General features: G+C 63.4%; 207 protein-coding genes, 4 tRNA genes and 1 riboswitch (1 of these 212 running past the window's edge). Of the genes, 109 read left to right on the top strand and 102 right to left on the bottom strand.

From position 1 onward, the window contains the following. Positions 1-897 carry the 3' portion of a LysR family transcriptional regulator gene (locus tag PI87_RS11135; protein ID WP_039597763.1) on the top strand. It extends 6 nt beyond the left edge of the window, so only the last 897 of its 903 coding nucleotides appear in the window; its start codon lies beyond the left edge, outside the window; the stop codon is at positions 895-897. A 67-nt stretch (positions 898-964) separates the two neighbouring features. Then, entirely contained in the window at positions 965-1909 is a 945-nt protein-coding gene (gene gluQRS / locus PI87_RS11130; protein ID WP_039597762.1) for a tRNA glutamyl-Q(34) synthetase GluQRS, read from the top strand. 51 nt (positions 1910-1960) lie between these two features. Here the strand turns inward: gluQRS and PI87_RS11125 are convergent, their stop codons facing one another. Beyond that, positions 1961-3448 (bottom strand): DEAD/DEAH box helicase, encoded by a 1488-nt coding sequence (locus PI87_RS11125; protein ID WP_039597761.1) that lies wholly within the window; start codon positions 3446-3448, stop codon positions 1961-1963. 247 nt (positions 3449-3695) lie between these two features. On the opposite strand from PI87_RS11125, the gene PI87_RS11120 reads away from it, so the two are divergent. Continuing rightward, positions 3696-4511, top strand: a complete 816-nt coding sequence (locus PI87_RS11120; RefSeq protein WP_039597760.1) for an MBL fold metallo-hydrolase — start codon at positions 3696-3698, stop codon at positions 4509-4511. On the opposite strand, the gene PI87_RS11115 is transcribed toward PI87_RS11120, so the two are convergent. Beyond that, positions 4495-5196, bottom strand: a complete 702-nt coding sequence (locus tag PI87_RS11115) for a TetR/AcrR family transcriptional regulator (RefSeq protein WP_039597910.1) — start codon at positions 5194-5196, stop codon at positions 4495-4497. The two genes, PI87_RS11120 and PI87_RS11115, sit on opposite strands and share 17 nt — an antisense overlap. A 201-nt stretch (positions 5197-5397) precedes the next feature. On the opposite strand from PI87_RS11115, the gene PI87_RS11110 reads away from it, so the two are divergent. Genes PI87_RS11110 through PI87_RS11100 form a run of 3 tightly spaced genes read left to right on the top strand, consistent with a single transcriptional unit; the run spans position 5398 to position 11752 of the window. After that, positions 5398-7101 carry an AMP-binding protein gene (locus PI87_RS11110; RefSeq protein WP_039597759.1) on the top strand — a complete coding sequence of 568 codons (1704 nt, stop codon included), beginning with the start codon at positions 5398-5400 and terminating at the stop codon, positions 7099-7101. Between the two features lie 14 nt (positions 7102-7115). Then, positions 7116-10433 (top strand): acetyl-CoA carboxylase family protein, encoded by a 3318-nt coding sequence (locus PI87_RS11105; RefSeq protein ID WP_039597758.1) that lies wholly within the window; start codon positions 7116-7118, stop codon positions 10431-10433. Positions 10434-10474: 41 nt separating this feature from the next. Then, positions 10475-11752 (top strand): branched-chain amino acid ABC transporter substrate-binding protein, encoded by a 1278-nt coding sequence (locus PI87_RS11100; RefSeq protein ID WP_039597757.1) that lies wholly within the window; start codon positions 10475-10477, stop codon positions 11750-11752. Positions 11753-11756: 4 nt separating this feature from the next. On the opposite strand, the gene PI87_RS11095 is transcribed toward PI87_RS11100, so the two are convergent. The 8 genes from PI87_RS11095 to rpoD all read right to left on the bottom strand — a co-directional run bounded on the left by PI87_RS11095 (position 11757) and on the right by rpoD (position 21133). Next, positions 11757-12785 (bottom strand): MBL fold metallo-hydrolase, encoded by a 1029-nt coding sequence (locus PI87_RS11095; protein ID WP_039597756.1) that lies wholly within the window; start codon positions 12783-12785, stop codon positions 11757-11759. Positions 12786-12912: 127 nt separating this feature from the next. Next, positions 12913-13419 (bottom strand): hypothetical protein, encoded by a 507-nt coding sequence (locus tag PI87_RS11090; protein ID WP_039597755.1) that lies wholly within the window; start codon positions 13417-13419, stop codon positions 12913-12915. Positions 13420-13528: 109 nt separating this feature from the next. After that, complete coding sequence (locus PI87_RS11085) at positions 13529-14023, bottom strand: hypothetical protein (RefSeq protein WP_039597754.1); 495 nt, start codon at positions 14021-14023, stop codon at positions 13529-13531. Between the two features lie 112 nt (positions 14024-14135). Beyond that, on the bottom strand, positions 14136-14960 hold the full coding sequence (locus PI87_RS11080) for an OmpW/AlkL family protein (protein WP_039597753.1): 825 nt from the start codon (positions 14958-14960) through the stop codon (positions 14136-14138). Between the two features lie 86 nt (positions 14961-15046). Further along, the gene (locus PI87_RS11075) at positions 15047-16306 is read right to left on the bottom strand and encodes a DUF2957 domain-containing protein (protein ID WP_039597752.1); all 1260 of its coding nucleotides are present in this window, start codon (positions 16304-16306) and stop codon (positions 15047-15049) included. Between the two features lie 85 nt (positions 16307-16391). Then, the gene (locus PI87_RS11070; RefSeq protein WP_039597751.1) at positions 16392-17990 is read right to left on the bottom strand and encodes a DUF2957 domain-containing protein; all 1599 of its coding nucleotides are present in this window, start codon (positions 17988-17990) and stop codon (positions 16392-16394) included. Positions 17991-18684: 694 nt separating this feature from the next. Further along, positions 18685-18763 (bottom strand) — tRNA-Ile (locus tag PI87_RS11065). Between the two features lie 111 nt (positions 18764-18874). Then, positions 18875-21133 (bottom strand): RNA polymerase sigma factor RpoD, encoded by a 2259-nt coding sequence (rpoD, locus tag PI87_RS11060; RefSeq protein WP_232313975.1) that lies wholly within the window; start codon positions 21131-21133, stop codon positions 18875-18877. On the opposite strand from rpoD, the gene PI87_RS29565 reads away from it, so the two are divergent. Continuing rightward, complete coding sequence (locus PI87_RS29565) at positions 21099-21572, top strand: hypothetical protein (protein ID WP_232313974.1); 474 nt, start codon at positions 21099-21101, stop codon at positions 21570-21572. The genes rpoD and PI87_RS29565 overlap by 35 nt on opposite strands. A 115-nt stretch (positions 21573-21687) precedes the next feature. On the opposite strand, the gene dnaG is transcribed toward PI87_RS29565, so the two are convergent. From dnaG to PI87_RS11045, 3 genes are all read right to left on the bottom strand, one after another. After that, the gene (gene dnaG, locus PI87_RS11055; RefSeq protein ID WP_039597750.1) at positions 21688-23487 is read right to left on the bottom strand and encodes a DNA primase; all 1800 of its coding nucleotides are present in this window, start codon (positions 23485-23487) and stop codon (positions 21688-21690) included. 40 nt (positions 23488-23527) lie between these two features. Beyond that, positions 23528-23977: a GatB/YqeY domain-containing protein gene (locus PI87_RS11050; RefSeq protein WP_039597749.1), complete on the bottom strand. Its 450-nt coding sequence runs from the start codon at positions 23975-23977 to the stop codon at positions 23528-23530. Between the two features lie 122 nt (positions 23978-24099). Next, positions 24100-25323 (bottom strand): NAD(P)/FAD-dependent oxidoreductase, encoded by a 1224-nt coding sequence (locus PI87_RS11045; RefSeq protein WP_039597748.1) that lies wholly within the window; start codon positions 25321-25323, stop codon positions 24100-24102. Positions 25324-25413: 90 nt separating this feature from the next. Between PI87_RS11045 and tsaD the strand changes: the two genes are divergently transcribed. After that, the gene (tsaD, locus tag PI87_RS11040) at positions 25414-26457 is read left to right on the top strand and encodes a tRNA (adenosine(37)-N6)-threonylcarbamoyltransferase complex transferase subunit TsaD (RefSeq protein WP_039597747.1); all 1044 of its coding nucleotides are present in this window, start codon (positions 25414-25416) and stop codon (positions 26455-26457) included. A 149-nt stretch (positions 26458-26606) separates the two neighbouring features. On the opposite strand, the gene folE2 is transcribed toward tsaD, so the two are convergent. The 4 genes from folE2 to PI87_RS11020 all read right to left on the bottom strand — a co-directional run bounded on the left by folE2 (position 26607) and on the right by PI87_RS11020 (position 30804). Further along, complete coding sequence (folE2, locus tag PI87_RS11035) at positions 26607-27410, bottom strand: GTP cyclohydrolase FolE2 (protein ID WP_039597746.1); 804 nt, start codon at positions 27408-27410, stop codon at positions 26607-26609. 243 nt (positions 27411-27653) lie between these two features. After that, a complete protein-coding gene (dxs, locus tag PI87_RS11030) occupies positions 27654-29564 on the bottom strand; it encodes a 1-deoxy-D-xylulose-5-phosphate synthase (protein ID WP_039597745.1) in 1911 nt (636 codons plus the stop codon). Between the two features lie 56 nt (positions 29565-29620). Further along, complete coding sequence (locus PI87_RS11025) at positions 29621-30520, bottom strand: polyprenyl synthetase family protein (protein WP_039597744.1); 900 nt, start codon at positions 30518-30520, stop codon at positions 29621-29623. Next, positions 30517-30804, bottom strand: coding sequence for an exodeoxyribonuclease VII small subunit (locus tag PI87_RS11020; RefSeq protein ID WP_039597743.1), 288 nt, complete (start codon positions 30802-30804; stop codon positions 30517-30519). The genes PI87_RS11025 and PI87_RS11020 overlap by 4 nt, the downstream gene beginning before the upstream one ends. Positions 30805-31229: 425 nt before the next feature. On the opposite strand from PI87_RS11020, the gene PI87_RS11015 reads away from it, so the two are divergent. From PI87_RS11015 to PI87_RS11005, 3 genes are all read left to right on the top strand, one after another. Next, positions 31230-32327: an aromatic ring-hydroxylating oxygenase subunit alpha gene (locus PI87_RS11015; protein ID WP_039597742.1), complete on the top strand. Its 1098-nt coding sequence runs from the start codon at positions 31230-31232 to the stop codon at positions 32325-32327. Between the two features lie 171 nt (positions 32328-32498). Next, on the top strand, positions 32499-33413 hold the full coding sequence (locus PI87_RS11010) for a DMT family transporter (RefSeq protein ID WP_442965487.1): 915 nt from the start codon (positions 32499-32501) through the stop codon (positions 33411-33413). 29 nt (positions 33414-33442) lie between these two features. Next, on the top strand, positions 33443-34330 hold the full coding sequence (locus PI87_RS11005) for a sulfurtransferase (RefSeq protein ID WP_039597740.1): 888 nt from the start codon (positions 33443-33445) through the stop codon (positions 34328-34330). Between the two features lie 68 nt (positions 34331-34398). Here the strand turns inward: PI87_RS11005 and PI87_RS11000 are convergent, their stop codons facing one another. The 4 genes from PI87_RS11000 to polA form a co-directional block, all read right to left on the bottom strand. Beyond that, positions 34399-35205: a ZIP family metal transporter gene (locus PI87_RS11000; protein ID WP_039597739.1), complete on the bottom strand. Its 807-nt coding sequence runs from the start codon at positions 35203-35205 to the stop codon at positions 34399-34401. 155 nt (positions 35206-35360) lie between these two features. After that, complete coding sequence (locus tag PI87_RS10995; RefSeq protein ID WP_039597738.1) at positions 35361-36239, bottom strand: dienelactone hydrolase family protein; 879 nt, start codon at positions 36237-36239, stop codon at positions 35361-35363. A 105-nt stretch (positions 36240-36344) separates the two neighbouring features. Beyond that, positions 36345-37670, bottom strand: coding sequence for an NAD(P)/FAD-dependent oxidoreductase (locus PI87_RS10990; protein WP_039597737.1), 1326 nt, complete (start codon positions 37668-37670; stop codon positions 36345-36347). Between the two features lie 195 nt (positions 37671-37865). Continuing rightward, the gene (gene polA / locus PI87_RS10985) at positions 37866-40682 is read right to left on the bottom strand and encodes a DNA polymerase I (RefSeq protein WP_039597908.1); all 2817 of its coding nucleotides are present in this window, start codon (positions 40680-40682) and stop codon (positions 37866-37868) included. Between the two features lie 4 nt (positions 40683-40686). Here polA and PI87_RS10980 point away from each other — a divergent pair, with 4 nt between their 5' ends. The 4 genes from PI87_RS10980 to PI87_RS10965 all read left to right on the top strand — a co-directional run bounded on the left by PI87_RS10980 (position 40687) and on the right by PI87_RS10965 (position 44004). Continuing rightward, a complete protein-coding gene (locus tag PI87_RS10980; protein ID WP_039597736.1) occupies positions 40687-41610 on the top strand; it encodes a TIGR00730 family Rossman fold protein in 924 nt (307 codons plus the stop codon). A gap of 83 nt (positions 41611-41693) precedes the next feature. After that, a complete protein-coding gene (locus PI87_RS10975) occupies positions 41694-42128 on the top strand; it encodes a hypothetical protein (RefSeq protein WP_039597735.1) in 435 nt (144 codons plus the stop codon). A gap of 83 nt (positions 42129-42211) precedes the next feature. Beyond that, complete coding sequence (locus tag PI87_RS10970; protein WP_039597734.1) at positions 42212-43216, top strand: homoserine kinase; 1005 nt, start codon at positions 42212-42214, stop codon at positions 43214-43216. Continuing rightward, positions 43207-44004, top strand: a complete 798-nt coding sequence (locus PI87_RS10965; RefSeq protein ID WP_039597733.1) for a BPSS1780 family membrane protein — start codon at positions 43207-43209, stop codon at positions 44002-44004. Before PI87_RS10970 ends, PI87_RS10965 begins: the two co-directional genes overlap by 10 nt. A 24-nt stretch (positions 44005-44028) precedes the next feature. On the opposite strand, the gene PI87_RS10960 is transcribed toward PI87_RS10965, so the two are convergent. Beyond that, positions 44029-46392 (bottom strand): UvrD-helicase domain-containing protein, encoded by a 2364-nt coding sequence (locus PI87_RS10960; protein WP_039597732.1) that lies wholly within the window; start codon positions 46390-46392, stop codon positions 44029-44031. A 154-nt stretch (positions 46393-46546) separates the two neighbouring features. Here PI87_RS10960 and PI87_RS10955 point away from each other — a divergent pair, with 154 nt between their 5' ends. Together PI87_RS10955 and galU are read left to right on the top strand one after the other, a co-directional pair. Continuing rightward, entirely contained in the window at positions 46547-49423 is a 2877-nt protein-coding gene (locus PI87_RS10955; RefSeq protein WP_039597731.1) for a valine--tRNA ligase, read from the top strand. Positions 49424-49461: 38 nt separating this feature from the next. Continuing rightward, on the top strand, positions 49462-50334 hold the full coding sequence (galU, locus tag PI87_RS10950; RefSeq protein WP_039597730.1) for a UTP--glucose-1-phosphate uridylyltransferase GalU: 873 nt from the start codon (positions 49462-49464) through the stop codon (positions 50332-50334). Between the two features lie 126 nt (positions 50335-50460). On the opposite strand, the gene PI87_RS10945 is transcribed toward galU, so the two are convergent. The 3 genes from PI87_RS10945 to PI87_RS10935 all read right to left on the bottom strand — a co-directional run bounded on the left by PI87_RS10945 (position 50461) and on the right by PI87_RS10935 (position 52799). Continuing rightward, positions 50461-51456: a hypothetical protein gene (locus tag PI87_RS10945; RefSeq protein WP_039597729.1), complete on the bottom strand. Its 996-nt coding sequence runs from the start codon at positions 51454-51456 to the stop codon at positions 50461-50463. Positions 51457-51927: 471 nt separating this feature from the next. Beyond that, the gene (infA, locus tag PI87_RS10940; protein WP_004631109.1) at positions 51928-52146 is read right to left on the bottom strand and encodes a translation initiation factor IF-1; all 219 of its coding nucleotides are present in this window, start codon (positions 52144-52146) and stop codon (positions 51928-51930) included. Between the two features lie 359 nt (positions 52147-52505). After that, positions 52506-52799, bottom strand: coding sequence for a hypothetical protein (locus PI87_RS10935; protein ID WP_039597728.1), 294 nt, complete (start codon positions 52797-52799; stop codon positions 52506-52508). Between the two features lie 317 nt (positions 52800-53116). On the opposite strand from PI87_RS10935, the gene PI87_RS10930 reads away from it, so the two are divergent. Then, entirely contained in the window at positions 53117-54223 is a 1107-nt protein-coding gene (locus PI87_RS10930; protein WP_039597727.1) for an endo alpha-1,4 polygalactosaminidase, read from the top strand. On the opposite strand, the gene pobA is transcribed toward PI87_RS10930, so the two are convergent. Further along, the gene (gene pobA / locus PI87_RS10925) at positions 54201-55433 is read right to left on the bottom strand and encodes a 4-hydroxybenzoate 3-monooxygenase (protein WP_039597726.1); all 1233 of its coding nucleotides are present in this window, start codon (positions 55431-55433) and stop codon (positions 54201-54203) included. The two genes, PI87_RS10930 and pobA, sit on opposite strands and share 23 nt — an antisense overlap. Positions 55434-55552: 119 nt before the next feature. On the opposite strand from pobA, the gene PI87_RS10920 reads away from it, so the two are divergent. Beyond that, on the top strand, positions 55553-56530 hold the full coding sequence (locus PI87_RS10920) for a LysR family transcriptional regulator (RefSeq protein ID WP_039597725.1): 978 nt from the start codon (positions 55553-55555) through the stop codon (positions 56528-56530). Between the two features lie 24 nt (positions 56531-56554). Here the strand turns inward: PI87_RS10920 and pcaC are convergent, their stop codons facing one another. Genes pcaC through PI87_RS10890 form a run of 6 tightly spaced genes read right to left on the bottom strand, consistent with a single transcriptional unit; the run spans position 56555 to position 61751 of the window. After that, positions 56555-56956, bottom strand: a complete 402-nt coding sequence (pcaC, locus tag PI87_RS10915; protein WP_039597724.1) for a 4-carboxymuconolactone decarboxylase — start codon at positions 56954-56956, stop codon at positions 56555-56557. Beyond that, entirely contained in the window at positions 56949-57761 is an 813-nt protein-coding gene (gene pcaD, locus PI87_RS10910; protein WP_039597723.1) for a 3-oxoadipate enol-lactonase, read from the bottom strand. Before pcaD ends, pcaC begins: the two co-directional genes overlap by 8 nt. A gap of 32 nt (positions 57762-57793) precedes the next feature. Further along, the gene (locus tag PI87_RS10905) at positions 57794-59155 is read right to left on the bottom strand and encodes a 3-carboxy-cis,cis-muconate cycloisomerase (RefSeq protein ID WP_039597722.1); all 1362 of its coding nucleotides are present in this window, start codon (positions 59153-59155) and stop codon (positions 57794-57796) included. A 7-nt stretch (positions 59156-59162) separates the two neighbouring features. Then, positions 59163-60365 carry a 3-oxoadipyl-CoA thiolase gene (gene pcaF, locus PI87_RS10900; RefSeq protein WP_039597721.1) on the bottom strand — a complete coding sequence of 401 codons (1203 nt, stop codon included), beginning with the start codon at positions 60363-60365 and terminating at the stop codon, positions 59163-59165. A 25-nt stretch (positions 60366-60390) separates the two neighbouring features. Further along, entirely contained in the window at positions 60391-61065 is a 675-nt protein-coding gene (locus tag PI87_RS10895) for a CoA transferase subunit B (RefSeq protein WP_039597720.1), read from the bottom strand. After that, positions 61062-61751: a 3-oxoacid CoA-transferase subunit A gene (locus PI87_RS10890; protein WP_039597719.1), complete on the bottom strand. Its 690-nt coding sequence runs from the start codon at positions 61749-61751 to the stop codon at positions 61062-61064. Before PI87_RS10890 ends, PI87_RS10895 begins: the two co-directional genes overlap by 4 nt. 318 nt (positions 61752-62069) lie before the next feature. On the opposite strand from PI87_RS10890, the gene PI87_RS10885 reads away from it, so the two are divergent. From PI87_RS10885 to PI87_RS10860, 6 genes are all read left to right on the top strand, one after another. Then, a complete protein-coding gene (locus PI87_RS10885; RefSeq protein ID WP_442965471.1) occupies positions 62070-62873 on the top strand; it encodes an IclR family transcriptional regulator in 804 nt (267 codons plus the stop codon). Positions 62874-62963: 90 nt separating this feature from the next. Then, the gene (locus PI87_RS10880) at positions 62964-63554 is read left to right on the top strand and encodes a hypothetical protein (protein WP_039597718.1); all 591 of its coding nucleotides are present in this window, start codon (positions 62964-62966) and stop codon (positions 63552-63554) included. Positions 63555-63948: 394 nt separating this feature from the next. Further along, positions 63949-64794 carry an ABC transporter substrate-binding protein gene (locus tag PI87_RS10875; RefSeq protein WP_039597717.1) on the top strand — a complete coding sequence of 282 codons (846 nt, stop codon included), beginning with the start codon at positions 63949-63951 and terminating at the stop codon, positions 64792-64794. 64 nt (positions 64795-64858) lie between these two features. Further along, entirely contained in the window at positions 64859-65554 is a 696-nt protein-coding gene (locus PI87_RS10870) for an amino acid ABC transporter permease (RefSeq protein ID WP_039597716.1), read from the top strand. Positions 65555-65556: 2 nt separating this feature from the next. Then, positions 65557-66249 (top strand): amino acid ABC transporter permease, encoded by a 693-nt coding sequence (locus tag PI87_RS10865; protein ID WP_039597715.1) that lies wholly within the window; start codon positions 65557-65559, stop codon positions 66247-66249. Continuing rightward, a complete protein-coding gene (locus tag PI87_RS10860; RefSeq protein ID WP_084209932.1) occupies positions 66246-66995 on the top strand; it encodes an amino acid ABC transporter ATP-binding protein in 750 nt (249 codons plus the stop codon). Before PI87_RS10865 ends, PI87_RS10860 begins: the two co-directional genes overlap by 4 nt. 183 nt (positions 66996-67178) lie before the next feature. On the opposite strand, the gene PI87_RS10855 is transcribed toward PI87_RS10860, so the two are convergent. The 6 genes from PI87_RS10855 to PI87_RS10830 form a co-directional block, all read right to left on the bottom strand. Beyond that, positions 67179-68105, bottom strand: coding sequence for a glutamate/aspartate ABC transporter substrate-binding protein (locus PI87_RS10855; protein WP_039597714.1), 927 nt, complete (start codon positions 68103-68105; stop codon positions 67179-67181). 103 nt (positions 68106-68208) lie between these two features. Then, on the bottom strand, positions 68209-69477 hold the full coding sequence (locus PI87_RS10850) for a D-amino acid dehydrogenase (RefSeq protein ID WP_039597713.1): 1269 nt from the start codon (positions 69475-69477) through the stop codon (positions 68209-68211). A 397-nt stretch (positions 69478-69874) separates the two neighbouring features. Further along, entirely contained in the window at positions 69875-70594 is a 720-nt protein-coding gene (locus PI87_RS10845; RefSeq protein ID WP_039597712.1) for a hypothetical protein, read from the bottom strand. A 23-nt stretch (positions 70595-70617) separates the two neighbouring features. Further along, positions 70618-72735 (bottom strand): TonB-dependent siderophore receptor, encoded by a 2118-nt coding sequence (locus PI87_RS10840; protein ID WP_039597711.1) that lies wholly within the window; start codon positions 72733-72735, stop codon positions 70618-70620. Between the two features lie 248 nt (positions 72736-72983). After that, a complete protein-coding gene (locus tag PI87_RS10835) occupies positions 72984-74021 on the bottom strand; it encodes a purine-nucleoside phosphorylase (RefSeq protein ID WP_039597710.1) in 1038 nt (345 codons plus the stop codon). Continuing rightward, positions 74018-75124, bottom strand: a complete 1107-nt coding sequence (locus PI87_RS10830; protein WP_039597709.1) for a purine-nucleoside phosphorylase — start codon at positions 75122-75124, stop codon at positions 74018-74020. Before PI87_RS10830 ends, PI87_RS10835 begins: the two co-directional genes overlap by 4 nt. 406 nt (positions 75125-75530) lie before the next feature. Between PI87_RS10830 and PI87_RS10825 the strand changes: the two genes are divergently transcribed. After that, on the top strand, positions 75531-77393 hold the full coding sequence (locus PI87_RS10825; RefSeq protein ID WP_052321483.1) for an ArnT family glycosyltransferase: 1863 nt from the start codon (positions 75531-75533) through the stop codon (positions 77391-77393). 78 nt (positions 77394-77471) lie between these two features. Here the strand turns inward: PI87_RS10825 and alaS are convergent, their stop codons facing one another. Next, positions 77472-80114, bottom strand: a complete 2643-nt coding sequence (gene alaS / locus PI87_RS10820; RefSeq protein WP_039597904.1) for an alanine--tRNA ligase — start codon at positions 80112-80114, stop codon at positions 77472-77474. Positions 80115-80298: 184 nt separating this feature from the next. On the opposite strand from alaS, the gene PI87_RS10815 reads away from it, so the two are divergent. From PI87_RS10815 to PI87_RS10770, 10 genes are all read left to right on the top strand, one after another. After that, entirely contained in the window at positions 80299-81519 is a 1221-nt protein-coding gene (locus tag PI87_RS10815) for a CaiB/BaiF CoA transferase family protein (RefSeq protein WP_039597708.1), read from the top strand. A 57-nt stretch (positions 81520-81576) separates the two neighbouring features. Next, positions 81577-82029, top strand: coding sequence for a DUF2214 family protein (locus PI87_RS10810; RefSeq protein ID WP_039597707.1), 453 nt, complete (start codon positions 81577-81579; stop codon positions 82027-82029). A 296-nt stretch (positions 82030-82325) separates the two neighbouring features. Beyond that, a complete protein-coding gene (locus PI87_RS10805) occupies positions 82326-82745 on the top strand; it encodes a tripartite tricarboxylate transporter TctB family protein (RefSeq protein ID WP_084209936.1) in 420 nt (139 codons plus the stop codon). A 12-nt stretch (positions 82746-82757) separates the two neighbouring features. Next, positions 82758-84260 carry a tripartite tricarboxylate transporter permease gene (locus PI87_RS10800; RefSeq protein WP_039597705.1) on the top strand — a complete coding sequence of 501 codons (1503 nt, stop codon included), beginning with the start codon at positions 82758-82760 and terminating at the stop codon, positions 84258-84260. Positions 84261-84445: 185 nt separating this feature from the next. Then, positions 84446-85450: a lipase family alpha/beta hydrolase gene (locus tag PI87_RS10795; protein WP_039597704.1), complete on the top strand. Its 1005-nt coding sequence runs from the start codon at positions 84446-84448 to the stop codon at positions 85448-85450. Positions 85451-85517: 67 nt separating this feature from the next. Continuing rightward, positions 85518-86552 (top strand): lipase secretion chaperone, encoded by a 1035-nt coding sequence (locus tag PI87_RS10790; RefSeq protein ID WP_232313973.1) that lies wholly within the window; start codon positions 85518-85520, stop codon positions 86550-86552. A gap of 64 nt (positions 86553-86616) precedes the next feature. Then, a complete protein-coding gene (locus tag PI87_RS10785) occupies positions 86617-88359 on the top strand; it encodes a glutamine--tRNA ligase/YqeY domain fusion protein (RefSeq protein ID WP_039597702.1) in 1743 nt (580 codons plus the stop codon). Positions 88360-88403: 44 nt separating this feature from the next. Beyond that, on the top strand, positions 88404-88967 hold the full coding sequence (locus PI87_RS10780; RefSeq protein ID WP_039597701.1) for a YceI family protein: 564 nt from the start codon (positions 88404-88406) through the stop codon (positions 88965-88967). A gap of 8 nt (positions 88968-88975) precedes the next feature. Continuing rightward, a complete protein-coding gene (locus PI87_RS10775; RefSeq protein WP_039597700.1) occupies positions 88976-89200 on the top strand; it encodes an RNA-binding S4 domain-containing protein in 225 nt (74 codons plus the stop codon). Between the two features lie 70 nt (positions 89201-89270). Next, a complete protein-coding gene (locus PI87_RS10770; RefSeq protein WP_039597699.1) occupies positions 89271-89654 on the top strand; it encodes an MAPEG family protein in 384 nt (127 codons plus the stop codon). A 55-nt stretch (positions 89655-89709) separates the two neighbouring features. On the opposite strand, the gene PI87_RS10765 is transcribed toward PI87_RS10770, so the two are convergent. Together PI87_RS10765 and PI87_RS10760 are read right to left on the bottom strand one after the other, a co-directional pair. Further along, complete coding sequence (locus PI87_RS10765) at positions 89710-91041, bottom strand: DUF3999 domain-containing protein (RefSeq protein ID WP_039597698.1); 1332 nt, start codon at positions 91039-91041, stop codon at positions 89710-89712. Next, on the bottom strand, positions 91038-93875 hold the full coding sequence (locus PI87_RS10760) for a DUF2339 domain-containing protein (RefSeq protein WP_039597697.1): 2838 nt from the start codon (positions 93873-93875) through the stop codon (positions 91038-91040). The genes PI87_RS10765 and PI87_RS10760 overlap by 4 nt, the downstream gene beginning before the upstream one ends. A gap of 224 nt (positions 93876-94099) precedes the next feature. Between PI87_RS10760 and PI87_RS10755 the strand changes: the two genes are divergently transcribed. The 5 genes from PI87_RS10755 (at position 94100) to PI87_RS10735 (ending at position 96851) form a co-directional block, all read left to right on the top strand. Next, the gene (locus PI87_RS10755) at positions 94100-94651 is read left to right on the top strand and encodes a YaeQ family protein (protein WP_039597696.1); all 552 of its coding nucleotides are present in this window, start codon (positions 94100-94102) and stop codon (positions 94649-94651) included. Positions 94652-94689: 38 nt separating this feature from the next. Continuing rightward, positions 94690-95040 (top strand): FKBP-type peptidyl-prolyl cis-trans isomerase, encoded by a 351-nt coding sequence (locus PI87_RS10750; protein ID WP_039597695.1) that lies wholly within the window; start codon positions 94690-94692, stop codon positions 95038-95040. Between the two features lie 64 nt (positions 95041-95104). After that, positions 95105-95180 (top strand) — tRNA-Cys (locus PI87_RS10745). Between the two features lie 136 nt (positions 95181-95316). Then, positions 95317-96045, top strand: coding sequence for a gamma-glutamylcyclotransferase (locus PI87_RS10740; protein WP_039597694.1), 729 nt, complete (start codon positions 95317-95319; stop codon positions 96043-96045). A gap of 11 nt (positions 96046-96056) precedes the next feature. Further along, positions 96057-96851 carry an ankyrin repeat domain-containing protein gene (locus PI87_RS10735; protein WP_052321482.1) on the top strand — a complete coding sequence of 265 codons (795 nt, stop codon included), beginning with the start codon at positions 96057-96059 and terminating at the stop codon, positions 96849-96851. Between the two features lie 29 nt (positions 96852-96880). Here PI87_RS10735 and PI87_RS10730 read toward each other — a convergent pair whose 3' ends face one another. After that, on the bottom strand, positions 96881-98587 hold the full coding sequence (locus PI87_RS10730; protein WP_039597693.1) for a long-chain fatty acid--CoA ligase: 1707 nt from the start codon (positions 98585-98587) through the stop codon (positions 96881-96883). 198 nt (positions 98588-98785) lie between these two features. Between PI87_RS10730 and trxA the strand changes: the two genes are divergently transcribed. From trxA to PI87_RS10710, 4 genes are all read left to right on the top strand, one after another. Further along, a complete protein-coding gene (trxA, locus tag PI87_RS10725; RefSeq protein ID WP_039597692.1) occupies positions 98786-99631 on the top strand; it encodes a thioredoxin in 846 nt (281 codons plus the stop codon). Between the two features lie 8 nt (positions 99632-99639). Then, positions 99640-100305, top strand: coding sequence for a DsbA family protein (locus PI87_RS10720; protein ID WP_039597691.1), 666 nt, complete (start codon positions 99640-99642; stop codon positions 100303-100305). 109 nt (positions 100306-100414) lie between these two features. After that, complete coding sequence (locus tag PI87_RS10715; protein ID WP_039597902.1) at positions 100415-100831, top strand: bacteriohemerythrin; 417 nt, start codon at positions 100415-100417, stop codon at positions 100829-100831. Positions 100832-100931: 100 nt separating this feature from the next. Then, the gene (locus PI87_RS10710; protein ID WP_039597690.1) at positions 100932-101255 is read left to right on the top strand and encodes a thioredoxin family protein; all 324 of its coding nucleotides are present in this window, start codon (positions 100932-100934) and stop codon (positions 101253-101255) included. Between the two features lie 21 nt (positions 101256-101276). On the opposite strand, the gene tcdA is transcribed toward PI87_RS10710, so the two are convergent. Continuing rightward, a complete protein-coding gene (tcdA, locus tag PI87_RS10705; RefSeq protein ID WP_039597689.1) occupies positions 101277-102179 on the bottom strand; it encodes a tRNA cyclic N6-threonylcarbamoyladenosine(37) synthase TcdA in 903 nt (300 codons plus the stop codon). Positions 102180-102262: 83 nt separating this feature from the next. On the opposite strand from tcdA, the gene PI87_RS10700 reads away from it, so the two are divergent. Continuing rightward, positions 102263-104521, top strand: coding sequence for an AsmA family protein (locus tag PI87_RS10700; protein WP_039597688.1), 2259 nt, complete (start codon positions 102263-102265; stop codon positions 104519-104521). Position 104522: 1 nt separating this feature from the next. On the opposite strand, the gene PI87_RS10695 is transcribed toward PI87_RS10700, so the two are convergent. Genes PI87_RS10695 through PI87_RS10685 form a run of 3 tightly spaced genes read right to left on the bottom strand, consistent with a single transcriptional unit; the run spans position 104523 to position 107909 of the window. Next, the gene (locus PI87_RS10695) at positions 104523-105791 is read right to left on the bottom strand and encodes a cytochrome c (RefSeq protein ID WP_039597687.1); all 1269 of its coding nucleotides are present in this window, start codon (positions 105789-105791) and stop codon (positions 104523-104525) included. A gap of 1 nt (position 105792) precedes the next feature. Then, positions 105793-107403, bottom strand: a complete 1611-nt coding sequence (locus PI87_RS10690; RefSeq protein WP_039597686.1) for a GMC family oxidoreductase — start codon at positions 107401-107403, stop codon at positions 105793-105795. Further along, positions 107403-107909, bottom strand: coding sequence for a sugar dehydrogenase complex small subunit (locus PI87_RS10685; RefSeq protein ID WP_039597685.1), 507 nt, complete (start codon positions 107907-107909; stop codon positions 107403-107405). The genes PI87_RS10690 and PI87_RS10685 overlap by 1 nt, the downstream gene beginning before the upstream one ends. Positions 107910-108126: 217 nt before the next feature. On the opposite strand from PI87_RS10685, the gene pdxH reads away from it, so the two are divergent. The 3 genes from pdxH (at position 108127) to PI87_RS10670 (ending at position 111278) form a co-directional block, all read left to right on the top strand. Continuing rightward, complete coding sequence (gene pdxH / locus PI87_RS10680) at positions 108127-108765, top strand: pyridoxamine 5'-phosphate oxidase (protein WP_039597684.1); 639 nt, start codon at positions 108127-108129, stop codon at positions 108763-108765. Positions 108766-108967: 202 nt separating this feature from the next. Next, positions 108968-110188, top strand: a complete 1221-nt coding sequence (locus PI87_RS10675; protein ID WP_039597683.1) for an SAM-dependent methyltransferase — start codon at positions 108968-108970, stop codon at positions 110186-110188. A gap of 4 nt (positions 110189-110192) precedes the next feature. Next, positions 110193-111278 (top strand): DUF72 domain-containing protein, encoded by a 1086-nt coding sequence (locus PI87_RS10670; protein ID WP_039597682.1) that lies wholly within the window; start codon positions 110193-110195, stop codon positions 111276-111278. 17 nt (positions 111279-111295) lie between these two features. Here the strand turns inward: PI87_RS10670 and msrA are convergent, their stop codons facing one another. Further along, positions 111296-111859 carry a peptide-methionine (S)-S-oxide reductase MsrA gene (msrA, locus tag PI87_RS10665; RefSeq protein WP_039597681.1) on the bottom strand — a complete coding sequence of 188 codons (564 nt, stop codon included), beginning with the start codon at positions 111857-111859 and terminating at the stop codon, positions 111296-111298. Between the two features lie 184 nt (positions 111860-112043). Between msrA and PI87_RS10660 the strand changes: the two genes are divergently transcribed. Beyond that, positions 112044-112610, top strand: a complete 567-nt coding sequence (locus PI87_RS10660) for a flavin reductase family protein (protein WP_039597680.1) — start codon at positions 112044-112046, stop codon at positions 112608-112610. A 9-nt stretch (positions 112611-112619) separates the two neighbouring features. On the opposite strand, the gene PI87_RS10655 is transcribed toward PI87_RS10660, so the two are convergent. Both PI87_RS10655 and PI87_RS10650 read right to left on the bottom strand, forming a co-directional pair. Then, positions 112620-112826, bottom strand: coding sequence for a DUF3079 domain-containing protein (locus PI87_RS10655; RefSeq protein WP_039597679.1), 207 nt, complete (start codon positions 112824-112826; stop codon positions 112620-112622). A 73-nt stretch (positions 112827-112899) separates the two neighbouring features. Next, positions 112900-113424 carry an Lrp/AsnC family transcriptional regulator gene (locus PI87_RS10650; RefSeq protein WP_039597678.1) on the bottom strand — a complete coding sequence of 175 codons (525 nt, stop codon included), beginning with the start codon at positions 113422-113424 and terminating at the stop codon, positions 112900-112902. Between the two features lie 159 nt (positions 113425-113583). On the opposite strand from PI87_RS10650, the gene kynB reads away from it, so the two are divergent. The 3 genes from kynB to kynA are packed head-to-tail and all read left to right on the top strand — an operon-like array spanning position 113584 to position 116403. Then, entirely contained in the window at positions 113584-114213 is a 630-nt protein-coding gene (gene kynB, locus PI87_RS10645; RefSeq protein WP_039597677.1) for an arylformamidase, read from the top strand. A 41-nt stretch (positions 114214-114254) separates the two neighbouring features. Beyond that, entirely contained in the window at positions 114255-115508 is a 1254-nt protein-coding gene (kynU, locus tag PI87_RS10640; RefSeq protein WP_039597676.1) for a kynureninase, read from the top strand. Between the two features lie 49 nt (positions 115509-115557). Continuing rightward, the gene (gene kynA, locus PI87_RS10635; RefSeq protein WP_052321491.1) at positions 115558-116403 is read left to right on the top strand and encodes a tryptophan 2,3-dioxygenase; all 846 of its coding nucleotides are present in this window, start codon (positions 115558-115560) and stop codon (positions 116401-116403) included. 285 nt (positions 116404-116688) lie between these two features. Here kynA and PI87_RS10630 read toward each other — a convergent pair whose 3' ends face one another. Next, positions 116689-117519 carry an IclR family transcriptional regulator gene (locus PI87_RS10630; RefSeq protein WP_039597674.1) on the bottom strand — a complete coding sequence of 277 codons (831 nt, stop codon included), beginning with the start codon at positions 117517-117519 and terminating at the stop codon, positions 116689-116691. Between the two features lie 103 nt (positions 117520-117622). On the opposite strand from PI87_RS10630, the gene PI87_RS10625 reads away from it, so the two are divergent. Both PI87_RS10625 and PI87_RS10620 read left to right on the top strand, forming a co-directional pair. After that, positions 117623-118816 (top strand): acyl-CoA dehydrogenase, encoded by a 1194-nt coding sequence (locus PI87_RS10625; protein ID WP_039597673.1) that lies wholly within the window; start codon positions 117623-117625, stop codon positions 118814-118816. 413 nt (positions 118817-119229) lie between these two features. Beyond that, on the top strand, positions 119230-120621 hold the full coding sequence (locus PI87_RS10620) for an NCS2 family permease (protein ID WP_039597672.1): 1392 nt from the start codon (positions 119230-119232) through the stop codon (positions 120619-120621). 150 nt (positions 120622-120771) lie between these two features. Here the strand turns inward: PI87_RS10620 and PI87_RS10615 are convergent, their stop codons facing one another. Beyond that, positions 120772-121410, bottom strand: a complete 639-nt coding sequence (locus PI87_RS10615; protein ID WP_039597901.1) for a peroxiredoxin — start codon at positions 121408-121410, stop codon at positions 120772-120774. Between the two features lie 280 nt (positions 121411-121690). On the opposite strand from PI87_RS10615, the gene PI87_RS10610 reads away from it, so the two are divergent. The 3 genes from PI87_RS10610 (at position 121691) to PI87_RS10600 (ending at position 123071) form a co-directional block, all read left to right on the top strand. Then, positions 121691-122017 carry a DUF883 family protein gene (locus tag PI87_RS10610; RefSeq protein ID WP_021195215.1) on the top strand — a complete coding sequence of 109 codons (327 nt, stop codon included), beginning with the start codon at positions 121691-121693 and terminating at the stop codon, positions 122015-122017. Between the two features lie 146 nt (positions 122018-122163). After that, complete coding sequence (locus PI87_RS10605) at positions 122164-122541, top strand: phage holin family protein (RefSeq protein ID WP_039597671.1); 378 nt, start codon at positions 122164-122166, stop codon at positions 122539-122541. Then, complete coding sequence (locus tag PI87_RS10600; RefSeq protein WP_039597670.1) at positions 122538-123071, top strand: DUF3318 domain-containing protein; 534 nt, start codon at positions 122538-122540, stop codon at positions 123069-123071. Before PI87_RS10605 ends, PI87_RS10600 begins: the two co-directional genes overlap by 4 nt. Before the next feature lie 58 nt (positions 123072-123129). Here the strand turns inward: PI87_RS10600 and PI87_RS10595 are convergent, their stop codons facing one another. Beyond that, positions 123130-123504, bottom strand: a complete 375-nt coding sequence (locus PI87_RS10595) for a hypothetical protein (RefSeq protein WP_039597669.1) — start codon at positions 123502-123504, stop codon at positions 123130-123132. Between the two features lie 309 nt (positions 123505-123813). Between PI87_RS10595 and PI87_RS10590 the strand changes: the two genes are divergently transcribed. Genes PI87_RS10590 through PI87_RS10580 form a run of 3 tightly spaced genes read left to right on the top strand, consistent with a single transcriptional unit; the run spans position 123814 to position 125757 of the window. Next, a complete protein-coding gene (locus PI87_RS10590) occupies positions 123814-124488 on the top strand; it encodes an ABC transporter ATP-binding protein (protein WP_039597668.1) in 675 nt (224 codons plus the stop codon). Beyond that, complete coding sequence (locus tag PI87_RS10585) at positions 124485-125294, top strand: ABC transporter permease (RefSeq protein ID WP_039597667.1); 810 nt, start codon at positions 124485-124487, stop codon at positions 125292-125294. Before PI87_RS10590 ends, PI87_RS10585 begins: the two co-directional genes overlap by 4 nt. Position 125295: 1 nt before the next feature. After that, positions 125296-125757 (top strand): NUDIX domain-containing protein, encoded by a 462-nt coding sequence (locus PI87_RS10580; protein ID WP_039597666.1) that lies wholly within the window; start codon positions 125296-125298, stop codon positions 125755-125757. Here the strand turns inward: PI87_RS10580 and PI87_RS10575 are convergent. The 14 genes from PI87_RS10575 to ydfG all read right to left on the bottom strand — a co-directional run bounded on the left by PI87_RS10575 (position 125754) and on the right by ydfG (position 136930). Further along, positions 125754-126668: a TauD/TfdA dioxygenase family protein gene (locus PI87_RS10575; RefSeq protein WP_039597665.1), complete on the bottom strand. Its 915-nt coding sequence runs from the start codon at positions 126666-126668 to the stop codon at positions 125754-125756. The two genes, PI87_RS10580 and PI87_RS10575, sit on opposite strands and share 4 nt — an antisense overlap. A 97-nt stretch (positions 126669-126765) precedes the next feature. Further along, positions 126766-127938 (bottom strand): acyl-CoA dehydrogenase family protein, encoded by a 1173-nt coding sequence (locus PI87_RS10570; RefSeq protein ID WP_039597664.1) that lies wholly within the window; start codon positions 127936-127938, stop codon positions 126766-126768. Between the two features lie 115 nt (positions 127939-128053). Further along, positions 128054-128545: a nucleoside 2-deoxyribosyltransferase gene (locus PI87_RS10565; protein ID WP_039597663.1), complete on the bottom strand. Its 492-nt coding sequence runs from the start codon at positions 128543-128545 to the stop codon at positions 128054-128056. Positions 128546-128630: 85 nt separating this feature from the next. Then, positions 128631-128706, bottom strand: a tRNA-Lys gene (locus PI87_RS10560). 47 nt (positions 128707-128753) lie between these two features. Then, the gene (locus PI87_RS10555) at positions 128754-129869 is read right to left on the bottom strand and encodes a YeeE/YedE family protein (protein WP_039597662.1); all 1116 of its coding nucleotides are present in this window, start codon (positions 129867-129869) and stop codon (positions 128754-128756) included. Positions 129870-129873: 4 nt separating this feature from the next. Beyond that, positions 129874-130548: a 7-cyano-7-deazaguanine synthase QueC gene (gene queC / locus PI87_RS10550; RefSeq protein ID WP_039597661.1), complete on the bottom strand. Its 675-nt coding sequence runs from the start codon at positions 130546-130548 to the stop codon at positions 129874-129876. A 166-nt stretch (positions 130549-130714) separates the two neighbouring features. After that, positions 130715-131500 carry a tol-pal system protein YbgF gene (gene ybgF, locus PI87_RS10545; RefSeq protein ID WP_039597660.1) on the bottom strand — a complete coding sequence of 262 codons (786 nt, stop codon included), beginning with the start codon at positions 131498-131500 and terminating at the stop codon, positions 130715-130717. A 68-nt stretch (positions 131501-131568) separates the two neighbouring features. After that, a complete protein-coding gene (gene pal / locus PI87_RS10540; RefSeq protein WP_021195228.1) occupies positions 131569-132087 on the bottom strand; it encodes a peptidoglycan-associated lipoprotein Pal in 519 nt (172 codons plus the stop codon). Positions 132088-132116: 29 nt separating this feature from the next. Next, positions 132117-133421, bottom strand: a complete 1305-nt coding sequence (gene tolB, locus PI87_RS10535) for a Tol-Pal system beta propeller repeat protein TolB (protein ID WP_039597900.1) — start codon at positions 133419-133421, stop codon at positions 132117-132119. Positions 133422-133477: 56 nt separating this feature from the next. Continuing rightward, positions 133478-134509 (bottom strand): cell envelope integrity protein TolA, encoded by a 1032-nt coding sequence (tolA, locus tag PI87_RS10530; protein WP_039597659.1) that lies wholly within the window; start codon positions 134507-134509, stop codon positions 133478-133480. Positions 134510-134546: 37 nt separating this feature from the next. Continuing rightward, on the bottom strand, positions 134547-134981 hold the full coding sequence (tolR, locus tag PI87_RS10525) for a protein TolR (protein WP_039597658.1): 435 nt from the start codon (positions 134979-134981) through the stop codon (positions 134547-134549). A 12-nt stretch (positions 134982-134993) separates the two neighbouring features. Next, positions 134994-135686 carry a protein TolQ gene (gene tolQ / locus PI87_RS10520; protein ID WP_039597657.1) on the bottom strand — a complete coding sequence of 231 codons (693 nt, stop codon included), beginning with the start codon at positions 135684-135686 and terminating at the stop codon, positions 134994-134996. Continuing rightward, on the bottom strand, positions 135683-136087 hold the full coding sequence (gene ybgC, locus PI87_RS10515) for a tol-pal system-associated acyl-CoA thioesterase (RefSeq protein WP_021195233.1): 405 nt from the start codon (positions 136085-136087) through the stop codon (positions 135683-135685). The genes tolQ and ybgC overlap by 4 nt, the downstream gene beginning before the upstream one ends. A 90-nt stretch (positions 136088-136177) precedes the next feature. Then, positions 136178-136930, bottom strand: coding sequence for a bifunctional NADP-dependent 3-hydroxy acid dehydrogenase/3-hydroxypropionate dehydrogenase YdfG (gene ydfG, locus PI87_RS10510; protein ID WP_039597656.1), 753 nt, complete (start codon positions 136928-136930; stop codon positions 136178-136180). A 140-nt stretch (positions 136931-137070) separates the two neighbouring features. Next, positions 137071-137206: riboswitch (ZMP/ZTP riboswitch) on the top strand. 124 nt (positions 137207-137330) lie between these two features. Between ydfG and glyA the strand changes: the two genes are divergently transcribed. Beyond that, positions 137331-138578 (top strand): serine hydroxymethyltransferase, encoded by a 1248-nt coding sequence (gene glyA, locus PI87_RS10505; RefSeq protein ID WP_039597655.1) that lies wholly within the window; start codon positions 137331-137333, stop codon positions 138576-138578. 136 nt (positions 138579-138714) lie between these two features. After that, a complete protein-coding gene (nrdR, locus tag PI87_RS10500) occupies positions 138715-139179 on the top strand; it encodes a transcriptional regulator NrdR (RefSeq protein WP_039597654.1) in 465 nt (154 codons plus the stop codon). Between the two features lie 27 nt (positions 139180-139206). Here nrdR and PI87_RS10495 read toward each other — a convergent pair whose 3' ends face one another. From PI87_RS10495 to PI87_RS10470, 6 genes are read right to left on the bottom strand one after another with little or no spacing between them, the layout of a single operon-like run. Then, complete coding sequence (locus tag PI87_RS10495; protein WP_157003110.1) at positions 139207-139686, bottom strand: type IV pilin protein; 480 nt, start codon at positions 139684-139686, stop codon at positions 139207-139209. Positions 139687-139700: 14 nt separating this feature from the next. Next, positions 139701-143093: a pilus assembly protein gene (locus tag PI87_RS10490; RefSeq protein ID WP_039597652.1), complete on the bottom strand. Its 3393-nt coding sequence runs from the start codon at positions 143091-143093 to the stop codon at positions 139701-139703. Next, positions 143090-143680 (bottom strand): pilus assembly PilX family protein, encoded by a 591-nt coding sequence (locus PI87_RS10485; RefSeq protein WP_039597651.1) that lies wholly within the window; start codon positions 143678-143680, stop codon positions 143090-143092. The genes PI87_RS10490 and PI87_RS10485 overlap by 4 nt, the downstream gene beginning before the upstream one ends. Further along, positions 143677-144411 (bottom strand): PilW family protein, encoded by a 735-nt coding sequence (locus tag PI87_RS10480; RefSeq protein WP_039597650.1) that lies wholly within the window; start codon positions 144409-144411, stop codon positions 143677-143679. The genes PI87_RS10485 and PI87_RS10480 overlap by 4 nt, the downstream gene beginning before the upstream one ends. Next, positions 144408-144953: a prepilin-type N-terminal cleavage/methylation domain-containing protein gene (locus PI87_RS10475; RefSeq protein WP_232313972.1), complete on the bottom strand. Its 546-nt coding sequence runs from the start codon at positions 144951-144953 to the stop codon at positions 144408-144410. The genes PI87_RS10480 and PI87_RS10475 overlap by 4 nt, the downstream gene beginning before the upstream one ends. A gap of 2 nt (positions 144954-144955) precedes the next feature. Beyond that, positions 144956-145561, bottom strand: a complete 606-nt coding sequence (locus PI87_RS10470) for a GspH/FimT family pseudopilin (RefSeq protein ID WP_052321481.1) — start codon at positions 145559-145561, stop codon at positions 144956-144958. Between the two features lie 596 nt (positions 145562-146157). Here PI87_RS10470 and PI87_RS29560 point away from each other — a divergent pair. The 11 genes from PI87_RS29560 (at position 146158) to PI87_RS10415 (ending at position 154450) form a co-directional block, all read left to right on the top strand. Next, positions 146158-146352 (top strand): hypothetical protein, encoded by a 195-nt coding sequence (locus tag PI87_RS29560; protein WP_039597648.1) that lies wholly within the window; start codon positions 146158-146160, stop codon positions 146350-146352. A 1-nt stretch (position 146353) separates the two neighbouring features. Next, a complete protein-coding gene (locus PI87_RS10460) occupies positions 146354-147295 on the top strand; it encodes a PilW family protein (RefSeq protein ID WP_039597647.1) in 942 nt (313 codons plus the stop codon). Continuing rightward, positions 147289-148098, top strand: coding sequence for a pilus assembly PilX family protein (locus tag PI87_RS10455; RefSeq protein ID WP_039597646.1), 810 nt, complete (start codon positions 147289-147291; stop codon positions 148096-148098). Before PI87_RS10460 ends, PI87_RS10455 begins: the two co-directional genes overlap by 7 nt. Continuing rightward, entirely contained in the window at positions 148098-148499 is a 402-nt protein-coding gene (locus tag PI87_RS10450) for a type IV pilin protein (RefSeq protein ID WP_039597645.1), read from the top strand. Before PI87_RS10455 ends, PI87_RS10450 begins: the two co-directional genes overlap by 1 nt. Continuing rightward, positions 148496-149065, top strand: coding sequence for a GspH/FimT family pseudopilin (locus PI87_RS10445; RefSeq protein WP_039597644.1), 570 nt, complete (start codon positions 148496-148498; stop codon positions 149063-149065). The genes PI87_RS10450 and PI87_RS10445 overlap by 4 nt, the downstream gene beginning before the upstream one ends. A 24-nt stretch (positions 149066-149089) precedes the next feature. Then, positions 149090-150202: a bifunctional diaminohydroxyphosphoribosylaminopyrimidine deaminase/5-amino-6-(5-phosphoribosylamino)uracil reductase RibD gene (ribD, locus tag PI87_RS10440; RefSeq protein WP_039597643.1), complete on the top strand. Its 1113-nt coding sequence runs from the start codon at positions 149090-149092 to the stop codon at positions 150200-150202. Positions 150203-150207: 5 nt separating this feature from the next. Then, positions 150208-150843, top strand: coding sequence for a riboflavin synthase (locus tag PI87_RS10435; RefSeq protein ID WP_039597642.1), 636 nt, complete (start codon positions 150208-150210; stop codon positions 150841-150843). Between the two features lie 128 nt (positions 150844-150971). Continuing rightward, entirely contained in the window at positions 150972-152102 is a 1131-nt protein-coding gene (gene ribBA / locus PI87_RS10430; protein ID WP_039597641.1) for a bifunctional 3,4-dihydroxy-2-butanone-4-phosphate synthase/GTP cyclohydrolase II, read from the top strand. 115 nt (positions 152103-152217) lie between these two features. Beyond that, entirely contained in the window at positions 152218-152712 is a 495-nt protein-coding gene (gene ribH / locus PI87_RS10425; RefSeq protein WP_021195252.1) for a 6,7-dimethyl-8-ribityllumazine synthase, read from the top strand. Between the two features lie 29 nt (positions 152713-152741). Next, on the top strand, positions 152742-153209 hold the full coding sequence (gene nusB / locus PI87_RS10420; RefSeq protein ID WP_039597640.1) for a transcription antitermination factor NusB: 468 nt from the start codon (positions 152742-152744) through the stop codon (positions 153207-153209). A gap of 56 nt (positions 153210-153265) precedes the next feature. After that, a complete protein-coding gene (locus PI87_RS10415; protein WP_039597639.1) occupies positions 153266-154450 on the top strand; it encodes a pyridoxal phosphate-dependent aminotransferase in 1185 nt (394 codons plus the stop codon). 84 nt (positions 154451-154534) lie between these two features. On the opposite strand, the gene PI87_RS10410 is transcribed toward PI87_RS10415, so the two are convergent. After that, positions 154535-155686: a lytic transglycosylase domain-containing protein gene (locus PI87_RS10410; protein WP_039597638.1), complete on the bottom strand. Its 1152-nt coding sequence runs from the start codon at positions 155684-155686 to the stop codon at positions 154535-154537. A 538-nt stretch (positions 155687-156224) separates the two neighbouring features. Between PI87_RS10410 and ubiD the strand changes: the two genes are divergently transcribed. The 5 genes from ubiD (at position 156225) to PI87_RS10385 (ending at position 163179) form a co-directional block, all read left to right on the top strand. Beyond that, positions 156225-157736 carry a 4-hydroxy-3-polyprenylbenzoate decarboxylase gene (ubiD, locus tag PI87_RS10405; RefSeq protein WP_039597637.1) on the top strand — a complete coding sequence of 504 codons (1512 nt, stop codon included), beginning with the start codon at positions 156225-156227 and terminating at the stop codon, positions 157734-157736. A 123-nt stretch (positions 157737-157859) separates the two neighbouring features. Further along, positions 157860-159365, top strand: a complete 1506-nt coding sequence (locus PI87_RS10400) for an NAD-dependent succinate-semialdehyde dehydrogenase (RefSeq protein WP_039597636.1) — start codon at positions 157860-157862, stop codon at positions 159363-159365. Positions 159366-159564: 199 nt separating this feature from the next. After that, positions 159565-161619 carry an acetoacetate--CoA ligase gene (locus PI87_RS10395; protein WP_039597635.1) on the top strand — a complete coding sequence of 685 codons (2055 nt, stop codon included), beginning with the start codon at positions 159565-159567 and terminating at the stop codon, positions 161617-161619. 129 nt (positions 161620-161748) lie between these two features. Further along, positions 161749-162495: a hypothetical protein gene (locus tag PI87_RS10390; RefSeq protein WP_039597634.1), complete on the top strand. Its 747-nt coding sequence runs from the start codon at positions 161749-161751 to the stop codon at positions 162493-162495. A gap of 87 nt (positions 162496-162582) precedes the next feature. Beyond that, a complete protein-coding gene (locus PI87_RS10385; RefSeq protein ID WP_039597633.1) occupies positions 162583-163179 on the top strand; it encodes a ParB-like protein in 597 nt (198 codons plus the stop codon). Positions 163180-163234: 55 nt separating this feature from the next. Here PI87_RS10385 and PI87_RS10380 read toward each other — a convergent pair whose 3' ends face one another. Beyond that, a complete protein-coding gene (locus tag PI87_RS10380) occupies positions 163235-164440 on the bottom strand; it encodes an aromatic amino acid transaminase (RefSeq protein ID WP_039597632.1) in 1206 nt (401 codons plus the stop codon). Between the two features lie 31 nt (positions 164441-164471). Then, entirely contained in the window at positions 164472-165398 is a 927-nt protein-coding gene (locus PI87_RS10375) for a DMT family transporter (RefSeq protein ID WP_198139544.1), read from the bottom strand. A 119-nt stretch (positions 165399-165517) separates the two neighbouring features. Here PI87_RS10375 and PI87_RS10370 point away from each other — a divergent pair, with 119 nt between their 5' ends. The 3 genes from PI87_RS10370 (at position 165518) to trmB (ending at position 167068) form a co-directional block, all read left to right on the top strand. Continuing rightward, entirely contained in the window at positions 165518-166024 is a 507-nt protein-coding gene (locus PI87_RS10370; protein ID WP_052321479.1) for an Lrp/AsnC family transcriptional regulator, read from the top strand. Positions 166025-166143: 119 nt separating this feature from the next. Beyond that, positions 166144-166217: transfer RNA gene (locus PI87_RS10365), tRNA-Gly, on the top strand. A 77-nt stretch (positions 166218-166294) separates the two neighbouring features. Next, positions 166295-167068, top strand: a complete 774-nt coding sequence (trmB, locus tag PI87_RS10360) for a tRNA (guanosine(46)-N7)-methyltransferase TrmB (RefSeq protein WP_039597631.1) — start codon at positions 166295-166297, stop codon at positions 167066-167068. 18 nt (positions 167069-167086) lie between these two features. On the opposite strand, the gene PI87_RS10355 is transcribed toward trmB, so the two are convergent. The 4 genes from PI87_RS10355 to PI87_RS10340 all read right to left on the bottom strand — a co-directional run bounded on the left by PI87_RS10355 (position 167087) and on the right by PI87_RS10340 (position 170125). Next, a complete protein-coding gene (locus tag PI87_RS10355) occupies positions 167087-168199 on the bottom strand; it encodes an NADH:flavin oxidoreductase/NADH oxidase (protein WP_039597630.1) in 1113 nt (370 codons plus the stop codon). A gap of 114 nt (positions 168200-168313) precedes the next feature. Next, the gene (locus tag PI87_RS10350) at positions 168314-169195 is read right to left on the bottom strand and encodes an undecaprenyl-diphosphate phosphatase (protein ID WP_039597629.1); all 882 of its coding nucleotides are present in this window, start codon (positions 169193-169195) and stop codon (positions 168314-168316) included. A 72-nt stretch (positions 169196-169267) separates the two neighbouring features. Then, positions 169268-169861 (bottom strand): DUF1439 domain-containing protein, encoded by a 594-nt coding sequence (locus PI87_RS10345; RefSeq protein ID WP_039597628.1) that lies wholly within the window; start codon positions 169859-169861, stop codon positions 169268-169270. Between the two features lie 6 nt (positions 169862-169867). After that, on the bottom strand, positions 169868-170125 hold the full coding sequence (locus tag PI87_RS10340; protein WP_084209929.1) for a YkgJ family cysteine cluster protein: 258 nt from the start codon (positions 170123-170125) through the stop codon (positions 169868-169870). 194 nt (positions 170126-170319) lie between these two features. Between PI87_RS10340 and PI87_RS10335 the strand changes: the two genes are divergently transcribed. The 4 genes from PI87_RS10335 (at position 170320) to PI87_RS10320 (ending at position 173768) form a co-directional block, all read left to right on the top strand. Further along, entirely contained in the window at positions 170320-171063 is a 744-nt protein-coding gene (locus PI87_RS10335) for a TetR/AcrR family transcriptional regulator (protein WP_052321478.1), read from the top strand. A 95-nt stretch (positions 171064-171158) separates the two neighbouring features. Next, complete coding sequence (locus PI87_RS10330; protein WP_039597627.1) at positions 171159-171809, top strand: protein-L-isoaspartate O-methyltransferase family protein; 651 nt, start codon at positions 171159-171161, stop codon at positions 171807-171809. Between the two features lie 27 nt (positions 171810-171836). Next, the gene (locus PI87_RS10325) at positions 171837-172169 is read left to right on the top strand and encodes a rhodanese-like domain-containing protein (RefSeq protein WP_039597626.1); all 333 of its coding nucleotides are present in this window, start codon (positions 171837-171839) and stop codon (positions 172167-172169) included. A gap of 117 nt (positions 172170-172286) precedes the next feature. Then, positions 172287-173768 carry a TolC family outer membrane protein gene (locus PI87_RS10320; protein ID WP_039597625.1) on the top strand — a complete coding sequence of 494 codons (1482 nt, stop codon included), beginning with the start codon at positions 172287-172289 and terminating at the stop codon, positions 173766-173768. Here PI87_RS10320 and PI87_RS10315 read toward each other — a convergent pair whose 3' ends face one another. The 4 genes from PI87_RS10315 to PI87_RS10300 form a co-directional block, all read right to left on the bottom strand. Then, positions 173769-174503: an META domain-containing protein gene (locus PI87_RS10315; protein WP_052321477.1), complete on the bottom strand. Its 735-nt coding sequence runs from the start codon at positions 174501-174503 to the stop codon at positions 173769-173771. It abuts the gene before it with no gap. Between the two features lie 112 nt (positions 174504-174615). Beyond that, a complete protein-coding gene (gene waaA / locus PI87_RS10310; protein WP_039597624.1) occupies positions 174616-175941 on the bottom strand; it encodes a lipid IV(A) 3-deoxy-D-manno-octulosonic acid transferase in 1326 nt (441 codons plus the stop codon). After that, positions 175941-176939, bottom strand: coding sequence for a lipopolysaccharide heptosyltransferase I (gene waaC / locus PI87_RS10305; protein ID WP_039597623.1), 999 nt, complete (start codon positions 176937-176939; stop codon positions 175941-175943). The genes waaA and waaC overlap by 1 nt, the downstream gene beginning before the upstream one ends. Before the next feature lie 43 nt (positions 176940-176982). Beyond that, entirely contained in the window at positions 176983-178371 is a 1389-nt protein-coding gene (locus tag PI87_RS10300) for a phosphomannomutase/phosphoglucomutase (protein WP_039597622.1), read from the bottom strand. 183 nt (positions 178372-178554) lie between these two features. Here PI87_RS10300 and wecB point away from each other — a divergent pair, with 183 nt between their 5' ends. The 7 genes from wecB (at position 178555) to PI87_RS10265 (ending at position 185936) form a co-directional block, all read left to right on the top strand. Further along, a complete protein-coding gene (gene wecB / locus PI87_RS10295) occupies positions 178555-179679 on the top strand; it encodes a non-hydrolyzing UDP-N-acetylglucosamine 2-epimerase (RefSeq protein WP_039597621.1) in 1125 nt (374 codons plus the stop codon). A 4-nt stretch (positions 179680-179683) separates the two neighbouring features. Then, complete coding sequence (locus tag PI87_RS10290) at positions 179684-180985, top strand: oligosaccharide flippase family protein (protein ID WP_039597620.1); 1302 nt, start codon at positions 179684-179686, stop codon at positions 180983-180985. Then, the gene (locus PI87_RS10285; protein ID WP_039597619.1) at positions 180982-181665 is read left to right on the top strand and encodes a glycosyltransferase family 32 protein; all 684 of its coding nucleotides are present in this window, start codon (positions 180982-180984) and stop codon (positions 181663-181665) included. The genes PI87_RS10290 and PI87_RS10285 overlap by 4 nt, the downstream gene beginning before the upstream one ends. Next, positions 181662-182795: a glycosyltransferase family 4 protein gene (locus PI87_RS10280; protein ID WP_039597618.1), complete on the top strand. Its 1134-nt coding sequence runs from the start codon at positions 181662-181664 to the stop codon at positions 182793-182795. Before PI87_RS10285 ends, PI87_RS10280 begins: the two co-directional genes overlap by 4 nt. Positions 182796-182875: 80 nt before the next feature. Continuing rightward, the gene (locus PI87_RS10275) at positions 182876-184114 is read left to right on the top strand and encodes an exopolysaccharide biosynthesis polyprenyl glycosylphosphotransferase (protein WP_084209926.1); all 1239 of its coding nucleotides are present in this window, start codon (positions 182876-182878) and stop codon (positions 184112-184114) included. Between the two features lie 40 nt (positions 184115-184154). Beyond that, positions 184155-184919: a glycosyltransferase family 2 protein gene (locus PI87_RS10270; protein WP_052321475.1), complete on the top strand. Its 765-nt coding sequence runs from the start codon at positions 184155-184157 to the stop codon at positions 184917-184919. 156 nt (positions 184920-185075) lie between these two features. Beyond that, positions 185076-185936, top strand: a complete 861-nt coding sequence (locus tag PI87_RS10265) for a hypothetical protein (RefSeq protein ID WP_157003108.1) — start codon at positions 185076-185078, stop codon at positions 185934-185936. Positions 185937-186105: 169 nt separating this feature from the next. Here the strand turns inward: PI87_RS10265 and rfaD are convergent, their stop codons facing one another. Continuing rightward, the gene (rfaD, locus tag PI87_RS10260) at positions 186106-187113 is read right to left on the bottom strand and encodes an ADP-glyceromanno-heptose 6-epimerase (RefSeq protein WP_039597615.1); all 1008 of its coding nucleotides are present in this window, start codon (positions 187111-187113) and stop codon (positions 186106-186108) included. Position 187114: 1 nt separating this feature from the next. After that, on the bottom strand, positions 187115-188047 hold the full coding sequence (rfaE1, locus tag PI87_RS10255) for a D-glycero-beta-D-manno-heptose-7-phosphate kinase (protein ID WP_232313980.1): 933 nt from the start codon (positions 188045-188047) through the stop codon (positions 187115-187117). Positions 188048-188604: 557 nt separating this feature from the next. Here rfaE1 and PI87_RS10250 point away from each other — a divergent pair. The 12 genes from PI87_RS10250 to PI87_RS10195 are packed head-to-tail and all read left to right on the top strand — an operon-like array spanning position 188605 to position 201035. Further along, positions 188605-190056 (top strand): mannose-1-phosphate guanylyltransferase/mannose-6-phosphate isomerase, encoded by a 1452-nt coding sequence (locus PI87_RS10250; RefSeq protein WP_198139543.1) that lies wholly within the window; start codon positions 188605-188607, stop codon positions 190054-190056. Beyond that, the gene (fcl, locus tag PI87_RS10245) at positions 190057-191037 is read left to right on the top strand and encodes a GDP-L-fucose synthase (protein WP_039597614.1); all 981 of its coding nucleotides are present in this window, start codon (positions 190057-190059) and stop codon (positions 191035-191037) included. Between the two features lie 50 nt (positions 191038-191087). After that, the gene (gene gmd / locus PI87_RS10240; RefSeq protein WP_039597613.1) at positions 191088-192221 is read left to right on the top strand and encodes a GDP-mannose 4,6-dehydratase; all 1134 of its coding nucleotides are present in this window, start codon (positions 191088-191090) and stop codon (positions 192219-192221) included. A gap of 2 nt (positions 192222-192223) precedes the next feature. Then, entirely contained in the window at positions 192224-193024 is an 801-nt protein-coding gene (locus tag PI87_RS10235) for a hypothetical protein (protein ID WP_052321473.1), read from the top strand. A gap of 3 nt (positions 193025-193027) precedes the next feature. Next, a complete protein-coding gene (locus tag PI87_RS10230; protein ID WP_039597612.1) occupies positions 193028-194335 on the top strand; it encodes a lipid II flippase MurJ in 1308 nt (435 codons plus the stop codon). Further along, positions 194310-195599 (top strand): hypothetical protein, encoded by a 1290-nt coding sequence (locus PI87_RS10225; protein ID WP_039597611.1) that lies wholly within the window; start codon positions 194310-194312, stop codon positions 195597-195599. Before PI87_RS10230 ends, PI87_RS10225 begins: the two co-directional genes overlap by 26 nt. A gap of 38 nt (positions 195600-195637) precedes the next feature. Then, positions 195638-196771 (top strand): glycosyltransferase family 9 protein, encoded by a 1134-nt coding sequence (locus PI87_RS10220; RefSeq protein ID WP_039597610.1) that lies wholly within the window; start codon positions 195638-195640, stop codon positions 196769-196771. After that, positions 196681-197340 carry a D-sedoheptulose-7-phosphate isomerase gene (locus PI87_RS10215; RefSeq protein ID WP_332308695.1) on the top strand — a complete coding sequence of 220 codons (660 nt, stop codon included), beginning with the start codon at positions 196681-196683 and terminating at the stop codon, positions 197338-197340. Before PI87_RS10220 ends, PI87_RS10215 begins: the two co-directional genes overlap by 91 nt. Further along, complete coding sequence (locus PI87_RS10210; RefSeq protein WP_232313971.1) at positions 197337-198638, top strand: glycosyltransferase family 4 protein; 1302 nt, start codon at positions 197337-197339, stop codon at positions 198636-198638. The genes PI87_RS10215 and PI87_RS10210 overlap by 4 nt, the downstream gene beginning before the upstream one ends. Then, complete coding sequence (locus PI87_RS10205) at positions 198632-199276, top strand: acyltransferase (RefSeq protein ID WP_052321472.1); 645 nt, start codon at positions 198632-198634, stop codon at positions 199274-199276. Before PI87_RS10210 ends, PI87_RS10205 begins: the two co-directional genes overlap by 7 nt. A gap of 8 nt (positions 199277-199284) precedes the next feature. Further along, complete coding sequence (locus PI87_RS10200) at positions 199285-200442, top strand: DegT/DnrJ/EryC1/StrS family aminotransferase (RefSeq protein WP_039597608.1); 1158 nt, start codon at positions 199285-199287, stop codon at positions 200440-200442. Continuing rightward, positions 200439-201035: a sugar transferase gene (locus tag PI87_RS10195; RefSeq protein WP_039597607.1), complete on the top strand. Its 597-nt coding sequence runs from the start codon at positions 200439-200441 to the stop codon at positions 201033-201035. Before PI87_RS10200 ends, PI87_RS10195 begins: the two co-directional genes overlap by 4 nt. 121 nt (positions 201036-201156) lie before the next feature. Here the strand turns inward: PI87_RS10195 and PI87_RS10190 are convergent, their stop codons facing one another. The 4 genes from PI87_RS10190 to rfbB all read right to left on the bottom strand — a co-directional run bounded on the left by PI87_RS10190 (position 201157) and on the right by rfbB (position 206130). Next, a complete protein-coding gene (locus PI87_RS10190; protein WP_232313970.1) occupies positions 201157-203133 on the bottom strand; it encodes a polysaccharide biosynthesis protein in 1977 nt (658 codons plus the stop codon). A 255-nt stretch (positions 203134-203388) separates the two neighbouring features. Beyond that, positions 203389-203970, bottom strand: coding sequence for a dTDP-4-dehydrorhamnose 3,5-epimerase (rfbC, locus tag PI87_RS10185; protein WP_039597605.1), 582 nt, complete (start codon positions 203968-203970; stop codon positions 203389-203391). A 194-nt stretch (positions 203971-204164) separates the two neighbouring features. Further along, positions 204165-205079, bottom strand: a complete 915-nt coding sequence (rfbD, locus tag PI87_RS10180) for a dTDP-4-dehydrorhamnose reductase (RefSeq protein WP_039597604.1) — start codon at positions 205077-205079, stop codon at positions 204165-204167. Position 205080: 1 nt separating this feature from the next. Further along, positions 205081-206130, bottom strand: coding sequence for a dTDP-glucose 4,6-dehydratase (gene rfbB, locus PI87_RS10175; protein WP_039597603.1), 1050 nt, complete (start codon positions 206128-206130; stop codon positions 205081-205083). A 229-nt stretch (positions 206131-206359) separates the two neighbouring features. Here rfbB and PI87_RS10170 point away from each other — a divergent pair, with 229 nt between their 5' ends. After that, positions 206360-207238 carry a symmetrical bis(5'-nucleosyl)-tetraphosphatase gene (locus PI87_RS10170; protein ID WP_052321471.1) on the top strand — a complete coding sequence of 293 codons (879 nt, stop codon included), beginning with the start codon at positions 206360-206362 and terminating at the stop codon, positions 207236-207238. Here the strand turns inward: PI87_RS10170 and PI87_RS10165 are convergent. The 7 genes from PI87_RS10165 to PI87_RS10135 form a co-directional block, all read right to left on the bottom strand. Then, positions 207235-208032 carry a lysophospholipid acyltransferase family protein gene (locus tag PI87_RS10165; RefSeq protein WP_039597601.1) on the bottom strand — a complete coding sequence of 266 codons (798 nt, stop codon included), beginning with the start codon at positions 208030-208032 and terminating at the stop codon, positions 207235-207237. The two genes, PI87_RS10170 and PI87_RS10165, sit on opposite strands and share 4 nt — an antisense overlap. After that, positions 208019-209296, bottom strand: a complete 1278-nt coding sequence (locus PI87_RS10160) for a dihydroorotase (RefSeq protein WP_039597600.1) — start codon at positions 209294-209296, stop codon at positions 208019-208021. Before PI87_RS10160 ends, PI87_RS10165 begins: the two co-directional genes overlap by 14 nt. Before the next feature lie 8 nt (positions 209297-209304). Further along, complete coding sequence (locus tag PI87_RS10155; protein ID WP_039597599.1) at positions 209305-210276, bottom strand: aspartate carbamoyltransferase catalytic subunit; 972 nt, start codon at positions 210274-210276, stop codon at positions 209305-209307. A 59-nt stretch (positions 210277-210335) separates the two neighbouring features. Then, entirely contained in the window at positions 210336-210854 is a 519-nt protein-coding gene (gene pyrR / locus PI87_RS10150; RefSeq protein WP_039597598.1) for a bifunctional pyr operon transcriptional regulator/uracil phosphoribosyltransferase PyrR, read from the bottom strand. After that, entirely contained in the window at positions 210851-211285 is a 435-nt protein-coding gene (gene ruvX / locus PI87_RS10145) for a Holliday junction resolvase RuvX (protein WP_039597597.1), read from the bottom strand. Before ruvX ends, pyrR begins: the two co-directional genes overlap by 4 nt. Beyond that, positions 211278-211850 (bottom strand): YqgE/AlgH family protein, encoded by a 573-nt coding sequence (locus PI87_RS10140; RefSeq protein WP_039597596.1) that lies wholly within the window; start codon positions 211848-211850, stop codon positions 211278-211280. Before PI87_RS10140 ends, ruvX begins: the two co-directional genes overlap by 8 nt. 83 nt (positions 211851-211933) lie before the next feature. Then, entirely contained in the window at positions 211934-212686 is a 753-nt protein-coding gene (locus PI87_RS10135) for a 16S rRNA pseudouridine(516) synthase (protein ID WP_039597595.1), read from the bottom strand. Positions 212687-212776: 90 nt separating this feature from the next. Here PI87_RS10135 and PI87_RS10130 point away from each other — a divergent pair, with 90 nt between their 5' ends. After that, positions 212777-214324, top strand: a complete 1548-nt coding sequence (locus PI87_RS10130; RefSeq protein ID WP_039597594.1) for a cryptochrome/photolyase family protein — start codon at positions 212777-212779, stop codon at positions 214322-214324. A 61-nt stretch (positions 214325-214385) separates the two neighbouring features. Next, the gene (locus tag PI87_RS10125) at positions 214386-215057 is read left to right on the top strand and encodes a hypothetical protein (protein WP_232313969.1); all 672 of its coding nucleotides are present in this window, start codon (positions 214386-214388) and stop codon (positions 215055-215057) included. 80 nt (positions 215058-215137) lie between these two features. Here the strand turns inward: PI87_RS10125 and PI87_RS10120 are convergent, their stop codons facing one another. From PI87_RS10120 to PI87_RS10095, 6 genes are all read right to left on the bottom strand, one after another. After that, entirely contained in the window at positions 215138-221236 is a 6099-nt protein-coding gene (locus PI87_RS10120; protein WP_039597593.1) for a hybrid sensor histidine kinase/response regulator, read from the bottom strand. Between the two features lie 86 nt (positions 221237-221322). After that, positions 221323-223551, bottom strand: a complete 2229-nt coding sequence (locus PI87_RS10115) for a methyl-accepting chemotaxis protein (protein WP_039597592.1) — start codon at positions 223549-223551, stop codon at positions 221323-221325. Between the two features lie 261 nt (positions 223552-223812). After that, positions 223813-224358: a chemotaxis protein CheW gene (locus PI87_RS10110; RefSeq protein ID WP_039597591.1), complete on the bottom strand. Its 546-nt coding sequence runs from the start codon at positions 224356-224358 to the stop codon at positions 223813-223815. A gap of 45 nt (positions 224359-224403) precedes the next feature. Next, entirely contained in the window at positions 224404-224772 is a 369-nt protein-coding gene (locus tag PI87_RS10105) for a response regulator (protein ID WP_039597590.1), read from the bottom strand. A 29-nt stretch (positions 224773-224801) separates the two neighbouring features. Then, positions 224802-225317 (bottom strand): response regulator, encoded by a 516-nt coding sequence (locus PI87_RS10100; RefSeq protein WP_039597589.1) that lies wholly within the window; start codon positions 225315-225317, stop codon positions 224802-224804. A 283-nt stretch (positions 225318-225600) separates the two neighbouring features. After that, positions 225601-225783, bottom strand: a complete 183-nt coding sequence (locus tag PI87_RS10095) for a rubredoxin (protein WP_039597588.1) — start codon at positions 225781-225783, stop codon at positions 225601-225603. Between the two features lie 214 nt (positions 225784-225997). On the opposite strand from PI87_RS10095, the gene hemL reads away from it, so the two are divergent. Beyond that, positions 225998-227311: a glutamate-1-semialdehyde 2,1-aminomutase gene (gene hemL / locus PI87_RS10090; protein ID WP_039597587.1), complete on the top strand. Its 1314-nt coding sequence runs from the start codon at positions 225998-226000 to the stop codon at positions 227309-227311. Positions 227312-227384 lie beyond the last annotated feature (73 nt).

The following is a 227384-nucleotide window of genomic DNA, read 5'->3' as shown; positions in this document are numbered from 1 at the left end:
TTGTCACTGGAATCCCTGGAAGTGTTGGACGCGATTGAACGCAAGGGCAGCTTTGCCGCCGCCGCCCACGAGTTGGGCAAGGTGCCGTCTGCGCTGACCTATGTGGTGCGCAAGCTGGAAGACGACTTGGATGTGCTGTTGTTCGACCGCCGCCGCCACCGCGCAGAACTGACGCCCGCCGGCCGCGCGCTGCTCGACGAAGGCCGCCACCTGCTGCAGGCCGCCGACGACCTGGCCCGCCGCGTCAAACGCCTGGCCACCGGCTGGGAAGCCACGCTGACCATCGTGCTGGACAACCTGGTCTACTTCCGCGCACTACTGCCCGTGATCCAGGACTTCTACGCCGAGAACACCGCCACCCGCCTGCGCTTCAGCCGCGAGGTTCTGGGCGGCACGTGGGATGCGCTGCTCTCCGGCCGCGCTGATCTGATACTCGGCCCCGCGCACACCGCGCCGGTGCAGGGTGTGCAAACACGCACGCTCGGCACCATTCCATTTGCCTTTGCGGTGGCGACGCACCACCCGCTCGCGCAAATGCAGGAGCCGATACCGGCTACCGCCATCGCGCGCCATCGCATCGTTGCCGTGGGCGATACGTCACGCAATCTGCCTGCACGCACCATTGGCGTCATGGCTGGCCAGGACACGCTGGTGGTGCCGACCATGGACGACAAGATCCAGGCGCAGATCCGCGGACTGGGCTGCGGTTGGCTGCCAGTGCCGCTGGCGCAACCGTATCTGGATTCCGGCGTGCTGATCGCCAAGGAAACCACCGAAGACCGCCGCCTCGGCACATTCCAGGTGGCGTGGCGCAACAACATGCGCGGCAAGGCGCTGCAGTGGTGGGTCGAGAAGCTGGAAGACCCACGCCTGGCCCAGGCGCTGCTGATGCAGTAGCGGCAACAAGCCGAGGTAACGAGGCAAAATCGCGCAAAATAGCGACATCCGCGCCCGGAGCTTTGCGTTGTCCCAAGCCAATCTCGATTTTCCCGACACTTCCGCTGCGCCGGCGCGCGGCACGTACCGTGGCCGCTTCGCGCCCTCGCCTACGGGGCCGCTGCACATCGGCTCGCTGGTCACGGCGCTGGCAAGCTGGCTTGACGCGCGCGTGCACGGCGGCACATGGCTGGTGCGCATTGAAGACATCGACTTCCAGCGCAACGTGCCTGGCGCCGATCGCGACATCCTCGCTGCACTCGAAACGCTTGGCCTGGCGCCTGATGAGGCGCCGCAATGGCAGAGCGCACACCTGCACCGCTTTGAAACCGCGCTGGCACAACTGCAGGCCGTCGACCGGCTCTACCCGTGCGGCTGCACGCGCCGCGAAATTGCCGATTCCGTCACCACCATCGATGCGAACGGGCGCCTACGGCATCAGACGCTGATCTACCCGGGCACCTGCCGCAATGGCTTGAATGGGCGCCAGCCGCGTGCCTGGCGTGTGCGTGTGCCAGAGGCCGATGCTGCCACGATCTGCTTCAACGACCGCTGGCAAGGCACGCAGTGCCAGAACCTGGCCGAAGCCGTGGGCGACTTCGTACTCAAGCGTGCTGACGGCATGTGGGCGTATCAGATTGCGGTCGTCGCGGACGATGCGGCACAAGGTATTACCGATGTGGTGCGTGGGGCCGACCTGCTCGACTCGACGCCCCGCCAGGCCTATCTGCAACAACTGCTTGGATTACCGCCCGTGCGCTATATGCACGTGCCGGTGGTGGTCAACGCTGATGGCGAAAAGCTCAGCAAGCAGACCGGCGCGCGCGCGATCAACCGCAACCAGCCGCTGGCCGCGCTGACGGAAGCGGCGCGGCATCTGGGGCTGGAGATTCGGGCGGGAGATATCGAGGGGTTTTACCGAGACGCCGTCCCGGCCTGGGCCAATCGCCTTGCACGATTGGCAACTGCGTGACCCCGGCGGCACGAGTGTTGTGAACACGGCAGCCGTTTTCAACAGACTGGCTTAGCGCTTGCGCGGCACGCCACCGAGGAGTGCTGCGATTGGGCGCTTGGCGCTGCGCGGGTGACCGGCCGGTTGCGCCGGTTTGGCAGCTTCTGCCGACTCCGCAGGCACCGCCGATTCGTACGGACGATTGAAGAACGGGTCGTCCGACGGGCGGAACGCCGGGCGCACGATCGTGTGATCCAGCACGCGGGCACCGTTGCGCTCATCGCGCTCGCGGGCGCGGCGCACTTCGCTGCGGGCACGCTTTTCATCGCGCTCACGACGCTCACGGTCGCGGGCCTGCTCGCCGGTCGGGTCGAAGTCGGTCAGTTGCTCGCGCGGCAGGCTGCGCTTGATCAGCTTTTCGATATCAGCCAGGAAACGCTCGTCGCCCGGGGCGAACAGCGACAGCGCATCACCGGAAGCTCCAGCGCGGCCCGTGCGGCCAATGCGGTGCACGTAGTCTTCTGCGTTGAACGGCAGGTCGAAGTTGATCACGCACGGCATCTGCGAGATGTCGAGGCCGCGTGCGGCCACGTCCGTGGCGACCAGCACATCGACGGTGCCTTGCTTGAAGGCTTCGAGCGTCTGCATGCGTTCGGTCTGCGTCTTGTCGCCGTGAATGGCGTTGGCGTTGATGCCTTCGCGTTCCAGCGCGCGCGACAGCCGCGAGCAGCCGATCTTGCTGTTCGAGAACACGATGCACTGGCGCGGCAGACCTTGGTCAGCACGCTGGCGCAGCAGGTGCACGAGCGCGGCTTGCTTGTGGTTGTCCGGCACCGTGTAGATGACCTGGCGGACGTTCTCAGCCGTGGCGTTGCTGCGTGCCACTTCAATCGTCTGCGGATGGCGCAAGTAGCTGGAGGCCAGCTTCTTGATCTCAGGCGAGAACGTGGCCGAGAACAACAGCGTCTGGCGATGCGCCGGCAGCAGGTTGATGATGCGCTGCAGATCGGGCAGGAAGCCCATGTCGAGCATGCGGTCAGCTTCGTCCAGCACCAGCATGCGCACCTGCGAGAGGTTCACGCTGCGCTGCTGCACATGGTCGAGCAGACGACCCGGCGTAGCCACGAGGATTTCCACGCCACGACGCAGTTGCTCGGTCTGCGGGTTCATATCAACGCCGCCGAACACGACCGCGCTGCGCAGCGCCGTGTATTTCGCGTACTTGGCGACGTTGTCGTACACCTGGTCAGCCAGCTCCCGCGTGGGCGTGAGGATCAGCGCTCGCACCGGGTGGCGTGCCGGCGACGCACTGGTGTTCGCGTCAGGCAGCAGGTTCTGGATGATCGGCAGCGAGAAGCCGGCGGTCTTGCCGGTGCCCGTTTGCGCGGCGCCCATGACGTCGCGGCCAGCGGTCACCACCGGAATGGCGGCGGCCTGGATGGGCGTGGGCTTGGTATAGCCGCTTTCGGTCAGTGCACGCAGGATGTCGGGGTGCAGGCCGAAGCTGTCGAATGTCACCGAATCGTTGGCCGGTGCTTCAGACGTTGTCGCAGTGTTCATAGGGGAGATGCGGCATGCCGGTTGGCATGGCGGCGCGACAGACTCAGGCGGGAAACCCAAAAAAGGACCGCAAGCGGCTCGCGCAAAGCGTTAAAAATCAAAAGTTTATCACGTGAGGGACGTCACAGGACGGATGAACGGCATGCCAGAGCCAGCGCCGGCACCACACCTGCCTTGACACGGATCAATAGGCCCCGGCCTACGCTGCGCGACCATCGGGCATCCCAACCTGCGCCCCTCCCCCTCCATGGTGACCACGCTTTATGAAACGCCCGAGCATGTCTGCCTGATGTTCTCCGATCTGGTGGACGATCACGACGACCTGCCGGTGCAAACCAACCAGTTCCTCATCGTCGATCACGGCCACGGCGCGCTGATCGATCCGGGCGGCCAGATGACGTACAACGCGCTCTACCTGGCGATGAACAAGTACTTTCCGCCCAAACAACTCGACTACGTGCTGGCCTCGCATGCGGACCCGGACATCGTCGCCTCGGCCGGGCGATGGCTCACGAGTTCGAGCTGCGACATCCTGATCTCGCGCGTGTGGGAGCGCTTCTTGCCGCACTTCTGCAATGTGGGCAAGACCGAGGGCCGCATCGTGCCGATTCCGGATACGGGCATGGCGATTCCGCTAGGGCAATCGCACCTGCTGGCGGTGCCGGCGCACTTTTTGCACTCGGAGGGCAACTTCCAGTTCTACGATCCGGAATCGCGCATTCTGTTTTCGGGGGACCTGGGGGCATCGATGGTGCACGCCAACGTAGCCGCCAAACCGGTGGAGGACTTCGATGCGCACCTGCCGCTGATGGCGCCCTTCCACCGCCGCTACATGAGCGGCAACCGGGTGTGCCGCCTGTGGGCGCAGATGGTTCGCGGGTTGGATATCGAGTGGATCGTGCCGCAGCACGGCCAGGCTTTCCGCGGGAAGGCCATGGTCAACCGCTTCATTGATTGGGTGGAAACGCTCGACTGCGGCATCGACCTGATGACACCGGAGATCTTCCGCCTGCCCGCCATGCCCAAGACACCGGCGGCCGCGACGCTCAAGACGCGGGTGTAGCCGCCGGGCTGGGGGCTGCCGGCAGGATGATCTTCATCATGGCGCTCGACAGTTCGTGCGCCAGCACACCGGCATCGATACGCGACGGATCGTGCCACGTGTACATGAAGCCCATCACGCCGCCCATCGCGTGCGCCGCGACGCGTGCATCGCCGAAGTCGAAGACGCCGGCGCGCTTGCCTTCGTCCAGCAGCGCGTAGAGATCGCGGTAGTAGCCACGCGACATGCCGTGCAGCCATTCCACCGTTTCGGGGCGCAGGTATTGGCGGTCACGGTACGTTAGGGCGGCGGCGTAGTGGCAATCGATGCAGCGGCGCGCCATTTCCAGCAGGCAGGCCTGCAGGCGCTCCCGCACAGGCAACGCTGGATCGGCAGTCTCGCGGATGGCCGACAGGCAGATCTGCGCGGCCTCGCGGCACAGAATGTCGAAAATCTCGTACTTGTCGGTGAAGTAGTAGTACACCGCCGGCTTGGTCACGCCCAATGCGCTGCACAAATCACTCATCGTCATGCCTGCATAGCCTTTGGTGAAGAAGAGCTGTGCGGCAGTATCGAGAATCTGCCGGCGGCGAGCCTCTTGCCGCTCGGCGATATGCGGACGCGTGACGGGCGCAGGGGCTTCGGGAGCCTCGGTTTCAGCAGGCAGTTGCACGTCAGAAACGGCAGATTTGCGGACGATGGACATGGTGCGCATTCTCGCATGCCGCCTTTGGATTCGCCGTGGCGTCTACACATCTGGGCGGCATCACGCCGTTGGAATGCTTGACGCATCAAGTGGCGCTTTCTATATTCTTACCCGTTGGTATAAAAAATTACCCCTAAGTATAGATAGCGCGGCGCCACTTTGCGCACGCACTGCACAACCCAACGGAGACAAGCTTTGGCGATGGACGAGTCCGAGTATCTCGGCCGCGTTCGCGCGCTTTGGGCGCGCGCATGGCCGGTCGATACCCCCCGCGAGCCTCACTACCCGATCGGGCGCGCGCCCCTCACCGAATACCTGCGCCACTGGGCGCGCACCACGCCAGACAAGCCAGCCGTCCATTTCTACGGGCACGACACGACGTTTGCGCAGTTGGATGACCTGTCCGACCGCTTTGCCGCCCTGCTCGCGCAGCAGGGGATCGGCGCAGGCGACCGGATTGCGGTGTTTCTGTCGAACTGTCCGCAATTCAATGCGGTGTTCTTCGGCATTCTCAAGCTGGGTGCCGTGTATGTGCCGATCAGCCCGCTGTCGCAGCGCGCCGAGTTGATGCATGCGCTCACCGATGCGACGCCGCGCGCCATCGTCACGCTGGACCGACTGATGCCGCTGGTGCGCGAGGTGCAGGCCGAAACGTCACTGAAATCCGTCTTCGTCACGCGTTACGCAGACGTGCTCCCCGCACAGCCGACGTTGCCGCTCCCGGCGATGCTCACAGAGCCGCCGCTGGCTTGCGACGATGCGATCGATCTGCTGCCGGCATTGGCAAAGACCTCGCCGATCAGCCTGCCGCCCGCTTCGCTCGACGCCATTGCCGCACTCAACTACACCGGTGGCACGACTGGCCTGCCCAAAGGCTGCATTCACACCCAGGGCGACATGGTGGACATGGCTGCCGCGTTCTCGGCCGTATCGCTGCGGGCGGATGCAGACACCGTCATGCTCAGCTTCTACCCGCAGTTCTGGATTGCGGGCGAGAACACCGGGTTGATCTTCCCCGCCTTCCTGGGCGTGCCGCTGGTGCTGCTCGCGCGCTGGGATGCCGAGGCATTCATGGCTGGCGTGCAGCACTACCGCGTGACCAACGGCTCGATGCTGGTCGACAGCGCGGCCGAGGTGATGGCGCACCCGCGTGTGCACGAATACAACCTGCGCTCGCTGCGGCACACGGGCGTATCGTCGTTCGTGAAGAAGCTGAACCCCGAATACCGCCGCGCATGGCGCGAACTGACGGGCTCGATGATGGCCGAGAGCGCCTGGGGCATGACGGAAACGCAAACCTGCAACAGCTTCACGGTCGGCATGCAGACGGACGATTTCGACCTGCGTTCGCAGCCGATCTTCGTGGGCCTGCCGGTGCCGGGCACTGATTTCAAGATCTGCGATTTCGACACGCACGCGCTGCTGCCCATCGGCGCCGAAGGCGAGCTGTGCGTGCGCACGCCCACCCTGCTCAAGGGCTACTGGAACAAGCCCGAGACCACCGCGCAAACGCTGCGCAACGGCTGGTTCCACACTGGCGACATCGGCTGCATCGACGAGCACGGTTATATCCACTACCTCGGCCGCCGCAAGGAGATGCTCAAGGTCAACGGCATGAGCGTATTCCCGGCCGAAATCGAAGCCATGCTCGGCAAACACCCCGCTATCCTTGGTTCTGCCGTGGTGGGGCGTGCCGATGAACAACGCGGCCAACTTCCCGTGGCCTTCGTGATGCTGCGCCCCGAGGCCGTCGGCACACTGGACGACGCCATGCTCACCAGCTGGTGCCGCGAAAACATGGCCGTCTACAAGGTGCCCATCGTGCGCATCGTTGATGCGCTGCCGCTCACCGCCACCGGCAAGGTGCGCAAGCAGGATCTCGCACCGCTCGCAGAACAGCTCTAACCCACACTTGCTCCATGACGTTTCGCAAACTGCTGATCGCCAATCGCGGCGAGATCGCCATTCGCATTGCCCGCGCGGCCGCCTCGGTGGGCTTGCCTTCCGTCGCCATCTATTCCGAAGATGACCGCGATGCGCTGCACCCGCTGCGCGCCGATGAAGCCGTGCCGTTGCCTGGCACCGGCCCACGCGCCTATCTCGACGGTGACGCCATCCTTGCCGCCGCGCGCGCCGTGGGCGCCGATGCCATCCACCCTGGCTACGGCTTCCTGAGCGAGAACGCCGCGTTCGCGCGCGCGTGCGCACAGGCTGGCGTGCAGTTCATCGGGCCGGCACCGCACGTGCTCGACCTCTTCGGCGACAAGGCCCGTGCTCGTGCGCTTGCCCATGAAGCCGGCATCCAGATCGTCAACGGCACGCGCGGTGCGACGTCTCTGGAAGATGCGCAGGCCTTCTTCGCTGCGCTGCCGCCCTCGCACGGCATGATGATCAAGGCGGTGGCCGGCGGCGGCGGACGCGGCATGCGCGCGGTGCACGACGCACTGGCGATTCCTGAGGCTTACGCGCGTTGCGTGTCGGAAGCGACCGCGGCATTCGGCAGCGGCGATGTCTACGTCGAAGCGCTGGTGCCCGCGCCGCGCCATATCGAAATCCAGATCATCGCCGACGCGCAGGGCAACGTCGCGCACCTCGGCGAGCGCGAATGCAGCCTGCAACGCCGTCACCAGAAGCTGATCGAGATCGCCCCCAGCCCCGCGCTGGACGGCACCCTGCGCGCACGCATTGCCGACGCCGCCGTCGCACTTGCCAAAGCATCAGGCTACTGCGGCATCGGCACATTCGAATTTCTGGTGGAGAGCGCCGGCACACCGCACGCCACGTTCTACTTCATGGAAGCCAACCCGCGCGTGCAGGTCGAGCACACCGTCACCGAGATGGTGACCGGCGTCGATCTGGTGGTGACGCAGTTGGCGCTGGCGCGGAGGGCATCACTGGCAGAGCTGGGGCTTGCCGAGCCGATCACGCCGCGCGGTCATGCAATCCAAGTGCGCATCAATGCGGAAACGCTCGATGCATCCGGACAACCGCATCCCTCCACCGGCACGCTCACCGCGTTCGAGCCGCCCAACGGCCCCGGCGTACGTGTCGACACCTGCGGCTACGCGGGCTACCGCCCCAACCCACGCTTCGATTCGCTGCTGGCCAAGCTGATCGTGCACGCGCCGCGCGGCACCTATGCGCAAGCGCTGGCGCAGACGTACCGCGCGCTGTGCGAGTTCCGTATCGAAGGACTGGCGACCAACAAGCGCCTGCTGCAGGACTTGCTAACCGATGCCGAGGTGCAAGCCAACGCCGTGCACACGCAGTTTCTCGACCAGCGCTTGGCCGAGCTGGTGAGCGCCAGCGACGGCGCGCACCGCACGCTCCACGCGTCGACAGATTCGGCCGCGAGTGGCGAAGCTTCACCGATCGGGGCGCTCATCGACGCGTTGCCCGACGATGCCGAACTGCTGACCGCCCCCATGGACGGCGCGCTCATCCAGATCAACGCCCAACCCGGCGAAACAGTCGCGCGCGGGCAGGTGCTGGCCGTGATCGAGGCGATGAAGATGGAGCACGTGGTGCTCGCGCCGACATCCGGGCAAGTGCTGCAGGCGTGCGCACAGCCCGGCGCCACCGTACGCGAAGGCCAGCCGCTGGTGGCCCTGCGCCTGCGCAATGCAGAACATCAAGCCGATGCCGCCGACGCCGAAATCGACCTCGACCACATCCGCCCCGACCTGCAGGCCGTGATCGACCGCCACGCCTTCGGCCTCGACACCAACCGTCCCGATGCCGTCGCACGACGCCGCAAGACCGGCCAGCGCACTGCGCGTGAAAACATCGACCACCTGTGCGACGCTGATTCGTTCATCGAGTACGGCGCGCTAGCCATTGCCGCGCAACGCCAGCGGCGCGCGCTCGACGACCTGATCCGTTCGACGCCGGCAGACGGCATCATCACCGGCATCGGCACCGTCAACGGCGCGCACTTCCCAGATCAGGACGCGCGCTGCATGGTGCTCGCCTACGACTACACCGTGCTGGCCGGCACACAAGGCACTTTCAACCACAAGAAGACCGACCGTGCGCTGGAGCTGGCGCAGCAATGGAAACTGCCTGTCGTACTGTTTGCCGAGGGCGGTGGCGGCCGACCGGGCGACACCGAAAAACGGGGCGTCAGCGGCCTTGACTGCCCGACCTTCATCCACTTCGCACGCCTGTCGGGGCTGGTGCCAACCGTCGGCATCGTGTCGGGCCGCTGTTTTGCAGGCAACGCCGCGCTGCTCGGTTGTGCGGACGTGATCATCGCCACGCGTGACGCGACCATCGGCATGGGCGGCCCGGCCATGATCGAAGGCGGCGGCCTGGGCGTGTACGCGCCCGAAGAGGTGGGCCCCGTCAGCATGCAGGCGCCCAACGGCGTGATCGACGTGTTGGTCGAGGACGAAGCGGAAGCCGTGGACGCCGCGCGCCGCTACCTGAGCTATTTCCAGGGGCCGCTCACCCAATGGGAAGCCGGCGACGTACGCCACCTGCGCCACGTCATTCCCGAAAACCGCATGCGCAGCTATGACATGCGCGCCGTGATCGAAGCGCTGGCCGACACCGGCTCGGTACTGGAGCTGCGTCAGGCGTTCGGCGTCGGCATCATCACTGCGCTGATCCGCATTGAGGGCCGCGCTTTCGGCTGCATCGCCAACAACCCGCGCCATCTGGGGGGCGCCATCGATTCGGCCGCAGCCGACAAGGCGTCGCGCTTCATGCAGTTGTGCAACGCGTTTGACCTGCCCATCGTCTCGCTGTGCGACACACCGGGCTTCATGGTCGGCCCCGAAGCGGAGAAGACGGCCACCGTGCGCCACGTCAGCCGCATGTTCGTGACGGCGGGCAACCTGCGCGTACCGTTCTTTACCGTCGTGCTACGCAAGGGCTATGGTCTGGGTGCGATGGCGATGGCAGCGGGCGGTTTTCATGCACCGTTCTTCACGGCATCGTGGCCGAGCGGCGAATTCGGCGGCATGGGCATCGAAGGCGCCATCCGCCTCGGTTACCGCAAGGAACTGGAAGCCGTGGCAGACCCCGCAGAACGCGAGGCCATGTTCCGCAAGATGGTTGATGCCGCCTACGAGGAGGGCCGCGCACTCAACATCGCCAGCTATCTGGAGATCGACGCCGTGATCGACCCGGCAGACACGCGCCGCTGGCTGCTGCGCGGGCTGCAATCGGCGCCGCCGGCCACGCCGCGACACGCGCGCGATCCGGCCACGCGCCGCTTCATCGATACCTGGTAGGCGAGAGAACGAGAACACGAAAACCCACACAAGGAGGAGACATGCCCGCATCGACCCGCTTTGCCAGCTCGCTGTCTGCATTGGCCTGCGCGACCATGTGGCTTTGTGCACCACCGGCCCACGCTGCAGACCCGGCACCGATCAAGGTCGCATTCATTGATCAGTTGAGCGGACCGCTATCAAATGTGGGCGAGCAGTTCCTGGCCAACCTGAAGCTCGGCATTGACGACGCCAACGCACAGCCGCAAGGCGTGCTGAACGGCGCGCGTTACGAACTGACGACGTACGACAACAAGCTGTCTGCGCAGGACAGTCTGTCGGCACTGCAAAGCGCCATCGATGCCGGTGCGAAGATCGTCTTCACCGGCGGGTCGGGCTCATCCGTGGTGGCAGCCATGGTGGACGCGGCGACCAAGCACAACGAGCGCAACCCGGACAAGCGCGTACTCATCATCAACTACGCGTCGATCGACCCCGACCTGACCGGCGCGCACTGCAGCTTCTGGCATTTCGCCACCGAAGCCAACACGGCCATGAAGATGCGCGCGCTGGCCAACTTCGTGAAGACACAGCCCGATATCCGCAAGGTCTACTCGCTCAACCAGGACTACGCGCACGGCCGGCTGTGGGCATCACTGGGCAAACAGATGATCTCTGCCGCACGACCCGACGTGCAGTTCACGGGAGAGACCCTGCACCCGATCGGCAAGGTGAAGGACTTCGCGCCCTACGCATCGAAAGCCAAGGCGACTGGCGCAGACACGCTGCTCACCGGCAACTGGGGGCAAGACCTGAATCTGCTCATCAAAGCCGATGGCGACATGGGCTACGACGTGCGGTACTTGAACCACAGCGGCGCGGGCGCGCCAGGCACGGTGCTGGCAGTATCGCAGGCCAAGATCGGCAAGGTAACGTGGGTATCGGAATGGACGCCCGGCAACGGCAACGCACAACTGATGCAGATGGATGCACGCGTGCGCCAGACGCCGGCCGGCGAGCACTTCGCGCCGCGCACCGTGCTCTCCGTCGAGCTCGTGACCGACGCCATCCGCAAGGCCAACTCCACCGACCCGCTCAAGATTGCGCTGGCGCTGGAGGGTATGCAGAAGCAGAGCTTTCTGGGCGAGGTGACGATGCGCAAGAGCGACCACCAGTTATTGCTGCCGCAGGTGGTGTCGACGATTGCGCCGGTGGACGGCAAGACCGTCAAGGTCGGCTACGACGGCACCCAGTGGGGCCACAAGACCGAGAGCACCACGGCCGCCAAAGACCTGGATCTGCCGACCACCTGCAAGATGAGGCGGCCGGCAGGCATTTGACGGATCAGTCCGCGCGGTCGGTGCGCAACGGGCCGTACTCAATGGGCACCCACGCAAAGGACTTCCCATCTTTGCGCACATGGCCCAGGCCCGGGAACGGCAAATGCGCGCCGGCCACCCAGAGCTTGTCCTGCGCTGCTTCAGCAAACAGCTTGCGGCGCGAGGCAACGGCCTGCTTCTGGTCGACGTCGTATTCGAAGGCGACTTCCGGGTGCTGGAACTGCACGGCGTGGCTGTGCACGATGTCGCCCCACACGAGCAGGCTTTTCCCCTTGGAGGCAAACAGGTAACCACTGTGTCCCGGCGTATGGCCGTGGGCGGCCACCGAGCGCACGCCCGGCACCACCTCATCACCCGGTTTGAACTGTTTGAGCTTGCCAGCCGTCACATACGGCGCCACAGAATCCCGCGCCATCTTGAAGAACGGCTGCATGTCTTTCGGCTTGGCGGCGGCGATCGCCTCACTCAGCCAGAAGTCGGCTTCCGGCGCGGCCACATACACCTGCGCATTCGGGAAGGCCGGTTGCCCTTGCGGTGTCAGCAGGCCGCATGCGTGATCCGGGTGGAGGTGGGTCAGCAGCACGGCGTCGATCTGCTCGGGCTGGTAGCCCGATGCGCGCACGTTGCCGACCAGTCCGCCCATGGTCGGGCCGAAGCACGTGCCTGAACCCGTATCGACCAGGATGCGCTGGCTGCCCGTATCGATCAGGTAGCCATTCACCGCCGTCTGCATACCCGGCGTGTTCGACACGAACATCCGCGCCAGCAGGCTCTGCACCGATTGCGCGCTCATGCCCACCAACGTCTTGGCCGGCAGATCGACGTAGCCGTCATAGAGTGCGGTGACAACGTCATCGCCCAGGGCCATGCGGTAGTAGCCGGGCACTTGAGCGCGTTGTTGCGTGACAGTGGTTGCAGGTACTGCTGACGTTGCAGCAGGCGCCGAGGTCTGGGCGTGGGCGAATCCGATGGACACGGCCAGCGTGATGGCACACGTAATCCGTTGAACAGCAGGCGCGGCGAGCAAACGCATGTCTTGGCTCCTTGGGGGAAAACCGCTGCCCCGTTGCAGCGGCGGAAGCCGGATCATGCCACCTCTAGCGCACATGCGTTGTCGCTATTGGCGACAGGGGTATTGCTCCATCTCGAAACGCGGCATGCTACTGAACGACAAACCTCGGCGACAGCTGCAGCGTCCCCCAGGTGGTGCAGTCCGGGAATAGCACCGCACTCATGGAGGTCATCGATGACGAAGAGTTGTTCCATGACCAGATCACCTTGTTTGGACCACACGAGCCCAACAGCATGACCGAGACAGCCATGTTGTTGATGCTCACCTGAACCGGACTATCGAACTGCCCCGTCCAAGGTTGCATGTTGCTCGCCGTGCCATTCAGTAGGGAGCACGGACCCGCCCCGTCATACCTCGCCGCGGTAATCTCAACGAATCCGGTTGACCTCACCGTACCAACGATCGTGGCAAAGCACTGCATCGAAACCGAGCCTTTGTAGAAGGAAACAGATCCCAATGCACTGAAGGGCTCACCCGTCGGAAGCATGGGCATACCATCCGCACGGGTCACCGTCACCGCTGCAGCCGGCGCCGCACCCACCATCGACAGACTCAACGCGAGCGCTGTCGCTACAACCATTCGCATGTTGTTCATGGTCTTGAGAAATCGAGAAGAATGAAAAGGAAAAGGCCCGACATGCCGGGCCTTTGTCTCATGCTGATCAACCGCGGCTGCGCATCCGCAGGTCAACCAGGTACCGTGCTTACGGCGCCACCTTGAACTTAGGCGACGAGTAGACGGTACCGCCCACCGTACAGTCCGGTGCCATCGATGCGTTGGAGAACGTCAACGAAGACGCGTCGTTGTCCCAGAGCGTCCTCACCGCGCTCGGGCCGCAGCTTCCCAGCAGGAACACGTTGACGGCGGCATTGTTGATCGTCAGCTGTGTCGTGCTATCGGCCTGCCCCGTCCACGGAGTCACGCCGCTGATGAAACCGCATAGCGTACCGCCCGAGAAGGTCGTCGACGTGATGTTGACGATGCCAGCGGACGTGATGGTGCCGTTGAACGTGGCTTGGCACTGCGCGTTGGTCGATCCTTTTGAGAGGTTGGTCACGCCGGTGACCGAGAACGGCTCGCCGCTCGGGTTCATCGGCTGGTTGTCAGCGCGCGTTACGGTCACGGCAAATGCGGGTGTGGCTGCTACGGTGGCAAGTGCGAGTGCAACTGCAAGAGATACGACTTTACGTGTGCTCATTTATTGCCTCACTAGAACTGACGGTTGAAACCGTCTTAAGAATGCGGCGCAAACCGGTTCCCGCTCGGTTCACGCCGCGCCAATTAGCCAGGCGCAGACAGCCGACGCCCGGCTAAAACTTGTACGACACCCCAACGAACGTGATGATCGGATTGGCCTTGAGCGTGGTTTTTGTGGTGGCCAGCGTGGAGCCATCCGCCGCCTTGATGACGGTGGCCGCCTCTGTCTTGAGCGGCAGGTACGACACCGTGGCCGTCAATGACCAGCGATCGTTGATGGCGTAGCTCGCACCCAGGTTGAAGATCGCCGACCACGACGCCGACGACTTGCCTTCCACATACGTCGGCCCCGGCTTGCCGGCCCCTGCCGCCAGCACGCTGCCCAGCTCCCGATTCACCGCCGCCGCGAAGTTCGGGTTCAGCTCGATGTTGGTGAAGAAGCTGTAGACCACACCCGCGCCCACGAACGGGCGGAACTTCGATTGCGCGTGCCCGAAGTAGTACTGCAGGATGACCCCCGGGCTCCATTGACGTGCCTTGCGCACAGCGGGCTGGTTGGACGGGTCGTCCAGATCGACGTGACCGAGCGCGCCTGCCGGCCCGGGCGCACGAATCACGCCATGCCCCGTCAGCTTGAATTCGGGCGGCACGCCAGCGATGGTGGTCAGCGCAATGTTGTCGGTAAAGAAGTGCGTCAGCGTGATACCCAGCGTGTTGGCGTTGCTCACGCGCAGCCCGCTGTTGGGCGACGTAAAGCTACCGGGCAAGCGCAGCGGATCATTGATCGGCGCGTTGATCACGCTGGTGGTCAGGTTGTTGCTCGAGTCCTGCGGCATGATGTGGAACCAGCCCACCGTTGCCACGTTGTCACCGGCCTGCTGCGCCATGGCACCCGCGGATGCGCAGGCCACCACCAATGCGACAGTCAGTTGTTTCATGATGCTTCCTCCTGTTGTTCTGAGCAGGGAGCGGCGCGCATCTGCGTGATACGAGCCGCGCCCCGTGGCGTGTTATTCCGGAAACGTCACTGCACGAAGGCGCCCACGGTGAAGTACGGGTTCTTCGTATCGCTCATGTCCAGGAAGCCGAAGGTCTTGCCGGTGAAGATCAGCTTGCCGGTCGGAGCCGAGCCGGCCGGAGCGCTCGTCTGCGTGGTGCGGATCACGCCGGGCACCGTTTGCGTGAAGTCCAGATTCAGCGGACGTGTCAGCGCCACCTGCGACGCGTTGAACGGGTCGAGCATCGTGGCCTGAGCACCCATCAGCGCGGTGGCGCGGTAGTTGAACGTGCTGTCCACGCCGGTGTATTCGCCGTTCTGCGAATCCAGTGCGACGTTGACCACCGGCGCCAGGAACGAGATACCAGACTCGTCATCAGCCACCGGCGGGCCGGCAGTCAGATTCGAGTTGGCCGCACCCACGCGAATGAAGATCGGCACGAGCTGGTTGTACAGCTTGCCCACGATCAGCACGCCCTTGCCCGCCTTGCTCGGGTCGAGCGACGACAACGTGGCCGGCACCTGCGGCTGGTAATTCAGCGTGGTGAAGGCAGACGAGTCGGCGCGTAGCGTGAGCTTCTGGTTGACCGTCGCGCTGGAGGTCAGACAGGCCCCGCCGTTCTTCACGCCCAGGTTGTCGCACTCGGTATAGGTGCCGTCCGCGTTGATGGTGAAACGCGCATCGACTGCCTGTTGCGAGAAGCTCTGCGACGGCACCTGGTGGTAGCCCAGCTGGTTGTAGTTGCCCGCGATCTTGGTCAGGTCCGTCTCGGTGCTCGAGAAGCTGATGAACGGGTAGTACGGGAACGTGGTCTGCGGAATCTTGCCCACGCCGACGATGCCGTCGAACTGGATCGTCGCCCCAGGAATCGTGCCACCCAACACACCTTGCCCCAGGAAGAAACGCGCCGGCCGGCTTGCATCGAGGCTCGCGTTGTTCAGGCGGAACGCGCACTGGTTGAGCTTCTCAGTCGGCAGCGCCGTTTCCTGCGAGAGGGTGCCGCTCTGCACGTTGTTCGGTGCGGTATCACGCGTGGGGCCCACCGTACCCGTCGTCACCGGAATCGGCGAGGCCAGATACGTGATCTGATACGTCATCTTGGTGGTGTCGAGCTGTACCTTCACCAGTTCGCCCGAACCTGAGCCGCCCGTGAAGACGGTGTTGTAGTCGATCGCCTGCGGACACAGGCGCTGGATCACCGGGGCCGGCGGATCATCTCCACCACCACCACACGCGGTCACCATCGGTGCGCACGCCAACACGACCAGCCATTTACGCCATTGCATTTGCGTCTCCTCCATGTTGTTGTTCAGCTGCGGCGGCGCGCACGCCTCGTGCGCACCGCCGCATGTGGTTTCGTTGCTGCGTGCCTCACTGGACGAACGCGCCGACCGTGAAGAACGGGTTGTACTTGTTGTTGTTCATGAGCATTGCGTACACATTGCCCACCTTGACCGCGACACCCTTGTCGCCCGCCTTGAACAGCGCGACGTTGCCGCTGGCACCCTGCGCGTTGAAGTCGTTCTGCGCGGTAACGAGCAACTTGCCCGGCGAGGCTTGCGTGTAGTCGAGCGAGAACTGCGCCGTCACACGCGAGTTGAACGGGTTGATGAAGGCTGCGGTGCCGTTCTGGAACAACGTTGACGTGTAGTTGGCGGCCAGCGTGGAGACAGCGGTGCCGTCACTGCAATTGCCCGCCCACGCGTGGTAGATGCCGCCGGTATAGCTGCCGGAAAGCTCCGGGTGGGGAATGTTGCTGTTGATGCCGTTGTAGCCACCGATGTTGGTAGTCGCACCGTTGGAGGTCACCAGCCCGCACGCCGACGCGCTGGTCGCACCGATATAGCCGCCAGCCAGCGCATTGGTGGGAATCGTCGTCACGGGTGTCAGGATCGAGATGCCGATCTGGTCATCGCCCACGGACGCCAGCAAGTTGGCCGGATCGCTGTGCGAATAGCCGACGCGGATCACCACCGGCACCACTTGCCCGTTGAGCTTGCCGGCAATCAGGATCCCCTTGGCCTGGCTCGGCGCCAGGATGATCAGCGGCGTGACCTGGCCGACGTACGCATACGGCGCATTGGCAGCCACTGGATTGCTGACAAACACGTTGTCCTGCGAACCATCGGTGTTCTGACGCAGCGTCCACGGCGTGCCGGTCGTACGGCACGAGTAGTCGATGCCCTCAGCCGTGCACGTGCCGTTTGCATTCAACGTCTGCGTCCAGTTGACGGCATCGGGTTCCCAGCCTTGCGGTCCCGTGGTCTGGTTGGCCGAGCCCGTGGGCGTCACGTGTACGCCGACTTCGTTGTAGTGTCCAGCCACCTGCGTGAAGTCCGTCACCGTTTGCGAGAAGCCCAGGAACGGATAGAAATCGAACGTGCGCGAAGGCACCGCGCCAATGGGAGGGAAACCCGGAGCCACAGTGATGCCATTGAACTGGATCGTCGCGCCCGGAATGCCGCCGCCCACAATGCCCTGTCCAACGAACAGCGTCGGCGGGTCTTGCGGGTTGACGGTGATCGCGTAGCTGTTGTCCGCCGTCTTGCCCGACTGCAGCACGAAGGCGCAGCGGTTCTGCTCGGGCGTCGGCAGGTTGGTCGGGTGCACGAAGTTGCCGTTGATGGTCAGCCCCTTGCGCGTGTTGTTCACCTGCCCTGCCGAGGTCGGCACCGACGATTCGACGAACTGCATCTGATACGTGTTCTTGCTCGTATCAAACTTGACCTTGATGTATTCGCCGCTACCCGAGCCACCGGTGTAGGTAGTCGTGTAGTCCAGCGCGGCCGGGCACAGGCTCGTCGGCGTGGTTGGCGTCGTGTTTAGCCCGCTCGGCGGACAAGAGCTACCCGAGCACTGCGCAACGTTTGACGAGCCCGGATCGTCTGCACCGCCGCATCCGCCGATGAACGGCATCGCGACTATGCAACTGGTTGCCATGACAACAAAAAGATGACGTCGACTACCCATGGTTGTCTCCTCACGTTCTGAAACTTGTTGTGTTTTTGCCGGAAAATGCCGGCCAATACCCCCGCCTGTCGGCGTACGACGGCCGACAGCGCACGACCTGCCATGGCGGCAAGTCAATCCTGCAAATCAATAGAAACGACGGACGTGTTTTGTCGCGTGCGTTAACTCGCGTAACGCGCTAATCGGTTGGGTGCCGATGTCAAAACCAGTCGGGGTGTTGCAGCTAACGCGGGAAACCCGGCTCGCTGCGATGATGGCGATGGCGGTGACGCGCGTGGGCACGCGCAGAAGCGGAATGCTGGAAAGGCCCGTTTTGAATGCGTAACATCCTGTGTCTCCGAAGGGTACGCTACTGGCTATTTACTTGTCGTTATGCGTGCCACTATGGTCTGCACAGAGTATGAAGTAAATAGAGATTTCATTCAAAACATTGCCTGCAATGCCTCGCGCAAGCAGGCGCGGCGCCATTTGGCCGCATTTCAAACGAGGGAATGAATTCGTTTCGTTTGAAGTGTTTTAAACTCCCCCCCTCGTTCGTGGGGCAATGTCGTGCAGTGCGAGATATATCGAATTATGTCGAAACGGATATATTTCTCGGGATATATGCGCCAGCAAAAATCAGTCCCGATACAGCTTTGCGCAAAGTAATTGAAAGCTGTTCGACAGAAAGATTTGCGCAAATCGGGAGAAAGAATGGTGGGCCCCCCGGGAGTCGAACCCGGCACCAACGGATTATGAGTCCGCTGCTCTAACCAAGCATGAGCTAGAGGCCCAAAGAGCGGCGCCTGAACAGGCAACCGACAAAAAATTGACCCGGCGGGTTAGGCCGGGCCATGTGTGCGATTTTACTCGAAAGTGGGTTGAAACCCACCTTCGGGCATCAATCAGCTACCTTCCAGGAAGCTCTTCAGCTTGTCCGAGCGGCTCGGGTGACGCAGCTTGCGCAGCGCCTTGGCTTCGATCTGGCGGATACGCTCACGCGTCACGTCAAACTGCTTGCCCACTTCTTCCAGCGTGTGGTCGGTGCTCATCTCGATACCGAAGCGCATGCGCAGCACCTTGGCTTCGCGCGGCGTCAGCGAGTCGAGCACGTCCTTCACAACACCGCGCATGGAGCCATGCAGTGCAGCTTCGGCCGGGGCCAGCGTGTTCGTATCCTCGATGAAGTCGCCCAGATGGGAGTCGTCGTCGTCACCGATCGGCGTTTCCATGGAGATCGGTTCCTTGGCGATCTTCATGATCTTGCGGATCTTGTCTTCCGGCATCTCCATCTTCTCGGCCAGCGTTGCCGGATCCGGCTCGTTGCCGGTTTCCTGCAGGATCTGACGCGAGATGCGGTTCATCTTGTTGATCGTTTCGATCATGTGCACCGGAATCCGGATGGTGCGCGCCTGATCGGCGATCGAACGCGTGATGGCCTGACGAATCCACCACGTGGCGTACGTCGAGAACTTGTAGCCGCGACGGTATTCGAACTTGTCCACCGCCTTCATCAGGCCGATGTTGCCTTCCTGGATCAGGTCGAGGAACTGCAGACCGCGGTTCGTGTACTTCTTGGCGATCGAGATCACCAGACGCAGGTTGGCCTCGGTCATCTCGCGCTTGGCTTCGCGCGCACGACGCTCGCCTTCCGACATCTTGCGGTTGACGTCCTTCAGCTCGGTCAGCGGCAGCACCACGCGTGCCTGCAGGTCGATCAGCTTCTGCTGCAGTTCGTGCACGGCCGGCACGTTACGCTCAACGATGATGCTGTACGGCTTGCCATCGGCGACCACGGTCTCGATCCACTTGAGATTGGTCTCGTTGCCCGGGAAGCGCGAAACGAAGTCGCCACGCGGCATGCCGCACTTGTCGACCACGATGTTCAGGATGGCACGCTCGAGCTTGCGCACTTCGTCCACCTGACCGCGCAGCGTGTCGCACAGGCGCTCGACGTTGCGTGCCGTGAAGCGGATGCACATCAGTTCAGCCTGGATGGCTTCCTGCGCCTTCACGTAAGACTTGGACTTGTAGCCTTCCTTCTCGAACGCACGACGCATCTTGTCGAACTGGTCGGCGATCACGCCAAACTTGACCAGCGCAGCCTGCTTGAGCTCTTCGAGTTGACGGGCCGAAGCTGCAGCAGCGCCAGCGCCTTCATCGTCCTCGTCTTCCTCTTCGTCGCCTTCTTCTTCGGCCTCTTCTTCCTCGAACTCCTCTTCTTCCTCGGCAGCGGCAGCTGCATCGGCTTCAGCGTTCGGGTCGATCAGACCGTCGATGTACTCGTCGATCTTGGCTTCGTCGTTGGCGACGCGCTCGCCCATGGCGAGAATTTCAGAGATGGTGACCGGGCAGGCCGAGATGGCCATGACCATGTCCTTCAGGCCGGCTTCGATGCGCTTGGCGATCACGATTTCGCCTTCGCGCGTCAGCAGCTCGACCGTACCCATCTCGCGCATGTACATACGCACCGGGTCGGTCGTGCGGCCGAATTCGGAGTCAACCGTCGACAGCGCGGCTTCGGCTTCTTCTTCCGCCTCTTCTTCCGTGGTCACGGAAGGCGCGTTGTCGTTCAGGAGCAGCGTTTCAGCGTCCGGAGCCTGCTCGTACACGGCAACGCCGATGTCGTTGAGCGTGGCGACCAACGTTTCCAGCGACTCCACGTCGACCATGTCGTCGGGAAGGTGGTCGTTGATTTCGGCGTAGGTCAGGTAGCCGCGCGATTTGCCCAGCTTGATCAGCGCCTTGAGCTTCTGGCGGCGGGCTTCCAGCTCTTCTTCCGAACCGCCTTGCTGCGAGGCAGCGAACTCCTTGAGCAGGGCTTTTTCCTTGGCCTTGCGGTCACGGGCCTTCAGCTTGTCGGTTTTCGGTGCCGGAGCGGCGGGGGTGTCAAATTCTTCAGTCACGTCCGTGCTGCTGTCATCGTCTGCCTGCGTTTCTGCCTTGGGCTTGCGGCCGCGCTTTTTGGGCTCGGCTGCTGCCACGGCTTGGGGCGCAGGAGGAGTTGTGGGGGTGGCCTCTGCCTGGGCGGTGCGCTTGGTGTCTTCCGCGGTTGCCTTGGCTGGCTTGGCTGCGGTGCTGGTACGAGCGGTACCCGTCTTGGTTGCGCCTGCGCTGGCAGGGGTCTGCTTGCTCTCGACTTCGGTTGCTTTCGATTTCGCCACGGTGGTTGTCTTGCCCTTGAGTGCGACGGAAGCGGCTGTGCCGCCAGGTCTGGCGCTCGTGCTCATCGACGTCGAGACCTTGCCTGAGGTTGAAGATTGGATCGCGCCCTTCGTGCGCGCTGTCGGTTTGACAGTCTTGGCGGCGACGGTGATATCGGCGGTCTGGCGCGGCTGGGTTTTCCCCGTCTTTGCCGGCGCAGTGGCCTTAACTCCTGTCGATCCCGCCTGCCCTATATGGGTCCGACCATTCGCGACTTTCGCCGTTCCCGCTGTGGTTTTTCCTCCTCCAGCGCCGCGCGCCGATGAGGATCGCGTGGCAGAAACAGAAGCAGGACTGGCCTTGGAACCGGCCTTCGCGGAGGTCTTCACCTTCACCATGGGCACGCTCACTCCCCCAAAAATGGGAAAAAGGTATTGCAATCCAAACCGGCTATTCTAGCACGCCAGACCCAGCCGGTCTAAACGAAAATCGGGTTTTCGCCTGAAAAATCAAGGGGCTACCCGCAATTGCCCGCCCCAGTTGGGTTTGTACTGGGACGTGTGCTCTACACGAGCTACCGGCGGCTAGTCTCGCTCAACAGCCAACGCATGCGCTCTCTATCGTCATCGTCGGCGTGGCCGCTTTCCACCTTGCGTAGCAACATTTCAAGCTCGCGCTTGTGCGACGCAAGAAGCATCTTTTGCACAGCGCTATCGAATTCCATGGTGGCCGGCTCTAGCTCGATGTCGTCTTCGAGCACGGTCACGCGTAGTCCGGCGAAGGCGTCGGCATATGCCGTCTGGCCGAGGCGCTCGACGAAGGCGCCAAAGTGCATTTCAGGGCTCGCCGCATCGCACTCGGCCAGCAGCCCTGCCAGTACCTCACCTTGGGGCAATTCCGGCGCTGTCAACTGGGCGCGCGCATCCGCATCAAGGCGAGCGGCCAGGGCGGGATAGCGCATCAATAGGCGCAGCAGTTTTTGCTCCAGCGCGGTTGGTGCGGTACGCGCCACACGCGGGCGCTTCTGCGTCATGCGGCCAGCCTGGGCAGGGTCACTGCGCAGGCCGCATAGGGCTTCGATGTCGGCGGGTGTGGTGCCGGTCATGTCGGCCAGGCCGCGCACGATCTGCAGACGCAGGCCGCCGGACGGCATGGCCGTCAACAGCGGCTTGGCCTCGTACTGGGCACGGGCGCGGCCTTCGGGCTGGCGCAGGTCGAGGTCTTCGGTCACGGCCTGCAGCAGGAAGCGCGACAGCGGCATCGCGTTGTGCACTTCGCGGGCGAAGGCTTCGGTTCCCTCTTCGCGCACGAAGCTATCCGGATCGTGCTCGGTCGGCAGGAACAGGAATTTGATCGTCTTGTTATCGGTAGCGTGCGGCAGGCAGGCTTCGAGCGCGCGGCGCGCGGCGCGGCGCCCGGCGGAATCCCCGTCAAACGAGAAGATGACGGTATCGACCTGCCGCAACAGCTTCTGCACGTGGATCGGCGTGCAGGCCGTGCCGAGCGTCGCCACCGCATTGGCAAACCCGAGCTGCGCCAGCGCAACGACGTCCATGTAGCCTTCCACGACCAGCACGTAGTCGAACTCGCGGATGGCGTTGCGCGCCTCGAACAGACCGTACAGCTCGGTGCCCTTGCTGAACAGCGGCGTCTCGGGCGAGTTGAGGTACTTCGGCTCGCCCTGCCCCAGCACCCGGCCACCAAAGCCGATCACGACGCCCTTGGTATTGCGGATGGGGAACATGATGCGATCGCGGAAGCGGTCGTAACGGCGGTGCGTGCCGTCGGCGGCGGTCTTCTCGCTTTCGATGACGAGGCCGGCCTCGATGAGCGGCGCGGCGGTAGCGTCTTCGCGGTACGGGCCGAACACGCCTTCGAGCGATTGCCAGTCGTCCGGCGCATAGCCGAGGCCGAAGTGCGCGGCGATCTCGCCGGTCAGGCCGCGGCCCTTGAGGTACTGAATGGCGTTGGTGGCGCTGCGCAGTTGCTTGCGGTAGTGGTCGCAGGCGCGGGCCATCACGTCGCCTAGCGCGACCGTCTTGGCTTGCTGTTCAGCGCGGGCGGCAGGTGGCAGTCCACCGCGTTCCTCGGGCACCACCATGCCGACGGACTGCGCGAGGTCCTTGATGGCCTCGACGTACGACAGCCCGGAAAACTCCATCAGGAAGCCGATGGCCGAGCCGTGCGCGCCACAGCCGAAGCAGTGATAGAACTGCTTGGTGGGCGACACCGAGAACGATGGCGACTTCTCGTTATGGAACGGGCACAGCCCCATGAAGTTGGCGCCGCCCTTCTTCAATTGCACGTAACGGCCCACCACGTCGACGATATCGACGCGGTTGAGCAGGTCGTCAATGAACGGCTGCGGGATCACGCGGGGTGCGCCCTCTGGTAAAGCAGGAGGTTGAGGAGGCTCAGGCGCCGGACAGGGCAGCCTTCACGCGGGCCGAAACTTGCGTCATGTCGGCGCGGCCAGCCAGGGCCGGCTTGAGGATGCCCATCACCTTGCCCATGTCCTGCGGGCCGGCGGCACCGGCCTTGGCCACGGCGTCACGCACAGCGGCGTCGACCTCGGCGTCCGACAGTTGCGCCGGCATGTAGACCTGCAGCACGGTGATTTCAGCAGCTTCCTTGGCGGCCAGATCCTCACGGTTGGCCTGCTGGAACGCGGTGATGGAATCCTTGCGCTGCTTGATCATCTTGTCGACCACGGCCAGCACGGCAGCGTCATCCAGCTCGATGCGCTCATCGACCTCACGCTGTTTGATGGCGGCCTGCAGCAGGCGGATCGTGCCGAGACGATCCATTTCCTTGGCGCGCATGGCTGCCTTCATGTCTTCCGTGATCTGTGCCTTCAATGACATTCCGAACTCCGATAAACAGCAAAACCCGCTCGGGCGGCTGGCCCAGCGGGTTGCAAACTTGGAAAAGTGGATCATTGATCGTAGCACAGAACCGAGACGGTCTTGGCCCGATCGGTAGGGGGTCAGCGGGCTGTTGCGGCCTCCCCTGCCGCAACAGCCGAAGCCCATGCCCATTGGAAGTTGTAGCCGCCGAGCCAGCCCGTCACGTCGACCACCTCGCCGATGAAGTACAGGCCGGGTGCAGATTGCGCCTCCATGGTGGCCGACGACAGTGCGCGCGTGTCGACCCCGCCGCGTGTGACTTCGGCCTTGCGATAGCCTTCGCTGCCGGAGGGCGTCAGTTCCCAGCGATTGAGCGCGCCGCCCAGCGTGCGCAGCAGCTTGTCCTGCATCTCGGCAATCGGCGCGTGCGGGTTGGCGCCGTGTGTAGCGCACCAGGCCTGCGCGACGCGTTCCGGCAGGCGCTGCGCCAGCACCGTCCCGAGCTGCTTGCGTGAGCCGGACTTCTCGTCGCACAGCCACTGCGCGGCGTCGGTGTCCGGCAGCAGGTCGATGGTGAGCGGCTGGCCCGAATTCCAGAAACTGGAAATCTGCAGCACACCCGGACCAGACAGCCCGCGGTGCGTGAGCAGCAAATCCTCGCGGAAGGTCGTGGCGCCACCTTTCCGCCCGCCTTTGCCCGCTGGCTGCGCAACCGCCACATCCACTTCCATCGACACACCCGATAGCGCCGAGAACGGCGCCCAATGCTCGGCGTTGAACGTGAGCGGCACCAGTGCCGGATGCGTCTCGACAATCTTCAGCCCGAACTGCCGCGCAATGCGATACCCGAAATCCGTCGCGCCGATCTTGGGGATGGACAGACCGCCCGTGGCAATCACCAGCTTGCTCGCAACGATCTCGCCCGCGCTGGTCGACAGCCGGTAGGCCTCGTCGTCCTTGCTGACCTCGGCGATCGAGCAGCCGGCGCGCCAGATCACGTTGCCCTTCTCGCACTCGGCTTCGAGCATGCGGATGATGTCTTCCGCACTGTCGTCGCAGAAGAGCTGGCCCTTGTGCTTCTCGTGATACGGAATGCGGTAGCTGGAGACGAGGCTGATGAAATCCTGCGCCGTGTACCGCGCCAACGCCGAGCGGCAGAAATGCGGGTTGTTCGACAGGTAGTTGCCCGGCGCCGCATTGACGTTGGTGAAGTTACAGCGCCCGCCGCCGGAGATACGGATCTTCTCGGCCAGCTTCGTCGCGTGGTCGATCAGTACCACGCGCGCGCCGCGCTGCCCCGCCACCGCCGCGCACATCATCCCGGCCGCGCCCGCGCCGATCACCGCTACATCGCACCGCATCATGATCGTTGCGCCGCCTCTATGCTTGAAAACCGCGCATTTTAGCTTGTGCTATCTTCGGCGCCTTCCTACGGATTTCTTCCCTCACACGCCATGCTGGTCCTCGGCATCGAATCTTCCTGTGACGAAACCGGTGTCGCCCTGTACGACACGGCGGCTGGCCTGCGCGCGCACGCGCTCTATTCGCAGATCGCCATGCACCGCGAGTACGGCGGCGTGGTGCCCGAGCTAGCCTCGCGCGATCACATCCGCCGCGTGATTCCGCTGCTGGAAGAGGTTCTCGGCAAGGCTGGCGCCACGCGTGCGGACATCGACGCCATCGCTTATACGAAAGGCCCGGGGCTGGCCGGCGCGCTGCTGGTCGGTGCCTCGGTAGCCAATGCGCTGGCGTTTGCGCTGGGCAAGCCGCTGGTAGGCGTGCATCACCTGGAGGGGCATTTGCTCTCTCCGCTGCTGGAAGCGGAGCGTCCGGCGTTTCCGTTCCTGGCGTTGCTGGTATCGGGCGGGCATACGCAGTTGATGCGCGTCGATGCGGTTGGTCAGTACACGCTGCTCGGCGAGACGCTGGACGACGCCGCCGGCGAAGCCTTTGACAAGACCGCCAAGCTGCTCGGCCTCGGCTACCCCGGTGGCCCGGCTGTCTCGCGTCTGGCTGAATTCGGCAACCCGGGCGTGTTCGACCTGCCTCGTCCGATGCTGCATTCGGGCAATTTCGATTTCTCGTTCGCGGGCCTCAAAACTGCCGTGCTCACGCAGGTGCGTAAGCTCAACCTGACTGACAGCGAGGCCTGCTACCAGCCGCGCGCCGACCTGGCCCGCGCCTTCGTCGATGCCATCGTCGAGGTGCTCGTCAAGAAGACGCTGCGCGCCGCACGCGAGCATGGTTTGAAGCGCATCGTCGTGGCCGGCGGCGTAGGCGCCAACCGCCAGTTGCGCGAAGGCCTGAACGCCGAGGGCAAGAAGCGCGGCCTGCGCGTCTACTACCCCGATCTGCAGTTCTGCACCGACAACGGCGCGATGATCGCCTTTGCCGGCGCCATGCGACTGCAAGCCGACCCGATGCAGGTGCAGGACGGCTACGGTTACGGCGTCACACCACGCTGGGATCTCGAAGACATTCGTATCCGACAGGCATAAAAAAACCGCTCAATTGAGCGGTTTTTTTGAGGGAACGACGCAAACCGTAGCGAGCGCGTCGAGGTTGGTCCGAGAAGCGCAACCGTACATGGGTACGGTGAGCATCGCAGCAGCAAGATCGGCGCGCGCAGTAGGTTTGCGGCGTTTCCTCAGTCGAGGCGCTTGTCGCGCTCGATCAGCGCATACGCGCTGTGGTTGTGGATCGACTCGAAGTTCTCGGCTTCCAGCGTGTAGGCGACGATGCGGTCGTCCTGGTTCAGGCGCATGGCGATGTCGCGCACCAGGTCTTCCACGAACTTCGGGTTTTCGTATGCACGCTCGGTCACGAACTTCTCGTCCGGACGCTTGAGCAGGCCCCACAGTTCGCACGAAGCTTCTTCTTCGGCCATGCGAATCAGCGACTCGACCGGCGTGTCAGCAGCCAGCTCAGCGTCGATCGTGATGTGCGAGCGCTGGTTGTGCGCGCCGTACTGCGAGATCTTCTTCGAGCACGGGCACAGGCTCGTCACGGGCACCAGCGCCTTGACGCGGACCTTGGTGTGGCCGTCGCGCACTTCGCCGATCATCGTCACTTCGTAGTCCATCAGCGACTGCACACCCGACACCGGGGCTGTCTTGCTGACGAAATACGGGAAGTGGACTTCGATGCGGCCGGCGTCGGCTTCGAGCTTCTCCAGCATCTTTTCCAGCAGCAGCTGGAATTGCGCCAGATTCAGCGGCTCACGCTCTTCTTCAAGCAGCGCGACGAAGCGCGACATGTGCGTGCCCTTTTGGTCGGCAGGCAGGTGCACATCGAGGTTGTAGGTGCCGACGGTGTTCTGCACGCCCGACGGGGTCTGCAGCGACATCGGGTAACGCACACCACGCACGCCCACGCGTTGGATCGGGATCTGACGGGTGTCGTGGCTGGCCTGCACATCCGGCATCGCAAAAGCCGGGTTCATATCGTTCATGATCGGTTTCCTTTACGGTCGCCCGGCCATCGCAGTCGGCCGGTACGCAACGAGTGTGAAACCGCGGAACCTGACTGACCGAGACCACCCCTCAAGTGATCGAATCAACCCATCCCGCGACTGCGCACACAATTTACAAATTGGACTGGCGGAGTGTAAGGGAAATTTCCTACCTCTGCAGTCAACTACTCAAACCCGCAGATGCAATGCGGGTGATTGATTCTGCCTATTACTAAAAGTGCTTTAGGCCACACGCGGCGCGGCGGCGCGCGGCTGTACGTCGAAGCGCTCGCGAATGGACGCGAGGATGCCGTTGGCATCGAGCCCGCATTGCGTCAGCAGCGCAGCGTGGTCTCCGTGATCGACAAAGCGGTCGGGCAAGCCCAGTTGCAGCACAGGCGTTGCGACACCGGCCGCGACCAACGCTTCCACGCAGGCACTACCAGCACCGCCCATCACGCAGCCCTCTTCCACCGTGACCACGTAGTCGTGCGTACGCGCCATCTCCAGCACACACGCCACATCCAGCGGCTTAACGAAGCGCATGTTGACGACCGTAGCGTCCAGACGCTCCGCAGCGGCCGCAGCCGGAGCAACCATCGAGCCGAATGCCAGGATCGCTACACGCTGGCCCACCGGGGCCGTTGACGTGCGACGCACTTCGGCCTTGCCCAAGGGCAACGGCTCCAGCGTCGGCTGCACCACCACACCCGTGCCGGCACCACGCGGATAGCGCACCGCCGTCGGGCAATCCTGCGCGAAGGCTGTGCTCAGAAGCTGGCGGCATTCGTTCTCGTCCGCGGGCGTCATCACCATCATGTTCGGGATGCAGCGCAGGTACGCAATATCGTATGCACCGGCGTGCGTCGCACCGTCCGCTCCGACTAAGCCAGCACGATCTAGCGCAAACACCACCGGCAGATTCTGCAGCGCCACATCGTGGATCAACTGGTCATAGCCGCGCTGCAGGAACGTCGAGTAGATGGCGACGACGGGCTTCAGACCCTCACACGCCAGGCCGGCGGCAAACGTGACAGCGTGCTGCTCGGCAATGCCCACGTCGTAGTAACGATCCGGGAAACGCTGCTCGAACTCCACCATGCCCGAGCCTTCACGCATGGCGGGCGTGATACCGACCAGACGCTTGTCGGCCGCAGCCATGTCGCACAGCCAGTTGCCAAACACCTGCGTGTACGTCACCTTCGCCGGGCGCGCAGCGGGCTTGATGCCCTCTTGCGGATTGAACTTGCCGGGGCCGTGATAGAGGATCGGGTCGGCCTCGGCCAGCTTGTAGCCCTGGCCCTTCTTGGTGACCACGTGCAGGAACTGCGGGCCACCGCCTTCCAGCGCACGCCGGCGGATGTTCTGCAGCGTCGGCACCAGCGATTCGAGATCGTGTCCGTCAATCGGGCCGATGTAGTTGAAGCCGAACTCCTCAAACATCGTGGCCGGCACCAGCATGCCCTTGGCGTGCTCTTCGAAACGCTTGGCGAACTCGAGCACCGGCGGCGCCACCGACAGCAGCTTCTCCACGCCCTTCTTGGTAGCGGCGTAGAACTGCCCGCTCATCAAGCGCGCAAAGTAACGATTCAGCGCCCCCACCGGCGGCGAGATCGACATGTCGTTGTCGTTGAGCACCACCAACAACGGCAGATTCTTGTAGATGCCCGCGTTGTTCATGGCTTCGAAAGCCATGCCTGCGGTCATGGCACCATCGCCGATCACGGCAATGGCGACGCGGTCTTCACCGTTGGTCTTGGCGCCCAGGGCCATGCCCAGCGCCGCGGAAATCGACGTGGACGAGTGCGCCGTGCCAAACGTGTCATATGGGCTCTCGCTGCGACGCGGGAAGCCGGAAATGCCATCCAACTGGCGCAGCGACCCCATCTGCTCGCGGCGGCCGGTGAGGATCTTGTGCGGATAGCTCTGGTGGCCGACATCCCACACGATGCGGTCTTCGGGCGTGTTGAAGACATAGTGCAGCGCGATGGTCAGCTCGACCGTGCCCAGGTTCGACGACAGGTGGCCGCCCGTCTGCGAGACGGAATCGAGCACGAAGGCGCGCAGCTCGCTGGCCAGGGGGCCGAGCTGGCGGCGGTCCAGTCGGCGCAGGTCGGCCGGATCGTCGATGGTGTTGAGAAGTTCGTACGTCATGTGGGACCGCCGCTCAGGCGTTTTGGCGTTGGGCTCTATTCCCAACGCAATGTTGTTCAGTGGCCACGCCGCACGATCAGGTCGGCCATCTCGACCAACCGGACAGTGCGTGCTTCGCCCAATGCTAGGGCAAGCTGTGCAACCGCCGCACCCGCTGCGGCGTGCAGCTCGTCGGCGAGCGCCCGGGCCTTGTCCAACCCGAGGATGGACACGTAGGTCGGCTTGTCGTTGGCCTCGTCCTTGCCGGCGGTCTTGCCCAGCGTGGCGGTATCGGCCGTCACGTCGAGGATGTCGTCAACCACCTGGAACGCCAGGCCAACGGCACTCGCATAGGCATCCACCTGCTCCAGAGCCTCGGCATTCACCTCAGCACACAGCGCGCCCATACGCAGGCTCGCGCGCAGCAGCGCACCAGTCTTCATGCGGTGCATCGCTTCCAGTTCGTCTTGCGACAGCGCAATGCCGACACTCTGCAGATCGATCGCCTGGCCACCCGCCATACCCAGCGAACCGGATGCACGCGCCAACTCACCTACCAGCACCGCGCGGGTCGCCGGGCTCACCGAGCCCAATTCAGCCAGGACGATAAAAGCCTGTGTCTGCAGCGCATCACCCACCAGCAGCGCCGTCGCTTCATCATAGGCGCGATGCACGGTGGGGCGGCCACGGCGCAAGTCGTCGTCGTCCATGCAAGGCATGTCGTCGTGCACCAGCGAATAGGCGTGGATCATCTCCACCGCGCAGCTCACGCCATCGAGTGCTTCGGGCGATGCCTCGCCCAGTGCACCGGCGGCATGGGCCAGCAGCGGGCGCACGCGCTTGCCGGCGCCCAGCGTGGCGTAGCGCATGGCGGCGTGCAGGCGTTGCGGCACCACGGTTTCGACCGGCAGGGCGCGCTCCAGCGCGGTTTCCGTCCGTGCGACCACGGACGTCATCCATTGGGCGAAATCGCTCATGCGTCGCCCTGCTCGTTCGTGTTGCTGTCGTCGGACAACGGTTTCAGGGCCTCGCCGTCAAGCACGCGAACCTGCTGCTCGACGCGTTCCAGCACCTGCTGGCAATACTTGACCAGCTCGGCCCCGCGGCGATACGCCGCAAGTGAGGCCTCCAGCGGCAGTTCCCCCGATTCCATGCTGGCAACGAGGGTTTCGAGTTCGGCCATGGCCGCTTCATAAGAAGCCGGCGTGGCGGATGGGGAGGCGGACGCGTCGCTTGAAGCAACGCCAGGGGCACGGGGCATGCCGGTTGCGAATCAGAAAAGGACAATCTGACATTTTACGGCAATTCCGCGTGCGTTCTGCGCACATCACGCAAGGCGCCGGGCAGCGGTTTGCGGTCATGTGCAGCGGGTTCATCCGGCTGACAACCCTCTGACTGGCGGCCGAAAGATGCCGAAAATCAGGGACTTATCAAATCCCCTGGGGTACAATCGCCCCCTTTCCTCCAAAGGCCGGGCCGGCGCATGCCGTTCCGTACGATGGTTTGGGTCTGTTGGCCCAAAAACGTATGGTCGCAGGCCCAAGCGGGGGCCAGCAGGCGCTCGTTTCCTATCTCAACAGACCCTAGGCCACCTGCCGATGGCGTCCTGTCCCAAATCGAATTTTTCGTCGAATTTTTCGATGGTTGGGTTGTTCACTACTTTCACCGTTATTGGGAGTGGGGATAATGTCCAATCTCAGCGCTGCACTCAAGCTAGTGCCGTCTGAAACCCAGCTGCCCGTCTCTGCTTACTTTGACGAGGCGCTGTATCAAACAGAAATCGAACGTCTGTTCAAGCATGGCCCCGGTTACGTCGGCCATGAACTGATGGTCCCCGAGGTTGGCGACTATCACACGCTTGCCGCCGAGGCCGAAGGCCGCGTGCTGGTGCGCAATCCGAACGGCGTCGAACTGCTCTCCAACGTGTGCCGGCATCGGCAGGCAATCATGCTCAATGGGCGCGGCAATGCCCAGAACATCGTCTGCCCGCTGCATCGCTGGACGTACGACCTCAAGGGTGACCTGCTGGGCGCGCCGCACTTCGAGAAGCAGCCGTGCGCGCACTTGTCGCGCTCGCCGCTGCAGAACTGGAACGGCCTGCTGTTCGAGGGCAAGCGCGACGTGCGCGAAGACCTCGCCCGCCTGGGCGTGGCGCGCGATCTCGACTTCTCCGGCTACATGCTCGACCACGTCGAGGTGCACGACTGCAACTACAACTGGAAGACCTTCATCGAGGTATACCTCGAGGACTACCACGTCGTGCCCTTCCACCCAGGCCTCGGCCAGTTCGTCTCGTGTGACGACCTGGAATGGGAATTCGGCGAGTGGCACAGCGTGCAGACGGTCGGCATCCACGCCAATTTGCGCAAACCGGGCACGCCGGCGTACCAGAAGTGGCACGATGCCGTCCTGCGCTTCAACAACGGCGAGATGCCCAAGTACGGCGCGGTGTGGCTCACGTACTACCCGAACGTGATGGTCGAGTGGTACCCGAACGTGCTGGTGGTCTCGACGCTGCATCCGCTGGGCCCGACCAAGACGCGCAACGTTGTGGAGTTTTACTACCCGGAAGAGATCGTCCTGTTCGAGCGCGAGTTCGTCGAGGCCGAGCGCGCCGCCTACATGGAAACCTGCATCGAGGACGACGAGATTGCAGAGCGCATGGACGCCGGACGCCTGGCGCTGATGAAGCGCGGCGTCAGCGAAGTCGGCCCCTACCAGTCGCCCATGGAAGACGGCATGCAGCACTTCCACGAGTGGTATCGGCGCGTGATGAGCTACTAACGGACTGTCGACCGTAGGCATCCGCCGCCTTCCGCGTCACAATACGAACGGTGCAGCCCCCGTGGCCTGCACCGTTTTTTTTGCCCCGCCCTCGCCATGTCCGCCGATACCACCATCGCTGTTCAAACGACCGCCCAGACGGCCGACAACTCGTCCCGCCAATCGTTGTGGATGATTCTTGCCGCATTCGCCTTCTCGGCGATGGGCGTGTGCGTGAAGCTCGCCTCGGCGCACTACAGCACGGGCGAGATCGTCTTCTACCGCAGCGTGATCGGCATGATCGTGATGGGTGCCATCCTGGCCAAGACGGGCGCGGGCATTCGCACGCCGTATCTCACGTCGCATATCAAGCGCAGCGTGTTTGGGGTGACCTCGCTGCTGCTGTGGTTCACCTCCATCAGCCTGCTGCCCCTGGCAACGGCCATGACGCTGAACTACATGTCGCCGGTGTGGATTGCGCTGATCATCGGTGCAGGCGCAGCGATGGCCGGCAAGACTGGCGGCGCGGACCGCAAGATGGTGGTGGCGATCCTGATGTCGTTCGTCGGCGTGATCTGCCTGCTGCAGCCGAGCGTGGGCGTGGGGTCGTCACAGCTTGCTGGCGGCATGGTGGGGCTGGTGTCGGGCGTGTTCACCGCCCTCGCTTATGTGGAGGTCCGCCAGCTTGGCGACCTGGGCGAGAACGAGGCGCGCATCGTGTTCTATTTCTCGCTGATCAGTGCAATCGCCGGTGGCGTGTGGATGCTGATCGGCGGCATGCAGGCGCATACGTGGCATACCGCTGGGCTGCTGTTGGCGGTGGGCCTGTTGGCCACGCTGGGCCAGACCGCCATGACGCGCGCCTACAAGCGCGGCAACACGCTGCTGACTGCTAACCTGCAATACACCGGCATCGTCTTTGCGAGCGGTTGGGGCATGTTGCTGTGGAGTGATCACCTGAACGCGCTGTCGTGGCTGGGCATGGCCCTGATCATCGGCAGCGGTATCGTCACCACCGTCATGCGTGCCCGCCAGTCGGGCGCCGAGCATCCGACCCCGCAGACTGCCGTGTCCGGACCGGAAGCCGAGATTCACCCGGAAGTTTGATTGCTAGCCGATCCCTGGAGATTGCTGATATGAGCGAACGCGCTCGCTACGCCACCCTGATGACCGCCCCGCAACTGGCCGCGCTGCAGCAAAGCGCGCCGGACCACCTGGTCATCGTCGATTGCAGCTTTGACCTCGCCAATCCGGCGGCCGGGCGCGACGCGTACCGCGCCAGCCATATTCCGGGTGCGTTCTACCTGCACCTGGACAACGAGCTGTCCGGCCCCAAGACCGGCACCAACGGCCGCCACCCGCTGCCCGACGCCGATGCGCTGGTCGCACGCCTGCGCGCGCTGGGCGTGAACGACGATACGCAAGTCGTCGCCTACGACCGCCAGGGCAGCATGTACGCTGCGCGGCTGTGGTGGCTGCTGCGCTGGGTGGGCCATGCAGATGTGGCGGTGCTGGACGGCGGCCTGCAAGCGTGGGAGGCCGCACACTACCCGGTCAACAAGATCGTGCCCGACGAGCCGCAGCTCAGCGCCACGCCCGGCAACCTGACGCGCAAGCCATCGCTCGCGTCGCTGGTAAATGCCGACATCGTGCAGAAGTACCTCGGGCATGCCGACAAACCCATCATCGACGCCCGCGCCCCCGACCGCTACCGCGGCGAGAACGAAACGCTGGACCCAGTCGGCGGCCACATCCCTGGTGCACGCAACCGCTTCTTCCGCGACAACCTGCGGGCCGACGGCACCTTCAAGCCGGCCGAGCAATTGCGCGCTGACTTTGCCGCTGTGCTGGCTGACGCCAAACCCGCCGATGCGATGCTGCAATGCGGCTCGGGCGTGACCGCCTGCCACAACGCACTCGCCATGGAGGTTGCTGGCCTGACCGGCGCCGCCCTCTACGCCGGCTCGTGGAGCGAATGGTGCAGCGACCCGGCACGCCCGGTGGCGACGGGGCCGAATCCGTAACCACGCATCTCCCGCGCAGCAAAAAGCCCGGCATAAACCGGGCTCTTTTGTTGGGCGAGAACACTGCCTCAGTGTGCGTGACCATGCAGGCCATTGGTCAGCAGGAAGATCATCGCGACACCCGCCGCAATCAGCGCAACCTGGATCGCGGATTCCTGCTTGCGTGGCCGACGCTTCATCTGCGGCATCAGATCACACACGGCGATATAGATGAAGCTGCTGGAGGCCACCACCAGCACATATGGAATCCATGACGTCAGGCGATCCAGCAGGTAGTAGCCGAGCACCGCCCCCACCAGCGCACAGACGCTGCAGATCAGGTTGTAGACGAACGCGCGCGTCTTCGAGAAACCGGCGTTGAGCAGCACCATGAAGTCGCCGATCTCCTGCGGGATCTCGTGCGCGGCGATCGCCAGTGCGGTGACGATACCGACTTTCGTATCCGCCAGAAACGCGGCGGCAATGACGATGCCATCGGAGAAATTGTGCAGGCCGTCGCCCACCAGGATCATCATGCCGCTACGGCCGGCTTCCTGACGATCGTGTCCGTGATGATGGCCGTGCCCGTCGCCCTCGTGGTGGTGCGAGTGGCGCAACAGCGAGACCTTCTCGAGCAGGAAGAAACCCAGTAGACCGGCCAGCAGCGTGGCGAACAGCGCATGCGTGTTCGGCTCGATGCCGTGATGCGCCTCAAAGGCCTCGGGCAGCGAGTGCAACAACGACGTCGCCAGCAGCACCCCGACCGAGAAACTGACCATGCGATCGACCACGCGCGACAGCACAGTGAGCGACAGCACGGCAGCGCCCGCCATGCTGCCGATGCCGGACAGCGCGGTCGCCAGAAGAATGCCTAACAGGGTGGTATCGAGGGTCATGCCGAGCGTGGCGCCACAGGTGATGCTGCTAACGCCGATAAACGCAACAGAGTTGCAAGAAGAAGCGCATTGTATGCCCCTTTGTGAACCTTTGCCAGCGCAGCCCAAAAACAAAAGGCCCGCGTGGGGCCTTTGTAGTGCGATGCGCGAAGCGCTTACTCGACGCCGTGGTCTTTGAACCAAGCGAGGCACTTCTTCCAGCCGTCTTCGGCATCGGCCTTCACATAGCTGGGCCGGTAGTCGGCATGGAACGCGTGGCCGGAATTCGGGTAGACGATGATGCGCGACGCGCGTGCCTTCGGATTCCTGGACTTCGCCAACGCCTCCTTCAAAGCGTCCCGGGCATCCTCCGTGATGACGGTGTCCTTCGCGCCGTATAGGCCCAGTACTGGTGCTTTCAGGTCATTCACCTGGTCGATCGGGGCGCTCGGCTGCAGCGGTGTCGGGCTGCCTTTCAGTGGTCCGTACCAGACGACAGCCGCCTTGATGTCCGGGTTGCGCTCGGCGGCCAGCCAGACCTGGCGCCCGCCCCAGCAGAAACCGGTGATACCGATACGCGCCGGATCGCCACCGTTCTCCTTGGCCCAAGCGATCGTGGCATCCAAATCTCCTGCCACCTGGGCATCCGGCACCTTGGAAACCACGTTGGCAACGGTTTCCTGAACCGTGCCGTAGGCACGCGGGTCGCCCTGGCGTACGAACAACTCGGGTGCGATGGCCAGGTAGCCGAGCTTGGCAAAGCGCCGGCAGACATCGGCGATGTACTCATGCACGCCGAAGATCTCGCTGACGACAATCACCACCGGCAGCTTGGTCTTGCCTTCGGGTTGAGCACGGTAGGCGGGCATCTTGAAATCGCCGACGGACACGATCACCTCGCCCGCCGTCAGACCATTGAAGTCCGTCTTGATGGTCTGTGCCGACACGGGCAGCACTGCTGCCGCAAATGCCGAACCCAGCGCCGTCTTCATGAAGCCGCGGCGGTCAAAGCTGCGGCCCGGCACCAGACACTCCACTTCCGCATCCAGCTGCATCGCACTCTCCTAGCGCCCGAAGGCGGTGATGGTGAACGAAGCAGCTAGTCTACCGAAGCAGGGGCATCGGTGCCGAGCACAGCGCCGTGCAACACGGTGTGGAGATCAGTGCAGCTTGACGCGCGGATTCGTCTTGCTGCGCAGCCAGTGCGTGACCGTGTCGAGCGCCATGCGTACCCAGCCATGCAGCGCCAGCACGTGCATGCGATACAGCGACGTGTACATGAGCCGCGCCATGAGGCCTTCGATGAACATCGAGCCACCGATCAGCCCGCCCATCAGGCTGCCGACCGCGCTGAAGTGACCGAGCGACACCAGCGAACCCAGATCCTTGAACGCGAACGGCCCGACCGGCCTGCCGTCCAGACGGCTGCGCAGCGCGTTGAACAAGTAGGTGGCCTGCTGGTGGGCAGCCTGCGCGCGCGGCGGAACACTGGTCGACGCCTCGGGCCACGGGCAGCTTGCGCAGTCGCCAAAGGCATAGATCGAATCGTCGCCTTCCACCTGCAGCGTGCGCGACACGACCACCTGCCCCAGCTTGTTGACAGGCAACCCAAGGTCCCCCAGCACCGACGGCGCGCGGATGCCTGCCGCCCATACGGTCAGATCGGCCGGGATGGACTTGCCGCTCGCAGTGTTGACCGCATTGGCCGTCACCTCGGTCACGCGCTCGCTTGTGATGACGTCGACGTCGAGCTTGTGCAGCAACTCAGTGGTCGCGGCCGAAATGCGCTCCTTGAGCACCGGCAGAATGCGCGGGCCACCCTCGATCAGGTGGATACGGATGTCGTGGCGCGGATCCATCTTGTGCAGGCCATACGCGGCCAGCACGTGCGCCGTGTTGCGCAGTTCGGCCGACAGTTCCACACCCGTGGCACCCGCACCGACGATGGCGATGTCCACCTGCGGGCGGGCATCGCCCACGCGGTTCTGCGCACGCATGCATGCGGAAATGAGCTTGCGGCGGAAGCGCTCAGCCTGCCATGCGGTGTCCAGCGCGATAGCGTGTTCGGCCGTGCCTGGCACCCCGAAGAAATGCGTCACGCTACCGATGGACAGCACCAAGGTGTCGTACGGAATGTCGCGCTCAGGCAGCACCTCGGTGCCGTCGGCATCGACAAAACCGGAAACGGTGATGGTCTTAGCAGCGCGATCGAGCCCCTTCAGTTCGCCCTGCTGGAACTCGAAGCCGTGCCAGCGCGCCTGTGCCGCGTATTCGAGCTGGTGGGTATTCGGGTCCATGCTGCCGGCGGCGACTTCGTGCAGCAGCGGCTTCCAGATATGGGTCGGGTTGCGATCCACCAGCACGACCTGCGCAGCGCCCCGCTTGCCGAGCTTGTCGCCCAGGCGCGTTGCCAGTTCCAATCCGCCAGCACCGCCGCCGACCACTACGATGCGCGGTCCGCCCGCGCCATCCGCCTGCCCTGCCATATCGTTCTCCTGAAGCCTTTGAATCTTTGCGATCACATCATCGTTCAGATGCAGTCTGCTGCATTGCAAAACCCGCCGCAACCCCAGGCGGGCAGATATGACAGATCATTGAATGCGCATGCTACGGCCATCCGCAGCCTGCCTTGGCAAGGAAAGCCGCCCCACACCTTGTGGCGCGGTTAGGCAGTCAGTGCATCAGTGGGCTTCTTCCCAGTTGGCGCCGACACCCACTTCGGCCACCAGCGGCACACGCAGCGACGCTACGCCGCACATGAGTTCAGGCAGGCGCTCGCGCACCACGGCCAACTCGTCCTGCGGCACCTCCAACACCAGCTCATCGTGCACCTGCATGACCAGGCGCGAGCGCATGGCTTCGGCTTCCAGCCAGCCTTGCACGGCCAGCATCGACAGCTTGATGAGGTCTGCTGCAGTGCCTTGCATGGGTGCGTTGATGGCAGCGCGCTCGGCCGCCTGACGGCGCGGGCCGTTGCCGCCGTTGATATCGGGCAGCCACAGGCGGCGGCCGAAGACGGTTTCCACGTAGCCGCGCTCGCGTGCGGTCTGGCGCGTTTCATCCATGTAGCGCGCGGCGCCTGGATAGCGCGCGAAGTAGCGGTCGATATAGAGCTTGGCGGCGTCGCGGCCAATGCCCAGGTTGCTCGCCAGCCCGAACGCGCTCATGCCGTAGATCAGACCAAAGTTGATGACCTTGGCAACACGGCGCTGGTCGGCGGTAACCTCCAGCGGCGTCACGTTGAACACCTCGGCTGCTGTGGCACGGTGCACGTCCTGGCCTTCCTGGAACGCACGCATCAGGCCGTCGTCCTGCGACAGATGCGCCATGATGCGCAGCTCGATTTGTGAGTAGTCAGCCGAGACGATCACGCTGCCTTCCGGCGCGATGAAGGCTTCGCGGATGCGCCGCCCTTCTTCCGTACGCACCGGAATGTTCTGCAGGTTCGGATCGGTCGAAGCCAGGCGCCCCGTCACCGCCGTCGCCTGACCATAGGTGGTGTGCACCCGGCCAGTGTTCGGGTTCACCATCTTCGGCAGCTTGTCGGTGTACGTGGACTTGAGCTTGGCCAGGCCCCGGTAGTCGAGCAGCAGCTTCGGCAGCGGGTAGTCCTCCGCCAGCTTCTGCAGCACCTCTTCGTCGGTCGACGGCGCGCCACTGGCGGTCTTCTTGATGATCGGCAGCTTCAACTGGTTGAAGAAGATTTCGCCGATCTGCTTGGGTGAATTCAGGTTGAACGGCTGACCTGCCAGCTTGTGGGCCTCGGCTTCGAGGTCGACCAGGCGCAGGCCAATTTCGTTGCTCTGCCTGGCCAGCCGCTCGCCGTCGACCAGCACGCCGTTGCGCTCCATCTTCTGCAGCACGATGGAGGTGGGCATTTCGATCTGCTCGTAGACATAGTCCAGCTTGTCGTCCTCGGCCACTTTCGGATACAGCGCACGGTGCAGGCGCAACGTGATGTCAGCATCTTCAGCTGCGTATTCGGTAGCGCGATCGAGCGGCACTTCATCAAAGCCGATCTGCGAGGCGCCCTTGCCGCACACCTCTTCGTAGGTGATGGTCTTCAGGCGCAGCACACGTTCGGCCAGCGCATCCATGCCGTGGTTGCGGTGCGATTCGAGCACGTAGGATTGCAGCATCGTGTCGTGTTGAATACCGCGCAGCGCAATGCCGTGGTTGGCAAACACGTGCGCGTCGTATTTCAAGTGCTGACCGACCTTCTTCGACGCATCGTCTTCCAGCCAGATCTTCATTCGGGCGAGCACAGCGTCGCGCGAGAGTTGCGCGGCGGCATCCAGCCCAGCCACATCCGGCCCACGGTGCGCGACCGGGATGTAGCACGCCTGCCCCGGCGTAACCGACAGCGAAATGCCGACCAGTTGCGCGAGCATCGGATCAATCGACGTCGTCTCGGTATCGATGCAGACAAGGTCGGCTTCATCCAGCCGTTGCATCCACGATTCGAGTTGCGCCTCCGTGGTGACGGTCTCGTACTTGACCGCCTCGGGCGGTGCTTCCACGTCGAACAGGCTGGCCTGGGCCTGTTGTTGTGCAACGGCTTCGCCAGCGTAGTTCTTGACCGGCGTGGCCGCCTTGCGCGCGGCACCCACGCTGCGCGTGTCGGGCAGTGCTTCGCCGGTTGCCTCGCGCAGCCAGGTCTTGAAGCCGTAGCGGCCAAAGAAATCGGCCAACTCGCTCTTATCCTCGCCGCCGTCAATCAGCGCGTCGAAGTTCGGCACGTCCTTGGACAGATCGCAGTCGAGCTTCACGGTCAGCAACTCGCGGCCCTTGGGCAGCCATTCGAGCGTGTTGCGCAGGTTGTCGCCCACCACGCCCTTGATCTCCCCCGCGCGCGCCATGACGTTATCGAGCGTGCCAAATTCAGTCAGCCATTTCACGGCGGTCTTCGGGCCCACCTTGGGCACGCCCGGCACGTTGTCCACCGTGTCGCCGATCAGCGAGAGATAGTCAACGATGCGCTCGGGCGGCACGCCAAACTTGGCCTGCACACCGGCCGGGTCGAGCGTCTCGTTGGTCATCGTGTTGACCAGCGTGACGTGGTCGTTCACGAGTTGCGCAAGATCCTTGTCGCCGGTCGAGACGATGGTTCGAACACCTTCCCGTGTCGCCCGTTCGGCCAGGGTGCCGATCACATCATCGGCCTCTACGCCGTCGACCACCAGGATGGGCCAGCCCAGTGCGCGCACGGCTTCGTGGATCGGTTCGATCTGCGCTCGCAAGTCGTCCGGCATGGGCGCGCGATGCTCTTTATAGGCGGGATACAGGTCGTCGCGGAACGTCTTGCCTTTAGCGTCGAAAATGCAAGCGCTATACTTGGCCGGGTAGTCGCTGCGCAGTTTGCGCAGCATGTTGACGATGCCGTAGATGGCCCCCGTAGGAAACCCTTCTCCATTACGCAAGTCGGGCAGTGCGTGATAAGCACGGTACAGATAACTCGAGCCATCGACGAGCAACAGCGTTTCTTGACTTTCCGACATTCCCATGGACTCTAATGTGACTGGAACGCCCGAAGGCGTTTCCAACAATGGCGCTTCCGCTGAAGGCGGCGTGGCGAAGCAGGCTGCTGGCGTATCGGCAAACAGCGCCGCGGCTGATATGGACGTCAACGTGACGGTGGGCGAGGACCGCACGGTGGAGATTGCCTCCACCAAGTCCGACACTGCGCACGGCCGCACCGACCGCAAGATGATCCCCAGCCTGCGGGCACTCGCCGACGAGGAACGCGCTACCGCAAAGAAAGCGCGCGCCTCCTGGCAGATGTTCACGATTATGGCAGAGTTCATCGAGGCGACGGAGTACCTCTCGGAGATCCGTCCGGCCGTCTCGATCTACGGCAGCGCGCGCCTGCGCGAGGATTCGCCGTACTACGATCGCACCATCGAAATCGCCCGGCTGTTCTCAGATGCGGGCTTCGCCGTCATCTCCGGCGGCGGCCCCGGCATCATGGAAGCGGCCAACAAGGGTGCGCACGCGGGCAAGTCGGCCAGCGTGGGTCTGAACATCGAACTGCCGCACGAGCAACAGGGCAATCCGTATCAGGACATCTCGATGCGCTTCCGCCATTTCTTCACGCGCAAGGTCACCTTCGTGAAGAACTCGGACGCCTTTATCGTCATGCCTGGCGGTTTCGGCACGCTCGATGAACTGGCTGAGGTGCTGACGCTCGTGCAGACCGGCAAATCGCGCAGCGTGCCGGTGGTCATGTTCGGCAGCCACTTCTGGAAGGGCCTGCTGGATTGGTTCCGCTTCACGCTGCTGCCGATGGGCCTGATTGCCGAGCACGATCTCGACATCATGCGCATCGTCGATGAGCCCAAAGACGCGCTCGACGCCGTCTACGAGTTCTACGAAAAGCGCGAAGGCACCTCGCCGATTCCGCCCAAGGAAGAGATGTTCTACCTGTGACATTCAGCGCCATCCGGATGGACGATGGCGGGATGGCCGGACTGCTAGAATGTAGGGTCCCGGATCACTCGCTGGAGTCCATCATGGATTCGCTGTTTCACCCGCCTGCCGCCCGCCGTTTTGCCGCCGCCGCGCGCCTGATGCGCCACGTGGGGCTGGCCGCAGGTGCTGCCCTCTGCTTGGGCCTAACCGTCACCCCCAGCGTGCACGCCGAAGTGACGCAGGACAGCGCCGGCCTGGACTTGCCGGACGTCAAGGCCATCAACAACCAGCCGCTGTCCAAGCCGACCCACGGCTCGATCCACCACGAAACGGTCAAGCCGAGCTTCGAATACCGCGACAATGACGGCACGCAGGTCGAGGAATACCGCTTCCAGAAAGGCCAGGCGCCGGACATCCATGTCAAATCGGGCATGGGCACGTCCTACAACCTGAGCAAACCTGAAGACAGCTCGCCGCGTATCCGCGAGCGCGGCGACATTGACCGCGTGCCCTCGGTCAACGTCCTGAAGTTCTGAATTCCCGCGCCCACGAAGCGCACCGGCGCGGCGATACCTGTTTGCCGCGCCACCTCCTTCCACCCGTTTCCCATTTCTGAAGCATGGCTGTTTTCACCCCGGTCTCCGACGCCGAGATCGCTCTCTGGCTGGATCAATACGATGTGGGCGCCGTCCGCGCGTTTCGCGGCATCCCCTCCGGGATCGAAAACTCCAACTTCTTTCTGACCACCGAGAAAGACGGGCAGACGCACGAATTCGTGGTCACGCTGTTCGAGCGCCTGACGTTCGAACAACTGCCGTTCTATCTGTACCTGATGCAGCATCTGGCGCAGCACAGCATCAGCGTGCCCGCGCCGATTCCCGGTCGTGACGGCGAGATCCTGCGCACGCTCAACGGCAAGCCGGCCACCATCGTCACGCGCCTGGCGGGTCGCTCCAACCTGGCACCGACGGTATCCGAGTGCGCCATCGTGGGCGATATGCTGGCCCGCATGCACCTGGCCGGGCGTGACTACCCGCGCCACCAGCCGAACCTGCGCAGCCTGCCGTGGTGGAACGAAGTGGTGCCCGACGTGGTGCCCTTCGTGCACGGCGACACGCGCGCGCTCCTGGAGAACGAACTCGCGCATCAGCAACGCTTCTTCGCCAGCGCAGACTATGCGGCGCTGCCGGAGGGCCCGTGCCATTGCGACCTGTTCCGCGACAACGTGCTGTTCGAGCCGGCCACCGCTGGCCAGCCGGAGCGCCTGGGCGGCTTCTTCGACTTCTACTTTGCCGGCGTCGACAAATGGCTGTTCGACGTGGCGGTGACCGTCAACGACTGGTGTATCGATCTCGCCACCGGCGTACTGGACACTGAGCGCGTGCGCGCCATGCTGCATGCCTATCACGCAGTACGCCCTTTCACCGATGCCGAAACGCGGCACTGGCAAGACATGCTGCGTGCCGCGGCCTATCGTTTCTGGGTGTCGCGCCTGTGGGATTTCTACCTGCCGCGCGATGCCGAACTGCTCAAGCCGCACGACCCGACCCACTTCGAGCGCGTGCTGCGCGAGCGCGTGCAGGCAACTGGGCTGACTCTGGACATTCCTGAACAATGCAACTGATCGAAGTCTCCGGTAAGCAAGGCTACGTCTGGCTGCGCCAGGGTGCGTGGCTGTTCCGCAAGAACCCGATCGGGTTTTTGCTGCTGCTGTTCATCTACCTGTTTGCCGTCAACCTGCTGATGCTGCTGGTGCCGCCCGTCGGCGTGTTTGCCATCCTGCTGGTCAACCCGGCCATCTACGTGGGCTTCATGTCGGCGTGCCGCGATACGGTGGCGGGCAAGCGCGTCGGGCCGGCCTCGCTTGTCGCGGGCTTTCGCTCCTACGGCAAAGATGCGCTGCGCGGCCTGCTCAAACTCGGCGGCATCTATGGTGTGCTAGTGCTTGTTGTCAGCGGCATTCTGATGACGATGGTGGATACCGACACGCTCATGGCCGTGTTCAGCGACAAGCCACCCACCACCGAAGCCATCCGCGAGCTGTACCTGACGATGGTGATGGGCGCGGTGCTGTATATCCCGGTGGCGGTGCTGTTCTGGTTTGCACCGCTGCTGGTGGCCTGGCACGGCATTCCGGTGGGCAAGGCGTTGTTCTTCAGCTGGATGGCTGTCTGGCGCAACCGCGCGGCGTTCATCCTGTACGGGGCACTGGTCGGGATCCTGTTGATCGCGATACCACTGTTCATCGACGCAGCATTCGCTTCGAGCGGCGCCAATAACATCGCCCCGATCATCGCCACGCCGTATCGGATCCTGGTGATGGCGGTACTGTATTGCTCGTTTTACGCCACCTACCGCGGCTGCTTCAACGTGACGCAAGCCGCCGGCCAGACCACCGACACGACGGCCTGACCTGCACACCGACCCGATCGATGCTCAGTTGATCGGGTCCAGCTTGGCGACGCCGAGCGCCAGCACCTTCACGCCGTGGCGGTTGAACTTGATGCTGGCGCGCGCATCGGCGCCCTCGCCTTCCAGCGTCGTGATGACGCCTTCCCCGAACTTGTTGTGGAACACCGATTGGCCGACGCGGAAGCCCGTTGCCTCCGCGCGCTTGGCATCAGCGTAGTTCTTGCCGGTGTCCATGCCGCCAGTCGGGCGCGTGCCGGTGTAGGACTCTTCGTCGCCGCGCTGCGGGCGCTTGAACCAATCATTGCCCCACGCGCTTTCGCCTTGCGTACGCCGCGTGGCGGTGTAGCCGGATTGCTGCGGCGTGAGCCACTTCAGCGTGTCTTCGGGCAGCTCATCAAAGAAGCGTGAGCGGATGTGATAGCGAATCTGGCCATGCAGCACACGGCTTTGCGCGAACGAGAGGTACAACCGCTCGCGCGCCCGCGTGATGGCCACATACATCAGGCGACGTTCTTCCTCCAGGCCATCCTTCTCCATCTGGCTGTTTTCGTGCGGGAACAAACCCTCTTCCAGCCCGGTGATGAAGACGACGTGGAACTCCAGCCCCTTGGCGGCGTGCACGGTCATCATTTGCACCGCGTCCTGGCCAGCCTGGGCCTGGTTGTCACCGGCCTCCAGCGAGGCGTGCGTGAGGAACGCGACCAGCGGCGTCATTTCCGCCGGCGTTTCGTCGGTGACGAGCTCGGAGACGGTATCAATCTCACCACCTTCGATGCGGATCATCGCGTCGTGGCGCACCGGCAATGCGGTGGCGATCGCGTCCACGCCGTAGCCCTCTTCGGCAACGAAGGCCTGGGCGGCGGTTACCAATTCCTGCAAGTTCTCGATGCGGTCCTGGCCTTCCTTCTCGCCTTGGTAATGCGTGATGAGGCCGCTGGCATGGATCACGTGCTGAACAATCTCCGGCAGCGTCATCTGGCGCGTGTCGGCGCGCATCTGCTCAATCAGGCGCACGAACGCCGAGAGCTTGGTGCCCGCCGCGCCCGTCAGGTACGGCACCGAAGCCGCCAGCGAAATGCCATACAGCTTGGCGGCATCCTGCAATAGCTCCAGCGAACGCGCCCCGACGCCACGCGCCGGGAAGTTCACGACGCGGCCGAATGCGGCATCGTTGTCCAGGTTCTCCAGCAATTGGATGTACGCCAACGCGTGCTTGATTTCCGCGCGCTCGAAGAAGCGCAGGCCACCGTACACCTTGTAGGCAATGCCGGCCGAGAACAGCGCATGCTCGATCACCCGTGACTGCGCGTTGCTGCGGTACAGGATGGCAATTTCCGAACGCGACATACCGGTGGCGATACGGTCGCGGATCTCATCGACGATCCAGCCTGCCTCCTGGCCATCCGTGGCGGCCTGGTAGACGCGCACCAGTTCGCCGTGGCCGGCGTCCGTGCGCAGGTTCTTGCCCAGGCGGCGCGAGTTGTGCGAGATCAGATGGTTGGCGGTGTCGAGAATGTTACCGTGCGAGCGGTAGTTCTGCTCCAGCTTGATCCGATGCTCGACGCGGAATTCGCGCTCGAAGTCGACCATATTGCCGACGTTGGCGCCACGAAACGCGTAGATGCTCTGGTCGTCATCCCCCACTGCGAAGATGGCGTTGGGCGTAACGCCGGGCTCGCCCAGAGCGGCGAGGATCTTCAGCCAGGCGTACTGCAGCTTGTTCGTATCCTGAAACTCGTCGACCAGGATGTGCTTGAAGCGGCGCTGATAGTGCGCGCGAATGGCGTCGTTGTAGCGCAGCAGCTCGTAGCAGCGCAGCAGCAGTTCAGCAAAGTCGACCACGCCTTCGCGCTGGCACTGCGCATCGTAAGCGGCGTAGAGGTCCGCCATGCGGCGGTCGAATTCGTTGGCGATTTCCAGATCGCCCGCGCGCAGGCCCTGCTCCTTGGCCCCGTTGATGAAGTACTGGACGTTCTTGGGCGGGAATTTCTCGTCGTCGATGTTGAGCGACTTGAGCAGGCGCTTGACGGCGGAAAGCTGGTCCTGCGTATCCAGGATCTGGAAGGTCTGCGGCAGGCCGGCATCACGGTAGTGTGCCCGCAGCAACCGGTTGCACAGGCCGTGGAACGTGCCGATCCACATGGCGCGCGTGTTGATCGGCAGCATGGCCTGCAGGCGCGCCGTCATCTCCTTGGCCGCCTTGTTGGTAAACGTGACGGCGAGCACACCCGACGGCGACACGCGCGCGCTCTGGATCAGCCAGGCGATGCGGGTGGTCAGCACGCGCGTCTTGCCGCTGCCCGCCCCCGCCAGGATCAGCGCCGATTCATCCGGAAGCGTGATGGCAGCGCGTTGTTCGGGGTTCAGATTGGCGAGCAGGTCGGACATGCGGGGGAAGCCTTAGCAGAATCCCGAAATTATACCGGCGCCCTCCCTCGCCTCGCCCGTGGGTGACACTGACAAGTCGTATAATTCCAAGCTTTCGCCCAGCATTTTTCCCGGGCCAAACGTCTTTTTGCGCGGATTTGCGCCCCCAGTCAGCATGACCGATCAAAACCAGTCCCTCGCCAAGAGTTTCGAACCCGCCACCATCGAGCAGAAGTGGAGCGCAGCGTGGGAAGCAATGGGCGTATCCCGTGCGACGCTCGAAGCCGGCAAGCCGGATTTCTGTATCCAGCTCCCGCCGCCGAACGTGACGGGCACGCTGCACATGGGCCACGCGTTCAACCAGACCATCATGGACGGCCTGACGCGCCACGCGCGCATGTCGGGCGCCAACACGCTGTGGGTGCCGGGCACGGACCACGCCGGCATCGCCACGCAGATCGTCGTCGAGCGCCAGCTGGATGCGCAAGGCGTCTCGCGCCACGACATGGGCCGCGAGAAGTTCGTCGAGAAGGTGTGGGAATGGAAGGAGCAATCGGGCTCGACCATCACGCGCCAGGTGCGCCGCATGGGCGCCTCGATCGACTGGGAACGCGAATACTTCACGATGGACCCGAAGATGTCGCGCGCCGTCAGCGACGTGTTCGTGCGCCTGTATGAGCAGGGCTTGATCTACCGCGGCAAGCGTCTGGTCAACTGGGATCCGGTGCTCGGCACCGCCGTGTCCGACCTGGAAGTGGTGAGCGAAGAGGAAGAAGGCTCGCTGTGGCACATCCGCTATCCGCTAGCTGAGGCGGACACGGTGCGCGGTCTGACCCACCTGACGGTCGCCACCACCCGCCCCGAGACGATGCTAGGCGACACGGCCGTGATGGTGCATCCGGAAGATGAGCGCTATGCCCACCTGATCGGCAAGTTCGTTCAACTGCCGCTGACCGATCGCCAGATCCCGGTGATCGCCGACGAGTATGTCGACCGCGAGTTCGGCACCGGCGTGGTCAAGGTGACCCCGGGCCACGACTTCAACGACTACGCGGTGGGCCAGCGCCACAAGCTGCCGCAGTTGTCGATCCTGACGCTCGACGCGAAGATCGTCGCCGATGCTCCGGCCGCGTACGCAGGCATGGACCGCTTCGACGCGCGCAAGAAGATGGTCGCCGACCTCGAAGCGCAAGGCCTGCTGGCCGAGGTGAAGAAGCACACGCTGATGGTGCCGCGCGGTGACCGTACTGGCGTCGTGATCGAGCCGATGCTGACCGACCAGTGGTTCGTTGCCATGAGTAAGCCGGCGCCGGAAGGCACGCGCTTCCCTGGCCGTTCCATTGCCGAAGTGGCGCTGGACGCCGTGCAGAGCGGCAAGATCAAGCTGGTGCCCGAGCAGTGGGTCAACACATACAACCAGTGGCTGAACAACATCCAGGACTGGTGCATCTCGCGCCAACTGTGGTGGGGCCACCAAATTCCGGCGTGGTACGACGACGCCGGCAACGTCTACGTGGGCCGCACGGAAGAGGAAGCCCGCGCGCAAGCTACGGCCAAGGGTTATACCGGCGCGCTCACCCGTGACGACGACGTGCTCGACACGTGGTTCTCGTCGGCGCTGGTGCCGTTCTCGTCGCTGGGCTGGCCGGCCGACACGCCAGAGCTTACCCACTTCCTGCCCTCCACCGTACTGGTGACGGGCTACGACATCATCTTCTTCTGGGTGGCGCGCATGGTCATGATGACCCTGCACTTCACCGGCGAAGTGCCCTTCCACACCGTCTACGTGCACGGCCTGGTGCGCGATTCGGAAGGCAAGAAGATGAGCAAGTCCGAAGGCAACACGCTGGACCCGGTCGACCTGATCGACGGCATCGCTCTCGACCCGCTGCTCGCCAAGCGCACCACCGGCCTGCGCCGCCCGAAGGATGCGCCCAAGGTCGAGAACCGCACACGCAAGGAATTCCCGGAAGGCATTCCGGCCTTCGGCGCCGACGCACTGCGCTTCACCTTCGCTTCGCTCGCCACGCTGGGTCGCAGCATCAACTTCGACCCGAGCCGCTGTGAGGGCTACCGCAACTTCTGCAACAAGCTCTGGAACGCCACACGCTTCGTGCTGATGAACACCGAAGGCCAGGACTGCGGCATGCAGGAATGCGTCGGTGATTGCGGCCCCGAAGGCTATCTGCACTTCTCGCAGGCCGACCGCTGGATCGTCTCGCTGCTGCAGCGCGTGGAAGCCGAAGTCGAGAAAGGCTTTGCTGACTACCGCTTCGACAACATCGCCAGCGCCATCTACAAGTTCGTCTGGGACGAGTACTGCGACTGGTACCTGGAACTCGCCAAGGTGCAGATCCAGACCGGCACGCTCGCCCAGCAGCGCGCCACGCGCCGCACGCTCTTGCGCGTGCTGGAAACCGTGCTGCGCCTGGCGCACCCGATCATCCCGTTCATTACCGAAGAACTCTGGCAGAAGGTTGCGCCGATGGCCGGCCGCGCCAAGGGCGACGGCACTGAAAGCCTCGCGCTGCAGGAATACCCGCGCGCCGTGCTCACCAAGATCGACGAGCAGGCCGAGCAATGGGTGCAGCAGTTGAAGGCCCTGGTTGACGCGTGCCGTAACCTGCGCGGCGAGATGAACATCTCCCCCGCACAACGCGTGCCGCTATATGCCAACGGCGACGCCGAGTTCCTGCAGGTGGCCGCCCCGTACGTGCAGGCGCTGGGCAAACTGTCGGAGGTGAAGGTCTACACAGATGCCGCCGCCATGGAGCAAGACGGTGCCGGCGCCCCGGTCGCCATCGTCGGCGAGAACAAGCTGCTGCTGAAGATCGAGATCGACGTGGCTGCGGAACACGCACGCCTGTCGAAGGAAATCGACCGCCTGCGTGGCGAGATCACCAAGTGCGAAGGCAAGCTCGGCAACGAATCGTTTGTCGCTCGCGCGCCGGCAGCGGTGGTGGAACAAGAACAGAAGCGTCTGGCGGATTTCAAGGCCACGCTCGCCAAACTGGAAGCCCAGATTGCACGCCTGCCGATGCAGGCAGCCTGAGCACACGGGTGCAGAATTAAATCGTCAAGGAAACCACGATGCAACGCGTTACCAAAGCCGTCTTCCCCGTCGCGGGACTGGGAACCCGCTTCCTGCCGGCCACCAAGGCCAGCCCGAAGGAAATGCTGCCGGTGGTGGACAAGCCGCTGATCCAGTACGCCGTGGAAGAAGCCATGGCCGCCGGCATTACCGAGATGATCTTTGTGACGGGCCGTAGCAAGCGCGCCATCGAAGACCACTTCGACAAGGCTTACGAGCTGGAGGCCGAGCTCGAGGCCAAGCAAAAGACCGCGCTTCTGGAAGTGGTGCGCTCGATCAAGCCGTCGAACGTGGATTGCTTCTACGTGCGCCAGCCCGAAGCGCTGGGCCTGGGCCACGCCGTGCTGTGCGCCGAAAAGCTGGTCGGCGATGCGCCGTTTGCGGTCATCCTGGCGGACGACTTGCTCGACGGCACGCCACCCGTCATGAAGCAAATGGTCGATCACTACGATCACTACAACTGCTCGGTGCTGGGCGTGGAAGAGATTGCGCGTGAGCAGAGCCGTTCGTACGGTGTGGTCGACGGCCGCCCGTGGGAAGAAGACGGCAGCATCATCAAGATGTCGGGCATCGTCGAGAAACCGGCACCGGAAAACGCACCGTCCAACCTGGGCGTGGTGGGCCGCTATGTGCTCACGCCGCGCATCTTTGACCACATCCGCAACATCAAGCCGGGTGCGGGCGGCGAGCTGCAACTGACGGACGCGATCCAGTCGCTGCTGTCGGCCGAGCAAGTGCTGGCGTATCGCTACAAGGGCGTGCGCTACGACTGCGGCAGCAAGCTGGGCTACCTGAAGGCCACGGTGGAATTCGCGCTCAAGCACAAGGAAGTCGCCGAAGAGTTCGGTGCCTACCTCGCCTCGCGCGGCTAGGTTTCATCCGCCCATAAAAAAACCCGCGCCAGCTCACGCTGCGCGGGTTTTTTGTTGGCCGGGAGGCCGAAACCTCAGCCGGCCAAGCACGCCCCCTTCTGACGTAGGCGCAACAGCTTCTGCTTCTTATTGCGGTGCCGCCAGCGGCTTGATGGTGTTGTTCAGCAGGCTCCAGTACGAGCTGGTGCTGTACGGCAGCATCTGCTCGACGTAGTTCCACCAGAAGTAACCGCCGATGAAGCGCGGGTCCGCGGCCATCGAGGTGGTGCCCATCGGGTAGTACGACTTGATCAGGTTCTGCTGCACCGACAGCGGAGCGCGCGTGCTGGACGTGCCGATCTCGCCGAAGCCCACCTTCGCCACCGGGAAGATGGACTCCAGCAGCTTGAAGTCGTTGGTCCACGTCGGGTTCAGGCCCGGGCAGTCCTGGTACGGGTAGTAGCTGAACAGCGCGTAGTCCGCACCTTGGCGCACACGTGCGGGCAGGTAGGTCTGCGCCCAGGTGCGCCACGAGTCCATCGGCAGCTCGTAGCAGTTGGTGCCCTTGCCGTCGTCGTTGTAGTACATCGTCACGGCGGTCAGACCACCAGCAGCTTTGACGATGTCGTGCGCGGCAGCCACCATGTTGCCGATGGCCTGCTCTTCAGGCGCGGCGACCGAGTTCGGGCCGCTCAGGTCCGGACGCAGCCATTCGCCGTTGATCTCGTTGGCGATTTCCCACACGTCCACGACGTTCTTCAGGCCGCCCACCAGTTCATTGGTGCGTGCCGTGTACGTCTGCAGATCGGTCGGGAAGTAGTACGAGTCCATGATCTCACCCATCACGTAGGCGACGGCATGGAGCTTGACGAGTGCAGGGTAGTACTCAGCGGCGGTTGTGCCCGGATCGAACACCACGCGCACGGTCGGCTTGTACGGCAGGTGCGTGAGCGACGCCACGATCGCATTGATGTTGCTGACGTCGTCCAGCGTGACGCCGTAAATGGGTGCCTTCGGGCGCGTGGCCTGCGCCGAGGCGGTTTGCATACCCAGACCCGTCAGCGCTGCTGCTGCCATCAGGCCTACCATGACGCGCCGGCTCGCGCGCGCCACGCTCTGTGCTGCTTTTGTGGTTTCCAACATTGTGATTTCTATTCCCTCGGACGCAAAAAACGTTACGCCCAGATTTCGATGGACAAGCGCCGTCCTACCTGTGCGGTATCTCGATGTGGTGTGACTCGATTGACACACTGAGCACCGAACGGGTGCGAGCGTCAGATGACGCCCCGGTCGGCGGATTGAATGCGCGATTGGAGGTCTCTGCCGAAATGATCGGCGAGCCGTGCGCTTATTTGAGGACTGGTACAGCTGGCGCGCGCTCACCCCAAACTTCAAGGGCGAGGCGTGGCTTGACGAGATGAAAAGCCCTGCACTTCAGTTGATCACTGACTGCGTTTCCCCCCGTCAGTGACCGGGGGTGATACTACCCCATCCAGGTGACACGGCCATGAAAATTAACGATCGCTAACGATTGGCGAAAGAAAAAACCGCGGGCCATGCGTGCTCGCGGTCTCTTATGTGTCGTGCTGGGCGCTTTACTGCTTTATATGTGCGTTACTTGTGCCGATAGTTGATGCGACCCTTCGTGAGGTCGTACGGCGACATTTCCAGCTTCACGCGGTCACCCGCCAAGATGCGGATGCGGTGCTTCTGCATCTTGCCCGAGGCATATGCCCAGATTTCCACGCCGTTTTCCAGTTGCACGCGAAAACGATTGTCGGGCAGTGCTTCGGAGACCACCCCTTCAAATTCAATCAGTTCTTCCTTAGCCAAACTCGTTCCTTTGTATGCAGCACACGGCTGCGTCAATGGTTGCAATAGTGTGATGACCCACCCGAACCACGCCGCACGCCTAGTGTAGTGGGCATGCAGCGGCATCGCCGCGATCATCGGCCCGCACAGCGGGCTTGGGGGGTACCGAGTTGCACCCAACGCAGGTTGCGCCCGCCAGTGGCGCGCGCCTCGTTTCGTACGTTTAGTGCAAGCGAGGAATGGGTGGCGGTCGCTGATGCGCGCCGCCCGGCTCGACGCGGGGGGAACCCCGGTGCTGGACTCGGCTGCACGGGCCATGACAGGCCCGGCGGCAAGCCGGATTCGCCCGCTATTCTATCACGGGCGCGCGCGGGAACGCTTCAGACCTTGTCAACCGCCAGTGACAGGTCGGGCACGTCGCCGTCGATGATGCTCTCAGCAAAGCGCAAGGCTGCCACGCGCGCATCACCCACGTTGCTGAACTGTTGCTCCCCCGACAGGCGGAATACCTGGGTCTGCCCTGGCTCGGGCGACTCCCCTGCTCTGCAGATCATCACGGCGGCGTTGTAGCTGCGGTCCTCTCGGGCCTCGGGCCAGCGTGCCGTGCGTTCGTGCTGGAAAGCCAACGGATAAATGTCGAAGCCTTTGTATTGGCCCGCCGGCGAAGTGTCCATCGCAAATGCCCCCTTCTTGAACGTCGAGTGCTGTCCGACTATACACCCGCGCACTTTGCGTGGCGATGAAAGCGCCGCCAACCTTTGATCTACCTCTGTTGGGGGCTTGCAAGCGGGGCCCGATCCGCTCTGGCACGCGGATCGAAACCTGTTCTTAAGAACTTTCAGGGCGCCCCCCCTCTTTCGTGGGGATATTGGGCACAGGCCTGTGCTAGCGTGCTCGCCGTGCTCTTCGCAAACGTTTCACGTTTGCCGCAGATTGGGCACGCAGGACCGCAGCATTCCATTCAGGTCGTCCCACTCTCTCAAGACCAATCATGCGACTGTCCAACACCTCTCTCGCACTCGCTTGCTCTGCCATCATGCTCTCCGCCTGTGGAGGCGGCGATGGCGGCAGTACTCTATCCATCCAATCCGCCATGGCTGCCCCCACAACCACTGCCCCTAACGCCAAGGCGCCGGCACCGACCAAAGCCGACACCCTGTGCGGCGCGAATAGCACGTCACCGCTTGCGGGCGTGCAAACGTGGATGTACCAACTGCAGGACCTTCAGACAGACGCACAGATCGATGCACTCGATGCCCAACCGTACGACATGGTCGTCGTTGAAGCCGGTAACACGGTCAAGGGCCAGGAGACATTCAATACAGCCGGCATGGTCACGCGCCTGCGCACCAAGCCCGATGGCTCACCGCGCAAGGTGATTGCCTACATCGATATTGGCCAGGCAGAGAGCTTCCGTACGTACTGGAACGGCTGGAGACCGCCAACCACCACCAAGCCCGGCACCCCCGATTTCATCCTGATGGCAGACCCCGACGGCTGGAAGGATGACTACCCGGTGGCGTATTGGGACCAGCGTTGGCAAGACCTGTGGCTGGGTCCCAACGGCGCGGTGGCGCAACTCGCGCGCGAGGGGTTTGACGGCGTGTACCTGGATTGGGTGGAGGGCTACGCCAACGCAAAGGTGGCAGCCGCAGCCAAGAAGGCCGGTGTGAATCCGGCCAAGGCAATGGTGGATTTCATCGCCAGGATCCGAGCGGCAGGTCGCGCGATCAACCCGCAGTTCGCGGTGATCCAGCAGAATGCGCCGGAGCTGATCGACGCGGTTGGTGCGGCCAACCTGCTGCCCAATCTCGATGCGATTTCGCAGGAAGACACGTGGTTTGGCGGCGACGCCGGTGCAAACTGGAGCGACCCGAACGGCACCGATCAGAGCGTATCGCTCGAAGACACGCAGTGGACCATTGCGCAACTGCAGAAGCACTGCAAGGGCGGCCTGCCTGTCTTCACGATCGACTACGCCCTGACGGCCCCGAACCCGCAAACGGTGTACGCCGCCTCGCGTGGCCAGGGTTTCCGTCCACTGGTATCACGTGTCGCGCTGTCCAAGCCGACGACTACGCCGCCCTGGAACTACTGACGTTACCCACTGCGCTCAGCGCACTCGCCGGCGCATCGGCAAACGGCAGGCCGACGTAGTTTTCGGCCAGCACACGCGCCGCGGCCGGCGAGGTCGTCACGTATTCCAACTCGGCGCGCTGCAGCCGCTGCATGAACGGCGTGTGGTCGTCAAAGCGATGCAACATCGACGTCATCCACCACGAGAAATGCTCCGCACGCCAGACGCGCTGCAGGCAACGCTCTGAATAACCGGCCAGTTGCGCCACGTCGTTCTGCCGATAGCGTGCAGTGAGCGCTTGCGCCAGCACGCGCACATCGGCCACGGCCAGGTTCATGCCTTTGGCGCCAGTGGGCGGCACGATGTGCGCCGCATCCCCTGCCAGGAACAGGCGGCCGTACTGCATCGTCTCGCAGACGAAGCTGCGCATCGGTGTCACGCTTTTCTGCAGGATCGGGCCTTCTTTGAGATGCCAGCCGTCGTTGTTTTCCAGGCGCGTGTGGAGTTCGTCCCAGATGCGTGCGTCGGACCATTCCGCCAGATTTTCGTCGGGCTTGCACTGCAGATAGAGCCGCGTGATCTTGGGCGAGCGCATGCTGAACAGCGCGAAGCCGCGGTCGTGGCTGGCGTAGATCAACTCGTCGGCTGCCGGTTCGGCCTCGGCCAGAATGCCCAGCCATGCGAACGGATAGACGCGCTCGAACACGGCCTGGCGCTGTGCCGGAATCGCTGGCCGGCAGATGCCGTGAAATCCATCGCAACCGGCGATGTAGTCGCAGTGCAATGTCTGCGGCACGCCGTCATGCACGAACTGTACCGATGGCGTGGCGGACTCAATGTCGTGCACTGACACGTCACTCACGTCGAACAACAGCGGCGCGCCCTGCTCCACGCGCGCGGCAATCAGATCCTTCACCACTTCGTGCTGCCCATAGACGGTGATGGCACGTCCGCCCGACATCGTCGTCAGGTCAATGCGATGGCGCTTGCCGCCGAACAGCAGATCGATACCGTGGTGCAGCAGCCCTTCGCGGCGCATACGCTCCCCCACACCCGCTTCGTTAAGCACGTCGACCGTGCCCTGCTCCAGTACGCCGGCACGGATGCGCTCTTCCACGTATGCGCGGCTCTTGGTTTCGAGGATGACGGCATCGATGCCGTTGCGATGCAGAAGCTGTCCGAGCAGAAGGCCTGCTGGGCCCGCGCCGATGATGGCGACCTGGGTGCGCATGGTGGTTGTCTCCAGATGGATTGGAATCGTTCTGACAACCATTGTTGGCGTGCACCCTGATATCGCACAATGCAATATTGGCGATAAACTTTATCGCCAATTCAAATAGTAGTTTTGCGATGTCCACCCTGCCCGACTTTGACCTGAACCTGTTGCCGATCCTGCTGGCGCTGCATGACGCGCGCAGTGTGAGCATGGCCGCACAGCAGCTCGGCATGAGCCAGCCAGGCGTGAGTACCGCGCTGGCCAAACTGCGTGCAGCATTCGACGATCCGCTGTTCGTGCGCACCTCGCGCGGCATGGAGCCCACGCCGCGTGCACTGGCGCTGATTCCTGCGGCGCGCGATGTGCTGGCGCGTGTTCAGCAGGGCATTCTGGAGACGGGTGTGTTCGATCCGGCCACCACTACGCATCTGTTTTCGATTGCGCTGTCGGACGTGGGTGAGATGGTGTTTCTGCCACGCATCATCGAGGCGATGGCAAAGCAGGCGCCGCGTGCATCGGTGCAATCCGTATCGCTGCCGCCAGCGCAGATCGAGCGTGCGCTGGAAACCGGCTCGCTGGACCTAGCGGTGGGCTACTTTCCCGACCTGAAGAAGAACAACTTCTTCCTGCAGCGGCTGTTTACGCACTACTTCACGTGCATCGTGCGGGCCGATCATCCTGTCACACGGGGCGGCAACACCAAGCTATCGATGACGCAATTCCTGGAATACGGCCATGCCGTGGTGCGCGCGGAAGGTCGCAGCCAAGAGTTGTATGAACGCTTTCTGGAGCGCAAGCGCATCCGCCGTACGCCCGCGCTGCTCACGCCGCACTTCATGAGCATCCCGTTCATCCTGGCGCGCACGGACCTGATTGCCACGGTGCCGCATGCGGTGGGGCTGTCGTTCATGCAATCGCACGCCAACATCCGCGTCATGGAGCCGCCGCTGGAATTGCCGAGCTTCGACCTCAAGCAGCACTGGCATCGCAAGTTCCATAACGATGCCCGCAGCCAGTGGTTCCGCACGCTGGTGTCATCGCTGTTCAATGACGAAGCCGATGAATGGCGCGAGCCTGGTCACCCGCCGGCCAAGCGCAAGCACACGAAGTAGCGCCTTGCGCGCGGCTGAACAGCGTTATGCCTTGTTTGCCGCGGCTTCTGCATCCATCTCGGAAAACACCGTCTGCGCAAGGTGGAAGGCGTGGTTGGCTGCTGGCACGCCGCAGTAGATGGCGGTCTGCAGCAACGTCTCCTGAATCTCATCGCGCGTGACGCCGTTGTTAGCGGCGGCGCGCAGGTGCAGGCGCAGTTCACCGTCGCGGCCCAGCGCGACCATCATCGCGATCGTCAGCAGGCTGCGCGTATGGCGCGGCAAGCCGGGGCGTGTCCAGATTTCGCCCCAGGCATAGCGCGTGATGAGGTCCTGGAACGGCGCGGTCAGTTCGGTTTGGTTGGCGTTGGCGCGGTCGACATGGGCATCGCCCAGTACGGCACGGCGCACCTGCATGCCAGCGGCGTAGCGTTCGCGATCATCCATGGGCGGCCTCGCGAGCGACGCCAGTGGTCAGGAAGCTGACCAGCGCTTCGGTATAGCCGTCGGCCTGCTCCCAGTTGGCGAGGTGGCCGGCGGAGAGCTCAACATACTGTGCACCCGGCACACCATCGGCGATGAGCTTCGTCTGCGCGGCGGGCGTGGAGATATCGTGCGCGCCGCCAATCACCAGCATCGGCACGCGAATGTTCGGCAACTGCGCACGCAAGTCCGCATCGCGAATGGCGCCGCAGTTGCCGTTGTAGCCGGCGTCGGGCGTCGACAGCAACATCGCTTTGACGATGTCGACGCGGCTGGCGTTGGTATCGCGGTAGCCCTGGGTGAACCAGCGCTCCAGCACTGTCTCAGTCACGCTGGCCATACCGCCCTGCTCCACCTGGGCGATGCGCGTGTTCCAGCTTTGCTGCGTGCCGATCAGCGCGGCGGTGTTGGTCACCACCATGCGCGGGAAGCGCTCGCCGTGATACGCGGCCAGCCACAGGCCGGTCAGGCCGCCCATCGACAGGCCGCAGAACAGCGCAACCTCGATGTCGTAGTGATCCAGCAGCGCGAGCACATCGCCGCCGAGCTGTGCCACACCGAACGGCGCATCGGGCACGCTCGACTGACCGTGGCCGCGCTGGTCATAACGCAGCAGGCGGAAGTGCTGGCGTAGCGCATCGAGCTGCGGCTCCCACATGCCGAGATTGGTACCCAGCGAGTTGGACAGCACCAACACCGGCTTGCCCGCGGCAGGCCCATCGTCGAATTCGTGATACAGGCGGACGTTGTCGTGTTTGAGCCAGGGCATGGTGTCTCCGTGGATGTCGTGCGAATGTGGACTTAAGGGTGACGGCGGGCGTGTTCCGCAAGCACGCGGTCGACGGCGGCGCCCGCATCGCCAAGATAGTGAGTGGGGTCGAGCAGTGCGTTCAACCGTTGTGGCGTGGCGCTGCCCCAGATGCGCAGAACGTCGGCGTCTTGAGCCAGCACGTCGCGCAGTGTTGTGTTGTCCTGCACAGCCTTCCGGCTCGCGGCCTCCACCACGTGATGGGCTTGCAGGCGGCCAAGATCGGCGCCAAGGGCCAGCATCACGGCCTCACCGAGAATGAGGCCTTGCGTCAGGTCAAGATTGGCACGCATGCGGGTCGCATCAACATGCAAGCCTTCGACGATTTCACACATGCGATCGAGTGCGCCGGCTGCAAGGCACGTCATTTCGCGCAACGTTGCCCACTGGGCCTGCCAGCCGCCGAGCGCGCGCTCATGCTCCTGCGGCAATGCAGACAGCAGCGTGCTCGCCAACCCGGGCATGCGCGTGGCCGCAGCCAGCACGGTGGCGCACCCAACCGGGTTGCGCTTGTGCGGCATGGTGGAAGAACCACCCTTGCCTGCACCCGATGGCTCGGCAACTTCGCCTACCTCGGTCTGCATCATCAGCGAGAGATCGCGCGCGAAGTGGCCAAGCGTGCCAACCAACAGCGCGAGCGTCGTGCCAATGTCGGCCACGCGATCCTGCTCGCCATGCCAAGAGAGTGTCGGCAGCGGCAGATCGAGTTCATGCGCCAGCGTTTGAGCGACAGCGCGTGCGTGTTCACCCAAGCTAGCGAGCGTGCCCGCCGCCCCGCCAAACTGCAGCGCCGGCACATGCACACGCAACGCAGCAAAACGATCCTGTGCACGATGTAACGCCTCCAGCCACCCGGCGACCTTACGCCCGAACGTCGTCGGCAATGCTTGCTGCAACCACGTGCGCGCCACCATCGGCGTGTTGCGATGGCGTTGTGCCAAAGCGGCCAGCGCATCTGCAAGCTTTTGCAGATCTGCCTCAATCAACCCGACCGATTGCTTCCACTGCAGCATCAAACCGGTGTCGATGATGTCCTGGCTGGTCGCGCCCCAATGCACGTAGCGCGCGGCGTTTTCATCGTGCTGCGCGACGGCGGCAGTTAGTTGCTTGACCAGCGGAATGGCGAGGTTGCCTGCACTGGCTGCGGCGTTGCCGAGCGCTTCCAAGTCCAACGTCACCTTGGCGCACACCGCGCGAATCGGCGCAACGGCTTCCGCCGGAATCACGCCGACCGCACCTTCGGCCTGCGCCAGCGCCGCCTCCACATCGAGCATCGCGCGCACGGTGGCCGCATCGGACCACACCGCCAGCATGGCCGGCGTGGAGAAAGCGCGATCGAGCAGTCCGCTGGTCATGGCAGCATCAAACGCGTTCGATCACCAGCGCAATGCCCTGGCCGACGCCGATACACATCGTGCACAGCGCATAGCGGCCACCGGTGCGATGCAGTTGGTACATCGCCGTCGTCACCAGGCGCGCGCCGCTCATGCCGAGCGGGTGACCCAATGCGATGGCGCCGCCGTTCGGGTTGACGCGCGGGTCGTCGTCCTGCAGGCCAAGCTGACGTGTGACCGCCAGACCTTGCGCGGCAAACGCTTCGTTCAGCTCGATCACATCCATCTGATCAATCGTCAGGCCGAGTTGCTTGAGCAGCTTCTGCGAGGCCGGCGCCGGGCCGATGCCCATCACGCGCGGCGGCACGCCGGCAGTCGCCATACCAACGATGCGCGCGCGCGGCGTCAGGCCAAAGCGCTTGGCGGACTCCTCATTCGCGAGCAGCAGCGCGCAAGCGCCATCATTCACGCCCGACGCATTGCCGGCGGTGACGGTGCCGTCCGGGCGCACCACGCCCTTGAGCTTGGCGAGCGCTTCCATGGTGGTCGCACGCGGATGCTCGTCGCGGCTCACGACCATGGCGTCGCCCTTCTTCTGCGGGATCGTCACCGAGGTGATTTCCTGCGCGAGCGTGCCGTCTTCCTGCGCGCGCGCAGCGTTGGCCTGGCTGCGCAGTGCGAAGCGGTCCTGGTCTTCGCGGTTGACCTTGTAGTCGGTGGCGACGTTCTCGGCGGTTTCGGGCATCGAATCGACGCCGTATTGGGCCTTCATCAGCGGGTTGATGAAGCGCCAGCCAATCGTCGTGTCGTAGATGGCGGCATCGCGCGAGAAAGCGCTGGCGGCCTTGCCCATCACGAACGGTGCGCGGCTCATGCTCTCCACGCCGCCGGCGATCATCAGCGAGGTTTCACCGGCACGGATGGCGCGCGCGGCGGTGCCAGTCGCATCCATACCCGAGCCGCACAGGCGGTTGATGGTGGAGCCCGGCACACCCTCGGGCAGCCCGGCCAGCAGCGACGACATGCGCGCCACGTTGCGGTTGTCTTCGCCGGCCTGGTTGGCGCAGCCGAAAATCACGTCGTCGATGGCCGACCAGTCGACCTGCGGGTTGCGCGCCATGAGCGCCTTGAGCGGCACCGCGCCCAGGTCATCCGCGCGTACCGAAGACAAGCTGCCGCCGTAGCGGCCGATGGGGGTACGGATGGCGTCGCAGATAAAGGCTTGCGTCATGATTGTTCTGTCTCCAATAACTGTTTTAAGCACGACCGTCCGCACGACAAAGCGGTGCGGCCGTCAGCGTCTGCAGCGTGTCGAAATCGAGGCCGTCGGCCATCTCGCGCACCGTCAGCCCCTCGGGCGTGATGTCGATCACGGCGAGGTCGGTGTAGATGGTATCGACACAGCCGATGCCCGTCAGCGGGTAGGTGCACGACTGCACGATCTTGCTGTCGCCCTGCTTGGTCTGGTGCTCCATCATGACGAAGACCCGCTTGGCGCCGATGGCCAGATCCATCGCTCCGCCCACGGCGGGAATCGCGTCGGGTGCGCCGGTGTGCCAGTTCGCCAGGTCGCCCTTAGCGGACACCTGGAAGCCGCCGAGCACGCAGTAGTCGAGATGGCCGCCTCGCATCATGGCAAACGAATCGGCGTGATGGAAGAACGACGCGCCGGGCTTGATGGTGACCGGCTGTTTGCCGGCGTTGATGAGGTCTTCGTCCTCATCGCCCGCCGCGGGTGCGGGACCCATACCGAGCAGGCCATTCTCGGTGTGCAGGATGATCTCGCGATCGGCCGGTAACTGGTTGGCCACCAGGGTCGGCAGGCCGATGCCCAGGTTGACGATCGAGCCATCGGGAATGTCGCGCGCCACACGGGTGGCAATCTGATCGCGCGTCCAGCGCTTGAACTGGGTGGTCGCTTCGGCGCTCATGCGGCCTCCTTCGCGGCTTGTTGGGCGCCAAGCTGCACGACGCGCTTGACGAAAATCCCCGGAGTGACGATGTGCTCGGGGTCCAGCTCACCCAGCTCCACCGTCTCGCTCACTTGCGCGATGGTGCACTTGGCTGCCATGGCCATCACCGGGCCGAAGTTGCGCGCGGTCTTGCGATAAACGAGGTTGCCCCAGCGGTCTGCGCGCAGGGCCTTGATGAGCGCGTAGTCAGCAGTGAGCGGCAGTTCGAACACGTATGGCTTGCCGTCGATGATGCGCGTTTCCTTGCCCTCGGCCAATTGCGTGCCATACGCAGTCGGGCAGAAGAAGCCGCCGATGCCGGCACCGGCGGCGCGGATGCGCTCGGCCAGGTTGCCTTGCGGCACCAGCTCCAGCTCGATGTCGCCAGCACGGTAGAGCGCGTCGAACACGTAGGAATCGGCCTGGCGCGGGAACGAGCAGACGATCTTGCGCACGCGGCGCGCCTTGAGCAGCGCCGCGAGGCCGGTCTCGCCGTTGCCGGCGTTGTTGTTGATGATGGTGAGATCGCGCGCGCCGTGGGCGATGAGCCCGTCGATGAGCTCAGAAGGCATGCCAGCGGTACCGAACCCGCCGATCATGATGGTGGCACCGTCCGGGATATCGGCCAGCGCGGCCTCCACGGACGGACAGATCTTGTTGATCACGTGACATTCTCCGGCTGGGGCGCCGCGCTTCTTCGATAGCGTGGCGCCGCTCGGAGCATCGCCAGGCCATAGCAAAAGGCCCGGCCGCAAAGTGCGGCCTGCGAGTCTCCGGATTGACGACTGGATCGACACGGGCCCTTGCTGTCCGGCCCACGCTCCCTTTTGTTCGCTATACGAACTCACGTTCGATCCAAGAACTAATCTACGCCTCCGCTCCCAGCCGTGTCAAGGCGTACGCGTAGCGATCAGCCGTTCGAGTAGCGAAACCCGAGGATTGTCAGTAGTCTTGAGCCCAGTACTCCGCTTTCGCTTCCCTGCATGTCCGCCGCCCTGCCGTCCACCGACCCGCCCACCGAAAAACCCAGCGATTCCTACGTGCAATCCTTTGCACGCGGGTTGTCCGTTATCCGCGCATTCAATGCGGAGCGGCCCGAGCAGACGCTGTCCGAAGTTGCCGAAGCAACCGGACTCACGCGCGCAGGCGCCCGCCGCATCCTGCTCACGCTGGTCAGCCTGGGCTACGTCAGTTTTGAAGGGCGCCTCTTCCGGCTCACACCCAAGATTCTCGACCTCGGTTTCGCCTATCTCACCTCGATGCCGTTCTGGAACCTCGCCGAACCGGTAATGGAAGAACTGGTGCAGACGGTGCACGAGAGCTGCTCGGCCTCGGTGCTCGACGGCGCGGAAATCGTCTACGTGCTGCGCGTGCCGACGCAGAAGATCATCGCGCTGAACCTGGCCGTTGGTAGCCGCCTGCCGGCGTTCTGTACGTCGATGGGGCGCGTGCTGCTGTCGGGCCTACCGGAGGAGAAGCTCGACATCGTGCTGCGCGAATCCGATCGACGCGCGCGTACGCAACGCACCGTCACCGAAGTCGATGCATTGAAGGACGTCATTGCCGGTGTGCGCCAGCAAGGCTGGGCACTGGTTGACCAGGAACTGGAGGAAGGGCTGATCTCGCTGTCGGCACCGATCCGCAACCGGGCGGGCGATATCATCGCCGCCATGAACATCAGCGGACAGGCCAACCGCACCTCAGCCAAGCAGATGACCAAGCAGTTTCTGGAGCCATTGCAGGCGGCGGCCGAGCGCATCTCGGCCATGGTGCGTGTGCGGACCTGATCGCAAACAAGTTGCGTGCAAGTGAGTGCATTAGGCGCCTCGCATCCTGGCGGTTTTTTCAATAAAATTGTGGCTCCGTGGGCAAAGAGGATGTCTGTGACTCAACACGCCACCATTCGGACCGGTCTGGATGTGAAAGGCCGCCAGCGTCGCCGTTGGGCGAGCGTTGCGCGCACCTTGGGCGTTGCCCTGCCGTTGCTGGCCTGCCCCCTGTGGGCACAATCGCAGTCCTTGCCGGGCACCGCCGCCCTGCAGGAGCTGACCCCGCTGGCACGCATGCTGGTTGGCGCCGCCACTGGCCGCAGCACCGCCGCGGCCGGCGTGCCTGCCCTCACGGGCCCGGCCCGCAATACCGACCGCGCGCTCACCCAGGCCTGCACTGAAATCAACCGTTTCACCCCTGTCCCGCTCGATCGCGAGACCGCGCTGGTGCAATGCACGCTGGCGCAGAAGAAGAACCTTGTCTTCCTCATCACGCTGACCAACTACGCGGCGCACTCGGCAGCCTCGCAAGGTTTCCGGCTGAACTTCGTGCCGATCCTGCAGAAGAACATCTGCAACAACGGCGACGTACGCATCCTGACGCGCCTGGGCCTGAGCCTGGTCTACCGCTATCGCGGCAACGACCACGAAATGGTCGGCGACGTGCCCATCAACGAAACCATCTGCGGCGCCCTGTAAGACAAGCACCCGGCACCGGGAATCCCCCGATGGAGCCGGGTCGGTTGCCATGTCATTAATGGCGACCAATGTCTTCTTTGCATAACAAGCACGCTGTACCTCAGCCCCGCCGCGCCGTCATCGCGGGCCCGATGGTTTACCGATGGCACCGTGCCTGCATTTGCGCCGCCGCAAGCAGCCCCGGCCACCCAGAAACCCCACCCGTGCAATCCGCCCAAGCCCGCTTTCCAGCCTACGTTTGTGCCGTTCGGCATGGTCTATAGTTGGGCGGTTTATGCCGCCGTCATATGGTTATCCGGATAGCGAGCAGCCAAGCCCGTCGCACGCCTGTATGCTCGCGGTCGATCTTGATTCGCGCACTGCCACCCACCCAAGTCGTCAAGGAGGAGATCCGATGAAAACAAGCCGACGTCTTACCCAATTTGCCGGCGCAGCTGTCCTGGCCGCTGCCACTCTGGTCGCCACGACCGCCCATGCTGACCAGCTTGCCGACATCAAGAAGAAAGGCGAACTCGTCTGCGGCGTGCTCGGCACCGACGAGCCGTTCAGCTTCCTGAAAGACCCAATGAGCCGCGAGATCGTCGGCTACGACGTCGACATGTGCAACGCCGTGGCCAAGAGCATCGGCGTGAAGCCGGTGCTCAAGCAACTGGCCGTGGCTGCGCGCCTGCCCGAGCTGCAGCAAGGCCGCGTGGATCTGCTGGCCGCCTCGCTCACGCACAACAAGGAGCGTGAGGCGCAGATCGACTTCTCGGTGTCGACCTTCATCACCGGCCAGAAGGCGATGGTCAAGAAGGACAGCGGCATCACGTCGCTGGCCCAGCTCGACGGCAAGAAGCTGCTGACGGTCAAGGGCTCCACCATGGAAGCCAACATCGCCAAGACCATCAAGAACGCCGATGTTGTGTCGTTCGACAACAGCCCGCAGGCGCTGCTGGCCCTGCAGCAGGGCAAGGGCGTCGCCTACGTGAACGATGAAACCACGCTGATCGGCAACATGGCCAAGATGGGCCCGGCTGCGAAGGACTACGCGCTCCTGCCGCAAAACCTGTCGACCGAGCACCTCGCACTGGGTATCCGCAAGGGTGAACCGGCCTTCAAGAAGCAGGTCGATGACGTGCTGCTGGGCATGGAAAAGAGCGGCGAGGCGCAGAAACTGTTCGACAAGTGGTTCGGCCCGACCACGAAGATGGCCTTCCCGTCGCGCACCTTCAAGATTTCCACCGACAAGATCGATTAATAGCAACGTCAAGGTCGGCCCGCCCGGACCGGTTGTCCAACCCGCGTCCGGGCGGTGAATCTCCATGCCCCAATTCAATTTGTCGATGCTGCTCTCGGGGCAGTATCACCAGTGGCTTGTCAGCGGTTTCTTCCTGTCGATCAAGCTGTCGCTGCTGGCCTTCGTGCTAGCGTTGCCGCTTGCCATCGTGGTGGCGCTGCTGCGCCTGGCGCCAGCCGCACCGTTGCGCGCCATCGGCCAGGCCTACGTTGAAGCCATCCGCAATGTGCCGCTGCTCGCGCACATGCTGTTCTGGTATTTCGGCGCGCCGCAGATCCTGCCGCAGTTCATCAAGGACTGGCTCTACAGCCTGAACTACGAAGCCGCCAGCGCCGTCATTGCGCTCGTGCTCTACACGGCCGCCTATATGGCCGAAGACATCCGCAGCGGCATCCGCTCGATCCCGAAGGAGCAGCTTGAAGCCAGCCGCGCGCTCGGCCTCTCGTTCCTGCAGGCGATGCGGCTGGTGGTGTTGCCGCAATCGCTGCGCGTGACCGTACCGCCGCTGGTCAGCCAAACGTTAAGCCTGTGGAAGAACTCCAGCATCGCCATGGTGATCGGCGTGGCTGAGCTGATGTACCAGGCACAGCAGGTGGAGAGCGCCACCTTCCGCGGCTTCGAGGCGTTTGCGTTTGCCACTGCGGCCTATCTGACCATCTCGATTGCGATCACGGTGTTCTCGGCCTGGTATCAGCATCGCTACCCTGTCCGGACGCTGTAGCCATGCTTGACCTCATTCAAACCTACGGCATTTACTACCTGATCGGCCAGTATCCGAACGGCCCGCTGGGCGGTCTGGCGCTGACGTTCCTGCTGGCATCGGCCGGCCTGATTCTGGCGTTGCCGGTGGGCATCGTGCTGGGCCTGTGCCGCGTGAGTCCGATCGCGGCGCTGCGCTGGCCGGCCACCGCGCTCGTCTACGTGGTGCGCGGCACGCCGCTGCTGATGGTGATCTTCTGGGCGTACTTCCTGCTGCCTTCCATCACCGGCCAGCGTACCGACCAGTTCAGCACCATGCTGACCGCGCTGGTGATTTTTGACGGCGCATATCTGGCCGAGATCGTGCGTGCCGGCATCCAGGCCCTGCCGCGTGGGCAGATGGAATCCGCCCGCTCGCTCGGCCTGTCGTACATGCAGGCGATGCGCCGCGTGATCCTGCCGCAGGCGCTGCGCAACATGCTGCCGTCGCTGGTCAATCAGCTGGTCTCCACCATCAAGGAGACGTCGCTTGGCTACATCATCAGCCTGCCCGAAGTGTCGTTCGTGGCCGGCCAGATCAGCACGGCCGTCATGGTCAAGTCCGCCGAGGTCTACGGCCTGCTGGCGATCAGCTATTTCGTGATGTGCTTCAGCCTGACCCGCGTGGCGTTCTTCCTTGAACGCCGGCTGGCCGCGCATGCCCCATCCAAACCATGAACATGATTACGATCGAACACGTCGACAAGTGGTATGGCGAGTATCACGCCCTCGTCGACATCAATGAAACCGTCGCCCAAGGCGAGGTCGTGGTGGTGTGCGGGCCGTCGGGCTCGGGCAAGTCGACGCTCATCCGCACGCTGAACCGGCTGGAGGCCATCCAGAAGGGCCGCATCACCGTCAACGGACAGGATGTGCACGCGCACGGCGTGAACGTAAACGTCCTGCGCAGCGGCATCGGCTTCGTGTTCCAGCAGTTCAACCTGTTCCCGCATCTGACGGTCATGCAGAACTGCACGCTGGCGCCGGTGCAACTGGGGCGCATGCTTCCGCAGGAAGCGAAGGACTTTGCGATGCGCCTGCTCGAACGCGTGGGCCTGCCGCACAAGGCTGACACCTACCCTGGCGAGTTGTCAGGCGGCCAGCAGCAACGCGTGGCGATTGCCCGCGCGCTGGCGATGAAGCCGCCGGTCATGCTGTTCGACGAGCCCACTTCTGCGCTGGACCCAGAGATGGTGAACGAAGTGCTGCTGGTGATGAAAGACCTCGCCCGCGACGGCATGACCATGGTCTGCGTCACGCACGAAATGGGCTTTGCACGCGAAGTGGCCGACCGCGTGATCTTCATGGACCAGGGCCAGGTGCTGGAGCGCGCCAAGCCGGAAGACTTCTTCCTGCGCCCGCAGCATCCGCGTGCGCAGCGCTTCCTGGCAGACATTCGATCGCCGTGGAGCCAACCGGCATGAGCCACAGCATCGCGCAATAGAAAACGGGGGACGATGTCCCCCGTTTTTCATTTGCCGTGTGTGTAAACCTGTTCACGATCCGTAGCGAGCGGCTTGAGGTTGGTCCGAGAAGCGCAGCTGTACATGGGTACAGCGAGCATCACAGGACCAAGATCGGGCCGCGCAGTAGGATCGTGGGCAGGTTTACTGAATTGCCTTGTCGTTCGGGTGTGCGTACAGGTCCTTCATGCCCGTCGTCAGCGGGTAGTTCAGGTTCAGGCCCTTCGGCGGAATCGGCGACAGGAACCACTTCTTGTACAGCTCGTTGGCCTTGCCCGACTTCATCAGGTCGGCAATCACGTCATCGGCCACCTTCTTGAACGCCGGATCGTCCTTGCGCATCATGCACGCGTAGGTTTCGGTCTGCAGCGGCGTGCCGACCACCACCCAGTCGTTCTGGTTCTTGGCCTTGGTGCGCTCGCCGTACAGCAGCGGCTCATCCATCACGAAAGCGACAGCGCGGCCCGACTCCAGCGTGAGGAACGCCTGGCCGTGATCCTTGGCGAGGATCAGGTTCATCTTCTCGGCGTCCTTCGCCTCACCGTTCATCTTCTGCAGGATGCGGTCTTCGGTGGTGCCAGCGGTGGTCACCACGGTCTTGCCCTTCAGGTCAGCAAAGTCCTTCACGCCCGAATCCTTCTTCACCAGCATCAGCATGCCGTAGATGAAGATGTTGTTCGAGAACGCGACCTGCTTCTGGCGTTCAAGGTTGTTGGTGGTCGAGCCGCATTCGAAGTCGATCGTGCCGTTCTGCAGCAGCGAGATACGGTTCTGCGAGGTGATCGGCGTGAGCTTGACCTGCAGTTTCTGCACGCCCAGCTTCTTCTCCACACCGGCGACGATCATGTTGGAGATTTCTTGCGAGTAGCCGGTGATGGTGTTGGCATCGGCCTGATACGAGAACGGAATCGACGACTCACGATAGCCAACCGAAATCACCCCCGATTGCTTGATCTTCGCCAGCGTGTCGTTCGACTGCGCTTGCGCACCAGTCGACAGCACCGCCAGCGCACCGGCCGCAGCCAGCGTCAATCCGCACAGGATGCGTTTGGTCGAATGCAATGTCTTCATGCTTCCCCTCCTTTGGGTGTGTTCGCTCCAGACTACTTTGCTTACCAATTGGCGCAAGCGATCAAGCTTGCACGCTCGGTCTTTTGAATCTCTTGTGCTGCTGTCACGCGGCCAATGCGTAGGGTGCCGAAGAAATCACCGGCTTGCGCCCGGCAATCATGTCCGCCAGCAGCCCCGCGCTGCCGAGTGCCAGCGTAAAGCCCAATGCGCCGTGACCCACGTTCAGCCACAGCCCTTCTACCGGCGATGCGCCAACCACCGGCACACCCGTCGGTGTTGCAGGGCGCATGCCTGCCCATGGCGCGGCATCGGCGCCTTCGTCATTGGCACGCATGGCGCCCGGAAACAGGGCGCGGGTTTCGTCGAACAGGGTCTGCACGCGGCGAGTGTCGAGCGCGGTCGACCAGCCGACCAGATCAGCCATGCCTGCCACGCGCAGCGTCTGCCCAATCCGCGCATAGACGATCTTGCGCGCTGCGTCCGTCACGCTGATCACCGGAGCAGTATCGCCCTCGCCCAGCGGCAGGCTGATGCTGTAGCCCTTGAGCGGATACAGGCCAGGGTCGATACCCAGTGGGCCGAGCAGCTTGGCGCTGGTGACGCCGGCAGCCATCACCACTGCATCGGCCGCCAGTTGCTCGCCATCGGCCAGCTTCACGCCACGCACGCGACGGCCTTCCATCCATAGCGCGTTGACGCCGGCGTTGAAGCGCAGCGTGACGTTGGGCATCTCGCGCAGCCGGTTGAACAGGCCGACGCAGAGCTGGTGGCAATCGGCCACGTCTTCGTCCGGCGTATAGATGGCGCCGACGATCTGGTCGCGCACGCCGGCGAGTGCAGGTTCGTGGGCGATGGCCTCGCCGGCGGACAGTGCGTGCTGCTCGCAGCCCAGCGTGGCCTGGTAGCCGACCTGGGCGCGGGCGGATTCAAATGCTGCCGCATCGCGGTGCACCACCAGCTTGCCGCGCCGGGCAAAGCTGAAGGCCAGCTCGGGCGATGCGTCGCGCAAGGCTTCCATGCACGTGCGGCTGTAGAACGACAGTGCAAGCAACTCACGCGTGGTGCGGTCGGCACGCTCGCGGTTGCAGGCGGCGATGAAGCGCAGGCCCCAGCGCAACAGGGCCGGGTCCAGCGAAGGCTTCAGTCGCAGCGGCGAATCACGGCGCAGCAGCCAGCCCGGCACGTGCGAGAGCACGCCAGGACCGGCCAGCGGCGCCACATAGCTGTAGCTGAGCTGGCCGCCGTTGGCGTAGCTGGTGCCCTCGCCCGGGCCCGGGTGGCGTTCGATCAGGGTGACCTGATGACCTTCCTGGGCCAGCGTGTATGCGGTGCTGATGCCGATGATGCCGGCGCCGACGACTGCGATTTGCATGAAGAAGCTGCGACTTGGAAAGATGTTGTCGGCAGCTTAAGGAGGCGGAGGGCTGTTGCGCAAATGCGGAGTTGTTGGGGGGGATGTTGTGGGGCTATGGGCTATATGGTTTGGAGGGGGGTTTGGCCTTGGTGGTCCATCCCCTGTTTCATCCCCTGCCGGGGCTGACTCACTTTCTTTGTCTTGCCAAAGAAAGTAAGCAAAGAAAGGCGCGCCCGATGCGGCGAAAGATTCCTTGAATTTATGTCGCAAGGAGGGAGAGGAGGCAAACTCGCTGCGCTCAAACAAGCCTCCCCTCTTTTCCTCCTTGCAACACAAATTCAAGGCGCCGCATAGGGCAAGGTACGGCCAAACCATCTTGGCGCATGTATTGGCGCCACGGCGTGTTTGGCTTGGTTTACTTCGCTCCGGCGGCTGCCCAATCGATGGCGGCATCGAACAGCTTGCGGCCGGTCGGCGTGAGGTTCGGGAAGGTTTCGTTGTCGAGGAAGAAGAACACGCGGCGAGCGGGGGCTAGGGTTTCGTAGTCCATCGTGGCGCCCTTCTCGTAGCCGAAGATGACGGCCTTGCTCGGGTCACCCGCCACGCTGGCGATGATGCTTGCACCCAGGCCGGGCTTGCCCCAGCCCATTGGCGCGTCTTTGGCGTAGCCCACCGCCACGCCGGCCGGCACGCCGCCGGAGAGCGGATGCGGGGCGTTGACCATCCACAGGTAGTGCTCCTTCTCCACCGCGCCGAAGTCGGTACCGAGGCGCTTGCCGGTCATGGCCAGGTCATCGAGCAGATCGTTCTCCCACGTCACCAGGGGCACAGGCACGTTGCGATACGCGCCCAGCAGATCGCGCGAGCGCACGGTAGATGACAGCACGACGAGGTCGAAGTCTTTCGCGCGCTCAGCCGGCTGGTACTGGTCGTACAGCGTGACGGCGTAACCGCGCGATTCGAGATGCGCGACGATCTGTTTGTCGATCGGCAGGCTTTTGCCCTGCATGCGTACGACCATCAGCACGGTCTTCCCCACAGTCTTTCCGGACTCCGGCGGCGTGTCAGCCACAGCCGGCGGCGTCAAGGTGAAGGCCATCAAGACGACGGCAAAGAAACGAAGCAGCGATTGCATGCGTTGCACTCCAGAAAACATCATCACAGGTCGATCTTCATGCCGAGCTTGAACAGGCGCGGCGCGCCCATCGACAGGCGGTTGTTGCCCGCGCCGGCCCAGTAGCGCTTGTCGGTCAGGTTGTCGACGTTGAACTGCAGCGTGGTGCGCTTGCCCGAGATACGCGTGACGTAGCGCACGCCGGCGCTGAAGAGCGTGGTGCCGCCCAGTTCTGCCTGGTTGGCATCGTTCACGGGGCGCGGGCCGAGGTAGTACGCACCCGCGTTGAACGACACGGAGCGCAGCATCGGCAGCGTGTATTCCGCAAACACGCTGGCGGTGCTGCGCGGGGTGTTCTCGGGCGTCTTGCCGTTCAGGCCGTTGCCGACGCCGCGGAACTTGGCATCCGTCCAACCGGCGGAGGCCAGCAGCGACAGGTCTTTCGTGACGCGGCCTTGCGCGGTCAACTCGACACCGCGAATGCGCTCGCGGCCGTCCTGCACGAAGAGGTTCGCATCGTTGGTGTAGCTGGCGGCGCGGTCGATGTCGTACACAGCGGCAGCGAGTTGCGTGCCGGCCGGTGTTTCGTAGCGCACGCCCACTTCTTTCTGCTCGGAGAGCGCCGGTGGCATCGCCACGTTGGCGTTGGCAGCCGTATTGGGTGCGCGCGCGCCGGCTTCCAATCCCTGCGCGTACGACGCATACGCCGACAGCGTGGGCGTGAACTTGTAGATGACGGCACCGAGCGGCGTGGTCTTGCTGGCCTCGTAGCGGTTGGGCGCCTGCTCGCTGGTGTAGCGCGTATAGCGCAAGCCAGCGATCACCTGCCAGTGCTCCGACAACGTCATGCGGTCCATCGCATAGACGCCCGTATCGACAGCGCGTTGCTCGGCGGTGAAGCTGTTGCCGACGGTCGGCAGCCAGCCGAGGTCGACCGGGTTGTATAGGTTCTGCGCACCCGAGAAGCGGTCGGAGTACACGGCAGCCTGACGCATGTCGGAACGGGCCACGCCAAAGGTCAGATCGTGCGTGATCCAGCCCGTCTTCTCGGTACCGGAAATGTCCGCGCGGACATGGCTGGTGTTCCAGCGGCCGTTTTGACGATTGCCGGAGATGGTGCCCGCACCCGTCACCGGGTTGGTCAGGCGGAACTCCGAGAACGCCCGCGAGCGTGCCGTCTCCGACATGCCGCCTTCCACCGTCAGCAACCAGGCATCAGTGAGCGCGTAGTCGGCGCGCAGCAGTGCGTTGGTGTTGTTGCCGTCAAAGTCCGCCCAGCCTGGTGCGATGCGCTTGGTCGGATCGGGCATGGCCGGCAACGTGATGACGCCGTTCTTAGCCGCCGGCAGCGTCACCACCGATTGCTCGGTGATGACCTTGCGCGAATATTCCACGTCGGCCTTCAGGCTCAGGCGGCTGTTGACCTTCCAGTCGAACGCCACCGCCCCGAGTTGGCGCGTACCGTCGATGCCGTTGGTGGGCGATTGCAGCGAACCGCCCGCGGCATTGAAGCGGATGCCGTACTGGTTGTCTTCACCAAAGCGGCGGCCCACATCCAGCGTGCTGACGATCGAGCCGTTGCTGTCGAACTGCACACCCAGCGTGGTGACCGGCGTGTTGCCCGCGCGCTTGGTGACGAGGTTCACGACGCCGCCCGGCGTGGTGTAGCCGTAGTACAGCGCCGACACGCCCTTGAGCACCTCCACGCGCTCCTTGTCCTCCAGCGGGATGGCGGTGAGCGCCGCAATCGGCATCGAGCCATTGAAGCGGAAGTTGGTGCGGTTCTCCATCGTCACGCCACGGATGGCGAGGTTGTCGAAGGTCTCGCCGGAGAGCTGCTGACGCGTGACGCTGGCCGTGTTGCGCAGCGCGTCGAAGAGCGACGTGTCCTGCTGCGCGTCGAGCGCCTCGCGCGTGACCACGTTCACCGTGGCCGGAATGTCGCGCAACGCCATCCCCCGAAATGCCCCCACCTCTGCAATGCTGGCCGCAAAGCCGCGCTGGCTGCGCGCGGTGACGGTGGTTTCGTCCAGGTCCACCTTGGCGTGATTGCCGGTGGGTGGGGTGTCGTCGGCACGCGCCAACGTGGCGGTGAGCAAAGCGGCAAGAGGAATGGCGGCAAGCGCGCACGGCAATGCGCGGGCCGTGAGACGACGGGTCATCGCAGGCAAAGGGTCGATCAGAATTGGCGAAACCGGACGCGCCCCGAAACGCACGGTGTGCGCTGGAGGAAGAAGAAAAAACGCGCCGCAGAAACATCAAGCGGCGCGTCGATCCGTTGGCTTGCAGGTGAAGACCCGCTGGCTCGCCCGGCAGAAGCGATGGCCAGCGATCAGGCTGGGTGCCCGCTACCGCCCATCAAATGAGAATGATTCGCATTATATCTTTTGAAATGTGATGTAAGCAACCATTAATTCGGCACCCCCTGCTTCCACTGCGGCCAATGGTTGACGATGTCGTCCAGCAGCGGCTTGGCCGCATTGACGAGGTTGTGCGTGGCCGGCACGAAGCCGCCCTGCTGCGCGTAGTTGATCAGCCCATCCGTCGCGGTCTGGCCGTCGTACGGGCGATCAAAGTCCGAGCCCGACCGCAGCAGCGCCACACGGCTGAAATCGACCTTGCCCGCACGGGCGCCGCGCGTGAGCACTTCCAGCGTGGCGTTGTCTTCCTGCGCGGTGGTGCAGTAGGTGCCCTTGTTGTCGGTCATCGTCTTCACCCAGTCACGCGCGCGCTGGCCCAGGTTGCGGCCGGCCCACCACGTATCGGCGGAAGCCACATCGCATTGGATGACCGATGGCGGCTGGTTGGCCGGTGCAAACGCGTAGTTCTTGCGGAAGGCGATGGCTTCGGGGCTGTCTTCCAGCGTGGCGGACTTGGACAGCGTGTACGCGCGCTGCAGCAGCGTCTCGTTCAGCTGGAACACCTCGGTGCGGTAGTCCAGCGGCGGCTTCTGGCCCGGGCCCTTGGTGCCGATACCGAAGTAGCCATACGGCCAGCCGGTGGGCATCTCGCGCGCGTCAATCTCGTGCGACAGGCCGTAGTCCACCGCATAGCGCGCCCACGCCGCCGAGCCCACCGTGCCTTGCCCCGGATCGATGCCCGCAATGCCGGCGATCACGAAGTAGGTGTGCGTCAGGTCCAGCTTGCTGCGATAAAGCAGCGCAGAGATGGTCGACGCCGCATTCGCGTAGCCCATGCCGGTGGTCACCTGGCAGATGCCATCGTAGTTGCACAGCATGTTGGGTGCGTCGGGCGACAGGCCAGAGATGTAGACCTTCTCCTTCAGGTCGTAGCGATCGATGAAGGGCTGGGCCTCGCCCTGGAACATGTTGATGACGATGACCTTGACGCCGTCATACGCACAGCTGTTCAAGGTCAGCGCTGCCGCGCCCACGGCGCACAGCTTGGCAATGGATCGCATTGGCGTCTTGAGTCGGGAATCGATCATGGCGAAGGCACTCCGTGTTTCCACACGCCCCAGCGCGTGACGATCTCGTTGACCAGCGGGCCGCCCGCCAGATAGAGGTTGTTGAGCGACGGCACGAACCCGCCCGAGTTGCTGTTGACCAGCGAGTCGTACGGCGTCTGCCCCGGATATGGCCGGTCGAAGTTGGACGCGGTGCGCAGCACGGCCACGCGTTCCAGATCGAGCAACCCCGCCTTCGACCCACGCGTGAGCGCTTCGAACGTCGCGTTGTCTTCCTGCTGCGTGGTGCAGTAGGTGCCCTGGCCATCCGTCAGCAGCTTGACCCACGCGGCTTCGCGCTCGCCCATCTTGGCGCCGTGCCAGTACGTGTTGCCGGCAGCGGTGTCGCATTGCACGACAGATGGCGGCTGATTGGCCGGCGCGCTCGGGTAGTTGGCGCGGTACGCACGCGCGGTGGCGTTGTCGTCCAGCGTCGCACCCTTGGAGAGCGCCAGCGCCTTCTGCAGCAGCGCCTCGTTCACGCGAAAGACCTCCGTCTTGTAATCCAGCGGCGGCTTCTGCCCCGGGCCCTGCGTGTTGACGCCGATGAAGCCGTTCGGCCAGTTGGCGGGTACCTCGCGCGCATCGATCTCCCAGGCGATGTCGCTGTCGACCAGGAAGCGTGCCCACGCAGCGCTGCCCAGCGTGCCCTGCGACGGATCGATCCCCGCAATGCCCGCCACCAGGAAGTACGTGCGCTGCAGGTCGAACTTGCCGCTGTAGATCAGTGCGGACACCGACGACGCGGCGTTCGCCTTGCCCATGCCGGTGGTCAGTTGGCAGACATCGTTGGCGTTGCAATGCACGTTCGGATAGTCGATCGACAGGCCCGGCACGGGCACATCCTGCGTCAAGCCCAGCTTGTCGATCCACGGCTGCGCTTCGGGCGCAAACATGCTGATGATCAGCACCTTGACCTTGCGCGCATGCGATTCCGGCGCGAGTTGCGCAACCGGCTGGGTCGATGCGCCAATGCCTGCGGCCACCAGCACACCGGCCGCGACCGCCCGTAGCAATCGTTTGCTGCGCCGCGCAGCCAATGGCGCTGGCGGTACGGCGTCGACCTTGTCAGATAGGACGCTCATGGTTCTCCTCGGATTTTGGGTAAGGGGTACAACGGGCACTGCGGGGGAACATCAGGCTCGGCCAATGCAATTTACCTGCCAGGCAGCCGGCAACCCGCAGCGTCTGACCGGTATAGGCGATGGCGCGGCCTGTCTCCAGCATTGGAGCGCCGCCCAACCTGTCCACATCATGTAGACAAGACGCCAGCCCTGTGCCGGATGCCCAAAAATGCGCATCCGGCCAACTTTCCAACTCGGCGGAAATCGGTTGCTCAGATTCCAGCGCGGGCGCTCAGGGTCTCCGTAAGTCTGGCGTGATGTACTCCAAGCCGCCCCAGCACACCGTGTCGGGCGCCTTGTTTGTCACGCATAAGCCGATCGGCCGGGCGCTCCGGACCGCATCCGGCAAACTGGAAACCCTTTCGTCATGTTGGAACCGACACGCCCTGGACGGCGGAGCGTCAGCACGCCCGCCGCGACCGCTCACGCGCGTGACCTCACCTCAAGCGCCGCCGCGCTGGCCGCCGGCGCGGCCATGGCATCCGCAGCGCAAGCGGCGCGCGCTTGGCCATGGCACGCCTTGCGCAAATGGAGCACGTGGATCTTCGTGGCGTTCATCGCCTGTGCGTACCTGCTGCCCGGCATCCTCGGCCACGACCCCTGGAAACAGGATGAGACCTACACGTTCGGCATCATCCAGCACATGCTGGAGACCGGCGACCTGATCGTGCCGACCAGCGCAGGGCAGCCCTTTGTTGAGAAACCGCCGCTGTATGCGTGGGTTGCCAGCGGCCTCGCCTGGCTGCTGTGGGGTGTCCTGCCCCCGCACGACGCGGCGCGGCTCGCCAGCGCACTGTTTGCCGGGCTGGCCTTCGCCTTCACCGCACGCCTGGCACGCGCGGCCACCAACGTGCCGTCGTGGGCAGACCTGCGCGTGCTCGGCACACTGGCGCTCTGCGCGGGCTCGCTGATCGTGGTCAAGCACACGCACGACATGATCACCGACGTGGCTTTGCTGGCCGGCGCCACCATCGGCTTCTGCGGGCTGTTCGAGTGTGTGCAGTCAGCCGTGCAGACCACGGCGCACAAGCGCAGTTCGCCGTGGTTACTCGGCGTGGGCATGGGAATGGCGCTGCTGGCCAAAGGCGTGTTCATCCCGCTGGTGTTCTGCATCACGCTTGCCGGGGCCTGGGTACTGTTTCCGGCCTGCCGCAGCCGCGCTTTCCTACGCAAGATCAGCATCGCGGCGCTGGTGTTCCTGCCCTTTGCCACGATCTGGCCGACGCTGTTCTACCTGCGCGCCCCAGATCTGTTCCGGGTCTGGTTCTGGGACAACAACATCGGCCGCTTCCTGGGCTTCTCCGTGCCGGTGCTGGGTGCAGAAAACGACGACCCGTTCTACGTCTGGCACTCGCTGCTGACCATTGGTTTTCCGGCGGGGCCGCTTGCGCTGATCGCACTGGCCTGCGGCATATGGCGCGACTGGCGGACCCCGCGCGTGGCCCTGCCGGCGATCTTCGCCGGCGTCGGGCTGCTTGCACTGCAGGTCTCGGCGACGGCTCGCCCGCTCTACCTGCTGCCCTTCATGGTGCCGCTGGCGCTGCTCGGCGAGCAGGCGATCACGCGGCTGCCGACACGCCTGCATGCTGCGTGGGACTACCTCAGCCGCGCGCTGTTCGGCAGCATCGTGCTGCTGGCCTGGCTGCTATGGGCCGTCATGACGGAGAACACCTCGCGCGCCGGCCTGCGCTGGCTCGACCGCTGGTTGCCAGTCGACTGGACCATGCCCGTCGAACCTTGGCTGGTGGGCGCGGCACTGGTGCTCACAGTGGGATGGCTGCGCCTGTTGCCGCATCTGCGGCGGGCTGGCGCATGGCGCGGCACGCTATCGTGGGCCGCCGGTGCCATCGTTGGCTGGGGATTGGTCGCCACCCTGCTGCTGCCCTGGCTGGACGAAGCCAAGAGCTACCGCTCGGTGTTCGACAGTCTCAGCAGCAAGCTAGCCCCAGCGTGGCGCGAAGACGACTGCATGGCCAGCCTGCATCTGGGCGAATCCGAGGCGCCGATGCTGCACTACTTCACCGGCATCCTGCACCGCCCGCTGGCGCAGTCATCGACCCACACCTGTCGCTGGCTGATCATCCAGGACAGCCTCGCGAACGCGCGAACACCGGGCCGCGAATGGATACCGTTCTGGTCCGGCGCCCGCCCTGGTGACCGGAGTGAGCGGTTGCGCGTCTTCGTGCTGGCACCCCCTGTCTTGCGTGCCGCCATCCACCTGCCCCGCTGACTGGCCTGAAAACAAAACGGCGCGCGCCCCGTTGCCAGGAACGCGCGCCGTTCAGCGCATCAGAGCGGAAGGGTTACATCACACCTTCTGCTGCACCCACGCAACCACACCGGCCAGTGCCTGCGGCAGGTTATCCGGCTCGGTACCGCCGGCCTGCGCCATGTCCGGGCGGCCACCGCCCTTGCCGCCAACCTGCTGGGCGACAAAGTTGACCAACTCGCCGGCCTTGACCTTGGCGGTGGCGTCAGCCGTCACACCGGCAATCAGCGCGACCTTGCCATCGCTCACGCTGCCCAGCACGATGGCGGCGGTCTGCAGCTTGTCCTTGAGCTTGTCCATCGTTTCGCGCAGCGTCTTGGCATCGGCGCCGTCCAGCTTGGCGGCCAGCACCTTGATACCGGCCACGTCCACGGCCTGGCTGACCAGTTCGTCGCCCTGGCTTGCGGCCAGCTTCGACTTCAGGCGCTCCAGTTCCTTCTCCAGCGTCTTGACCTGGTCTTGCACCTGGCCGATACGCTGCGTCAGCTCCGACGGTTGTGCGCGCAGTGCGGCAGCCGCTTCGTTGATGCGCGTGTCGAGCGTCTGCAGGTAGTGCAGCACGTTGTCACCGGTAATGGCTTCCACGCGGCGGATGCCTGCGGCCACACCCGATTCGCCCACGATCTTGAACAGGCCGATGTCACCGGTGCGCGCCACGTGGGTACCGCCGCACAGTTCCTTCGACGTGCCGATCGACAGCACGCGCACTTCGTCGCCGTACTTCTCACCGAAGAGCGCCATGGCGCCGTGCTTGACCGCATCGTCAAAGCCCATGAGCTGGGCGCTGGTGGCGGCGTTGGCGAAGATTTCTGCATTGACGCGCGCTTCCACTTCGCGAATCTGCAGCGGCGTCATCGGCGTGTTGTGCGAGAAGTCGAAGCGGGTCTTGTCCGCATCGACCAGCGAGCCCTTCTGCTGCACGTGGCTGCCCAGCACTTCACGCAGGGCCTTGTGCATCAGGTGGGTGGCCGAGTGGTTGCGCATGGTGCGCGCGCGGCGCACGGCGTCGACTTCCGCCGCCACGGCATCGCCGACCTTCAGCACGCCGGTGCGCAGCTCGCCGTGATGGCCGAACACTTCCGGCTGCACCTTGAGCGTGTCCGCCACGTCAAACCAGACGGTGGCGGCCTTGAGCGTGCCCTGATCACCAACCTGACCGCCGGATTCGGCATAGAACGGCGTGTGGTCGAGCACCACCACGCCGGTCTGGCCCGGGTGCATTTCCTGCACCGAGGCGCCGTCGACGAACAGCGCCGTCACGCGCGCGGTCTCGCGCACGAGCTGGTCGTAGCCGTGGAAGGTGGTCTTGTCGCCGGTGTAGTCCAGCGTGCCGGCAGCCATCTTGAACTTGCCGGCCGCGCGCGCCTGCTCGCGCTGGCGGTTCATGGCGGCGTCAAAGGCGGCTTCGTCAACGATGACGTCGTTCTCACGGCAGACGTCTTGCGTCAGGTCCAGCGGGAAGCCGTAGGTGTCGTGCAGTTTGAAGGCGAGTTCGCCGTCGAGCATCTTGCCGTTGTTGGCCTTCAGCTCACCCAGCGCGCCGTCGAGGATCGACATGCCGTGCTCGATGGTCTCGAAGAAGCGCGCTTCTTCCGTAAGCAGCACCTCGACCACGCGGTCGCGCGCTTCGCGCAGTTCCGGATAGGCCTCGCCCATCTGCGCGACGAGGTCGTCCACCAGCTTGTGGAAGAACGCAGCGCGGCAGCCCAGCTTGTAGCCGTGGCGAATGGCGCGGCGGATGATCCGGCGCAGCACGTAGCCGCGGCCTTCATTGCCCGGAATCACGCCGTCGACGATCAGGAACGAGCATGCGCGGATGTGGTCGGCAATCACGCGCAGCGAGTTGTTCGACAGATCCTTGGTGTTGGTCTCGCGCGAAGCGGCAGCGATGAGTGCCTGGAACAGGTCGATCTCATAGTTGCTGTGCACGTGCTGCAGGATCGCGGCCAGACGCTCCATGCCCATGCCGGTGTCGACGCACGGTGCGGGCAGCGGGGTCAGCGTGTATTCGCCGGTCGCCGGATCGAGCTGGCGGTCGAACTGCATGAACACGTTGTTCCAGATCTCGATGTAGCGATCGCCATCGGCTTCCGGGCTTCCCGGGGGGCCGCCCCAGATGTCCGGGCCGTGGTCGTAGAAGATCTCCGAGCACGGGCCACACGGGCCGGTTTCGGCCATCTGCCAGAAGTTGTCGGAGGCGTACGGCGCGCCCTTGTTGTCGCCGATGCGCACGACGCGCTCGGGCGGCAGGCCGATGACCTTGGTCCAGATGTCGTAAGCCTCGTCATCGGTCTGGTAGACGGTGGCCCACAGCTTGTCGGCCGGCAGCTTGTATTCCTGCGTCAGCAGCTCCCACGCCCACACCAGTGCGTCGCGCTTGAAGTAGTCGCCGAACGACCAGTTGCCGAGCATTTCGAAGAACGTGTGGTGACGCGCGGTGTAGCCGACGTTCTCCAGGTCGTTGTGCTTGCCGCCGGCGCGCAGGCAGCGCTGCACGGAGGCCGCACGCACGTACGGACGCTTGTCGGTGCCGAGGAAGACGTCCTTGAACTGCACCATGCCGGAGTTGGTGAACAGCAGCGTCGGGTCGTTGCCCGGCACCAGCGGCGAGGAGCGCACCACGGTGTGGTTCTTCGATTCGAAGAACGTCAGGAATTTTTGGCGGATATCGGAGGCTTTCATGTCGCGGGGTGCCGGAGTCAGCATTGCGCCTTGGAGCATCCCGCTCCTGAGCGCCTTGGATTAGTGCAAACCGTTGATTATACGGGGTTCGTACCCCATTCGCGCCCATTCGTCGCATGGGGTTAGAGGGACCCCGGGGCGTGGTGTACAGTGCACGCGTTCCGATTGTGCAGATTCGTTATCCATGGGCGCTCTCAGCCATCTCCGTGTTCTCGATCTCACGCGCGTGCTCGCAGGCCCGTGGTGCGCGCAGAACCTCGCCGATTTCGGTGCCGACGTCATCAAGGTGGAGCGCCCCGGCGCCGGTGATGACACCCGCACCTGGGGCCCGCCCTGGCTGAAGGATGAAGCCGGCGAGGACACCGCCGAGGCCGCCTACTACCTGGCCGCGAACCGCAACAAGCGCTCGATCACCGTCGACATCAGCACGCCTGAGGGGCAAGACATCGTCCGCCAGCTCGCCGCACATGCCGATGTGGTGCTGGAAAACTACAAGGTCGGCCAATTGAAGAAGTACGGGCTCGACTATGCATCGCTCAAGGCCATCAAGCCGGACCTGATCTACTGCTCCATCACCGGCTTCGGCCAGACCGGCCCCTACGCCGCGCGCGCCGGCTACGACTTCATCGTGCAAGGCATGGGCGGCTTCATGAGCCTGACCGGCGAGCGCGACGACCTGCCCGGCGGCGGCCCGCAGAAGGCCGGTGTGGCCATCTCGGACCTGATGACCGGCATGTATTCCACGGTCGCCGTGCTGGCCGCGCTCGCGCACCGGGACCGCACCGGCGAAGGCCAATACATCGACATGGCGCTGCTCGACGTGCAGGTCGCCATGCTGGCCAACATGAACACCAACTACCTGGCCAGCGGCCATGCGCCTAAGCGGTGGGGCAATGCGCACCCGAACATCGTGCCGTACCAGACCTTCCAGGCATCGAACGGTTGGATCATCGTCGCGGTGGGCAACGACGGGCAGTTCCGTCGCTTTGTGGAAGCCGGCGGCATGCCCGAACTGGCCGATGACCCGCGCTTCGCCACCAACCCGCAGCGCGTGGCCAACCGCGACGTGCTGGTGCCGATCCTGGCCGAGATGGTCAAGCGCTTCGGCAAGACGGAATGGATCGACATGCTCGAAGCCGCTGGCGTGCCCTGCGGCCCGATCAACAACCTCGACGAGGTGTTCGACAACGAGCAGGTGCAGGCACGCGGCCTGCGCGTCGACCTGCCTCACCCGAGCGCGGGCACCGTCAAGCTGGTCGGCAGCCCGGTCAAGATGAGCGCCACGCCGCCCAAAGCCGCAAGCCACCCGCCGCTGCTGGGCGAACACACCGAAGCCGTGCTGCGCGACGTGCTGGACCTGAGCGCCGACCAGATCGCAGCACTGCGTACACGTGGCGTGATCTGACGACCTGACACCAGCCCGAACCCGAACGAACTGCTTTCCCACCCCCACGAGGTCACCATGTGGCTCGATGCGTTGCTGGCTTACCTGCATTACATCTCGATCTTCACGATGATCGTCTTCCTGACCGCCGAAGCCGTGGTGCTACGGCCGGACATGACGCCTGAAATCCGCAAACGCCTGGCACGCTATGACGCGGTGTTCGGCTTTGCCGCGCTGGCGATCCTGGTGACGGGGTTGCTGCGCGTGTTCTACGGTGCCAAGGGTTACGCGTTCTACGTCCACAACCCGGTGTTCCACGTCAAGGTGGGGTTGTTCATCCTGGTGGGGCTGATCTCGATCATTCCGACCATCACCATCCTGCGCTGGAACAAGCAAGGCAAGACGTTGCCTGACTTCGTGCCCACGCCGGGCGAGATTGCCAAGACACGCCGCTGGGTCATGATCGAATCGCACCTGATCATCTTCATTCCGCTGGCGGCCGTGCTGATGGCACGCGGTATCGGCATGTAATTCGCGCTGGGCCGCGACAGCGTTGCGCGGCCCGCGCTCTCCCGCCATTCCACGGCTAGGGCAAACCCTGAACCGTTTGCCCATGCGCCGCGCCGGGCTGCTGCGCGGCCTGCGTCCCCTCTGCAAGGTGCTTGAAAGCCGCTCTGCTTAGCGTGCACACTTGGTCGCCGCTTTGGCCACCATCCGGCCGCCTGCGAAGCGGCGCGCTGCATGCCGACAAGAGGAGACTCATCTTGCAGAACGATCCACAGAGCCGCCCGGTGATCCGCAGCCACCAAGACTTTGCGTCGGGCGTCATGTTCATCGTTGCGGGTGTGGCATTCGCCATCCTGGCGCGCAGCTATCGCATGGGCACGACCAGCAGCATGGGGCCCGGCTACTTTCCGTTCTGGCTCGGCATCGTGCTGGCGCTGCTTGGCGTGGTGGTGGTGGCGCAATCGCTGTCACGCAAGGGCGTGGCAGACCGCATCCCCCGCTGGGACATCAAGACGCTGCTGTGGATTCTCGGCTCGGTGGTGCTGTTCGGCCTGCTGTTGCAGCCGCTGGGGCTGGTGTTTTCCGTGGTGGCACTGGTCATGATCTCCAGCCTGGCCAGCCACGAGTTCGGTTGGCGGGGCGCCGTCGCCACCGCCATCGTCATGGTGGTCATTGGCTGGGGCACCTTCGTCTGGTTGTTGAATCTGCAACTCGCACTCTGGCCTGCCTTCGTTTCCTGAGGAGCCCACGGTATGGATCTCTTTGCCAACCTTGCACTCGGCTTCTCGACGGCGCTGTCGCTTCAGAACCTCATCTATGCGCTGATCGGATGCACCTTCGGTACGTTGATTGGCGTGCTGCCGGGCATTGGCCCGATCGCGACCATCGCGATGCTTCTGCCGACGACGTACAGCCTGCCGCCGGTTGCCGCACTCATCATGCTTGCGGGCATTTACTACGGCGCGCAGTACGGCGGGTCCACCACGGCCATCCTCGTCAATCTTCCCGGTGAATCGTCTTCCGTGGTCACGACAATCGATGGCTATCAGATGGCGCGTCGCGGGCGGGCTGGGGTGGCACTGGCAACGGCGGGCATCGGCTCCTTCTTCGCAGGCTGCGTTGCCACGGTGATCCTGGCCGCGTTTGCCAAACCCTTGTCGGAGATCGCGTTCCACTTTGGGGCCGCAGAGTATTTCTCCCTGATGGTCTTGGGCCTGGTGGGCGCCGTGGTGCTGGCCTCCGGATCACTGCCGAAGGCGCTGGCCATGATCATTCTCGGCATGCTGCTTGGCCTGGTCGGCACGGACGTCAGCTCAGGCGTAGCACGCTATGCATTTGATGTTCCAGAGTTGGCGGATGGGCTGAACTTTGTGTCCGTCGCCATGGGCCTGTTCGGCTTTGCCGAGATCATCGTCAACCTTGAACAAAAGGAGCACCGCGAAACGTTCGTCAATCATGTGCGCAACCTCTGGCCCACCCGTGAAGACTTCAAGCGCATGATCCCTGCCGTGCTGCGCGGTACGGCGCTGGGCTCGGCACTCGGCATCCTGCCTGGTGGTGGCGCCACGCTGGCCTCGTTCGCGTCGTACTCGCTCGAGAAGAAGGCGTCGAAGTACTCGCACGAGTTCGGCAAAGGTGCCATCGAAGGTGTGGCTGGCCCGGAATCGGCCAACAACGCGGCCGCACAGACGTCGTTCATCCCGCTGCTCACGCTGGGCATTCCGCCCAACGCCGTCATGGCGCTGATGGTGAGCGCCATGACCATCCACAACATCCAGCCGGGTCCGCAGGTGATGACCAGCAACCCCGCGCTGTTCTGGGGCCTGATCGCCTCGATGTGGATCGGCAACCTGATGCTGATCGTGCTGAACCTGCCGATGATCGGCGTGTGGGTGCGTCTGCTGAAGGTGCCCTACCGCTTCCTGTATCCGGCCATCCTGGTGTTCTGCTGCATTGGCGTGTATTCGGTATCGAACACCACATTCGACGTGTTCCAGACGGCGGCCTTCGGGCTGCTCGGTTACCTGTTCGTGAAACTGCGCTGCGAGCCGGCACCGATGCTGCTCGGCTTTGTGCTGGGGCCGATGATGGAAGAGAACTTCCGCCGTGCGCTGCAGCTCTCGCGCGGCGACTTCTCCACCTTCGTCACACGGCCGCTGTCGCTGGGGCTGCTGATTGCGGCGGGGATCCTGGTGCTGCTGGTGGCATTCCCGGCCATCAGCCGCAAACGCGAGGAGGCGTTTCAAGAAGAGTAGCGGCGTTGCTGCATCGCACCCTAAAGAACCGGAGGCTCGCCCTCCGGTTTTTGTTTGCGCACGCGGCAACGCAGCATTAGAGCCAATCTTCCAATTCGGTTGACGCTGGAATGCGCACTTCGGATAACGGAGGGCGATCGACCCGCAGAGGTCGACCACCTTTCCATCAATCAGGAGACAATCGAATGTCACAGACGCCCCGGCTCCATGCTGTGTACGACTCGGTGCGCGGCTTTCTGCGCACGCACGCTGCAGTAGCCGCCTTGGCCACAACCTTGGCCGCATCCGCCCTCACCGCCGCCACACCGGCCCAGGCCACCAGCACCTACGCCGCCACCCAATATCCGATCGTGCTCGTGCACGGCCTCTCAGGCACCAGCAAGTTTCTGGGCGTGGTGGACTACTGGTACCAGATCCCCGAAGACCTGCGCGCCAACGGTGCCAACGTCTACGTGGCCGATGTCTCCGCCTTCAACGATGAGACCGTGCGCGGCGAGCAGTTGCTCAGCCAGATCCGCGCCGTGCTGGCGACCACCGGCGCTGCCAAGGTCAACCTCATCGGCCACAGCCAGGGCGGCCTGACCTCGCGCTATGCGGCCGCTGTGGCGCCCAACCTGGTGGCGTCTGTCACCACCATTGGCACACCGCACAAGGGCTCGGAATTTGCCGACTTTGTCGAGGCCACACCCGAGCCCTTCAAGGCACTCGTGAACCTGGGTGCGAACGTGTTCGGCTCGGTGCTCGGCTGGTTCAACGGCAACAGCAATCCGCAAAACGGCTTTGCGGCGCTGCATATCCTGTCGACCGCGGGCGCGGCGGATTTCAACAAGACCTTCCCGAGCGCGGGCCTGGCCAGCGGCTGCAGCACCGGCAGCGCCACCGACGTACGCAGCGGCAACGTGCAGAAGCTGTATTCGTGGACAGGCCGCTCAACGGCCACCAACTTCCTCGATCTGTTCGACCCGGTGCTGATCTTCAGCGGCGGGGTCATGCAGGCGCGCGGCTCGGGCACCAACGACGGGCTGGTCTCCGTGTGCAGCGCCAAGTTCGGGCAAGTGCTGTCGACCGACTATGCTTGGAATCACCTCGACGAGGTCAACCAGTTGCTCGGCCTGATCGGCTGGGGCGCAGCGGATCCAGTTGCGGTGATCCGCACGCAGGCCAATCGATTGAAGACAGCGGGGCTGTAATCCATCGCCACCCATCGCCACCAACACGCACATCGTCATGAAGGGCAAATCACAACCGGTGCAATCCATGCAGCCGACGACATTTATCGGCGCAGTGTTGGTGGCAATCGCCGTTGCGGGGGGCGTCTACTGGTGGCATGCCACCAGTGATGTATCCCCGCCCGCCGAACAACCCCAGGCGGCGCCCCGCTCCGACGCCTACATCGGCAGTATCAAGAGCGACGAGGCAACCGTCTCGGCCAAACCCACGGAACTGGCTGACACACAGGTGCCCGACGGCCTGCGTGTTGACGCGAGCGGCCACCTCATTCTCGAAGCCGCCAACCGTGCGGTGTTCGACTACTTCCTCGACGTGCCGGCCTCGGTGCCCGAAGCGCAGCGCATCGCGATGGCGGAGGCGCATATGCACGCCAAGCTGGTCAGCCCTGCGCTGTCAGAGGCGCAATCGCTGCTGCAGCGCTATCTCACCTATCGCAAGGCACTGGCCGGGCAAGGCGATGCCGGGCGCAACAAGCCGAGCCTTGAACAGGTCCGGCAGCAGCCCGAGATCATTGCCACGCTGCGGCAGCAAATCGGCGCCCGTGCTGCGCTGCGCCGCCAATACCTCGGCGCAGATGTCGCTCAGGCCTGGTACGGTGACGACGATGCGCTGGACACCGCCGCGCTCGACCGCCTGGCCGTGATGACCGACCCGTCGCTCACCCCCGAGCAACGCGCCGCGAAGCTCGCCGCAATCGAGGCCGCCCTGCCGGCCGCCCTGCAGGAGGCCCGCCGCAATGCCTCCGCGCCCGTCAAGCTCGCGAACGACATGGATTCGTGGACCAAGCAGGGCCTGAGCGAAGCGCAGATCCGCCAGCGCCTGTCTGCCCAGGGTATCGACGGCATCGTGGCGGACCGTCTGGTACAGGCCAGCCGAGAAGAAGCCGGCTGGCGCAGCCGCTACGACGCCTACGCTCAGCAGCGCGACCGCATCAACAACTTCCCCGGCCTTTCAGAGGCCGACCGCGCCGCGCAGCTCACGCAACTACGCCAGCAGACCTTCCTTGCGCCGAATGAGGCGTTGCGTGCACAGGCGTTGGATGGCGTGGCACAACGGAAATAAGGGTCAACCCGGCAGAGTGCCCCGGGCACGGTAAAATCACGGGATTGCCGAATCACGCACTCCCATGAGCCAAGACAACGCCACCGGCGCGAACGCCGCGCCCACGTCCAACTTCCTGCGCCAGATCATTGACGGCGACCTCGCACAAGGCACCTACGCCAATCGCAAGGACACCGCCGGCCAGCCGATTCCGCCGGTCGTCACGCGCTTCCCGCCGGAGCCCAACGGCTACCTGCACATCGGCCACGCCAAGAGCATCTGGGTGAACTTCGGCATGGCCAAGGATTACAACGGTCGCTGCCACCTGCGCTTTGACGACACCAACCCCGTCAAGGAAGACACCGAGTACGTCGATTCCATCATCGATGCCGTGCACTGGCTCGGTTATTCGTGGACGGATGCCGACGGCGAGCACCTCCACTACGCCAGCAATTATTTCGAGCAGCTCTACGGCTTTGCCGAAGTGCTGATCCAGCGCGGCGTTGCCTACGTCGACAGCCAAAGCGCCGAGCAGATCGCCGCCAACCGTGGCGACTTCACCAAGCCGGGCACGCCGTCGCCGTTCCGCGACCGCTCGGTGGACGAGAACCTCGCGCTGTTCCGCGACATGCGCGCCGGCAAGTACAAGGACGGCGAACTGGTGCTGCGCGCCAAGATCGACATGGCCGCACCGAACATCGTGATGCGTGATCCGGTGCTGTACCGCATTCGCCATGCGCATCACCACCGCACGGGCGACGCGTGGTGCATCTACCCGATGTACGACTTCACGCACTGCATTTCCGATGCGCTGGAGAACATCACGCATTCGCTGTGCACGCTGGAGTTCGAGAACAACCGCCCGCTGTACGACTGGGTGCTCGACCACCTGCGCGATGCCGGCGCCCTGCCCGCACCGCTGCCGCATCAGTACGAATTCGCACGTCTGCACCTGACCTACGCCATCACCAGCAAGCGCAAGCTGCTGCAACTGGTGACGGAAAAGCGCGTCGACGGCTGGGACGACCCGCGCATGCCGACGCTGGTGGGCATCCGCCGCCGTGGCTACACGCCGGAATCAATCCAGCTCTTCTGCGAGCGTGTGGGCGTATCCAAGGCAGACAGCTGGATCGACATGAGCATCCTGGAAGGCGCCGTGCGCGACGACCTCGATGCGCGTGCGCCGCGTTCGGTGGGCGTGCTGGACCCGGTCAAGCTGATCCTCGACAACGTGCCGGCAGACTTCAACGAGCCGTGCTCCGCGCCCGTGCACCCGAAGCAGCCCGAACTCGGCCGCCGCGAATTCCCGCTCACGCGTGAGCTGTGGATCGAGCGCGAGGACTTTACCGAGACGCCGCCCAAGGGCTACTTCCGCCTGTTCCCGGGCAACAAGGTGCGCCTGCGCTACGGCTACGTGATCGAATGCACCGGCTGCGACAAGGATGCTGACGGCAACGTCACCGCCGTGCACGCCAACATCATCCCCGACACCAAGTCAGGCACGCCGGGCGCGGACAGCGTCAAGGTCAAAGGCAACATCCACTGGGTGAGCGCCGCGCATGCGCTGGAAGCTGAAGTGCGCCTGTACGACCGCCTGTTCAGCGACCCGCAGCCGGACTCGGGCGACAAGAACTTCCTGGATGCGCTCAACCCGAACTCCAAGCAGACCGTCACGGCCTACCTGGAGCCGACGCTGGCAACCGCCAAGGCGGAAGACCGCTTCCAGTTCGAGCGCCACGGCTACTTCGTGGCTGACCGCATCGACTCGCAACCGGGCAAGCCCGTGTTCAACCGCGTGGTCGGCCTGAAGGACAGCTGGGGTAAGTAAGCGCAGGCCCATGGTCGACGTGGGCCTCTGATACAGGAGGTGCTATGCGACCATGGTTTCTAGTGCTGGCGGGCGTGCTGAGCGCACCTGCCTTTGCCTCGCCGTTCACGCCAGACCTGGCACACACCGCCGTCTACTTCGGCACGTCGCACTTCGATCGGTCTACGGTGCGTGGCCGCTTCGACAAGATCGACGGCGCCATCGACTTTGACGAGACAACGCAGCAAGGCGGCATCGACTTCACCATCGATGCAGCGTCCGTCAACACACGTCTGCCGGTGCTGGACGGCGTGCTGAAATCCGAGCAATTCCTGGATGCCGCGCAGTATCCGACCATCCGCCTGCGCAGCGACCGCTTTGTCGTGCAAGACGGCAAGCTCGTCGCCATCGAAGGCAAGCTGACGCTGCGCGGCGTAACGCAGCCCGTGCGACTGGACGTGCGCCGCTTCAACTGCGGCGAGATGAAGATGCCCGGCAGCACGCATCATGTATGCGGTGGTGATTTTCACCTCAGCATCCAGCGCAGCGCCTTCGGCATGACACGGTTCCTGCCTGACGTGGGCGACCGCGTCGACCTCGACATCAGCGTGGAAGCCACGCCGAATTAATCTCTGCTATGCCCAATATCGATTTCGCCCTGAACACTGAATACATCGAGCTGCACAAGCTGCTCAAACTCACCGGCGTGGTCGACAGCGGCGGCGCCGGCAAGGCCGTCGTTGCCGATGGCGGTGTCACCGTCGACGGCCAGCCGGAATCACGCAAGACCGCCAAGATCCGCGCGGGCCAGGTGGTCATGCTGGGCGACATCCGCATCGCTGTACACAGTGCAGAAGGCTAAGCCCCGCTCAGGTGTTTGAATGCGCCCGCCGTGCTAGTGTGCGGGCACTCAATTTTCAAGGAACCTGACCATGCCGATCGCCCTGTGGTGCGTGTTGATTGCCGCCTTGCTGCCCTATGTCTGCATCGGAATCGCTAAAGCCAGCGGACCCAAGCGCGACAATCACAACCCGCGCGAATGGGCCGCCGGCCTGACGGGGCTGGCACGGCGGGCCAACGCTGCCCAGCAAAACCACTTCGAGACGTTCCCGTTCTTTGCCGTGGCGGTATTGGTGGCGATCCTCGGCGGCAGCCCGGTCGACCGAGTCAACTGGCTGGCCATCGGATTCGTTGCCGCGCGGGTGCTGTACACAGTGTGCTATCTGGCTGACTGGGCAGCGGTGCGCTCACTGGTGTGGACAGTGGGGCTCGCCATCGCCATCGCACTGTTCGTGCAACCGGCCTTCGTGCACTGATGCGAGCACGCTTCGGCGTATAAAAAACGGCGCCCCAGCGGCGCCGTTTTGCTTGCTACTGCGATGACCCCGGTGGTGTCGCCGACGTGCGGAACAAGCGCCACGCCATGCCGCCCAGCACAACCACCGCCGCAACGAGCGCACCCCACAGCACCCACTGACGCGTCCTGCCGCCGGGCGGCTCGGCCGTCATTGCGTCGGACGGCGAATCACTCATCGCGCCAAGCTGCGCCGGTGCGATTGCGGGCGAAGCACCCGCCAGCAGATCCGCCCGGGCGATCGGGTTGCCACGCGCCACCTCCCCCACGGCGAGCACAAACGGCACATTGCCGCGCGCCGCGTAGGTGACGGTGGCGGGGCGCCAGCCGATGCTGAGTTGCGGCGCGCCCGAGCCCAGACCACCGCTGCGCGTGTCGACCTGCAGGCGCCAGTAACGCTCGCCGGTGGCAGGCACGCTGATCGCTGCGTTCTCCTGCTCGCCTTGCCCGCCTGCACCCGCTAGGCGGAACAGCCGTGTCGACGTGACTGGCCGCCACTGCGCCTGCGCATCCGCACGCGCATACAGCGTGGCCTGCGCGACGGTATTGGCTTGCGGCAGATGAATCTTCACGCGCTCCACCGGGAACGCACCGCCGGTATCGAATTGGTAGTCACCAGCTGCAGGCGTCTGCACCGGCGTCAAACCGGTGCGCCACTGGATGGCGCTGTCCGCCGGCAACGGTGCCGCACCGGCCGCCAGTTCTGCGCGCACGCTGTCGGGCACGGGTGGCTTGCCCTGCCACGTCAATCGCAGGTATTTCGCACGCAGCCCGGTGAACTCGATGCGATCCTGCACCAGCGTGCTGCCTTGATTGGACAGGCGGAACAGCGTGGCCTGGCTCACTGGGTTCCAGTGCTGCAGGTCATCGCTGGCCTGCACGGTCACGCCGCTTTGGAATTCAGCGGTGGGCAACCCCACCACCAGCGCCGTCAGCGTGTCGTGCAACTGGCTCAGGTCGACCAGCCACGCGCGCGCCAACTCCTGCGTGGGCGGCGCGCCGGTGGCACGCAGCACGCCATCGGCGCCGAGCACGACACCGGCGGCGCCGGGCTTCTGCGCTTCATCGATGGGCGTGGCGAACCAGCGCACATCCTGCAGCGTGCGCGCCTGCGGTGCTGGATCGCGCGGAATCTCGACAGTGAACGGCACAGGTTCACCGTCGCCGTTGAGAACGCGCAAGTCCGTCAGGCCGCTGTCGCCGATGCTGCGCGCATGGGCATACACGTCTTCGCTGAGCGTGACGGCGTAGTACGGCGCACCGGGCGTGCCGGTCAACGCAAAGCGCTCAGCCCAGGCCGGCGCAGACAACAGCGACGCCACAGCCATCGCAAGAACAACCTTCTTCACACAACCTCCTTGGTCTCGGCGTCACCGTGCGTCTTTGCCTTCGGCGGCAGCGGCGACAGATAGCCGATCAACAGCAGCAGCACGCCAATGCCGATGAACGAAACGATGCGCTCCACGCCCGTCACGCGCGACAGGTCGAACAGGAACAGCTTGACCACTGTCACACCCAGCAGCGCCGCGCCCGTAAACCACAACGCACGGCTGGCGCGCCGCGTGGCAAACACCATCACGCCCAGCGCCAGCACAGTCCAGAACATCGACAGCGACGCCTGCACCAGCATCGAGTCGCCCAGGTCGTCCAGGGTGTACGGAATATGTGCCCAGTGGTGCAGCGTGCGCAGCAGCACCGCATTGGCCCAGATGAACAGCGTCGCGCCGACGGCGTAACCAATCACCATCGGCTCGGGCACCAGCTTCTGTAGTGCCACGCGGCGCATCCACAGCGCGATGGCCAGGAAGACCAGCAACTGCGCCACATCCAGCGGGTTGAGGATGGGCAGGTAGAACAGCGGCGCGGCATCGCCATCGCTGGCGGCGCTGACCACGCTCCACAGCCACAGCAGTCCAGCCAGGGGCGCGGCGCCCCACAGCAGGTAGGCGCGCTCGAAACGCGCGATCGGCCAGCGAATGCGCCAGCCGGCGCCGGCCAACAAGGCAAGCAACGCGCCATAGCCGTAGGCCCAGGCGGCAAAGCTCCATGTGCCTTCCGGCACGTAGGCATCCAAGCGCCAGTAGCCTTCGGTGGCCAACATGCCGCAGATCAGCCAGAACAACACCGTATGCAGCGGCGCAAGAATGGTGTCGCCAACGTCTCGCTGCTGACGGTGCAGCAGCACGAAGGCCAGCACGATCGATGCGATCCACACTGCCCCACCCCAACCGGCCAGCGGCGACGGCGCCCAGTGCTCGATCGCCATCAACGCGACCAGTGCAAGCGCGGGCGACAACGCCAGTGCGGGCCACTCCGCCAGCGCCCAATCGAGCTTGCGACGCAGGCCGTGCGCGCCCCATGCAGTCAGCAACGCAAAGGCGGCGTAGAGCGGAAGGTCCGGTCGGTCGACGGCCTTGGTGCCAAGGCGCCATGCATAGCGGTCGATCTCGTCGCCACCACTGCCGAGCCACCACAGCAGCCCCCACACCGAAGCGGCAATGCCCAGCGCGGGCGCCACCTTCAGCCAGTCGTGGGCTTCCGCCTTGCCATGCAGGCGCCAACCGCTGAAGATGCCCGCTGCCGCAATCAGCACCCCGCCGATGTAGTGGCTGTTGAGCACCGGCCACTGCAAAGACGGTGACCATTCAAACAACGCCCCCAACGCAAACGCCACGCCCGCTGCCAACTGCAGCAGCAGCCCGGCCGCTAGCGCCAGGCGGCGCTGCTGGCGCACACTCGCCCACACCACAGCGGCGCCTTCCACCGCCCAGACTGCACTGGTCGTGCGTCCATCAAAGGCCAGCGGAATCGCCAGCGTGATGAAGATCACGCCCAGCGCGAACATCGATTCAAACAGCAGCCCCAGGCGCGCGCGCTTGGGCGCCAGCCATGCGGCAATGCCCAGGTAGAACGCCGCCAGCACTGCGGCACTCCACGCCATCGCAAACGGAATGTGGTGCACCAGCGCAGCCTGCAGGCCCATCGCCACCAGCGGCGTGCCGAACACCAGGGTGCCATCCACGTAATGCTTGAGGCTGACCTGGCGGCGCAGCGCATACAGCAGCGCAATGCCCACGTACATCAGGAAGAACAGGATCAGGAACGGCTCGGTGCTCTTGAGCAACGACGGCTCGTAGCGCAGCGCACCCCAAGCCGTGGCGATACCAAAGGTGAACACAAAGCCCAGCAGATTCAGCGCGCGCCATGCACGGAACCACGCAATGGCGAAGATGCCGGCATTGAGCAGTGCGTAGTAGCTAAACAGCGCCACATGGCTGCCCTGCCCTGTTGAGATCAGGATCGGCGCCAGGAAACCGCCCGCGCTGCCGGTAAAGGCGAGTGCCGGCGCGTTCTGCTTGACGGCCAGCCCGGCCGCCAGCGCGCAGATCAGCACCAGCAGCGGAAACGCCATCCCCGGTGTCAGCAGCGGCACCATGCGTGTCGCCGCAAATACCGTCAGGTACAGCACACCCACCCCGCCGCCCTGGAGCACCAGCGCATAGCCGGGGCGCTTGTCACGCAGGCGCCAGCCAATGCCCAGCAGCACGATGGACCCTACCGCCACGCCCGCCAGGCGAAACTCAACCGGCAGCAGGCTATTGTCGGCCGCGTACTTGAGCAGGAACGCCACGCCGAAGAACAGGATCAGGATGCCGACCCGCACCACGCTGTTGCCGCCTAGCAGCCAGTCGCGCGCAGCGCCAACCGCGCGCTCCACCCAATCGGGCTCGTGCGGCGCCAGGGTGGGTTGAGCAATCGGCGGCGCAACCGGCACCGGCTGCACCACAGCGGGCGCCTCCACGGCCGGCAACGACTCGGCAACGATGGGCTCGGGCACCCGTTCCGGCACCGGCGCCGCCACAGGCTCAACAGTCACCGGCGCGTCCGGCGCAGGCGTTGCAAATGATTGCCCCTTGAGCTCGGCGATCTGGCGACGCAACAGCGCCACCTCGTGCTCCAGCCGCGTCACGCGCTCATTGATCGGCACAGCCACCGGCACCTGCGCCGGCGCACTGCCTTGAGGGGCATCGGGTGCCTTGGCCCATTGCGAGCTGGCCCGCTTGTCCATGACCAGGATCAGTGAAGCCAATCCGACGCCGATCAGCGCACCAAAAAACGCGCCGACCACACCCCCTGAGAAGGCCCCGAACACCAGGCCCACGATTCCGAAAATCCAACGCATCGTTCTGATTGTCCTGTTGGTATTGGAAAACGCGCGCGCATTCCCTGCGCCCTGGGCAACCCGACAACCGCCCAAGATGCGCGCACCGCTTGCGTATACCGCAATCCGGCCCCGATGGGAATGCACCAAAGTACGAAAGCGCTGAACGGCAAGACGACCGCGTCATGATGCCGTGCGACAATGCGCGCTTTGCTGAAAAACCCGCTGTCCGAGTCCTAGTCCGAATGGCCCTCAAATCCACGATCTACAAGGTCGATCTGCAGATCGCCGACATGGATCGCCACTACTACGGCAGCCACGCCCTGACCGTTGCCCGCCACCCAAGCGAGAACGACGAGCGCATGATGGTGCGCGTGCTCGCCTTTGCACGCCACGCCAGTGAAACGCTCGCGTTCACGCGCGGCCTGTCCGAACCCGACGAGCCCGAACTCTGGCAGCGCGACCTGACCGACGCCATTGAACTCTGGATCGACCTCGGCAACCCCGACGACACCCGGGTGCGCAAGGCCAGCAACCGCGCCGAGCAGGTCGCTGTGTATACGTATAGCGGCAATGCCAGTCGCGTATGGTGGCAGCAGATCGAGACCAAGGTTGCGCGCTTTGCCAACCTGTCGGTCTACGAAGTGGCACCCGACACCGTGGCCGCGCTGGCCGCCATGGTGGAACGCACCATGCGTCTGCAAGTCACCATCCAGGACGGCGACATCTGGATCGCCAACGACGCGGACAACGTCCACGTCCAGCTTGAAACGCTCAAGGCCGCACAGGCTGCCTGAGCCCTCTCTCACCCACGCCCCACTCCACGAGGCTCACCATGACCACTACCACCGCAAGCGGCCTGCAATTCGAAGACGTCGTCGTCGGCGACGGCGCTGAAGCCACCGCCGGCAAGTACGTCACCGTGCACTACACCGGCTGGCTGTACGAAAACGGCCAGGCCGGCAAGAAGTTCGACTCCAGCAAGGACCGCAACGACCCGTTCGCCTTCCCGCTGGGCGCCGGCCACGTCATCAAGGGCTGGGACGAAGGCGTGCAGGGCATGAAGGTGGGCGGCACGCGCAAGCTGATCATCCCGGCAGCCCTGGGCTACGGCGCGCGCGGCGCGGGCGGCGTGATCCCCCCGAACGCAACGTTGCTTTTCGAAGTCGATCTGCTGGAAGTCTGATCCTGCGCTAGAATCGCGCCCGGCCTGCGATACGTCATGCGACACATCGCAGGCTCCCTCCCCCGGCGGGGTGGCAGAGTGGTCAATGCTGCGGCTTGCAAAGCCGTATAAGACGGTTCAATTCCGTTCCCCCGCCTCCAGTTTTCCGGCCTCACAGTGTGTACCGTTGCGGCCGCGCCATAGCCAAACGCTTCCCGACCCGCGCAACGCGATATTTCCGGGGCATCGGCCATCCGTCTGCGTGACCACTCGTAACGATTGCTCTATGCTTGCGACATGGCCGTCACCCGAGAGGATCTCGAACAGAACCGGTTGCGCGCCGCCCTGGGTGATTCACCCGTCGCGTCGTCGTTGCTAACCGAGGCTGCGCTGGAAGCGTCGCTCGCATCGACGCTCGCGCGGTTGTCGAGTGCGCCCTGCGAATGCCAGGACGCCTGGGTGTTCGGTTACGGCTCCCTCATCTGGAACCCCATGATCTTCCACACCGAGGCCGCTCCGGCCACGGTGCACGGGTACCACCGCGGCTTCTATCTGTATTCCCGCATCAATCGCGGCACCTGGGACAACCCGGGGCTGGTGCTCGGCCTGGACCGCGGCGGCAGTTGCCGGGGTGTGGCCTTCCGTGTGCCGCGCGCGCATGCCGAACGTGAATTCCGTGTGTTGTGGCGCCGCGAGATGCTGACCGGCGCTTACCAGCCACGCTGGCTGCCCACCGAGATCAACGGTGAACGCGTCTTCGCACTGGCCTTCGTCATGAACCGCACGCATGAAGCCTACGCCGGCCGTCTGCCCGATGAGCGCGTGGTCGGCTGCCTGCGCGAGGCGGTCGGCCTGTATGGGCCGGCACGCGAATACCTGCAACGCACGCTGATCGGCCTGGCCAGCAACGGGCTGCACGATCCGTATCTGGACCGCCTGTGGACACGCCTGCAAGCCACGGACGCAGCCAACGCGCCCGTCGCCGGCGAGCCCACTGAGCTGCCCGACCCTTACCTCAGCGCCTGAGCCCTCCTGCCATGCTCCTCGCCCGTCATCCCGCGCTCAATCAGCTCATCGGCGTCATGCTGGGGCTGGCGCTGGCCGTGGGCGACATGGCCAACGCCTGGCAGGAACAGCATCTGCCGATGCTGCGCGTTGCCACCGGCACGAATGCCAGCGCCAAGGCCACGCCGGGCGCCGCCCCTGTGACACGCCCCGCCCATCACAGCGACCCCGCCACGCGCGACCGCGACCTGATCGCCGCCGCCCAGACGGGCAACACGATGGTCATCCAGACCTTGCTGGCCGACGGCGCCAGCCTCAAGGCCCGCGATGCGGATGGCCGCACCGCACTCATCGCCGCCGTGACGGCACGCCAGGGCGCAGCAGCCCGCCTGCTCATCCAGGCCGGCGCTGACGTCAACATGCAAGACAACGCCCAGAACAGTGCCTTCCTGCTCGCCGCAAGTCAGGGCGATGCGGAAACCGTGCGCCTGGCGCTGTCGCACGGTGCCAACCTGCGCGCCACCAACGCCGAGGGCGATACCGCGCTGATACCGGCTGCGCGCCGTGGCTACGTGGAAGTGGTGAACGAACTGGCGAAAGCCGGCTTGCCGCCCGATGCCACCAACAACCTGGGCCTGACGGCGCTGATCGAGGCCGTGGCCATGGGCGACGGCAGCGACAAGTACGAGAAGATCGTGCAACTCCTGCTCGACGCGGGCGCCGACCCGAATCTGCCCGACCGAGCCGGCGTCACGCCGATGCGGCATGCGCGCCAGCGCGGCTTCCACGGCATCGGCGCGCTCCTCTTCAAGGCACGCGGGCATTGAGAAAGGGGCCACTCGGGCCCCTTCTTCTTTTAGGCGGTTGCCGGTTTCTCGGCCGCCGCGTTCTTGGCGTTTTCCTGCTCCTGCAGCGTGCGCCACATCACCTTGCCCGTGCCGGACTTGGGCAGCGCATCGACAAACTCCACCACGCGCGGGTACTTGTAGGCGGCCATGTTGTCGCGCGCCCAGTTGATGATGTCGTCTTCCGTGGTTTTGCCCTTGGCATGCGCCTTGAGCACCACCACCGCCTTGACCGACTCGCCGCGATACGCGTCGCGCGTGCCGATGATGCAGGCCTCCTGCACGTCGGGGTGCTTGTACAGCAGGCTCTCCACCTCGGCCGGCCAGACCTTGAAGCCCGACGCGTTGATCATGCGTTTCAGGCGGTCGGTGAGGAAGAAGTAGCCGTCTTCATCCATCTTGCCCAGGTCACCCGTGCGGAAGAAGCGCTTGCCCTCGAACTCGATGAAGACCTCGGCAGTGGCCTGCGGCTTGCCCCAGTAGCCCAGGAACACCTGCGGGCCGCTGACGATGATCTCGCCCACCTCGCCAATCGGCAGCTCCTGCAGCGTCTGCGGATCGACGATGCGCGCGTCGGTGTTGAACACGGGAATGCCCAGGCACTGCTGTTTGGCTCGATCCGCCGGATTGCTGTGCGTGGGCGCGATGGTTTCCGACAGGCCGTAGCCTTCCTGGTAAGCCAGGTTGAAGTCCTTCAGCAGGCGCTCGGCCACGGCCTGGGGCATCGCCGCACCGCCGCCACCGATGTAGGCCAGGCTCGACAGGTCGAACTCCGCCAACTGCGGACTCGCCAGGAAGTCGATCACCATGGTCGGGATGTTCGTCCAGTGCGTGATCTTGTAGCGCGAGATCAACCGCCCCGCCACCTCGCGATCCCAGCGCGGCAGCATCACCACCGTGGAACCCATGTAGATCGGCGCGTTCATGCCGTACTGCATGCCAGTCACGTGGAACAGCGGGATGATCGACAGGCTCACGCCTTCCTTGGTCGAGCTCGACCACATCGAGCCGCCCACGACGTTGTGCATGACGGTGCGGTGCGGGTGCATACAGCCCTTGGGGAAGCCTGTGGTGCCCGATGTGTACGGCATCACTGCCAGGTCGTCCGGCCCGGCGGTATGCGGGCCAGGCACGAGGCGCTGGGCGATCACGTCGTTCCAGGCAACGGCACCGGGCTGTGCCGGATGCTCGGCGGTGATCCACGCGGGCGGTGCGTCTTCCGGATATTCGTACGTGGCCGGCAGTGCGTCAGCGTAAGACGTGACCAGCAGATGCTTCGTACGCTGCGCCTCAGGCAGTTCAGCGTTGGACGTCGTCACGTTGACGGCCAGATCCGCGCTGCAGATGACCGTGGCGGCGCCCGCATCGGTGATGTAGTGCTTGAACTCTTCCGGCCGGTTCATCGGGTTGACCGGCACAACCACCGCATCGGCGCGCAGGATGCCGTAGTACGCGGCCATGAACTGCGGGCAGTTCTGCATGTACAGCAGCACGCGGTCGCCCTTCTGCACGCCCGCCACCTGCTGCAGCCAGCCAGCCACGGCCACCGCATCGTCGTGCAGCTCGCGGAAGCTGGTGTGGCGACCGTAGAAGATGATCGCGTCCTTGTCCGGATAGCGTCGCGCAGACACCTCCAGGTTGTACCAAAGGCTCGTTTGCGGCGAGCCGATGTTGTGCGGCATGCGCCGGGGCCAGAACTGGAAGTGCGGTCGTGTCATAGCGTGTCTCCGTTGATCTGTCTGTTGTTTTTACCGGATGGTATCCGAACGATCGTTCTATTTTCAACCGTTGTCAGGACAGGCATTTTTAAGGGCGCAAAAACAGCCTGGAAGCGGCCCCAGGCACCCCCAAGTAGAATGCTCGACACACTGCCGGCAACCGCTGCCGGCCGCACTTTTCCCAGGAGAATCCCGCCGATGAGCGACGTCACCTCGCAGAGTTTCGCGCTAAAAGTGATCGAAACATCTCGTCAAGTCCCGGTACTGGTCGATTTCTGGGCACCGTGGTGCGGGCCCTGCCGCACGCTGGGCCCGATGCTGGAAAAGCTCGAGGCCGAATACGCCGGCAAGTGGAAGCTCGCCAAGGTCAACTCGGACGACAACCCCGAGTTGTCGGCGCACTTCAACGTGCGCAGCATTCCGTACGTGGTGGCCTTTGTGGATGGCAAGCCGGTCGACCAGTTTGTCGGCGTGCTGCCCGAGGGACAGTTGCGCGCGTTCCTCGACCGCGTGATCCCGCAGCCGGCCGATGTGGCCTATCGTGAAGGGTTGGCCGCACGCCAGGCTGGCGAGATCGCCCATGCACGCGAGGCGTTCCAGAACGCGCTGGCGTTTGACCCCGGCTTCGACGCGGCACGCTTCGAGCTGGTGAACCTGCTGCTGGACAGCGGTGATGTGCCCGCCGCGCAGAGCGAATTTGCGCTGCTCTCGCCCAAGGCGCCGCAGGATGAGCGCTACGGCCCGCTGCAAACGCGCCTGAAGGCCACGGAACGCGCCGATGCGCTGCCCGATGCCAATGCCCTGCACGCGCTCATCGAGAACGAACCCAATAACCTGCAAGCCCGCCTGGACCTGGCCGAGCAGTACATCGCGCAGCAAAATTATGAAGCTGCACTCGAACAGCTGATCGCCATCGTCGAGCGCGACCGCACCTTCCGCGACGACGTTGCGCGCAAGACCATGGTGTCGGTGTTCGACATGATGCGTGACACGCCGCAAGCGGTATCGCACTGGCGCCGCCAACTGGCCTCCAAGCTCAACTAGGACACACCATGCGCCTGATCTACGTTGCCGATCCGATGTGCTCGTGGTGCTACGGTTTCGGGCCGCAACTTGCCGATCTGCGCAAGCAGTTGGCCGAGCGGCTTGGTGCACCGGTGCCGGTCACACTCATCACCGGTGGCCTGCGCCCCGGCCAACGCGAGCCGATGGCTGCTGACAAGCGCGACGAGATCCTCCACCACTGGCACGCCGTGGCCGAGCGCAGCGGCATGCCGTTCGACCAGTCGCCCGAGGTGGCCATGCGCCGCGACGGCTTCGTCTACGACACCGAGCCCGCCTGCCGCGCCGTCGTCATGGCGCGCGAAGTGTGGGGCGAGGATGACGAGCGTGTGCTTATCCTCTTCCACGCTGTGCAGCACGCCTTCTATGCCGAGGGGCGCGACACCACGCAGGTCGATGTGCTGCGCGAAGTCGCCGTCGCCAACGGCATCGACGCCGCGCACTTCGACGCCGTGTTCGACACGGAAGCGCTACGCGATGAAACGCGCGAAGACTTCCGCCTCTCGCGCCGCTGGGGCATCAACGGCTTCCCAAGCCTGCTGGTCGAACAGGACAGTACGCTGTACCAGATCGGACGCGGCTACGCGCCAGCAGAGGCGCTCTATGCGCGGGCGGTGGAAGTGATGCAGCAGCATCCCGCAGCGGATGCCGAATAGGCAGTAGGCGGTAGGCAGCCCGACCACGCGATTTGCCCGACATCAAACCAGAACACCGAGGCCGTCACGTAAGCTGACGGCCTTGTCCATCCTGCACATCCCGCCCGCCATGCCCGTGATCGAATGGTCTGAAGCACTCCAGCTTGGAGACGCCGCCACCGACGCCAACCACGCCGAGTTCTGCGCGCTGCTCAATACCGTGGCCGACGCATCGGACGCCGATTTCATTGCTGCCCTCGATGCCTTCATCGCACACACCGAAATCCACTTCGGCGAGGAAAACGCGTGGATGGATGCGGCGGAATTTCCCCCGCGTCATTGCCATCGCGGCGAGCACGACAACGTATTGGCGCTGTGCCGTGAAGTGCGCAAGCGCGCCGCCGCGGGTGAGATGGAATTGGGGCGCCGCCTGGTGGCAGAACTACCCGAGTGGTTTGCCCAGCACGTGGACGTGATGGACCGCATGATGACGACCTATCTGGCGCAGATGGGTCGCCAGATGAGCAACATCGAGCACGTGGGCTGAACACGGGTTGTCGATCGGGTTCAGCCTGCCTAGAGTCAGAGTGGCCTGCTCGCGCGCCTTTGCCGCGCGGGGGCTTCCCCACCTTGGCGAAGGAGTGCCCATGAAGATCGTCAACGATGCCTCGTTTCAGTCAGACGTGATCGACGCCTCGCAAAACAAGCCCGTGGTCGTGTGCTTTGCCGCAGAGTGGAGCCACCCCAGCCAATGCGCGGTGGCCAGCCTGGAGCAGATGGAGTCGAATTACGCCGGGCGCGCCACGTTCGTCACCATGGACTTCGACGAAAACGAGGGCACCGCAGCCAAGTACGGCGTGTCGGTCATGCCAGCCTTCGTGGTTTTTGCCAACAGCCAGCCGCGCGAGGAATGGTCGGGCGTCTACGCTGACAAGATCCGCGAAAAACTGGATCAATTCATCCCGCGATAACGCACGGTAGAGGCGCGCCGTTCAGACGTCGGCGATTGCACGCAGCGCCGCCGACGCCGCCACCATCCCGAACACCGCGGTCACGCACACCGACGAGCCGAAGCCCGCGCAAGCCAGCCCTTGCGGGCCTTGCGACGGCTGCGGTGCGGGCGGGGCGTTGACGACTTCGATCTCCCCTGCCGCCGCCAGATCATCAATGCCGGCGTGGCTCGATTCGACCGGCAGTTCGACAGCACAGGCCTGCTGCTCGGGTTCCGGATAGCGCAGCGGCTCATCCGAGAACACGGCATCGATGCCGAAACGCGACTTGGGATTCTTCGAGAAGCCGTGCTGGCGGCGCAGGTTGCCGCGCACCTTGGCGAGCAGCGGGTCCTGGATCGTGCGCGTGAGATCAGTCACGCGAATGCGCGTCGGGTCGAGTTGCCCGCCTGCTGCACCGCACGTCACCACACGTTTGCCGGTGCGCTGGCAGAAGGCCAGGATGGCGGTCTTCACCTTCACCGCATCGATGGCGTCGATCACGTAGTCGAACGGGTGGCCAAGCAAGGCCTCGACGTTTTCCACGGTCACGAAATCGTCAATGCGGCTGATCTCGGCACGCGGGTTGATCTGCAGGATGCGCTCGGCCATGGCGTCAACCTTGGCCATGCCGTAGGCATCGCCCAACGCGTGGATCTGGCGGTTGGTGTTGGAGACGGCGATGTGGTCGAGGTCGATCAGCGTGAGCTTGCCAACACCGCAGCGTGCCAACGCTTCCGCCACCCACGACCCCACACCGCCGATGCCGATCACGCACACGTGTGCAGCCGCAAAGCGCTCCAGCGCGTTTGGGCCGTACAAGCGTGCAACGCCGCCAAACCGGCGTGCGTATTCGTCATCGAGGATGGGCGGGTGCGCAGGCGCGCTGATTGCTACTTGGCTCATGACACAATTGAATCGGAACTGCGCCGAACTATATATCAATGCGGCGAGTCGGATTTTTACGTGCCAAACAAATAACAAGACCCATGCGAACCTCCGGCAAACTCGCCCTCGGACTCGTCATCTCGCCCGTTGTCATCGTGGCAGCGGCAGTCATTTTTGTGCTGACGTTCGACTGGAACCGCGCCAAGCCGTATCTGAACGACCATGTCTCGCAAGCCATCGGCCGCGCGTTCGCCATTAACGGCGACCTGATGCTGACCTGGAAGAAGCCCGAAGGCGAAACCGGTTGGCGTGCCTATGTGCCCTGGCCGCGGCTGATTGCCAACGACATCACGGTCGGCAACCCGGACTGGACCAAGCAGCCGCACGTGGCGACGATCCACCAGCTCACGTTCGTGCTGGAAGCACTGCCGCTGCTGGCACACCGCATCGTCATCCCGAGCGTGACACTCGATACGCCGGCCATTGCGCTGGAGCGCGACAAGCAGAACCGCAACAACTGGACGTTTGACCTTGCCGGCAGCAGTGACAACAAACCGTCCGACTGGAAGCTGGAGCTGCGCGAAATCGGCTTCAGCAAGGGCTCGCTGGCGCTGGATGACGACATCAAGCGCATCCACCTGGCGGCCACCGTCGACACGGTCGACAACCAGGCGCTGTACACCGCCGCCAACGGCGTCGCGCTCAAGAGCAGCGAGCAGCCGGCGATGGTGCCGACGGCTTCTGGCGCAGCTGCCTCTGGTGCGGCAGCCAATGCGTCCGTCACGCCCGATCCCCAACAGCCGTACGGCATCGCCTGGACGGTCAAGGGCACGTACAACAACGCCGCCATCAACGGCAGCGGCAAGGCTGGCGGCGTGCTGCGCCTGCAGGATGCCAAGCGCCCCTACCCGCTGCAGGCCGACGTGACAGTCGGCAAGACGCGTATCGCCTTGGCCGGCTCGCTCACCAACCCATCCAGCCTGGCTGCATTGGACCTGCGCCTGCACCTGTCAGGCGCAAGCATGGCGCAGCTGTATCCGCTGACGGGCGTGGTGCTGCCCGACACGCCGCCGTTCGACACACGCGGCCGCTTGATCGGCGAGTTGCGCAAGCAAGGTTCAAGCTGGCGCTACGAAAAATTCACCGGCCGCGTGGGCGGCTCGGACCTGGGCGGCACACTCACCTTCACCATGCGCGAGCCGCGCCCGCAACTGACCGGCGAGCTGGTCTCGCATCAACTGCTGTTTGCCGACTTGGCCCCGATCATCGGTGCCGACTCCAACGCCAGCAAGGCCAAACGCGCCGACCCCAGCGCTGATCCGGGCGACAGCAAGACCGTGCGCCAGCCCACCGATAAGGTGCTGCCGGTCGAGCCCTTCCGCACCGACCGCTGGAACGCCATCGACGCCGACGTGAAGTTCACCGGCGAGCGCATCGTCCACAGCGCCGATCTGCCGATCGACCACCTGGTCACGCACGTCAAGCTGCAGGATGCGGTGCTCACGCTTGACCCGCTCAACTTCGGCATTGCGGGCGGCACGCTCACCTCCAACATCCAGCTCGATGGTCATGCCATGCCGATGCAGGCGCGCGCGGCACTGGCGGCGCGGCATTTCAAGATCAAGCAGCTGTTCCCGAACATCGATTCCATGCGCGCCAGCGTGGGCGAGATCAACGGCGATGCGCGCCTGTCCGCCACCGGCAACTCGGTTGCCACGTTACTCGGCTCGTCCAACGGCGAGATGAAGGTGCTCGTGGAGCAAGGCACCATCAGCAAGTTCATCCTCGAAGCCATGGGGCTGAACGTCGGCAACGTGATCCTCACCAAGCTCTTTGGCGACAAGCAGGTCACCATCAACTGTGCGGCTGGCGACTTTGCTGTGAGCAACGGCCTGGCGCAAGCGCGCACGTTTGTGGTGGACACGCAGGATGCCGTGATCGACGTGACCGGTGCGACCAGCTTCAAGCAGGAGGCGCTGGACTTCACCATCCATCCGGACTCGAAGGGGTTGCGCGTGTTTTCGCTGCGCACGCCGCTGTACGTGAAGGGCACGTACAAACATCCGGATGTGTCGGTCAACCCGGCGGTGGTGGCGCTGCGCGCGGGCGGTGCGGTAGCGCTGGCGTTTGCCGCGCCAATCGCGGCCGTGCTGCCAGTGCTGGAACTCAAGCCTGCCCCTGAAAGTCCCTGCGGCAAGCTGTTGGCCGACGTGCGCCAGCGCCCCACGGCCCCACCGCCGGGTAAGACTTATCGCAGCAAGAACCCGGGGCGCACGCCCGAGGGCGATCTGAAATCGGCGCAGCCGGCCCCGCGCCCGAGCACGCCGCCCGCGCGTGATCCGATGACGAGCGGCGGCTGATTCAACGCCGCTTCGCGATCCCCTCTGCCGTCATCTGCGGCGTGGCCGGATCACCAAACTGCCGCGTCACGTAGTTCGTCAGCGCGGCGAGTTGCGCGTCCGACAGCTCGCGCCCGAACGCGGGCATGCCGATGTGCCGGTCCCCGGCCTTGCGCTCGATGCCGTGCACGATCACCTGCACGAGGTTGCCCGAATCACGCGCGCCCACCGTGGAGTTGTGCAGCAGCGGCGGGTAATAGCCATCGGGCGTGCCGCGTCCATCGGCCTGGTGACAGGTGGCGCAATTGCCGAGATACAGGCGAGCGGCATCGATGGTGGTTTCGATCGGCTTGCCGCGCAGCACGGTCACGTCGGTGGCAGGCTTGCCCCAATCCTGCCGTGCACGCTCCAGGTTGTTGCTGACAGCGGGCACGGTGCGCAGGTACTCCGCCATGGCCAGGATGTCGCGCTCGGTCATGCGTGAGAAGCTGTGCTGCACCGCCTCGCCCATCGGCCCCGCCGCCTGTGCCAAACCCGGCACGCTACCCGTGCGCAGATACTGCACGAGCTGCTCGGGCTTCCAGGCGCCGATACCGCTGACCGGGTCGGACGTGATATTGAACGCCGTCCAGCCCGCCAGCGTGGAACCCGCCAGATAACCCTTGCCACGCTCGTCCATTGCCTTCTCCTGCATGGCGAAGCCGCGTGGCGTATGGCACGTACCGCAATGCGCCAGCCCTTGCATCAGGTAGGCACCACGATTCCACGTTGGTGTCTTGTCGCCCCTGGGGATGTACGGCTCGCTCTTGAGGAAGACCAGGTTCCACAGCTTGAGCGGCCAGCGCATGTTCAGCGGCCAGCGGATCGTGCTGGGCGGCGGATCGTTCTGCACGGCAGTCACGCCATAGTGGAAATACGCGTAGAGATCGCGCATATCCGCATCGTTGATCTTCGCGTACGACGGATACGGCATGGCCGGATAGAGGTTGTCGCCGTCGTCGTCCACGCCCTTGCGCACCGCGCGTTCGAAGTCCTCGTACGTCCATTTGCCGATGCCGGTTTTCGCATCGGGCGTGATGTTGCTGGTGTAGATCGTGCCCAGCATCGGGATCGGCATGGGCAGGCCGCCGGCAAATGGTTTTCCGCCCGGCGCCGTGTGGCAGGCCGCGCAGTCAGCGGCAATGGCGAGGTATTCACCACGCTTGATCTGCGCGGTGTCGGCAGGCGTGTCTTTTGCCCATGTGCTCGCTGCCAGACAGGACAACAACAAGCAAGAGGCGATGGCTTTCATCTCACGCCTCCTTCTTCAGTTGATCAGCAATGCGCAACGCCAGCGCGGCGATGGTCAACGTCACGTTGACCGTGCCTACCGTGGGCATGGTGGAACTGCTGCTGATGAACAGGTTCGGGTGGTCGAACGTGCGGCAATCCTTGTCGACCACGGCGTCCTTCGGGTCCGCCCCCATGATGGTCGCGCCAGTGATGTGATTGTTGGGCGCGAACGCGTCGTTGAACTGCACGTCAGTGCCGCCCAACACCTTGGCTGCCGTGGCGTAGACCTCGCGCGTGTGCACGGCACTGCGTTTGACGTAGTCGTCGATGCGGTACGTGATCTCGGGGCGCGGAATGCCGATGGCATCCACCTCGGTCGTGCTCGGCACGATGCGGTTCTCGGGCAGCGGCAGGATTTCGTGAAAGCTGTCGAACTCCACGAAGCGCGCGGCCTGGTCGCGGATGCGGGCGTCCAGCTCGGCGGGCTTGATGAGCTTGCCTTCCTTGAAGATGCGCTGCGTCTCCTGCTCGATACGCGAGATGTTCGAGAGGTGCAGTTTCTTGCCCGCCTGCGTAGCGCGGAACGGCCCATCGCGAAAGCCGATCAGCGAGGTCATCTCCTGCGGCCCGCGCCCCGGCCAGAGCTTGCGGTCGGCATAAAAGGTGACGCCGGTGCCGGGGTGGTCCATCAGGTTGCGGCCCACCATGTCTGAACTGTTGCCCACGCCCTTGGGATAGTCCTGGCTGGTGGACATCAACATCAGCTTGGGCGTTTCAATGCCGTTGGCGGCCAGCACGAACCACTTGCCTTCCACGCGGTGCTCGGCGCCCTTCGCATCCTTGTAGCGCGCGGCCACGATGCGCTTGTTGGTGCCCACCTCCAGCTTGAAGACCACCGCGTTTTCAATCAGGCGCGCGCCGGCCTGCTCGGCTTTCTCCACATGGAAGATGCCGTTGTACATCGCCCCGATCGGGCAGATCGGCATGCAGTTGTTGTTGCCGCAGCAGGTCGGGCGGCCATCGTAGGGGCGGCTGTTTCGCGCCACCGGTTCCGTCACCACGTGGAAGTCCGGGTCGTACCCATTGAGCGCTTGCTTGATCGTGCGTTCATTGAATGACAGCGGCAGCGGCGTCATCGGATACGGCTGGCTGCGTGGGGAACCCAGTTCCTCGTCGTTCGGGCCCCATACGCCCAGAGCTTCTTCAGCGCGGCCGTAATAGCGCTCCAGATCGCCGTACTGCAGGGGCCAATCACGCGCGATGCCGTACACGCTGCGCAGCTTGAAATCGTTCGGCATGAAGCGCCAGGTGGATGCCGCCCAGTGCCATGTCGTGCCGCCCACCGCGCGGATGTATTGCGAGTTGAATTTGTGCTCGCCCTTGAGGATCAGGTAGTTGTTCGGCGGGCCGTATTCCGGATGCGGCGCCCACGGCGTCGACGGATACGGCGCCATGAAATCCATCTTGTCGGCCTGGTTGCGGAAACGCTCGACGATCTCCCAGCGCGGCAGGCGCGGGCCGGCTTCGAGCATCAGCACCGACTTGCCCGCGCGCGCCAACTCATATGCCACCAGCGCGCCGGCCACGCCGGAGCCGACCACCACGATATCGGTTTGTTGAGTATCGGCCATCAGCTTTGCCTCTCGACGGGGGGCTCAGCCCAGAAGCCGGGCTGGTTGGGGCAGTACGTGCGGATGACCAGGGTGTCGGACACCACGCTGTACATCAGCGCCTGCTCGTACGTGACGACGTTGCCGTCGACCACGCCCAGATACCACGCCTCCAGAATGCGCAACGCCGTCTTCTGCTGCGCCTCGGAGAGCGTGCCTGCCGCCAGCGATTGGGCCAGTGGCCGCAACTGCGCGACAAAGTCGCTGCCCGGCTTGCCCAGCGCCGCCAGCAACCGCGTGCCGACCGCGCGGTCCAGCGTTGGCCGGGCCGTCAGCGCCTGTGACAACGCCATGAACGCATCGAGCGGCTCGCCAGGGGCCCGCGCCACCGCGCGCAGCACCTGCGAGCCAACCAGCCCCGCAGCCGCCACCGCCACCGCCAGCGTGCCCTGCAGCCACTGGCGACGCGTCAACCCCAAAGGCGCATCTGAATCTGGGGGTTCAGGGGAAGGGGAATGGGTGGCCATTTCGACATCCTCTTGCAACTTTTGCGGGGGGATCAGGCGAGTGCGCTGCTGCGCGGCCCGAATTGCCAATATAGGCGGCGTGCCGCGAACCGCCAGAGCCCCGGCAGAAGCGCGAACCATGCCAGGCTGGCTTGCGTATGCGCAAACGGCGGTCGGCCGTGTTTGTCTATACTCGGCCCGTCACGCCGCATGTCGCCGGCTTACGCCTCTCTGCACCATGACTTCCATCGCCGATATCCGCACCGAATACGCCCGCGCCTCGCTCGACATTGCCGACGTGGATGCCAACCCCCTGCGCCAGTTCCGCCGCTGGTTTGACGAGGCCATCAAGGCCGAGGTGGCCGAGGTCAACGCCATGTCGCTCGCCACTGTCGACCCGCAGGGCCAGCCGTCGGCCCGCATCGTCCTGCTCAAGAACCTGGACGAACGCGGCTTCACGTTCTTCACCAACTACGCCAGCCACAAGGGCGAGGAATTGGCCGCCAACCCGCATGCGGCACTGCTGTTCCACTGGATCGGGCTGGAGCGCCAGGTGCGCATCCAGGGCATCGTCGAAAAGGTGTCGGAAGCCGAGAGCGATGCTTACTATCACTCGCGCCCGCTCGGCTCGCGCCTGGGTGCCTGGGCATCGGAGCAGAGCAGCGAAGTACCCGACCGCGCCACGCTGGAAGCACGCGAGGCCGAATACAGCCAGCGCTTTGGCGACACCCCGCCGCGCCCGCCGCACTGGGGCGGTTATCGCCTGTTGCCCGCGTGCATTGAGTTCTGGCAAGGCCGCCCGTCGCGCCTGCACGATCGCCTGGAATACCGCAAGCAAGCCGACGGCACCTGGAAGATCGCCCGCCTGGCCCCCTGATCGGGTGAGGTCGACTGCGCAATGGTTTATTGCGCATTGCGTCATCCCGGCACGGCGCTTGCTGCAACAGGAGGAAGGCTATCCGCCACGCATAAGACCCGCACAGCACAATGGGAATCTTTGTCGTAAGCTAATGTGATGCGTTCGGGCGGCAATCCGATGACGGCTGCCCCGATCTTGTGCACATCTGGGAGGCGTCGACATGTTTTTCCAACAGGCGATTGACCGTAAGCTCGAGCAGTGGATCAAGGAGATCCGCGACTCTGCCAACCTCCCGGTGCGCCTGCGCCTATGGAACGGCGACCAGTACGAACTCGGCCGCTTCGACCAACCGCGCGTCACGCTCACCGTGCGCGAAGCCAGCGCGCTGCCGCTGCTGCTGTCCCCCACACTCAACAACCTTGGTGAGGCCTACGTCCAGGAGAAGATCGACCTGGAGGGCAAGCTGGCCGACATCATCAACGTCAGCTACGGCCTGGCCGCCGCAGCTGCAGCCAAGAGCGGCAACGCGCTGGCCCGCGTGGTGCGCCACTTCGCCCATACGAAGGAAGGCGACAAGGAATCGATCCAGTACCACTACGACGTCTCCAACGACTTCTACAAGCTGTGGCTGGACCAGAACATGGTCTACTCCTGCGCCTACTTCGAGAACGGCGACGAAACGCTCGACGAAGCGCAGCTCAAGAAGATTGACCACATCCTCACCAAGATCCGCCTGCAGCCCGGGCAGATGTTGCTCGACATCGGCTGCGGCTGGGGTGCGCTGGTGCTGCGTGCGGCGCAGAAATACGGCGCGCGTTGCCTGGGCGTGACGCTGTCGCAAAACCAGTACGACCTCGCGACAGAGCGCGTGCGCGCTGCCGGCCTGCAAGACCAGATCGAAATCCGCATCCAGGACTACCGCGACCTCACCGGCCAGTTCGACCGCATCACCAGCGTCGGCATGTTCGAACACGTCGGGCGCAAGAACCTGCCGGGCTACTTCCACCGCATGCACGACCTGCTGGCCGACGGCGGCGTCGCCATGAACCACGGCATCACCTCGTCTGACCCCGACGGCGGCGAGAGCTCGATGGGCGGCGGCGATTTCATCGACCGCTACGTCTTCCCGCAAGGCGAGCTGCCGCACATCTCGCTGGCGTTGAGCGCCGCGCAGGACGGCGGCCTGGAAGCGCTTGACGTTGAAAGCCTGCGCCGCCACTATGCGCGCACGCTTGAGCACTGGGCCGAGCGCTTCGAGACCAACGGCGACACCATCCGCGCGATGGTGGGCGAGAAGAAGTACCGTATCTGGCGCGTCTACCTGGCCGGCTGCGCACACGCCTTCGACGCCGACGAGATCTCGATCTTCCAGACCGTGCTGCAGAAGGCCGGCAAGTCAGCGACGTCGATCCCGTGGTCGCGCCGCTATATCTACGCGTGACCATTTGACCGCCAGTTCACCTATCGACGATCTGTTCGGCGCGCCGCCCGCACCCAGCGACAACGCGGCCGCCGAATCCGTCAAGCCCGTATCCAAACCCAAGCGTTCCCCCACCCGCCAGGGCGTGCAGCCCGCCACGGTTGCGCCTGAGGTGGCGGCGCTCGCGCGGCGCCTGCCACGCGGACTGCGCATTGGCACGTCGTCGTGGTCGTACCCGGGGTGGAATGGGCTGGTGTATGCAGGCGAGTATTCCGAGTCGATGCTCGCGCGCAAAGGGCTCACGGCCTATGCTCAGCATCCGCTGCTGCGCACGGTCAGCATCGATCGCGGCTTTTACTCGCCGATTCCGCTGGCGGATTACGTGGCCTACGCGGCCAGCGTGCCGGAAGATTTCCGCTTTGCCGTCAAGGCGACGGCCGCCGTATGCGATGCGTGGATTCGCGAATCGGACGGCCGTGGTCGGATGGCCAATCCCGCCTTCCTGAACGCCGAATTTGCGATCCGCGATTTTGTCGATCCGGCCACGCGTGGGCTCGGCATGCGGTGCGGGCCGCTGGTGTTTCAGTTGTCGCCGCTGGGCGCGCTGGCTGAAGATGCCACCGGTTTTGTGGAGCGGCTCGAAACCTTCCTGGCGGCACTGCCGCCACTCGATCCGCAACTCAATCCCGACGCCGTGTATGCGGTGGAATTGCGCGACGCGACGCTACTCACACCACGCTTCATCAAGATGCTGCGGGCGGCCGGCGTGCGTTACTGCGTGGGCCTGCACGAGCGGATGCCGGCGGCTGATCGGCAAGCCGCGGCTGTTGCGCTGCTGGATGAAGGTGCGGGTGGCCCGCTGGTGGTGCGCTGGAACCTGAACAGCCGCTATCGCTATGCGCAAGCCGAAGCGGCTTACAAACCGTTCGACAAGCTGGTCGACGAAGACCCGTTCTCGCGCGAGACGCTGGCCGACATGGCGGTGGCCGCGTTGGCTGCCGGGCGTAAGGTGACGATCCTGGTCAGCAACAAGGCCGAAGGATCGTCCCCGCTGTCGTGCATCAAACTGGCCGAGGCCATCGCCGCACGCCTGCCGGCGGACGCGACGTAGCCCCGGCCCTTTCCTGCTTATTGGCCCTGCAAGCGGTGCGCGAACTGCTTGCGGAACTTCGACACCTTGGGCGAGATGACGAACGCGCAGTAGCCTTGCGCCGGGTGATCGCGGAAGTAGTTCTGGTGCTCGTCTTCCGCACGCCAGAAGGTCACCTTGCCGTCAGCGGCATCCAGCAGTTCGGTCACGATGGGAGCCTCGAAAATATCGCTGGCGCCCAGCGCTGCAATCGCATCACGCGCGATCGCCAACTGCTCGGGCGATTGCGCAAAGATGGCCGAGCGGTACTGCGGCCCAACGTCATTACCCTGGCGGTCCGGCGTGGTCGGGTCGTGGATGGCGAAAAAGATGTCGAGGATCTCGCGATACGGGATCACCGCCGGGTCGAACTCCACAGCCACGACTTCAACGTGGCCCGTATCGCCATTGCACACGGCGCGGTAGCTGGGGTGATCGACATGGCCGCCGGCATAGCCGGACACCACGCTGCGCACGCCCTGCACCTGCTGGAAGACGGCTTCCAGGCACCAGAAGCAGCCTCCACCCAGCACGGCGGTCTCAAAGGTGCGTTGTTCGGTCATTTGGGTTCTCCTGCGAGGTTGATTGGGCTGCCATTGGTCGGACGAAGGCGCTCATCCTGACATGCGGGCACCAAATCACCCAGTAGCCCACCAATGGCCCTATCGACGGGTCGGGCTATCGCGTGTCCGTTACAATTGAGCATTACTTTCGGTAGTTTGCATGGACCACCACGGAGCCATTCCCATGGATGCGCGCGACAGCGAATCTTCCGCGCGCGAGCCTTCGGCGCATGGCAGCGCTGCCCCGCCTGATTTCGATGCGGCCCATTTTCGGCACGCGCTGTCCCAGTTTGCGACTGGCGTGACGGTTGTCACCACGCGCTCGGAAGGCGGCCCGGGTCAGCCGGCGTTTGTCGGCGTGACGGCCAGCTCGTTCAACTCGGTGTCGCTGGACCCGCCGCTGGTGCTGTGGAGCCTGGGCATGCAGGCGAATTCGTTTCCGCTGTTCCACGCCGGCTCGCATTACGTGATCAACATCCTGGCGGCAGAGCAGTTGGAGCTGTGCAAGCGCTTCGCCACCCTCAAGGGCGACCGCTTCGCCAACGTCGACTACACCCTGAGCCCGACCGGCCTGCCGATCCTCGCGCAGTCACTGGCGTGGTTCGAATGCCATAACCGCAGCCGCTACGACGAGGGTGACCATGTCATCTTCGTGGGCGAGGTCGAACGCTGCGGCGTCGTTGCGCCGGACGGTGCGCCACTGGTGTTCCATCGCGGCGAATTCTCGTCGCTCACGCAGATCGGCAAGTAGCTCGTCACATCACGCGGGAGTGGTCGCCTTGCGCGGCGCCTGCGCTTCGATGCCCCAATCCCCGAATGCATACCAGTCGTCGCCGAGCAGTTCGGCGGGGTGCTGCGTGCGGCCCGAGCCGTTACCGCAGCCCAATGCGTCGGTTGAGCAATATTTGTCGCAGCCCCAGCAGATGCGCTCGGGGTGCACAGGATGCAGCGGAAACTTCTTGGCCATGGCCCGCTCCGGTCGACAACACAGGGCCACTATCCGCGCATGCCGGCCGTAGGGGATTGATCCGCGTCAGAAACTAGCCAGCCTTGCCGCGCTTGCCAGCGCCGGCCTCCAGCGGGCGGACGCCACGCGCTTCCATCAGCAGCGCCAGGCCACCGTCGCGATCCTTAATCGTACGCAGGACGATGTTCGAGCGGATGTCCATCACGCCCGGCGTCTTGTACAGCCGCTCGATGATGAACTCCGAGTAGTGCTGCAGGTTGGGCGCCTGCACGCGCAAGATGTAGTTGCAATCCCCCGTGATGATGTAAGCGGCCACGATCTCGGGCCAGCTCTGCACGGCGGCCATGAAGGTCTCGTGCCAGCCGGTCACGTCTTGGCGCATCGACACCTGCACGATGGCCTCCAGCTCCAGCCCCAGCGCCGCACGGCCCAGTTGCGCCCGGTAGCCGGTGATGGCGCCGCCCTCCTCCAGCATGCGCACCCGCCGTAGGCAGGCCGATGGCGACAGCGCCACGCGCTCGGCCAGGTCCTGGTTGCTGATGCGGCCGTCTTCCTGCAAGACCTGGAGAATGCGCAGATCGGTGGTATCGAGTTGCATCTGTCGTGGTTCTTTGCGTGATTTCGTTGATACGTTGAATTTTATGTGAAACCAACGAAATTACACGCACGAATATGCAAACCCATTGCGCGTGGATTTCCCTATCATTCCGGCACGGATTCACGCTTTTTCACCTGCGTTTTCTGCCTGGGAGCCGCCTTGGAACGCACTTTGTGGGACATCAGCCCCGCCCTCTCGACCGCCACGCCCACCTGGCCTGGCGATACGCCGTTTTCGCAGGAAATTGCGTGGAAGCTTGAAGGTGACTGCCCGGTCAATGTCGGGCGCATCACGCTGTCGCCGCACACCGGCGCGCATGCCGATGCGCCGCTGCACTACCACGCGAACGGCGCCGCCATCGGGCAGGTGCCGCTGGATGCTTACCTCGGCCCCTGTCGGGTTATCCACTGCGTGGGCGTAGCGCGTGTAGAACCGGAGCATGTGCGCGATGCGCTGGCCGACGCGCCGCCGCGCGTGCTGCTGCGCACGTATGCGCGGATGCCGCAGACCGAGTGGGACGACCACTTTGCTGCCGTCGCGCCCGAGACCGTCGAATTACTGGCCGCGCACGGCGTCAAGCTGATCGGCGTCGACACCGCCTCGCTCGACCCACAGACCTCCAAGACCATGGACGCGCATCACGCCGTCGGCAAACACGGGCTCGCCATCCTCGAAGGGCTGGTGCTCGACGCGGTGCCTGCCGGGGATTACGAGTTGATCGCCCTCCCGCTCAAGTTCGCCACGCTCGATGCGAGCCCCGTGCGCGCCGTGCTGCGCAGCCTGCCCTGATCCTCAGAACACCCATCGATTTCACCGCCCCCACGCTCACCATGACTTTGACCCGCAACTCCTGTCTCGAACGCGACGCGGCCGACCCGATCGCCCCGCTGCGTGACGCCTTTGCACTGCCCAACGGCGTGATCTACCTAGACGGCAACTCGCTCGGCGCCCGCCCCAAGGCTGCGCTCGCCCGCGCGCAGGAAGTCGTCGCCAATGAATGGGGCGACGGCCTGATCCGCAGTTGGAATTCGGCTGGCTGGTTTGAACTGCCGCGCCGCCTGGGCAACAAGCTCGCCCCGCTGATTGGCGCGCGCGAAGACGAAGTGGTCGTCACCGACACCACGTCGATCAACCTGTTCAAGGTGCTGGCCGCCGCGATTCGCGTGCAGCGCGAAGACGCACCGAACCGCAAGATCATCGTCTCGGAAACGCACAACTTTCCGACCGACCTGTACATCGCGGAAGGCCTGGCCGACTTGCTGCGCGACGGCTACAAGCTGCGCCTGATCAACTCGCCTGACGAACTGGAAGCGGCACTCGGCGACGACGTGGCCGTGACCATGCTCACGCACGTGAACTACAAAAGCGGGCACATGTATGACATGGCCGCCGTCTCGGCGCTGGCACACAAGCACGGCGCACTGGCCATCTGGGATCTGGCGCATTCGGCCGGCGCGGTGCCGGTGGACCTGCACGCAGGCGGCGCGGACTACGCTATCGGCTGCACCTACAAATATCTGAACGGCGGCCCGGGTTCGCCGGCCTTCGTGTGGGTGGCACCTGCGCTGCGCGAGCGCTTCTGGCAACCGCTGTCGGGCTGGTGGGGCCACGCACGACCGTTCGCGATGGAGTCGCGCTACGACGCCGACGCGGGCATCGGCCGCTTCCTTTGCGGCACGCAGCCGATCACGTCGATGGCGATGGTCGAATGCGGGCTCGACATCTTCGCGCAGACCTCGATGGCCGCACTGCGCACCAAGTCCCTGGCGCTCACCGACCTCTTCATCACGCTGGTGGAAACGCGCTGCGCAGGCTTCCCGCTCACGCTGGCCACGCCGCGTGACCATGCCATCCGCGGCAGCCACGTCAGCTACGAACACCCGAACGGCTATGCCGTCGTGCAGGCGTTGATCGCACGTGGCGTGATCGGCGACTACCGCGAGCCGCAGATCATGCGCTTCGGCTTTACACCGCTGTACACGAGCTTTGCCGATGTGTGGGATGCCGTGGAAATCCTGCGCGACGTGCTGGAAACCGGTGCGTGGCAATCGACCCAATTCAACGAACGTACGCTGGTGACCTGAGATGTCGAATCCGATTGAACCGATCAAGCCCGTGGCATCGGGCTGCCCGATGCACGCGGCACAGGGCAACGAAGGCGAAAGCTGGCACAACGCGCAGCTCGATTTCTCGCAGTCGATGAGCTATGGCGATTACCTCGCGCTCGACCAGATCCTGAACGCGCAGCACCCGCGCTCGCCGGATCACAACGAGATGCTGTTCATCGTGCAGCACCAGACCACCGAGCTGTGGATGAAGCTGATGCTCCACGAGCTGCGCGCCGCGCGCGACTGCGTGCGCAACGACAACTTGCCGCCTGCGTTCAAGATGCTGGCGCGTGTGTCGCGCATCATGGATCAGCTTGTGCAGGCGTGGAACGTGCTGGCCACGATGACGCCGCCGGAGTACTCGGCCATGCGCCCGCACCTGGGGCAATCGTCGGGCTTTCAGTCGTATCAGTACCGCGAGATCGAGTTCATCCTCGGCAACAAGAATGCGGCGATGCTCAAGCCGCATGCGCATCGGCCTGAGCATTACGAGCAGGTGAAAGCCGCGCTGGAAACGCCGTCGCTGTATGACGAAGCCGTGCGCTACATGGCGCGCCACGGCTTTGCGTTTGATGCGGATTGCATCGAGCGTGATTGGTCGCGACCCGTTACCTACAACGCTTCAGTGGAAGCCGCGTGGCTGGAGGTCTATCGCGATCCGACGCACCACTGGGAGCTGTATGAGCTGGCGGAGAAGTTCGTCGATCTGGAAGATGCGTTCCGTCAATGGCGCTTCCGGCATGTGACGACGGTGGAACGCGTGATTGGCTTCAAGCGCGGCACGGGTGGCACCGAAGGCGTGGGCTACCTGCGGAAGATGTTGGATGTGGTGTTGTTTCCGGAGCTTTGGAAGCTGCGGACGGATTTGTGATGGGTGTTGTTGGTCCATCCCTGGTTTCATCCCCTGCCGGGGCTGACTCACTTTCTTTGTCTTGCCAAAGAAAGTAAGCAAAGAAAGGCGCGCCCGAGATGGCGAAAGACTCCTTGAATTTATGTCGCAGAGAGGGAGCGCAGGCAACTCGCTTCGCTCAAACAGGCCTGCACTCTTTTTCCTCTCTGCAACAGAAATTCAAGGCGCCATCTAGGGCATCAACGGCCAAACCATCGCGGTGCCAATGCTGTCGTCGGAGCAATCTCTGGTAGATCGCGCTGGGGACTACATGGCTGGCTCGACCACTTGGCCGAGTCGCGCTGCGAACTCTCGTAGCGCGGGTGCCAGTTCGTCGCGAATGCGCTCCGCATCGGCTGCCGTGTATGGCGCGCTGCAGCTCACCACGTACGGCTCGCGCTGGCTTGGCGCGAAGAACGCCACCGCACACGCGTGGATGGCCGGATGCCAGTCACGCAGCGATACGGCATAGCCATCGCGCACGCCGGCTTTCACTGCGTCATCCGCTGCCGCACCTTCTGCGGCCCACTGCGCGGGCTGCTGCGTGCGCAGTGCCTCGTAAAGACGCTCGCGCTTTGCCGCCGGCAGCGAGGCCAGATACGCCCGCCCCATTGAACTCGACAGCAGCGACAGCCGCGAACCCACGCCCAGTCCTGCCGAACCGCTCATTGACGGGCTGTCGTGACGGATCGTCTCCAGATAGACCATGTCCAACTTGTCCCGCTTACCCAGCGAGATCGACACGCCCAGGCGCTGTGCGAACGCGCTCATGTGCGGCCGCGCGAGTTGGATCACGTCGCTCGATGCGAGGTAGGCAAAGCCGAGCGCCAGCACACCGGCATCGAGTCCGTATTTGCCGAGCGCCTCGTCGTAACGCAAGTAACCCAAGGAGACCAGCGTGCCCGCCAATCGGCTGACCGTGGCTTTGGGAAAGCCCGTGCGGCGCACGAATTCCTGGTTGCCGAGCAGCGTGTCGCCGGGGCGGAATGCGCGCAGCAGTTCCAGCCCGCGTGCGAGTGCGGTGACGAAGTTCGGATCACCTTCGCCTCGGTGATCGCCAGTATCGAATTCCGCTTCGGGGAGACGGGTTGTGCTCATGGCAAAAAAGCCCTGGAAATCGTCGGTGGTTGCGCTATGATAGCTCTAAATTTCGAAACTGTGTTCCGTATCTCGGAACTACAAAGACTCGGAGACTACTGCTGTGACTGCTCGCAACGCCTTCAACTGGGCCGATCCCCTGCTGCTCGACCAACAACTGACCGACGACGAGCGCATGGTGCGCGACGCCGCCGCGTCGTATTGCCAAGACAAGCTGATGCCGCGCGTGCTGGAGTCGTTCCGGCACGAGAAGACCGACGCGTCGATCTTCCGCGAGATGGGCGAACTGGGCCTGCTGGGCCCGACGATTCCCGAGCAGTACGGCGGCCCCGGTCTGAACTACGTCAGCTACGGTCTGATCGCCCGTGAAGTGGAGCGCGTGGATTCGGGCTACCGCTCGATGATGAGCGTGCAGTCGTCGCTGGTGATGGTGCCGATCTACGAATTCGGCAGCGAGGCGCAAAAGCAGAAATACCTGCCCAAGCTGGCCACCGGCGAGTGGATCGGCTGCTTCGGCCTGACCGAACCGAACCACGGCTCCGACCCGGCCTCGATGATCACGCGCGCCAAGAAGGTCGACGGCGGCTTCTCGCTGTCGGGCGCCAAGATGTGGATTACCAATTCGCCTATCGCCGATGTGTTTGTCGTGTGGGGCAAGCTGCCGAACGATAACGGCGAGGACGAGATTCGCGGCTTCATCCTGGAGAAGGGCTGGAAGGGGCTGACGGCACCGGCCATTCACGGCAAGGTCGGCCTGCGCACCTCCATCACCGGCGAGATCGTGCTGGATGAAGTGTTCGTGCCGGAAGAGAACCTGATGCCCGGCGTGCGCGGCCTGAAGGGCCCGTTCACGTGCCTGAACTCGGCGCGCTACGGCATCGCGTGGGGCGCGCTGGGCGCGGCGGAAGCCTGCTGGCACATCGCTCGCCAGTACGTGCTGGACCGCAAGCAGTTTGGCCGCCCGCTCGCCGCCAACCAGCTCGTGCAAAAGAAGCTGGCCGACATGCAGACCGAAATCACGCTCGGCCTGCAGGGCTGCCTGCGCCTGGGCCGCATGAAGGACGAAGGCACAGCTGCCGTGGAAATCACCTCGATCATGAAGCGCAACTCGTGCGGCAAATCGCTCGACATTGCCCGTGTGGCGCGCGACATGCTGGGCGGCAACGGCATCTCCGATGAATTCGGTGTGATCCGCCACGTGGTGAACCTGGAAGTGGTGAATACGTACGAAGGCACGCACGATATTCACGCGCTGATCCTCGGTCGCGCACAAACGGGTATTCAGGCATTCTTCTAATTGCGCTTTTCATTTTGGGCGGGTTAGTGCACACTCGTGCATTACCCGCCGCATCCTCTCGCCCGTCCTGGGCACTGTCGTTCTCTCCCCTGTGGTCTTCCCCGCGTTATATAAATTTGCAAATGATCGGGATACGTCTCGCCGCATGAATCGGCCGTGGGCGCCCGTCTATGCTTCGCTCCAAGTGCCAGCGGATCGAATCACTGGTGCCACCCTCACACCGATAAAACGTGTGCGCAATCCATACGTAGATTGCAGCGCCACGCGACAAAACCAATCGCGAGACAACGGTCTGGAGAATGCCAGCGCGCGTACGCAGGCACCCGCACCGAACCAAAACCAGAACAGGGCGCCTCACGTTGACGGTTCCGAAAAACCGGTCAGCGCGGAGCTCTGCCAGGAGACAACCCACCATGGCTGAACAGTCCATTCCGTCGACGACGGAACTTGGCGCCGCTGGCATCGCGGATGCGCCTACCCACGATCAGGTTGATCGTTATTTCCAGATTTCTGCACGCGGCAGCACCCAGAAGCGCGAGGTAGTGGCTGGTATCACCACCTTCATGGCGATGGTCTATGCCGTGTTTGTCGTGCCTGGCATGCTGAGCAAGGCAGGCTTCGATAGCAGCGCCGTGTTCGTTGCAGTGTGTCTGACCACCGCCTTCGGCTCGCTGCTGATGGGTCTGTGGGCCAAGCTGCCCATCGCCATCGGCTGCGCGATCTCGCTCACTGCCTTCATGGCTTTCGGCCTCGTGCTGGGCCAGAAGCTCACGCCGGGCGTGGCGCTGGGCGCGGTCTTCCTCATGGGGGTTGTCTTCACCGCCATCTCCGCCACCGGTGTGCGCTCGTGGATTCTGCGCAACCTGCCCTCGGGCGTGGCACACGGCACCGGTATCGGTATCGGCCTGTTCCTGCTGCTGATCGCGTCCAACGACGTCGGTCTGGTGGTCAAGAACGCCGGTGATGGCCTGCCCGTTGCACTGGGTCATGTCACCGCCTTCCCGGTGATGATGTCGGTACTGGGTCTGGCCGCCATCTTCGGTATGGAGCGTCGTCGTGTACCGGGCGGCATCCTGATCGTGATCGTCGGCATCTCGGCACTGGGCCTGATCTTCGACCCGGCCGTGAAGTTCACCGGCATCTTCGCCCTGCCCTCGCTTAGCTCGCCGGGCCATGCCTCGCTGATCGGCGCGATGGACATCCGCGGTGCGCTCTCCGCTACCGTGCTGCCCGCTGTGCTGGCTCTGGTGATGACCGCTGTGTTCGACGCCACCGGCACGATCCGCGCTGTGGCTGGTCAAGCTGGTCTGCTTAACGACAAGGGCCACATCATCAACGGTGGCCGTGCTCTGACGGCCGATTCGATCAGCTCGATCTTCTCGGCATTCTTCGGTGGTGCTCCGGCTGCGGCCTACATCGAGTCGACGGTGGGCGTGGCTGCCGGCGGCAAAACGGGCCTGACGGCTGTCGTGGTCGGCGTGCTGTTCCTGGCAGTGATGTTCTTCTCGCCGCTGGCTGGCCTGGTGCCGTCGTACGCAACGGCGCCGGCGCTGATGTACGTCGGCCTGCTGATGCTGTCGAGCGTAAGCAAGCTGCACATGGACGACATGGTCGACGCGCTGTCCGGCCTGGTCTGCGCCGTGTTCATCGTGCTGACCTGCAACATCGTCACCGGCATCATGCTCGGCTTCGCTACGCTGGTGATCGGCCGCCTGGTGGCTGGTGAATGGCGCAAGCTGAACATCGGCACCGTGGCGATTGCCCTGGCGCTGGTCGCGTTCTACGCAGGCGGCTGGGCGATCTGATCGCGCACTGAACCGTCTCCACAAAAGACAAACCGGCCAGACCCGCAAGGGCTGGCCGGTTTTGTTTTGGCAGCGCACGTTATCGTTTGCACAAATGCAAAAAACGCCCGGCACGAGGGCCGGGCGGCAATCACACTACCAAGGAGCCGGTTACTTGTTGGGCTGCGGCGTCAGGCGCAAGTACGGGCGCAACGCCTTGTAGCCCTTCGGAAATTTCTGCTTGATGACCTCTTCATCCTTGAGCGACGGCACGATGACAACGTCATCGCCATCCTGCCAGTTACCCGGCGTGGCCACGCTGTGATACTCGGTCAACTGCAGCGAGTCGATCACGCGCAGCACCTCGTTGAAGTTGCGCCCCGTCGAAGCCGGATACGTAATCGTCAGACGAACCTTCTTGTTGGGGTCGATCACGAACAGCGAACGCACGGTAAAGGTTTCGCTCGCATTCGGGTGGATCATGTCGTAGAGCTGCGAAACCTTGCGGTCCGGGTCGGCAATGATCGGGAAGTTGACCGTGGTGTTTTGCGTGTCGTTGATGTCGTCGATCCACTTCTTGTGCGAATCGACCGGGTCCACCGACAGGGCGATAACCTTGACATTGCGCTTGGCAAACTCTTCCTTGAGCTTGGCGGTCAGCCCCAGTTCGGTAGTGCAGACCGGGGTGAAATCCGCTGGGTGCGAGAACAGCACGCCCCAACTATTGCCCAGCCACTCGTGGAACTTGATGCGGCCTTCGCTGGAATCTTGCTCAAAATCGGGGGCGATATCGCCCAAACGTAGAGACATCGTGTCCTCCATACACTGATTGGGAACCACTATAGCCAGATTGCCATCCAACCAAAACGACTATAAATTCACAACAACATCACTTTTCGTCATTTGGCGTGGCAATTGCTGGCAGAACGGTGGAAGGCACGCGCACATTGCCGGACAATGACCGAGGCCTTGATCCATCGCAGCGTGCGCGACGTGAGCGCTTGAAGTTTCGCAACGCCCACACATATGCTAGCGAATAAGCGCGTCGACATATTGACGATTGAACCACCCCGATACCAAGGACCCGACCATGACGAACACTTCCCCCAACCTGGCCGAATCCGTCAATAAGGAGAAACTGATGACCGACGTGAAGACCGTTCTGTCCGACGCCGAAACCCTGCTCAAACAAGCCGCCTCTTCCAGCGGTGAAAAAGCCGCCGAGCTGCGCGAGCGCGGCATGGGCATGCTGCGCCAAGCCAAGGAAAAGGCGCAGGACCTGCAAGATGCCGTCGTCCACAAGAGCAAGGCGGCCGCACGCGCCACCGATGACTACGTTCACGATCATCCCTGGCAAGCCGTGGGCGTGGCAGCGGGCGTGGGCCTGCTGATCGGTCTGCTGCTGAACCGCAAGTAATCCGAAGTCCCCTTCCTGGCCGATGGCGCGCCCTTTAACGGTTCGCGCCATCGGCCAGTTGCATTCTGGCGGTCCCGCCATGGGTGTGGCGCGTGCTGTTTTGTAGTGGCGGTCACGCGTCTCGCCTCGTCTCCTCCGGAACCTTCATGACCGACGACACCAGCCCGAAGCTGTTTGCCTCCCTGAAGAAACTGGCCGGCACGGTCGTCTCGATGCTGCAGACGCGGCTCGAACTGGCGAGCGTAGAACTGGCCGAAGAAAAAGACCGGCTGCTCGGCGCAGCCTTCCTGGGCATGCTGGCAGTCAGCCTGATCGCGCTGTCCATCATGACGCTCACGGCGCTCATCGCCATCCTGTTCTGGGACACCTACCGTTGGCAGGCACTGGCCGTGATGGCCGTGCTCTACGCGCTGGGCGCAGCGGGCTGTCTGTGGAAGGTGCGTGCGTCGCTGCGCAATGCGCCGCCGCTGTTCGAGGCCACGCTGGCCGAGCTCGACAAAGACCGGGAGATCCTGCGCCGATGACCGATCCGATTAAACCGACGCCGTCGTCTCCAGTGCCCGAACACGAACCTGCGAGCAGTGCACGACACCATGTGCGGCCATCCCGCCGTGGCGCCGAGGGCCGCTTGCCGCTGGCCGTGCGCAAGGAGCTGCTGCTCACGCGCGCTGCGCTTGAGCGCTATGACTACGCACAGGCCCGCAACGATGTGAGCCGTGCAACCAGTCGCACGTTCAGCCTGGGTGGCTTTGGTGCGTTGCTACCGAGCCTGATCCGCCCGCTGGCCCGCCCGAACGGCCTGATGCGCGCGCTGGGCATTGCACGTGAGTATCCGCTGGTCGGTACGGCACTCTCACTGGCTTATGCAGGGCTGCGCCGCACCGTGATCGGCCGCATCACACGCCGGCTCGGCAAAGTGGGGCTGGTGGCCGGGGCCGCATGGTGGGGCTATCGCAAGTGGCAGGAAGCGCAAGGCGAGGACCCCGACGCGGCGCCTGCCGGCGCGACCCCCGACGATGAGGCAAATGAGATCATCCCGGGTAGCACCTCCTGACGATGCCCAACAAAAAGGCCGGATCACTCCGGCCTTTCTTCTTTGTGGCAGATCCGTGTCAATGCAACGGGATCGGATGCCGCATGCGCTCCCAGCGGCGGGCCATGCTTTGACGCAGCCCAGCCAGGCCATGCGGATGTGCAACGGGCTCCAACATGGGAGCCGCTTCTGCCGCGGCCAGCGTCGTCACCTCGGCGTCATGCGCAACACGCCGGCGGCCATGCCACATCAACACGCCACTGGCCGTCCAGCCGATCACGAATAGCGTGTCACCAACATGCGCGAGAGAATCGGGCGACGTGCCCGCATGGAAAATATCGCCGAGCATGTCAGCAGGAAGCTGGGCACAGACCCACAGAAAGATCGCCGGGGCCGACGCAAAAACCCCAGGCTGCCACCACGGGTGCGCCACCTGAATCTTTTCAGTCTCCATGGCGCCCTCCATCGCTTCTTGTGATGATTCGATCCTATGCCCGGCGTGCGCAAATGGCGACCCTCCCGTCACTGAATGCGATGTCGGATTCGTCCGACATCCGCTGTGTGCTAAGGCATTCGGCACCGTCTGTTCAGTGTAGGGAGCAACCCGCATGGCACGCGAATCGCGCAGCCGCGCGGTCGCCGCAAATCGCGCACGCACACACCGGAGAGATTTCGACGGAGGATCACCACACTCGCTCATATGCATAATGCATAAAAGCGCTGCATTGATGCCGTACCGTATGCAACACACCCGCCCCACATCATGCTGACTGCCACCGACCTCCGCCGCCGCGATGCGCGCACCGGCGCCACGCTGCTGCACCCGACTTCGCTTGCCGTGCGCCCGGGCGAGCGCATTGCCCTCACCGGCCCGTCGGGCGCAGGCAAGAGCGTGCTGCTGCGGGCGCTGGCCCTGCTGGACCCGGTCGATGACGGTCATGTGACATGGCGCGGTGAAACGATTGCTGGGCGCGCCGTTCCGGCCTACCGCTGCCAGGTCGCCTACGTACGCCAGCGCCCCGCGTTGCTACCGGGTACGGTCGAAAACAACCTGCGTCTGCCCTATCAGCTGCATGCACGCCACGGCAACGCATCGTTTGACCGCGAAGCCGCCATCACCATGCTGACCCGCGCCGAGCGCGATGCGAGCTTTCTAGACAAAACCGCCACCGATCTCTCTGGCGGCGAGGCACAGATTGCCGCGCTCGTCCGCACCCTGCAAACCAGCCCCTCCGTCCTGCTGCTCGACGAGCCGACCGCCGCATTGGACCCAGCCTCCGCGCGTGCGATTGAAGCCCTGCTGCAGCATTGGTTTGCCCAGGCACCCGACCGGCACGCCTGGGTGTGGATCACGCACGACCCGGCGCAGGCCGTGCGCGTCGGCCAGCAGCACTGGCGCATGGAAGCCGGCCGACTGAATGCCGAGGCAACCCAATGAACGGGCAGGACCTCACGCTCTCCGCCTGGCAGGTCGGCATTGCGGCGGCACTCATCCTCGTGAACGGTGCGCTATCGATCGGGCTGGGTCTTGGGCTGGAGCGGCGCCTCGCGTGGGCCGCCATACGCACCGTGGTGCAATTGCTGGCAATCGGCTTCGTGCTCGAATGGGTGTTCGCCCACGCGTATTGGGTGGTGGTGCTGGGCGTGGTTGCCGTCATGACGCTGATTGCAGGGCACGCCACCGGCAGCCGTGGCGCACGCGGCTACGCTGGGCTACGGATCGATGGCGCGCTGTCGGTATTCGGCAGCACGTGGCTCATCGGTGCGATCGGGTTGATCGTCATCCTGCATGCGCGGCCGTGGTATGAACCGCAGTACGCGATTCCGATCATGGGGATGATCCTCGGCAACACGCTCACGGGCGTGGGCTTGGCGCTGGAGCGTATGACCGGTGAGTTGATCGCCACGCGCGATCAGGTGGAGACGGTGCTCGCGCTGGGCGGCACGCGCTGGGAAGCGGCACGCAATGCGGCGCGCACCGCCGTGCGTGCCGGCATGACACCGATCATCAACCAGATGTCCGTGGTCGGCGTGGTGAGCCTGCCGGGCATGATGACGGGCCAGGTGCTGGCCGGGCAGTCGCCGCTGGAGGCCGTGCGCTACCAGATCGTCATCATGTTCTTGCTGGCGGCGTCTTCGGGGCTCGGCACGGTGGCGGCAGTGCTGCTCGCGTACCGGCGCCTGTTCAGCCGCGACCACCAGTTGCTGAGCGCACGCATCGTGCAGCGCGGCGGGGGCAAATAGTATGCCGATCGCCCTGTCCTGCGGCCTCGTGTTGCTCAATGAAGACGCTGAGGTCCTGCTCGCCCACGCCACCGAAACGCGCCACTGGGACATCCCCAAAGGTGCCCCCGAACCCGGCGAGAACTACCGCGACACCGCATTGCGCGAGACACGCGAAGAGACCGGCCTTGTGCTCGATGGCCACACGCTCGTCGAACTTGGGCGCGTTCCACTCCGGCGCGACAAGGAGCTGCATCTGTTCGCCACGCGCCTGCGCCGCGCCGAGGTCGTGCTCGACGCGCTCACGTGCACCTCGATGTTCAACAGCTATCACACGGGGCGCCTGATCCCCGAGATGGATGCGTACCGCTGGGCCAGTGCAGACGTGGTATCGCAGCACGCAAGCCAATCCCTCGCACGACTCTTCGCACAGACGCTCACGCTCGCGAACATTGACGCGCGTCTGCGCGAGGCGGGGCTTTAGACGGGAACATCCCCTTCGATCGTCGTGCGATGCAGCGTGCGGCGATACGTGTCTGGGCAGCCGGGCGCGAAGTGGATGGTCGAGCGGTTGTCCCAGAACAGCATGTCGCCCGCGCGCCAGTGGTGCGTGTAGACGTTGTCTGCGCGGATGCTGTGGGCAAAGAGCTGTTCGAGCACGCTGGTGCTTTCGTCTTCCGGCAGCCCGAGGATGTGCGAGGTAAAGCCTTCGTTGACGAAGAGCGCACGCTTGGCCGTCTCCGGATGCGTGCGCACGACCGGATGATCAACCGGCGGCACAGCATCACACTGTGCCTGCGTGAGCGCCGGACGCCAGGTCGACAGCGCGCGCAGGCGCTCGTAGCGGTACACGTACGAATGCACCGCGCGGCGCCCCTCAATCACGCGCTTGAGCTCAGCGGGCAGTGTCTCGAATGCGCGGACCATGTTGGCGAACAGCGTATCGCCGCCCTCCTCCGGCAACTCACGCGTCAGCAGCAGCGAGCCCAGGCTCGGCAGCGGCTTGTATGAAAGATCCGAATGCCAGTCGCGCCCCGCATCCCCCAGGCCGATCGGCTTGCCGTTCTCAACCACGTTGGAGACGACCAGGATTTCCGGATGCTCCGCCAGATGAAACTGATTGAGCACGTGCACCTGCAGTGGACCGAAGCGGCGGCTGAACTCGACTTGCGACTGCGGCGTGAGCTGTACGTCGCGAAAGACGAGCAAGCCATCGTGCGCAAGCCACGCCTGGCGGATCGCGGTGATGTCGGCGTCGGACAAGTCGGCTGCGTCGGCCAAACCCAGAATCTCGGCGCCGAGTGGCGCATCAGGCAGACGACGAACGTGGAAACGGGCGGTGTGAACGGCAGGCGCCTCTGGGGCAGCCGGAGTGGCGAAAGCAACGTCGGACATGATGTAGGCACGCGGCAGCGAACGAATTCCACATTACACCGCCCGCGCCGGCCACGTGCCAACGAAGGAAAGCGCAGATCAATACACGTTCAGGCGCTCAACCGTACACCGTGGCGTCCGGCAGGATGCCTTCCAGCGCATAGCGGCCGATGGCGCGCAGCTTGTAATCGAGCGGATCATGCAGCGTGTGCGTGCGCGCGTTGCGCCAGAAGCGATCCAGTGCGAGTGCGGCCTTGGTCGACCGCGCGCCCGTCGCCTCAAACATTTCCTGGCTGATGAACAACGCCGCGCGATGGGCCGCCACCTTGGCCTCGGCCGTGACGAGCGACACCTCGGCGCGCTCGTCGGCGGTGAGCGCAGCACCCTTGCGCCAGGCACGGTCCAGCCGTTGGATGGCGCGATCGGCCAGGGCTTCTGCGGCGAGCCACTGCACACGCATCTCGCCAAAGCGTTGAATCTGATAGGGGTCGTCCGCCGCACGCTCCACACCAGACGTAAGCCACGGCCGCGATGCGTGCAGCATGACCTTGCGCGCTTCGTCCAACGCACCCGCGGCAATACCGGTGTAGAGATTGACCAGCACGTTCTGCGCAACGCATGAGCGCAATGTCTGATACGGCGTGAAGACGTTCTCAGGCCCTGCGAGCACCTCGTCTTCGCTGACCTGTACATGGCGGAACTGCACAGTGGCGCTATCGGTCTGGCGTTGGCCAATCGGATGCCAATCGTCGCGCACCGTGATGCCGTAGCGCGCCGTCGGCACCACGGCAATCACGGTCTTGCCACTCGCCTCGTCATGGGCTGACACCACCATCATGTTCGAACCCAGCGTGCCTGAACAGAAACCTTTCTCGCCGTCGAGCACCCAGCCGCTGCCGGAACGCTGCGCGCGCAGCCGATGATCGAGCGGGTTGACGGCATTGCCCCACCACCAACCCAGCTCGGCAGTCGGGCGCAAAAAGCGTTCGCGCTGCGCATCGGAGCCGTACAGGTACACCGTGGTGGTCTGCAGGTATTGGAAAGCCAACAAATGTCCGAGCGAGCTGTCGACCGCGGCGATGGCGCGCACGGCGGCAAAGGCATCGGCCCAGCCGACGCCCGCGCCACCGTACTGCGTAGGAATGACCAACGGCAGCAAACCGGCACGCGCAATGGCGGCTTTCTCATGCGCAGCATGGCCGCCTTGCTGATCGCGTTGTGCTGCGGTGGCGGCCAGCTCAGCCAGCAGGTGTGTGAGATCGGGGAGTTGATGCAGGTCGTCGAGCTTCATGCGGTGCCTCGTCCGGTGGGTCATCCGGTGCAGGCACTATACGGACAGGCCCGATCGCCCTGAAGGAAGCAATCCGCATACGCAAATCGACCGCGCGCATATGCGGTCTGCGCAACTACGCGCTCGCGTAATACGCGCGCATGCGCTCCAGGCACGCGCGCGCGTCGCCTTCAACCAAGTGGCTACTGCAGGCGAGCATCAGGTTGCGCGGCAAGCCGAAATCTTCCACCGACCAGCCGTCGGCATCATTGCCCTGGGTGTTCGGCACCTGCGCAATAAGCGGCACGGCAGGCACGTTGTAGCACCACACGTCTTTGCCCCGTGCGATGGCGTAGCCGATTTCAAAACAGGTGCCGGAGTCGGGCTCGTGGCCGCGAAAGTCCGCCACGTTGGCGATCACGGCGTCGGCCGAGTCGATCAGTGCGATGTTCTGGCGGTAGATCTCGGCGGCAGTCGCTGGGCCGTCGGCTTGCGGGGCAATGGCGTTGTCGAGTGGATACAGGCCGGTGAAGCCGAATTCCGCACACAGCGCCTTGAGCAATTCGCCATGTGCAACTGGCTGCGGGCGGAAGACATCAGGGCCGGCGAGGTAGAGACGCAAGGACATGAGCGTAGACCGGAGAGTGGCACGCGCAGGATAGCGCCGCACAAAAGACAAAGGGCCCGACATTGCTGTCGAGCCCTCTGAAATTTGGTGGGTCCTGCGGGATTCGAACCCGCGACCAATAGATTAAAAGTCTACTGCTCTACCGACTGAGCTAAAGACCCCAAAGACCGCGATTATAGGGAGATAACCGCGATTCTGTCAACGCCTGTCAGACTAGGCGTTCCATCCGCCACATCTGATAGCGAAACGCCAGCACCGCGCCAATCAGGATGCCCGCCAACGCGATGAACGAACCGATCGCCAACGTCGACACGCCCGACAGCCCCTGCCCGATCGTGCAGCCCAGCGCGGTCACACCGCCCGCGCCCATCAGGATGCCGCCGACGATGTGATTGCCGGTGTCCTCGGCATTGGCAAAACCTTCCCAGCGGAACGTGCGTGTAGCGAGCGCCACCACGGCTGAACCAGCAATCACGCCCAGCACGCTCACGATGCCTACCGTCAGCACGCGCGACGTATCGCTGAAGAACATCAACCACTCCAGTGTGTACGACACGGGGGCAACGAAGCTCAGCGCCTCCATGCGGCCGCTGTTGGTGGCGACGAATGCTTCCTGCAACGTATTCGGGTCTTCCTGCACATAGCCGAGGTGGCCCGACACGTACCACATGGCCACGATAATGAGCCCGACGCCCACGCCCCCGAGCAGGTTGTCGACCGTGCGGAAATCACGCCCCAGCAGCGCCCACAGCGACAACGCCCCGCCAATCACCAGGGCGAGCGCCAGACGCAACGTACGCACGTCCACGGACAACGCATGACCCAGCACGCTTGGCAGGTCCTGCGCGGTCGACAGCGTCATCGCGACATTGTCGACGGTTGCCACGCGCACCACGCCAAACACACCCTTGAGCGTCATGTACGCCGACAACCCGAGAAACACGAACACCACCACCGACTTGAGATTGCCGCCACCGATGCGCACCAGCGTCTTGCTGCCGCAACCCGAGCCCAGCACCATGCCGAAACCGAACAGCAGCCCGCCCACCAGCGACGACAGCCACAGCAGCTTGCTCGCGGTGTAGATGGTCTTGCTCGTATCAATCAGGCCGAGCCAGCTTAAGCACCCAGTGCCGATCATGGCGACGCCGATGGCCAGCACCCACATGCGCATACGGCTCCAGTCGCCAATGTTGATGGCATCGGACACCGCGCCCATCGTGCAGAAGTGCGTGCGCTGCAAGAGCGCGCCAAAAACGAATGTGAGCGCAAAGGTCGCCCACAACACAGTGTGGGACAGCGCGTTGAGATCGAGTTCGGGCATGACGTCAAACGTAGCGCGTCGGGTCGGGCACGCCGGCCGCTTCAAAGCCGGCCTTGCGGATGCGGCACGAATCGCACACGCCGCAGGCACGGCCGTCGTCGTCGGCCTTGTAGCACGACACGGTCATGCCGTAGTCGACACCCAGTCGCGCGCCGGTCTGGATGATCTCCGCCTTGGTCATGGCGATGATGGGTGCGTTCACGCGGATGCGTTCGCCCTCCACGCCGGCCTTGGTGGCCAGGTTAGCGAGCGTTTCGTAAGCGGCAACGTATTCGGGGCGGCAGTCCGGGTAGCCGGAGTAGTCGACCGCGTTGGCACCGAAGAACAGGTCGCGCGCGCCCACGGCTTCAGCCCAGCCAAGCGCCAGCGACAGCATGATGGTGTTGCGCGCCGGCACGTAGGTGATGGGAATGCCCTCGTGTGCGCCTCCCGTCGGCACATCGAGCTTGTCGTCGGTCAGCGCGGAGCCGCCGAACTTGCGCAGGTCCAGATCGACGATCTCGTGGCGCACGGCGCCGAGCGCAGCCGCCACCTTCTTGGCCGCGTCCAGCTCGGACGAATGGCGCTGGCCGTAGCGCATCGACAGTGCGAAGGTCTCAAAGCCATCGGCATTGGCCATGGCGAGCACGGTGGCGGAGTCCAGCCCGCCGGACAGCAGGACAATGGCGCGTTTTTTCATGGGCGAAGCCTTGTGGAGCAAATCAGGGGAAGGCCCGCATTTTAGCGCGCCGCCACCCTCCCCGCGCCCAATGCCGCGCATGCCGGCCATTCACGACCGGCCATGAAAAACGCCCGCCAGTGCAGCCACGGGCGGGCGTCGAACAATCACAGTAGCGATTCGCCGGTCAGCGCATCGTCTTCAGGCGGCTTTCGGCAGTCTTGGCCTGCTCGCTGCCCGGGTACTGGGCAACCACTGCTTCCAGCGTCTTGCGTGCAGCCGCCTTCTGGCCCGACTCACCCTGGTTGGTCGCCACCTGCAGCAGCGCGTCGGCGGCCTTCGGGTGCTGCGGGTTGGCGCGCGCCATGCTCTCCAGCACGTAGCTCGATCCCTTGTAATCACGCTGCGCATACAGCGCGTTGCCCAGCCAGAACTGCGCCAGCGGCAGGTATGGGCTCTGCGGATACTTCTTCACGAAGGCCGAGAACTGGTTGCCCGCCCCCTTGAAGTTGCCACTCTGGAACGTCTTGAGCGCGGCGTCGTATTCATCCTTCTCGCCAGGCTGGACCATGCCGTCACGGCCTTCCACCGTGGCCTGTTGCGGCTCGAACTTCTTCAGGCGCGCATCGAGGTCGGCGTAGTAATCCTTCTGCTGCTTGGTCAGCGTGTCGACGGCGTTCTGCAGAACTTCGTTCTGGCCACGCAGGCGCGCCACTTCGGACTTGAGTGTCTCGATCTGGTTTTGCGCGTCGATCAGGTTGCGGCTGTTCTGGTCGATGCGCTGCGCGGCGCTCGACTGGAAGGTGTTGAACTTCTCGCGCATGTCGATGATGGCGCGACGCGCCTCATCGTCGTCAAACACCCCTGCTGCCGCCGGGCCGGCCAGGGTCAGGGCGCCACCCGCGACAAGCGTCGCCATCAGGATGGCCTTGCGGACTGCCCCATGAGCGCGCTGTTTCATCATCGTAGTCATGTGATTGCCAACGTAAGAACGCCGGCCACGCAAGCGTAGCCGGCGCGTCCAACTTCAAACCGTGCCGATCAGTAGACGATATCGGCGCGGCGGTTCTGCGCCCACGACTCTTCGTCGTGACCGGTGGCCTGCGGCTTTTCCTTGCCCAGGCTCACGGCTTCCATCTGGCTGTCAGGCACGCCCATCGACGACAGTGCGCGACGCACGGCCTCGGCACGCTTCTGGCCCAGGGCCAGGTTGTACTCGCTGGTGCCGCGCTCGTCGGTATTGCCCTGGATCAGCACCTTGCGCTGGTTGTGCGATTGCAGGTAGCGCGAGTGCTGGCCTAGCAGACCTTGGTATTCCGACTTGACCGAGTAGCTGTCGAAATCGAAATAAATGCTGCGCTTGGCCAGCGGGCTGTTCGGGTCGGTCAGCTCGTCACGGCCCACGTCCACCGGGGTCACCGTGCGGGTGTCTGCACCCGTGCCAGCACCGCCCGTACCGTTCTTGGCGGTGTCATCCAGCTTCACACCCGAGCTGCAAGCACCCAGGGCCAGCAGCGTGGCAATGGCTGCGAGTTTGATCATGGTTTGGGACTTCGACATGTCCGATTTCTCCTAGAGGAACTGCTTCGTTATTGCATGAAAGGACCCCATGCCGGCTCACGAACTTCGCCGGCCTGGAGGGAAAGAATCTGACGCGTACGGCCATCGGTCGACACGGCTGCCAGCACCGTCTTGCCGCCCACGCGCGTGGAATACAGGATGAACTTGCCGTTGGCGGCAAAACTTGGGGATTCATCGTAGGAGGTGTCCGTCAGCGCATTCACATCGCCGTTGGTCAGGTCCTGCGTGTACAGGCGGAACGCACCGCCCACGCGCGAGATGTACGCCAGCAGCTTGCCGTCCGGGGACACACGCGGGCTCGTGTTGTACCCGCCCTTGAACGTCACGCGCTGCGCACCACCCGCCTCTTCGCCGTCAGCCGACATGCGATAGATCTGCGGTGCGCCGCCACGATCGCTGGTGAAATAGATCGAGCGACCATCTGGTGAGAACGACGGTTCGGTGTCGATGGCGCTGCTGCGCGTCAGGCGACGCAGGCCCGAGCCATCGGCGTTCACCACATAGACCTGCGTATTGCCATCACGCGAGAGCGCCACCGCCACACGGCGGCCATCCGGCGACCACGACGGCGCCGAGTTGTTGCCCTTCTGATTTGAGATGACGGTGCGGCGGCCGGCTACCAGGTCGTGCACGTACACCACCGGCTTCTTGAGCTCGAACGATACGTACGCGACCTTGGTGCCGTCCGGCGACCACGCCGGCGAGATGATCGGCTCGTTGCTGGTCAGCGCAATCTGCGGGTTGGCGCCATCCGAATCGGAGATCTGCAGTTGGAAGCGGCGACCAACCTTCGACACGTACGACAGGCGCGTCGCAAACACACCGCGCTCGCCAATCAGCTTCTGGTAGATGTAGTCGGCAATCTCGTGCGCAGCCAGGCGCAGTTGGCCGGGGCCACGCGTGAGCGACAGGCCGCCCAGGCTCTCGCCCTTGGCGGTGTCATACAGGCGGAAGCGGATCTCGTAGCGATCGCCGTTGCGCGTCACGGTGCCGCCCACGAAGGCAGCAGCGCCCTTGGCTTTCCAGGCGCCCAGGTCCGGGGCCGGGCTTTCCGGCACCACGGCGCCTGCCACATCCACGTTGGAGAAGCGGCCGCTGCGCACCAAGTCTGCTCGGACGATTGCCGAAAGGTTCTGGGGCGCCTCAGCCTCGCCCTGGAAGTTGGCGATGGCGATCGGGTACTGACTCGAGCCGACGCCCGAGATTTCCACGTTGAGCTGGGCATGGGCCACGCCAACGCACGCTGCGGTCAGCAGCAACGCCTGCGCGGCGCGTCGGAAGATTGGAATCCACATCTTGCGCATCATGTTCATCATCCGTATCGAATCTGTGAATTGGGTACAGGCGCCACCGGTGCGACGCCAACGCGTTATTCCTTGGGCCGGAACGTCAGGGTGACGCTCGACGGTGCCTTGCCGTTGGTATCACGCGGCAGAGGATCGGAGCGTTCCACCGCACGCAGCACGGCTTCGTCATAGGCGCCGTTGCCACTCGACTTGGTCAGCCGCTTGGACAGGATCGAGCCATCCGGCGCCATCGTCACCGCCACCACTGCTGACGGGTTGCCGCTGATACCTTCCGCGTCGAACACGATGTTCGGCTTGACCTTGGCACGCACGCGCTCGGCATATCCCGCCGATGCCGTGCCGCCGGTGCCCTGCCCGGTACCAACGCCACCGCCAGAACCCGCCACCTTGCCACCGCCCGCGGCACCTCCGGCCATGGCCTGCAGGTGCTGCAGATTCGCATTGCGCTGGGCGTTGGCCTTGGATTCGGCTGCCTTGCGTTCGGCATCAGCTTTGGCCTTGGCATCTGCGGCAGCCTTGGCCTTCAGCTCCTTCTGCTTCGCTTCGGCGTCTGCCTTGGCCTTAGCTTCCGCCTGGGCCTGCAGCTGTGCATTCTTGCGAGCCTGGGCTTCAGCAGCAGCGGCCTTTTCCTTAGCCTGCTGTTCGGCCTGGGCCTTGCGTTGAAGTTCCGCCTGGTGGGCCTGCTGTTCCTTCTGTGCTTTCAGTTGCGCCTGGCGCTGGGCTTCAGCGCGGTCCTCGGCAGCTCGGCGGGCGAGTTCAGCCTCGCGCGCGGCAGCCACGGCAGCCGCAGCCTCCCGCTCACGCTTGCGCTTCTGCTCCAGCGCGATGTCGGCTTCCTCTTCCACCTTGGTCGGTGGCGCTTTGATGACAGGCTCCGGCTTGACCTCAGGCGGCGGCGCTGTCTGCACGGCTTGCTGAACCGCAGCCTCATCCCACAGCTCAGCCTCTTCGCCGCGGGGCGTGCTGCTCTGCCACTGCACGCCAAAGTACAGGAAGGCGATCAGCAGCAGATGCGTGAGGACGGCCAGCCCGAACGCGCGCAGCGTGCCACGCTCGCGGACAGGCTCGTAACGATGCAACGACGTCGTAGCCATGACGTTCAGGTTGCCTCGCCCGGATGCATCAACGCGTTCATTGCGACTTCACCATCAGGCCGACGCGCTTGACGCCGTCGCCCTTCAATACGCTCATCACCGTGAGCACACGGTCGTACTGCACGGCCTTGTCGGCGGCGATGACGACGGGTTGATCGGGGTTCTCGTCAGTGCGCTGCTTGACGAAGGCGCGCAGCTCATTGTTGTTGGCAAGCTTCTGCTCCGTCGCGCCGGAACTGGACTTGATACGAGCAAGGAGCGTGCCGTCAGACTTGATGGTCACGACGATGGGCGGCTGGGTCTGCTGCGGCGTGGCGTTGGCCACCGACGGCAGGTTGACCACACCCGGGTTCACCACGGGCGCGGCCACCATGAAGATGACCAGCAGCACCAGCATCACGTCGATGTACGGAACGACGTTGATGTCGGCCTTGGCCCGTCGGGCGCGGCGCGTTCGCTGGATGGTAGCCATGACGATCCGTCCTTAGCGCGTCTGGCGCTGGAGGATGTTCGAAAACTCTTCCATGAAGCTCTCGAACCGGTTGGCCAGGCGATCCATCTCGGTGGCGTAACGGTTGTAGGCGATCACCGCCGGGATGGCCGCGAACAGGCCGATGGCCGTGGCGACCAGCGCTTCGGCAATGCCGGGCGCCACGGCGGACAACGTGGCCTGCTGCACGTTGGACAGGCCGCGGAACGCGTTCATGATCCCCCACACCGTGCCGAACAGGCCGATGTACGGGCTGACCGAGCCGACCGAGGCCAGGAACGGCAGGTGCGATTCAAGCGAGTCCATTTCACGCTGATAGGCAGCGCGCATGGCACGACGGGCAGCATCGAGGATGGCGCTCGGGTCGCCAACGCCGCGCTGCTGCTCGCGCGTCTTGAGGTATTCGCGCATACCGGCTTCAAAAATGCGTTCCAATGCACCGGTCTTGTGGCGGTTGTTGGCAGCGCTCTGGTACAGCGCCTGCAGGTCGCCACCGGCCCAGAAATCGCGTTCGAACGATTCGGTCTGGCTGCGCGCGGCGCGCAGCGCAAAGGCTTTGCGGAAGATGTATGTCCAGGAGAACAGCGACATCACCAGCAACAGGCCCATGACAAATTGGACCAACAGACTGGCGTGCAGCACCAGCGAGACGATCGACAGATCTTGTGTGACCTCGACGGGATTCATGCGGCGGCTTTGATGGTTGCGAGTACGGGAGCGGGGATCGGGGTCGGCCGGAATGTGAGCCGGTCGACACATCCAACACGAATCGTGCCTGAGGCGAGCAGAACGTCGCCGCGCCAGCCTTCCTGGGCAAATTGGACCGACGCCGGGCCAACCCGTTCCATACGCGAACGGATCTGCACCAGGTCATCCAGCCTGGCAGGTGCGCGGTAGTCCACAGCGGTGCTGCGCACCACAAAAATGGCCCCGGTCGTGTCGGCCAGCGCCTGCTGGTCGACCCCTAGCGCGCGGAGCCACTCAGTGCGGGCGCGCTCAAAGAATTTCAGATAGTTGGCGTAGAACACTACACCGCCTGCGTCGGTATCTTCCCAATACACGCGCAGATTCCAATCAAAAGAAGACATCCGGCAATTTTACCAAGGCTCGTGTGACGGCCAGCCATCCACCGGCTGGCCGAGGGCTTGCATGCTACGGCAAACCCTGCATGACAAGACTTAAGCCATGTCTCGCGTCAAGCTCGTGGCCGAGAATGACTGGCAAACGGGCATGAGCTCGATTGCGTTGACATTGAAGTGCGCCGGGAGCGCTGCCATCCAGTAGACGGCCTCGGCGATGTCGTCAGCGGTGAGCGCCTCCGTACCTTCGTAAACCTTGTCCACGCGGGCATCGTCGCCCTTGAAACGGACGTTGGAGAACTCGGTGCCAGAGCACAGGCCCGGCTCGAGGTTCGACACGCGCACGCGGGTGCCGGTCAGGTCCGCACGCAGGTTCAGCGAGAACTGGCGCACGAACGCCTTGGTCGCGCCATACACGTTGCCGCCCGGGTACGGGTACGTTCCGGCGATCGAGCCGATGTTGATGACATGACCACGATTGCGCTCGACCATGGCTGGAAGTAACGCACGCGTCATATGGACGAGGCCGGAGCAATTGGTGCCGATCATGCGGTCCCAGTCGGTCAGGTCTGCGCGCTGAGCGGGTTCCAGGCCGAGCGCCAGGCCAGCGTTGTTGACCAGCACGTCGACCTCGCGCCAGCCCTCGGGCAGCGTGCCCGGCAGCGCGGCGACCGCGGCGGCATCTAGCACATCCAGCACGACCGGCAGAAGCGCATCACCCAGTTCGGCCTTGAGCGCATCCAGACGATCCTGACGGCGGCCGGCCGCGATCACGCGATGGCCTTCCCGCACGAAGCGCCGCGCGATGGCTGCACCGAACCCGGCCGTTGCGCCGGTCACGAATACGATCATGGAAGTGTCTCCAAGCCTGAAAAAATGCGAAAAACAGAGTTTACCTGAAGCGTTGCCGCCTGTTGCGTCGCAATGTGCTTGGGCAAGCGCCCCGCGCCTTGCGGCAGTCAAGGGCCTGTCGTACACTCGCGGGCAACCATTCCACCTTGCGCGACTGGCGAATCCCGGGGCTGCAGCAACACACTACAGACCTCGGCAGTGGGCACCGACCACGAGGAAGCGCAAGGTTTCTGGCGTCATGCACAACGACGCCTGCCGCTCGCCTGGGCAGCGAATGGGAAGCTGGGTGACTTGGACACCCGCTGCCACCGGCCAACACTGGAGCAGCGTCCAAGCCGCGCGCCTCCCCGCCTCGCCCGACCATCGCCTTTTCCGTTTCGTTTTTGACCAGACACTCGCCATGTTCGAACGCAGCCGCTATACGATCGACCAGATCGATCCCGAGATCTTTGCCGCCATCCAGAAGGAAAATCAGCGCCAGGAAGACCACATCGAACTGATCGCTTCTGAAAACTACACCTCGCCGGCCGTGATGGCCGCGCAGGGCTCGCAACTGACCAACAAGTACGCCGAGGGCTATCCCGGCAAGCGCTACTACGGTGGTTGCGAATACGTGGACGTGGTTGAGCAGCTCGCCATCGACCGCGTGAAGCAACTGTTTGGCGCGGAAGCTGCCAACGTGCAGCCGAACTCGGGCTCGCAGGCCAACCAGGGCGTGTTCTTCGCCGTGCTCAAGCCGGGCGACACGATCATGGGCATGAGCCTGGCCGAAGGTGGTCACCTGACGCACGGCATGGCGCTCAACATGAGCGGCAAGTGGTTCAACGTGGTCAGCTACGGCCTGAACGCGCAGGAAGACATCGACTACGACGCGCTCGAAGCCCTGGCACAAGAGAAGAAGCCGAAGCTGATCATCGCTGGCGCATCCGCATTCGCCCTGCGCATCGACTTCGAGCGCATTGGCAAGATCGCCAAGTCGATCGGCGCGTACTTCATGGTCGACATGGCCCACTACGCCGGCCTGATCGCCGCGGGCGTGTATCCGAACCCGGTGCCGCACGCTGACTTCGTCACCACGACCACCCACAAGAGCCTGCGCGGCCCGCGCGGTGGCGTGATCCTGATGAAGGCCGAGCACGAGAAGGCCATCAACTCGGCGATCTTCCCGGGTATCCAGGGCGGCCCGCTGATGCACGTGATCGCCGGCAAGGCAGTGGCGTTCAAGGAAGCCCTGTCGCCGGAGTTCAAGGCCTACCAAGAACAAGTGGTGAAGAACGCCCGCGCGATGGCCGAGACGCTGATGGCCCGTGGCCTGCGCATCGTGTCGGGGCGCACCGAAAGCCACGTGATGCTGGTCGACCTGCGCGCCAAGAGCATCACCGGCAAGGAAGCTGAGAAGGTGCTGGGCGACGCGCATATCACCGTCAACAAGAACGCCATCCCGAACGATCCGGAAAAGCCGTTCGTGACCTCGGGCGTGCGCCTGGGCTCGCCGGCCATGACCACGCGCGGCTTCAAGGAAGCCGAGGCCGTGAAGGTGGCCCACCTGATCGCCGACGTGCTGGACAACCCGCACGACGAAGCGAACATCGCTGCCGTGCGTGCCAAGGTGGCTGAGCTGACCAAGCAGTTCCCGGTCTACGCCTAAGCGGTTGGCAATGGCTGCGGCACACACACCAGCAGCCACGTAGTACCCTGCCGCGATGCGCCCCAAGTTGGATAAGGGGACCATCGCGGCGTTGTTCTTTTAGCGCAGTGCGTTTGAGGTTCCCGAGGAGCGCGGCATGAAATGCCCCTTTTGCGGCCACGCGGCCACCCAGGTGATTGAGACCCGCATGTCGGAGGAAGGCGATACCGTGCGCCGTCGCCGCAAGTGCGAGTCCTGCGACCGCCGCTTCACGACCTACGAACGCATCGAGCTGTTCTTCCCGGCCGTCGTCAAAAAGAACGGCAGCCGCGTCGATTACGACCGCGCGAAGGTCAAGGACTCCATGCGCCTGGCGCTGCGCAAGCGCCCTGTCTCCGCCGAGGCCATCGACGAGGCCATCGCCCGCATCGAAGAAAAACTGCTCAGCCACGGCGAGAAGGAAATCGGCAGCGACCGCGTGGGCGAGCTGGTGATGCGTGAGCTCAAGCGGCTGGACAAGATCGGGTACATCCGGTTTGCGTCGGTGTACCGGAGTTTTGAGGATCTGGCGGAGTTTCGCGACGTGCTGGATGAGGTTGCGGCGACGAATGTGCGCAAATGAAAAAGGCCCCCGAGGGGGCCTTTTTTGTTACCAGCACTGGGCTGGTGTGTTGCCGCCGGTCGCGGTGGGATTGCCTTGGACGCCGAGCTGGTTGATGGTGTACGTCCCGCATGCATCCGCCGTTTGCGGGCTGATCGGAACAGCGGAAGCGGCAAAACCGGGAGCAGCCGTGCCGCTGGCGCCCGCAGTGCCCGTTGTAGCGACATACAGTTGGTAGTACGACTGCGTGCCCGATTGAATGGCAAATGGAAAGTTTGCAGCGGCATAGCCCAACGACGCCGGCACTGCGGTGTAGGTGTTCTGCAGTGTGAAGAACCGCTCCTGCCGTGTGGCCAGATCCAGCAGCGCCGTCTTCGCATCCGCGCGGTGCGATTTGAGGATGTACTGCTGATACGACGGATAGGCGATGCGGGCCAGGATGGCGATGATCGCCACCGTGATCATCAGCTCCATCAGGGAGAAGCCGCTCTCGTGACTCAATCTGCGGCGCGACGGGGTGGGCGTCATATGTCGGTTCATGATTAGCGCAGCTTGACCCAGTTGAGGCGCGAGCCGACGCCGGTCGCATTGGGGTTGATTCGAATAAACCGGGGCGTACCATCGGCGCCCTGCATCACAGCGTAGACATTGCTGCCGACGGTCACAAACGTCGAGGTACCCGTCCCACTCATACCGACCGCGCTGACGGCCGCCCCACTTTGGGTCAGGTAGTTGCCGTTCGCATCATAGAAATACGGGTTTGGCGTTGCACCACCGGTTGCAACGGAAAGACCGTATGAGTAGCCGGTCGCGGGGGTTGAATTGCAGGACAGCACCTGCTGAACAGCCGGGATCAGCGTATTGATGTTGAACACACCGTATTGAAGCGTCGGGCTGAAGACCGCCTGTTCGTTTTGCCCAGCAGGCAATGGCAGCGTCCAGCCATACTGATTATTGTTGGTACCGGCGCAGTCCGACGAACCTTGCCAGCACACCTTGTTGCTGCTGATCACCCGCTGGGCCGTACCCGTAGCGGTGGCCGTGGCGGCAGCATCGACCGTGATGGTCTGTTGCTGCAGCGACGACCCGGTCACGGTCTGCGGCGCGGTCAGCGATGTGTATTTTGCGGTCTCCGGCGCGATGGCATTCCATGCATTCATGTTCCAGTCCCAGATGCCATAGAGCGCCTGTGCTGCGGTTGCATTGGTGGCGGCACTGGTGAGCGTTGCCGGCTGCGTCTGTCCCGTGCCGAAGCTGACCAGCACGCGCGGTTTGCTGCCCGAGCCGGAGCCAGGGATCGACGCAACCACGACCTTGGTGGTAATGGGTTGGCCGACCGACGTCGAGAACAGCGGCGCGGACGACACGCTCCACGATGCGGGATTCTGCGCGGTGAGATCGAAACGCCAGAGGTTTCCGAAAACATCACCAGCATAGACGTAATCGGTAATGTGATCGCCATCAAGATCGGCAGACGTCACATAGGCGATGCCATTCTTGTTATTGCCGCCGGCCGGATCCTGGCTAGGACCATAGCCCGTATCGATATAACGGAACGAGGTGGTGCCCTTTGCCGGGTCGACCAGCATGATGTACATCCCCGCTGTACCGTTCTGGCTGTTCAAACCGTTGCCAAACAGCGCTGCCCAGCTACCGTTGTGCAGGCGGCGAATGATCGGTGTGCCGTAGGTGTTGCCCAGATAGGCGCCGCAGTTGGTGACGTTCGCACAGGTAATCGACCCTGGCCCCCACTCACCGATGACCAAGTTGCTGGCGTTGCTCTCGCTAAAGGTGGACGGGTCTGTAATGTCCAGTGCGTAGATCGCACCGGTGCCCTGGGTGGTGCCATCCCCAATCGGGCCGTTGGTGTTGCCACCACCGCCCATGCCACCCACGAGCCAGGTGTGCCAAGCGCCGTTGTAGTACAGCTCGCCCGTGCCAGGCGTCGCATCCATATAGAGATTGTGTGCGTACGATGGCGAAGCAAAATCCAGCTTGCCGTTCGAACTGCTGTGGATGGTATTCACGACAGCGGTTGGCATGTACGCCAAAGCTTCCTGGCCGTCGTTGGGGGTCGTCGCATTGTTGACGAAGTTACCTTTGACGTCATAGCTGCCAGCACGAAAGCCGTGCAGCATACCGTCATTGGCGCCGACATACACGACGTTCAAGCGCTGCCCGTAGGTGGTCTTGAAGTTCGCGTAGCTGCCGGTGGGTTCGAGCGGAGTGGCTTTGGCATACAACGCATCCACCCACGGACCGTTGTAGGGCGCTGAAGGCCCGCCCACCCAGCTGGGGCTGGAGTTGATGATGTCACCCAGCACACCCGTGCGTGTACGGAAAGACCCGCCATTGCTGACTTCGTATGTGCGGGTGCCACGCAGGTAGAGCAGTCGCGCACTGGTGGCGCTGCTGTCGCCTGCAGTCAACGCGGTTTTCTGGGCGGAGGTCAGATTCGCCCACTGAAAAGGAACCCCACTGGTGCCGTTCCAAGTCAAGATGTTGCGCGCGGTCGGCGCCTGAACGGCCACCGTCGCGCTCGACCCCATGGCAGGACACGCCCCACCCGTCAGCGTACAGCTTGCGTCCCAGTTTGCCGTGGAGTTGATGACAAGCTTGCCCGAGGCGTCTGGGCCTAGGGTTTGCGCGGTCAACTCGCCCCACCAGTTGGTTTGGTGATAGTAGGCAAGGTAGAGCTGCGTACCGCCGGTCACGCGACCGAGTTGCGGGATGTTAGTACCGGCGGAACTGCTGGACTGCCCCACCGGGGCGGCCTTGAAGCACGTAATCTCGTGCACGTTGCTGCCGCCACCCGTACCCGCCGAAAACCCGAATCGGAACGAAGACGGCAGCGGCCCATTCGATGCGGTGATACTCTGATTGGTAATCACCGGCTGCGCGATGCCACCGTTGACGCTGTATGACAAGCTCAACAACCCGTCTTGCGTAACGGTGAGCGCGTACGTTATAGGCGTCGCCGAGCCGCGCACCGGATTATTGGTGGCTTCCTGGCTGAAGATCGTCACGCCGTTGAGCGTGTCGCCGGAAAGGTAGTTGTAGTTGTAGTTAACCGGCTCGGAGGTCTGATTACCATTGGAGACCTTGTACCCGTTCGCATCGTACTGCGTCTTGCCACTAAAATTGTAGAGATAGCCAGCTGCGCATGTACTCTGGACGGCACTGCTTTGCTGCGATGAACTCAGCGACGAGGGATAGTACTTCGGGTAGTTACTCGACAAGTTCGCCCAATTGGTATTGCCCGCCCCGCGCAGACTGATACGACCGGGGATTGCTCCCGCGCCTCCGTTTGGGTTTGCGCCTGTACTGGTGTTGTCGTTGGAATTCGAGAAGTTGCCGAACTCGTCGATCCCCAGGCCGATGTAGCCCCCCTGAACACCGTCATACGTCGCGTTGCCGTTTGAGCAGCTGTAACCCAAGCTGCCGCCCAATGCGCCGACCGTCGCCGGCTTCGAGCCATCGGCCAGAAAGAAGCTAATGCCGTCGGCACCGCTCTTGACGCCATTCGCATTCTTGTAAGCGTTACCGCCATACGTCACGGTTGTGAACGTGACCTGCAGGCCTTGGTTGGTTGGAAACGTAAAGTTGGAAACCACGGCACCTGTTTGGCTATTGCCGTTGGTGCCAGCACCGGTGTCACCGTTGGTGAGGCGCAGAGCACCGGACCCCGGCTGGTCAGGCAACCGGCCCGTGGTGCCGCCCACCTGCGTCTTGCCGCTGTAGTAGCTCAAGCCAGAGCACGCCGGGATCGTCCCGGTGTTGTTACCCGCCGTAAGACAGGCACCGTTGAGCGCCTGCCAATTGTAGGAAGAAGACGTGCCCGTTAAGGTATCGCTGATGACAATCTGTGCGTGCGACACGCCCGGCAGCACCGCTGCCGTTGCAAGCAAAGCGAAGCGTTTGTTCTTGTTCATCACTGTTGCCCCAGATCTTTGGCACCCGACATCATTTGATAGGTGGTCTGCACCACGGCAGCCGTCGTCGCATCACCGCCATAGCCGTAGGCGGTGATCTGATAAAGCTGGCCCAACCCGCTTGGGTTCGTGCCGAGATAGCTGATATAGAGGCCGGGAATGCCCGCATAGTTGATATCCCCAGCGGGGGAACTGGCCCCAGCCAAACCACCGCCACCGTTGGCCGTCATCGATGGCAGTTGATACGTCGACGCGATGCCCCAAGGCAGCGTGGTGGGACTGGTGATCGCGGCGGAGCACACTCGCATGTTGGCAAGCGCAGTGCCGTCGTTGACGCCAACGCAGTTCACGCTGCTCGAGGCGTAGCCCTGGCTCAACCACCATTCGCCGTACTGCAGCGCGCTCTGAGCGGCTTCGAAGGCGCGCTGCTTGTCGCGCGTGCCCGCAGCAATCCGCTCCTGCAGGCCGGAGCTGCGGAACATCCCCACCGCAAATAGCGTGAGCACGAGCAGCAGCAGCAGCCCGACGATCAGCGTGTAGCCACGCTCATGGCGGGTTGATATGGTGGAAAGACGCATCGTCTTGCTCATGGCTGGTTCTTCAAGCTGATCAACTGCGTCCACGTTGTGGTCTGTGACGGTCCAACCAGGTTGCCGAACTGTGTGGAAAACGTCAGCGTGACCTTGAGGGTGTGGACAACGGGCCAAGCGTTCGCTGTAGTCACCTGTGTCGCGGTGAGATACGAATCGACCGATCCGTCATTGTTCGCATCGGTGCCATACAGCACGCTGAAGCCAGATACACCACTGACGATTGGCACTGCCGCCGCGCCATTGACCGAACACACCAACTCGTTGTTGGCACTGATGGACAGCGTGTTGACGTACACGAGTTGTCCGCCACTCGTATTGGTCTGTCCCAAACAATTTGTGGTGCCGTCACCGCTGCCGGCTGCGAATTGGGTCGTCAGCGTGTCGCTGTTGCTGCCGGTTCCCGTACCCGTCGTACCGGAAATCACCTGGCCGGCCACCATCCCGCCCGCAGCAGGCAGCGCAGTCGCTGCCGTGTTGATCACCGGGTTCGGAAAATAACCGGCCGACTGCGCCATATTGGTCAAGACCGTCAGCGCAAGTCGCTCGTTGTCCTGCAATTGCGCGAGCTGATCCTGGCTTGTGAACGTCTTCTGCATGTTCACAAACATCACCACCACGCCACTCATGATGAATAGCGCAATCACCATGGCGATCAGGATCTCGACCAGGCTCGTGCCGGCCTGCCTGCGAGCCCATCGCATCCTGGGAGTCATCGGTTTGCCGCTCATGGTTGAACGTAGAGCGTGTAGCTCTGCTGAGTCGTCGCCGGCGCCGCGGCCGCCGCCGAGGCTGTCGTGCTATTGACTGCGATATATTTCTCGTTCCAGGTCACAGTGACATTGCAGTTCACCGGAACGACGGTGGTGCAGTTACCTGTTGCGGAGTAGCCCGGAAAGTTTCTGTTCATCCAACTCGCCCACTGTTGGAAGTCGTAAGCAGCCAACTTGACCGGCGTGCAGCCATTGCCGCCTCCGTCCGGACAACTCGTCACCGTCGCGCTGAGCACACTATTCGAGTCCGTGACGGCTACGCCACTGGCACTGAACGTCGCCGGAGCTGTGTTGGCCACAGCCCAGAAGCCACGATTGCCATGCATGGCAGCGACCAGACTTTCCGTTTGCAGCGCCACCAGCGAACGCATGCGTGAAACCTGCGTGTTGCCGACCGCTGCTGCCTGGATCTTTGCCAAGCCCAGTAGACCGACGCCCACCACCACCAGAGTGATGAGCGCTTCAATCAGTGAGAAACCGGCCGCATTGCGCCGTTGCATAGCTAGTTGCATTGGCGAACCCCTGGCGTGATTACCGCTTGCCGGCCGGCAATATTGATCTCCACGCAACGCGTCGCGTTGCTGTTCACAGGTGAGGTACGCAGCGCCATCGTGACGGTGCCGCCCGCCAGATTTGTTGCAAAACCATCACGGCTATACGTCACTGCCGAAGCCGCCGGACTTGTCGGGCTCGGCCTGAAGGTGTCGTTGTTCGGAAGCGGGGTACGCACACGCAGCGGCACATCGCTCGTGGAGTCGGTCGTTCCTGAACCGTTGGTGTCATTGAAGACGATCCAACCGGCCTCCCAGTTACTGGTGTTGGTTGTATTGCACGCAGTGCCGTTGGACGACGGGCACAGACTGACCGGCAGCCCTCGCTTGATTGCCTCGCTGCGTGCGAACTGCAAATCGCTGACCAGCGAGTTCGCCTCGGCTTGCAGCCGAACCTTCTGCGTAAGTCCGACATACGAAGGCGTCGCTATGATCGCCAAAACCGCCACGATGGCCAGCGTCACCAGCAGTTCAACCAGCGAAATACCGCCGATGCGGCTCGAACGAATGCAACCGGCGCGCCCCCGCACGCCGCTTATCCCATCCGGATGCGACATATCTGTATGAATTTGGCTGCCAAGCAACAGGTTGTCGGCACGAGCGCCGACACCACCGCCACACCGATCCTGCCGACCCTGAAGCCGGCTGTGTGACGATTGAAATTGATGCGCGGTTAGATGATTGCGGACCGCAGCCGCCATGTCAGTGCGACAGCCGACCGACTGGAAACCCGTATCGCCGCGTAGGCGAAATCCCGTTGTGCATATTTACCCCCGACATTTTGTTATGCGGCAGTCACGGCGCAATCGTTATCGCGCGTGCTGCTGATTTCTGAACTTCCCGAGTTCTTTTGTTGGGCCGCATTCAGCCCCCGCTGAACACGATGGTCTACCCGGCAAAAAAGCGCAGGCTGACGCACCCACCGAAATAGTGGGGAATTAGTCAAAAAGTGTCAACAACCCCCCACTCGATAACAAGGTTCGAGCGAGTCGGTTTTGACAAAAATCCAACGATTGACAGTGAAACGCAAACGCGGGCGCACTACGAGCAGACGCCCTTGCCAGACCACTAAGGAGGGTATTGACCAGATATGACACCTATACGGCCGAATTCACACTAACTTGAGCGGCCTTGCCAAGCGCACTGCCGACTCATGCCCTCCCGCCCCCACCGCCAACACGGCGCCATCCTGATCGAATCCCTCGTCGCACTAACGCTGCTATCCCTCTGCGCAGCGGGCACATTGGCAGCACTTGATCGAATGGACACGACCAGCCAGAGCCTGCGCCAGCTATCGGCCGAAATCCGCGAACAAAATACCCGAACCGAAACGGCAGACTTACGCTGACATGCGTCGCCCACTCAAGGCCTCGCGGGGCGTGACGCTGGTCGAGTTGCTGATCGGCGCTTTGATCGGGCTGATCGTGCTCGGCATCGCGCTCCAACTCACGCTTCTTGCCCGCACACGCTATCAACGCATCGCCGATCAAGCGCTGATCGAAGATCGTGGCACCCAGGCATTGGACCTGCTGACAGCCGCAGTCCAGCAGGCAGGCTGGGTGACCGACATACCGGCGTCCTCACGGCTGCGACGGTCGCCCGGTATAGATGCACCGCCCTCCCTCCAAGGACAGGACAACTGCAAAGCCCGCAATGCAACCGCCAACGGCATCGTGTGCGCAAGTGGCGGCGGCATTGAGTACAGCGATGCGCTGGTGGTGCGCTTTGCCGGCAAAAGCAAACAACCCGACGGCATGCTAGGGGACGGCAGCGTCATCGACTGTTCAGGCTATGCCGTACCTGAGAACGGGCCGGGCACCCCGAACGACTCGCGCGCGGGAATCATGCTGCTATACATCACAGAATCCACCACGGACAAGGAGCCCCAGTTGATGTGCCTCTCCTGGGGGCGGAACAGCGGCCAGCTCACATCCTCGCTGAGCAACAGATCAAGCATGGTCCGAGGTATTGAAACGATGCAAATCCTCTACACAGTGGGCTCGCAGGATGGCACCTCTACCCAGATCCTGTCCGCTCGCAGCGTCACCCCTGATCAATGGCGCCGCGTTCAAGCGGTACACATCGCGCTGGTCGTACGCGGCAACTATGACGATCCCAATGCCGTTGGCAAGCCTGTCCCCACGCTGGCGCTGTTTCCCCACCTTCGTCAGGCACAGGGCACCAGCGAGGACTTGCACTTCACCCCCAGCCAGCCGCTGCGCCGTCGTGCTGTCTTCACGGCAACCGTGCGTGTGCGCAATCCCCTTGCGTGCGAGGTAGACGTATGCTGAATACGATGGCCAAGACACGTGGCTTTGCGCTACCGGTTGTCATGGCGGTCGTGGCTTTGCTTGGCCTGCTGACCATGGCACCGCTCCACCTACTGCTGGATCAACGGCGCCGCGTCTCCCTCGCCGCGGACCACGCTCAGGCCAAGCACGCCGCGGAGTATGCGCTGAACGCCGCAGAATGCGAGCTCTCCTCCGGCACAGGTACGCCGACGACTCGGGATTGCTCCTTGATCCTGCCGGTTGAACGCACCGCGGCGTTCAACCCGGTCACGCCACGCGGCTTTGTGGCCGGCTCCTGCGGCATGGACAACATGCTTGGGTTGTGCCAACCACGGCCGGGGCAATCGTTATGGGCGATGGCCGGCCTGCTCGACGAGAACACCCTGGCGATGGAAGTCGAACCACCTCAGCTCATCCCGAACAGCAACCGCAAATCCGCTCGCCATGCGCGCTACGTCATCGAACCCATTGCAGATCGATGGCCAGGCCTGAGCGAACAGGCCAGCGAGACATCGCCCCCTCACCTCTTCCGTATTACAGCGGCGGGTTTTGGCACAGATCCGGCCGTCAGTGTCGTATTGCAATCGGTCTTCCGCCCACGGGTCTCAGATCGGTCAACACCTCAGCTTGTCACCCTAGCCACTCCACCGATCGATCGCCCTAGCGGCACGATCACGCAAACCGTCCACACCACGCTGCTGGCAACCCATGGTGATCCGCCGCATGCAGCCCAAACCGAGACGCAAACCGTCATGCTGGGCCGCTTGAGCTGGCGCGAACTGATAACAGAGGGCACACCCTGATGCGCCAGCCCACCGCGTTCACGCTGATTGAGCTATTGGTAACGCTGGCCATCGCCGCCGTACTCGCCACGATGGCTGTACATATCTGGTCCAGTCATCGGACACGCGCGCAAAAGGCTTCCGTGCGCGCCGCACTGGCCGCAGCCATGGCGGAACTGGAACAGCAGCACATACAGGCGGGCAAGTACGAGGTGCCCAACGGCGTTTTGGGGCAAACCGGTGGCTATCAGCTCTTCGCCCAGCTGTGCCATGACGGCAACCGCGCACAGTGCGTGGAAGTGGCCGCCCAGCCAATGCAGCCTGACACCACCTGCGGCACGCTCATCCTGCGCAGCACCGGCGAGCGATTCATACAGTTTGGCGATACGCGCCAATCGGCATCACACGCGTGTTGGCCATGAAGTATCGTCGTTCGCGTGCCGGCTTCACATTGGCCGAATTGATCGTCGTTTTGAGCGTCATGTCGATCCTCGCGGTGTTCGCCGTACCCGCCGGCCTGGACTGGTGGCGGCGCGAAACAGTGGTCACCCTGGCCGATCAGGTTGTCAGCTCGATCACACTCGCGCAAACCCTGTCGCGCAATCAACGCATCTGGGTTCAGATCGGCCCGCGCGATACGAATCAAGATTGGTCATCCGGCTGGGCGGTGTATATCACGGCCAAGCCGCAAACCCAGATCACGCCATTCAAGCCCAGCGGAGGCGATCTCCTGATAACGGTATCGCAGCCCGTGTCCTCGTCGATCAAGATCACCTTCGATGGTTCAAGAAGGGAGGTGAAAACCCTCTCCTATTCACCTGTGGGATACTCGCGGTACAAAACCTCACAGTTTTATGGCACGCTGACCATCGCGTCCGGCGCACATATACGCCGCGTCAAGATCGACTCCACTGGTCGTGCCCGCGTCTGCAACCCGGACAAAGACAAGACGTGTACCGGTAGTGCCGCCGACAACGACGAACCCTAACCCACGCTCCACGCTGCCCCGCCCATGTTTTCCGATTTCGACCACGCCATGATGCAGCGCGCCCTGGCGCTGGCCGAGAAGGGGCTCTTCACCACCACGCCCAACCCGCGCGTGGGCTGCGTGATCGTGCACGGCGACACCGTCATCGGCGAGGGCTATACCCAGCCCGCCGGCCAGGACCACGCTGAAATTCAAGCCATCAAAGATGCCCAATCGCGCGGCCAGGACGTGCGCGGTGCGACGGCTTATGTGACGCTGGAGCCGTGCAGCCATTTTGGCCGCACCCCGCCCTGCGCAGACCGCCTGGTGGAAGCCGGCATCGCCCGCGTGGTGGCGGCAATGGAAGACCCGAACCCCGCCGTTTCCGGACGCGGCCTGCAAAAACTGCGGGATGCCGGCGTCGACGTGCGCTGCGGCCTGCTGGAGCGCGAAGCACGCGAACTCAATATCGGCTTTGTCTCACGCATGACGCGCGGTACGCCGTGGGTGCGCGTGAAGGTCGGCGCATCGCTCGACGGCCGTACGGCGCTCGACAACGGCATCAGCCAGTGGATTACCGAAGCCGAGGCCCGCAACGACGGCCATCGCTGGCGCGCACGAGCCTGTGCCATCCTCACCGGCATCGGCACAGTGCGGGAAGACAACCCGCGCCTGACCGTGCGTGCCGTCACCACGCCGCGCCAGCCGCGCCGCGTGCTGGTCGACTCGGCGCTGGACGTGCCGCTCGATGCGCACATCCTCACCGCCGATGGCCACCACGAGCCGACGCTGATCTTTGCCGCACAGCCCGAAGCTGGCCGCATGCGCGCCCTGGCCGAACGCGGCGCGGAGGTCGTCCTCCTGCCCAATGCGGCTGGCAAGGTCGATCTGGCTGCGATGCTGCGCGAGCTGGGCCGCCGCGAAATCAACGAGCTACACGTCGAGGCTGGCTTCAAGCTCAACGGCTCCTTGCTGCGCGAAGGGCTGGTCGACGAGATCCTCGTCTACCTGGCGCCCAAGGTGCTCGGCTCGGGCCAGGGCATGTTCAACATGGGGCCGCTGCAGACACTGGAAGGCGCGGCCGAATTCTTCTTTCACGACATCTCGCGCATCGGGGGCGATCTCCGCATCCTGGCGCGCCGCAACCCGACAGACTGATCACTATGTTTACCGGAATCGTCGCCGCAGTTGGCCGCATTGAAACCGTCACGCCGCTTGGCACCAACGCTGATGCGGGCGTACGCCTGTCCATCGACTCGGGTGGCCTGCCGCTGGCCGATGTCGCGCTGGGCGATTCGATCGCCATCCAGGGCGCGTGCATGACGGTCGTCGCCAAGACCGACACGCAGTTCGATGTAGATGTCTCGCGTGAGTCGCTGTCGAAAACCGTCGGCCTGGAGCACCCGGGCGAAGTGAATCTGGAGAAGGCGCTGCGCCTGGCCGACCACATCGGCGGGCACCTGGTCTCGGGCCATGTGGACGGCCTGGGCACCGTCACGCATTTCGCGCCGGTCAATGAATCGCACGAGTTGCGTGTGCGTGCGGCACCGTCGTTGGGCAAGTACCTGGCCTACAAGGGCTCGGTGGTGGTCAACGGCGTTTCGCTCACGGTCAACAGCGTGCGCGACGATGCCAGCGGCTGCGAGTTTTCGATCAACCTGATCCCCCACACGGTGGCCGTCACCACGCTCAAGCACCTGAAGGCCGGCAGCCAGGTCAACCTGGAAATCGACCTGATCGCCCGGTATGTGGAGCGCATGCTGAGCCACACCACGCTCGCCCAGCCCGCCACCGTTTGAACCCTGGCGCTGAGGGGTCAAGGCGGGGTCGATTGGGCCGCCTTGGCGTACAATAGCGGGCTTCCCATTTAAGCAGTCGCATGGCCACCAAACGGGGGTTGGCCGGCGGCGCGCACCCCTGTCACGTCATGTCGATCGCCACAGTCGAAGAAATCATTGCCGAAATCCGCGCCGGCCGGATGGTCATCTTGGTCGACGAGGAAGACCGTGAGAACGAAGGCGACCTGGTCCTGGCGGCCGATTACGTCACACCGGAAGCCATCAATTTCATGGTCACGCACGCGCGCGGCCTGGTGTGTCTGACGCTTACCGAAGAACACTGCGACCAGCTCGACCTGCCGATGATGGCGAGCCGCAACGGTACGCAGTTCGGCACGAACTTCACCGTATCGATCGAAGCTGCCGAAGGGGTAACCACCGGCATTTCCGCTGCCGACCGGGCACGCACCATCCAAGTGGCCGCGGCCAAGGACGCCAAGCCGGCGGATCTGGTGAATCCGGGCCACATTTTCCCGCTGCGCGCCCAGAAGGGTGGCGTGCTGATGCGCGCCGGCCACACTGAAGCCGGTTGTGACCTGACCGCGATGGCTGGCCTGACACCCGCCGGCGTGATCTGCGAGATCCTGAAAGACGACGGCACCATGGCGCGCCTGCCGGATCTGGTGGAGTTCGCCAAGAAGCACGGCCTGAAGATCGGCACGATTGCCGACCTGATCCAATACCGCAGCCGCACCGAAAGCATTGTCGAGCGCGTAGGCGAGCGCACCATGGAAACGCAATTCGGCACCTTCCGTGCCGTGGCTTTCCGCGACCACGCTGCCGGCCGCGCCCACCTGGCACTGGTCAAGGGCAACCCGACGCCGGGCACCGAGACGCTGGTACGTGTGCACGAGCCGCTGTCGGTGCTGGACCTGCTCGAATGCCAGCGCACCACGCACTCGTGGAGCGTGCCGGCCGCCCTGCGCGCCGTGCAGGCTGCCCCGACCGGGGTCGTCGTGCTGCTCAATTGCGGCGATTCGCCGGACCGTCTGTTTACCCAGTTCACCGCACTGGATGCCCCGCACGAGCGCCCGCGTACCAAACCCGATCCGCGCATCTACGGTATCGGCGCGCAGATCCTCAAGGATGTGGGTGTTGGCAAGATGCGTGTGCTGGCTTCGCCACTCAAGCTGCCGAGCATGACCGGCTACGATCTGGAAGTGACGGCCTATCAGTCGATGGCCGAAACGCCCGACACAACGACGGCAACCAAGCATTGATGCTTTCCTGCGGCAGCTCCGGCTGCCGCGCTGGTTTTCTCCTTTTCGCTTTTTTCTCGATTTCTGACGTTGTCTGATTGGCAACCCCAATCGGCAACCCTAACCGGAACACATCATGGAACACGGCTTCTACCCGACCAATCTCGACGGCGAAGGCCTGCGCATCGGCATCGTTCAGGCGCGCTTCAACGAACCCGTGTGCGAAGCGCTGCGCGAAGCCTGCGTCGCTGAACTCGAACAGCTCGGCGTGGCCGGCGAAGACGTGCTGCTGGTGACCGTGCCGGGCGCGCTGGAAGCCCCGCTGGCCCTGCAAAAAATGGCCGAATCGGGTCAGTTCGACGCGCTGATCGCGCTGGGCGCCGTGATCCGCGGTGAGACGTACCACTTCGAGCTGGTGTCCAACGAATCCGCCGCCGGCATCACGCGCGTCGGCCTGGACTTCAACATCGCCATCGCCAACGGCATCCTGACCACCGACACCGACGCACAGGCCCACGCCCGCACCCGCGAAAAGGGCCGCGACTGCGCCCGCGCCGCCGTTGAAATGGCCAACCTGACCAGCGACCTCGACGGTCTGCAGGATCACGGCCAAGACGAAGAGAACGAATAAGCGCGGCTGTTCGCGCAAAGGCTTTTCCCATGACGCAAGACAATTCCCAGGCCAAGACCAAGGCCCCCGCCAAGAGCGCGCGCCGCCGTGCGCGCGAACTGGCGCTGCAGGGCCTGTACCAGTGGCTGCTCAACCGCAACGATCCGGGCGTGGTCGAGGCGCACCTGCAAGATGCGCAAGGCTTCAACAAGGCCGACCGCGCACACTTCGATGCCCTGCTCCACGGCGCGATCCGTGAAGAGACCACGCTGACGGAGAGCTTCACGCCGTTCCTGGACCGTCCGGTTGCCGAGCTGTCGCCGGTTGAGCGCGCGGCCCTGCTGGTCGGTGCGTACGAACTCGTGCACTGCGTCGATATCCCGTACAAGGTCGTGATCAACGAGGCCGTGGAACTGACCAAGACCTTTGGCGGCGTAGAGGGCTACAAGTACGTCAACGGCGTGCTGGACAAGCTGGCCGCTCAGGTGCGTGCTGTCGAGGTTGCTGCCCGCCGCTGAGTCCAAACTCAGTCTGGCGTTTGCTGTTCGCTGTACCCCTTTAGCTTCGCTTCAAGATGGACGCCCACCGCCTGCAGACAGCCGCCCGGCTGGCCAATATCCGCGCCTTTCATGTGATGGAGCTGGCCAAGCAGGCCCGCGAGCTGGAGCTGGCGGGGCGCAGCATCATCCACATGGGCATCGGCGAGCCGGATTTCACCGCCGCCGAACCTGTCGTGCAGGCCGCAGCCGATGCCATGCGGCGCGGTGTGACGCAGTACACCGGCGCACTGGGCATCCGCCCGCTGCGCGAGGCCATTGCCCGCTACTACCAGACCACCTACGGCCTCGACATTGCGCCCGAGCGCATCATCGTGACCGCCGGCGCGTCGGCAGCGCTGCTGCTGGCGTGTGCGGTGCTGGTGGAAGTTAGTGGCGAGGTGCTGATGCCCGACCCGAGCTATCCGTGCAACCGGCATTTCGTGGCCGCCTTCAATGGCGTGGCGAAGCTGATTCCATCGGGGCCGGAACAGCGCTTCCAGTTGACCACCGAGCAGGTCGAAGCCAATTGGGGGGCACAAACACAGGGGGTGCTGCTGGCCTCCCCGTCCAACCCGACCGGCACGTCCATCCTGCCGGACGAGCTGCAACGCATCGTGCAGGCAGTGCGTGCGCGCGGCGGGTTCTCGATCGTTGACGAAATCTATCAAGGTCTGTCGTACGACCAGGCACCGGTCTCAGCGCTGTCGTTCGGCGACGATGTCGTCACGATCAATAGCTTTTCGAAGTATTTCAACATGACCGGCTGGCGACTCGGCTGGCTGGTGGCACCCGCCGAGCTGGTCCCCGAGTTCGAGAAGGTCGCGCAAAACCTGTTCATCTGCGCGTCAGCCGTGGCGCAGCACGCGGCGCTGGCGTGCTTCGAACTGGAAGCGCTGGCCATCTACGACAGCCGTAAAGCTGAATTCCGCCGCCGCCGTGACTTCATCGTGCCGGCACTGGAGTCGTTGGGCTTCAAGGTGCCGGTCAAGCCGGACGGAGCGTTCTATGTCTACGCGGACTGCCGTGGCGTGAATCATCCGCACGCGGCAGATGCCGACGCACTCACCCAATCGATGCTGCAGGAAGCAGGCGTGGTGCTAGTACCAGGCCTGGATTTCGGGCCGTACACGGCGCAGCACTATATCCGACTGTCCTACGCCACGGCGATGGATCATCTGGAAGAAGCGGTCGCGCGACTTGGCAAGCTATTCGGGCGCTAGAGGCCGCCAGCTTCGAACCACCCAAACAAAAAGGCCGCCCCGAGGGACGGCCTTTCTTCTTTCTATATAGAGAGCGTCTGCGGATCAGGCTTGACCGTGCGACTTGTCGTCCACGCGCGCTTCTTCCTGCTGCTCGGCCGCCGGCTTGGCGACAGGCTTGGCCGCAGCGACCGGCTTGGCCTGCTCACGCTCGGAAGCCATCGTCACCGGCGACTTGTGGCCCGTTGCCACCATGCGCAGGCGCGAACGCTCCGCCAACACCTTGCTGCCGTAGCCGCCGTCACCTTGCGTCACTGCACCAACGTACAGCTTCAAGCCGCCTTCGATCGAACCGCCACGGGCGATGCAATCCTTGAGCACCAGTGCACCGACCTTGATGTTGGCGTACGGGTTGAGTGCAGCATTGACGCCGCCCATCACCTCATACTTGTCCTGGTGGACCTTGGTCATCACCTGCATCAGGCCCTGCGCGCCCATGCCGCTTTCGGCAAACGGGTTGAAGCTGGACTCGATGGCCATCACGCCCAAGATCAGCAGCGGATCAATGCCGACTTCCTTGCCTGTCTGGTAGGCCGCCTTCACCAACTGACCGGTGGCAGTCGCCGCCACGCGGTACTTGCGGGCGATGTACTCGGCCACGGCAGCCTGCTCACGCGGCGTACCGGCGGTCGCCGACTCACGCGCGTCACGAGCGACCTGCGTGTTCGGAATCTGCGCAGCCAGTTCGGCCACGGAAGGTACCTTGGACAGCGAATCCCAGCCCGCAGCCGCCACCGCACCGCCCGCTTGGGCAGTCGTGGCAGGTGCAACGGCCTGAGCGGCGCCCATGCCAGCCGACGGTGCGGCCGGCGCAAAGGCAACCGGCTCCACACCAGTCGAGACGGCAGGCGACGGCGTGGCCGAGGCCACATTGGTGTCCGCACCCGGTGTGAAATGCAGCACGCGCTGAACAGCCATGGCACGCCACTCGCCGTTGAGCGAAAGCGCGACCGCAGCCGCCACCGCCAGCACGCCGATGCTGTTCAGCACGACATGCCCGCTGCGGAACACCAGCAGGACGCCAGGATGCAACTCATTGCGGGACGCGGCAGCGCCCCCTGCGTTCAACTCCATGCGCAGCTTTCTAGGCAGCGCAACTTGACCAGCGCGCGCCAGGCGGCGGCCAACCGGGGCAACGAGCCGGCGTTGCAGCGCCGAACCGATCCCGGAAGAATGAAGGGTTTTCCAACCGTTCATACTTACCTCCGTCCGCTGCGCTGATTCGGTAGGCGCCTTTCTTTTGCATGGCGCCGTGCGTTTCGGATCGCAACGGTTTCTAGTAAGGATGCCGCGCTGTTGCAGTCAGCCGGCATCTGTTGGGGGCACTCCCCGTGTGCCCAGACAAATGCGGGGCGTGTCCTTGGGGAGGTCACGTCCCGCAGCGATGCTGAAGTGCTCTGGTGTCGCCCCTCATTCGAACGAGAGATGGGCGAGGGCAATAGCCGAAAACATGTTGCAATGCAACAATTACCAGATCGGATTGGATTGTAGGAAGCGCGTTATGCCAAGTCAATCATAAAGAATCTGTTTTTCATATCAGAAAGTTATGATGAAACCCGTGTTGTTGGGACTGGCTGACCCGCGGTGCGTTCTGTCATCAGGGTGCCGCGAAGTTTTGGCCGTACAATCGCGGCCACCCCGCCTACACCAAAAAAAACGTGCCCAGCCGGTCATTTGACCGGTCCGGGATGTGCGCGACAGGTGTCTTACCCCTTACCTTTGGTTACAAAAATCCATGCAATACAGGGACTTACGTGACTTTCTCGCCCAACTGGAACGCGCCGGTGAGCTGCGCCGGGTGCGGCAACCGATCTCGCCACGGCTGGAAATGACCGAAGTCTGCGACCGCCTGCTGCGCGCCGAAGGCCCGGCAGTGGTGTTCGAGCAGCCCGTGGATGGCACACGCAAGTACGACATGCCGGTGCTCGCCAACCTGTTCGGCACCACGCGTCGAGTGGCGCTGGGCATGGGCGCGGAGTCGCTCGAAGAACTGCGCGACGTCGGTCGCCTGCTCTCTGCATTGAAGGAACCCGAGCCGCCGCGTGGCCTACGTGAAGCCGGCAAGTTGTGGACGATGGCCAAGGCCGTGTGGGACATGGCGCCGCGCAAGGTGTCGTCGCCGGCATGCCAGGAGATCGTGTGGGAAGGCAATGATGTGGATCTCGCGCGCATTCCCGTGCAGACGTGCTGGCCGGGCGATGCGGCACCGCTGGTTACGTGGGGGCTCGTCATCACGCGCGGGCCGCACAAGAAGCGGCAGAACCTGGGCATCTATCGCCAGCAGGTGATCAGCCGCAACCAGGTCATCATGCGCTGGCTGGCGCACCGGGGCGGCGCGCTGGACTTCCGCGAGCACGCCATCGCGAATCCGGGTCAGCCTTTTCCGATTGCGGTGGCGCTGGGCGCGGACCCGGCCACCATCCTCGGGGCGGTGACGCCAGTGCCGGATACGCTGTCGGAGTATCAATTTGCGGGCCTGCTGCGCGGCAGCCGGACCGAGCTGGCGACGTGCCTGACGCCCTCGCTCGCGCAGGCGCAACTGCAAGTGCCCGCTGGCGCCGAGATCGTCCTCGAAGGCCATATCCAGCCTGACCCGACACACCCGAGCGGCTATCAGCACGCGCTCGAAGGCCCGTTCGGCGATCACACCGGCTATTACAACGAGCAGGACTGGTTCCCCGTGTTCACGGTCGAACGCATCACCATGCGGCGCGACCCGATCTATCACTCTACGTATACAGGCAAGCCGCCCGATGAGCCGGCCGTGCTGGGCGTGGCGCTCAACGAAGTGTTCGTGCCGCTGCTGCAGAAGCAGTTTCCGGAGATTGCGGACTTCTACCTGCCGCCCGAAGGCTGCAGCTACCGCATGGCGCTGGTCAGCATGAAAAAGCAGTACGCCGGCCACGCCAAGCGCGTGATGTTTGGCGTGTGGAGCTTCCTGAGGCAGTTCATGTATACGAAGTTCATCGTGGTGGTGGACGACGACGTGAACCTGCGCGACTGGAAGGAAGTGATCTGGGCGATCACCACCCGCGTCGACCCGGCGCGCGACACGGTCATGGTGGAAAACACCCCCATCGACTACCTGGATTTCGCCTCACCTGTGTCGGGTCTGGGATCTAAGATGGGCATCGACGCCACCAACAAGTGGCCCGGCGAAACCACGCGTGAATGGGGCCAACCCATCGTCATGGATGCAGCGATCAAGACCAAGGTCGACGCCATGTGGGACACGCTCTTCCAGTAAGAGCGCGCCCTGGCGGCAGGGTCAGCAAGCGAACGGTCGTTCGGTTATTCTTACCAAGTTAAGCGACTGCTGCATCTAAAAGGCGGGCCTGTCGGTCCGCCTTGCTTCCTTCCGGAGACCGCCATGTCCGAAGCATTCGATCCGACCGCCGCCAACGCGCTTGGCCGCATCAAAGACCGCACCCTCGTCAAAACGCAGTCCTACGTGGACGGCGCCTGGGTAGGCGCAGCGGACGCCGCGACCTTCCCCGTCTACGACCCCGCCACCAACGCCCACCTGACCGACGTCGCCAACCTGGGCCACGCAGAAACGCTGCGCGCCATCGACGCCGCCAACGCGGCTTGGCCGGCCTGGCGTGAACTGACCGGCAAGGACCGCGCGACCATCCTGCGTCGCTGGTTCGACCTGCTGATCGCCAACGCCGACGACCTCGCGGCGCTAATGACCGCCGAGCAGGGCAAGCCGCTGGCCGAAGCCAAGGGCGAAATCATCTACGGTGCGTCCTTCATCGAATGGTTTGCCGAGGAAGCCAAGCGCGTCTCCGGCGATGTCATGGCCAGCACCTGGCGCGACAAGCGCATGGTCGTACTCAAGCAGCCGGTGGGCGTGTGTGCCTCCATCACGCCGTGGAACTTCCCGCTGGCGATGATCACCCGCAAAGTCGCGCCGGCATTGGCTGCAGGCTGCACGATCGTTATCAAGCCGGCCGAGCAGACGCCGCTCTCCGCACTGGCGATGGCTGAGCTGGCGCACCGCGCGGGCATTCCCAAGGGCGTGATCAACGTGGTGACGGGCGATGCCGACCGCTCGATCGCCATCGGCCGCGCCCTGTGCGAATCGCCGATCGTGCGACATCTGTCGTTCACGGGTTCGACGCCGGTGGGCCGCATCCTGATGCAGCAGTGCTCGCCGACGGTGAAGAAGGTGGCGCTGGAGTTGGGCGGCCATGCGCCGTTCATCGTGTTTGACGACGCCGACATCGATGCCGCCGTGGAAGGCGCGGTGCAATCGAAGTACCGCAACGCGGGCCAGACCTGCGTATGTACGAACCGCTTCTATGTGCATGCCTCGGTGTACGACGCGTTTGTCGAGAAGCTCTCGGCCAAGGTGCGCGGCATCAAGGTCGGCAACGGTTTTGATACCGGCGTGGTGCAAGGCCCGCTGATCGACGATCAGGCCGTGGAGAAGGTGCAGCGCCATATCAACGACGCGACGCAAAAGGGCGCGCGCCTGACCGCCGGCGGCAAGCTGATGCAGGGCTTCGGCTCGCAGCGCTTTGTTGAGCCCACCGTGCTGGCCGACGCCACCCCCGACATGCTGATCGCGCGCGAAGAGACCTTCGGCCCGGTCTCCGCCATCTTCAAGTTTGAAGACGAAGCGGAAGTCGTGCGTCTGGCCAACGACACCGAATTCGGCCTCGCCTCCTACTTCTTCAGTCGCGACATCGGCCGCATCTGGCGTGTGGCCGAGCAGCTTGAGTACGGCATGGTCGGCATCAACACCGGGTTGATCTCGAACGAGGTGGCGCCGTTTGGCGGCATCAAGCAATCGGGCCTGGGCCGCGAAGGCTCCGTCTACGGTATCGACGAGTATCTTGAACTCAAGTACCTGTGCATGGGCGGCATCTAAACCTGCCCACGGTCCTACTGCGCGCCCCGATCTTGGCTCTGCGATGCTCACCGTACCCATGTACGGTTGCGCTTCTCAAGCCAACCTCGGGCCGCTCGCTACGGACCGTGAGCAGGTTTTAATCCGTCACCACCCCATCGGCCGACCCGCCATCTAGAGCGAGCGGCCTTCCCCCTTGCCCATCTGGCGGAGGAGACACATGAGCACCATCCAGGAAGGCGCCCTGCTGTGGATGCCCTCGACTGATTTCATTGCGCGTTCGCGCCTGACCCACTACCTCGACTGGCTCGCGCGCGAGCGCGGCCTGCGCTTTTCGGCCACCACGCCCGAGGGCTATGCCCAACTCTGGGACTGGTCCACCACCGAACTCGAAGCGTTCTGGACCTCCGTGTGGGACTACCTCGACCTGCGCGCCTCGACACCCTTCACGCGGATGCTGGGCGACCGCACCATGCCCGGCGCGCAATGGCTAGTCGGCGCCAAGCTGAACTACGTCGATCAGGTCATGCGCCACGTGGAAGAAGGCGGCAGCCCCGATCGCACCGCCATTCGCTACGCGAGCGAAACCAAACCCCTGGCGGACCTCTCGTGGCGCGAGTTGCGCCAGCGCGTCGCCTCATTGGCCGATGCGCTGCGCAAGATGGGCGTGATGCCCGGCGACCGCGTGGCCGCGTATCTGTCGAACACGCCGGACGCCATCGTCGCCTTCCTCGCCACGGCCAGCGTAGGGGCCATCTGGTCGGTCTGCGCGCCCGACATGGGCCAGGTGGCCGTGACCGACCGCTTCCGTCAGATCGAGCCCAAGGTGCTCATCGCCGTGGACGGCTATCACTACGGCGGCCGCGTGTTTGACCGCTCCGACGTGATCGCAGAGATGGTCGCCGCGCTGCCGACGGTCGAACACCTCGTGCTCGTGCCGCAACTGCTTGGCGACATCAACCGCGCACGCTTCCCGCAAGCCCAGGACTGGCGCGATCTGACGGCGAACGACGTGCCGCTCGTCGTGACACCCGTGGCGGCCGATCACCCGCTGTGGATTCTCTATTCGTCCGGCACCACCGGCATGCCCAAGCCCATCGTGCATGGCCACGGCGGCCTGCTGCTGGTGCAGACGATGATGGGCGCGCTGCATCTCGACCTCGGCCCCGACGACGTCTACCACTGGTACAGCAGCACCGGCTGGGTTATGTGGAACTCGCAGGCGAGCGGCCTGCTGGGCGGCGTCACGCTCGCGATCTACGACGGCAACCCCGGCACGCCCGATCTCAACACGCTGTGGCGCTTCGCACAGGACGCAGGCGTGACGTTCTTCGGCGCGGGCGCGGCGTTCTTCGCCAACTGCCTGAAGGCCGGCATCGAGCCTGGGCGGGATTTCGACTTATCGAAGCTGCGCGCGGTCGGCTCGACCGGCTCGCCGCTCTCTGCCGAGGCCTACGACTGGATCTATCGCCACGTCAAAGCCGACGTCTGGCTCAACCCGATCTCGGGCGGCACCGATTTTGCCGGCTGCTTCGTAGGCGGCGTCGCCACCCTCCCCGTCTATGCCGGCGAGATGCAGTGCCGCAATCTCGGCTCCCGCGTGGAAGCGCTGGACGAGGCCGGCAAACCCCTCATCGACGCCGTGGGCGAGCTGGTCTGCACCGCGCCCATCCCATCGATGCCGCTGTTCTTCTGGGGCGACACCGACGGCAGCCGCTACCGCGACAGCTACTTCGACATGTACCCCGGCCAGTGGCGCCATGGCGACTGGATCAAGATCACCCCGCGCGGCGGCGCCATCATCTATGGCCGATCCGATGCCACCATCAACCGCCATGGCATCCGCATGGGCACAGCCGAGTTGTATCGCGTGGTGGAAGACCTGCCCGAAGTGCTCGACAGCCTGGTCGTTGACCTGGAATTCCTTGGGCGCGAGTCATTCATGCCGCTGTTTGTCGTGCTGCGGGACGGCGCTGTGCTGGATGACACGCTGCGCAATACGATCAACGCACGCATCAAGGCGGGGCTGTCGGCGAGACATGTGCCCAACGTGGTCGTACAGGCCCCAGGCGTGCCGCGCACGCTGTCAGGCAAGAAAATGGAGGTGCCGATCAAGAAATTGCTGCTGGGCGCCCCGCCCGAGCGCATCGCCAATCCTGACGCAATGGCCAATCCGGACGTGCTGGCGTGGTATGCAAGCTACGCCCGCACGCTGGCCGCACAAAGCAGCACGCCGGGAGAAACCGCGCCAGCACTGGAATCCTGGCGGAGCTAGACCAATCGTTCGCCCCAGGTTTAACAATCTCCGCCAATCGTACGATGGCACCGCTCGAAAGTGCTGACTAACGTACAGCTTGCACCGGCACATCAAGATGCCGGGCTGGCTGTTTAACGGGGAGTCACCATGCTTGCTACGACGAGCGTCCTGATCAAGACGGAGGATGGGCGCGAGGCTTTGGCCGCACGCCGTCACGACATGCAGATGCGCCAGCGCCATCTGCTGATCCTCATTGACGGCGCCCGCACCGTCGGGCAATTGCACCAGTTGCTGGGCGACTGGTCCGACCTGGATGAACTGCTCGTCGGGCTGCAACTGGCCGGTATGGTCGACGTACTGCCCGGTGTTGCGCGGGAACACATGCCCGCCCCGGCAACCCCCGTTGACGCCTTCGACCCCATCGCCTACTTCAACCGCCCGCTGCTGGACGATGAATCCAATCGGGAACACGGTGCCCTGTCGTCCATATCCCCCATCTACGACGAACTACCGCCGCTGACCGGCATGACGCTCGGCCTGCAGACGGTGGCTGCGCCGGTTGACGTACCAGCGGCCAACGAGCCGCGCCTCGTGCCTATTGAACCACCCGAGGCACCGCGCGCACCCACCCCAGCCGTACAGACGCCCGTCGCGCCCGAGCTGGCCGACGTGCTGCCCAACGTGGTCAAGGTGGAATTGATGCGCTTGGCGGTCATCCACTTCGGTTCAGCCGCCGGGGCTGCCATGCCGCTGCTGCGCGCGTGCCAGGAAGACACGGAATCGTTGTGCCACGTGATCGCCGCCTGCGCCAAGGCCGCCACCCCCATGGCCGGCGAACTTGCTGCGGCAAGGTTCGTCGATGCGGCCATGCAGGCGATGGCACGGCGGCGATAGGCGTAGTTCGGCTTCCTCGGTGTTGGCCCTTGCTATGCTGCTAAATACCCAGCATCGCTCATCGGCAACCCCAGTAGAGGAAGCACCATGCCCAAGATTCACGAATCGTCCATCCACGACCTGCGCCCCACGCAACTCACCGTGGGCATGATCGAGGTTCAGGACAAGAAGAAGCACCTGATGTCGCTTGCGCCGAAAGACCAGCAGACATTCATGCAGGCGCACCCGATTCCGGCCGTACTCGGGCCGGGCGGCAAGCTGTACATCACGGATCACCATCATCTCGGGCGCGCGGCGTTGGAAGCCGGCGTGAGCGTCGGGTATTTCGAGGTCGAGGCCGATCTGTCGGATCACGCCATCGACGATTTCTGGAAAGCGATGGACAAAAGCTGCTGGGTCCATCCCCTCGACGAGCATGGCGTGCGGCACTACTACGCTTGCGTGCCTGACTGCCTGGAGAAGCTGATCGACGACCCCTATCGGTCGCTCGCCGGGTACGTGCGCAATGCGGGCGGTTATGAGAAGACGCCCACCGCTTTTGCCGAGTTCGTGTGGGCGGATTTCTTCCGCCGCGCCATTCCCGTTGAAGATTTGCAGAGCGATTTCCTGACCGCCGTGCAGAACGCGGTAGCGCTAGCGCATAGCAAACTGGCAAGTGGATTGCCGGGATTCAAGGCGAAGTAAGACGACCCGCGCATATGACCCTCGCGGCCTCCATATCACCCCGGCTATCCGTCTCTCAGGCCAGCGCGTACGCCATGTCTGACGCCACGGCGACCAGCGCGCCAGCCACCCGGTCGACCTGCTCCGGCGCCAGTCCCGCGATATTGATACGGCCGCCCTGGGTGCCATAGATGGCGTGCTCCGCACGCAGGCGCTCCATGGCGTCGGCGTCCAGCGGCAGCATGGAGAACATGCCCTTGTGCCGCGACAGGTTCTGCAGCGCGGCGGGCGCCCCCAGGCTGGCCAATGCGTCGTCAAGCCGGCGCCGATTGCCGACGATGCGCTCGCGCATGTGCTCCAACTCGTCGCGCCAGCAGGCCGTCAGCGTTGCATCGGCAAGGATGGCAGCCACGATGGCAGCGCCGTGCTCCGGCGGCATCGAATAGTTGGTGCGCGTGATGCGCTCCAGCACACCACCGACCGGCTGCAGAGTCGCCTTGGTCTTGCCGATCACCATCGCGGCGCCGGTACGCTCGCAGTACAGGCCCATGCTCTTGGAGCAGCTTGCCGCCACCAGCACCGTGTCCAGCGCATCGACGAGTAAACGCAGGCCCGCGGTGTCCTGTTCCAGGCCGTCGGCCAACCCCAGATAAGCCATGTCGACGAGCGGTATCAAACCCTGCTTCGCACAACGCTCCGCCACGGCCTGCCAGACCTCGATGTCCATATCGATGCCGGTCGGATTGTGGCAACAGCCGTGCAGCAGCACGATGTCGCCTGCGCGCGCGGCAGCAAGGTCCGCGAGAACCGCGTCGGCGTCGAGCACACCGTCTTCAGCACGCCAGCGGTAGCGTTCGACGGCAAGACCTGCCGCACGCATGATGGGCACGTGATTGACGTAGCCAGGGTCCGACACCCAAACGCGCACGCTGGGCGACGCCACGGCGATGAAGTCGGCCAACAATCGCAGCGCGCCAGTGCCGCCCACGGTCTGCATCGTGTACTGGCGCGCCAGGCGTCCTGCATCATGTCCGAGGAGCAGCGCTGCCAGACCGGCATTGAAATCGATATTGCCGGCCAACCCTCGGTAGGCCTTGGAGGTACCGGCCGCAGCCAGACGCTCCTCTGCAATCTTCACAGCAGCCATGACGGGCGTCCGTCCGGTGTCATCGCGGTAGACACCGACCACGAGATCGACCTTGTTGGGCCGAGGGTCAGCGCGGAATGCGGCGGTCAGCCCCCACAACGGGTCCGGTGCAACGGTGGCAAGGGTCGCGAGCATGTGTGTTCTCCGGAAGATCAATGCGATGGGCTTATGCGCGGTTTGCCAGGATCACGCCAGCGGTGATCACGGCAATGCCGCACGCAATGGTCAGGGTCAGCGATTCACCGAGCAACGGCACGGCCCCGAGGCACGCCAACGCCGGCGCCAACGAGCCGATCGCGGAACAGCGCGGCGTATCCAGATGCCGGATTGCCAGCGCATACGAGACGCTGGAAATCACGCCCACCCCCAGGCCCTGGGCCAGCAGGAATGGCATGGCGCTGGCGATGGTGAACTGTCCGATATGGCTGTCGACCACACCCAGCCCCACCAGCAGTGCGGTCAGCAGGAAGGAAGGCACGCTCAGCAGCAGCGCACAGCCGATGGCGTCAAGCCCGGCACGACGCAGCCCCAGTGTGTAGCTGCCCCACAGCAGGCTGGCCAGCAACAGCATCGCTGCTCCGCCGACAAAGGCGCCTTGCGATCCGTGCGATTGCGACACCAGCAACAGCAGCACACCCGCAAGAATGATCCCGATCGCCCGCGCCCGTGCCGCACCGATGCGCTGACCGTCCAGCGCATAGGCGACCAGCGCCACTGACAGCGGCGTGGTACCCGCGATCAGCGCAGCCACGTGGGCCGCGGATGTCGCCTTGCCGCCGGCAGAGGCCATGAAGAAGAACGGCACGCCACCACCCACCAGCACCATCAGCGCACTGAGCGGCTTCACGCGGCGCAGCATCGGCCAGCGTGACGGCAGGAACGGCAACAACAGCAAGGTCGGCAAGCCGAACCGGATGAGCGCCACGTCTGCCGGCGCCAGCGGCGAAGCGCCAATCGCGCGGATCGACAGGGCGAACCCCGCCCAGATCAGCACCGTCAGCACCATCGCCGCATACCCGATCAGCGGACTGGTCTGCATGGCGCCCAGCCCAGCCTGACCACCCGCGCCCACCGTCAATGTCGAACCACGCATTCCGCCCATCCCCGATTTCAGAATGGAGACAGAATGCCTCAGCACAAAAAGTAGTATCTTGCAATTTCCGCCAATGCTGCGACTAGCTTTGGCAGAACCTGCCACTTTTAGAAAATCACATGGATAAGAAGGACAGGCAGATCATTGCCGCCTTGCAGAAGGAGGGCCGCTTGACCAACCAGGAGCTGTCGGAGCGGGTCAACCTATCGCCCTCGCCCTGCCTGCGCCGGCTGCGGCTGCTGGAAGAAGCGGGGGTGATCCGTGGCTATACGGCCATCGTCGATGAAGAGGCATACGGCCTGCCGGTGACGGCGTTTGTCCATATTCGCCTGCAGCAGCACTCGCGGGAGGTGGTCACGACGTTCGAGAACCGAATCCGCGCCATCGATGCGATCCTCGACTGCTATGTGCTGACCGGCGAAGCGGATTACCTGCTGCGCGTGCTGGTGGAAAGCCTGCAGGACTACGAGCATTTCGTGCGCAGCCAGCTACATGCCATTCCGGGCATCGCCGCCATTGACACGAGCTTCGCCTATGGGGTGGTCAAGCGTTCGACCGTATTCCCGGCGTGGGATGAAAACCGGAGGAGCGCGGGGCGCCGTCGTGAAAAGCCGTCGGGCCAATAGCTCGGGCGGGGTATCTGGTGACGCCGACGTGAGAAGTGCAAATCAATCCACTTTTCGAACCAATATCCGCCCCCATCGCTTGCCCAACTTCCGAAATCCCGCATAAAATGCTGGGCTACGCGGGCGTCGTATAATGGTAATACCCTAGCTTCCCAAGCTAGAGCCGTGGGTTCGATTCCCATCGCCCGCTCCACCGAACACAGTCTGAAGCCGCCCTCGGCGGCTTTTTTGTTGCCCGCCGCTCAGTGCGGCACACGGCACGGGATCTTCATGCAGCCCATCGAACAGCCGGGCACCGGCCCCGCCGACACCACGCCGGAATCGCAAGACATCAACGCCGCCGAAGACGCTGAAAGCGGCGCGGAAACCGGCCACCCGCGCCGCATCCGCTCCTTCGTGCGCCGTGCCGGCCGCACGTCTACCGGCCAGCAGCGCGCCATCGATGAACTCGGCCCGCGCTTCCAACTGCCCTACGCCGCCGCGCCGCTCGACTGGGAGGCCGCCTTCGGCCGCACCGGTGCGAAGCGCATCTTCGAAATCGGCTTCGGCATGGGCGAGACGACTGCGCACATCGCGCAACTGCGTCCGGACGACGATTTCCTGGGCGTGGAAGTGCACGAGCCGGGCGTGGGTGCACTACTCAAGCTGATCGGCGAACGCGAGATCGGCAACATCCGCATCTGTTCGCACGATGCGGTGGAAGTGCTGGCGCAGATGATTCCGGAAGGCACGCTGGATGGCATTCACGTGTTCTTCCCGGACCCGTGGCACAAGAAGCGCCACAACAAGCGACGCCTGATCCAGGGCCCGTTCGTGGCGCGCCTGGCAGCGCACCTGAAGCCGGGCGGCTATCTGCACTGCGCGACGGACTGGGAGGAATACGCCCATCAGATGCTGGAAGTGCTGTCCGCCGAGCCGCAGCTCGAAAACACCGCTGATGGCTTCGCGCCGCGCCCCGACTATCGCCCCGTCACCAAGTTCGAGAAGCGCGGCCTGCGCCTCGGGCACGGCGTGTGGGATATGGTCTTCCGCAAGCGCGGTTAACCACCCCTTACGCGCAGATCACCGCGCGCCGAAATGCGTCTCGCCGAAGAGGTTCTTGGCGTGACGAGGAAAGGCGCGCCAGTACTGCGGCGGTGCCTTGACGGTGGCGCCCAGTTCAGCCGCAGCAGCCCACGCCCAGTGCGGGTTGTAGAGGAACGCGCGGCCAACTGCGACCAGGTCCGCACGCCCATCCGCAACGATGGCCTCTGCCTCGTGCGCCTCGTTGATGAGGCCGACGGCAATAGTCGGCACTTCGGCCTCACGGCGGATCTTCTCGGCAAACGGCACCTGATAGCCCGTCGACAGTGGAATCTGCTGCAGCGGCGACACGCCGCCTGACGACGCATCGATCCAGTCGCAACCGCGCGCACGCAGCGCCTGCGCAAACACCACCGAATCTTCCGGCGTCCAGCCACCCTCCACCCAATCGGTCGCCGACACGCGCACGCCCACCGGAATGTTGTCCGGCACCACAGCGCGCACGGCCTCGAAAATCTCCAGCGGATAACGCATGCGGTTCTCGCGCGAGCCACCATATGCATCGGTGCGCTGATTGGCAATCGGCGAGAGGAATTCATGCAGCAGATAGCCGTGCGCAGCATGCAGCTCGATCGCCGCCAAACCCAGACGCACAGCACGGCGCGCGGTGGCGACAAACTGCTCACGCACGCGAGCGAGATCGGCGTCGGTCATCTCACGCGGGGCGCGTTCTTCGGGGCGTTGCGACACAGCGGAAGGCGCCATCGTTTCCCAACCACCGGCGTCGAGCGGCAGCAGCGCACCACCCTCCCACGGCCGGGCGCTCGACGCCTTGCGGCCAGCGTGCGCGATCTGCATGCCAATCGGCACCAGCGCGTTCTGGCGAATGGCCGCGAGCGTGCTGGCCAGCGCCGCTTCGGTGGTGTCATCCCACAAACCCAGGCAGCCGTTGGTGATGCGCCCTTCCGGCGACACAGCGGTCGCCTCGATCATCAACAGGCCTGCCCCCGAAAGCGATAGACCACCCAGATGCGTGTGATGCCACGCCGTGGCCTGGCCGTGGTCGGCCGAGTACTGGCACATCGGCGAGATGACGATGCGGTTCTCAAGCGTGAGACCGCGCAGGGGAAAAGGCTGGAAAAGTGCACTCATGATCGGGCGACCGGCAGACAGCGGCTGGCGAAAGAAACCGCCAGTGTGTCCGAATCCGCCCGATCGTGCAGACAGCGCGAAGACCCGCGCCAAGGAAGGGAAATGCGCGCCGGCTTAGGCCTGCCAGGCGATGAGGTGCGTGTAGGCCGTCACCAGCACGATGACGCCGAAGATGATCCGGTACCACGCAAAGCCGCGGAAATCATGCGTCGCAATGAACTTCAGCAGCCAACGCACGCAGAAGAACGCCGAGATGAACGCGGCCACAAAGCCCACCGCGAAGATCGACAGATCGTCCGCCGACAGCAGCGCACGCGACTTGTACAGCTCGTACACCGTCGCCCCAAAGATCACGGGAATCGCCAGGAAAAACGAGAACTCGGTCGCCACCTTACGCGACAGGCCGAACAGCAGGCCGCCGATGATGGTCGAGCCCGAACGCGACGTGCCCGGAATCAGCGCAAAGCACTGCGCAAAGCCCACCTTGATGGCATCGGAGATGCGCAAATCGTCCAGCGTCTCGATGCGCGGCGCGCCAGCCTTGGCGGCCTCGAGCAGCGCATTGGCGCGCGGGTCGTGCGTCTCACCGCGATGGCGCTCACGCCATTCGGCCCACAGGATCACAAAGCCGCCGATGATGAACGCCGATGCCACCACGATCGGGTTGAACAGATGCGCCTTGATCGCCTTGCCGAAAATCAGCGCCAGCGTGATCGCGGGAATCGTTGCCACGATCACGTTGATGGCGAAACGCTGTTGGCGCGGGTCATTGGGCAGGCCCTTCACCACCTCGATGATCTTGTGGCGGAACTCCCAGCACACCGCCAGGATGGCGCCGAACTGGATCACGATCTCGAAGATCTTGCCCTTCTCGTCATTGAAATCGAGCAGTTGGCCCGCGAGGATCAGATGGCCAGTGCTGGAGATGGGAAGGAACTCGGTCAGACCTTCGACGATACCGAGAATCAGCGCTTTGATGGCGAGTGCAATGTCCATGCAGTCAGCAGAGGTGGAGAAGAGGAGGAGAAAAACGAGGCGCCGGGCGTGCGATGTACGCTACCAAATGCATCAAGGCCGCTTGGCCTGAACGTGCACGCCTTCGGGCAAAACCGTGATTGTACCGGGCTCTACAGCAATGCCGGCCACTTTCAGCTGCTCCGGCTTGAAGGTGTAGACCGCGTAGTCATTGAGCAATTGCCCCGCGATCAACGAGCCGATCGCGCTGATCTGCTGGCCCAATCCGCCAGGCACGTTCTGCAGATCGAAGCGGTCGACGCTCGGTTGATCCAGACGGATCGAACGCGAGGGCGAGTCGTAGTGCAAGCCACTGGAAATGGCCAGCGGCCCGGTCAGCGGTTGGCGCAGCAGGCCGCTTTCCACACTCGCGTCAGCCTGGATGGCGATGCGGTTGCGCGCGGGGTCCAGCGAAATCTGCGGGTTGGTCAACGTGACATCGAAGAAACCGAGAACGCGCCGCTGGAACGGAAACTTGCGTGCCAGCGCTTCCTGCATCTGGCCGCGCGAGAAGGTGTAGCCGCTACCCGTCCAACCGGTCGGCATGCAGGCGACCAGCACGACGGCAACGGTCGCCGCGACAGCGGCTGCGCCGGCCCACCAGCGCAGCCGGGTCGATCGGACAGAAGAATTTGTGGAATCAGTCATGGAAGATCAATGCGCCGCAGTGGCGATTTCGAGTCGGGCCAGGAACTGCATGGCGTGCACCGCCGTGGCGCCGCACATGTCGGGTTCGGGCTGCAGGCTGCCGCATACCGCCGGGCGCTCCGGGTGGCCGAAGATGCGGCAGCGGTTGGCGTCATCCAACTGTGCGCAGCGTGTGCCCGCCGGCTTACCGTTGGGCATGCCGGGAATCGGGCTGGAGATGGAAGGCGCGATGCAACACGCGCCGCAGTGGGGTCGGCAATCCATGGCCGTCCTCATCAACGAAATGGCTTGGAGAGCCGCTATTGTGCACCAGCACATTCGAGGCCCAGTCTGATTGACTGGTTCCGATGTTGCTTGACCCACCCTCGCGCCATGCGTACATTAATGACCGGAAAGTAAGTTATCTGCGAGTCAGCGACCAATGTGCGCTGACTCACACCATTTTTGCAGTTGCCGCCGTGACCGATCGAGATACCGAGTCTTCCGCCAAACGCTGGACCCGCCGCAAGGAAGCCCGCCCACAGGAGTTGGTGGCAGCGGCGCTCAACCTGTTCGTGGCGCGCGGCTATGCGGCCACGCGACTGGAAGACGTGGCCTCGGCGGCTGGCGTGTCCAAGGGCACGGTCTACCTGTATTTCGCGAACAAGGAAGAGCTGTTCAAGGCGGTGGTGCAGGAAAACCTGCTGCCCGCGCTGGCCGAGGGCGAGTCCCTAATCGACACGTTTGAAGGCACCACCGAGGCACTGCTGCACGAAATCCTGATGGGCTGGTGGGAGCTGATCGGCGAATCGCCGGCCTCGGGCCTGACCAAGCTGCTGATGGCCGAATCGGGCAATTTCCCCGATCTGGCGCAGTACTACAACGAAGAGGTCATCGAGCGCTGCGACCGCCTGTTCGCGCGCATCCTGACGCGCGGCGTGGCCCGTGGTGAGTTCCGCGAAACCGATGTGGACTTGACCACGCTGGCGCTGACCGCCCCGATGCTCTTCCTGATGATGTGGAAACACTCGTTCGGCCCTTGTGCCTCCAAGGTGCTGGAGCCGAAGGCGTTCATCACGCATGTGGTGGCGCTGGTGCTGCATGGCCTGTTGCGCAGTCCGGTGCCCGGCGCCGTGATCCCGCCGCCACCTCCGCTCACTGCACAACCCTGGCGCACCCTGCCTGATATCCATGGTGACTCCAACGGGGGCACCAAGTCATGACGTTCTCTGCCGGAATGTCCTCCGGACTTGCTAAAATGCCGGGTTTCTCGTCAAACCCTCATTCGCTTCACTCGCTCCGCGCGGAAGGCATGCCCATGGACATCGAAAAATCCCGGTTCAACATGATCGAGCAACAAATCCGTCCGTGGGACGTGCTCGATACCGACGTGCTCGACCTGCTGGCCGTCGTCAAACGTGAACACTACGTGCCCGAGGCTTATCGCGCACTGGCGTTCGTCGACATGGAAATCCCGCTGGCTGGCGGCCAGAACATGCTGGCCCCGCGCGTGGAAGCCCGCGTGCTGCAAGAGCTGGCCGTGCGCAAGCATGAAGACGTGCTGGAAATCGGCGCGGGCTCGGGCTACATGGCCGCCCTGCTGGCCCACCGCGGCCGCCAAGTCACCACGCTGGACATCGTGCCCGAGCTGATCGCCTTCGCTCGCGACAACCTCACGCGCAACGGTGTGACCAACGTCGACGTGGTCGAAGCCAGCGGCGCGCAAGGCTGGGGCCAGGACCTGTACGACGTGATCTGCGTGTCGGCCTCGGTGCCGGCTGTGCCGGAAGCGCTGCTCAAACAGCTCAAGGTGGGTGGCCGCCTGGCGATCTTCGTGGGTGGCGCGCCGGTCATGGAAGCGCAGCTCATCACACGCATCTCCAACACCGAATACCAGACGCGCAATCTGTTCGAGACTTACGTGACGCCGCTGGTGGGCGCGCAAGCACCGTCGCAATTCCGCTTCTGATCCACCACCCGGCTCTCCCCAATCATCATGCAACAGCTCGCTCCCTCCGCCCTCGCCCAATGGCTCGCCGACGCATCGCGCGCGAAGCCCGTCCTGCTCGACGTGCGTTGGACTGAAGAGGTGGAGATCTGCGCCCTGCCTGGCATCACACACATTCCGATGAATGAGATCCAGACACGCGCCGGCGAGCTGCAAGCTGACCAAGACATCGTCTGCATCTGCCACCACGGCGGACGCAGCGCGCAGGTTGCGCAGTTTCTGATCACGCATGCCGGCTTTGATCCGGCCCGTGTCTACAACCTGCAAGGCGGCGTCCATGCCTGGGCCAACCAGGTAGACCCGCAGATGGCGACGTACTGATTGGGGAAGCCGCCGCCGGGCACGAGAACCAACTGAGCCCGCTCACGCTCCGACTCGCGTGAACAGGTTCTGACACGCCCGCGCTGCCTTCCGACGTTTTCCTCGTTCGGGGGCTTTATGCGTATTGCTTGCATTGGCCGCGCGCGGTTTGCCGTGCGCGGTTCGCTTGTTGTGCTGTGCTGTTCGATCGCGCCGCTAATGGCGTGGGCCCAAACGCCCGCGCCGGAAAGTCAGAATGTGCCGGCTGCGACCGATCTTCTCTCCGCTTACCGCGCCGCGCTGGCCAACGATCCGCAGTTCGCATCGGCTCGCGCGCAATCGCTCGCGCAACACGAGAAGCTCACGCAAGGCCGCGCCGGCTTGTTGCCGCAGATTGGCGGCGCATGGAGTTCGACGCGCATCATCTTTGATCAGAAGGCACCGGTCGAATTCAACAAAACCTTCTCGTCGACAGGCTGGACGCTTTCGCTCTCGCAGCCGCTGTTCCGCTGGGACCGCTGGGAGACCTACAAGCAAGGCGAGATTGCCGCACAAGCCGCCGAAGCTTCGCTCGCGCAAGCGCAGCTTGATCTCATGACACGCACGGCACAGGCCTACTTTGACGTGCTCAACGCGCAGGACACGCTGCAGCTCGCCACCGCGCAGCGCGACGCCATCCAGCAGCAGTACGAGCAGGCGCGCCGCAACTTCGATGTCGGCAACGCGAACATCACCGATGCCAACGACGCGCAAGCACGTCGCGATGCCATCGACGCGACCGTCATTGCCGCGCGCAGTGACCTGGAGGTCAAACAATCCGCGCTCATGCAAATCGTCGGCGAGCCCGTCGGTACGCTGGCGGGCGTGCGCACAGGCGTGGCGCTGCCGCAACCGGAACCGGCCGCCTCCGAGCCATGGGTGGACCAGGCGCGCAGCAGTAACCTGCAAGTCGCACTGGCCCAGTACAACCTCCAGAGCGCCGAGCGCGATGTGAAGAAGGCCAATGCCGGCCACCTGCCCTCCGTCGATCTGGTGGCGCAAACAGGTCACACCAACGCGAGCGGCAACCAATACATTCCGTCGCTGCCGGGCGGTGCGCGCTTTGATAGCTCGCAGATCGGCGTGCAGGTGTCGATTCCGATCTTCGCGGGCGGCGCAATTCAGTCGCGCGTGCGCGAGAACATCGCGCTGGAAACCAAGGCCGCGAGCGACCTTGAATACGCCCGCCGCGCTGCCGAACAAGGCGCACGGCAAGCGTATATCGGCGTGATTGCAGGGTTGGCGCAAGTGAAGGCACTGGAAGCGGCCGAGCTGTCGGCACGCACGGCCTACGACTCCAACCAACTCGCCTATGGCGTGGGCGTGCGCATCGGCACCGACGTGCTGAATGCGCAGGCGCAACTGTTCCAGGCGCGGCGTGACCTGGCCCGCGCGCGCTACGACACCATCCTCAATGGCTTGCGGCTGAAGTCCGCCGCCGGCTCGCTCAACGAGGCCGACGTGATTCAGGTGAACACGCTGCTCACGGCCAACGGCTCGAGCGACATCACCGCCTTGCCGACGCGCGCCACCAGGCCCGTCTCGGCAAAGGCGGCGCCCGCCAAACCCACCAAGCGCTGATCAGTGGTTCTGGCCGCTCGGTGATGATGCCGGTGCCGGCGCAGACGTCGGCGTCGACAGTGGCCGCTCTGCAAACTGCAGCAGCGCGCCGCTGGCGGTCTTCCAGATCACCTGGCGACCCTGACGCCCCGAAGCTGACGGCTGCATGCCAACCGTCGCCAGCGGCGATTTCAATGCTTCCAGAAGCGCGCTCTCGAGTTCCATACGCGCTGGGTCACATGCCATGCGCGTTGTCACCAGGTTGCCGAAACGCATGCCCGAGACGAGCTTCTCGTACGGCCCGGTGAAGCGGTTGCAGCCTGCGTAGCCTGATGCAACGCCGTTGGCAGCTTCCAAACCTGCGCTGAATTCAATGGAGATCGGCTGCGCGGCCGGATCCGCGCCCTCATCTTCAGCCGAGGGCAGATCCTTGGGTGCAGCGCCCGGCTCTTGCCAACGCACCAGCACGAAGCGCGAACGGCCTTCGCCTTGCGCCTGGGTCAATGTGGCCTGGCCGGGGTTGGGCGTAGCGCTGGCGGGTGCAGGCTTGGCCTCAGGCGTCGATGCAGCTTGCGCGACGGGGGCGGAGGCCGCGATGCTTGCTGCTGCCGTTGCGGGCTTGCTAGTGGGCGCGGGCGTCATGCAGCCGGCACCGATGATGGTGGCTGCTGTCAGCACGGCCAGGGCCGCCGCCGTCAGCACCACGCGGCGCGGCGTCTGCAGCAGACTTGGCTTGGGACGATTCGATTGAGACATGAACGGGTCGTGAACGGTGACGAATGCAAACTACAGCAAACTGCGCAAAGAGCCGTTAGTCTGCGCTGCGCGGATTGAGTTCGCAGTTTTCGTGCCGAACATGGCTTGCGCGTTACAGCGTCGGCAATACGAGCGACGCCACAGCCTCTACCGTGCGCGCTGTCGCCCCACCGTGCGTGGCGGCAAAGGCCAACGCGGCGCGTGATGCGGCCTCGCGCGCATCGGCGTCAGACAGCCACGTATCGATCACGCGCATCACCGCTGCCGCATCGTCCACCTGCACACAGGCACCTGCGGCCACGGCATCGCGGGTGGCCTGCGCAAAGTTGAACGTGTGCGGGCCGATGACCACCGGGGTCCCGACAGCGCATGCCTCGATCAGGTTCTGCCCACCCAACGGCAACAGGCTACCGCCAATGAATGCGGCTTCTGCGGCGGCGTAGTACAGCGCCATCTCGCCCATCGAATCACCGAGCAGAACATCCGCTTCGGCTAAACCGGCGTCGTTCACCATACCTGCAGCCGACACCGTCATTGCGCTGCGACGCGCAACACGCAAGCCTGTGCGTTCTGCAAGCTGCGCCACTTCATCAAAGCGCTGTGGATGGCGCGGTACGAGAATCAACAGCGGGTGCCGACGCCCAACGTGCTGTGCGCGATGCGCCTGCCATGCTTCCAGCAGCAGCACCTCTTCGCCTTCGCGCGTGCTGGCGGCCACCCAGGCCACACGTCCATTAGGCCCGTGCAGGGCTTCACGCAACACGCGGCCCGCCATGATCTGGTCGACGTGCGGCGTGATGTCGAACTTCAGGTTGCCCGTCACACGCACACGCGGCACGCCGAGCGAGCGGTAGCGGTCGGCATCGTCCGGTGTCTGCGCCAGCACAGCGGCCAGTTGCGCGTACGTCTGCCGTGCGGCCTCGCCCAGACGTGCGGTACGGCGATGGCTGCGTGCCGACAGGCGCCCGTTGACGAGCACCATCGGTACGCCGGCAGCGTATGCACGCTCGATCAGCACGGGCCAGATCTCGGTCTCCATCAACAAGCCGAGACGCGGCTGGAAGTGGCGCAGGAAACGGTCGACAGCGCCGGTCAGGTCATACGGCAGATATGCCTGAATGACGCGGCCATTGCGCTGCGCCGCGAACTCGGCACCCGTGCGGCGGCCAGTCGGCGTCATGTGTGTGAGCAGCACGGCATGGTGCGGAAAGCGCGCGAGCAACGCATCGATGAGCGGCTGTGCGGCGCGCGTCTCGCCCACGGACACGGCATGCACCCACAACAATGGGCGATCGGGATTCGCGCGCGAGGGATACAAACCAAGCCGCTCGCCAACATGCTGGCGATAGCCGGGCTCCTTGCGGCCACGCCACCACAGGCGCAGCAGTGCGAGAGGCAGCGCAATGCGCCACAGCAGGCGATACAGGAAGCGCAGCATCAGAGCACACCCAGCGCGCGCAGCGCATCGAGCGCTTGGGCGCTGGTGGGATGGGCCTCGGCGCTGCCGAGGTCATGCACATTGGGCGTCCAGTAGCCGCCCGTGCGCCACGAGGTCGTGAAGTTGTAGAGCGCCACCGTCGGCTTGCACAGCGCGGCGGCAATATGCACGAGCCCCGTGTCCACGCCCACCACAGCCGTCGCCTGATTGAGGAACGCCGTCACATCCGGCAGCGACATGCGCGGCGGAATCACGACGCGCCCCACCGTGCCCGGCACGGCTGCAATGATGGCTTCGCGGATGGCCTCGCTGGTGCGGCGCTCGGTCTCGCTGCCCCACGGCAGCGCGATGGCGTAGTCGCGCGCTAGCAGCTCGCGTGCAACGTCGACCCAAGCGGCCTGCGGCCAGCCCTTGTCCGCACGCGAGGTCGCATGCACCAAGGCAACGTATGGACGCGGCATCGCAAACGGCAATTCCGTCGACGGCTGCAGACCAAAATCAATTGACTCGGGCAACGTGTAACCGAGCGCCTCGGCCACCATGCGGCGCGAGCGCTCGACCACGTGTACGCGCGACTCCATCTCGATCTTGCGCTGGTAGAACAGCTTGGCGAGCGGCTCGTAGCCGGCGCCATCGGTGCGGTTACCGAAACCCGCAACGAAGCCGCTCGGTGTCAGCTTGGCCTGGGCCGCAACCAGCGCAGTCTTGATGAGACCTTGCGCATCGAGCACCACGTCGTACGACTTGGCGCGCAACGCACGGCGGAAGGCCGCCATCTCGCTCCACGTCTTTCCGGAGCCCAGCGACTTGCGCCAGCGGCGCAGCGCAAACGGAATCACGCCCTGCACGCCACGCACGATACGCACGATGCCGGCAAAACCCTCTTCGACCACCCAGTCGATCTCGGCATCCGGATGCGCGCGCAGAATATCGGCCACGACCGGCGTGCAATGCACCACATCGCCAAGCGACGACACCTTGACGATCAGCACACGCATGCCGTCACCCTTTCCCCCAACTTCATGAGTACGGACCGTGCGATCAGAACGGCAGTTGCGCGTCCGGCTTCTCAGCCAGGATCACGCGGCGGAATTCGCTCTGGATGCGTGCCATGGCGACATCGTTGTCGGCCTCGAAACGCATCACCACCACCGGTGTGGTGTTGGAGGGGCGCGCCAGGCCAAAGCCGTCTTCATATTCCACGCGCACACCGTCGATGCGGTTGACTTCCTTCGCGCCCGCAAACGTGGCATTGGCCTTGATCTTGTCGAGCAGCGTGAAGGCTTCACCCTCGGCGCATTTCAGTTGCAGCTCCGGCGTGCAATTGGAGTTGGGCAACGCGTTGAGCGCGGCGCTCGGGTCTGCGAGGCGCGAGACGATCTCCAGCAGACGCGCGCCCGTGTAAAGGCCGTCATCAAAGCCGTACCAGCGGTCCTTGAAGAAGATGTGGCCGCTCATCTCACCGGCCAGCGGCGCGCCGGTTTCCTTCAGCTTGGCCTTGACCAACGAATGGCCAGTCTTCCACATCGTTGCCTTGCCACCGTGTTCGCGAATGAAGGGCGCCAGCTTGCCCGTGCACTTCACATCGAAGATGATCTCGCCGCCCGGATTGCGCGACAGCACTTCCTGCGCAAACAGCATCAGTTGACGATCGGGGAAGATCACCTGGCCATCTTTGGTGACCACGCCCAGGCGGTCGCCATCGCCATCAAAGGCGAGGCCGAGCTCGCAATCGGTGGTCTGCAGCGTGCGCACAAGGTCCTGCAGGTTCTCGACATGCGCCGGGTCCGGATGGTGGTTCGGGAAGTGGCCGTCCACCTCGCAGAACAGCTCCGTCACGTCACAGCCCATCGCGCGGAAAAGCTCCGGCGCAAAGGCGCCCGCCACGCCGTTGCCGCAGTCCACGGCAATCTTCATCGGGCGGCTCAGCTTGACGTCCGACACGATACGGTCGATGTACTGTTGGCGGATACCCACCTGAACGTAGCTGCCCGCACCTTCAGTGAAGTCACCCTGCTCGATGCACGTGCGCAGCGCTTGAATCTGTTCACCGTAGATGGCCTGGCCCGCCAGCACCATCTTGAAACCGTTGTAGTCGGGCGGATTGTGGCTACCGGTGACCATCACGCCTGAGGTGGCACGACGACCCGCCAGTTCAATGTTGGTGCCGAAGTAGACCATCGGCGTGGCAACCAGGCCCAGGTCGATCACATCGACGCCGCTTGCGCGCAGGCCGTCTGCCAGCGCTGCCAGCAATTCTGGGCCCGACAGGCGGCCATCGCGGCCGATCACCACGGCGGATTCACCCTTGGCGCGTGCTGCAGAACCGAAGGCTTGGCCGATCAGGCGTGCGGTTTCGGCATCAACGGTTTTTCCGACGATGCCGCGGATGTCGTAGGCTTTGAAGATGGTGGGGTTGATGCTGCGCATGGGAGTGTCTAAAAGAATATTCAACGTTGTCGATTGTAAACGCTGTGCTGGATCAACTCGGCCGATCACCTCAGAAGCGTCCTGAGCGCCTCATCTCGACGCCCGTCGACGATATAATTAAAGGCTGGCCGCAAGCAACAATCGGCCATCACAGATCCGTCGCCACTAAACCATCCCGGCCCGATGAAAAGAATTCTCCTTGTGTTCGGAACACGGCCGGAAGCCATCAAGATGGCGCCGGTCTATCAAGCATTGCGTGCCGCGTCGCAGTTTGACGTGCGCGTCTGCGTAACAGCACAGCATCGCCATATGCTCGATCAAGTGCTGGGCGTTTTCGGAATCTCGCCGGAATACGATCTGGATCTGATGCAGCCCAATCAAAGCCTGACGGACCTGACCTGCAATGTGCTGCAAGGACTGCGGCCTGTTCTTGCCGACCATCGCCCACATGCTGTGTTGGTACATGGCGACACGACGACCTCGATGGCCGCCTCGCTGGCCGCGTTCTATGAACGCGTCACAGTCGCACACGTCGAAGCAGGGTTGCGCACCCACCATCGCTACTCTCCCTGGCCAGAAGAGAAAAATCGCCACATCACTGGAACACTCGCCACCTGGCACTTCGCCCCGACCAGTCAAAGCCGGGACAACCTGCTCAAGGAAGGCATTTCCACCCACGATATCTGGGTGACTGGCAACACTGTCATTGATGCGCTCCTCCAGGTAAGCGACAGACTGAAGACAGACAAGGCGTTGCGCCAGCAAATGGAAACACGCTTCCAGTTTCTCAACCCCGACCGCCGCTTGCTGCTGGTGACAGGGCATCGCCGGGAAAATTTCGGCGACGGCATCCGCAGTATCTGCCTGGCGCTACAAGAACTGTCCACGCGTGACGACATCGAGATTGTCTACCCGGTCCACCTGAACCCGAACATTCGCAAACCCGTGGAGTCGCTGCTGGCGGGCCGTCCGCGCGTTCACTTAATCGAACCAGTCGGATACATGGAGTTCGTCTACCTGCTCAACCGCGCCCACGTGGTGCTGACCGATAGCGGCGGCATCCAAGAAGAAGCCCCCGCTCTCAGGAAACCCGTGTTGGTGATGCGTGACACCACCGAACGCCCGGAGGCGCTCGCCACCGGCGTGGCGCGGCTGGTCGGCACCGACCATTCAAACCTGTACGCGGAAGTCAGCCGGCTATACGAAGACACAGTCGCGTATTCGTCAATGACTGCAGCCAACAATCCCTATGGTGATGGGCTTGCCGGGCAACGCATTGCCAATGTGCTGATCCAGAAACTGCACTGAGCCCATGCCTACGCTGCGCATACTTTCTCGCCCGCTGGTTGCCAGATTGGTTGCCGGCACGCTCTGGAATCTCTGGGCAAATGTGGTGTACCGGGGGGTTGCACTGACACTTTCGGTCTATCTTGCCCACACGCTGACTAGCGCGCAGTTTGCGGACTTCAACACGCTACAGAATGCGTTGACCACGCTGTTCACCATTGCCTCCATGGGGCTGGGTCTCGCTGCTACCCGTTATACCGCGGAACTCGCCGAATCCAACAGAGCTCGTTGCGGCGAGGTGCTCTCCGGCATTCTGCTGGGCAGTGTCGCCTTCAGTGCAATCCTTGCCCTGATGCTCTGCATATTCAGCGCCCGCATTGCCGATATGCTGCTCAAGGACAACGCGAAGTACGGGCAGATCCTGTTGCTCAGCGGGCTCCTGATCGTCACGGTCCTGGTCAGCGTACAAGCTGGCATGCTTGCGGGGCTGCAGGCATTCAAAACCTTCGCGTTAGTTCAAACAGGAACTGGTGCGGTCAGCCTTGGCATCCAACTGCTGGCCGCGCGCGCGAGCACGTTCTCGATATTCCTTGTTGCTTGGCTGTTGGGCAGCATGCTGGTCGCGATTGCCAACCAGGTTACGCTTTCGCGTTTGTTGAACGCGCGCGGCATATCTCTGCACCTGACTGGCGCTTGGCGAGCACTGCGCAGCATCGCAAGTTTCTTCTTGCCAGCGTCGGCGGTCACGCTCGTCGTGTTTCCCGCGCATACGGCCGCACTGATGCTGCTGAACTCGGTTGGTCGCGATCCGATACAGGTCAGTTGGTTCCAGACCGGCTTGCTGTGGACTCAACTAATCGCCTTCGTTCCAACGGCATTGGCCGGCACGCTCCTCCCCATGCTAACCGAACTGATGCGACGCGATGGCGGCCCGGCCATGATCGCCTGGGCGCGCAGGGGGGCCCTCCCAGTACTGGCTGTTGTCACAACACTGTGTGCAGCGTTTGCGTTGGCCGCGCCCTGGATTGCCCTGCTGTATGGCCCTAAGTTCGAAAACGCAGCAAACCTGTTTCGCATTGCTGCGCTGATTGGGTTCTTCTTTTCGATCAACGGTTTGCTGGGTAACCTCATTACGACACTCAGCGCCATGCGAGCAGCCGTGGCATGTAGCACAACGTGGACATTGGCCTATGTTGGCCTAGCCGCTCTTGCCGGCAGATTCCATGGCGCCTACGGCATGCTGGCGTGCTGCCTTGCCGCCTATGTCGTTCACTTTGCAGCGCTTACTTTGGTTACCCGTAAGCTAGCCCAGCGCTCTATAGCATGATTCCCAAGATCGCCCACTACTGCTGGTTTGGTGGCGCGCCCAAGAGTGCGCTGATCAAGCAATGCATGGCCTCATGGCACGCCCATCTTCCTGACTATGAGTTCGTGGAATGGAACGAACATCGCTTTGACGTGAACTCGAATCTCTATGTCAAGCAAGCGTACGCAGCACGCAAGTGGGCTTTTGTCTCAGACTATGTGCGACTGCATGCCATCGCCGAGCATGGCGGCATTTACCTGGATACGGATGTCGAGATATTTCGGTCCCTGGACCGGTTTCTCGGGCACGGTGCCTTTACCGGGTTCGAGAACTACAAGGGAACACTGTCACCGATCACGGCGGTCATGGGTGCGAAACCACATCACACGTGGATTCGCGAACTGCTTGGTGACTACGATCAGGCGGCCTTTCTATCGACTGAGAACAACGCGGCCTCACTCTATACAAACACACGCCGAATCAGCACCAATCTGGTCGATCACTACGGCGTGCGCATCGACGACACCCTGCAAGTGGTCGGCGATGACCTGCACATCTATCCAAGCCACATCTTCTGCAACTATCGGCCTGGGTCTTACAGCATGCATCACTTCAATGGCAGCTGGATCCCTTGGCAATACAAGCTGCGCGCATGGTTGAAAGGCGCCCTCCTAGCGCCCGTGCAGAAGCTGCGCTCATGACCAGCCCTGATACCGGACGCCTGCGCGTAGCCTACGTCATCACCGAGAGCGAGATCGGGGGAGCCCAGACACATGTACGCGACCTCTACCGCGGCCTGCGCGATCGTATCGATGGCACACTGATCGCCGGAGGCAATGGGCCCTTGCTATCGGAGATGTCACAGCTCGGCGCGCACATCATTCACGTCGATGCCCTGGACAACTCGCTCTCCCCGATCCATCTTTTCCATACTATCCAGCGCGTCATTGATGCACTACGCGCGGCCCCACCTGACCTCATCCATGCACACAGCGCCAAAGGCGGCGCCGTCGCGCGTATCGCAGGCGCGCGCCTGGGGATACCGGTCGTCTATACCGTGCACGGTTTTGGCTTCAAAGCCGCAGCACCGTGGCGTCGACGCTGGGCGTCCAGATTGGCAGAGTTCGCGCTGGCGCCCTGGACCGCACAAATGATCTGCGTTTCTAGTGCGGAGGCACGTATGGCCTTTGCGCTACCGATCAAACGCTCGCGCATCCATGTCATCCTTAATGGCGTCGCCGACATCGGACAACGCAGCCAACCGTCGTCTGTCGTAACCAAAGTCGTCATGACAGCACGGCTCGCCAGCCCTAAACGTCCCGACGTACTCATTGATGCCGCCGTGGATGGGGCACTCCCCGCAGGTGCGCATGTAGCTCTGGTCGGAGATGGGCCACAGCGCGACGCACTCGAACACCAGGCGCTCACGAAGGGCTCACCCGTGCAGTTCATGGGCAACGTCGACGACGTACCTGGTGTACTCGCTTCGGCCCAACTATTTGTGCTGTTCTCAGATCACGAGGGGCTGCCAATCTCCATCTTAGAGGCCATGCGCTCAGGCTTGCCGATCCTCGCCAGCAACCTGCCAGGGATTCGCGAGCAAGTTGTCCATGGTGAATCGGGTTGGCTGGTGGATCATCACGACAAGGCTGCAGTCCGCGCAGCGCTGCAGATGTTGAGTAACGACGCGGAATGTCGGAAAGCCCTCGGCAGCAATGCACGGCAACGATACGAAATGCTGTTCGACGTGTCGGCAATGGTGGAGCAGACCTACTCGGTCTATCAGCAGGTGGTCCGCCTCCCATCCTTGCGACCACAAAGTTCACAATAGGCGTTTTGTTTTACGCAATGAACCATCTCTCACGCATGTTCCATGCTTCCGGATCCGAGACTGCTAGGCGACGGAGTAGGATGTTTGGTTGGGCACTCGCCGGCCACTTCGTCATCGCTGCCAACCTAGCCGTCTCGGCACTCGCCCACAGCCTGGGGTGGGTGACACCTGTGTTTGCACAAACCGTACTGTGGTCGGTCCTCCCCTATTGGCTGTCATTCATGCTATTGGACAACACGCTGCATATTCCATCGATCGAGGGGAACAGCATCGTCGTGACAGTCACGCTGGTTCCGTTCATCTTTCTCCTAGTGCTCTTTGCGATGTTCCACCTGGAGTACTCGCGCGGCGCCGTCGTGCTTGGATACCTGACAACCTTGTTATGGGTACTCAAAGGGTATCGCCGCTTTGTCAAGGACTACGTGCCAGTCTATGGCTACAGCAACGACGCCGATCTGGCTCAGCTGAAACGCCTGCTCCATGCTACTGGCCCACGCGGCAAGCCGTCAGCGTGTACGTTTCGCAAGCTTGAATCACTCGACGGCGCAGTCGGCTGCGACGGCCTGCTGGTCGATCGATTCTCCGCATCCGACCCGGAGCGCACCCGCACGCTCGCACACCTCAAACTCAGCCACGTCCGCATCTACTCCATCGAAAAGCTGTCCGAGCTGCTGACAGGCCGCGTGGGACTGTCCCATATCGATGACAATTTCCTCGATGATTACGCCGATCACTATTTCTACAATCTGATCAAGCGTGCGGCCGACATCGTGTCCGTTCTGGTGCTAACCCCAGTTGCCCTTCCCCTTTCGTTGCTGGTCGCCTTGGCGATCCGGCTGGAATCGCCCGGGGCCGCAATCTTCAAGCAGGTTCGTTCGGGCTTGAATGGCATGCCCTTCACGATCTACAAGTTCCGCAGTATGACCGCAACCGGGGAAGCAACACCTCAATTTGCCGCGCATGCGGATCCGCGCGTCACAGCGGTCGGTCGCCTGATCCGCAGATGTCGCCTGGATGAGCTCCCGCAGCTCTGGAACGTGCTAAAAGGCGATATGAGCATGATCGGACCTCGCCCAGAACAGGTGCCGATGGTCAAGCAATTCTCGGACACCATCCCCTTCTACCCCTATCGGCACTTAGTCCGTCCAGGCCTGTCCGGGTGGGCGCAGGTGCAGCAAGGCTATGTCAGCAATGAAGAGGGAACCGTTACGAAGCTCAGCTATGACCTGTACTACGTCAAACACTGCTCACTCGCGCTTGACCTGCTCATCGGCGCAAAGACGATCCACACGATCCTAACGGGGTTCGGTGCGCGCTAAGGAGCCCCTCGACCCTGGACCAAGCGACCCATCGATAGCCATGTCATTCGCACAAACCGACACCCCTCCGCTGGTCTCCGTCCTACTCTGCGCACACAATGCCGAGGCGCATATCAGCGAGGCGATCGAGAGCATTCTGTCGCAATCGCACGTGCAGTTGGAATGCATCATCATCGAGAACGGCTCCACCGATCGCACCTGGGAAATCATCCAAGGCTACGCGGACTCACGACTACGTGCCTTTCAAACCAACATCGCGCAGTTGCCGTTCAACCTCAACTACGCCCTGATGCACGCGCGTGGCGAATACATCGCGCGCATGGACGCTGACGACGTGGCACACCCAGAACGTCTGAGAAAGCAGGTGAATTTCTTGGTCGCCAATCCCGACATTGGTGTAGTAGGCAGCTGGTTCGAGCGTTTTGGAGAGAACCCTGGGATGTGTTCGTTGCCCATTGACGACGCCTCGATCCGTCGCTCCCTGCCGTTTCGCCTTGCGCTGTGCCATCCCAGCATCATGATGCGCCGGGATGTGTTGCTTAGTGCACGCGGTTACGAGGGCATTCGGCACTGCGAAGACCTTGATCTCTGGCTCAGGCTGATGCGCGACCGTACGATCAAGTTTGCCAACTTGCCTGAGTCGCTCCTACGGTATCGCGTTCATCCCGGGCAATCCAAGGGCCACCGTGAAGGCTATTACGGCGCGAGTGGAATCCTGCTGAAAGAGGCCTTGATCCAACGCTCGCTGAAGCTGTGGGTGGCTGCTGGGCTGAGCCTGATCAAGGGTTTGCTGCGAAGCAAATGAAGTACGCACCCTTCAGTGATTTGCTGCACTACGCCTCGTAATTTGTCATCAGGAAGTAGCGGCGGCGGCTCCACCGCGACTGCCGACACAAGAGCGCAAAGCGGGGCCCGACAAAAGGCACGCTACAATTGCACCCAAGTTATTAGAAGATTGCTTATGCCGATCCTCGACTCCGATACACCCCCCTCCATCCCGACCCCTGCACGCCTTCTGGTGAAATCATCCAAAACTCTTCTGCTGGCCGGTATCGTCGGAACCCTTGTAGGGCTGGGAGCCTCTCAAGTTGTTCATCCACGCTGGACAGGCAAGATGACCGTTGTGCTTGGGCAGCTTTCCGCGCCGGACGCAAAAGGCGTGCTCGTTCCGCAACTGCTCGAGAACCAACTGACCGCCGCGGAGCGTTACAACCAACCGAGCTTTCGCGTTGAGGTACTGAACACGCTGGGGCTTCCCAGCCCGAACTCAGGAAATCGAGATGCCCAGCTGATCTTTGACTCGCTAAAGGCGATGGCAGGACGCGCACCCAATGTGATTAACGTGCAGGTCTCAGCCTATTCACGTGAATCCGCCGGCGCGGCCTTGGATGCCGCCCTTAAGACGTTCTCGAGCAAACACCGCAAGCTCTTCGATCAGGCAACCGACAATCTAAAGAACAGTCTGTCGACCGCACAAAGCAATCTTGCAGAGGCGCAGCAGGATCACACCCAAACCAAAGGGATCCTGAAATCGCTAACCACCGCACAAGCAAGCACCATAGGCAACAGCGCCCGAGACCTCCTGGTGTCCAATACAGCAACAATGCTCAACGGTCAGATTCTGGATTTGCAGCAACAGGTCGCCGTTTATCAGGATGCGCTCAGCCCCATGCGCAGCTACCCGACTGAAGCGATGGGGCCGGCGTATGTTCCGGAATCACCAAGCACGCCCGGTGCACCGATCCTTGGCGCGGCCGGTGCGCTGCTAGGCCTGCTGGTAGGTGCTGGCTTGGTGCTTCGCAAAGTCACTGCAACGGCTTAGCACCGGCAACAATTGACACGACATCCGACTGTGGATGAACGTGCGTGCGCCGCCATGAAGTAACGGCTAGCCTGCAGATCGCCCCCAACGCAGAGTTTGGGGGTGCAGCCGAATAAGCACGACCAAACGGCTTTCAAACGCCACCGCTGGCACCACCCACAACCAGTGATCAACCCTGGGTGCGCAGCCAGCGCACGTAGCGCGAAACTCCCTCGCCTACCGTGTAGAACGGTGCTGAGTAGCCTCCGTCTTGGCGCAAACGGTCGATGTTCGCCTGCGTGAAGCATTGATATTTGCCACGCAGCGCGTCAGGGAACGGAATGTATTCGATCAACCCCTCGCTCACCAATGCTTCAAGCGGCAGCGGTGCCTCACCGATCTCTTCACGCAGTGTATTAATCACAGCAACGGCGATGTCATTGAACGGCTGTGCATGCCCAGTGCCCAGGTTGAATATCCCGCTGCGCTCGGGGTGATCAAAGAAATGTAGGTTGACCCTCACCACATCCTCAACCGATACAAAGTCTCGACTCTGCGTGCCTGCTGCGTATCCGTTGTACTCGCCAAATAGCTTGACGCGGCCATGGGCGCGAAACTCGTTGAAATTGTGGAATGCCACCGACGCCATTCGCCCCTTGTGCGCCTCACGCGGTCCATACACGTTGAAGTAGCGAAAACCCGCCACCTGACTCGGTAGTTTGCCGCCAGCATCACGCATGGCGCGACGCACGATCTGATCGAACAACAGTTTCGAGTAGCCGTACACGTTGAGCGGCCGCTCATGCTCACGCACCTCAACAAACGCTTCCGAAGCACCATATGTTGCGGCCGAAGAAGCGTACAGAAATGGCACTGCCTGCGCCAGACAAGCCTCGAACAACGCCCGCGTGTAGCGAAAGTTGTTCTCCATCATGTAGCGGCCATCCGTCTCCATCGTGTCAGAACAGGCCCCCTCGTGAAAAATCGCCCGCACGCGGCCAAATTCACGGCGCTGCAGACGCGCGACGAAATCAGTCTTATCGAGATAATCACTGATCTCGCAATCCACCAGATTTCTAAACTTATCCGCGCGAGTAAGATTGTCGACCGCCACGATGTCCGTCTCACCGCGCTCGTTCAACGCCTTGACAATATTGGCGCCGACGAAGCCCGCGGCACCGGTAACGACAATGGTCATGTCAATTCAGGAAAAGTTCGCCATAGCTTACGGTCGCCGTACCCAATTTACCGACCACGATACTGCCAGCCCGATTGGCCAGCACTACCGCGTTGGGCAATGACAAACCTGCCCCCAAGGAAGCAGCGAGTGTCGCGATAACGGTATCGCCAGCACCAGACACATCAAACACCTCACGCGCCTGTGCGGGCACGTGTAGCACACCGGTATCCGCGAATAAGCTCATGCCCTCTTCCGATCGCGTGAGCAACAGTGCCTCGAGCTGAAGATCCGCTCGCAGCCTCTGCGCCCGCTCTGTGAGATCACTCTCCGTGTGCCATCGCCCCACGACCTGCTGCAGCTCGGCTCGGTTGGGTGTCAGAATGCTTGCGCCACGATAGCGGGTGTAGTCACTGCCCTTGGGATCGACCAACACTCGCTTGCCAGCCCTCCGTGCGGCACTGATCATCGGCTGCACGTGGGTTAGGCCGCCCTTTGCATAGTCCGACAGCAGCACAACATCGTATTGCGCGATCAGTTGCTTGTAACGATCGAGCACGGCCAGCAGTACTTCATGAGTCGGCAGATTCTCAAAATCAACGCGCAGCAGTTGCTGCTGCCGCGACACAATGCGCAACTTGATCGTCGTCGACAGGGTGTCATCCCGCGCGACGAATGCCATCACACCATTGGATTCAAGCAGCTCAGCGACGCGATTACCCGGCTCATCCTGGCCAAGCACGCAAAGCAGCCCGGTCTGGGCCCCAAGAGCAGTGGCATTCAATGCCACATTGGCAGCGCCACCCAGCCTCTCCTCATCTCGCTTGACATGAACCACGGGCACCGGCGCCTCTGGCGAAATGCGATCGACGTCCCCAAACCAGTAGCGGTCAAGCATGACATCCCCCACGACCAGCACGCGCGACTTGCCGAGTGCCTCACGACTCAACGTCATCGGCGCTTGCGCCACCTGAGGCACCGAGTTGACCAAACTCATCCAGCTTCTCCTTCAAAGAACCCCGTGAAAGCCTCGGGCCTGCCCCACGACGGTAGAGGTACTCGGGCTGCCATTTCAAAAACAGTGTCACTTGGACACGCTACCCCGCCAAGCGCGCGCATACAACGCGCAAGCCGCGTGCAAAACGGGAGCAAGGAGCCCCTGCTCCACAACCGCTCGCGCAGTGCAAGAAAACCAGAGTGATATGTCCGAACCATCAGGGCCAACACAACTCGATGGCGGGCAGGAAAGCCGCTCGCAGCGGGCGTTCCAGGCTGACATGTATCGGCTTGCCGCCCCACATTTACACGGGGACTCCAACGTAGAAGCCGGCTGCCAAGTAGAATTTTTATATTATAGTGCCGTTTTGGGCAGCCCCCCCCCGGCACAATGAGTTGTGTCGGCTCTCGGTGCCCTCCGTTAAATGGAGCAACACCCAAAGGGTTGCCATAAGTGGGCGTCTTTCGGATACTCCGCGCTCCGCCACATCCCTCCAGCCTTCTGAAGTTCGCATTGTGACGTTCGACGCAAACAATCTGGATACACAAGACATCACACCCGTCGTGCTTTGCGGGGGCGCAGGCACTCGGCTATGGCCACTATCACGCCAGCACTTTCCAAAACAGTTCGCGCCGATCATTGGTGACAAGAGCCTGCTTCGGCTGACGCTTGAACGAGTCATGCGGCTCAATGCCTCGGGCCATTGCGACGTCATCTGTGTGGCGTCTGAAACCCACCGCTTCTTGGTCGCGGAAGCACTGGATCAAAGCGGCGTCGAAGGCACAGTGCTTCTGGAGCCCGTGGCACGCAATACCGCTGCAGCGATGACGCTTGCAGCGCTGCACACCAGACCCGAAACCATCCTCCTGTTCTGCCCAGCAGATCATTACATTCCCGACACGACCGCTTTCGCCACCATGGCGCGCAACGCCAGCCTTGAGCTCGACGACCGCGTCATCATCACATTTGGCGTCATGCCGACCGCACCCAGTACGGCGTACGGTTATATCGAAATGGGAGTAGCAGAGGGACAACATGCAGCACGCCCGGTATCACGCTTCATCGAGAAGCCGGACGTAACGCGCGCCCACCAGCTCATCACTCAAGGAAACGTATTGTGGAATGCCGGCATCTTCCTGTGCCGCGCCAGTGCTCTGTTAAGCGCCATGCAGCAGCATGCGCCCGATATCCTCGAGCAATGCCGACAGTCGATGCAAAATACGACGGTGGACAAGCGCTTCGTGCGCCCTGACAAGGACGTCTTCTCAGCCTGCCGATCCGAAAGCATTGACTATGCCGTCATGGAGCATCACGCCAACATACGCGTCGCGCCATTCAACGGCATTTGGAGTGATGTTGGTAGTTGGAATGCAGTCGCTGACCTTACTACCGCTGACGCTCAGGGTAATCGCGTCGAGGGCGACGGCCATTTTGTTCATGCAAGCAACACCTACATTCATGCCCCCTGCCGGCCGGTGGTGGCACTTGGCACCCAAAACCTGATCATTGTTGACACCCCCGACGCTGTACTGGTCACGACACGCGAACACGTCGAGCAAGTGAAGCACGTCGTAGCAGAGCTGGATCGAAAGGGTCGCCCACATGTTTTCTTGCACCGCAAAGTCGCTCGCCCATGGGGCTGGTACGACTCGGTCGACGCGGGCGACCGCTTCCAGGTCAAACGCATCTGCGTCAAACCGGGGGCAAGCCTAAGCTTGCAGAAGCATCATCATCGCGCCGAACATTGGATCGTCGTCAAAGGCACCGCTGAGGTGACACGGGGCAAGGAAACGTTCCTGCTGACTGAAGATCAGTCGACGTACATCCCCATCGGCGAGCTTCATCGCCTACACAATCCGGGCAGAACCACACTCGAGATGATTGAGGTGCAGTCAGGCTCCTATCTGGGCGAGGACGATATTGTCCGCCTGGAGGACTCCTACGGCCGCACCACGGAGAACAATTGAATGACTGCACAGCCAAAGATTTTCGTAGCAGGCCATCGCGGCATGGTTGGCTCCGCCATCGTACGCACCCTGCGCGCGCAAGGTCAGGACAATATCGTCACACGCACGCACGCTGAGCTGGATCTCACCGACCAAGCAGCCGTGCGGACGTTTATGCAGGCTGAGCGGCCGAACCAGGTTTATCTCGCGGCAGCGAAGGTGGGGGGCATTCACGCCAATAACACCTATCCCGCCGAATTCATCTATGCGAATCTGATGATGGAGGCCAACGTCATTCACGAAGCCTTTACCGTCGGGGTCAAGCAACTCCTGCTACTGGGTTCCAGCTGTATCTACCCCAAGCTCGCCCCCCAGCCGATGACGGAATCTGCGCTTCTCACGGGAACGCTTGAACCAACCAACGAGCCTTACGCTATCGCCAAGATCGCGGGCATCAAACTCTGCGAGAGCTATAACCGCCAGTACGGCACGTCCCATGGCATTGATTACCGCAGCGTGATGCCGACCAATCTCTATGGCCCGGGGGACAACTATCACCCTGAGAATAGCCACGTCATACCCGCTATGTTGCGGCGCTTCCATGTGGCCAAGCTGGAGGGCGCACCATCGGTTGCGATCTGGGGCACAGGAACACCACGGCGCGAGTTTCTTTATGTGGACGATATGGCAGCAGCCTCAGTACACGTAATGAACCTGGAAAAGTCCACGTACGACTCCCACACGTCGCCGATGCAAAGCCACCTGAACGTCGGCTATGGCGAAGACCTGACGATTGCAGCACTCGCAGAACTGATCCGTCGTGTGGTGGGTTACCAAGGCGATATCGTTTTCGATACGAGCAAACCGGACGGCACACCTCGCAAGCTAATGGATAGCACCCGCCTTGCGTCGCTCGGCTGGCACGCTCAGGTCCCGCTTGAAGACGGGCTGCGTCACGCATATGCGGATTTCGTGCGGAATACGTCAACGGCCAGCAACTGACACTGGCAACCCGCAACGAACTCAGACAGACAACGATCAATCCCTCAATCATGCAAGCAACCCAACGTAAAGTCGCTCTCATTACAGGCATCACGGGCCAGGACGGTTCGTACCTTGCCGAGTTCCTGCTCGAGAAAGGCTACGTCGTGCACGGCATCAAACGCCGCGCCTCGCTTTTCAATACCGATCGCATCGATCACCTATACCAAGATCCGCACATCGACCATCGCAATTTTGTCCTGCACTATGGCGACTTGTCGGACACCAGCAACCTGATCCGGATCATTCAGGAAACCCAGCCTGATGAGATCTACAACCTGGGGGCACAAAGCCACGTTGCTGTGAGCTTCGAAAGCCCGGAGTACACCGCAGATGTCGATGCCATCGGCACGCTGCGCATTCTCGAGGCGATCCGCATCCTCAAGCTTGAGAAGAAAACTCGCTTCTACCAGGCCAGCACCAGTGAACTCTATGGTCTGGTGCAGGAAATCCCACAGCGTGAAACAACACCGTTCTATCCGCGCAGCCCTTACGCCGTGGCAAAGATGTACGCCTACTGGATCACGGTCAACTACCGTGAGGCCTATGGCATATACGCCTGCAACGGCATCCTGTTCAATCACGAAAGCCCACGTCGGGGCGAGACCTTCGTCACACGCAAGATTACGCGAGGCCTCGCGAATATCGCGCAGGGCCTGGAGGACTGCTTGTACATGGGCAACCTCAGCGCATTGCGCGACTGGGGCCACGCAAAGGACTACGTCCGCATGCAGTGGATGATGTTGCAGCAGCAGCAACCCGAAGACTTCGTGATCGCCAGCGGCGTACAGTACAGCGTACGTGACTTCATCATGTGGTCGGCAAATGAACTGGGCGTGACCCTGGAATTCCGCGGCGACGGCGTCGACGAAACTGCAGTGGTAACAGCCATCACAGGTGACGCCGCGCCCGGCATGAAGGTCGGTGACGTGGTTGTGCGTATCGACCCGCGCTACTTCCGCCCCACCGAAGTTGAGACCTTGCTGGGCGACCCAAGCAAGGCCAAGGAGAAGCTGGGCTGGGTGCCGGAAATCACGGTTCAGGAAATGTGCCGCGAGATGGTGGCCGCTGATCTCTCGAAAGCCCGCCAGCATGCGGTGCTGCGTTCGCACGGGTTCACGGTTGCGGTGAGTCAGGAGAACTAACGGTGACGCAACCGTATACGATTCTGGTCAACTCGTCCGATGGATTCGACGATTGCTGGAGCCCCTTCTTCACGCTGTTCAAGCGCTATTGGGCTCAATGCGATGCGCCCGTCTTGCTCAACACCGAGCGCAAATCAGCACAGTTCGCGGACCTGCCAGTGCGTTGCACAAAAGTACAGGGCGAGAACGAAGGGCGGCTCACCTGGAGCGAGTGCCTGCTGCGCGCCCTCGATCAGGTGCAAACGCCGTTGGTCATGTATTTCCAGGAGGACTATTTCCTGGATAAGCTCGCGGATGATGCCCGCATCCGCCGAGCCGTCGACTACATGATCGAGCACCCAGAAGTCAAACATGTAGGCTTGACGCGCCACGGCAGTTTGGGCCCATATGAACCGTATGCGGCAGCCTCATGGCTGCAGAAGATTCGTCAGAACGCTCGATATCGTGTCTCGACACAAGCCGGACTCTGGCGCGTCGAAACGCTGCGCTCCTACTTGCGCTCGGAAGAAAGCGGCTGGATGTTCGAAATCTACGGCACTTGGCGTGCGCGTCGCCGCAACGAAACGTTCCTGTGTCTGAAAACCGACCAAGCGAACAACGGCCCCGCTCTCGACTACGTGCATACCGGTATCGTCAAGGGTAGGTGGCTGCGCGAAATCGTACCGGTATTCGAAGCGAACGGCATTGAGGTTGACTACGCGAAGCGTGGTTTCTACGAGCCGAAGCCCTATCTGCTGCACAAGCTGGAGCTGGCACGCAAACTCCTGGAACGCCCGGGATACATGCTTAAGCAACTTATCTGAGCCATGCTGCGCTCGTCGATTGTTGTCACCGGCATCACGCTGCTCGGCAGCGCGCTCGGATTTGTTGTCCAACTGTTTCTAGCCCACCATTTCGGTGCAGGCACGGATGTTGACGTCTATCTGTTTGCACAGTCTTGGCCGACATTCTTTGCAGGCATGGTTAGCGCATTTTTGAGCTATGTCGCCATCCCTCAGCTGGTGGCCCGCGAGGTCAATCCTGCCGGCCAACGAGACTACTTCGTGACCAGCGTCGTTACCATTGCCATTTTTGCTGTGGTGGTCACCATGATCGGTTTAGGCCTTGGTGAGCTGCAGACCGCCAGCCTGCCCGCGGACTCCCCGATTCGCACTCACGCCCAGCGTGCGCGGCTCGTGTCTATCGGTTGGCTCATCTGCGCGGTGCAAATTGGTCAAGCGTATGCACTTTCAGCCCTGCATGCCAAGCGTCATCACATCACATCGGCAAGCCTGGGTTTGCTGCCCTATATCGGCATGATCGCCAGTACCGTGCTTCTCGCGGACCGTATTGGTGTCAGCAGTGTTGCGATCGGCATGCTGGCAGGCACGATCGCATCGACCGTCGCCGCCGCATGGTTCCTACGCGGCCGCTTCGCCAGTGACACCCCACGCCGCTGGGTATGGGCGGAGACACGTGCACTCTTTGTAGCGGCTCCCTACGCCGTGCTCGCGTTGTCATGCTTTTCGATTTACTCGGTGGTGGATGCATTCTGGGCGCCCCGTGCCGGAGAGGGCACGCTCGCATCACTAGGCTACGCGCAGCGACTGGTCATCGCCATTGGCAATCTTGCGGTAGCCGGTCCGTCTGCCATCCTGGTGCCCCGCATTTCTGAACTGGCACGGCAGGCCGACCCTGACACGCTACGCCGTTTTCTGCGCAAGACGCTCGTCACGGTAGGACTTGGCGCCGTCATCTTTGCGCTACCGCTAGCCCTAGCGCCCCAGCTGTTGATTCACCTACTGTTCGCACGTGGCAATTTCAGCGGCAACAACGTCGCCGATGTCGCCGCCACACTCGCCCACATGACGCCCGGCATGGTTTGCATGTTGCTGTCAGTAATTTCTCTGCGTGCCATGTTTTGCCTGCCTGGCGCAGAGAAGGCCGCGGCGATGCTTGGTGGTGCCTGGGGATTTCTGTATTTTGCAGCCTCGGCTGCCATGGTCGGTTACGGCGCGCCAGGCCTAGCATCTGCATATTCCGTGACGTGGGTTACAGTCTGCATCTGTATCGTCACAGCGCTCTTCCGAAAAGCAGGAGGCAAAGCTCATGGACGAGCTCCTGCTGGTTGCTGAGACCATACTGTTCGTTGTCGGGTTGCTTTATCTATACCCGCGCGACAAGCTCTTCGGCCTCTACTTTGTCTTCCTGTTCGTCTACGCGATCTTCGCGCAGATCGGCTACCGCTTTTATCCTGAAGCGTCGGATTCCATTCTGGCCTACTTCGGCGAGGACGTCTGGCGACCCTGCACGCTGTTCATCATGGCGTCGCTCGCCATGTTCGTACTCGGCTTCATTGTGGTGCGGCCGATCGCGTATGCACTGATGCCAGTCCGACTCGAAATCCGTCGGGCAGCTCTACGCGATATCTGGAAAGCGATTGGGCTGCTGTGGTTGTTCGCAAGCGCTGCCTTCATGCTCGGCTATCTTGCGCTCAACGGCGGCGACCTGAGTTGGTATTCCGCACAGCAAGACGATCTTGCAACCAACGCGCCAGCATTGGCACTCCTGATCTTCCTGGTCAAGCTTGAAGTCGGCACGCTTATTGTCCTGTACCAGATGGCTCGGGAAAAGGCTCGCATCTTCTCTTGGCTCAACCCCTGGGCAGTATTCGTGGTGCGAGGCACTCTTTTCCTGGTGCTCACGTTCATGCTTGGCAATCGCACCGATATACTCGCGTGCTTTCTCGGCATCGTGCTCATGACATTGAGTCAGACAACGTTGTCGCCACGCTTCCTGCTGCGCGCCATGGCTGCCGCACTTGCCGTGGTGTCGCTGATGCTAGTCATTGAAGCCACCCGATACAACGATGCGGAGTTGCCAGGCGAGACACCGCTGTCTCAGCGGCTGCTGGTCAAAGACTACTACCCTCCCGCACACATGTTGTTTGCGGCAGCGGCCTATGATGAGGTCGATCCGGATGAAGTCATCGCGTCGAATGCGGCCAACGCGGCGGTCATGTTTGGTTATCCATACCTGCAGGAAACTGTCACCAATCTGTTTCGCCCTGATCTGGCAACACGCAGCGTAGGCTACGCATTCTATGTGCTGACCGAAGGTTTCCTGTTCATGGGCTACTGGGGCTTCCTCTACAACGGGCTGATCCTCACTATCGCACTGACGCTCTGGCGTCGGCTAGCCTCCAGCGACTCGCGAGCGTTCAATCTGTTGCTGCTAGGGTTGTTCGGGTGCATGCTGGTCAACGTCGTGCGAGGTCAGTCGTCCTACTTTATCAAGTATCTATATACGTTTGTGTTCCCCAACGCGCTGTTGTATCTCAGCCTCATAGGTGCCCGGGTACGTATTCGCTTCGGCAACCCTCCCAGCGCCCGCACCTGAGTGGCATAGCTTGCTGCACGTTCCGTGCCCATCCCCAGATGAAAGACCCCGCAATCCTCGTATTCCGCTCAGCAGCCCTGGGTGACTTCATTCTTGCTGCACCAGCGTTACAGCAAGTTCGCACGACATTCCCTGATGCGAAGATCGTGCTGCTGACCATTCAGTCTGCGAGTCGCGAACAGCGCAGCAAAGTCGCGGAATATGCGGGCAGCGCTGCAGCGATGCCATGGGTTGCATTGGCGCAACCGCATCTGGTTGACGATGTCCGGGTGCTTGAAGGCCTTAATCCGCGCAGCATTTCTGCGGTGCGACGCTCGTTGCGTGGTTATCGCTTCGAGCGAGCCATCCTGATGCTTGATCCTTGTGCACCATGGCTTGGCCGCTTCAAGAAAATGCTGATGTTGTTCGCGTTGCTCGGCCCTGTACCCCAGTACGGTTGGCGCGGTAAAGGCTCGCTCAATGGCGATCGAGTCAGACTAAAAGAAGCGGGCTTGCTACGCCACCACGTGCATGGACCACTGCAATTTCTCGCCGAACTGCCGCAGCCGCGATCCTATCGTGACGAGGCGCTGCAGTTCGATCTGCGCCCCTCCCGAGAGGCTGAGACATGGGCATGGGATTGGCTTGCAAAGCATCTACCCGAAGACGTTGAACGCATCGTTGTCTCGCCCGGTTCGGTCCAGCCTCACAAGCGCTGGCCGCTGGAGAAATACATCGAGCTGTGCGAGGCATTGCTCGTTGCCAGACCGCGAGCACATCTCCTGATTCTGGGCACGCGATCGGATGCCGAATACGGCACTGCCTTGCAAGCCGTCGATTCCCAACGCGTGCACAACCTAATGGGCGAAACCTCGATCGCGCAGTCGGCAGCGTTGCTCGCCCGCTGCCAGTTGCTGGTGGGCAATGACGGTGGCTCCGTCCACCTTGCCGATGCGATGGGATGCAAAGCGGTATCGATCGTGCCGGGAATTGAGTACCCGGATTCGATTGAGCCCTGGCATAGCAAAGCGCTTGCGATCCGGCACGCAGTGCCCTGCGCGCCCTGCTATAGCTTCACCTTTTGTCCTGAAGGACACAACCAATGCATGCTCGACATTCCGGTCGATCAAGTTCTGGAAAACTGTCTGAGCGCCTTTGCGCATATTCGCCCGACTCCACCGCTGCTTCCATGAGTACTGTCTTTCCAAGAGCCATTGACGCTCACCTCGCCGTCATCCAATCGCTCGTACCACTCACGCCCGCCGTCGAAGAAGCCGGCCGTCTTTGCGCTGATGCCCTCTCCGCAGGAAATCGCATTCTCTTGTGCGGCAATGGCGGATCGGCGTCCGACAGCCAGCACCTTGCGGGCGAACTCGTCGGCCGGCTCAAAGGCAACCGGCGATCACTCCCGGCTCACGCGCTGGGCGCGGACTCGGCTGTCATGACCTGTATCGCCAACGACTTCGGCTACGAGGAAGTCTTTGCGCGTCAGGTAGAAGGCATTGGCAAGACTGGTGATGTACTGCTTGCCCTTTCGACCAGCGGCAACTCGGGCAACGTGGTACGCGCAGTCGAGCAAGCCAACGCGCTTGGAATCACAACCATCGGACTCTTGGGCGGCAGTGGTGGCAAACTCGCGCAGTTGTGCTCCCACGTCCTATGTGTTTCGGCCAGTACAGACACAGCACGCATCCAGGAGGCTCACATCCTGATCGGCCACGTCATCTGTGCCGATATCGAAAACCGGCTCGGTTTGACATGAGCGCTCCGGCACGTGAAATCGGCGAGCGCCCGACGCAAACCCCGCGGCCGCTCAACGTGTGGATTATCAATCCCTATGGAACACTGCCTGACGAGGCTTGGCGCGAATACCGCAGCAGCATGCTAGCGACCGCGCTGCGACGTGCAGGGCATCAAGTCACTTGGTGGATTTCAAACTTCGAGCACCGGTCGAAAACGTTTCGAACCAGCAGATTCGAGCAGCGCAGCTTGGCTGACGGGGTCCGTATCAATCTTGTGCCAACGCTGGCGTACAGCAGTCACATATCCCTCGATCGCATCCGCAGCGAACGTGCGTTCGCCAAAGGCGTTGTCGCCTACGCAACCAAATCCAAGAACGACCGGCCAGACATCATCGTACTGGCCGATCCTTCATTGTTTTTCGCCCCCCCTCTTATCAAGCTGGCCCGAACGTTGGGGGCGAAGCTGGTCGTCGATATTCTGGACCTCTGGCCAGAGGTGTTTGCACTCGCCCTGCCCAAGCCGCTGCGGCCGCTCCATCGGCTTCTGTTTTTGCCGTTGTATTGGCGGCGGCAACGTACCCTCCGAGCCGCGCAGGCTATCGTGGCGGTGTCGCGGGACTACCTTGACGTCGGCACCACCGCTGCTCCCGGCAAACCGTCTTTGGTGTCCTATCTCGGGGTTGATGTCGCGGCCGTCCGGCAAGCCGCTGGCCGCGCTCGAGAAATCCTGCAGCGCTTGAAGATCGAACCGAAGGCTCCGGGTGAAATATGGGTGGTGTACGCCGGCACGCTCGGTGCAGGTTACGACATCGAATCCATCTTGCTCGCCATGAAGAGTGATGCGCTCGCCCGGTACCCGATGCGTTTCTTCTTTGCCGGTGATGGGCCCCAGCGTCAGCTACTGCAACAAGCCTGCGACGACGTGCCGGAACGCGCTCGTTACCTTGGTACCCTCGACCCCTCCACGCTGAATGCGCTCTACGCCTATTGCGATATTGGTTTGAGTACTTATCTGGCCGACTCAACCGTCTCCATGCCCGTCAAATTCTACGATTACTTGGCAAGTGGGCTGGCGATCGTCAATTCGCTTGGCCGCGAGATCGGCCAGCGAATTGAAGAGAACCGGTTGGGCCTGCGATACCGTGCCGGTGACGCGGCCTCACTTGCCCAAGCGCTCGCGACGCTCGCAGCGTCTTCGCAACTGCTGGCAGAATACAAACGCAATGCGGCTGCGGTCGCGACAACTTTTGATCAGCGTTCGCAACACGACATCTACGCGCACTTCCTGACAACATTGACCGAGGCACCGAGATGCTGAGAAAGCTGTACCTGTCGCCGTTTGGCTACATCATTTCGTTGTTGATGAACATTGCGGGCATGTTCACAAGACCATTTATGGTCTACGGCCACTACTGCCGGCCGGATAAACGATTCCTTCGGCATACCCGGATCAGCTCAAGCGTCAAGGTGCTCTCGCCCGAGAAGCTCACGATTGGCGACCACTGCTGGATCGGGCACTACACGATCATCGATGCCAGTGGCGGCGTCAACATTGGCGAAGGCGTACAGTTCGGCTTCCTGGGGGCTATTTTCTCGCACAGCAGTCACGCATCGGTCCGACTCCTCGGCAAGCATTACATCGACGTACCCACTGATGAACGGCTTGGGCTTGAGCGTGCACCGGTCACCATCGGTGACTACTGCTTTGTCGGTACCGGTTCAATCCTGTTGCCAGGCACCACGCTCGGCAAGGGTTGTATCGTGGGTGTGGGCAGCGTGGTGCGCGGTAACTTTCCAGACCATTCCGTCATCGTTGGCAATCCGGCGCGGCGAGTAGGTGACACAGGAAAGCATGACCTACCGTACGTCGACCACCCCGGCATCGACCAAACGTATTTCGACCCTGAACGCCTGGCGGAACTCCGGGCCCAGCGCGAACAAGATAAACCTGCATAACTCACATCATGAGCGAATCCTTTCTGCCATTTGCCAAGCCCGAGATCGGGGAAGAAGAAATCGCTGAAGTCGTCCAGGCCCTACGGTCGGGTTGGGTAACGACCGGCCCCAAGACACGCCAGTTCGAAACGGATTTTGCGGCCTACCTGGGTGGCGATGTCGAGGCCATCTCCGTCAACTCAGCCACTGCAGGCTTGCACCTTGCACTTGAGGCTGTCGGCGTTGGCCCGGGCGACGAGGTCATCACGACGACACACACATTCACAGCAACGGCTGAGGTGGTCCGCTACCTGGGCGCTGAACCCGTATTCGTGGACATTGACCCTGCGACACTCTGCATCGATGTCGTAGCGATTGAGCAAGCCATCACGCCACGCACCAAGGTCATCCTGCCTGTGCATTTCGCCGGACGCGCAGCCGACATGCCTGCCATCCTCGCGTTGGCTCGCCGTCATAGCCTCAAGGTCGTGGACGATGCCGCTCACGCCCTCCCCGCAACCAGCGCCGGACAGATGGTTGGCAAGCAAGGTGCCGACGCCACGGTTTTCAGTTTTTATGCCAACAAGACCATCACCACCGGTGAGGGCGGCATGTTGGTCACCCAAGACCCGGAAGTCGCCAAACGTGCACGCATCATGCGCCTCCACGGCATCAGCCGTGATGCGTTCGATCGATTCACGTCCAAGACCCCAAGCTGGTACTACGAGATCGTGGCACCGGGCTTCAAGTACAACCTGACCGACATTGCCTCCGCAATCGGCATCCATCAGTTGAAGAAGGCTGAGCGCTTTCACGCGCGACGCCAGGCCATTGCCGAACGTTACGACGCGGCCCTGAAGGATCTACCGATCGTTTGCCCCCCGCATGCTGCAGCGGGCGATATCCACTCCTGGCATCTCTACGTCATCCAACTTGGTGACGCGGCCAAGGTCGCACGCGACACGTTTATCGAGCGCCTGTTCGCGCAGGGTATCGGCTGCAGCGTGCACTACATCCCGCTGCATCTGCAGCCGTACTGGCGCGATCGCTACGAACTCAAACCCGAGGACTTCCCGATCAGCCAGCGTGTCTACGAACGGACCCTCTCCCTACCGCTTTACACGGCAATGACAGACGCAGACGTCGACCGCGTGGTTGAGGCGATTCGAAAGGCGTTGAGCGCATGAGCGCGAAGCGCTTGCTGGACGTGGCCGGCAGCGGTGTCGGCCTGCTCGTCCTCGCGCCTGTATTGCTGGGGATAGCGATTGCTATCCGACTCGATTCGTCGGGACCGATATTCTTCCGCCAGGAACGAATCGGGCTGCGCGGCAAACCGTTCCGGATTCACAAATTCCGCACGATGACGGTGGACACGACCGGCAATGCGCGACAGATCACGGTTGGGGCTGATCTGCGCATCACACGCGTCGGCCATATGCTTCGCAAATACAAGCTCGACGAATTAGCCCAACTGATCGACGTGTTCGTTGGCACGATGAGCTTGGTCGGTCCGAGGCCGGAGGTTCCGAAATATGTGGCAGTTTACCCTGCAGACGTTCGGGAGATCGTGCTGAGCGTCAAGCCCGGCATCACGGATCTGGCGTCCATCGAGTATCGCGACGAGAGTACCCTGCTCGGAAAAAGCGACGACCCGGAGCACACTTACATCAACGAAGTGCTGCCCGCCAAACTGCGCTACTGTGTCGAATACGCGCGGCATCACTCCATCTGGTTGGACTTGCGCATCATCGCCCGAACTATCGCAGCCATCCTGCGCTGAACCTTCGTACTGGCGGCACCAAACCGGACCGCCGGCATCGCCGCTCTATGCGCAACACCCGAGGTCTGGCAGGGGCCCCAAGCGTAAGCGCTCTCTCCCTACCGAAAGTGAGTGCGCGATATCAGACCGCGACTTCGTCGTCCGCAGTATTCAGCGGCTGCGATCCGTAACCATGGACAAGCTCCCTCAAGATTTCCTTGATCGTTGCTTCGTCACTGGTGTCAGCCGCAACCCGCATCCGCACCAGAAGCGGTGCAAGCTGTTTCCAGGGTACGTGGTGCTCACGGGCTTTCATGATGCGCTCGTGGGCGGTCCCCTCAGGGTTGTCGCCAATCAGCAATTCTTCGTAGAGCTTTTCACCCGGCCGCAATCCGGTGATCTTGATCTCGACGTCCCCGATAAAATGATCGCCTTCACGGATTGACATGCCGGAGAGTTTGGCCATGCGACGAGCCAGATCGATAATCCTGACAGGCTGCCCCATATCGAGCACGAAAACCTCACCACCATTCGCCATAGCGCCCGCCTGCAGGACCAACTGCGCCGCCTCCGGAATAGTCATGAAGTAGCGAGTCACCTCCGGATGCGTCACTGTAAGCGGCCCCCCCTCTTGCAACTGACGGCGGAAGAGCGGCACAACACTACCACTGCTTCCCAGCACGTTGCCAAAACGCACCATCGCAAACACGGTCCGATTCTCTGCGGTGCCCGGTGCGCTATCGCATAGCAGACTGAAATCAACAGCGCTGCTTGCAGCAAGCGCTTGCAATACCAACTCGGCCATGCGCTTTGACGCGCCCATGACATTTGTTGGGCGGACAGCCTTGTCTGTCGAGACAAGAACAAAGTATTCAGCCGCGCTCTCCATGGCGGCTCGAGCCATATTGAGCGTGCCGAAGACATTGTTCAGTACACCTTCGGAAGGATTGCACTCGACCAGTGGAACATGCTTGTACGCAGCCGCGTGATACACGGTGGCGGGTCGATGAGCCTGGCAAATTTCTCGCAGACGCTCAAGATTCGCCACCGATGCCAGCAGTGGGACAATTTCCAGTGAAAGGCGATGCTCCACGCGCAGCCCATCCAGTTCCCGATGAATGGTGTAGAGCGCGAACTCGCTGTGCTCGACCAGTACCAGCTTATGCGGCCTCTCGAGCACGATCTGACGGCAGAGCTCACTGCCGATGCTGCCGCCCGCACCAGTTACCAGCACGGTCTTGTTGAAGAGATTGCGCGTCAGCAAGGCTTCATCTGGTGGCACGGGAGCACGCCCCAACAGATCTTCGATATCCAGCTCTTGGAAATCGCGCACGGTCACGCGACCGGAGGCAAGGTCCAACATCCCAGGCAAGGTTCGCACGTGGACGGGTAATTCGCGTAGCTTGGCAATGATGGCGTTACGGCGCGCTCGCCCCAACGATGGAACTGCAAGCAGGATATCTGTGATACCCATCCGCTCCACTGCCTCAGGAACCTCGTCAGGCCCCAGAATATCCAGGCCGTTGATCGTACGGCCGATCTTCGCGCTATCGTCATCGATAAAGCCCAGCAGCACAAACTCACGCACCACGGTAAGTGCAAGCGAGGTCTGCACACCCGCTTCGCCCGCACCATAGATCAGCAGACGTCCAGCGCCGTGATAACCCTTGTTGCCTGACTGACCTGCAAGCCAAAAGCGCGCCATAGCTCGGCTGGCACTGACTAAGAGCAAGAACAGAATCGGTTGGATCAAGCCGATACTGCGTGGCACGCCATCCCATTTGAACAGCAGGATAGCGAGAAAGAACAGCGCTGCATACAAACCGATCGCTTTCGCAGTGTTTGCCAGGGCCGACATGCCGGTATAGCGAAAAATTGCCCGATAGAGACCAAACCGTACAAATATCGGAAAAGCTAGCAAAGGCGCCAACAGATAAACGTACTTTTGCTGCAGTTGGGGAAACCCTGTTTGATCAATACGCAGGTAATACGCAAACCAAACAGACGCTACAGCGAGCAACATATCCAGTGCTACAACAAAGAGACGCTTGACGGAGCGTGGCAATGCCAACAATGGAGCTGCCGATTTATGAAATAACATCTTGGAAGTCTTTCTCATATCGCAAACATCGCCCAACACCCACCGACAATGCCGGTATCGTGCCTTCGATTCGGTCCGTTTCTGCACTGTCCGTGTCCGGCTCTCTCGCCACGACACGGACATATGCTTTGAACACCTGACAATAGCTATCTCTTAGCGATTGCTACGATTCTCTCAAAAACCATGTAAACCTGAGTCGGGTCATTGCACAGCATCAATCTCGCAAAACCGATATCTATACCGATACAGATCAACACACTTCAACGCATCGGGTCAGCGAACGCTTCCCCCAAGGTTCTTCACAGAATAGGTTTCGGCCACGGCAATCGAAACACCTTGCTGATCCTTGTCTGAAAGCACTGGAGATGATCCGATATCCGGCCAGCGAATCTCGATACTTTGATCATTCCACATGATGCAGCGCTCATATTGAGGTGCACGATAGTCAGTCGTCTTGTACAGCAAATCCGCCGACTCACTCAACACCAAGAAGCCATGTGCGAACCCCGGTGGAATCCATAGTTGCTTGCGGTTCTCTGCTGTCAACTCCACTCCGACCCACTGACCGAACGTGAGTGCCTCCCTGCGAAGGTCGACGGCCACATCAAAGACTGCGCCACTGGTAACCCTTACCAATTTTCCTTGCGGCCGCTCGATCTGGTAGTGCAAACCTCGCAGTACCCCCCGGGTGCTTCGGCTGTGATTGTCTTGAACAAAATCGACGTCCACCCCCACCGCACGCGAGAAATTTTTTCTATTGAAACTTTCAAAAAAGAATCCTCGTGTGTCATGGAACACGGCGGGCTCAATGACCAGAATGTCCGGAATATCCGTACAGACAATGTTCAGACTCATTCAACAACTTCCGATTCTTCCAGAATTCAGTAGAATTCGCGTGATTTCAGGGCACAGGACTGACGGCCGACGCTTGGCAAGATTCCTTTCTGCACAAGCCGACAGCAAACGCACGCCTGAATGTCGACCCATCACTAGCATATCGCCATGTGCACAGACCGTCGGCCGGAATGATACCCGTTCATGGCAATCGCTCAGAGGACTTGGTCTAGGAGACGATGTACGCCAGACCTCCAATCCTCCAGTTCAATGCCAAACGTGCACCGAAGCTTGCGAGTGTCCAGGCAGGAATTCTTCGGGCGGAGTGCGCGTTGCGGATACTCAGCCGCTGGAATGGCTTGCACTTGCTCGGGCGATACCCGTAACGCAACGCCACGCGCCTTCGCATACGCTAGGACTTCGACGGCGTACGCGTACCAGCTGGCTCGCCCACCCGCGGCAAGATGGTAGATGCCACTAGGAAAAGCCTCGCGATCGTCAAACCGCCAGTAACGCCTGATCACATCAGAGGTAACCCTGGCCAACAGCTCAGCGGTAGTGGGTGCGCCAAAGCGATCGTCAATCACGCTCAGCCCATCCCGTTCACGGCCCAACGTTAGGATGGTCTTGGCAAAGTTGGCACCATGCACACTAGCCACCCACCCGGTGCGTAGTGTCAGCGCTCGTGCCCCACTTTCGGCAATCGCGATCTCACCGGCCAGCTTGCTCTTGCCATACACCGATAGAGGATTGGCCGGATCGCTCTCGACATAGGGTTCAGGCTTGCGACCATCAAACACGTAATCCGTGGAGTAGTGCACTAGGAGGCTACCGAGTGCCCTGGCCTCCTCAGCTAGCGCGCCAACTGCCGCGGCATTGACGGCGAATGCCAACTCGGCCTCGATCTCGGCCTTGTCGACATCGGTGTAACCCGCCGCATTCACGATTACGTCAGGGCATAGTTCGCGCACCGTCTTGCGTAACACGTCGGGGCTCGTCAGATCGCAGTTCGCCCGGTCCAACGCGACGACCCGCCCCACTGCTGCAAGCCGATGCTGCAGTTCGAGACCCACTTGACCGGTACAACCGATCACAAGCAGCGTAGGCACAGATGTGGCGCTGTGCGGCATGCTACATTGCGATCGCAGAAGGCGCGCTGGCAATGACCGCCCTGACCCACGCGGGATTGTCCAGAAACCACTGAACCGTCTTGCGCAGACCGGAGTCGAACGACTCCACAGGTTGCCAACCAAGCTCGCTGCGGATCTTGCTCGCGTCGATCGCATACCGTCGGTCATGACCAAGGCGATCTCCAACAAATTCGATCTGATCCCGATACGAACCCTGAGATTTCGGCCTCAGTTCGTCGAGCAGGTTGCACAACGCGTTCACGACCTGCAGGTTGGTCCGCTCATTGCCGCCGCCCACGTTGTAGGTCTCCCCGACCCGCCCACTGGTAAGCACGCGCCGCAGTGCTGCGCACAAGTCACCGATATAAAGCCAGTCTCGCACATTGAGCCCATCACCATAGACGGTCAGAGCCTTGCCATCCAACGCGCTGGTGATCACCTTGGGAATCAGCTTCTCGGGAAAATGATAAGGGCCGTAACCGTTCGAGCTATTGGCAGTGAGCACCGGTAGCCCGTACGTGTGATGGTAGGCACGCATGAGATGGTCGGAACCCGCCTTGGACGCCGAGTATGGGCTGTTAGGCCGGTAGGGCGTGGTCTCCGAGAAAGGCATATCCCTCGGGCCCAGCGAGCCAAACACCTCATCGGTCGAGACATGAAGCAGACGAAAGCCGGCATGGGCTTCAGCCCCCAAACCAAGCCAGTAGGCCCGCACGGCCTCCAGCAGCGTGAACGTTCCAACCAGATTGGTCTGAATGAAGGCGGCGGGTCCGTGAATCGACCGGTCAACGTGGCTTTCGGCGGCAAAATGCACCACCGCCCGCGGCTGGTACTTAGCAAGCATTTGGTCCAGCGCCACGCGGTCACAGATATCGGCCTGCACAAACACGTAGCGGGAATCGCCGTCAACCGATGCCAACGTCTGCTTGTGACCGGCATAGGTCAACTTGTCGACATTGACCACGCCATCAGCGGCTGGGTCAGACAACCAATCCAGTACGAAATTGCCGCCAATGAATCCGGCGCCGCCAGTTACGAGGATATGGGACAAACTCTGCACTCCTGCCTATCATCAGGCCACGGGCCATAGCGTGCTAATACCCAGGTTGTCCCCACAACAAGGGCAGCAAGAAATGAATTGCCGCGCATCACAATAAACCACGTATTCTATCCGCCCCCTCCACCTCCCCCATGGCGAACCCCGAGAATTTTGTAGCACGTTGTAAGAACTGAGACGTCTACATCTCTGTAGTGGACAACAACATCCGTTTTACGTAGCCATCGTGCATCCCCGCGCCCCAGAAACCACGTCCTCCCACGCCATCGGCGACCTCCAAGGCTGCTGCTCCCCTCTCCAGACACTGCTAGCCGCCCTGCCCGCCAACGCCCCACTGCGCTTCGTCGGCGACCTCATCAACCGGGGCCCCGATTCGCTCGATACGCTGCGGCGCGTGATCGCGCTCTGCGAAAGCGGCCGCGCCCGCACGGTGCTCGGCAACCACGACATCCATCTGCTGGCGGTAGCCGCCGGTGTACGCAAACCAGGTAAGCGCGACACCATCGCCGAGATCCTGGCCGCCCCCGATCGCGACGAACTCATCACTTGGCTGCGCCACCAGCCGCTGGCCATCTTCGAGAACGGTTTCCTGATGGTGCACGCCGGCGTGCTGCCACAGTGGACGACCGGCGACGTGCTGGAACTGGCAGGCGCCGTAGAGCGCGAGTTGCGCAGCCCTCACTGGAAGACCTTCCTGGCCGACGCGTTCGGCAACCACCCTGCCAAGTGGAGCAACGATCTCGTTGGGATAGACCGCCTGCGCTTGACCATCAACGCCCTCACCCGCCTGCGTTTTTGCACGCTCGACGGCGCGATGGAGTTCGAGACAACAGACGCCGAAGGTGCGCCCGACGGTCACATGCCCTGGTTTGACGTGCCGGGGCGGCGCACGCGCGGCACGCCGATCGTCTTTGGGCACTGGTCCACGCGTGGCCTGGTCATGCGCGATGACCTGATCGGCCTGGATACGGGATGCGTGTGGGGCGGAAAGCTGTCGGCGGCGAAGCTTTCGCTGGCACCAGCGGGGCGCGACGTGGTGCAAGTCGCGTGCGAGCAGGCGCAGGACCCGCTCGCAGACAAAAAGAAATCGCAGGCAGCCTAGCCGGCGCGCTCGATCAATGCCGCGACAGCATCTTGGCTGTGCGCGGCCAATGAGCGGCGGTCCATCTCCGGGGCCACGGTGGCACCCACGAACACTTCAACCACCAGAGGCGGCCCGTTCAGGATGGCGTTGATCGTGTCCATCATCGACAGATCACCGATATACGCCGGGATAGTCGTCAACTCACCCGTGGCGGCAACGCGATAGCGCAGTGCCAAGGGGCGAATCGGCGCGGCGGCGGTCACCGGCGCCTGAAACAGGTTGGCGTGGAACGGCAGCAATTGCAGCCCGTCCGACGTCGTCCCCTCGGGAAACACACAGATGGCGTCTCCGCTGCGCAACGCGTCGGCAATGGCGTGCATGATGCGGTGTGCGTCGCGCTTGCGGGCGCGTTCGACAAACAGCACACCCGTCTGCGCACACAGCCAGCCGATCACCGGCCAGCCGCGGATCTCCGACTTGGCGACAAAGCGCGGCGGGTGCCAGCCATTGATCGCGTAGATGTCGAGCCACGACACGTGGTTGGACACCAGCATCGAGCCCGCCAGATCCTTCGGTTCGGCCGGCTCACCGTGCACGACGAGTGACACGCGAAACAGTGCCAACAACTTGCGCGACCAGCGCTGGATCAACGCCTGTTTGCGTGCAGGGCCCACCCACCAGAACAGCAGCGCGCACGTCGCGAGGCCCTCAGCCAAGTGCATGAGCAACCGTAGCTTGCGCAGCAAGTGCATGCGCTGCGGCGTGCTCACCTCGGCGGGCGCGCTTTCCACGCGCTGGTCAATGCCCGTCATAGGCAAGGTGGCCAGCAACCAGCGTCGCACGTACGCGGCCTGCCAACTCAAAGCCCAGGTACGGCGAGTTCTTGCCCTGGCTGCGCAGGCTGCGCGGTTCGAGCTTCCACGTGGCGGCCGGATCGAACACGCACACGTCGGCCATCGCGCCCACTTCCAGCGAACCCGCTTGCAAGCCCAACACGCGCGCCGGTTCACTGGTGATGCGGGCCAGTGCCTTCGGCAGCTCGACCTTGTGCTCGGCGGCCCAACGCAGCGTCAGCGGCAGCAGGGTCTCGAGGCCGGTCGCGCCAGGCGTGGCCTCGGCAAACGGCAGCAGCTTCTCGTCGTCGTCCACGGGCGTGTGGTCCGAGCAGATGGCGTCGATGGTGCCATCGGCCAGTGCACGCACGATACCGTCGCGGTCGCGGCCCGAGCGCAGCGGCGGCACAAAGCGCATCTGCGAATTGAAGTAACCGATGTCGACGTCGGTCAGCGAGATGTGATGGACGTTCACGTCGCACGTAACCGCCAGGCCTTCTGCCTTGGCATTGCGCACAAGTTCGAGGCCGGCAGCCGACGACAAGCGGCACAGGTGCACGCGCGCGCCAGTGCTGCGCATCAGTTCAAAGATGGTATGCAGGCGCACGGTCTCGGCAATCACAGGCACACCAGAGAGGCCCATGCGCGAAGCCAGCGGGCCGCTCGCCGCCACGCCGCCCTTGCCCAGGTACGGATCCTCGGGACGCAGCCAAACGGTAAAGCCAAAGGTGCGCGCGTACTGCAGCGCGCGCATCAGCACCTGCGTGTCAGCCATCGGCGCATCCGTCTGCGAGAAGCCGACGCAGCCCGATTCGGTCAGCTCGGCCATCTCGGTCAGCACCGCCCCTTTCAGGCCCACGGTGAGCGCGCCCAGCGGATACACGTGCGCCTGATTCAGGTTGCGCGCGCGAAACTTGAGCATCTCGACCAGGCCAGGCTCGTCGAGCACCGGATCGGTATCCGGCGGGCATACCAGAGAGGTCACACCGCCGGCCATGGCCGCAGCCATTTCCGATTCGAGCGTCGCCTTGTATTCGAAGCCCGGCTCGCGCAGGCGCGCAGACAGGTCGATGAAGCCTGGGCAGACGATCAGGCCCGTCGCGTCGACCGTCTTGTTGGCGTGGAAATCCGCCGGCGCGTGGCCGACACCGACCACCTTGCCCGCTGCGATGTACAGATCCTGTTGTGCGTCGATGCCGTTGGCCGGGTCGATCAGGCGGCCGCCTTTGATATGCAGTTTCATCGGTCTTCTTAGTCGTTGTTGCCAGCCACGATGCCCATCACCGCCATGCGGACCGCGATGCCGAACGTCACCTGGTTCAGGATCACCGATTGCGCGCCGTCGGCCACGGCGGAGTCGATCTCCACGCCGCGGTTCATCGGGCCTGGGTGCATGACGATGGCGTCGGGTTTTGCCAGCGCCAGGCGCTCCTGCGTGAGGCCGTACGCCTTGAAGTATTCCTGTGCGGAGGGCAGCAGCGCACCGCTCATGCGCTCGTTCTGCAGGCGCAGCATGATGACCACGTCCACGCCCTTGAGGCCTTCTTCCATGTTGTGGAAGACGCGCACGCCCATGTGCTCCAGACCACCCGGCAGCAGCGTGCGCGGGCCGATGGCACGCACTTCGGCGCAACCCAGCGTCGTCAGCGCGTGGATGTCGGAACGCGCCACGCGCGAGTGCAGGATGTCGCCGACGATCGCCACCGTCAGGTTGGAGAAATCCTTCTTGTAGTGGCGGATGGTGAACATGTCGAGGAGCCCCTGCGTGGGGTGCGCATGGCGGCCATCGCCCGCGTTGATCACGTGCACGTGCGGTGCAACGTGCTCGGCAATCAGGTACGGCGCGCCCGAGCTGGCATGCCGCACGACAAACATGTCCGCCTGCATGGCCGACAGGTTGTTGATCGTGTCGAGCAGCGACTCACCCTTGCTAGTGGACGACGCATTGATGTTCAGGTTGATCACGTCCGCCGAGAGCCGCTTGGCCGCGATCTCGAACGTGGTGCGCGTGCGCGTGGAGTTCTCGAAGAACAGGTTGAACACGCTCTTGCCGCGCAGCAGCGGCACCTTCTTTACCTCGCGGTCGGAATCCGATACGGAGACGAACTGCTGGGCGGTATCCAGCACGTGCGTGAGGATGTCGCGCGACAGCCCCTCGATCGACAGCAGGTGCTTGAGCTCGCCGTTTTTCGTGAGCTGCGGGTTGGCGAAAGTCTTGGGCATGAGGGACGAAAGCGGTCAGTACAAGTCAGTACAAAGCAGAAGCGATGCAGCGTGCGAGCTCAGGCACCCTTGGGCTCGCGCGTGAAGGTGAAGCGTGCGGAGGCACCTTCGCCGGATTCGCTCAGCACGAGCGACTCGTTGGCCGGCAGCGTGATGCGCTCGCCGATGTAATCCGGGGCGACCGGCAATTGACGCTCGCCGCGGTCGACCAGCACCGCCAGTTCCACCGCAGCCGGGCGGCCGTAGTCGAACAGCTCGTTGATGGCCGCGCGAATGGTGCGGCCGCTGGCCAGCACGTCGTCCACCAGCAGGATGCGGCGCTCGTTCACGTCGAACGGCAGCGTGGTCGGCTGGGCCTGGGCGTGCAGGCCCTTCTTAGCGTAGTCGTCTCGGTGCAGGGCGACGTTGACAACACCGTATTCCGGCAGGCCCAGGTCATGCGCCAGGCGCTTGGCGATCCAGGCGCCGCCGCTGACGATTCCGGCCACCGACCAGGCATGGCCATCGGCCATGCGCGTGCGCAGTTGTGCGACGAGGCTCTGGTACAGCGCCTCGGCATCGATCTGTTGCGATGTCATGCGTGTGATTCGTCGAAGAACTGTTGGAGGATGATGCGCGCGGCTTCTGCGTCGAGCACATCGTCGGAGGCGCCGGCATCCTGGGCGGCGATCGAGGAATAACGCTCGTCCACCCAGGTGACCGGCAGGCCATAGCGGCCATGCAATTGATTGCCGAAGCGCTTGGCGAGCTTGATCATCGGCTGCTCGTCGCCATCGGGGTGCACGGGCATGCCGACCACGAAGCCGACCGGCTGCCATTCGTTGATCAGGCGCGTGATCTGCTCGAAACGGAAATCGACCGAGCGGTTGGGAATGGTTTCCAGCGCCCGCGCCGAGCGCGACACCGTATTGCCGAGCGCCACGCCAATGCGCTTTTCGCCGTAATCGAATGCCAGCAAAGTGCCGTCTGTGGGCACGGAGGCAAGTACCGGACGCGCCGGCTCAGGCATGCCCTGCCTCGCCCGACAGCATGGCCGGGTTGATGCCAAGCAGGTTCAGCGCAGCGGCAAACCGCCCCTCGGCAGGTACGTTGAAGATGATTTCGGGATCAGCCTGCACGGTCAGCCAGCCGTTGCGGCTGAGCTCGTCCTCCAGTTGGCCGGCGCTCCAGCCGGCATACCCGAGGGTCAGGATGAAGCGCTGCGGCCCGCCGCCCTGGGCGACGGCTTCGAGCACATCCTTGGAGGTGGTCATTTCCAGCCCGCCCGGCACCGCCAACGACGACGAATACGCGCCCGTGGCGTCATGCAGCACAAAGCCGCGCTCGGTCTGCACCGGGCCGCCGTAATACACAGGCTGTTCTGCGAGGGGATGGATTTCGAGCTTGAGATCAATCTTGTCGAACAGCGTCGCCAAGTCGATGTCGATGGGCCGGTTGATCACGAGGCCGAGCGCGCCGCGCTCGTTGTGCTCGCACATGTACACCACCGTGCCCGAAAACGTGGAGTCCGCCATGCCGGGCATAGCGATCAGGAACTGATTCGTGAGATTGATGGGTGCGTCCGGCGAGGCCATGCGACTAGTTTACCAAAAGCCCCCGGCCATCGCCCCTTTCATTTGGAGGAGTCAGCCTTGGGGGTAGGGGTTTTTGTGGTGACTCACGCACCCGAAGCGCCTTGGCGCTCCGGCGTCGTGTTCAGCGCTTCGATGTCGGCGGCATCCAGCCAGCGCCATTCGCCCGGCGCCAGGTCAGCCCCCAGCGACAGCCCGCCTATGGCGCTCCGGTGCAGCCCGGTCACATGGTTGCCGGTCGCGGCCACCATGCGTTTTACCTGGTGGTATTTGCCCTGCGTGAGCGCCATGCGCAGGTGGTGCGTATCGACGCGCTCGGCCCAGGCCGCGATCACGTTTTCATCCTCATCGTCCAGCAGCACACCAGCGCACAGCTGGGCGACCTGTGCGTCGGTCACGGGTTCAGCGGTGGTGATTTCGTACACCTTGGGCACCTGGTGGCGTGGGCTGGTGAGCGTGTGGACGAACTGGCCATCGTCGGTGAGCAGCAGCAGGCCGGTGGTGTCCTGGTCGAGGCGGCCCACGCACTGCACGCCGCGCTCGCGCAGCGGCACGGGCAGCAGCGTGTACACGCTCGGATGGTGCTTCGGCTTTTGCGAACACTCCACCCCTGCCGGCTTGTTGATCATCAGGTAGGCGCGGGCGTGGTACGTCCAGCGCTCGCCGTCCACGTCCAGCACCAGGCCGGCGGTGTCGACCAGCGCGTCGGGGTCTTCCATTTCGACGTCGTTGATGAACACCAGCCCGGCGAGCACGAGGTCCTTGCAATAGCGGCGCGTGCCGAAGCCCTGGGATTGCAGGATGCGATACAGCGGAAGACGAGCAGATGAAGCAGTCATGGCAACAACGTGAAGAAGAGAATGCGGCGCGGTTCTTGCGGGGATTTTCGTATACGCTCGGCCGATCTCCAGACCAGCCGACCGCACCCGATGCCGCCCACCACCGGAAACCGCCAGCCCTACGCCATCGGAGCGCATTTTCAGCGCGGGCTGGTATGGTTCCGGCGCGATCTGCGGCACTTTGACCACGCGGCGCTGCATTATGCCCTGCGCCACTGCCGCGAGGTCTATTGCGTGTTCGTGTTCGACCTCGACATCCTTGACGCGCTGCTCGCGCGCGGGCTCAAGGCGGACCGCCGCATTGAATTCATCCGCGCGTGCGTCGAGGAACTGCGCACCACCCTGCGCGAAGCGGGTGGCGACCTCATCGTCCTGCACGACCACCCGCGCCACGCCATTCCCGACCTCGCACGCCAACTCAACATCGAGGCGGTCTTCGCCAACCATGACGAGGAGCCCGCCGCGCAGGCCCGTGACGAAGCGGTGCGCAAGGTACTCGCACAGCAGCCGTGTGCTTGGTTCGACTTCAAGGATCAGGTGATCTTCGAGCGCGACGAGGTGCTTAACGGTCAAGGCAAGCCGTATGGCGTCTTCACGCCCTACAAGAACGCGTGGCTGGCCGCACTCACGCCGTTCGACTTGCGCGCGTATCCGACGGAAGCCCACTTCGGCGCGCTGGCCAAGCCACCGCAGGCGCTGGTGCACGCCACGCCTTCGCTGGAGGCAATGGGCTTCACACGCTCCAACCTCGCGGAGATCGCCCTGCCCACCGGCATGTCCGGCGGCGAAGCATTGCTCGATGACTTCGAAGACCGCATGGACGACTACCACGCGCGCCGCGATTTCCCCGCCGTACGCGGGCCGAGCTATCTCTCGACACATCTGCGCTTTGGCACCGTGTCCATCCGCGCGCTGGCGGCGCGCGCGCATGCCGCCATGCTGCGCGGCAGCCGGGGCGCGGCGACGTGGCTGTCGGAGCTGATCTGGCGCGACTTCTATTTCATGATCCTGCACCACCGTCCGGACCTGGCGGATGGTGCCTCATTTCACCCGGAGTTCGACCGCATCCGCTGGGTGGACGGTGAGACCAGCGATGCACGCTTCGCAGCCTGGAGGGCCGCCCGCACCGGTTACCCGCTGGTGGACGCCGCCATGCTGCAGATCTTCCAGAGCGGCTACATGCACAACCGCCTGCGCATGGTGGCCGCGAGCTTCCTCATCAAAGACCTGGGCATCGATTGGCGGCGCGGTGAGCAGTACTTTGCCGACGTCCTCAACGATTTCGATTTTGCCGCCAACAACGGTGGCTGGCAGTGGGCCGCGTCCACTGGGTGTGATGCGCAACCGTGGTTCCGCATCTTCAACCCGGTCACGCAATCGGAGAAGTTCGATCCGCAAGGCCGCTTCATCCGCAAGTACCTGCCGCAGCTTGCGGGGCTGCCCGACAAGTACATCCACGCGCCGTGGACAGCACCGGCCGACGTGCTGAAGGAAGCCGGCGTGGTGCTTGGTCAAACGTACCCGCACCCCATCGTTGAGCATGCTGGCGCACGCGCCGCCACGCTCGACCGCTACGCGGTTACCAAGGCGGAGCGCACCTCCGCTGCGGAGGCAGCGACGCTGCATCGGCACTCGTGACAGCCTGATCGCACTGCGCGATACTCCTGCGCGTTTTCGTCCATGGAGATGCGCGATGCGCATGATGCAACGTTGTACCCCGCTGTTTGCCGCTCTGGTGACGGCGGCAGGGTGCCTGATGTCCGGCCCAGCTCACGCCGATGCCATCAAGCCTTGTGCTGCACCCGACGCCGGCTACACGGTCGAGCGCAGCGTGCGTGGCGCGATCGGCAAACCCGCCGCCGTCGATGCCTGCGTCGACGTGCTCACGCCCAAGAACAACCCGGATGGCGATCGCCGCCTGCGCATCTACACCGGCGGCAAATTGTCGCTGGCCAGCAACGACATCACCATGTGCCAGGAATGCGGCGGCATGATCGCGGACCCGCTCGTGGCGCTGGAGATCAAGCGCGGCTCGCTGTTCGTGAGCAACCTGGGCGGCTCGCGCGAGCGCTGGGGGGAAGACTGGGTGCTCACGATGCGGGACGGACGCTGGGTGGTTGCCGGCTGGACCCTCCACTCAAGAGACACCATGACGGGCTTGCAGGAGCGCTATAGCGTCAATGCCCTGACCGGGGAGGTGCGCTCCGACTACGTGCCGCCCGACAAACCCGAACCCGGCGACACGAGCAGCAAGCGCCCGTCGCACCTCACCTGTACGTTGCCCACCGCATGGCGCACGCCGGCCATCGATCAGCTCACCAAGATCCGCACGCACGGCTGGGACTGCGCCAAGCTGGCCAAGTCGAACTGACCGCCTGACGCGCTCACGCCTGGCAAATGACAACGGGCCGGTAGAACACCGGCCCGTTGTCATTGCTGCGATGGATCGCGTCAGCCAGCGTTGGCCGCCGGCGCGCGCGCGCCGATCAGGTTGCGCAGGTGCTGCAGTAGTTCGTCTTCGTTGTACGGCTTGCCCAGGTAGACGTTCACGCCGATCTCCGCGGCATAGCGGCGGTGCTTGTCCGCCGTACGCGAGGTGATCATGATGATCGGCGTGGCGCCGATGCGCTCATCCGCACGCACGTTGCGCGTGAGGTCGAAGCCGTCCATGTGCGGCATTTCGATGTCGACCAGCATGGCGTCCGGCGTGATCTCCTGGAGCTGACGCAGTGCGTCCACACCGTCGCGCGCGAGCACGGCTTGGTAGCCCGAGCGCGTGAGCAGACGCTGCGTGACCTTGCGCACCGTGAGCGAATCGTCGACCACCATGACGATCGGCTGCGTGGCCAGGCCCGGCACGGCGTCGGTGCTGCCGCTGCGCGTGAGTTCTGCCACGGCGCCGGTGGTTTCCTGATCGCCATGCGGCAAGCCCAGCGCTGCGGCTTCGCGCTCGAAGCGCTGCGTGAGCACCACCGGGTTGTAGATCAGCACGATCTCGCCGTCACCCAGCGTAGTCGCACCCGCAATACCTTCCAGGCGCGCGAGGTGGGGACCGATGTGCTTCACCACCACTTCACGGTTGCCGATCACTTCATCGACATGCACGGCGGCGCGTTCCGCACCGCTGCGCACCACCACGGCCGGCGAATACTTGCGGCCACCCGTTACAGCCTGCGCTTCTTCAAGCAGCGCGCCGAAGTAGTGGAACGGCACCGGGCCGGTCGGCAGTTGCAGCGCCGCGGCGTTATACGCCTCGGCCAGCGCCTGCGGACGCAGTTGCTGCACGTGGTCGATCATGCCCGACGGAATTGCATACACACGCTCGCCCACACGCACCAGCAGCACCTGCGTAATGGCGGTGGTCAGCGGCAGGTGGATGGTGAAGCGCGTACCGACTTCCGGCGTGGTCTGCAGCGAGATGCGGCCACCCAGGGCCACGGTCTCCGCACGGACCACGTCCATGCCCACGCCACGGCCAGCCAGTTCCGACACCTGGTCGGCGGTGGAGAAGCCCGGCGTGAAGATCATCTCGGTGAGACGGGCATCGCTGGCCTCTTCGTCCGGCGCCAGGAGCTGACGCTCCAGCGCACGGGCGCGGATGCGGTCGAGGTTCAGGCCGGCGCCGTCATCCACAAAGTGCAGCACGACTTCGTTGCCTTCCTGCTGCACTTCCAGCGTCAGATCACCCGCGGGCGATTTGCCCTTGGCGCGGCGCTCATCGGCGGATTCAATACCGTGCGCGACGGCATTACGGATCATGTGCTCCAGCGGGCCGCCCATGCGGTCCAGCACGCTGCGGTCCAGTTCCACCGTACCGCCCTTGATGAACAGGCGGACTTCCTTGCCAGTTTCCGATGCAGCCTGACGGGCCACGCGGTACAAGCGATCCGCCACGGTATCGAACTGCACCATGCGCGCGCGCATCAGGCTGCGCTGCAGGCCGCGCGTGAGGCGCGCCTGCGTTTCCAGATCGAGCGATGCCTGATCGAAACCGCGGAACAAGTTCTGCTGCACCGTTGCCACGTCGTTGACGGACTCGGCCATCATCCGCGTAAGTTCCTGCAGGCGCGTGAAGCGGTCGAACTCCAGCGGATCGAAGGCTTCGGCGTGCGCTTGCGCATCGGCAATGCGCGACTCCATCTGCGTTTCGGCCTGGATTTCGATCTCGCGCACCTGCGAACGCAGACGCGCCACGTTGTCGTTCAGCTCCGACAGGTAGGTCTTGAGCGCATCGACTTCCGATTCCAGACGTGCGCGCGCAGCGCCCACCTCACCGGCGTCGTTGATGAGCGAGTCGAGCGCACGGGCCTGCACACGCACCATGGCGCGCTGGCGTTCAGCCACTTCCAGGGCCTCGGCTTCTGCGCTGCGCGTGCCGGTCAGGTCAACGTTGGTGGTAGTGGCCACGGCCGGCAGCATCGAGGTGCCGGGCACGGCTTGCGTTTCATCCTCCGCCAGCGAGGCCTCTGCAGCTTCGGCCAGGCCGGCGTCCAGCGGCAACACCTTGCCCGAGCCCAGCGCATCGACGTGTGCCTGAATGCGGTCGAACCACACGTAGAGCTTGCGGAATAGCACGTCGTCCACGCGGTTCTGGCGCAGGCCGCTCTCGATGGCGCTTTCCATTTCGTGCGCCGCCTGGCCCAGCGTCATGGCACCGGCCATACGGGCACTGCCCTTCACGGTGTGCAGGTTACGCAGCAGCAGGCCGGAGGTGGCACGGTCCTGCGGCGCGGCTTCCCATGCGCGCAGGTGCTGGCCCAGTTCGGGCAGCGCAACGTGCGCTTCTTCCAGGAAGATTTCCAGCAGCGCCGGATCGAGCGCATCGGACGGTGCCTGACGCACCAATTCGCCAACAGCCGGTTCGGCCGCGGGCGCCTGATATGCGGGCGCGAGCTGCACCAAGTCCTGGGGCAGCGCAAAGGCGGGCTCATCCACCAGGCCAGCAGTTTCGTTCTCAGCCTGTGCGGCCTCGACAAAGGCTTGCGGGGCCGGCTCCAGCGGCAGGCGCGGACGCACCAGCACGCGCTCGCATAGCTCTTCCAAGCCACGACGCAACGGCTCGTCGGTCTCGGGCCAGACGCTAGCAGCAAACTGATGCAGCATGCCGCGCATGCGTTCGACCGCCTGATCGAGCAGGCGGAAGTCGCCCGGGTGCATTGCCACCGGACGGCTGTTCAGATTCAGCAGCACCTGCTCCAGCGCATCGGCCAACTGGCGCACGGGCTCCAGTTCGACCACGGCGGAACTGCCCTGCAACGTGTGCGCGGCACGCAGCGCCAGCTCGCTCGGCGGCGTGCGGCCTTCGTGGCGCCACTCCGAGAAGTCCACGCCCAGGCGGCGGATGAGATCGTCGGCTTCCTGCAGGTAGACGTTGTACAGCGCCACGCTCACGCGCACCGGGCCGATGACCTTCACGCCATCGTCGTGCGGCGCTTCTTCCGCTCCACCGGTCTGCGCGAACGGGAACGGGATCACCTTGGCATCGCCGTCAGCCACAACCGGCTCGGCAGCAGGCTCAACCTGCACAAGCGGCTCGACCAGCTCGGCAGCGGGTTCCACTTCAACCGGCTCGATGACGGGCTCCGAGACCAGCGGCTCCACGGCCTCAGGCTCGATCGCTTCCGGCTCGATCAGCGGTGCCGTCGCCTCTGGCATCGGCGCTTCAACTTCAGGCAGCGCAGGCTCGTCGTCCCACGTGAGCGTGATGGCTTCGTGCGACTCCACAACCGGTTCGACCGACGCTTCCGGCACCACCAGTTCCACAGGCTCGGCGGTAATCAGATGGAGCGGCGCGGCCGCTTCCGCTGTCGGCACTTGTGATTCTGCGTGTTCGGCCGGTTCGTGCGCTTCCGGCACGGTCTCCAGCCAGACGAACGGACCACCGTGGCGCACGCGTTCGGCTGCGGCCACCAGCGGCTCGATCGGGTGATCGGCCTGCGGCGATTGCGCAATGGCAGCCGCCCAGGTCGACAGTTCGGATTCTGCGCGGGTCAGCAGCGCGGCCAGATCGTGCGACGGCACGCGGCTCTCGGCCAGCCACACGTTCATCACCTGCTCAATGGCCCATGCGGCCTCGCCATAGCGCGTCAGGCCAACCATGCGGCCCGAGCCCTTGAGCGTGTGGAACGCGCGGCGCAGTTGCGTCAGGAGGTCGAGGTCGGAGCCGGCGGCCAGGCCACCGGGGCCGGCCTCGGCTGCAGCGTGCAGCGCATGCAGATCGGTGCGCACACCGGCCAGCACTTCTTCGGCTTCGGACAGGAAGATGTCGAGCAGCTCGGCATCGATGGATTGCGTATCGCGCGCAGCAACGGCCGGCGCGGGTGCGGCCTCGGCAGGTGCGGCAACCGGTGCCGCCAGCGCAGCCTGCAGACGCTCAAGCGAGCCGGCGCTGCCGACCTGCCATGCGTCGAACTGTGCCAGGGCCTCTTCCAGACGGCGGCGGCGTGCCGGATCGTCGTCAATGGCGGCGGCGTCGCGTGCTTCCTGCAGTGCGGTGCGCAGCTCGGCGGCCAGAGGGTCATTCGGGTCCACCGGATGCTTGGCGAGCAGGCGGTCAAGCAGCGATTGCAGCGGCGACGCAACGTCGGCAGTCGCCGTATGCTCGGCGGCTTGCGCATCGTCCTGCGTCTCACGGCGGGCCAGCATGCCGGATTCCGCGTCAAAGGCAAACGCATGCCAAGCGGTTTCGCGCTCGGTTGGCGTGAGCGTGCCTTCGATGACGATCTCGTCGATCTGCGTGCCGGTCAGTTCGGTGCCGGCAGACAGCGCGTCGAGGAAGCCCTGCAGGCCGCTGGCGTTGGCAGCCAGCGCACCCAGGTAGCGTTCGCGATCCGCCGCTGCGCCCTCGCCCGCGGCTTCCAACGCGGCGATGGTCGATTGGGCGGCTTCGGTGGCGTGCACGGCCTCGTAAGCGTCGATGACAGCAAAGGCGCCCTGCATTTCACCGAACAAGCGGCTGGCTTCCTGCAGGCCACCGCTTTGCTCGCCTTCGCGCTCGAAGGCGTCGAGGTGCGTTTCGGCCGAGGCCAGTTGCGTCTGCAGCGCACGCACCTGTTCGGCGCGCGTGCGGCGGTGTGCGGTTTCCTCAGCCAGCAGGGACAGCCACGCCGGTGCGGGCACAGCGTCGCCTGCCTGGGTGGCGCGAGCGTGTTCGGCCAACTCATTGCAACGGGCGGCAAACCACGCGCTGCGCAAATCGCCGGATTCACCATGCAGCGCCCAAGGGCGAGCCAGCATGCGCGAGAGGAACTGCAGCGTGGGCGCGACATCGTGGCCACGTGCCTCAGTCAGGCGCTGCGACAAATCCAGCAAGGCAGGCTGGCCCAGTGCCTCGGTATGCAGTGCGAGCGTCTGCAACGCGGCGTCGGTTTCTTCGGCGTCCGGCTCGGCTTGCTGGCTCAGCGTCTCCAGCGTGCGGCCCACACGTTGCAGCGTGTCGGTGGCATCCGCCGGCAGCAGCGCGTAGTACTGGCGCGTGTGCAACGCACCGGCTGGCGCGTGCGTGGGCGGAATCGCAAAGGCCTGCACGCAGGCGACGATGTCCGGACCCAGCGTGTCGTCACCCACCGGCGTGGCGGGCACATTGCTGTAGGCCATGCCTGCGAGCAGGTACAGCGCGTCGGTCAGCAGGCCTTGCGGCAGATGGACGTTGTTGTGCGAATACTGGCGCAGCAGCAGGTTGACGCGTGCCGCCAGGCGCTTGGCGGTCATGTCGGCCGGCACCAGCCCGGCACGTAGCGCGCCGAACGTCAGTGCCAACACGAGCCACAGATCGCGCTGCAGGTCGTCGCCGGCGCGGCGCGGTTCGCGTTCAAGCGCGCGGATGCCGTGCAGCAGTTCTTCCAGCGGCGCGTAAGCGGCGGCAGCGGCAGCCGGATCGGCCTGGGCGTTGTCTGCGTTGGATGCCGGTGCACGCAGCGCGGTCAGTAGCGCGAGTTCGAACTTGCGGCGCAAGCGTGCCAGCCCCGGCAGATCACGCGAGGGCAGCAGCAACGCCGGCAGGTGGCGCAGCTCGTCAGCCCACAGGTCAGCCGGGTGGATGCGCTCTTCGCCCAGGCGGGCGAGCACAGCTTGATACGGTTGGAACAGGCGCAGCGGCTCTTCGGCCATGCCGGCCATCAGGTCGGCCACGTACTCCTGCAGCGCCTGCACAGCGCGCGAGAAAACATCCAGCGTCTGCACATCGGCCTGCACCGTACCGGCATCAACCGCTTCGAGCAGACGCTTGGCGGCCTGGCAGTACACGTCGATACCACGCAGGCCGACGATCAGCAGCGCGCCAGCAGCCTGGTGCAGGTACTGGCCAGCCAGGCGCAGCGAGGTGGTATCGCGCGCGCCAATGACTTCCGGGTTGGCAATGACATCGGCCGCGTATTCGCCGAACTCGCGCACGGCATCGTCCAGCGCGGCGCGCATGTTGGGCGCGACCCAGGCCAGTGCGGAAAGATCGCGTGCCGGCACGACAGACTTCGGACGCCCGGCAGCGGCTCCGGTCGCCTCAAGCGAGGCGCGCTCGGATTCTTCGGGCTGGGCGGAAGATTGATGACGCATGTGTGCTTCCAAAAAGCAGGTGGCGGTTGCCGCGATTGCCGCTTGGCGTTCCCGCCCGAAATCCAGTAACGACGGTGTCAGGCCAATTACGCGATGCGGAACCGGGCCACCGAGTCACGCAGTTCTTCAGCAAGCTGCGTGAGCTGGCGCACCGACTGCGCAGTCTGGCGAGTACCCGTCGACGTCTGTTCCGTGATGTGCAGAATCTGTTCGATGTTCTGCGCCACATCAGACGCCAGCGTTGCTTCGTGCGACGTCGTCTGCGAAATGCTTTCAATCAGTTCGGCAAGCTGGCGCGACACGCGGCCGATCTCCACCAGTGCAGCACCGGCGTTATCGGACAGCTTCGCCCCTTCCACCACACCCGCCGTGCTGCGCTCCATAGCGTGCACCGCGTCTTGCGTATCGGTCTGAATCGTGCGGATCAGCGCACCGATCTGCTTGGCTGCCTCGGCGGAACGTTCTGCCAGGCGCTGCACTTCCTCTGCCACCACCGAGAAGCCGCGACCGGCTTCACCAGCCGATGCTGCCTGAATGGCAGCGTTCAGTGCCAGCACGTTGGTCTGCTCGGTAATGTCCGAGATCAGCTCCACGATTTCACCAATCTCCTGCGACGATTCGCCCAGGCGCTTGATCCGCTTCGAGGTTTCCTGAATCTGGTCACGGATGTCGTTCATGCCCGTGATGGCGTTCTGCACCGCCTGCTGACCTTGCTCTGCTGCCGCCAGCGAGGCGCGTGCCACGTTGGCCGATTCAGCTGCGCCGCGCGAGACCTGCGTAATGCGGTCGGCCATCTCCACCACCGACTGGCCGGTCTGGCGGATCTGACGGGACTGTTCTTCCGATGCGGCCACCAGGCCCTCGGACGTCACGGCCACCGCCGACGATGCCTGCGTCACCTGCTCGGCCGTCTGCTGCACCCGGCCGACCAGCTCGCGCAGTTCTTCCACGGTGTAGTTCACCGAGTCGGCAATGGCGCCGGTAATGTCTTCCGACACGGTGGCCTGCTTGGTCAAGTCACCGTCTGCAATGTCCTGCAGCTCGTTCATCAGACGCAGAATTGCGGCCTGGGTGGAATCGTTGTTGCGCTTTTCCACCATCCGGCGTTCTTCAGCTTCACGCTGGCGGGCTTCTGCTTCCATCGTACGCACACGCGAATCGCGCAGGTACAGGGCGGCCAGTCCGGCCAGGCAGACCACCGTCAAGATTGCCGACAACACCACCGCACCCAGGGTGAACGGACGGTTGCGCACGCTGCTCGAATACGCCGACTGCAGGTCGGACAATTCAGCACGCAGCTTTTCGTTGTCGTTGAAGATCTGCTGCTGGGCGCGCTTGGCGGCGATCAGGCCCGGCAAGTTTTCCAGAATGATCTGCGTAGTCTTCTGCACGTTGTCGAAGCGGGTCGACAGCTCTTGCAGGTAGCCCTTGGTCTCGGGATCGGTCGCGGGCGACAGGCGCAGCGCTTCGGAACCGTTGAGCAGGCCGTTCAGGGTTTCGCGGAAGGTGTTGGTGTCCTTACCGAGCAGGAACGCCGTTTCCGGGTTCACGCCTTCGCCGGCCAGGAACTCGTTCATGTTCTTACCGAGACGCTGCGTCAACATCACGAGCTGCGACGAGGCGGCCACTTCACGGGCCGGCGCGTTGGTCTGCAGCTTCATCGACGAGATCTGCTCGGCTTCTTCCAGCAGTTCGGGGTTGGACGCGTTGAACACGTTCAGCGTCTTACCCACCGCCACCAGGGTCTTCTCTTGCGACAGCACGGCCTGGGCGCTCTTGTCGCTGCGCTTCCATTCGTCGATCGCTTTGTCGAGCAGGACTTCGGAGTCGCTGCCGATGGTGGCGCGCACGCCGCGATCGGAGTTGCCGTTCTTCAGGGCTTCGAGGTTTTCCTGCAGGCGCGCGCGGCTCTCCTTGAGCTGCGTGAATGCGTTGACGTTACCGAGCAGTGCCACCGGAACGGCCTTGGCCAGACGCTGCGAGTGCATCAGCGTGTCACCGGCAATTTCAATCTGCACCGAGCCGTTGTTGGCCTGCCGGTTATCCAGGTACACCGACGTCAGCAGGGCCAGCAGGCCGACCACCAGGCCGATCGTGAAGACCCGCTGCTGCGCGGCAAACGGCACGCGCTCCATCCAGCCGACCACGGCATCCATGGGCGTGCGGCCCAGCTGCGTGGGTGTGCCTGCGGGATTGTCGTCATCCGCATGGGGGTTATCCAACTGCATGGAAGCCGCTGATGCGCCCTCCGCTGCAACCTCCGGCGCCCCTGCCTCACCGGCACGGCGACCTGCGTTGAACCACTTGAACCCCATAGGACCCTCTTGTTTTGTCGATGCGGCCGTCCCGTTTTCCCGAGATCAGCAACATGGATTTCCCGTCCGCGGCCTCGCCTTGTCTAGCTTGGCGTGGTCCGCACCTTCCGCGGTACATATCGGCGCGCCCTGTTGCCGCGCCCTGCACCGCCTCTTGCCCCTGTGCGCGCCCGCTCCCGTTGCGGATGCGCCCAATCTGTTTTTGTTCGTGCCCGGCTGATCTTGCGGCCGGGTCTTGTCCTACCGTTGCCGCCGCGCGCCTTATGCGCGGCTACGGCCCACCTGCAGGAAGGCCGGATCGGCCAGCAGGCGGCGCACGTCCATCTCACGCCACAGCGTGCCCTGCGCATCGCGCCAGGCGCGGCCTTGCCACAGGCGGTTCTCGTCCTGTTCAGCCTCGACCGGCTGCAGATCGCTCAGGCTGCGCAACCCTGCCACACGCGGCACGATGATCGCGCACGCACGCTGCGGGTCTTTGGACAGCACCACGATCTTGGCACCGGCGCCACCGGCCGTCGGCGCTTCGCCACAGAACAGGCCGAAATCGATCACGCCCAGCAAGTTGCCCCGCGCATTCACGAGGCCCAGGTACCACGGCTGCGTGAGCGGCACGCGTGCGGGCGGCTGGTAATCCAGCACCTCGCCCGTGTCCGATAGCGACAGCAGCCAGTGCTGGTCGCCGATCTGCACGCCCAGGAAGCCTTCCGTCGACGACTTGGCGCGTGCCTCTTGCAGGCGCCGTGCCAGCATCGCCTGGTATTCATGCAGGCGCTGGCGGGAGGTCAGGTTGGTGCGCGGTTCGTTCACGTCTGGCTCATGTCCGTGGTGTTCCGGGTCGACGGCTGGCTCGGCTTACTGCGGCAGCTTGGCGATCTTGTCCAGCAGCTCTTCAGCCTTGACCGGCTTGACGATGTAGTCCGATGCGCCCTGACGCATGCCCCACACGCGGTCGGTCTCCAACCCCTTGGTCGTGCACATGATCACGGGGATGTCCTGGAAGCGCTCATCCTTCTTGATCGCGCGGGTCGCCTGGTAGCCGTTCTGGCCGGGCATCACCACGTCCATCAGGATCAGGTCGAACGATTCGGCTTCGAGCTTGGCCATGGCCTGGTCGCTATCGGCCGCAACCGTCACCTTGAAACCGCCCTTGCCGAGGATCTCCGACAGGTGCAGCGCTTCGGTCGGGGAATCATCGACCACCAACACTTTCTTAATTGCCATACAAACAGTCCTTCGATTAGAGAGTGCCGTCACTGTGCGGCGCCGTTTGTCGCGTTCGCCGCCGGCAGATGGGTCTGGACCGCCTCCAGCAGCGCTTCCTTGGAGAAAGGCTTGGCAAGGTGGTCCACCGCCCCGACCGACCGACCGCGCGCGCGGTCAAAGATACCGTCGCGAGAAGACAGCATGATCACAGGCGTGGCATGAAATTTCGGGCTTTTCTTGATCAGCGCGCAGGTCTGGTAACCGTCCACGTTCGGCATCAGGATGTCGCAGAACACGAGATCGGGTTTTAGGTCGCCAACTTTAGCCAGGGCGTCGAAACCGTCCTCGGCCAGCACGACCTGACAACCGGCCTGGGTCAAGAAAATCTGCGCAGTACGACGGATGGTGCTGGAGTCATCGATGACCAGCACTTTGCAGCCCAAGAGGGGCGCCGAGGAGTTCGCCAGCGGTGAAGTCGCCAGCGGTTGGGAGTCGGTCAGTTGTTCCACCCGCGCGGATTGCATCATGTTCTCGCATTGCGCGACCACGGGTCGCCACGACATTCTGACCGGATGGATCGCGGCAAATCGACGCGGCGTGCCCAAAAAGGGCCCACGCTGGCGACGACTTCAAAACTACGCCCCCCGGCCCGCTTATGAAGTGTGAAGCTCAGAATTTGACGAAGTGTGACAAGTCACCTATTCGCCGTCAATGGCGCCGACTGTCCGCCGGCCGCCTGTGGCATGGAAGCGACGAGCCTATTCATCGAACCGTCACTTCCTGATATTTGGCTGTCGGCAAGAGGGCAACCGCTCACTTGCCGACGGGAGACAGGTCAGACCCGACTCAGATCTGCACCATTTCGAAGTCTTCCTTGCGCGCGCCGCACTCGGGGCACGTCCAGTTGATGGGCACATCTTCCCACTTCGTGCCGGCCGCAATGCCGTCATCCGGTGCGCCTTGTTCTTCGTCGTAGATCCAGCCGCAAATCAGGCACATCCACGTCTTGTATTCAATCTGTTGTTCCATAGGGCAAAGCTTCGGTGGGTTCCGTCTATTAAAATGGCAGGCCAGATGGTACCGAATCACGCCCCGGCGCGCCAGAACAGGCGCCGGGCGCGCAACGTGTTTGACTGTATCCAACCTGGATCTGCGTCAAACCACCGCATAATCGCCGCAAACCAGCCTTTAAACCGTGCCGCAGCGTTGTTCTGCGCGGCGCCTCTCTCTTCCAACTGCATCCATGTCGACTCCCTCTTTGGCTACTTCGCGCAGCGCCGCCCTGTTTGAACGTGCCCAAAAGACCATCCCCGGCGGGGTGAACTCGCCGGTACGCGCCTTCCGCTCGGTAGGCGGCACGCCGCGCTTCATTGCCAAGGCAGCCGGCCCGTATATGTGGGATGCCGACGGCACCCGCTATATCGACTACGTGGGCTCGTGGGGCCCGATGATCGTCGGCCACGCGCATCCGGATGTCGTGCGTGCGGTGCAGGAAGTGGCGGCCGACAGCTTCTCGTTCGGCGCCCCGACCGAGGCGGAAGTCGTCATGGCCGAGGAAATCTGCAAGCTCGTGCCCTCCATCGAACAAGTGCGACTGGTGTCGTCGGGCACCGAGGCGACCATGAGCGCCCTGCGCCTGGCGCGCGGCTTTACCGGGCGCGACCTGATCGTCAAGTTCGAAGGCTGCTACCACGGCCACGCTGACAGCCTGCTGGTCAAAGCCGGCTCGGGGCTGCTGACCTTTGCCGACACGACGCAGAACGCGCCGTCCTCCGCCGGCGTGCCGGAAGACGTGGTCAAGCACACGATGGTGCTGCCGTACAACGACGTCGACGCCCTGCGTGAGGCGTTTGCCCGCCATGGCAAGGAAATCGCCGCCGTGATCGTCGAGCCGGTGGCCGGCAACATGAACCTGGTGCGTGGCAGCACCGAGTTCCACCAAGCCATGCGCTCGCTCTGCACGGAGCACGGCGCTGTGCTGATCTTTGACGAGGTGATGACGGGTTTCCGCGTGGCGCTGGGCTGCGCGCAGGCGCTGTATGGCATCAAGCCGGATCTGACGTGTCTGGGCAAGGTGATTGGCGGCGGCATGCCGGCAGCAGCGTTTGGCGGCCGCAGCGACATCATGGGCTTCCTGGCGCCGCTGGGCAGCGTGTATCAAGCCGGCACGCTGTCGGGTAACCCGCTGGCGGTGGCTGCCGGGCTGACCACGCTGCGCCTGATTGCTGCGGATGGCTTCCACGATCGGCTGGCTGCGCAGACGCGCAAGCTGGTCGATGGGCTGGCTGAGATTGCTCGCGAGGTTGGTGTGCCGTTTGCCGCGGACAGCGTTGGCGGCATGTTCGGCATCTACTTCCGTGAAGGTGTGCCGACCAGCTTTGCTGAAGTGACCAAGAGTGATGTCGGGCGCTTCAATGCGTTCTTCCATGCCATGTTGGCTGAAGGTGTGTATCTGGCACCTTCGGCGTTTGAGGCTGGATTTGTTTCGTCGACGCACGACGATGCGATTCTGGATGCCACGCTTGAAGCGGCTCGAAAGGCGTTCAAGGCCGTTTGATTGTCGTTGGGATGGATCTTGGTGGTGCATCCCCTGTTTCATCCCCGGCAGGGGGGGCTTGTCAGCTTTTTTG

Origin of the sequence: Ralstonia sp. A12, assembly GCF_000801955.1 — a bacterium.
Taxonomy (GTDB): domain Bacteria; phylum Pseudomonadota; class Gammaproteobacteria; order Burkholderiales; family Burkholderiaceae; genus Ralstonia.
The sequence above is the reverse complement of the archived record's forward strand: the minus strand, read 5'-3'. Positions and strand labels throughout refer to the sequence as shown.

What these genes read in the sequence shown, in the direction of transcription:
- PI87_RS11125 (WP_039597761.1), bottom strand. Translation starts at nt 3,448, where the DNA reads ATGAACACTGCGACAACGTCTGAAGCACCGGCCAACGATTCGGTGACA.
- PI87_RS11120 (WP_039597760.1), top strand. Translation starts at nt 3,696, where the DNA reads ATGGTGACCACGCTTTATGAAACGCCCGAGCATGTCTGCCTGATGTTC.
- PI87_RS11115 (WP_039597910.1), bottom strand. Translation starts at nt 5,196, where the DNA reads ATGTCCATCGTCCGCAAATCTGCCGTTTCTGACGTGCAACTGCCTGCT.
- PI87_RS11110 (WP_039597759.1), top strand. Translation starts at nt 5,398, where the DNA reads ATGGACGAGTCCGAGTATCTCGGCCGCGTTCGCGCGCTTTGGGCGCGC.
- PI87_RS11105 (WP_039597758.1), top strand. Translation starts at nt 7,116, where the DNA reads ATGACGTTTCGCAAACTGCTGATCGCCAATCGCGGCGAGATCGCCATT.
- PI87_RS11100 (WP_039597757.1), top strand. Translation starts at nt 10,475, where the DNA reads ATGCCCGCATCGACCCGCTTTGCCAGCTCGCTGTCTGCATTGGCCTGC.
- PI87_RS11095 (WP_039597756.1), bottom strand. Translation starts at nt 12,785, where the DNA reads ATGCGTTTGCTCGCCGCGCCTGCTGTTCAACGGATTACGTGTGCCATC.
- PI87_RS11090 (WP_039597755.1), bottom strand. Translation starts at nt 13,419, where the DNA reads ATGAACAACATGCGAATGGTTGTAGCGACAGCGCTCGCGTTGAGTCTG.
- PI87_RS11085 (WP_039597754.1), bottom strand. Translation starts at nt 14,023, where the DNA reads ATGAGCACACGTAAAGTCGTATCTCTTGCAGTTGCACTCGCACTTGCC.
- PI87_RS11080 (WP_039597753.1), bottom strand. Translation starts at nt 14,960, where the DNA reads ATGAAACAACTGACTGTCGCATTGGTGGTGGCCTGCGCATCCGCGGGT.
- PI87_RS11075 (WP_039597752.1), bottom strand. Translation starts at nt 16,306, where the DNA reads ATGCAATGGCGTAAATGGCTGGTCGTGTTGGCGTGCGCACCGATGGTG.
- PI87_RS11070 (WP_039597751.1), bottom strand. Translation starts at nt 17,990, where the DNA reads ATGGGTAGTCGACGTCATCTTTTTGTTGTCATGGCAACCAGTTGCATA.
- PI87_RS11050 (WP_039597749.1), bottom strand. Translation starts at nt 23,977, where the DNA reads ATGTCATTGAAGGCACAGATCACGGAAGACATGAAGGCAGCCATGCGC.
- PI87_RS11045 (WP_039597748.1), bottom strand. Translation starts at nt 25,323, where the DNA reads ATGATGCGGTGCGATGTAGCGGTGATCGGCGCGGGCGCGGCCGGGATG.
- tsaD (WP_039597747.1), top strand. Translation starts at nt 25,414, where the DNA reads ATGCTGGTCCTCGGCATCGAATCTTCCTGTGACGAAACCGGTGTCGCC.
- folE2 (WP_039597746.1), bottom strand. Translation starts at nt 27,410, where the DNA reads ATGAACGATATGAACCCGGCTTTTGCGATGCCGGATGTGCAGGCCAGC.
- dxs (WP_039597745.1), bottom strand. Translation starts at nt 29,564, where the DNA reads ATGACGTACGAACTTCTCAACACCATCGACGATCCGGCCGACCTGCGC.
- PI87_RS11025 (WP_039597744.1), bottom strand. Translation starts at nt 30,520, where the DNA reads ATGAGCGATTTCGCCCAATGGATGACGTCCGTGGTCGCACGGACGGAA.
- PI87_RS11020 (WP_039597743.1), bottom strand. Translation starts at nt 30,804, where the DNA reads ATGCCCCGTGCCCCTGGCGTTGCTTCAAGCGACGCGTCCGCCTCCCCA.
- PI87_RS11015 (WP_039597742.1), top strand. Translation starts at nt 31,230, where the DNA reads ATGTCCAATCTCAGCGCTGCACTCAAGCTAGTGCCGTCTGAAACCCAG.
- PI87_RS11010 (WP_442965487.1), top strand. Translation starts at nt 32,499, where the DNA reads ATGATTCTTGCCGCATTCGCCTTCTCGGCGATGGGCGTGTGCGTGAAG.
- PI87_RS11005 (WP_039597740.1), top strand. Translation starts at nt 33,443, where the DNA reads ATGAGCGAACGCGCTCGCTACGCCACCCTGATGACCGCCCCGCAACTG.
- PI87_RS11000 (WP_039597739.1), bottom strand. Translation starts at nt 35,205, where the DNA reads ATGACCCTCGATACCACCCTGTTAGGCATTCTTCTGGCGACCGCGCTG.
- PI87_RS10995 (WP_039597738.1), bottom strand. Translation starts at nt 36,239, where the DNA reads ATGCAGCTGGATGCGGAAGTGGAGTGTCTGGTGCCGGGCCGCAGCTTT.
- PI87_RS10990 (WP_039597737.1), bottom strand. Translation starts at nt 37,670, where the DNA reads ATGGCAGGGCAGGCGGATGGCGCGGGCGGACCGCGCATCGTAGTGGTC.
- polA (WP_039597908.1), bottom strand. Translation starts at nt 40,682, where the DNA reads ATGTCGGAAAGTCAAGAAACGCTGTTGCTCGTCGATGGCTCGAGTTAT.
- PI87_RS10980 (WP_039597736.1), top strand. Translation starts at nt 40,687, where the DNA reads ATGGACTCTAATGTGACTGGAACGCCCGAAGGCGTTTCCAACAATGGC.
- PI87_RS10975 (WP_039597735.1), top strand. Translation starts at nt 41,694, where the DNA reads ATGGATTCGCTGTTTCACCCGCCTGCCGCCCGCCGTTTTGCCGCCGCC.
- PI87_RS10970 (WP_039597734.1), top strand. Translation starts at nt 42,212, where the DNA reads ATGGCTGTTTTCACCCCGGTCTCCGACGCCGAGATCGCTCTCTGGCTG.
- PI87_RS10965 (WP_039597733.1), top strand. Translation starts at nt 43,207, where the DNA reads ATGCAACTGATCGAAGTCTCCGGTAAGCAAGGCTACGTCTGGCTGCGC.
- PI87_RS10960 (WP_039597732.1), bottom strand. Translation starts at nt 46,392, where the DNA reads ATGTCCGACCTGCTCGCCAATCTGAACCCCGAACAACGCGCTGCCATC.
- PI87_RS10955 (WP_039597731.1), top strand. Translation starts at nt 46,547, where the DNA reads ATGACCGATCAAAACCAGTCCCTCGCCAAGAGTTTCGAACCCGCCACC.
- galU (WP_039597730.1), top strand. Translation starts at nt 49,462, where the DNA reads ATGCAACGCGTTACCAAAGCCGTCTTCCCCGTCGCGGGACTGGGAACC.
- PI87_RS10945 (WP_039597729.1), bottom strand. Translation starts at nt 51,456, where the DNA reads ATGTTGGAAACCACAAAAGCAGCACAGAGCGTGGCGCGCGCGAGCCGG.
- PI87_RS10935 (WP_039597728.1), bottom strand. Translation starts at nt 52,799, where the DNA reads ATGGACACTTCGCCGGCGGGCCAATACAAAGGCTTCGACATTTATCCG.
- PI87_RS10930 (WP_039597727.1), top strand. Translation starts at nt 53,117, where the DNA reads ATGCGACTGTCCAACACCTCTCTCGCACTCGCTTGCTCTGCCATCATG.
- pobA (WP_039597726.1), bottom strand. Translation starts at nt 55,433, where the DNA reads ATGCGCACCCAGGTCGCCATCATCGGCGCGGGCCCAGCAGGCCTTCTG.
- PI87_RS10920 (WP_039597725.1), top strand. Translation starts at nt 55,553, where the DNA reads ATGTCCACCCTGCCCGACTTTGACCTGAACCTGTTGCCGATCCTGCTG.
- pcaC (WP_039597724.1), bottom strand. Translation starts at nt 56,956, where the DNA reads ATGGATGATCGCGAACGCTACGCCGCTGGCATGCAGGTGCGCCGTGCC.
- pcaD (WP_039597723.1), bottom strand. Translation starts at nt 57,761, where the DNA reads ATGCCCTGGCTCAAACACGACAACGTCCGCCTGTATCACGAATTCGAC.
- PI87_RS10905 (WP_039597722.1), bottom strand. Translation starts at nt 59,155, where the DNA reads ATGACCAGCGGACTGCTCGATCGCGCTTTCTCCACGCCGGCCATGCTG.
- pcaF (WP_039597721.1), bottom strand. Translation starts at nt 60,365, where the DNA reads ATGACGCAAGCCTTTATCTGCGACGCCATCCGTACCCCCATCGGCCGC.
- PI87_RS10895 (WP_039597720.1), bottom strand. Translation starts at nt 61,065, where the DNA reads ATGAGCGCCGAAGCGACCACCCAGTTCAAGCGCTGGACGCGCGATCAG.
- PI87_RS10885 (WP_442965471.1), top strand. Translation starts at nt 62,070, where the DNA reads ATGTCCGCCGCCCTGCCGTCCACCGACCCGCCCACCGAAAAACCCAGC.
- PI87_RS10880 (WP_039597718.1), top strand. Translation starts at nt 62,964, where the DNA reads ATGTCTGTGACTCAACACGCCACCATTCGGACCGGTCTGGATGTGAAA.
- PI87_RS10875 (WP_039597717.1), top strand. Translation starts at nt 63,949, where the DNA reads ATGAAAACAAGCCGACGTCTTACCCAATTTGCCGGCGCAGCTGTCCTG.
- PI87_RS10870 (WP_039597716.1), top strand. Translation starts at nt 64,859, where the DNA reads ATGCCCCAATTCAATTTGTCGATGCTGCTCTCGGGGCAGTATCACCAG.
- PI87_RS10865 (WP_039597715.1), top strand. Translation starts at nt 65,557, where the DNA reads ATGCTTGACCTCATTCAAACCTACGGCATTTACTACCTGATCGGCCAG.
- PI87_RS10860 (WP_084209932.1), top strand. Translation starts at nt 66,246, where the DNA reads ATGAACATGATTACGATCGAACACGTCGACAAGTGGTATGGCGAGTAT.
- PI87_RS10855 (WP_039597714.1), bottom strand. Translation starts at nt 68,105, where the DNA reads ATGAAGACATTGCATTCGACCAAACGCATCCTGTGCGGATTGACGCTG.
- PI87_RS10850 (WP_039597713.1), bottom strand. Translation starts at nt 69,477, where the DNA reads ATGCAAATCGCAGTCGTCGGCGCCGGCATCATCGGCATCAGCACCGCA.
- PI87_RS10845 (WP_039597712.1), bottom strand. Translation starts at nt 70,594, where the DNA reads ATGCAATCGCTGCTTCGTTTCTTTGCCGTCGTCTTGATGGCCTTCACC.
- PI87_RS10840 (WP_039597711.1), bottom strand. Translation starts at nt 72,735, where the DNA reads ATGACCCGTCGTCTCACGGCCCGCGCATTGCCGTGCGCGCTTGCCGCC.
- PI87_RS10835 (WP_039597710.1), bottom strand. Translation starts at nt 74,021, where the DNA reads ATGATCGATTCCCGACTCAAGACGCCAATGCGATCCATTGCCAAGCTG.
- PI87_RS10830 (WP_039597709.1), bottom strand. Translation starts at nt 75,124, where the DNA reads ATGAGCGTCCTATCTGACAAGGTCGACGCCGTACCGCCAGCGCCATTG.
- PI87_RS10825 (WP_052321483.1), top strand. Translation starts at nt 75,531, where the DNA reads ATGTTGGAACCGACACGCCCTGGACGGCGGAGCGTCAGCACGCCCGCC.
- alaS (WP_039597904.1), bottom strand. Translation starts at nt 80,114, where the DNA reads ATGAAAGCCTCCGATATCCGCCAAAAATTCCTGACGTTCTTCGAATCG.
- PI87_RS10815 (WP_039597708.1), top strand. Translation starts at nt 80,299, where the DNA reads ATGGGCGCTCTCAGCCATCTCCGTGTTCTCGATCTCACGCGCGTGCTC.
- PI87_RS10810 (WP_039597707.1), top strand. Translation starts at nt 81,577, where the DNA reads ATGTGGCTCGATGCGTTGCTGGCTTACCTGCATTACATCTCGATCTTC.
- PI87_RS10805 (WP_084209936.1), top strand. Translation starts at nt 82,326, where the DNA reads ATGTTCATCGTTGCGGGTGTGGCATTCGCCATCCTGGCGCGCAGCTAT.
- PI87_RS10800 (WP_039597705.1), top strand. Translation starts at nt 82,758, where the DNA reads ATGGATCTCTTTGCCAACCTTGCACTCGGCTTCTCGACGGCGCTGTCG.
- PI87_RS10795 (WP_039597704.1), top strand. Translation starts at nt 84,446, where the DNA reads ATGTCACAGACGCCCCGGCTCCATGCTGTGTACGACTCGGTGCGCGGC.
- PI87_RS10790 (WP_232313973.1), top strand. Translation starts at nt 85,518, where the DNA reads ATGCAGCCGACGACATTTATCGGCGCAGTGTTGGTGGCAATCGCCGTT.
- PI87_RS10785 (WP_039597702.1), top strand. Translation starts at nt 86,617, where the DNA reads ATGAGCCAAGACAACGCCACCGGCGCGAACGCCGCGCCCACGTCCAAC.
- PI87_RS10780 (WP_039597701.1), top strand. Translation starts at nt 88,404, where the DNA reads ATGCGACCATGGTTTCTAGTGCTGGCGGGCGTGCTGAGCGCACCTGCC.
- PI87_RS10775 (WP_039597700.1), top strand. Translation starts at nt 88,976, where the DNA reads ATGCCCAATATCGATTTCGCCCTGAACACTGAATACATCGAGCTGCAC.
- PI87_RS10770 (WP_039597699.1), top strand. Translation starts at nt 89,271, where the DNA reads ATGCCGATCGCCCTGTGGTGCGTGTTGATTGCCGCCTTGCTGCCCTAT.
- PI87_RS10760 (WP_039597697.1), bottom strand. Translation starts at nt 93,875, where the DNA reads ATGCGTTGGATTTTCGGAATCGTGGGCCTGGTGTTCGGGGCCTTCTCA.
- PI87_RS10755 (WP_039597696.1), top strand. Translation starts at nt 94,100, where the DNA reads ATGGCCCTCAAATCCACGATCTACAAGGTCGATCTGCAGATCGCCGAC.
- PI87_RS10750 (WP_039597695.1), top strand. Translation starts at nt 94,690, where the DNA reads ATGACCACTACCACCGCAAGCGGCCTGCAATTCGAAGACGTCGTCGTC.
- PI87_RS10740 (WP_039597694.1), top strand. Translation starts at nt 95,317, where the DNA reads ATGGCCGTCACCCGAGAGGATCTCGAACAGAACCGGTTGCGCGCCGCC.
- PI87_RS10735 (WP_052321482.1), top strand. Translation starts at nt 96,057, where the DNA reads ATGCTCCTCGCCCGTCATCCCGCGCTCAATCAGCTCATCGGCGTCATG.
- PI87_RS10730 (WP_039597693.1), bottom strand. Translation starts at nt 98,587, where the DNA reads ATGACACGACCGCACTTCCAGTTCTGGCCCCGGCGCATGCCGCACAAC.
- trxA (WP_039597692.1), top strand. Translation starts at nt 98,786, where the DNA reads ATGAGCGACGTCACCTCGCAGAGTTTCGCGCTAAAAGTGATCGAAACA.
- PI87_RS10720 (WP_039597691.1), top strand. Translation starts at nt 99,640, where the DNA reads ATGCGCCTGATCTACGTTGCCGATCCGATGTGCTCGTGGTGCTACGGT.
- PI87_RS10715 (WP_039597902.1), top strand. Translation starts at nt 100,415, where the DNA reads ATGCCCGTGATCGAATGGTCTGAAGCACTCCAGCTTGGAGACGCCGCC.
- PI87_RS10710 (WP_039597690.1), top strand. Translation starts at nt 100,932, where the DNA reads ATGAAGATCGTCAACGATGCCTCGTTTCAGTCAGACGTGATCGACGCC.
- tcdA (WP_039597689.1), bottom strand. Translation starts at nt 102,179, where the DNA reads ATGAGCCAAGTAGCAATCAGCGCGCCTGCGCACCCGCCCATCCTCGAT.
- PI87_RS10700 (WP_039597688.1), top strand. Translation starts at nt 102,263, where the DNA reads ATGCGAACCTCCGGCAAACTCGCCCTCGGACTCGTCATCTCGCCCGTT.
- PI87_RS10695 (WP_039597687.1), bottom strand. Translation starts at nt 105,791, where the DNA reads ATGAAAGCCATCGCCTCTTGCTTGTTGTTGTCCTGTCTGGCAGCGAGC.
- PI87_RS10690 (WP_039597686.1), bottom strand. Translation starts at nt 107,403, where the DNA reads ATGGCCGATACTCAACAAACCGATATCGTGGTGGTCGGCTCCGGCGTG.
- PI87_RS10685 (WP_039597685.1), bottom strand. Translation starts at nt 107,909, where the DNA reads ATGGCCACCCATTCCCCTTCCCCTGAACCCCCAGATTCAGATGCGCCT.
- pdxH (WP_039597684.1), top strand. Translation starts at nt 108,127, where the DNA reads ATGACTTCCATCGCCGATATCCGCACCGAATACGCCCGCGCCTCGCTC.
- PI87_RS10675 (WP_039597683.1), top strand. Translation starts at nt 108,968, where the DNA reads ATGTTTTTCCAACAGGCGATTGACCGTAAGCTCGAGCAGTGGATCAAG.
- msrA (WP_039597681.1), bottom strand. Translation starts at nt 111,859, where the DNA reads ATGACCGAACAACGCACCTTTGAGACCGCCGTGCTGGGTGGAGGCTGC.
- PI87_RS10660 (WP_039597680.1), top strand. Translation starts at nt 112,044, where the DNA reads ATGGATGCGCGCGACAGCGAATCTTCCGCGCGCGAGCCTTCGGCGCAT.
- PI87_RS10655 (WP_039597679.1), bottom strand. Translation starts at nt 112,826, where the DNA reads ATGGCCAAGAAGTTTCCGCTGCATCCTGTGCACCCCGAGCGCATCTGC.
- PI87_RS10650 (WP_039597678.1), bottom strand. Translation starts at nt 113,424, where the DNA reads ATGCAACTCGATACCACCGATCTGCGCATTCTCCAGGTCTTGCAGGAA.
- kynU (WP_039597676.1), top strand. Translation starts at nt 114,255, where the DNA reads ATGACTTTGACCCGCAACTCCTGTCTCGAACGCGACGCGGCCGACCCG.
- kynA (WP_052321491.1), top strand. Translation starts at nt 115,558, where the DNA reads ATGCACGCGGCACAGGGCAACGAAGGCGAAAGCTGGCACAACGCGCAG.
- PI87_RS10630 (WP_039597674.1), bottom strand. Translation starts at nt 117,519, where the DNA reads ATGAGCACAACCCGTCTCCCCGAAGCGGAATTCGATACTGGCGATCAC.
- PI87_RS10620 (WP_039597672.1), top strand. Translation starts at nt 119,230, where the DNA reads ATGGCTGAACAGTCCATTCCGTCGACGACGGAACTTGGCGCCGCTGGC.
- PI87_RS10615 (WP_039597901.1), bottom strand. Translation starts at nt 121,410, where the DNA reads ATGTCTCTACGTTTGGGCGATATCGCCCCCGATTTTGAGCAAGATTCC.
- PI87_RS10610 (WP_021195215.1), top strand. Translation starts at nt 121,691, where the DNA reads ATGACGAACACTTCCCCCAACCTGGCCGAATCCGTCAATAAGGAGAAA.
- PI87_RS10605 (WP_039597671.1), top strand. Translation starts at nt 122,164, where the DNA reads ATGACCGACGACACCAGCCCGAAGCTGTTTGCCTCCCTGAAGAAACTG.
- PI87_RS10600 (WP_039597670.1), top strand. Translation starts at nt 122,538, where the DNA reads ATGACCGATCCGATTAAACCGACGCCGTCGTCTCCAGTGCCCGAACAC.
- PI87_RS10595 (WP_039597669.1), bottom strand. Translation starts at nt 123,504, where the DNA reads ATGGAGACTGAAAAGATTCAGGTGGCGCACCCGTGGTGGCAGCCTGGG.
- PI87_RS10590 (WP_039597668.1), top strand. Translation starts at nt 123,814, where the DNA reads ATGCTGACTGCCACCGACCTCCGCCGCCGCGATGCGCGCACCGGCGCC.
- PI87_RS10585 (WP_039597667.1), top strand. Translation starts at nt 124,485, where the DNA reads ATGAACGGGCAGGACCTCACGCTCTCCGCCTGGCAGGTCGGCATTGCG.
- PI87_RS10580 (WP_039597666.1), top strand. Translation starts at nt 125,296, where the DNA reads ATGCCGATCGCCCTGTCCTGCGGCCTCGTGTTGCTCAATGAAGACGCT.
- PI87_RS10575 (WP_039597665.1), bottom strand. Translation starts at nt 126,668, where the DNA reads ATGTCCGACGTTGCTTTCGCCACTCCGGCTGCCCCAGAGGCGCCTGCC.
- PI87_RS10570 (WP_039597664.1), bottom strand. Translation starts at nt 127,938, where the DNA reads ATGAAGCTCGACGACCTGCATCAACTCCCCGATCTCACACACCTGCTG.
- PI87_RS10565 (WP_039597663.1), bottom strand. Translation starts at nt 128,545, where the DNA reads ATGTCCTTGCGTCTCTACCTCGCCGGCCCTGATGTCTTCCGCCCGCAG.
- PI87_RS10555 (WP_039597662.1), bottom strand. Translation starts at nt 129,869, where the DNA reads ATGCCCGAACTCGATCTCAACGCGCTGTCCCACACTGTGTTGTGGGCG.
- queC (WP_039597661.1), bottom strand. Translation starts at nt 130,548, where the DNA reads ATGAAAAAACGCGCCATTGTCCTGCTGTCCGGCGGGCTGGACTCCGCC.
- ybgF (WP_039597660.1), bottom strand. Translation starts at nt 131,500, where the DNA reads ATGACTACGATGATGAAACAGCGCGCTCATGGGGCAGTCCGCAAGGCC.
- pal (WP_021195228.1), bottom strand. Translation starts at nt 132,087, where the DNA reads ATGTCGAAGTCCCAAACCATGATCAAACTCGCAGCCATTGCCACGCTG.
- tolB (WP_039597900.1), bottom strand. Translation starts at nt 133,421, where the DNA reads ATGAACATGATGCGCAAGATGTGGATTCCAATCTTCCGACGCGCCGCG.
- tolA (WP_039597659.1), bottom strand. Translation starts at nt 134,509, where the DNA reads ATGGCTACGACGTCGTTGCATCGTTACGAGCCTGTCCGCGAGCGTGGC.
- tolR (WP_039597658.1), bottom strand. Translation starts at nt 134,981, where the DNA reads ATGGCTACCATCCAGCGAACGCGCCGCGCCCGACGGGCCAAGGCCGAC.
- tolQ (WP_039597657.1), bottom strand. Translation starts at nt 135,686, where the DNA reads ATGAATCCCGTCGAGGTCACACAAGATCTGTCGATCGTCTCGCTGGTG.
- ybgC (WP_021195233.1), bottom strand. Translation starts at nt 136,087, where the DNA reads ATGTCTTCTTTTGATTGGAATCTGCGCGTGTATTGGGAAGATACCGAC.
- ydfG (WP_039597656.1), bottom strand. Translation starts at nt 136,930, where the DNA reads ATGATCGTATTCGTGACCGGCGCAACGGCCGGGTTCGGTGCAGCCATC.
- glyA (WP_039597655.1), top strand. Translation starts at nt 137,331, where the DNA reads ATGTTCGAACGCAGCCGCTATACGATCGACCAGATCGATCCCGAGATC.
- nrdR (WP_039597654.1), top strand. Translation starts at nt 138,715, where the DNA reads ATGAAATGCCCCTTTTGCGGCCACGCGGCCACCCAGGTGATTGAGACC.
- PI87_RS10495 (WP_157003110.1), bottom strand. Translation starts at nt 139,686, where the DNA reads ATGACGCCCACCCCGTCGCGCCGCAGATTGAGTCACGAGAGCGGCTTC.
- PI87_RS10485 (WP_039597651.1), bottom strand. Translation starts at nt 143,680, where the DNA reads ATGAGCAAGACGATGCGTCTTTCCACCATATCAACCCGCCATGAGCGT.
- PI87_RS10480 (WP_039597650.1), bottom strand. Translation starts at nt 144,411, where the DNA reads ATGAGCGGCAAACCGATGACTCCCAGGATGCGATGGGCTCGCAGGCAG.
- PI87_RS10475 (WP_232313972.1), bottom strand. Translation starts at nt 144,953, where the DNA reads ATGCAACGGCGCAATGCGGCCGGTTTCTCACTGATTGAAGCGCTCATC.
- PI87_RS10470 (WP_052321481.1), bottom strand. Translation starts at nt 145,561, where the DNA reads ATGTCGCATCCGGATGGGATAAGCGGCGTGCGGGGGCGCGCCGGTTGC.
- PI87_RS29560 (WP_039597648.1), top strand. Translation starts at nt 146,158, where the DNA reads ATGCCCTCCCGCCCCCACCGCCAACACGGCGCCATCCTGATCGAATCC.
- PI87_RS10460 (WP_039597647.1), top strand. Translation starts at nt 146,354, where the DNA reads ATGCGTCGCCCACTCAAGGCCTCGCGGGGCGTGACGCTGGTCGAGTTG.
- PI87_RS10455 (WP_039597646.1), top strand. Translation starts at nt 147,289, where the DNA reads ATGCTGAATACGATGGCCAAGACACGTGGCTTTGCGCTACCGGTTGTC.
- PI87_RS10450 (WP_039597645.1), top strand. Translation starts at nt 148,098, where the DNA reads ATGCGCCAGCCCACCGCGTTCACGCTGATTGAGCTATTGGTAACGCTG.
- PI87_RS10445 (WP_039597644.1), top strand. Translation starts at nt 148,496, where the DNA reads ATGAAGTATCGTCGTTCGCGTGCCGGCTTCACATTGGCCGAATTGATC.
- ribD (WP_039597643.1), top strand. Translation starts at nt 149,090, where the DNA reads ATGTTTTCCGATTTCGACCACGCCATGATGCAGCGCGCCCTGGCGCTG.
- PI87_RS10435 (WP_039597642.1), top strand. Translation starts at nt 150,208, where the DNA reads ATGTTTACCGGAATCGTCGCCGCAGTTGGCCGCATTGAAACCGTCACG.
- ribBA (WP_039597641.1), top strand. Translation starts at nt 150,972, where the DNA reads ATGTCGATCGCCACAGTCGAAGAAATCATTGCCGAAATCCGCGCCGGC.
- ribH (WP_021195252.1), top strand. Translation starts at nt 152,218, where the DNA reads ATGGAACACGGCTTCTACCCGACCAATCTCGACGGCGAAGGCCTGCGC.
- nusB (WP_039597640.1), top strand. Translation starts at nt 152,742, where the DNA reads ATGACGCAAGACAATTCCCAGGCCAAGACCAAGGCCCCCGCCAAGAGC.
- PI87_RS10415 (WP_039597639.1), top strand. Translation starts at nt 153,266, where the DNA reads ATGGACGCCCACCGCCTGCAGACAGCCGCCCGGCTGGCCAATATCCGC.
- PI87_RS10410 (WP_039597638.1), bottom strand. Translation starts at nt 155,686, where the DNA reads ATGAACGGTTGGAAAACCCTTCATTCTTCCGGGATCGGTTCGGCGCTG.
- ubiD (WP_039597637.1), top strand. Translation starts at nt 156,225, where the DNA reads ATGCAATACAGGGACTTACGTGACTTTCTCGCCCAACTGGAACGCGCC.
- PI87_RS10400 (WP_039597636.1), top strand. Translation starts at nt 157,860, where the DNA reads ATGTCCGAAGCATTCGATCCGACCGCCGCCAACGCGCTTGGCCGCATC.
- PI87_RS10395 (WP_039597635.1), top strand. Translation starts at nt 159,565, where the DNA reads ATGAGCACCATCCAGGAAGGCGCCCTGCTGTGGATGCCCTCGACTGAT.
- PI87_RS10390 (WP_039597634.1), top strand. Translation starts at nt 161,749, where the DNA reads ATGCTTGCTACGACGAGCGTCCTGATCAAGACGGAGGATGGGCGCGAG.
- PI87_RS10385 (WP_039597633.1), top strand. Translation starts at nt 162,583, where the DNA reads ATGCCCAAGATTCACGAATCGTCCATCCACGACCTGCGCCCCACGCAA.
- PI87_RS10380 (WP_039597632.1), bottom strand. Translation starts at nt 164,440, where the DNA reads ATGCTCGCGACCCTTGCCACCGTTGCACCGGACCCGTTGTGGGGGCTG.
- PI87_RS10375 (WP_198139544.1), bottom strand. Translation starts at nt 165,398, where the DNA reads ATGCGTGGTTCGACATTGACGGTGGGCGCGGGTGGTCAGGCTGGGCTG.
- PI87_RS10370 (WP_052321479.1), top strand. Translation starts at nt 165,518, where the DNA reads ATGGATAAGAAGGACAGGCAGATCATTGCCGCCTTGCAGAAGGAGGGC.
- trmB (WP_039597631.1), top strand. Translation starts at nt 166,295, where the DNA reads ATGCAGCCCATCGAACAGCCGGGCACCGGCCCCGCCGACACCACGCCG.
- PI87_RS10355 (WP_039597630.1), bottom strand. Translation starts at nt 168,199, where the DNA reads ATGAGTGCACTTTTCCAGCCTTTTCCCCTGCGCGGTCTCACGCTTGAG.
- PI87_RS10350 (WP_039597629.1), bottom strand. Translation starts at nt 169,195, where the DNA reads ATGGACATTGCACTCGCCATCAAAGCGCTGATTCTCGGTATCGTCGAA.
- PI87_RS10345 (WP_039597628.1), bottom strand. Translation starts at nt 169,861, where the DNA reads ATGACTGATTCCACAAATTCTTCTGTCCGATCGACCCGGCTGCGCTGG.
- PI87_RS10340 (WP_084209929.1), bottom strand. Translation starts at nt 170,125, where the DNA reads ATGGATTGCCGACCCCACTGCGGCGCGTGTTGCATCGCGCCTTCCATC.
- PI87_RS10330 (WP_039597627.1), top strand. Translation starts at nt 171,159, where the DNA reads ATGGACATCGAAAAATCCCGGTTCAACATGATCGAGCAACAAATCCGT.
- PI87_RS10325 (WP_039597626.1), top strand. Translation starts at nt 171,837, where the DNA reads ATGCAACAGCTCGCTCCCTCCGCCCTCGCCCAATGGCTCGCCGACGCA.
- PI87_RS10320 (WP_039597625.1), top strand. Translation starts at nt 172,287, where the DNA reads ATGCGTATTGCTTGCATTGGCCGCGCGCGGTTTGCCGTGCGCGGTTCG.
- PI87_RS10315 (WP_052321477.1), bottom strand. Translation starts at nt 174,503, where the DNA reads ATGTCTCAATCGAATCGTCCCAAGCCAAGTCTGCTGCAGACGCCGCGC.
- waaA (WP_039597624.1), bottom strand. Translation starts at nt 175,941, where the DNA reads ATGCTGCGCTTCCTGTATCGCCTGCTGTGGCGCATTGCGCTGCCTCTC.
- waaC (WP_039597623.1), bottom strand. Translation starts at nt 176,939, where the DNA reads ATGCGTGTGCTGATCGTCAAGGTGTCGTCGCTTGGCGATGTGGTGCAT.
- PI87_RS10300 (WP_039597622.1), bottom strand. Translation starts at nt 178,371, where the DNA reads ATGCGCAGCATCAACCCCACCATCTTCAAAGCCTACGACATCCGCGGC.
- wecB (WP_039597621.1), top strand. Translation starts at nt 178,555, where the DNA reads ATGAAAAGAATTCTCCTTGTGTTCGGAACACGGCCGGAAGCCATCAAG.
- PI87_RS10290 (WP_039597620.1), top strand. Translation starts at nt 179,684, where the DNA reads ATGCCTACGCTGCGCATACTTTCTCGCCCGCTGGTTGCCAGATTGGTT.
- PI87_RS10285 (WP_039597619.1), top strand. Translation starts at nt 180,982, where the DNA reads ATGATTCCCAAGATCGCCCACTACTGCTGGTTTGGTGGCGCGCCCAAG.
- PI87_RS10280 (WP_039597618.1), top strand. Translation starts at nt 181,662, where the DNA reads ATGACCAGCCCTGATACCGGACGCCTGCGCGTAGCCTACGTCATCACC.
- PI87_RS10275 (WP_084209926.1), top strand. Translation starts at nt 182,876, where the DNA reads ATGTTTGGTTGGGCACTCGCCGGCCACTTCGTCATCGCTGCCAACCTA.
- PI87_RS10270 (WP_052321475.1), top strand. Translation starts at nt 184,155, where the DNA reads ATGTCATTCGCACAAACCGACACCCCTCCGCTGGTCTCCGTCCTACTC.
- PI87_RS10265 (WP_157003108.1), top strand. Translation starts at nt 185,076, where the DNA reads ATGCCGATCCTCGACTCCGATACACCCCCCTCCATCCCGACCCCTGCA.
- rfaD (WP_039597615.1), bottom strand. Translation starts at nt 187,113, where the DNA reads ATGACCATTGTCGTTACCGGTGCCGCGGGCTTCGTCGGCGCCAATATT.
- rfaE1 (WP_232313980.1), bottom strand. Translation starts at nt 188,047, where the DNA reads ATGACGTTGAGTCGTGAGGCACTCGGCAAGTCGCGCGTGCTGGTCGTG.
- fcl (WP_039597614.1), top strand. Translation starts at nt 190,057, where the DNA reads ATGACTGCACAGCCAAAGATTTTCGTAGCAGGCCATCGCGGCATGGTT.
- gmd (WP_039597613.1), top strand. Translation starts at nt 191,088, where the DNA reads ATGCAAGCAACCCAACGTAAAGTCGCTCTCATTACAGGCATCACGGGC.
- PI87_RS10230 (WP_039597612.1), top strand. Translation starts at nt 193,028, where the DNA reads ATGCTGCGCTCGTCGATTGTTGTCACCGGCATCACGCTGCTCGGCAGC.
- PI87_RS10225 (WP_039597611.1), top strand. Translation starts at nt 194,310, where the DNA reads ATGGACGAGCTCCTGCTGGTTGCTGAGACCATACTGTTCGTTGTCGGG.
- PI87_RS10220 (WP_039597610.1), top strand. Translation starts at nt 195,638, where the DNA reads ATGAAAGACCCCGCAATCCTCGTATTCCGCTCAGCAGCCCTGGGTGAC.
- PI87_RS10215 (WP_332308695.1), top strand. Translation starts at nt 196,681, where the DNA reads ATGCATGCTCGACATTCCGGTCGATCAAGTTCTGGAAAACTGTCTGAG.
- PI87_RS10210 (WP_232313971.1), top strand. Translation starts at nt 197,337, where the DNA reads ATGAGCGCTCCGGCACGTGAAATCGGCGAGCGCCCGACGCAAACCCCG.
- PI87_RS10205 (WP_052321472.1), top strand. Translation starts at nt 198,632, where the DNA reads ATGCTGAGAAAGCTGTACCTGTCGCCGTTTGGCTACATCATTTCGTTG.
- PI87_RS10200 (WP_039597608.1), top strand. Translation starts at nt 199,285, where the DNA reads ATGAGCGAATCCTTTCTGCCATTTGCCAAGCCCGAGATCGGGGAAGAA.
- PI87_RS10195 (WP_039597607.1), top strand. Translation starts at nt 200,439, where the DNA reads ATGAGCGCGAAGCGCTTGCTGGACGTGGCCGGCAGCGGTGTCGGCCTG.
- PI87_RS10190 (WP_232313970.1), bottom strand. Translation starts at nt 203,133, where the DNA reads ATGAGAAAGACTTCCAAGATGTTATTTCATAAATCGGCAGCTCCATTG.
- rfbC (WP_039597605.1), bottom strand. Translation starts at nt 203,970, where the DNA reads ATGAGTCTGAACATTGTCTGTACGGATATTCCGGACATTCTGGTCATT.
- rfbD (WP_039597604.1), bottom strand. Translation starts at nt 205,079, where the DNA reads ATGCCGCACAGCGCCACATCTGTGCCTACGCTGCTTGTGATCGGTTGT.
- PI87_RS10165 (WP_039597601.1), bottom strand. Translation starts at nt 208,032, where the DNA reads ATGACGGGCATTGACCAGCGCGTGGAAAGCGCGCCCGCCGAGGTGAGC.
- PI87_RS10160 (WP_039597600.1), bottom strand. Translation starts at nt 209,296, where the DNA reads ATGAAACTGCATATCAAAGGCGGCCGCCTGATCGACCCGGCCAACGGC.
- PI87_RS10155 (WP_039597599.1), bottom strand. Translation starts at nt 210,276, where the DNA reads ATGCCCAAGACTTTCGCCAACCCGCAGCTCACGAAAAACGGCGAGCTC.
- pyrR (WP_039597598.1), bottom strand. Translation starts at nt 210,854, where the DNA reads ATGACATCGCAACAGATCGATGCCGAGGCGCTGTACCAGAGCCTCGTC.
- ruvX (WP_039597597.1), bottom strand. Translation starts at nt 211,285, where the DNA reads ATGCCTGAGCCGGCGCGTCCGGTACTTGCCTCCGTGCCCACAGACGGC.
- PI87_RS10140 (WP_039597596.1), bottom strand. Translation starts at nt 211,850, where the DNA reads ATGGCCTCGCCGGACGCACCCATCAATCTCACGAATCAGTTCCTGATC.
- PI87_RS10135 (WP_039597595.1), bottom strand. Translation starts at nt 212,686, where the DNA reads ATGACTGCTTCATCTGCTCGTCTTCCGCTGTATCGCATCCTGCAATCC.
- PI87_RS10130 (WP_039597594.1), top strand. Translation starts at nt 212,777, where the DNA reads ATGCCGCCCACCACCGGAAACCGCCAGCCCTACGCCATCGGAGCGCAT.
- PI87_RS10125 (WP_232313969.1), top strand. Translation starts at nt 214,386, where the DNA reads ATGATGCAACGTTGTACCCCGCTGTTTGCCGCTCTGGTGACGGCGGCA.
- PI87_RS10120 (WP_039597593.1), bottom strand. Translation starts at nt 221,236, where the DNA reads ATGCGTCATCAATCTTCCGCCCAGCCCGAAGAATCCGAGCGCGCCTCG.
- PI87_RS10115 (WP_039597592.1), bottom strand. Translation starts at nt 223,551, where the DNA reads ATGGGGTTCAAGTGGTTCAACGCAGGTCGCCGTGCCGGTGAGGCAGGG.
- PI87_RS10105 (WP_039597590.1), bottom strand. Translation starts at nt 224,772, where the DNA reads ATGGCAATTAAGAAAGTGTTGGTGGTCGATGATTCCCCGACCGAAGCG.
- PI87_RS10100 (WP_039597589.1), bottom strand. Translation starts at nt 225,317, where the DNA reads ATGTCGTGGCGACCCGTGGTCGCGCAATGCGAGAACATGATGCAATCC.
- PI87_RS10095 (WP_039597588.1), bottom strand. Translation starts at nt 225,783, where the DNA reads ATGGAACAACAGATTGAATACAAGACGTGGATGTGCCTGATTTGCGGC.
- hemL (WP_039597587.1), top strand. Translation starts at nt 225,998, where the DNA reads ATGTCGACTCCCTCTTTGGCTACTTCGCGCAGCGCCGCCCTGTTTGAA.